The sequence below is a fragment of the Agarivorans sp. OAG1 genome (assembly GCF_037076485.1).
Taxonomy (GTDB): Bacteria; Pseudomonadota; Gammaproteobacteria; order Enterobacterales; family Celerinatantimonadaceae; genus Agarivorans; species Agarivorans albus.
In genome coordinates this window covers 2,326,572-2,557,257 of the sequence record NZ_AP028990.1, presented here as the reverse complement: position 1 = coordinate 2,557,257, position 230,686 = coordinate 2,326,572, and the positions used below count along the sequence as shown (strand labels likewise).

General features: G+C 42.6%; 195 protein-coding genes and 16 tRNA genes (2 of these 211 only partly in view). 120 read left to right on the top strand and 91 right to left on the bottom strand.

Annotation, left to right across the window (positions count from 1 at the left end):
• Both OAG1_RS11665 and OAG1_RS11660 read right to left on the bottom strand, forming a co-directional pair.
• Positions 1-82, bottom strand: the 5' end (the start) of a protein-coding gene (locus OAG1_RS11665) for an efflux RND transporter permease subunit (protein ID WP_338621404.1). The gene continues 3,026 nt to the left of window position 1, outside the view; only the first 82 of its 3,108 coding nucleotides appear in the window; the start codon lies at positions 80-82; its stop codon lies off the left edge, out of view.
• Entirely contained in the window at positions 82-1,179 is a 1,098-nt protein-coding gene (locus OAG1_RS11660; protein WP_338621403.1) for an efflux RND transporter periplasmic adaptor subunit, read from the bottom strand. Before OAG1_RS11660 ends, OAG1_RS11665 begins: the two co-directional genes overlap by 1 nt.
• 228 nt (positions 1,180-1,407) lie before the next feature.
• On the opposite strand from OAG1_RS11660, the gene OAG1_RS11655 reads away from it, so the two are divergent.
• The 3 genes from OAG1_RS11655 (at position 1,408) to OAG1_RS11645 (ending at position 2,902) form a co-directional block, all read left to right on the top strand.
• Positions 1,408-1,746, top strand: coding sequence for a thioredoxin family protein (locus OAG1_RS11655; RefSeq protein WP_338621402.1), 339 nt, complete (start codon positions 1,408-1,410; stop codon positions 1,744-1,746).
• A gap of 138 nt (positions 1,747-1,884) precedes the next feature.
• Positions 1,885-2,373, top strand: a complete 489-nt coding sequence (locus OAG1_RS11650) for a YcxB family protein (protein WP_221077008.1) — start codon at positions 1,885-1,887, stop codon at positions 2,371-2,373.
• Positions 2,374-2,518: 145 nt separating this feature from the next.
• The gene (locus OAG1_RS11645; protein WP_338621401.1) at positions 2,519-2,902 is read left to right on the top strand and encodes a VOC family protein; all 384 of its coding nucleotides are present in this window, start codon (positions 2,519-2,521) and stop codon (positions 2,900-2,902) included.
• Positions 2,903-2,965: 63 nt separating this feature from the next.
• Here the strand turns inward: OAG1_RS11645 and OAG1_RS11640 are convergent, their stop codons facing one another.
• Positions 2,966-4,102: a carcinine hydrolase/isopenicillin-N N-acyltransferase family protein gene (locus OAG1_RS11640; RefSeq protein ID WP_338621400.1), complete on the bottom strand. Its 1,137-nt coding sequence runs from the start codon at positions 4,100-4,102 to the stop codon at positions 2,966-2,968.
• A gap of 137 nt (positions 4,103-4,239) precedes the next feature.
• Complete coding sequence (locus OAG1_RS11635) at positions 4,240-5,445, bottom strand: MFS transporter (RefSeq protein WP_338621399.1); 1,206 nt, start codon at positions 5,443-5,445, stop codon at positions 4,240-4,242.
• 187 nt (positions 5,446-5,632) lie between these two features.
• Between OAG1_RS11635 and OAG1_RS11630 the strand changes: the two genes are divergently transcribed.
• Entirely contained in the window at positions 5,633-5,953 is a 321-nt protein-coding gene (locus tag OAG1_RS11630; protein WP_338621398.1) for a DUF1330 domain-containing protein, read from the top strand.
• Positions 5,954-6,007: 54 nt separating this feature from the next.
• On the opposite strand, the gene OAG1_RS11625 is transcribed toward OAG1_RS11630, so the two are convergent.
• Complete coding sequence (locus tag OAG1_RS11625; RefSeq protein ID WP_338621397.1) at positions 6,008-9,115, bottom strand: RICIN domain-containing protein; 3,108 nt, start codon at positions 9,113-9,115, stop codon at positions 6,008-6,010.
• Between the two features lie 153 nt (positions 9,116-9,268).
• The gene (locus tag OAG1_RS11620) at positions 9,269-13,288 is read right to left on the bottom strand and encodes a carbohydrate-binding protein (RefSeq protein WP_338621396.1); all 4,020 of its coding nucleotides are present in this window, start codon (positions 13,286-13,288) and stop codon (positions 9,269-9,271) included.
• Positions 13,289-14,083: 795 nt separating this feature from the next.
• Here OAG1_RS11620 and OAG1_RS11615 point away from each other — a divergent pair.
• Positions 14,084-14,413, top strand: a complete 330-nt coding sequence (locus OAG1_RS11615; protein ID WP_338621395.1) for a hypothetical protein — start codon at positions 14,084-14,086, stop codon at positions 14,411-14,413.
• Between the two features lie 6 nt (positions 14,414-14,419).
• Here OAG1_RS11615 and OAG1_RS11610 read toward each other — a convergent pair whose 3' ends face one another.
• Both OAG1_RS11610 and OAG1_RS11605 read right to left on the bottom strand, forming a co-directional pair.
• The gene (locus OAG1_RS11610; RefSeq protein ID WP_338621394.1) at positions 14,420-14,851 is read right to left on the bottom strand and encodes a hypothetical protein; all 432 of its coding nucleotides are present in this window, start codon (positions 14,849-14,851) and stop codon (positions 14,420-14,422) included.
• Between the two features lies 1 nt (position 14,852).
• Positions 14,853-15,020, bottom strand: a complete 168-nt coding sequence (locus OAG1_RS11605; protein WP_016403059.1) for a hypothetical protein — start codon at positions 15,018-15,020, stop codon at positions 14,853-14,855.
• A gap of 184 nt (positions 15,021-15,204) precedes the next feature.
• Here OAG1_RS11605 and OAG1_RS11600 point away from each other — a divergent pair, with 184 nt between their 5' ends.
• Together OAG1_RS11600 and OAG1_RS11595 are read left to right on the top strand one after the other, a co-directional pair.
• Positions 15,205-15,663 carry a carboxymuconolactone decarboxylase family protein gene (locus tag OAG1_RS11600; RefSeq protein ID WP_338621393.1) on the top strand — a complete coding sequence of 153 codons (459 nt, stop codon included), beginning with the start codon at positions 15,205-15,207 and terminating at the stop codon, positions 15,661-15,663.
• Complete coding sequence (locus OAG1_RS11595) at positions 15,650-16,447, top strand: helix-turn-helix domain-containing protein (RefSeq protein ID WP_338626425.1); 798 nt, start codon at positions 15,650-15,652, stop codon at positions 16,445-16,447. Before OAG1_RS11600 ends, OAG1_RS11595 begins: the two co-directional genes overlap by 14 nt.
• 6 nt (positions 16,448-16,453) lie before the next feature.
• Here OAG1_RS11595 and OAG1_RS11590 read toward each other — a convergent pair whose 3' ends face one another.
• Positions 16,454-16,843, bottom strand: coding sequence for a carboxymuconolactone decarboxylase family protein (locus tag OAG1_RS11590; RefSeq protein ID WP_338621392.1), 390 nt, complete (start codon positions 16,841-16,843; stop codon positions 16,454-16,456).
• 71 nt (positions 16,844-16,914) lie between these two features.
• The gene (locus tag OAG1_RS11585) at positions 16,915-17,805 is read right to left on the bottom strand and encodes a LysR family transcriptional regulator (protein ID WP_338621391.1); all 891 of its coding nucleotides are present in this window, start codon (positions 17,803-17,805) and stop codon (positions 16,915-16,917) included.
• A 213-nt stretch (positions 17,806-18,018) separates the two neighbouring features.
• Here OAG1_RS11585 and OAG1_RS11580 point away from each other — a divergent pair, with 213 nt between their 5' ends.
• From OAG1_RS11580 to OAG1_RS11565, 4 genes are all read left to right on the top strand, one after another.
• Positions 18,019-19,215, top strand: a complete 1,197-nt coding sequence (locus OAG1_RS11580; protein WP_338621390.1) for an MFS transporter — start codon at positions 18,019-18,021, stop codon at positions 19,213-19,215.
• Positions 19,216-19,424: 209 nt separating this feature from the next.
• Entirely contained in the window at positions 19,425-20,507 is a 1,083-nt protein-coding gene (locus tag OAG1_RS11575) for an efflux RND transporter periplasmic adaptor subunit (RefSeq protein WP_338621389.1), read from the top strand.
• Position 20,508: 1 nt separating this feature from the next.
• Positions 20,509-23,664, top strand: a complete 3,156-nt coding sequence (locus tag OAG1_RS11570; protein ID WP_338621388.1) for an efflux RND transporter permease subunit — start codon at positions 20,509-20,511, stop codon at positions 23,662-23,664.
• 162 nt (positions 23,665-23,826) lie between these two features.
• A complete protein-coding gene (locus OAG1_RS11565) occupies positions 23,827-24,288 on the top strand; it encodes a hypothetical protein (RefSeq protein ID WP_338621387.1) in 462 nt (153 codons plus the stop codon).
• Positions 24,289-24,339: 51 nt separating this feature from the next.
• On the opposite strand, the gene OAG1_RS11560 is transcribed toward OAG1_RS11565, so the two are convergent.
• On the bottom strand, positions 24,340-24,969 hold the full coding sequence (locus tag OAG1_RS11560) for an MBL fold metallo-hydrolase (RefSeq protein ID WP_221077025.1): 630 nt from the start codon (positions 24,967-24,969) through the stop codon (positions 24,340-24,342).
• Between the two features lie 187 nt (positions 24,970-25,156).
• Between OAG1_RS11560 and OAG1_RS11555 the strand changes: the two genes are divergently transcribed.
• Together OAG1_RS11555 and OAG1_RS11550 are read left to right on the top strand one after the other, a co-directional pair.
• On the top strand, positions 25,157-25,573 hold the full coding sequence (locus OAG1_RS11555; RefSeq protein ID WP_338621386.1) for a CBS domain-containing protein: 417 nt from the start codon (positions 25,157-25,159) through the stop codon (positions 25,571-25,573).
• Complete coding sequence (locus OAG1_RS11550; protein WP_338621385.1) at positions 25,573-27,009, top strand: cobyric acid synthase; 1,437 nt, start codon at positions 25,573-25,575, stop codon at positions 27,007-27,009. Before OAG1_RS11555 ends, OAG1_RS11550 begins: the two co-directional genes overlap by 1 nt.
• On the opposite strand, the gene OAG1_RS11545 is transcribed toward OAG1_RS11550, so the two are convergent.
• The gene (locus OAG1_RS11545; RefSeq protein WP_016403046.1) at positions 27,006-27,968 is read right to left on the bottom strand and encodes a TAXI family TRAP transporter solute-binding subunit; all 963 of its coding nucleotides are present in this window, start codon (positions 27,966-27,968) and stop codon (positions 27,006-27,008) included. The two genes, OAG1_RS11550 and OAG1_RS11545, sit on opposite strands and share 4 nt — an antisense overlap.
• Positions 27,969-28,259: 291 nt before the next feature.
• Between OAG1_RS11545 and OAG1_RS11540 the strand changes: the two genes are divergently transcribed.
• Positions 28,260-29,021: a copper homeostasis protein CutC gene (locus OAG1_RS11540; protein ID WP_338621384.1), complete on the top strand. Its 762-nt coding sequence runs from the start codon at positions 28,260-28,262 to the stop codon at positions 29,019-29,021.
• A gap of 1 nt (position 29,022) precedes the next feature.
• Positions 29,023-30,867, top strand: coding sequence for a glycerophosphodiester phosphodiesterase family protein (locus tag OAG1_RS11535; protein WP_338621383.1), 1,845 nt, complete (start codon positions 29,023-29,025; stop codon positions 30,865-30,867).
• 7 nt (positions 30,868-30,874) lie between these two features.
• Here the strand turns inward: OAG1_RS11535 and OAG1_RS11530 are convergent, their stop codons facing one another.
• The 6 genes from OAG1_RS11530 to OAG1_RS11505 are packed head-to-tail and all read right to left on the bottom strand — an operon-like array spanning position 30,875 to position 35,236.
• The gene (locus OAG1_RS11530; RefSeq protein WP_338621382.1) at positions 30,875-31,162 is read right to left on the bottom strand and encodes a TfoX/Sxy family DNA transformation protein; all 288 of its coding nucleotides are present in this window, start codon (positions 31,160-31,162) and stop codon (positions 30,875-30,877) included.
• 23 nt (positions 31,163-31,185) lie between these two features.
• Entirely contained in the window at positions 31,186-32,139 is a 954-nt protein-coding gene (locus tag OAG1_RS11525) for a biotin-dependent carboxyltransferase family protein (protein WP_338621381.1), read from the bottom strand.
• Complete coding sequence (locus OAG1_RS11520; protein ID WP_338621380.1) at positions 32,132-32,794, bottom strand: allophanate hydrolase subunit 1; 663 nt, start codon at positions 32,792-32,794, stop codon at positions 32,132-32,134. The genes OAG1_RS11525 and OAG1_RS11520 overlap by 8 nt, the downstream gene beginning before the upstream one ends.
• A 5-nt stretch (positions 32,795-32,799) precedes the next feature.
• On the bottom strand, positions 32,800-33,543 hold the full coding sequence (locus tag OAG1_RS11515) for a 5-oxoprolinase subunit PxpA (RefSeq protein ID WP_338621379.1): 744 nt from the start codon (positions 33,541-33,543) through the stop codon (positions 32,800-32,802).
• 9 nt (positions 33,544-33,552) lie between these two features.
• Positions 33,553-34,455, bottom strand: a complete 903-nt coding sequence (locus OAG1_RS11510; protein WP_016403038.1) for a LysR family transcriptional regulator — start codon at positions 34,453-34,455, stop codon at positions 33,553-33,555.
• A 19-nt stretch (positions 34,456-34,474) separates the two neighbouring features.
• Positions 34,475-35,236, bottom strand: a complete 762-nt coding sequence (locus tag OAG1_RS11505) for a YciK family oxidoreductase (protein WP_016403037.1) — start codon at positions 35,234-35,236, stop codon at positions 34,475-34,477.
• Between the two features lie 150 nt (positions 35,237-35,386).
• On the opposite strand from OAG1_RS11505, the gene OAG1_RS11500 reads away from it, so the two are divergent.
• Both OAG1_RS11500 and sohB read left to right on the top strand, forming a co-directional pair.
• A complete protein-coding gene (locus OAG1_RS11500) occupies positions 35,387-37,843 on the top strand; it encodes a VolA/Pla-1 family phospholipase (protein WP_338621378.1) in 2,457 nt (818 codons plus the stop codon).
• A gap of 109 nt (positions 37,844-37,952) precedes the next feature.
• Positions 37,953-38,978 (top strand): protease SohB, encoded by a 1,026-nt coding sequence (gene sohB, locus OAG1_RS11495; protein ID WP_338621377.1) that lies wholly within the window; start codon positions 37,953-37,955, stop codon positions 38,976-38,978.
• Between the two features lie 63 nt (positions 38,979-39,041).
• Here sohB and astB read toward each other — a convergent pair whose 3' ends face one another.
• Positions 39,042-40,382, bottom strand: a complete 1,341-nt coding sequence (astB, locus tag OAG1_RS11490; protein ID WP_338621376.1) for an N-succinylarginine dihydrolase — start codon at positions 40,380-40,382, stop codon at positions 39,042-39,044.
• Between the two features lie 302 nt (positions 40,383-40,684).
• Here astB and topA point away from each other — a divergent pair, with 302 nt between their 5' ends.
• Positions 40,685-43,327, top strand: coding sequence for a type I DNA topoisomerase (gene topA, locus OAG1_RS11485; RefSeq protein ID WP_221077481.1), 2,643 nt, complete (start codon positions 40,685-40,687; stop codon positions 43,325-43,327).
• A 59-nt stretch (positions 43,328-43,386) separates the two neighbouring features.
• Here the strand turns inward: topA and OAG1_RS11480 are convergent, their stop codons facing one another.
• The 3 genes from OAG1_RS11480 to OAG1_RS11470 form a co-directional block, all read right to left on the bottom strand.
• Positions 43,387-44,346 (bottom strand): hypothetical protein, encoded by a 960-nt coding sequence (locus tag OAG1_RS11480; protein WP_338621375.1) that lies wholly within the window; start codon positions 44,344-44,346, stop codon positions 43,387-43,389.
• Positions 44,347-44,461: 115 nt separating this feature from the next.
• Positions 44,462-45,226, bottom strand: a complete 765-nt coding sequence (locus tag OAG1_RS11475; protein WP_016403029.1) for a hypothetical protein — start codon at positions 45,224-45,226, stop codon at positions 44,462-44,464.
• A gap of 33 nt (positions 45,227-45,259) precedes the next feature.
• The gene (locus OAG1_RS11470) at positions 45,260-45,952 is read right to left on the bottom strand and encodes a HAMP domain-containing sensor histidine kinase (RefSeq protein ID WP_016403028.1); all 693 of its coding nucleotides are present in this window, start codon (positions 45,950-45,952) and stop codon (positions 45,260-45,262) included.
• 163 nt (positions 45,953-46,115) lie between these two features.
• Between OAG1_RS11470 and OAG1_RS11465 the strand changes: the two genes are divergently transcribed.
• The 4 genes from OAG1_RS11465 (at position 46,116) to OAG1_RS11450 (ending at position 49,421) form a co-directional block, all read left to right on the top strand.
• On the top strand, positions 46,116-47,132 hold the full coding sequence (locus OAG1_RS11465) for a DUF2817 domain-containing protein (RefSeq protein ID WP_338621374.1): 1,017 nt from the start codon (positions 46,116-46,118) through the stop codon (positions 47,130-47,132).
• The gene (locus OAG1_RS11460) at positions 47,129-47,896 is read left to right on the top strand and encodes an alpha/beta hydrolase (protein ID WP_338621373.1); all 768 of its coding nucleotides are present in this window, start codon (positions 47,129-47,131) and stop codon (positions 47,894-47,896) included. The genes OAG1_RS11465 and OAG1_RS11460 overlap by 4 nt, the downstream gene beginning before the upstream one ends.
• Before the next feature lie 48 nt (positions 47,897-47,944).
• Positions 47,945-48,511: a hypothetical protein gene (locus OAG1_RS11455; RefSeq protein ID WP_338621372.1), complete on the top strand. Its 567-nt coding sequence runs from the start codon at positions 47,945-47,947 to the stop codon at positions 48,509-48,511.
• An 88-nt stretch (positions 48,512-48,599) separates the two neighbouring features.
• A complete protein-coding gene (locus OAG1_RS11450) occupies positions 48,600-49,421 on the top strand; it encodes an Mbeg1-like protein (protein WP_016403024.1) in 822 nt (273 codons plus the stop codon).
• A gap of 25 nt (positions 49,422-49,446) precedes the next feature.
• Here the strand turns inward: OAG1_RS11450 and OAG1_RS11445 are convergent, their stop codons facing one another.
• The gene (locus tag OAG1_RS11445) at positions 49,447-49,824 is read right to left on the bottom strand and encodes a hypothetical protein (protein ID WP_016403023.1); all 378 of its coding nucleotides are present in this window, start codon (positions 49,822-49,824) and stop codon (positions 49,447-49,449) included.
• A gap of 251 nt (positions 49,825-50,075) precedes the next feature.
• On the opposite strand from OAG1_RS11445, the gene OAG1_RS11440 reads away from it, so the two are divergent.
• The gene (locus OAG1_RS11440) at positions 50,076-50,237 is read left to right on the top strand and encodes a hypothetical protein (protein ID WP_338621371.1); all 162 of its coding nucleotides are present in this window, start codon (positions 50,076-50,078) and stop codon (positions 50,235-50,237) included.
• Between the two features lie 28 nt (positions 50,238-50,265).
• Here the strand turns inward: OAG1_RS11440 and OAG1_RS11435 are convergent, their stop codons facing one another.
• Complete coding sequence (locus OAG1_RS11435; RefSeq protein ID WP_338621370.1) at positions 50,266-51,207, bottom strand: putative sulfate exporter family transporter; 942 nt, start codon at positions 51,205-51,207, stop codon at positions 50,266-50,268.
• Positions 51,208-51,386: 179 nt separating this feature from the next.
• Positions 51,387-52,316, bottom strand: coding sequence for a patatin-like phospholipase RssA (gene rssA, locus OAG1_RS11430; protein WP_338621369.1), 930 nt, complete (start codon positions 52,314-52,316; stop codon positions 51,387-51,389).
• Between the two features lie 280 nt (positions 52,317-52,596).
• Between rssA and OAG1_RS11425 the strand changes: the two genes are divergently transcribed.
• The 20 genes from OAG1_RS11425 (at position 52,597) to OAG1_RS11330 (ending at position 68,011) form a co-directional block, all read left to right on the top strand.
• Complete coding sequence (locus tag OAG1_RS11425) at positions 52,597-53,253, top strand: TetR/AcrR family transcriptional regulator (RefSeq protein WP_338621368.1); 657 nt, start codon at positions 52,597-52,599, stop codon at positions 53,251-53,253.
• Positions 53,240-54,541, top strand: coding sequence for an HlyD family secretion protein (locus OAG1_RS11420; RefSeq protein ID WP_338621367.1), 1,302 nt, complete (start codon positions 53,240-53,242; stop codon positions 54,539-54,541). Before OAG1_RS11425 ends, OAG1_RS11420 begins: the two co-directional genes overlap by 14 nt.
• Complete coding sequence (locus OAG1_RS11415; protein WP_338621366.1) at positions 54,534-57,644, top strand: efflux RND transporter permease subunit; 3,111 nt, start codon at positions 54,534-54,536, stop codon at positions 57,642-57,644. Before OAG1_RS11420 ends, OAG1_RS11415 begins: the two co-directional genes overlap by 8 nt.
• 125 nt (positions 57,645-57,769) lie before the next feature.
• On the top strand, positions 57,770-58,390 hold the full coding sequence (gene ruvA / locus OAG1_RS11410) for a Holliday junction branch migration protein RuvA (RefSeq protein ID WP_249483117.1): 621 nt from the start codon (positions 57,770-57,772) through the stop codon (positions 58,388-58,390).
• A gap of 14 nt (positions 58,391-58,404) precedes the next feature.
• Complete coding sequence (ruvB, locus tag OAG1_RS11405; protein ID WP_016403014.1) at positions 58,405-59,412, top strand: Holliday junction branch migration DNA helicase RuvB; 1,008 nt, start codon at positions 58,405-58,407, stop codon at positions 59,410-59,412.
• Between the two features lie 173 nt (positions 59,413-59,585).
• Positions 59,586-59,984: a tol-pal system-associated acyl-CoA thioesterase gene (gene ybgC / locus OAG1_RS11400; protein ID WP_220718022.1), complete on the top strand. Its 399-nt coding sequence runs from the start codon at positions 59,586-59,588 to the stop codon at positions 59,982-59,984.
• The gene (gene tolQ / locus OAG1_RS11395; RefSeq protein ID WP_016403012.1) at positions 59,974-60,657 is read left to right on the top strand and encodes a protein TolQ; all 684 of its coding nucleotides are present in this window, start codon (positions 59,974-59,976) and stop codon (positions 60,655-60,657) included. The genes ybgC and tolQ overlap by 11 nt, the downstream gene beginning before the upstream one ends.
• A gap of 11 nt (positions 60,658-60,668) precedes the next feature.
• A complete protein-coding gene (gene tolR / locus OAG1_RS11390) occupies positions 60,669-61,106 on the top strand; it encodes a protein TolR (RefSeq protein ID WP_338621365.1) in 438 nt (145 codons plus the stop codon).
• A gap of 13 nt (positions 61,107-61,119) precedes the next feature.
• Entirely contained in the window at positions 61,120-62,115 is a 996-nt protein-coding gene (gene tolA, locus OAG1_RS11385) for a cell envelope integrity protein TolA (protein WP_338621364.1), read from the top strand.
• 50 nt (positions 62,116-62,165) lie between these two features.
• Positions 62,166-63,473, top strand: coding sequence for a Tol-Pal system beta propeller repeat protein TolB (gene tolB / locus OAG1_RS11380; RefSeq protein WP_227981402.1), 1,308 nt, complete (start codon positions 62,166-62,168; stop codon positions 63,471-63,473).
• Positions 63,474-63,503: 30 nt separating this feature from the next.
• Positions 63,504-64,067, top strand: coding sequence for a peptidoglycan-associated lipoprotein Pal (pal, locus tag OAG1_RS11375; protein ID WP_016403008.1), 564 nt, complete (start codon positions 63,504-63,506; stop codon positions 64,065-64,067).
• A gap of 25 nt (positions 64,068-64,092) precedes the next feature.
• Entirely contained in the window at positions 64,093-64,869 is a 777-nt protein-coding gene (gene ybgF, locus OAG1_RS11370; protein WP_338621363.1) for a tol-pal system protein YbgF, read from the top strand.
• Positions 64,870-65,065: 196 nt separating this feature from the next.
• A tRNA-Lys gene (locus OAG1_RS11365) sits at positions 65,066-65,141 on the top strand.
• 29 nt (positions 65,142-65,170) lie between these two features.
• Positions 65,171-65,246: transfer RNA gene (locus OAG1_RS11360), tRNA-Lys, on the top strand.
• Between the two features lie 20 nt (positions 65,247-65,266).
• Positions 65,267-65,342, top strand: a tRNA-Lys gene (locus tag OAG1_RS11355).
• Between the two features lie 17 nt (positions 65,343-65,359).
• Positions 65,360-65,435, top strand: a tRNA-Lys gene (locus OAG1_RS11350).
• A gap of 33 nt (positions 65,436-65,468) precedes the next feature.
• Positions 65,469-65,544: transfer RNA gene (locus OAG1_RS11345), tRNA-Lys, on the top strand.
• Positions 65,545-65,570: 26 nt separating this feature from the next.
• Positions 65,571-65,646, top strand: a tRNA-Lys gene (locus tag OAG1_RS11340).
• A 109-nt stretch (positions 65,647-65,755) separates the two neighbouring features.
• The gene (gene nadA / locus OAG1_RS11335; RefSeq protein ID WP_338621362.1) at positions 65,756-66,814 is read left to right on the top strand and encodes a quinolinate synthase NadA; all 1,059 of its coding nucleotides are present in this window, start codon (positions 65,756-65,758) and stop codon (positions 66,812-66,814) included.
• Positions 66,815-66,961: 147 nt separating this feature from the next.
• Positions 66,962-68,011 carry a GMP reductase gene (locus tag OAG1_RS11330; protein ID WP_338621361.1) on the top strand — a complete coding sequence of 350 codons (1,050 nt, stop codon included), beginning with the start codon at positions 66,962-66,964 and terminating at the stop codon, positions 68,009-68,011.
• A gap of 54 nt (positions 68,012-68,065) precedes the next feature.
• Here OAG1_RS11330 and OAG1_RS11325 read toward each other — a convergent pair whose 3' ends face one another.
• Both OAG1_RS11325 and gap read right to left on the bottom strand, forming a co-directional pair.
• Positions 68,066-68,914 (bottom strand): D-hexose-6-phosphate mutarotase, encoded by an 849-nt coding sequence (locus OAG1_RS11325; protein WP_338621360.1) that lies wholly within the window; start codon positions 68,912-68,914, stop codon positions 68,066-68,068.
• Positions 68,915-68,979: 65 nt separating this feature from the next.
• The gene (gap, locus tag OAG1_RS11320) at positions 68,980-69,975 is read right to left on the bottom strand and encodes a type I glyceraldehyde-3-phosphate dehydrogenase (RefSeq protein WP_016403289.1); all 996 of its coding nucleotides are present in this window, start codon (positions 69,973-69,975) and stop codon (positions 68,980-68,982) included.
• Between the two features lie 316 nt (positions 69,976-70,291).
• Here gap and malQ point away from each other — a divergent pair, with 316 nt between their 5' ends.
• From malQ to msrB, 4 genes are all read left to right on the top strand, one after another.
• Complete coding sequence (gene malQ, locus OAG1_RS11315) at positions 70,292-72,490, top strand: 4-alpha-glucanotransferase (RefSeq protein WP_338621359.1); 2,199 nt, start codon at positions 70,292-70,294, stop codon at positions 72,488-72,490.
• A 169-nt stretch (positions 72,491-72,659) separates the two neighbouring features.
• A complete protein-coding gene (gene glgB, locus OAG1_RS11310) occupies positions 72,660-74,870 on the top strand; it encodes a 1,4-alpha-glucan branching protein GlgB (RefSeq protein WP_338621358.1) in 2,211 nt (736 codons plus the stop codon).
• 49 nt (positions 74,871-74,919) lie between these two features.
• Entirely contained in the window at positions 74,920-77,019 is a 2,100-nt protein-coding gene (gene glgX, locus OAG1_RS11305) for a glycogen debranching protein GlgX (protein WP_338621357.1), read from the top strand.
• On the top strand, positions 77,016-77,408 hold the full coding sequence (gene msrB / locus OAG1_RS11300) for a peptide-methionine (R)-S-oxide reductase MsrB (protein ID WP_016403285.1): 393 nt from the start codon (positions 77,016-77,018) through the stop codon (positions 77,406-77,408). The genes glgX and msrB overlap by 4 nt, the downstream gene beginning before the upstream one ends.
• Positions 77,409-77,416: 8 nt before the next feature.
• Here msrB and OAG1_RS11295 read toward each other — a convergent pair whose 3' ends face one another.
• The gene (locus tag OAG1_RS11295) at positions 77,417-78,244 is read right to left on the bottom strand and encodes a DUF2989 domain-containing protein (protein WP_338621356.1); all 828 of its coding nucleotides are present in this window, start codon (positions 78,242-78,244) and stop codon (positions 77,417-77,419) included.
• Positions 78,245-78,412: 168 nt separating this feature from the next.
• On the opposite strand from OAG1_RS11295, the gene OAG1_RS11290 reads away from it, so the two are divergent.
• A complete protein-coding gene (locus OAG1_RS11290) occupies positions 78,413-78,694 on the top strand; it encodes a DUF1315 family protein (RefSeq protein WP_338621355.1) in 282 nt (93 codons plus the stop codon).
• On the opposite strand, the gene ansA is transcribed toward OAG1_RS11290, so the two are convergent.
• On the bottom strand, positions 78,691-79,701 hold the full coding sequence (ansA, locus tag OAG1_RS11285; protein ID WP_152782837.1) for an asparaginase: 1,011 nt from the start codon (positions 79,699-79,701) through the stop codon (positions 78,691-78,693). The genes OAG1_RS11290 and ansA overlap by 4 nt on opposite strands.
• Positions 79,702-79,784: 83 nt before the next feature.
• Positions 79,785-81,611 (bottom strand): signal peptide peptidase SppA, encoded by a 1,827-nt coding sequence (sppA, locus tag OAG1_RS11280; RefSeq protein ID WP_338621354.1) that lies wholly within the window; start codon positions 81,609-81,611, stop codon positions 79,785-79,787.
• 156 nt (positions 81,612-81,767) lie between these two features.
• On the opposite strand from sppA, the gene OAG1_RS11275 reads away from it, so the two are divergent.
• From OAG1_RS11275 to OAG1_RS11265, 3 genes are all read left to right on the top strand, one after another.
• Positions 81,768-83,789: an NADPH-dependent 2,4-dienoyl-CoA reductase gene (locus tag OAG1_RS11275; RefSeq protein ID WP_338621353.1), complete on the top strand. Its 2,022-nt coding sequence runs from the start codon at positions 81,768-81,770 to the stop codon at positions 83,787-83,789.
• Between the two features lie 210 nt (positions 83,790-83,999).
• On the top strand, positions 84,000-84,539 hold the full coding sequence (locus OAG1_RS11270) for an NAD(P)H nitroreductase (protein WP_016403278.1): 540 nt from the start codon (positions 84,000-84,002) through the stop codon (positions 84,537-84,539).
• Positions 84,540-84,545: 6 nt separating this feature from the next.
• Complete coding sequence (locus OAG1_RS11265; RefSeq protein WP_338621352.1) at positions 84,546-85,160, top strand: DsbA family protein; 615 nt, start codon at positions 84,546-84,548, stop codon at positions 85,158-85,160.
• Here the strand turns inward: OAG1_RS11265 and OAG1_RS11260 are convergent.
• Positions 85,157-85,837, bottom strand: a complete 681-nt coding sequence (locus OAG1_RS11260; protein ID WP_016403276.1) for a DUF3334 family protein — start codon at positions 85,835-85,837, stop codon at positions 85,157-85,159. The genes OAG1_RS11265 and OAG1_RS11260 overlap by 4 nt on opposite strands.
• Positions 85,838-86,027: 190 nt before the next feature.
• Entirely contained in the window at positions 86,028-87,428 is a 1,401-nt protein-coding gene (gene asnS / locus OAG1_RS11255; RefSeq protein WP_338621351.1) for an asparagine--tRNA ligase, read from the bottom strand.
• 154 nt (positions 87,429-87,582) lie between these two features.
• Here asnS and OAG1_RS11250 point away from each other — a divergent pair, with 154 nt between their 5' ends.
• Entirely contained in the window at positions 87,583-87,954 is a 372-nt protein-coding gene (locus tag OAG1_RS11250) for a hypothetical protein (RefSeq protein ID WP_016403274.1), read from the top strand.
• On the opposite strand, the gene bioA is transcribed toward OAG1_RS11250, so the two are convergent.
• Positions 87,944-89,215 (bottom strand): adenosylmethionine--8-amino-7-oxononanoate transaminase, encoded by a 1,272-nt coding sequence (gene bioA / locus OAG1_RS11245; RefSeq protein WP_338621350.1) that lies wholly within the window; start codon positions 89,213-89,215, stop codon positions 87,944-87,946. The two genes, OAG1_RS11250 and bioA, sit on opposite strands and share 11 nt — an antisense overlap.
• A gap of 97 nt (positions 89,216-89,312) precedes the next feature.
• On the opposite strand from bioA, the gene bioB reads away from it, so the two are divergent.
• The 7 genes from bioB (at position 89,313) to OAG1_RS11210 (ending at position 97,615) form a co-directional block, all read left to right on the top strand.
• A complete protein-coding gene (bioB, locus tag OAG1_RS11240; protein WP_016403271.1) occupies positions 89,313-90,365 on the top strand; it encodes a biotin synthase BioB in 1,053 nt (350 codons plus the stop codon).
• Positions 90,366-91,541 (top strand): 8-amino-7-oxononanoate synthase, encoded by a 1,176-nt coding sequence (gene bioF, locus OAG1_RS11235; RefSeq protein WP_338621349.1) that lies wholly within the window; start codon positions 90,366-90,368, stop codon positions 91,539-91,541. It abuts the gene before it with no gap.
• Positions 91,528-92,304: a malonyl-ACP O-methyltransferase BioC gene (gene bioC / locus OAG1_RS11230; RefSeq protein WP_338621348.1), complete on the top strand. Its 777-nt coding sequence runs from the start codon at positions 91,528-91,530 to the stop codon at positions 92,302-92,304. Before bioF ends, bioC begins: the two co-directional genes overlap by 14 nt.
• Positions 92,297-92,986, top strand: coding sequence for a dethiobiotin synthase (gene bioD, locus OAG1_RS11225; protein WP_338621347.1), 690 nt, complete (start codon positions 92,297-92,299; stop codon positions 92,984-92,986). The genes bioC and bioD overlap by 8 nt, the downstream gene beginning before the upstream one ends.
• Before the next feature lie 91 nt (positions 92,987-93,077).
• The gene (gene htpX, locus OAG1_RS11220) at positions 93,078-93,950 is read left to right on the top strand and encodes a protease HtpX (RefSeq protein ID WP_338621346.1); all 873 of its coding nucleotides are present in this window, start codon (positions 93,078-93,080) and stop codon (positions 93,948-93,950) included.
• Between the two features lie 208 nt (positions 93,951-94,158).
• Positions 94,159-95,136 carry an ABC transporter substrate-binding protein gene (locus tag OAG1_RS11215; protein ID WP_152785016.1) on the top strand — a complete coding sequence of 326 codons (978 nt, stop codon included), beginning with the start codon at positions 94,159-94,161 and terminating at the stop codon, positions 95,134-95,136.
• A 16-nt stretch (positions 95,137-95,152) separates the two neighbouring features.
• On the top strand, positions 95,153-97,615 hold the full coding sequence (locus OAG1_RS11210) for a GGDEF and EAL domain-containing protein (protein ID WP_016403264.1): 2,463 nt from the start codon (positions 95,153-95,155) through the stop codon (positions 97,613-97,615).
• A gap of 13 nt (positions 97,616-97,628) precedes the next feature.
• On the opposite strand, the gene OAG1_RS11205 is transcribed toward OAG1_RS11210, so the two are convergent.
• Entirely contained in the window at positions 97,629-99,767 is a 2,139-nt protein-coding gene (locus tag OAG1_RS11205) for an FAD-dependent oxidoreductase (protein WP_338621345.1), read from the bottom strand.
• Positions 99,768-99,819: 52 nt separating this feature from the next.
• Positions 99,820-100,344 carry a molybdopterin-guanine dinucleotide biosynthesis protein B gene (mobB, locus tag OAG1_RS11200; RefSeq protein WP_338621344.1) on the bottom strand — a complete coding sequence of 175 codons (525 nt, stop codon included), beginning with the start codon at positions 100,342-100,344 and terminating at the stop codon, positions 99,820-99,822.
• A 119-nt stretch (positions 100,345-100,463) separates the two neighbouring features.
• Here mobB and OAG1_RS11195 point away from each other — a divergent pair, with 119 nt between their 5' ends.
• From OAG1_RS11195 to OAG1_RS11180, 4 genes are all read left to right on the top strand, one after another.
• Positions 100,464-102,158 (top strand): autotransporter assembly complex family protein, encoded by a 1,695-nt coding sequence (locus OAG1_RS11195; RefSeq protein WP_016403261.1) that lies wholly within the window; start codon positions 100,464-100,466, stop codon positions 102,156-102,158.
• Entirely contained in the window at positions 102,155-105,943 is a 3,789-nt protein-coding gene (locus tag OAG1_RS11190) for a translocation/assembly module TamB domain-containing protein (protein WP_338621343.1), read from the top strand. The genes OAG1_RS11195 and OAG1_RS11190 overlap by 4 nt, the downstream gene beginning before the upstream one ends.
• 39 nt (positions 105,944-105,982) lie before the next feature.
• On the top strand, positions 105,983-106,315 hold the full coding sequence (gene nrtS, locus OAG1_RS11185) for a nitrate/nitrite transporter NrtS (protein ID WP_338621342.1): 333 nt from the start codon (positions 105,983-105,985) through the stop codon (positions 106,313-106,315).
• A gap of 218 nt (positions 106,316-106,533) precedes the next feature.
• A complete protein-coding gene (locus OAG1_RS11180; protein ID WP_338621341.1) occupies positions 106,534-107,904 on the top strand; it encodes a glycoside-pentoside-hexuronide (GPH):cation symporter in 1,371 nt (456 codons plus the stop codon).
• A gap of 73 nt (positions 107,905-107,977) precedes the next feature.
• Here OAG1_RS11180 and OAG1_RS11175 read toward each other — a convergent pair whose 3' ends face one another.
• Positions 107,978-108,835: a tetratricopeptide repeat protein gene (locus OAG1_RS11175; protein ID WP_338621340.1), complete on the bottom strand. Its 858-nt coding sequence runs from the start codon at positions 108,833-108,835 to the stop codon at positions 107,978-107,980.
• A gap of 146 nt (positions 108,836-108,981) precedes the next feature.
• On the opposite strand from OAG1_RS11175, the gene OAG1_RS11170 reads away from it, so the two are divergent.
• Positions 108,982-109,776 carry a response regulator gene (locus OAG1_RS11170; RefSeq protein WP_040307528.1) on the top strand — a complete coding sequence of 265 codons (795 nt, stop codon included), beginning with the start codon at positions 108,982-108,984 and terminating at the stop codon, positions 109,774-109,776.
• Positions 109,777-109,788: 12 nt separating this feature from the next.
• On the opposite strand, the gene OAG1_RS11165 is transcribed toward OAG1_RS11170, so the two are convergent.
• Positions 109,789-110,073 (bottom strand): HlyU family transcriptional regulator, encoded by a 285-nt coding sequence (locus OAG1_RS11165; RefSeq protein WP_016403255.1) that lies wholly within the window; start codon positions 110,071-110,073, stop codon positions 109,789-109,791.
• Between the two features lie 116 nt (positions 110,074-110,189).
• Here OAG1_RS11165 and rmuC point away from each other — a divergent pair, with 116 nt between their 5' ends.
• Entirely contained in the window at positions 110,190-111,599 is a 1,410-nt protein-coding gene (gene rmuC / locus OAG1_RS11160) for a DNA recombination protein RmuC (RefSeq protein ID WP_338621339.1), read from the top strand.
• 2 nt (positions 111,600-111,601) lie between these two features.
• Here rmuC and malZ read toward each other — a convergent pair whose 3' ends face one another.
• Positions 111,602-113,437, bottom strand: a complete 1,836-nt coding sequence (gene malZ, locus OAG1_RS11155; RefSeq protein WP_338621338.1) for a maltodextrin glucosidase — start codon at positions 113,435-113,437, stop codon at positions 111,602-111,604.
• A 184-nt stretch (positions 113,438-113,621) separates the two neighbouring features.
• On the opposite strand from malZ, the gene OAG1_RS11150 reads away from it, so the two are divergent.
• A complete protein-coding gene (locus OAG1_RS11150; protein ID WP_338621337.1) occupies positions 113,622-115,487 on the top strand; it encodes a sensor domain-containing diguanylate cyclase in 1,866 nt (621 codons plus the stop codon).
• Here the strand turns inward: OAG1_RS11150 and OAG1_RS11145 are convergent.
• Positions 115,484-116,182: a pseudouridine synthase gene (locus tag OAG1_RS11145; RefSeq protein ID WP_338621336.1), complete on the bottom strand. Its 699-nt coding sequence runs from the start codon at positions 116,180-116,182 to the stop codon at positions 115,484-115,486. The genes OAG1_RS11150 and OAG1_RS11145 overlap by 4 nt on opposite strands.
• Before the next feature lie 79 nt (positions 116,183-116,261).
• On the opposite strand from OAG1_RS11145, the gene OAG1_RS11140 reads away from it, so the two are divergent.
• Positions 116,262-116,876 (top strand): single-stranded DNA-binding protein, encoded by a 615-nt coding sequence (locus OAG1_RS11140; protein WP_338621335.1) that lies wholly within the window; start codon positions 116,262-116,264, stop codon positions 116,874-116,876.
• 33 nt (positions 116,877-116,909) lie between these two features.
• Here the strand turns inward: OAG1_RS11140 and OAG1_RS11135 are convergent, their stop codons facing one another.
• Positions 116,910-117,413 (bottom strand): DUF3087 family protein, encoded by a 504-nt coding sequence (locus OAG1_RS11135; protein ID WP_338621334.1) that lies wholly within the window; start codon positions 117,411-117,413, stop codon positions 116,910-116,912.
• Between the two features lie 209 nt (positions 117,414-117,622).
• Between OAG1_RS11135 and OAG1_RS11130 the strand changes: the two genes are divergently transcribed.
• Both OAG1_RS11130 and OAG1_RS11125 read left to right on the top strand, forming a co-directional pair.
• Positions 117,623-118,786, top strand: coding sequence for an efflux RND transporter periplasmic adaptor subunit (locus OAG1_RS11130; protein WP_338621333.1), 1,164 nt, complete (start codon positions 117,623-117,625; stop codon positions 118,784-118,786).
• Positions 118,787-118,796: 10 nt separating this feature from the next.
• Positions 118,797-121,922, top strand: a complete 3,126-nt coding sequence (locus OAG1_RS11125; protein WP_152784988.1) for a multidrug efflux RND transporter permease subunit — start codon at positions 118,797-118,799, stop codon at positions 121,920-121,922.
• Between the two features lie 70 nt (positions 121,923-121,992).
• On the opposite strand, the gene OAG1_RS11120 is transcribed toward OAG1_RS11125, so the two are convergent.
• Complete coding sequence (locus OAG1_RS11120) at positions 121,993-123,222, bottom strand: HD domain-containing phosphohydrolase (RefSeq protein WP_338621332.1); 1,230 nt, start codon at positions 123,220-123,222, stop codon at positions 121,993-121,995.
• A gap of 194 nt (positions 123,223-123,416) precedes the next feature.
• On the opposite strand from OAG1_RS11120, the gene OAG1_RS11115 reads away from it, so the two are divergent.
• Entirely contained in the window at positions 123,417-124,031 is a 615-nt protein-coding gene (locus OAG1_RS11115; RefSeq protein ID WP_338621331.1) for a flavin prenyltransferase UbiX, read from the top strand.
• A 48-nt stretch (positions 124,032-124,079) separates the two neighbouring features.
• On the opposite strand, the gene fur is transcribed toward OAG1_RS11115, so the two are convergent.
• Complete coding sequence (gene fur, locus OAG1_RS11110; RefSeq protein WP_016403243.1) at positions 124,080-124,511, bottom strand: ferric iron uptake transcriptional regulator; 432 nt, start codon at positions 124,509-124,511, stop codon at positions 124,080-124,082.
• Between the two features lie 149 nt (positions 124,512-124,660).
• On the opposite strand from fur, the gene OAG1_RS11105 reads away from it, so the two are divergent.
• On the top strand, positions 124,661-125,149 hold the full coding sequence (locus tag OAG1_RS11105; protein ID WP_338621330.1) for a DUF4442 domain-containing protein: 489 nt from the start codon (positions 124,661-124,663) through the stop codon (positions 125,147-125,149).
• Between the two features lie 5 nt (positions 125,150-125,154).
• Here OAG1_RS11105 and OAG1_RS11100 read toward each other — a convergent pair whose 3' ends face one another.
• From OAG1_RS11100 to OAG1_RS11080, 5 genes are all read right to left on the bottom strand, one after another.
• Complete coding sequence (locus OAG1_RS11100; RefSeq protein WP_152784980.1) at positions 125,155-125,745, bottom strand: lytic transglycosylase domain-containing protein; 591 nt, start codon at positions 125,743-125,745, stop codon at positions 125,155-125,157.
• 87 nt (positions 125,746-125,832) lie between these two features.
• Positions 125,833-126,360, bottom strand: a complete 528-nt coding sequence (fldA, locus tag OAG1_RS11095; protein ID WP_016403240.1) for a flavodoxin FldA — start codon at positions 126,358-126,360, stop codon at positions 125,833-125,835.
• Positions 126,361-126,381: 21 nt separating this feature from the next.
• Entirely contained in the window at positions 126,382-126,669 is a 288-nt protein-coding gene (gene ybfE / locus OAG1_RS11090; RefSeq protein ID WP_016403239.1) for a LexA regulated protein, read from the bottom strand.
• Positions 126,670-126,687: 18 nt separating this feature from the next.
• The gene (locus tag OAG1_RS11085; RefSeq protein ID WP_016403238.1) at positions 126,688-126,909 is read right to left on the bottom strand and encodes a DUF2788 domain-containing protein; all 222 of its coding nucleotides are present in this window, start codon (positions 126,907-126,909) and stop codon (positions 126,688-126,690) included.
• Between the two features lie 56 nt (positions 126,910-126,965).
• Entirely contained in the window at positions 126,966-127,736 is a 771-nt protein-coding gene (locus tag OAG1_RS11080; protein ID WP_338621329.1) for an alpha/beta fold hydrolase, read from the bottom strand.
• 190 nt (positions 127,737-127,926) lie between these two features.
• Between OAG1_RS11080 and seqA the strand changes: the two genes are divergently transcribed.
• From seqA to OAG1_RS11035, 9 genes are all read left to right on the top strand, one after another.
• The gene (gene seqA / locus OAG1_RS11075) at positions 127,927-128,496 is read left to right on the top strand and encodes a replication initiation negative regulator SeqA (RefSeq protein WP_338621328.1); all 570 of its coding nucleotides are present in this window, start codon (positions 127,927-127,929) and stop codon (positions 128,494-128,496) included.
• A 37-nt stretch (positions 128,497-128,533) separates the two neighbouring features.
• Entirely contained in the window at positions 128,534-130,183 is a 1,650-nt protein-coding gene (pgm, locus tag OAG1_RS11070; RefSeq protein ID WP_016403235.1) for a phosphoglucomutase (alpha-D-glucose-1,6-bisphosphate-dependent), read from the top strand.
• A 497-nt stretch (positions 130,184-130,680) separates the two neighbouring features.
• Entirely contained in the window at positions 130,681-133,155 is a 2,475-nt protein-coding gene (locus OAG1_RS11065; RefSeq protein WP_016403234.1) for a glycogen/starch/alpha-glucan phosphorylase, read from the top strand.
• 103 nt (positions 133,156-133,258) lie between these two features.
• The gene (gene astE, locus OAG1_RS11060) at positions 133,259-134,311 is read left to right on the top strand and encodes a succinylglutamate desuccinylase (protein WP_338621327.1); all 1,053 of its coding nucleotides are present in this window, start codon (positions 133,259-133,261) and stop codon (positions 134,309-134,311) included.
• A 200-nt stretch (positions 134,312-134,511) separates the two neighbouring features.
• Positions 134,512-137,562: an FAD-binding and (Fe-S)-binding domain-containing protein gene (locus OAG1_RS11055; protein WP_338621326.1), complete on the top strand. Its 3,051-nt coding sequence runs from the start codon at positions 134,512-134,514 to the stop codon at positions 137,560-137,562.
• Between the two features lie 17 nt (positions 137,563-137,579).
• A complete protein-coding gene (locus tag OAG1_RS11050; protein WP_152784974.1) occupies positions 137,580-137,981 on the top strand; it encodes a hotdog fold thioesterase in 402 nt (133 codons plus the stop codon).
• A gap of 167 nt (positions 137,982-138,148) precedes the next feature.
• The gene (locus OAG1_RS11045) at positions 138,149-139,216 is read left to right on the top strand and encodes an efflux RND transporter periplasmic adaptor subunit (protein ID WP_338621325.1); all 1,068 of its coding nucleotides are present in this window, start codon (positions 138,149-138,151) and stop codon (positions 139,214-139,216) included.
• 1 nt (position 139,217) lies between these two features.
• Positions 139,218-140,300 (top strand): efflux RND transporter periplasmic adaptor subunit, encoded by a 1,083-nt coding sequence (locus OAG1_RS11040; RefSeq protein WP_338621324.1) that lies wholly within the window; start codon positions 139,218-139,220, stop codon positions 140,298-140,300.
• Positions 140,297-143,368: an efflux RND transporter permease subunit gene (locus OAG1_RS11035; RefSeq protein WP_338621323.1), complete on the top strand. Its 3,072-nt coding sequence runs from the start codon at positions 140,297-140,299 to the stop codon at positions 143,366-143,368. The genes OAG1_RS11040 and OAG1_RS11035 overlap by 4 nt, the downstream gene beginning before the upstream one ends.
• A gap of 50 nt (positions 143,369-143,418) precedes the next feature.
• Here the strand turns inward: OAG1_RS11035 and OAG1_RS11030 are convergent, their stop codons facing one another.
• The gene (locus OAG1_RS11030; protein WP_152784969.1) at positions 143,419-143,838 is read right to left on the bottom strand and encodes a helix-turn-helix transcriptional regulator; all 420 of its coding nucleotides are present in this window, start codon (positions 143,836-143,838) and stop codon (positions 143,419-143,421) included.
• Between the two features lie 115 nt (positions 143,839-143,953).
• On the opposite strand from OAG1_RS11030, the gene OAG1_RS11025 reads away from it, so the two are divergent.
• The gene (locus OAG1_RS11025) at positions 143,954-144,658 is read left to right on the top strand and encodes an SDR family oxidoreductase (protein WP_338621322.1); all 705 of its coding nucleotides are present in this window, start codon (positions 143,954-143,956) and stop codon (positions 144,656-144,658) included.
• A gap of 52 nt (positions 144,659-144,710) precedes the next feature.
• Here OAG1_RS11025 and OAG1_RS11020 read toward each other — a convergent pair.
• The 5 genes from OAG1_RS11020 to OAG1_RS11000 all read right to left on the bottom strand — a co-directional run bounded on the left by OAG1_RS11020 (position 144,711) and on the right by OAG1_RS11000 (position 145,428).
• Positions 144,711-144,787 (bottom strand) — tRNA-Met (locus tag OAG1_RS11020).
• 83 nt (positions 144,788-144,870) lie between these two features.
• Positions 144,871-144,947 (bottom strand) — tRNA-Met (locus OAG1_RS11015).
• Positions 144,948-145,030: 83 nt separating this feature from the next.
• Positions 145,031-145,107: transfer RNA gene (locus OAG1_RS11010), tRNA-Met, on the bottom strand.
• Positions 145,108-145,190: 83 nt separating this feature from the next.
• A tRNA-Met gene (locus OAG1_RS11005) sits at positions 145,191-145,267 on the bottom strand.
• A gap of 84 nt (positions 145,268-145,351) precedes the next feature.
• Positions 145,352-145,428: transfer RNA gene (locus tag OAG1_RS11000), tRNA-Met, on the bottom strand.
• Positions 145,429-145,588: 160 nt separating this feature from the next.
• On the opposite strand from OAG1_RS11000, the gene rlmKL reads away from it, so the two are divergent.
• The 5 genes from rlmKL to rmf all read left to right on the top strand — a co-directional run bounded on the left by rlmKL (position 145,589) and on the right by rmf (position 151,966).
• The gene (rlmKL, locus tag OAG1_RS10995) at positions 145,589-147,685 is read left to right on the top strand and encodes a bifunctional 23S rRNA (guanine(2069)-N(7))-methyltransferase RlmK/23S rRNA (guanine(2445)-N(2))-methyltransferase RlmL (RefSeq protein WP_338621321.1); all 2,097 of its coding nucleotides are present in this window, start codon (positions 145,589-145,591) and stop codon (positions 147,683-147,685) included.
• Between the two features lie 4 nt (positions 147,686-147,689).
• Positions 147,690-147,929 carry a glutaredoxin family protein gene (locus OAG1_RS10990; protein ID WP_016401435.1) on the top strand — a complete coding sequence of 80 codons (240 nt, stop codon included), beginning with the start codon at positions 147,690-147,692 and terminating at the stop codon, positions 147,927-147,929.
• Positions 147,923-149,818: an ABC transporter ATP-binding protein gene (locus tag OAG1_RS10985; protein WP_338621320.1), complete on the top strand. Its 1,896-nt coding sequence runs from the start codon at positions 147,923-147,925 to the stop codon at positions 149,816-149,818. The genes OAG1_RS10990 and OAG1_RS10985 overlap by 7 nt, the downstream gene beginning before the upstream one ends.
• A complete protein-coding gene (locus tag OAG1_RS10980; RefSeq protein ID WP_338621319.1) occupies positions 149,815-151,641 on the top strand; it encodes a DUF3466 family protein in 1,827 nt (608 codons plus the stop codon). Before OAG1_RS10985 ends, OAG1_RS10980 begins: the two co-directional genes overlap by 4 nt.
• Positions 151,642-151,789: 148 nt before the next feature.
• Positions 151,790-151,966: a ribosome modulation factor gene (gene rmf, locus OAG1_RS10975; protein ID WP_084681792.1), complete on the top strand. Its 177-nt coding sequence runs from the start codon at positions 151,790-151,792 to the stop codon at positions 151,964-151,966.
• Between the two features lie 51 nt (positions 151,967-152,017).
• On the opposite strand, the gene fabA is transcribed toward rmf, so the two are convergent.
• From fabA to rnt, 4 genes are all read right to left on the bottom strand, one after another.
• Positions 152,018-152,554 (bottom strand): bifunctional 3-hydroxydecanoyl-ACP dehydratase/trans-2-decenoyl-ACP isomerase, encoded by a 537-nt coding sequence (fabA, locus tag OAG1_RS10970; protein WP_016401438.1) that lies wholly within the window; start codon positions 152,552-152,554, stop codon positions 152,018-152,020.
• Between the two features lie 78 nt (positions 152,555-152,632).
• On the bottom strand, positions 152,633-154,624 hold the full coding sequence (locus OAG1_RS10965; protein WP_338621318.1) for an AAA family ATPase: 1,992 nt from the start codon (positions 154,622-154,624) through the stop codon (positions 152,633-152,635).
• 52 nt (positions 154,625-154,676) lie between these two features.
• Complete coding sequence (locus tag OAG1_RS10960) at positions 154,677-156,005, bottom strand: Na+/H+ antiporter NhaC family protein (protein ID WP_338621317.1); 1,329 nt, start codon at positions 156,003-156,005, stop codon at positions 154,677-154,679.
• Between the two features lie 3 nt (positions 156,006-156,008).
• Positions 156,009-156,668, bottom strand: coding sequence for a ribonuclease T (gene rnt, locus OAG1_RS10955; protein ID WP_338621316.1), 660 nt, complete (start codon positions 156,666-156,668; stop codon positions 156,009-156,011).
• Between the two features lie 120 nt (positions 156,669-156,788).
• Between rnt and OAG1_RS10950 the strand changes: the two genes are divergently transcribed.
• Complete coding sequence (locus OAG1_RS10950) at positions 156,789-157,658, top strand: OmpA family protein (protein ID WP_152784953.1); 870 nt, start codon at positions 156,789-156,791, stop codon at positions 157,656-157,658.
• Between the two features lie 42 nt (positions 157,659-157,700).
• Here OAG1_RS10950 and OAG1_RS10945 read toward each other — a convergent pair whose 3' ends face one another.
• The 8 genes from OAG1_RS10945 to rsxA all read right to left on the bottom strand — a co-directional run bounded on the left by OAG1_RS10945 (position 157,701) and on the right by rsxA (position 165,427).
• Positions 157,701-158,630: a 2OG-Fe(II) oxygenase gene (locus OAG1_RS10945; RefSeq protein ID WP_338621315.1), complete on the bottom strand. Its 930-nt coding sequence runs from the start codon at positions 158,628-158,630 to the stop codon at positions 157,701-157,703.
• 211 nt (positions 158,631-158,841) lie between these two features.
• A complete protein-coding gene (gene nth, locus OAG1_RS10940; RefSeq protein WP_221077488.1) occupies positions 158,842-159,474 on the bottom strand; it encodes an endonuclease III in 633 nt (210 codons plus the stop codon).
• Positions 159,471-160,154, bottom strand: coding sequence for an electron transport complex subunit E (locus OAG1_RS10935; protein ID WP_221077489.1), 684 nt, complete (start codon positions 160,152-160,154; stop codon positions 159,471-159,473). Before OAG1_RS10935 ends, nth begins: the two co-directional genes overlap by 4 nt.
• A 12-nt stretch (positions 160,155-160,166) precedes the next feature.
• Positions 160,167-160,799: an electron transport complex subunit RsxG gene (gene rsxG / locus OAG1_RS10930; protein ID WP_016401447.1), complete on the bottom strand. Its 633-nt coding sequence runs from the start codon at positions 160,797-160,799 to the stop codon at positions 160,167-160,169.
• Positions 160,789-161,859 (bottom strand): electron transport complex subunit RsxD, encoded by a 1,071-nt coding sequence (gene rsxD, locus OAG1_RS10925; RefSeq protein WP_040307078.1) that lies wholly within the window; start codon positions 161,857-161,859, stop codon positions 160,789-160,791. The genes rsxG and rsxD overlap by 11 nt, the downstream gene beginning before the upstream one ends.
• A complete protein-coding gene (rsxC, locus tag OAG1_RS10920) occupies positions 161,852-164,278 on the bottom strand; it encodes an electron transport complex subunit RsxC (protein WP_338621314.1) in 2,427 nt (808 codons plus the stop codon). The genes rsxD and rsxC overlap by 8 nt, the downstream gene beginning before the upstream one ends.
• Positions 164,279-164,839, bottom strand: a complete 561-nt coding sequence (gene rsxB / locus OAG1_RS10915) for an electron transport complex subunit RsxB (RefSeq protein WP_338621313.1) — start codon at positions 164,837-164,839, stop codon at positions 164,279-164,281.
• Positions 164,840-164,848: 9 nt separating this feature from the next.
• On the bottom strand, positions 164,849-165,427 hold the full coding sequence (gene rsxA, locus OAG1_RS10910; protein WP_016401451.1) for an electron transport complex subunit RsxA: 579 nt from the start codon (positions 165,425-165,427) through the stop codon (positions 164,849-164,851).
• A gap of 345 nt (positions 165,428-165,772) precedes the next feature.
• Here rsxA and nrdD point away from each other — a divergent pair, with 345 nt between their 5' ends.
• A complete protein-coding gene (nrdD, locus tag OAG1_RS10905) occupies positions 165,773-167,893 on the top strand; it encodes an anaerobic ribonucleoside-triphosphate reductase (RefSeq protein ID WP_249483136.1) in 2,121 nt (706 codons plus the stop codon).
• Positions 167,894-168,364: an anaerobic ribonucleoside-triphosphate reductase-activating protein gene (gene nrdG, locus OAG1_RS10900; protein WP_338621312.1), complete on the top strand. Its 471-nt coding sequence runs from the start codon at positions 167,894-167,896 to the stop codon at positions 168,362-168,364. It begins immediately after the preceding gene.
• Here nrdG and OAG1_RS10895 read toward each other — a convergent pair whose 3' ends face one another.
• The 6 genes from OAG1_RS10895 to OAG1_RS10870 all read right to left on the bottom strand — a co-directional run bounded on the left by OAG1_RS10895 (position 168,365) and on the right by OAG1_RS10870 (position 170,848).
• On the bottom strand, positions 168,365-170,209 hold the full coding sequence (locus OAG1_RS10895) for a GGDEF domain-containing protein (protein ID WP_338621311.1): 1,845 nt from the start codon (positions 170,207-170,209) through the stop codon (positions 168,365-168,367).
• A gap of 141 nt (positions 170,210-170,350) precedes the next feature.
• Positions 170,351-170,426 (bottom strand) — tRNA-Asn (locus tag OAG1_RS10890).
• Positions 170,427-170,453: 27 nt separating this feature from the next.
• Positions 170,454-170,529: transfer RNA gene (locus OAG1_RS10885), tRNA-Asn, on the bottom strand.
• 27 nt (positions 170,530-170,556) lie between these two features.
• Positions 170,557-170,632, bottom strand: a tRNA-Asn gene (locus OAG1_RS10880).
• Positions 170,633-170,666: 34 nt separating this feature from the next.
• Positions 170,667-170,742: transfer RNA gene (locus OAG1_RS10875), tRNA-Asn, on the bottom strand.
• Positions 170,743-170,772: 30 nt separating this feature from the next.
• Positions 170,773-170,848 (bottom strand) — tRNA-Asn (locus OAG1_RS10870).
• A 655-nt stretch (positions 170,849-171,503) separates the two neighbouring features.
• Between OAG1_RS10870 and uvrB the strand changes: the two genes are divergently transcribed.
• Positions 171,504-173,495 (top strand): excinuclease ABC subunit UvrB, encoded by a 1,992-nt coding sequence (uvrB, locus tag OAG1_RS10865; protein ID WP_338626405.1) that lies wholly within the window; start codon positions 171,504-171,506, stop codon positions 173,493-173,495.
• Between the two features lie 59 nt (positions 173,496-173,554).
• On the opposite strand, the gene tpiA is transcribed toward uvrB, so the two are convergent.
• Positions 173,555-174,307, bottom strand: a complete 753-nt coding sequence (gene tpiA / locus OAG1_RS10860) for a triose-phosphate isomerase (RefSeq protein WP_338626404.1) — start codon at positions 174,305-174,307, stop codon at positions 173,555-173,557.
• Between the two features lie 115 nt (positions 174,308-174,422).
• Entirely contained in the window at positions 174,423-175,199 is a 777-nt protein-coding gene (locus tag OAG1_RS10855; protein ID WP_338626403.1) for an ElyC/SanA/YdcF family protein, read from the bottom strand.
• A gap of 215 nt (positions 175,200-175,414) precedes the next feature.
• Between OAG1_RS10855 and OAG1_RS10850 the strand changes: the two genes are divergently transcribed.
• Entirely contained in the window at positions 175,415-176,605 is a 1,191-nt protein-coding gene (locus tag OAG1_RS10850; protein WP_152784931.1) for an amino acid aminotransferase, read from the top strand.
• A gap of 76 nt (positions 176,606-176,681) precedes the next feature.
• Here OAG1_RS10850 and OAG1_RS10845 read toward each other — a convergent pair whose 3' ends face one another.
• Positions 176,682-177,902, bottom strand: coding sequence for a GGDEF domain-containing protein (locus OAG1_RS10845; protein WP_338626402.1), 1,221 nt, complete (start codon positions 177,900-177,902; stop codon positions 176,682-176,684).
• A gap of 176 nt (positions 177,903-178,078) precedes the next feature.
• Here OAG1_RS10845 and OAG1_RS10840 point away from each other — a divergent pair, with 176 nt between their 5' ends.
• Positions 178,079-179,617: a DUF3369 domain-containing protein gene (locus OAG1_RS10840; RefSeq protein WP_338626401.1), complete on the top strand. Its 1,539-nt coding sequence runs from the start codon at positions 178,079-178,081 to the stop codon at positions 179,615-179,617.
• A 94-nt stretch (positions 179,618-179,711) separates the two neighbouring features.
• Positions 179,712-180,242, top strand: coding sequence for a YaeQ family protein (locus OAG1_RS10835; protein ID WP_152784922.1), 531 nt, complete (start codon positions 179,712-179,714; stop codon positions 180,240-180,242).
• 31 nt (positions 180,243-180,273) lie between these two features.
• Here the strand turns inward: OAG1_RS10835 and OAG1_RS10830 are convergent, their stop codons facing one another.
• The 4 genes from OAG1_RS10830 to OAG1_RS10815 form a co-directional block, all read right to left on the bottom strand.
• Positions 180,274-180,606: a PBPRA1643 family SWIM/SEC-C metal-binding motif protein gene (locus OAG1_RS10830; RefSeq protein ID WP_338626400.1), complete on the bottom strand. Its 333-nt coding sequence runs from the start codon at positions 180,604-180,606 to the stop codon at positions 180,274-180,276.
• A gap of 465 nt (positions 180,607-181,071) precedes the next feature.
• The gene (locus tag OAG1_RS10825) at positions 181,072-182,655 is read right to left on the bottom strand and encodes a cryptochrome/photolyase family protein (RefSeq protein ID WP_338626399.1); all 1,584 of its coding nucleotides are present in this window, start codon (positions 182,653-182,655) and stop codon (positions 181,072-181,074) included.
• A complete protein-coding gene (locus OAG1_RS10820; RefSeq protein WP_338626398.1) occupies positions 182,639-182,806 on the bottom strand; it encodes a DUF2256 domain-containing protein in 168 nt (55 codons plus the stop codon). Before OAG1_RS10820 ends, OAG1_RS10825 begins: the two co-directional genes overlap by 17 nt.
• 246 nt (positions 182,807-183,052) lie before the next feature.
• Positions 183,053-186,391, bottom strand: coding sequence for an esterase (locus tag OAG1_RS10815; RefSeq protein ID WP_338626397.1), 3,339 nt, complete (start codon positions 186,389-186,391; stop codon positions 183,053-183,055).
• Between the two features lie 341 nt (positions 186,392-186,732).
• Between OAG1_RS10815 and OAG1_RS10810 the strand changes: the two genes are divergently transcribed.
• Positions 186,733-189,429: a hypothetical protein gene (locus OAG1_RS10810; RefSeq protein WP_338626396.1), complete on the top strand. Its 2,697-nt coding sequence runs from the start codon at positions 186,733-186,735 to the stop codon at positions 189,427-189,429.
• Positions 189,430-189,490: 61 nt separating this feature from the next.
• Here the strand turns inward: OAG1_RS10810 and OAG1_RS10805 are convergent, their stop codons facing one another.
• Complete coding sequence (locus OAG1_RS10805) at positions 189,491-190,330, bottom strand: hypothetical protein (protein ID WP_338626395.1); 840 nt, start codon at positions 190,328-190,330, stop codon at positions 189,491-189,493.
• Positions 190,331-190,633: 303 nt separating this feature from the next.
• On the opposite strand from OAG1_RS10805, the gene OAG1_RS10800 reads away from it, so the two are divergent.
• The 7 genes from OAG1_RS10800 (at position 190,634) to OAG1_RS10770 (ending at position 198,407) form a co-directional block, all read left to right on the top strand.
• The gene (locus OAG1_RS10800) at positions 190,634-191,797 is read left to right on the top strand and encodes an outer membrane protein transport protein (RefSeq protein ID WP_338626394.1); all 1,164 of its coding nucleotides are present in this window, start codon (positions 190,634-190,636) and stop codon (positions 191,795-191,797) included.
• Between the two features lie 410 nt (positions 191,798-192,207).
• Positions 192,208-193,095 carry a phosphate/phosphite/phosphonate ABC transporter substrate-binding protein gene (locus OAG1_RS10795; protein WP_338626393.1) on the top strand — a complete coding sequence of 296 codons (888 nt, stop codon included), beginning with the start codon at positions 192,208-192,210 and terminating at the stop codon, positions 193,093-193,095.
• Positions 193,096-193,100: 5 nt separating this feature from the next.
• The gene (locus OAG1_RS10790; protein ID WP_338626392.1) at positions 193,101-193,901 is read left to right on the top strand and encodes an ATP-binding cassette domain-containing protein; all 801 of its coding nucleotides are present in this window, start codon (positions 193,101-193,103) and stop codon (positions 193,899-193,901) included.
• The gene (gene phnE / locus OAG1_RS10785) at positions 193,894-194,742 is read left to right on the top strand and encodes a phosphonate ABC transporter, permease protein PhnE (RefSeq protein ID WP_338626391.1); all 849 of its coding nucleotides are present in this window, start codon (positions 193,894-193,896) and stop codon (positions 194,740-194,742) included. Before OAG1_RS10790 ends, phnE begins: the two co-directional genes overlap by 8 nt.
• Positions 194,743-194,808: 66 nt before the next feature.
• A complete protein-coding gene (locus tag OAG1_RS10780) occupies positions 194,809-195,984 on the top strand; it encodes an alpha-D-ribose 1-methylphosphonate 5-triphosphate diphosphatase (RefSeq protein WP_338626390.1) in 1,176 nt (391 codons plus the stop codon).
• A 230-nt stretch (positions 195,985-196,214) separates the two neighbouring features.
• Positions 196,215-197,156 (top strand): hypothetical protein, encoded by a 942-nt coding sequence (locus OAG1_RS10775; RefSeq protein ID WP_338626389.1) that lies wholly within the window; start codon positions 196,215-196,217, stop codon positions 197,154-197,156.
• Between the two features lie 453 nt (positions 197,157-197,609).
• Positions 197,610-198,407 carry a PEP-CTERM sorting domain-containing protein gene (locus OAG1_RS10770; RefSeq protein ID WP_338626388.1) on the top strand — a complete coding sequence of 266 codons (798 nt, stop codon included), beginning with the start codon at positions 197,610-197,612 and terminating at the stop codon, positions 198,405-198,407.
• 77 nt (positions 198,408-198,484) lie between these two features.
• Here the strand turns inward: OAG1_RS10770 and OAG1_RS10765 are convergent, their stop codons facing one another.
• Positions 198,485-201,622, bottom strand: a complete 3,138-nt coding sequence (locus tag OAG1_RS10765; protein WP_338626387.1) for an efflux RND transporter permease subunit — start codon at positions 201,620-201,622, stop codon at positions 198,485-198,487.
• 3 nt (positions 201,623-201,625) lie between these two features.
• Entirely contained in the window at positions 201,626-202,780 is a 1,155-nt protein-coding gene (locus tag OAG1_RS10760) for an efflux RND transporter periplasmic adaptor subunit (RefSeq protein ID WP_338626386.1), read from the bottom strand.
• A gap of 256 nt (positions 202,781-203,036) precedes the next feature.
• Here OAG1_RS10760 and OAG1_RS10755 point away from each other — a divergent pair, with 256 nt between their 5' ends.
• Together OAG1_RS10755 and OAG1_RS10750 are read left to right on the top strand one after the other, a co-directional pair.
• On the top strand, positions 203,037-203,480 hold the full coding sequence (locus OAG1_RS10755) for a MarR family winged helix-turn-helix transcriptional regulator (protein WP_137673164.1): 444 nt from the start codon (positions 203,037-203,039) through the stop codon (positions 203,478-203,480).
• 66 nt (positions 203,481-203,546) lie between these two features.
• Complete coding sequence (locus OAG1_RS10750) at positions 203,547-204,023, top strand: GNAT family N-acetyltransferase (protein WP_338626385.1); 477 nt, start codon at positions 203,547-203,549, stop codon at positions 204,021-204,023.
• A 199-nt stretch (positions 204,024-204,222) separates the two neighbouring features.
• On the opposite strand, the gene OAG1_RS10745 is transcribed toward OAG1_RS10750, so the two are convergent.
• Positions 204,223-205,512, bottom strand: coding sequence for a site-specific integrase (locus OAG1_RS10745; protein ID WP_338626384.1), 1,290 nt, complete (start codon positions 205,510-205,512; stop codon positions 204,223-204,225).
• Between the two features lie 195 nt (positions 205,513-205,707).
• Here OAG1_RS10745 and OAG1_RS10740 point away from each other — a divergent pair, with 195 nt between their 5' ends.
• Positions 205,708-206,064, top strand: coding sequence for a YibL family ribosome-associated protein (locus OAG1_RS10740; protein WP_016401480.1), 357 nt, complete (start codon positions 205,708-205,710; stop codon positions 206,062-206,064).
• A gap of 41 nt (positions 206,065-206,105) precedes the next feature.
• Here the strand turns inward: OAG1_RS10740 and OAG1_RS10735 are convergent, their stop codons facing one another.
• The 4 genes from OAG1_RS10735 to OAG1_RS10720 are packed head-to-tail and all read right to left on the bottom strand — an operon-like array spanning position 206,106 to position 210,973.
• Positions 206,106-207,698 carry a VCBS repeat-containing protein gene (locus OAG1_RS10735; RefSeq protein WP_338626383.1) on the bottom strand — a complete coding sequence of 531 codons (1,593 nt, stop codon included), beginning with the start codon at positions 207,696-207,698 and terminating at the stop codon, positions 206,106-206,108.
• A gap of 59 nt (positions 207,699-207,757) precedes the next feature.
• On the bottom strand, positions 207,758-208,309 hold the full coding sequence (locus OAG1_RS10730) for a YSC84-related protein (protein WP_152784899.1): 552 nt from the start codon (positions 208,307-208,309) through the stop codon (positions 207,758-207,760).
• Between the two features lie 25 nt (positions 208,310-208,334).
• The gene (locus OAG1_RS10725) at positions 208,335-209,909 is read right to left on the bottom strand and encodes a response regulator (RefSeq protein WP_338626382.1); all 1,575 of its coding nucleotides are present in this window, start codon (positions 209,907-209,909) and stop codon (positions 208,335-208,337) included.
• Between the two features lie 29 nt (positions 209,910-209,938).
• Positions 209,939-210,973 (bottom strand): two-component system response regulator, encoded by a 1,035-nt coding sequence (locus OAG1_RS10720; RefSeq protein WP_338626381.1) that lies wholly within the window; start codon positions 210,971-210,973, stop codon positions 209,939-209,941.
• Between the two features lie 332 nt (positions 210,974-211,305).
• Here OAG1_RS10720 and OAG1_RS10715 point away from each other — a divergent pair, with 332 nt between their 5' ends.
• The 12 genes from OAG1_RS10715 (at position 211,306) to ttcA (ending at position 221,272) form a co-directional block, all read left to right on the top strand.
• Positions 211,306-211,428: a hypothetical protein gene (locus tag OAG1_RS10715; RefSeq protein ID WP_016401485.1), complete on the top strand. Its 123-nt coding sequence runs from the start codon at positions 211,306-211,308 to the stop codon at positions 211,426-211,428.
• A gap of 25 nt (positions 211,429-211,453) precedes the next feature.
• Positions 211,454-212,887 (top strand): cytochrome-c oxidase, cbb3-type subunit I, encoded by a 1,434-nt coding sequence (ccoN, locus tag OAG1_RS10710; RefSeq protein WP_016401486.1) that lies wholly within the window; start codon positions 211,454-211,456, stop codon positions 212,885-212,887.
• Between the two features lies 1 nt (position 212,888).
• The gene (gene ccoO / locus OAG1_RS10705; RefSeq protein WP_016401487.1) at positions 212,889-213,491 is read left to right on the top strand and encodes a cytochrome-c oxidase, cbb3-type subunit II; all 603 of its coding nucleotides are present in this window, start codon (positions 212,889-212,891) and stop codon (positions 213,489-213,491) included.
• A 10-nt stretch (positions 213,492-213,501) separates the two neighbouring features.
• Positions 213,502-213,684, top strand: coding sequence for a cbb3-type cytochrome c oxidase subunit 3 (locus tag OAG1_RS10700; RefSeq protein WP_016401488.1), 183 nt, complete (start codon positions 213,502-213,504; stop codon positions 213,682-213,684).
• Complete coding sequence (gene ccoP, locus OAG1_RS10695; RefSeq protein WP_016401489.1) at positions 213,681-214,649, top strand: cytochrome-c oxidase, cbb3-type subunit III; 969 nt, start codon at positions 213,681-213,683, stop codon at positions 214,647-214,649. The genes OAG1_RS10700 and ccoP overlap by 4 nt, the downstream gene beginning before the upstream one ends.
• Positions 214,650-214,733: 84 nt before the next feature.
• Entirely contained in the window at positions 214,734-215,216 is a 483-nt protein-coding gene (locus OAG1_RS10690) for a FixH family protein (RefSeq protein WP_338626380.1), read from the top strand.
• Entirely contained in the window at positions 215,206-217,593 is a 2,388-nt protein-coding gene (locus OAG1_RS10685) for a heavy metal translocating P-type ATPase (protein ID WP_338626379.1), read from the top strand. Before OAG1_RS10690 ends, OAG1_RS10685 begins: the two co-directional genes overlap by 11 nt.
• Positions 217,590-217,763 (top strand): cbb3-type cytochrome oxidase assembly protein CcoS, encoded by a 174-nt coding sequence (gene ccoS / locus OAG1_RS10680; protein ID WP_338626378.1) that lies wholly within the window; start codon positions 217,590-217,592, stop codon positions 217,761-217,763. The genes OAG1_RS10685 and ccoS overlap by 4 nt, the downstream gene beginning before the upstream one ends.
• Entirely contained in the window at positions 217,747-218,412 is a 666-nt protein-coding gene (locus OAG1_RS10675; protein WP_338626377.1) for a sulfite exporter TauE/SafE family protein, read from the top strand. The genes ccoS and OAG1_RS10675 overlap by 17 nt, the downstream gene beginning before the upstream one ends.
• A gap of 68 nt (positions 218,413-218,480) precedes the next feature.
• Positions 218,481-219,227: an FNR family transcription factor gene (locus OAG1_RS10670; protein WP_016401494.1), complete on the top strand. Its 747-nt coding sequence runs from the start codon at positions 218,481-218,483 to the stop codon at positions 219,225-219,227.
• A 135-nt stretch (positions 219,228-219,362) separates the two neighbouring features.
• Positions 219,363-220,295 (top strand): universal stress protein UspE, encoded by a 933-nt coding sequence (gene uspE, locus OAG1_RS10665; RefSeq protein WP_016401495.1) that lies wholly within the window; start codon positions 219,363-219,365, stop codon positions 220,293-220,295.
• Positions 220,296-220,375: 80 nt separating this feature from the next.
• A complete protein-coding gene (ttcA, locus tag OAG1_RS10660; protein WP_338626376.1) occupies positions 220,376-221,272 on the top strand; it encodes a tRNA 2-thiocytidine(32) synthetase TtcA in 897 nt (298 codons plus the stop codon).
• On the opposite strand, the gene OAG1_RS10655 is transcribed toward ttcA, so the two are convergent.
• Together OAG1_RS10655 and cobB are read right to left on the bottom strand one after the other, a co-directional pair.
• Positions 221,269-222,027, bottom strand: coding sequence for a glucosaminidase domain-containing protein (locus OAG1_RS10655; protein WP_338626375.1), 759 nt, complete (start codon positions 222,025-222,027; stop codon positions 221,269-221,271). The genes ttcA and OAG1_RS10655 overlap by 4 nt on opposite strands.
• Positions 222,024-222,743, bottom strand: a complete 720-nt coding sequence (cobB, locus tag OAG1_RS10650; protein ID WP_152784886.1) for a Sir2 family NAD+-dependent deacetylase — start codon at positions 222,741-222,743, stop codon at positions 222,024-222,026. The genes OAG1_RS10655 and cobB overlap by 4 nt, the downstream gene beginning before the upstream one ends.
• A gap of 516 nt (positions 222,744-223,259) precedes the next feature.
• Between cobB and OAG1_RS10645 the strand changes: the two genes are divergently transcribed.
• The 4 genes from OAG1_RS10645 to OAG1_RS10630 all read left to right on the top strand — a co-directional run bounded on the left by OAG1_RS10645 (position 223,260) and on the right by OAG1_RS10630 (position 227,418).
• The gene (locus OAG1_RS10645) at positions 223,260-224,285 is read left to right on the top strand and encodes an amino acid ABC transporter substrate-binding protein (RefSeq protein ID WP_016401499.1); all 1,026 of its coding nucleotides are present in this window, start codon (positions 223,260-223,262) and stop codon (positions 224,283-224,285) included.
• 70 nt (positions 224,286-224,355) lie between these two features.
• On the top strand, positions 224,356-225,552 hold the full coding sequence (locus OAG1_RS10640; RefSeq protein ID WP_152784884.1) for an amino acid ABC transporter permease: 1,197 nt from the start codon (positions 224,356-224,358) through the stop codon (positions 225,550-225,552).
• 1 nt (position 225,553) lies between these two features.
• Positions 225,554-226,645, top strand: coding sequence for an amino acid ABC transporter permease (locus OAG1_RS10635; protein WP_338626374.1), 1,092 nt, complete (start codon positions 225,554-225,556; stop codon positions 226,643-226,645).
• 14 nt (positions 226,646-226,659) lie between these two features.
• Entirely contained in the window at positions 226,660-227,418 is a 759-nt protein-coding gene (locus tag OAG1_RS10630; RefSeq protein ID WP_016401502.1) for an amino acid ABC transporter ATP-binding protein, read from the top strand.
• 73 nt (positions 227,419-227,491) lie between these two features.
• Here the strand turns inward: OAG1_RS10630 and ihfA are convergent, their stop codons facing one another.
• The 3 genes in view from ihfA to pheS are tightly spaced (at most 12 nt apart) and all read right to left on the bottom strand, a layout consistent with a single transcriptional unit that may run on beyond the window.
• A complete protein-coding gene (gene ihfA, locus OAG1_RS10625; RefSeq protein WP_016401503.1) occupies positions 227,492-227,785 on the bottom strand; it encodes an integration host factor subunit alpha in 294 nt (97 codons plus the stop codon).
• A gap of 2 nt (positions 227,786-227,787) precedes the next feature.
• Positions 227,788-230,175, bottom strand: a complete 2,388-nt coding sequence (gene pheT, locus OAG1_RS10620) for a phenylalanine--tRNA ligase subunit beta (RefSeq protein ID WP_338626373.1) — start codon at positions 230,173-230,175, stop codon at positions 227,788-227,790.
• A gap of 12 nt (positions 230,176-230,187) precedes the next feature.
• Positions 230,188-230,686, bottom strand: partial view of a phenylalanine--tRNA ligase subunit alpha gene (gene pheS / locus OAG1_RS10615; RefSeq protein ID WP_016401505.1) — the 3' portion only. 482 nt of this gene lie beyond the right edge of the window; 499 of the gene's 981 nt are visible here — the last part of the coding sequence; the start codon falls outside the window, past its right edge — the gene reads right to left on this strand; the stop codon is at positions 230,188-230,190.

The following is a 230,686-nucleotide window of genomic DNA, read 5'->3' as shown; positions in this document are numbered from 1 at the left end:
AAGCAATACCAAAAACACACAGCAACAAGCTTAATACAATGGCAACAACAGGGCGTTTTACCGAAATGTCAGACAGCAGCATTAAATTGGCTCCTGAGTGGCTTTTTCATCGGCGAGTTGTTTCGACTTAGCGACTTTGGTGTCTACTTGCTTAATACGAGCGCCGTCGCGAATATTCACCAGGCCTTGTACTACGATGTTGTCATTTAATGCTAAACCTTGGTCGATTAGTACGTAGTTATTAATACGCGCACCTAGCTGAACTTCGGTGCGATGAGCAATATTGTTTTCTCCTACCACATACACAAACCGTTTGGTGCCAGAGTATTCAATAGCCTGCACAGGGATCATTGCTTGAGTGGCTGCTGGCAGGGTGAGCTTAGCACGCATCATCATGCCAGGTTTTAATTGTTTACTGGTGTTGTCGAAGTTAACTCGCACAGTGAGGTTAAGGGTATTGCTGTCGACTCGTGGGTCTATGGCGTCGATGGTGCCTTCAAAGATCTGCTGCGGCCAAGCGGGGGTTGTGGCTTGTATAGGCATGCCTTTGGATAATAGAGACAAATACTGATCGGGCACATTTAAGTCGAGTTGTAGGCTTGATAGGTTGTCTAAGCTGAGTAGCGATTGATTTGCGTTAATCAGTTCACCGTTACTGATATTGATTAATCCGGTAACCCCAGTAAAAGGCGCGGTAAGGGTGTGATCATCAAATTCTGATTGCGCTGATTGTAATCGTGCTTTGGCAATAGTTACGCTGGCCAGTTGGGCGTCAAAACTGGTTTGTGAAACCGCCTTACGTTTTAGCAGTTGTTCAAATTCATACAGTTTGCGTTGCTCGTCGGCCAAGTAGGCTTTTGCTTCGGCCAATGCTGCACTGGCTTTTAAATCGTTTAGCTTAACTAATACGTCGCCTGCTTGAACTCGTTGATTAGAGCGCACATTGATTTGATTAATCTTGCCGCTGACTTCTGCAGCAATAGCCACCGACTGTTCGGCATCTAGGGTGCCAATTAAGCTCAGGTTTTGAGCTAGGCTATGTTGTTGCACTTGCTCTGTTGTTACCAAAGTGGGGGCAAGGCTACGCGCTGGGTTGCCATTTGTAGACTGCTGATTGATCACTATTAGAGCGATCATGCAAATAATGAGAACTGGCGGTAAAACATAACGTAAGTACATGGGAGTCCATCGAGCTTAAAAATGAATAGCTATTTTACGTTGTTTAGGTTTCTGTTTAGGTAAACTAATGTAAAGATATGCAAAGGTTTGCCTTGGTTTGCCTTTCTATGTGCTGTGTAATGAGCGCGGCTTATCTATTTATGCTTTAGTGTTGATGTAATGTAGATTTTTACGTGGCTATGTGAGCTTTAACTAGTGAGTAAGCTTAAGCGATTTGGAGGAACAACGATGCAAGCAAGCAAGATGGGTTTTAACCCAGAGTACCAAGAAGAGGCGCCTAGCAGCGAGGATTTAGCAGCATTAAGTGGATATGCAGTATTAGAGTTTGGTGCGCCTTGGTGTGGCCATTGTAAAGCCGCTGCCAGCGCTGTTGAGTCGGTGTTATCTTCTAAAGATTTACCACACATCAAGGTGTTTGATGGCAAAGGTAAGCGCTTAGGGCGAGCATTTCTGGTTAAGCTTTGGCCAACACTTATACTGCTTGAATCGGGTAAGGAAGTGGCACGAGTAGTTAGACCGGTTGCTGTCAGCGATGTACAAGCGCTATTCGCAGCACTAGAAAACTAAGCTTTTACTACAGCTTTACAGTTAACTTAAGTAAAATGCTCAAGCTAATTTTTTAGCCAGGCTATTTTGATAAGCCAACACCCGAAAGGCCAATAGTAGCCTTGGTGTTAATCCTCCTCCCAATTATTAAGTGTTGTTATGCAAGCTTTTAAAACGCAGTTTACGCTGTCACGCCAATACCTCGCCGAATGTTTTGATCAAACATCGCCCTTTGAAAAGAAGTCCGCTATAAAGAAGTGGTTTCCTGCCTTGCTGCTATTAGTAGGCTTAGCACTGTTGATGTTTACCGAACAACCCAAAGTAGCGGGTAGTATGCTAATTGGTTTGGCGGTATTAGAGTTAATTCATATTCGCTTTAAACGAGCGTGGTGGCTAACCAGACAAATGTGGGGGCGCAGCGCTAATAGTGAGATAAAACTTAGCATTAACAATGAAGGTATAGAGACACAAAACCCTTACACTAAAACCAGCCTAGCTTGGGACAATGTAGAGACGGTAATTGAAACCGAGCTTGGCATTATTTTGGTGGCTAAAACAGGCGGTCGACAATATTTGTCGAAGTCTTTGTTTCCAGAAGAGCTGGTGGCAGAAATAATTGTGAAGTTTAAAGCGGTTGAAGAAGACTAGTTGTTTGTGCAGGTAGTTAGTTTTAGTTGAGTGATTTAGTAGCGGTTTGCGAATAATAGAGAGTAAACAGCAAGATCATTCTATATCTTGGTTGCTTGGAATTTTAAGCTGATTGCAGTTTGTTTTATAAACTAAAGGGCAAAGTATGTTTAGCCACGTAATGATTGGTACTAACGATTTAGCACGTTCAAAAGCATTTTATGACCAGATTATGCAAGTGCTTGGGTATAACGAAGGTGTGATGGATGCTAAAGGTCGCTGTATGTATGCCACTGCATCGGGAGTGTTGGGCTTAACTAAGCCAATTAATGGTGAAGACGCCACTAATGGTAATGGGATGACAGTGGGATTTTTAGCTAGCAACCCAGAGATGGTGGATACGTGGCACGCGGTGGGGCTTGCCAATGGTGGTACTGCAATCGAAGAGCCACCAGGCATAAGAGGTAAAGCGCCACGAAAACTTTATATGGCTTATTTGCGTGATCCCGACGGCAATAAGATATGCGCAACCCATTTTATGCTCGATTAGCATTATGCACTTAACGAAATAAAAACCAGCGACTTTGGCCGCTGGTTTTTTGTTTAGGCTGGGTTAAAAACATACTTTAGTGTATTCGCTAAATAGCGGGTTATCGCCCGACACATAAGCACAGCCTTGCTTAGTATCAAAAATCATTGATTCAACAGTGACAAAATCTTTGTCGTAAAGGGTAATGTTGATTGGTTTTTGCTTAAGAATGTATTTCATCCCTTGCACTGTTTTTTCTTTACTAAAGTCTACGAAGTTTTGCGCTGCTTGTTCGCGAGCAAAGCTATCGACAAAGGTTTCGTTTGCCTCTGTCATGCTCATGGTTTCAAGCATTGTTTGTTTCATTTTTGCATTGTGGTTAGCGTGGCCAATGCCACCGTCTCCACGTACTAGAACAGTAGCATCTACCGACATTTCTATAGCGCCATGGTCGCCAGAATCATCAGCAACGGTAAAGTTCATGGCTACTGGTGTGGTGTAATGCTTAAGTTTGTTAAAGGCATCTTCAACACTGGTAGATGAAGTAATCGCTGCAAACACAGCATCTATGGTTACAATATTTTTGGTGTTTATATCTGCAGTGGTGCCGCTAGGCTCGCCCATAATATTTAGCACCACACCAACGTGTTTACCCATTCCTTGAAAATGACTCCCGTCGGTGGGTATAAAGATAGTATCGTCGGTCTTGATCACACGGGTAGGGTAGTTAAGTAAGTGGTCGATCCCTAGGTCATTGTTTTGCGCAACAATGCCGGTATCTGCAAAAGCAAGTGTTGTGCAACCGCGCATTTTAGTGGCTGCGTCAGAAAGAGTTTGCTTAGTGTTGGCCTGCATAATGGACTTGTTTACTGACCAGTCCATTTGCAATGCTGCGGCATATAGCTCGTGTACTTCTACTCCTCGAATCTCTGCTTGGCGTTCCATCATAGCGGCATATTTAGGGGCTATTGCTTGGTTGTTTGATACTGCATTTTTAGCTAGCGTGAGTACTTCGGCATCCGGCGTTAGGCGATCAAACTTAGCAAGTGTTTGTGCTAAGGCTTCTGCGCTTTGGCCGCTTAAATCGATAAGCTCTGCGCCGTTTTGGTGGGCTGCTCGTTGTGGTTGGTAATAATCTAACTTATCGCCAGCTTTCATGTCGGCTAAAGCATGCGTTGAGAGCAACGCAAGTGTAACAACAGTTAATATAGATTTTTTCATAGTTCGCACCAAGTGGTTAAGAATGTTTGGTGAGATCAGATTATCAACTGCTGTTTCTAAAGTTTGTAACGATAAAGTGCCAGTATTCCAATATTTGGAAAGCCATGAATTGAATATCTTGGAAAATTTAGCGTCGACTAGTTACGCTCATTTACCCGTAGTCGCTTACCTTTTGCCGCTAGCGCACAGAATACAGTACAAGCCACGCCAAACAGAGCAATGATTAAGAGTGGTAAGCTCCAAGTCCCTGTTGAGGTATGGATAATACCTATAAGCGAAGGACCGGTTGCCGCTAACGCATAACCAAAGCTTTGCGACATGCCCGACAGCGCAGCAGCTTGTTGAGTATTTGTTGTTTTATGGCCAATAAAACTTAGCACTACAATAAACGTAGCGCAGTTGCTTAGGCCAAATAATCCTACCCATAATATGGCTAAACCGGGTGCTAATATCATCCCCAGCAAACTAAATACTACGCTAGATGCACACAGTGTTATTAGCAAAGTATGGTTTCTCAGCTTGGCCAGAATGGGCATCAACACCAGGCCTGGCACCATGGTAGAAAACTGCAAAAATCCATATATATAACCTGCATCTAATTCGCTGTAGCCAACATCGTTCAGTATTTTAGGCAACCATCCAGCAAAGGCGTAAAAGGTAAAAGAGTTGATGCCAAGCGCTAAGGTAACAAACCAAGCTACCGGTAAACGCAGCAGTGAAGTAATGGACACAGACTCGCTATGTTGCTCTGCTTGGTGCTGCTGTCTCGATTTAGTTGTAAGTTTTGGTAGCCAGAATAATAGGGCGGCTAAGGGAAAGATAAGGTTAAAGGCTAGCGCAAATTGCCAACCAAATAGCTGTTCTGGCGCTTGTTGCGACAGAGGCACCATCACACTAGCTGCCAAGGTTGAACCCACACCCATTACAAAAATGTACAGCGATGAAACCTCAGAAATACGCTCTGGGAAAAACTTTTTAACTACCGCTGGCAACAGTACATTACCAAAAGCGATGCCTGCGCCCATTACTACAGTGCCCAAATATAAGGGCGAAACTAAACCCATCGAGCGAACTGCGACACCAAGCGCCACGCAAAATAGCGAAATTACCAAGGCTTTTTCTAAGCCAAGGTTTTGCGCCAGTTTAGGCGCTAAAGATGAAAAAACTGCCAAGGATATTAACGGAAGCGCAGTAACAAACCCCGCCTGAGCAGCAGACAGTGAAAGGCTTTCCATAATTTGCTCTAGCACTGGGGCTAAGCTGGTAAACGGTGCTCTTAAATTAAGGGCCACTAAAAACACGCCTAACAGCGTGAGCAGTGTAACGGGTGATAAGCGAGGCATCTTGAATACTACTAAGATAAAACTTGATTTTACATCAAATTAGCGAATTTGTATTACATATTTGTGGCTTACGAAATAGCAAAGTTTTGTTGGCGCTTAAGCTTGGCGATTGCCAAAAGCTGGGTGTAGAGTAGATAACAGATTAATAGATTAGATTGCTGGTTTCAGCTAAGCCTTGGAGAGGTGTATGTCTTACGAAATATTAGTGGGTTTGCAAGTAATAGATGATGCTAAGTACGCAGAGTATCGAGCTGCAATGAAGCCAATATTGGCTGATTATCAGGGCCACTTTGTTTATGACTTTAAAGTGTCGGAGGTGCTCAAGACCGAGCAGCAAGATTCGCTTGAACAAAGTAACATTAATCGCGTTTTCACCATTAACTTTAGTAGCGAAGAAAACAAGGACAGTTTTTTTGCCGACCCTATTTATCAACAAGTTAAAGATCAGTATTTTGTTAGTTCTGTAGCAAGCACAACGATTATCTCTGCCTACCATAAAGCTGATTAGACTTATGTAAACGTATAAAGCTCGTAGCTTATGCGAGCTTTATATTTTTAGTACCTACTTGAAAGTGAACTGTTGATTGTCGCCGTTGTAACAAGCCCACTGTAATAGACGAGTTCCATTAGCGGTTGATTTGCCTTCTGCGTCTAGGCATTTATCACTTTTCCTTGCGATTAACTCAAAATTACCATTGTCTTTGGGGTTAATCTTCCAATGTTGATTCTGATTATTGGGCATGCACGACCATTGGTGAACCGTCGCACCATCGGCCGTGGAGCCATTGTTTAAATCAACACACTTTTCGCTGCGTTGCGACTGAATAAGGTACCAACCATCATCTGCTGGAATAAATTTAAAACGTTGATTTAGGTTGCCAGTATTACAATCCCATTGGTGATAGGTCGCGCCATTTGCAGTGTTGCCATTGGCAAGTTCGAAACAGCGACCGCTGTGGGCGAGTTCGAGGTTGGTCCAACTTGCCGGAACCGCATTGCCGTTTTGCTTGGCATTTACCACGATGCGATGGTTAATAATGTCGTGAGCTTCACGCCATGTTTCACCTTCTGGAATTAACATCGCTCTAAACTCGTAATCGCCGCTGGGCAGATCGCCGGGTACTTCAAAGCCAAACCAGGTGTCTTGATTGCTGGCGGAATGAACCACTTTTTGCTGCTTGGCAACGGTTTTCCAGGTGGTGCGACTTACTAAATGTAGTTGTAAGTCTTGGGAGTTGGTAGCGGAGTAATTAACTGCAACTGAGACTTGCTGTCCGGCATCTATTGTAGAAGGCACAGTGATGCCACTTAGGCTGTTTTCGGTGTTAGCTTGCTGACTGGTTTTTACTAGATATACGTTGTAGGGCTCTAGCTCAAATTGTTGAGCATGCATTTTGCCGGTGATTAGGTCTTTTACTTGGTGGGGTAAATCTAAACTGAGTTTACGCTTGTCTTTACTTACGTTAATTATGGATAGGGTGGTATCGCCACTGTCGTCGGTAAACTGCCTAACAAACACACCATAAGCCGCTTGGTTTTGCATATCTGTAATTTGAAAGTCTACCTTACGAGGTGTGGCTAAAGATTTTACATTGCTTGCCAACTCGTCGGCCATATCAAATACACCGCCTAAAGTTATGTCGGCGTAAGAAGGCATTTGGGGCTGATTGCGTGGTTTACCATGTTGGTTTTTAACAAAGGAGTCTTGACGATTTACCAATATTTTCTTTGCTGCATGATCCTGCAATGCTTTGTAGGCCCAATAGCTTAGGTAGGGAGTAGGAGGGACAACTACCACCTTATCGCTGCTTAAGTTATTTAGCTCTGAAGCAGTAATAAACCCGACGTCTACATTCAGCATTTTTAGCGCTTCATAGACTTTAGTGAGTTTATTAATGTAGCCGCTATCTTGAATGGCAGAATCTTCGGAATAAAAAATGCGGAAGGTGGTATCGTAATCGACTAAATGGCTGAAGCTTTCGGCGTGGGCATTTAGTTCTTTCATGGCACGGCCGTAGGCATCCATTACCAGAGGTTGCGTGGTTGGCTCTGAAACAAAAATCGAGTTTACGGTACTAGGATCTCCGTTTTCTTTACGTCCCCACACCCAAGCAGTGTTCATTTTCATACCGTGGGTATGGCCTAACCACAGGCCTGCGCGCACGTAGTTTGGGTCCATATCAAAGTGTTGCCATTCGGCAGATAAACCATGCCATTCGGAGTCGTAAAAGGGCTTGTTAGGCGCAATGCTACGGTAGAAATCTAAGCCTCTCGACTGTTCTACCCATTCGATGCTGTAACGCTCTCTAAATTCAAACTCCTTATTTCTAAAGTTGACTAAATCGCGAGGGCCCATACTAAAGTCAGATCCCATGACATCTTGTAACTTAGCCAATGCTTCAATATCGATGCCGTGATCTCGCCACTCAGAGCTCATAATCCAACCCAACAATTTAATGGTTACTTTGGCTTGTGGATCGTGTTGTTGAACGTTGCGTTTTAAAAAGCTAAACCATTCGGTAACACGTGCCATGTTGAATTTGCACCAGTCATACCAAATGGGTCCACCTTGTAATGACTTGGCAATAGGGATAGTTAGGCCATCTTTGGCTTGGGCAAAACTACTATACTGGGTGCCGTATGCTTGGTTTAAATCGCTAATACTGTTGTATTGCTGTTGTAACCAGTTTTGGTATTTTTGTTTAGTGCTATTTGATACCCCCTTGTCTGCATACCAACCGCCTTCGCGTGTTGCAAAATGTGGTTCGTTAGCCAGTAAGTGGATTCTTTCGCCTTCACCAGCATGTCCCTTAGTTGCAGGAATATAGTGCTGCATGAGTTGTTGGTACCAACTGCGAATACTGCTGTTGTCGATATCAAAGGGAACAAAATAGCGGCCGGTTTCAAAAGCTTCTGGTGCGGCTTCTTTCTGCCAAGCGCTCGTATTGTATCCAAGGAAAAATACCTTAGGATCCATGTATTTAGCATTTTGCGACTGTAAGCTTTCTACAGCACTGTTTACTGCCCAGTTATGTAAACCGCCACTTTCTTTAAGTTCTGATACTGGGTAATAGTCACCGCCAATTCTGCCAAAAGCATCGATGTAGTTGTTCTCGCTAGGTAACCAATTAAAGCTACTGGGATAAACAACTTGGTTGTTAATGGTAAATTTATCGCCACTAAGCTTAACGGGCCCGCTGCTAAAGTCAGTAGGTGCTTGCAATACTAAACTGCCATTCATCTGAGCTTGCAGTTCTTGTACGGCACGCTCTGCAACGGTAATGCTGTCTTTTAGTTCTTCAAAGGGAATATTTTGCGAGTAGTTACTCGGTATATATTCGTTCCACCATATGGCATCTACTTTGGCTTGAATGATTTGTGGATTTTGTCGGTCAAACTCAGCGTATTTTAGGAACAGATCGACTACCGCCTTAGACACGTTGGCATAGTCGGTGTTGTGGCCTTGTTGCTCTGCTTGGGCAATGGTTTGAATAAGCTGATTTCGAGCAGTTTGTGCCTGAGACTTTAAGTTTTGGTAGGTGGCATTATCGGTGGCGTCACCCCATTGCCACGCGTGGGCTAATGGCATACTTAGGCTAAGTGCCAGCAAACTAGTATAACCCAGTTTAACGAGTGCGGAATTGCAGCTGTTTAGGCGTAAAGCGTTCATGAGATATCCTTATATTTTTATTGTAAGCGCTAATCTAATAAAGAGAAATAAGTACTTTGGCTGTGTAAATAACGATTTAAAAAAAGCGCCACTCAGGGGAAGTGGCGCTTTTGCTTACGGTCTTGGTGCTAGGGCCAAGAACTTGCTAAGGCATTAGCGTTGTGGCGGGGCGGAGAAGTCCCAAACCACTATGCTGGCAACCGTTAGCTCACCGTTATGTTTGAAGTCAACATTTACGGTGTTGTTGGTAGAGAGGTACTCTACCGGTACAGGAATTTCTAACGTTGCAAAGTAACGGTCAGAAGAGTACTTAGCTGGGCCGCGCCAATCGATAGGTGTAGTTACGTCGTTACCATTAACCGTTAGTGAGTTAATAGTAAGCAATCCGCCTTCTTTATCATCTTGGTCTGGGAACAAGGCTACAGTTAAACGTAGCATTGCTTCTGCAGCGCCATTAGGTACTACAAGGTTGTTAACCTTAACGGTTTTAGCACCACCATTTACGCTTATGCGATGTGGTACCGAGCCGCCACTAACACTTTCGCCAAAGTATTTGTGTTCAGTTACTTTTTGGTTAACGGCAACGTTGTTGCTTAAGGTGTAGCGTAGAACTGCGGTTCCATCAGCTGCTAAGGTTAAGCTAGAAGGAAGCTGTTTCTTATGGCGGCGTTCAAGCTTGGTATGCTCTACACCGTCAAAGTACATTTGACGTAGTTCAACATTGCTAACATTTAGGCCAGTTAAACCTGCAACGTTTAGGTTAACGGTAGTGTCGTAATCTTCTAGGTTGTTGATGATTACAAACAACTCTTTTCCGTCTACATAAGCATTAACTTGAACATCAGGATCGCTTGAGTGAGCGTCAACACGTGTTCCATCTACGTCTGCCCAAAGTTCAAAGAACTTAATGTAAGAAGACCACTGCCAATCACCATTGTTTAGCTCAGACTCCATCATCATTGAGTAGTGGTAAGGTGCAGTACAGTTAACTGTTGCATCGTAACCACAACCCGCAGGCTTGTAGCCCCACAATGGTTTAGCTGGCGTAAACGGCATAGACTTAATCACGTAGTCTGGACGTTGTAAGAACTGCATTAACATGCCGTTAAAGGCTTTTAAGTTCTCGATGTCGTAACGTTCTTCGTGAGGAAGTTCGTCCCAAGCACCTTGTACAGCGCCGTACTCAGACATAACAATTGGCTTACGGTTTTCTAAACCACCAAGGTTAACGTCAGACCACTCCATCATGTCTAACATGGCTTGCACATGGCCGCCACGGCGAACCGTACCTGCTTGTCCATTTAGGTCTTTACTTGGCCAGTCGTAGATATGTACAGCGTAGAAGTCCATATCTGCACCCGCTTCTTCCATAAAGCCACGCCACATAACATCCCACTGATACCAATCGCTTTCGCGAGTATCGTCTACTGTGGTTTGCATTGCTTCGGTGAACATTGCACAGGCTTCTTCGTCTACCCAAGCACATAGGTAGTCGTCTTGGTGGCGAGAGATACCATCACGACGATAGAAGTCGTGTTGACCCCAGGTCATACCGCCAATCATCGGTGCTTCGTCACCCAGTGCTTGTCTAATTTCTTGAGCAACCAAAGAGTGGTAACGCCAAATGTCTTCTTGGTTAGTAACCATGAACTGCCCGGTTTTCATCAACATGTCGGGTTCGTTAATTACTTCCCAGAACTTAGGCATTGGCTCACCAACGTTTCCGTTTTGAGAGTTAGCGTAGTAGTTGGCTAGGTAATGACCCATCCATTTAGCTGAGGTCTCAATAGTTTTTGGCTGCCAACCGGTAGATGTCATACCGTTGTCGTACCAGCTTAAGGTGGGGTAGGTAGGGTGCGGGTTAGTACCAGCAATTAACTCAGTTTTTTCTGGCGAGAAACGCTTGTAGAACTCGTTGTTAGCGTAATCTTCGCGCAGTACTTTACCGCGATTAACCATCCAGTCCATATCAGGTGTATTAGCTACATTTGGATCTTGAGCCGTTTCTTTGAAGCGCCAAGTTGCTGTTCCGTTGTCACGGCCCATGTATACGTCTAGCGTATTTAGGATGTAGTTCAAACGGTCGCTGTGGCCATTCCAATCTTGCTCAAAGATGGTACTGTGCATTGTCATATGGCGGCTACGGCCAAAGTCAGATACACCGTTCACTTCATGCATGATATTGGCGTTTACACTTACTGATACAGTTTCGCCGTTGCTTAGTTGCGAACTTGAGCAACCTTCTGCGTTAGCAAACTCGTCGATAGGTGTATTGGGGCAAATATCTACACTGTCGGCTACGCCATCTTCGTCGGCATCACTGGCTGCTACGGGACAACCTGTTGGTGTTACATTTTGACCAAATGGCGTGTTTGGACATTGATCAATGGTGTTTGGTACTCCATCAAAATCATCGTCGTCACCGCCAGTGCTAGTACAGCCAATGTCATCTACAAAGGCGCCTGGTGGTGTGTTAGGGCATTGATCTATGCGATCATTGATGCCGTCTTCGTCGCTGTCTTTTTGTGATGGCGTACAACCGTTTGCATCTGCAACTTCGTCACTAGGGCTGCTAGCACAAAGGTCATCTACGTCGGGAACACCGTCATTGTCACCGTCGATAGCTAGGTCAACATTGCCTACTCGGCTAAAGCTAATGCTATCGATGTTGAACTGAAAGTCAGCTGAACCAGCGCCGTAAATGCGGATAGTGTTAGTGCCACTAAAGATGTTGAATCTACCATTGCCTGGTTGGGTGTAGAACACGTCCCAGTCGCCGCCAACACTATTAACGGTTGTTACATTTTTAACTGCTAATTGGCCATTGTGATCAGTAAGCATTAGGCCTACCGCTGTATCACTTAAAGTGCCTGTGGCAACTCGGTAACTGGCGTCGTATAAACCACCGGTTTCAAGTTTGACGTAAAACTCTAAGTAATCACCAGAGTTAAAGTAATTAACAGCCTTACCGTTATCGATATCATAAATACCTACTTCGCCACCTACTGCTTGGTAGTTTTCTGCTTCTAAGGTAAAGCTGCCTTCTACTTCAACAGGGTCGGTGCCATTGCCTGGTGGTATCACTACAGGCGGATCGGTTGGGTCCGTAGGATCAGTTGGGTCCGTAGGATCAGTTGGGTCCGTAGGATCGGTTGGGTCTGTAGGATCAGTTGGGTCTGTAGGGTCAGTTGGCTCCGTATAATCACCTTCACGTAATAAGGCGAAGCTGGCTAGGTTCCACTGCCAGTCATTGGTCCCTGAAGCATTTAAGCGCAATTGCACTGAACCACTAGGAATCGACAATAAATAACTTGGTTTGAGAGACTGGAAATTGTCCCAGCCACCTGCAGCTACCGAAGACTTACCTACAGACGCCCAACCGTTACCAGTATTTAGCAATACTTCAATTTCTACACCTGCATCAAGCGCCGTAGCAATTAAGTATTCAATGCTGTAATCACCAGACTCTGCAATGTTTAGGTCGTAATCTACGTAGTCGCCCTTGTTAATGTAATTAATCGCACTTACACCATTAGCGGTATAAGTACTTACAGGAGAAGGTTGACCATCGGCAAAAGCACCACCACTACCAGTAAAGCTGGTGGCTTGGGTAATCAGTGCTGCTGGTGGCAACACCACTGGCGGTTCAGGATCTACCGGTTCATCGGCAACTTTTTGCAGCGTGAAGTAGTCTAAGTTCCATTGCCAGTCATTGGCGCCAGAGGCAGCAATTCGAATATCCACCTGGCCACTAGGTAGCTCTACCGTATGAGTAGGGGCGAGTAATTGAAAATTGTCCCAGCCAGCTGCTGGCACTGTCGTTCTTCCTTGAGAAACCCAAGCGGCACCATTTTTTACTAATACTTCAATTTCTGCACCGTTTGCTATATCGGTGCCAATTAAGTATTCGATGTTGTAGGTACCGGCTTCAGCGATATTTACCTGATAGTCTAGGTAGTCGCCTTTGTTTACAAAGTTTATTGCAGTCGCACCATTTACTGTATATGTGCTTACTGCTGCAATTTGGCCGTCATCGAAGGTTCCGCCAATCATCACGAAATCTTCGGCCTCTACTCGTATTGCTTCGCCAGCTGCTGCTGAACATACACCTATGCTCAGTATTGAACTGACAGCAAAGCAGAGCGGAGCCATTTTCTTTGCCTTGATAGTCATAAAACTTCCTATGTTTATATCCTAGTTATTTATTTGCGTTTGTTACTTCTCGATTATCTAAACGCGATATGCTCAAAATTTGGTATACCAATTTTGGTTACCTTAATAAGTTGTTCTGTGCTTAAACGAATGAAGTGGTTTACTTGGTAGTACTTGATAGCAGCCAAGTACTTAAGCTGTTGAGCTTAAATAATATGATTGCGCTATTTTTGATACTGACCACTTGTTGCCACTCCCTTGGTTAAGCGATTCAAGAAATACCGTCCTCCTTGTGGTTAATTGGTTTCCCTAAATAACGCCAATAGGTTGACCAATAATTGGGTTGATAGGCAAATAAATAGCATTATTGGTTATCCAAATTTTAGAGGTTGATCACAATTGGTTGATCAATATTTATTTCGAGAGGATGAATAAATACTTGCTTTGGTGATTTGTGCGGCAGTTCAAAAATTGTACTGCTGTTGTTTCATGGCAGGATTTAACTAAAAGTCGTGCGCTATACTGGTCGGATTTGTCTTTCTTTTAACTCATTGTTTCATATTATTTAAATGCATCTTATTGATAGTGGTAGCGATAAAATTAACAGTGTATCCACTAATGGCTGAATGATTTTGTTGTTCGATATTTATACTGCCTGCCATTGTTGATTCATTTAAAAATATGCAGTTGGTTTGCATGGAGAGTTTGATATTTAACCAATGTTTTTAAAGGCTTATCAACAAGCTTGTTAATGATTTAAACTATGCAGCGGCGACACTGCATAGGTGTAAGGTAGAGAAAAAGGAGAGAAGTAGAGTGACTATTGTATTTCGAGTGGTTTTGGCCACGTTTCTCTTGGTAAGCCTATTTTCTTGCTCAAATCGCACTGCGCAATACCCTAATCAAACGATGCAGGGGTACTGGATATACGGCTTCGAAACTTCTTTGTTCGAAAGCTGCCAAGGTGAACTGTTTTGGATGTGGTCTAGTGCTGATGTACAAGGCCAATACCAGCTCGAAGGGTACCGAAACCCAGTAGTTGTTCAGGGCTACGTTTTACCACCCAGTCCAGAGCAAAACATGCAGTCCTATTTACCGGAATTTAAGGTAGTTAAAATGCAGTTGCTCGAGCAGGTTTGCGATTAGCTCTGTTTAACTATTTTTGCCAGTGAAGCGGATTTTTTCAGCTTGGATTAACGCATCATGGAAGCCTTTAGTGGTAAAGCTAGCATTGTTAAAGCTCACTGTTTTTAAGCGGTTAAACGAGGAGTTAACAATCGCTTTATCTTTAATCTTTTTAGGGATTAATGAACAGTGCTTATTGTGTTGCTTTAACTCAAAAGTGACCAATTTACCGGCCACATGATGTTGCTGTTGGGTGCTGGTGCAACTGCCATTAATGGTGCTAGATATAATGACGCCGCCATCAGCGAAACTAAACTCTGCGATGTAACCTTGATCTTGGCTTAATACAGCGGCGTTGTTGTTGCTAGCTACTTGCCAATGTTCAGCTAAGTTTTCAATGTTGGCAAAAGCGCTGCTAGATACTAGCAGGCCAATAATGGCTAATTGATATCTGTTCATCTTAATCACGCTCGCAGTTAAAGATTTTGCCTGTATCGGTATCTTGTAGGCACTCATATTCAATACCATCTTTGTAGATGTCGATTTCTACGATATGTGCACTAGCAGTTTGGCTAAGCATTAAGGTACAAATAAACGCAGATAGTAAGGCTGTTTTATAGGTTTTCATGGTGATTGTCTCGCTGCTAATAGGTAATGAGACAATTTTGCGGTGAAGACTAAAATATAGCCAATTAGCACCTTTAAGTTTACCTAATAGCAAATGTAATACGGTTATGTGATGTCGAAAATCTTCAATAATTGTAAGCAAGGTTCAATTAAGCTGGCTTTTCATTATTGAAGGGAGGTTAAGCATGACTAAAGTTAATTACTTTGCAGAAGCACCAAAGGCTATGCAGATTTTATTCGAGCAAGAAGAGTATCTAAAAAGCCAGTTTGCTGACCAGCAGGCGCTTGGCATGAAGCTATTAGAGCTGGTTAAGTTGCGGGTATCACAAATTAACCAATGCGCATTTTGTATTGATATGCATAGTAAAGATGCCGAGAGTGCAGGCGAAAGTTGGCAGCGTTTAATTAGCTTATGTGCATGGCGAGAAGCCCCGTATTACTCGGTAAATGAACGGCTGGCTTTAGAATGCGCCGAACGCTTAACGGCATGTACAGGCTTAGACGATGAGCTTTACCAAAAAGCGCTAGACGCTTTTGGCGCAAAGGCGTTGGTGGATTTAAGCATTGCAATTAATGCCATCAACAGTTGGAATAGAATTGCAATCACCTTCAAACCTGAGGTAGGCAGTTATAAACCCAGCTAAGCAAATTATTCACCAGCTTGAGCAACAGTTTCTGTTTAGTTTATTTAAGCCCAAAGGACAGTTAGCTCAAGCCATACAAGGCCTGTGGTCTGCTTCAGTTGAGGCGCAGCAGCGAGCACCGTTTACCCGTTGGCTACATGCCGACGGCTGTAGCGGGGTGCTGTTTAACTTAGGCCCACCAATAAGGCTTGAAGATAAGTCTTATTCTTCTGGGGTGATTGTGCTGCCAGTGAACACCACTGCGCGAAGCATCACCTTGTCAGCGGATACCCAGCTAGCGGGTTTTCGCTTTAATCCTGGTGTAAGTGTTGGGTTCTTTGGCAAATTGGTAAGACGTGACGCCGAGGATATCGACGCTTCATTGCTGAAAAAATTGCAGCTACTACATCAAAGCTTAGTGACAACTAGCGGGCATAACGCACGGATAGTATTAATGTATAAGTGGTTACAACAGCACCTCGGCATACATAGTTGCCCACCACAATTATTTAAAGACGCTATTGAGTTGGTAGAACATGCTCAAGAGATAGGTTTGGTGTCTGATGAATTAGCGCTTAGCCAGCGGCAACTAGAACGCCAGTTTAAAGCGTTAACTGGCATGACGCCCAAACAATGGCAGCGAACCATTAGAGTAAAAAATACTTTTATGGCCCTAAAAACGCAGCCAGATATAGAGCTGGCTGCGCTTGCTGTTAATCAGGGCTTTTCCGATCAAGCACATATGACACGAGAGTGTAAAACCATTGGCAAAATCACTCCAAAACAGTATCTAAAACTGTTATAAAAATGCTTATTCAGGCGCAATGACCCCACGTTCTTCAAATACTTGTTTAGCGACTAACATGCCGTTAATAGCAGCTGGAAACCCAGCATATACTGCCATTTGTAAAATTACTTCAGTCACCTCTTTTGGGCTACAGCCTACATTAAGGGCGCCATGGATATGTACCGCCAGTTGGGGGGCACAATTGCCCATTGCGGTTAGTGCTGATACCGTTGCTATCTCTCGTGATTTAAGGTCGAGATCCTCACGGCTGTATATGTCGCCAAAGGGAAACTCTATGATGAATTTGGCCAGATCTGGGCAAATACTGGCGAGGCTATTGATCACATTGTGGCCTGCTTCGCCGTCTATTTCGCTTAGCTTATCAAAGCCACGTTGGTATCTTGTTTGTTCCATTGACCACTCCATTAATCTAAGGCTAAGTCACAAGCCTAGACCTTGGAGCTAGCTCCAAGTCAAGCTGCAGCTTACAAGTTTAACCGAGGTTTAATAAAATCAATGAACGCGGTGATACGCCGAGCAACTTTAGATGAGCGGTAGTACACAGCATTAATTTGTCGCTGATTAGTTTCTTCCACCAACAAGGCCGGGAACAAACTCACTAGCGTTCCTTGTTCGATATCGTGTTTAACCATAAATCCCGACAAACACGCAATGCCGTTGCCACTTAATGCTAGTTGGCGAATGGTTTCTCCACTACTAGCAGTAATAGCAGGCTTCATCGATTTAAACCCTTTTAATGGCCAATGGTTTAGCACCTTAGCTCCGCTAAAGCCGATTAACTCATGTTCGTGTAATTGCGCAACGTGCAGGGGCGCGCCGCGTTTTTCGAGATAAGCTGGAGAGGCGACGATATACAAATTACTCACGCCGATGGGGCGAGCATGCAGGGTGGAGTCAGCTAATGTGCCTATGCGGATCGCCAAATCGGTTTTCTTCTCCAGTAAGTCTACAAAGCCGTCGTTGGTATTTAGCTCTAGTTCTATATTGGGGAAGGCGAGTTTAAAATCATTTATTAGTGGAACGAGTTGATGAATTACAAACGGGCTTGCCGCATCAACTCGGAGCCTACCTTGAGGCAATTCACCCTTACTAATAATATCTTCTTCAGCTTGTTGAATTTGGCTTAAACCTACACGTACTGCTTCTATAAACTGGCGGCCTTCGTCGGTTTGTACCACCCGTCTGGTGGTTCGGTTAAGAATAGTAATGCCTAGTTGCTTTTCTATTTTGCTAACCGCTCTAGATACCTTAGCAACTTGTATATCCAAGGCATCTGCGGCAGCTGAGAAGCCTCCGCTATCAACTACAGCCAACAAAATTTCAAGATCATCAGAACGATTTTTTAGGTTAAACATCAGCAACTCTTTGTGAAGAAATCAACAAAAGTGAATGCTTAATACTAGTGTTTATTACAAAAGTTTTCTTAAATTTATCGCTTTATCACTTACATTTTCTACAAAAGTATTTTGTTGATACTGCCATTTCTGACAAAAGTTAATTAACTAATAATGCTTGCCATCAACTGTTGCACAGCGCAACAACCTAATCGATGACGAGAGATTACTGTTATGCCTTTAGCTTTATTTGCACTTACTTTAAGTGCCTTTGCCATTGGAACCACCGAGTTTGTGATAGTGGGGTTAATTCCTACTATGGCCCAGGACTTAGCGGTTTCTTTACCTTCTGCTGGATTGTTAGTGAGCTTGTATGCCTTAGGTGTTGCGGTTGGTGCCCCAGTGTTAACCGCATTAACTGGCAAGTGGCCACGCAAACAAGTGCTGCTTGCGGTGATGAGTTTATTTGTCGCGGGCAATTTATTAGCTTGGCAGGCTCCGAGTTATGAAATCCTAGTGGGTGCGCGAATTCTTACAGGTTTAGCCCATGGCGTGTTCTTTTCTATAGGTTCGACCATCGCAACGGGTTTAGTAGCAAAAGAAAAAGCTGCTAGCGCTATAGCCATTATGTTTACCGGACTAACGGTAGCGCTTGTTACTGGTGTGCCTTTGGGTACCTACATTGGCCAACATTTTGGTTGGGAAACCACATTTTTGGTAGTAGCGATTTTGGGCTTAATTGCACTTATTGGCAGTGCTTTTTTGGTGCCTAGTAATTTGAAGCAAGCGCCTGCCACTAAAATATCAGAGCAAGTTAAAGTATTAACAGAGCCTCGATTGTTGTTGGTATATGCAATAACCGCTATAGGTTACGGTGGTTCGTTTACTGCGTTTACCTTTTTAGCGTCTATCTTGCAGGACGTAAGTGGATTTAACGCCAGCGCTATTAGCTTGATTATGTTGGTGTATGGCGTGTCGGTCGCCTTTGGCAACATCTGGGGTGGAAAAATGGCTGACCGTTTAGGCCCAACTAAAGCACTAAGCTGGATATTCTTAGGTTTAGCCTCGGTACTGTTGGTATTCAACTTTACCGCGGTTAACCCTATTACAGCTGTATTAACCATTCTAGTGTGGGGGGCTTTTGCCTTTGGCAATGTGCCGGGCTTACAGGTTTATGTGGTGAAGTTAGCCGAGCAATATACGCCCAACGCAGTGGATGTAGCCTCAGGTTTAAACATTGCTGCGTTTAACGTCGGCATTGCTATAGGCGCTTGGGGCGGCGGAATGATAGTTGCCAATGTTGGGGTAGAACATACTCCTTGGGCTGGAGCATTGATTGTTGTTGGCGCCTTATTGCTAACCCGTTTAAGTGCAGCCTTGGATAACAAACAAAAGCAATCTGCTAAATCTGAGCTTTGCCAAGCGGCATAAGCCATTTTTGAATCTTAAGGAGCCTATTGGCTCCTTTTTTTGTTATTTCACCCAGTGGTATTGACTGGCCAATGGTTAGGGAAAAAGCTTTAAGCAAAACTGATAGGTGCTAATTCTAGTTGTTAACGATAGCGGTTTACCATAAGCAAACAAGGATGACTAACCAATTGCAAAAACGCTAAGGACAAAACAACAAATAAGGGCAAAACATGAAAATAAGACTAGTTAGTTTGTTATTGGCCAGTGTGTTTATCAGTGCTTGCGAAACATCTAACACATCAGACGCTAAGCCAAGTCAAACCACTGCTACCGTTGCCGTAGATCTCGCCAACGCTGCTCAACAGCAACTTACCTTTGAAGAAGTGTACACAACCACAGTATTAGCAAATGAAGAAGTGAGGGTGATATCCAGAGTTACATCAACCTTACTTGATAAGCACTTTCAAGCAGGGGATTTTGTCGAGCAAGGCCAATTACTATTTAGTCTAGACCCTCTGGAATTTGAGCTTAACCTAGCCAGCTTGCAAGCTAATTTGGTTAACGTTTCCGCCAAATACAATTCAGCACTTAAAAGCCTACAACGCGCTAAGCAACTAGGCGATGCCATTTCCAAGCAAGAACTAGAAGATATAGAAACCAAGTTTTTGGTTAATCAAGCCAGCCTTAAAGCCATTGCAAAGCAAGTCGACGATGCAGAGCTTTTGTTAAGCAGAACCGAGATTAAAGCTACGCGATCTGGGCGTATTAGCCAAACTCAATTTAGCCCTGGCGATACGGTTGGGGTAGGCCAAGTGTTAGCCTCTATCGTTGATGACAGTAACTTTAAAGTCACTGTGAGTATTGATGAGAAAACAGTTCTAAAAGCTATTCAGCAATACCGCGATGGTAGCTCCCAGTTTGAAGTGTTGGCGAGATTTTTAGATGGCAGCAAATACCCATTAGCTGGTGAGCTTGATTTTATCGACAATCAAATTAACCCAGCTACTGGCGCACTAGCAGTAGGCTTTAAATTTGCCAATGACGACAGTGTATTTGTTGGCCAATTTGTTGAAGTGGTATTGCGTGAAATGAAACAAGCGATTGTGATCCCCAGCAGAGCATTAGTACAAACCGCTAACGGGCCTGCTGTTTATAGGGTAAGCGGAGGCAAGGCAAAACTGCAGCCAGTAGAACTGGGCTTTCAGTTGGGTAATCAAACTGAAGTATTAACGGGCTTAGAAGATGGCAATGTTGTGGTCTCTAGAGGCCAGCAAAAGCTAAGTGATGGCAGCTTAGTAAGACAGCGAGGTTAGTATGGTTAAGTTCTTTATTTCGCGCCCTAAAACCGCCATCGTTCTATCGGTGATCATGAGCGTGTTAGGCGCCTTAGCGGCTTACACTATGCCGGTAGGGCAGTATCCCGATGTTGCACCGCCTATGATCAACGTATTCACCCAATACAACGGCGCTAACTCTAGTGTAGTGAACGATACCGTTGCTTCGGTAATAGAGAAAGAAGTAAACGGGGTTGAAGGAATGATTTACATGAAATCAACTTCTTCCAATGACGGTTCATACAATTTAAACGTAACCTTTGAGACTGGTTTTGACGCAGACAGAGCGGCTACCTTGGTACAAAATCGGGTAAATGCTGCTCAGCCCTTACTACCCGATGAGGTTAAGCGCAGTGGTATTTATGTAGAAAAGCTGAGCCCTTCGATGCTAATGATTGCAAGCCTAAACTCTCAGACCGGTGCTCACGACACCTTAGAGTTAAGCTACTACTTAACTGGCATTGTGCGAGAAACTTTATCCAGAATTAAAGGCGTAAGTAAAGTAACGCCCCTAGGTGAAAAAGAATATGCCATGCGAGTATGGCTTGAGCCAGAGCGTTTACAGGCTTTAGATTTAACTGTTAATGATATTTCTGCTGCTATTGCCGACCAAAATGCCGTGCGTGGCGCGGGCAGTGTAGGCGCAGAGCCGGTAACCGGAAATAATGATTGGCAATACACTGTGCAAGTTCGAGGTCGATTAGCCAACGAGCAGGCCTTTGGTAACATTCGAGTTAAAGCCTATCCCGATGGCACTTTAGTACGCTTAAAAGATGTTGCTCGTATTGAGCTGGGCGCGCAAAAGTATTTGGTCGATACCTATCTAAACAACCAAGAGTCGGTTGCTATGATGATCTACCAAGATCCAACTGCCAACGCCATGCAAGTAGCCGAAGATGTGCGAGCCGCAATGGCTAAACTTGAGCAAAGTTTGCCAAATGGCATGGTGTTTTCCTTGCCTTATGATGCTACCGAATTTATCGATGTTTCCATCTACAACGTACAAGAAACACTGGTAATTGCATTAATCCTAGTGACCTTGGTGACCTATTTATTCTTGCAAACTTGGCAAGCTACATTGATTCCTGCGATTGCCATTCCTGTTTCCCTTATAGCAACGTTTGCAGTGATGAAAGCATTTGGTTCAACCATTAATACCATTAGCTTATTTGGTTTAGTGTTAGCCATTGGTGTGGTGGTTGACGCCGCCATCGTGGTGATTGAAAACGTGGAGCGCCTGCTGCACGAAACCACTAAACCGGTTAAAGAGTGCGTAGAAATAGCCATGAAAGAAGTGATTGGTCCATGTATTGCCGCAGCTGCTGTGCTGTTAGCGGTGTTTGGCCCAACGCTTGTAATGCCTGGCATGGTGGGGATTATTTATGCTGAATTTGGCATCGCCATTTCAGTCTCTGTAGTTATTTCCACCTTGGTTGCGATGACCTTAACGCCAGCACTATGCGTGATGCTAATGAATCGCGATCTTAAACCAAACCGTTTCTTTCAAGCATTTAACCGCGGTTTTGAACGTTTTACCGAATTGTTTGGCAAAGGCGTAGCAGTGTTGTGTCGCCGAGTGGGTATTGCGGTGTTGTTGTTCTCGGTGTTTTTGGGGGCTAGCGCTTATTTAGGTGCTAGTTTACCCGGTGGCTTCTTACCCGATGAAGACCAAGGAACCTTTTTTGCGGTGGTTGATTTACCGGAAGGGGCTGCGCTTAATCGCACGCGCGACATGACAAAATTGTTGGTGGAGTCGTTAGCAGATGATCCCGATATTGAGATGGCGTTTTCTGCCGCTGGTTACAACTTATTAAACGAGTCGAGTAACTCAAATTCTGCTTTGTTGGTGTTTAGTCTAAAACACTGGGACCAGCGATCAGATAAGCAACAACATCAAGATCAGGTTATTGCACGAGTACAAGCTGCCATTGATGCTTTACCGGAAGGTGTGGGTTTTGCATTTGGCTTACCGGCCATTCCTGCCCTAGGTATGGTAAATGGTTTTGAATTTGTGCTTAAAGATGAAATGGGCAAGGGGCCAGAAAAAACTGCTGAGGTACTCGAACAGCTACTCGACAAAGCTAATCAGCGTGAAGAGATTGCCTCGGCCTTTTCTACTTTTAGCATCAGTATGCCTAACTTGTACCTCGACATTAACGAAGAGCGGGCTGCTGCGATGGGTGTTGCCTTTGGTGACATAGTAAATACCCTTAATGTGCAATATGGCGGAAGTTACATTAATGACTTTACAAAAGGCGGAAGAAACTACCGAGTAATGCTGCAGGCTGAAGCAGACTCTAGACAACAAATCGATGATTTATCGAATCTTTATGTTCGTTCTAGCCAAGGCGAGATGGTGCGATTAAGCAACTTGGTTTCGGTTCGTACGGTGCTTAATCCTAGTTCTTTGGTTCGCTATAACGTATCAGGCAGCACCACAATTAATGGTATTACCATGCCAGGTTACAGCTCAGGTCAAGCCATTGCAGCAATGGAACAGCTTGCTAATGAGGTTTTACCTACAGGGTTTAGCTATGAATGGACCGGTTTAACCTTACAAGAACAGCAAGCAGGTAACGCTAGCCTCATTGCGTTTGCTTTTGCCATGTTATTCACTTACTTGTTTTTAGTTGCTCAGTATGAATCTTGGTTAACGCCATTAGCTATTTTGCTAGCAGTACCCACTGCAATATTTGGTGTTTTGTCAGCGGTGTTACTTAGCGGCACAACCATCAACCTGTACTCGCAAATCGCCATTATGCTGCTTATAGGTATGGCAAGCCGTAACGCTATTCTTATTGTGGAGTTTGCTAAGCAGCTACGAGAGCAAAAAGGTTATAGCATTGTAGAAGCGGGCGTTGCAGCAGCTAAATTGCGTTTTCGTGCTGTGTTGATGACAGCATTCTCCTTCATACTAGGCGTAGTGCCGTTAATGCTAGCATCTTCAGCTGGGGCTGCGGCGATGCAAGCAATTGGTATGGCGTCGTTTGGTGGAATGCTGGCAGCTACGGTGCTTGGCTGTTTGTTTGTTCCAGCGTTTTTTGTGTTGTTCCAAACTTTACGCGAGCGCTTTTCTAGCAGAAAACAACCAGAGCCTGAGTTATTAATTGCTACTTTCCCAGCAAGCAATGACTAGTTAAAACTGCAACCTGTTATATATATTTGCCCAACTATTGAAAAATAGTTGGGCTTTGCTGAAATGGAAGCTAGTGAAGGTAGGTCTTTGATTGGCAAGAATAAGCACTAAGGTGCTTAATTCGACTACGCTTAAACAAGATCCTAAATCATGGAGTTAGCTTTGAAAAAGCACATCTCACTCATTCTATCTATTTACGTCGCCTTTGTATTTTTGCAATCTCTGTTCTTTAAGTTTGCTGGTTGGTTTGGCAGCCCAGCAGATATTACCGTGTACATATTTGACACCGTTGGGCAGTGGTTACGAGATGGTTTAGGGCTTAATCTTATTGGCGATCTGTTTGGCCAATACGGCGAAACAGTGATTGGATTAGCAGAGTTAGTGGCCAGCATTTTAATTTTGCGTAAATCTACTCGTTTCTATGGCGCATTTATTGGCTTAGGGGTTATGTCTGGCGCGATATTTTTTCACATTTTTACCCCGCTTGGGCTATTCCCTTACACCGATTTAAGCTGCTTACAAGATGGATGCCCCAGAGAGTACCCACTGTTCTTTATGGCTATAGGAGTGTGGTTAAGTTGCGCTTATTTGTTGTATCGCGACAGAAGCAAAATACTTGGCTAAACGGAATAAAATTAAGTTATAAAAAAGGCACCTTGTTAGGTGCCTTTTTAGTTAACGGGTGTAACCGTTAAATTCTTTTTCGTGTCCAATGCTCGACATGGGACCATGTCCGGGTAAAAACTGATAGGCATCATCAAGCGTATAAAGCTGAGTTTTGATGGCGTTGATCAGAGTAGGGTGATCGCCTTTGGGGAAATCGGTTCGTCCAATCGAACCGTTAAACAATACGTCTCCCACAATAGCCAATTGATTGTCGTGGTCGACAAACACTACGTGACCAGGCGTATGGCCAGGGCAATGGCGTACTTCTAACTTTAATTCACCAACTTCAATCACATCACCATGCTCTAACCATCGGTCAGGGGTAAAGCTAGCAACCTCAGGAAAGCCGAACATTTGGCATTGCATGGCCATTTTGCTGATCCAGAAATCATCATCTTTATGTGGACCAATTAACGGTACCTGGTAGCGCTGCTGAATAATGCTGCTAGCGCCTACGTGGTCTAGGTGGCCATGGGTGAGCAAGATTTTGGTGACTTCAACACCAGCTTTCTCTACTGCTGCTTGAATCAATTGAGGATCGCCGCCTGGATCGACAATCGCAGCTTGTTTGCTTTTATCACACCAGATAAGGGTGCAATTTTGTTGAAATGGAGTTACGGGAATTATTTGGTAAGCCATCTTAGTTAACTCTTATTGATTACAAGCCTAGGGGCTGTTTATCTTTCGCGGTTAGAATCAGCTCGAAAGATGAATAGCCCTAGTGTACGGATGTAAATGAAATTTTCTATAGTTTGTAATAACTAAGCCACCAATTAAAGTGGCTTATGTTTATAATGGAATTAAGCCCAACAGATTGGAGAATCACTTGAATATCAAAGATATTATGCAAACTCGAGTTGTTACCGTAGGCATGGATCAGCGGCTATTCGATATAAAAGACATTTTTGATAATGTGAGTTTTCATCACCTAGTGGTACTCGATGATGAAAACGCTGTGGTTGGCGTTCTTACTGAATCAGATTTGTTAGCCTCACTCAGCCCTTATTTGGGAAAAGCAGCTGAAAGCCAACGTGACGTGCATACCTTAACCCAGCGAGTTCATCATGTTATGACTCGCCAGCCTTTGTGTTGTGACGCCAATACCAGCATTAGCGATGCTGGCCGTAACTTAGTGGACAAAGGCATTAGCTGTTTGCCGGTGATTGATGAGCACAATAAGTTACTGGGCCTTGTGACGTGGCGCGATGTATTAGCCTGTTTGCTAGTGAACAACGATAACTAATGCAAAACACTACCGAGAACCAATCTCCAATCATGTTTATGGGCTGCACCAGCGATGCGGGTAAATCCTTGGTATGCGCACTGGTTTGTCGCCATTTAACTAATCTTGGTAGCAACGTTGCGCCGTTTAAAGCACAAAACATGAGTAACAATGCTGCGGTGACTCAAGAAGGTGGAGAAATTGGCCGCGCCCAATATCTACAGGCGATAGCTGCAAAGCAGACGCCCAGCATAGATATGAACCCGGTGTTGTTAAAACCACATAGCGATAAAGGCGCTCAGGTGGTGGTGAATGGCGAAGTAAGCCATGAGCTGTTAGCGAAAGATTGGCACCAACGAAAATCTGTACTTTGGCCTGCCGTTACCGCTAGCTTGGCTCGCTTGCAACAGGGTTTCTCTCAACTTGTTATTGAAGGGGCTGGAAGTCCCGCTGAAGTTAATTTGCGTAAAAGTGATATTGTAAATATGGAAGTAGCCTTGCATTGTAAGGCATCGGTTTATCTTATTGCTGATATCGACCGCGGCGGGGCATACGCGCACCTACTAGGAACATGGATGTGTTTAAGTGCAGAAGAACAACGGCTTGTAAAAGGTTTTGTGCTAAACAAGTTTCGAGGTGAACAGGCTTTATTACACGATGCCAATGTGTGGTTAGAAGAAAAAACCGGCATACCAATAGTGGCAGTGATCCCATGGACTGAGCATCAATTACCAGAAGAAGATAACTTTTTTCACCGAAGCGTTTGGCAACCTAATTGTCTGAACATTGCCTTAATTGTTTACCCTTATGCCAGCAACTTAGATGAGTTTGATCCTTTGGTGTATCAAGCAGGGGTTAATGTTGTGCCAATGCGTGACAGCCAAGACCTAGGCCATTTTGACGCCATTATCTTACCAGGTTCTAAACACGTGGCTGCTAGCCGAAAGCATTTAGCCAAAACAGGTTTAGACAAGCAAATTATTAAGGCGGCTAAACAAGGCGTTCGGGTAACTGGCATTTGTGGTGGTTTACAGATTTTAGGTGAACGTAACCTAGATCCTAGTTCTGTAGAAGGTGAAACGTTTGATGGTTTATCCTTACTGCCACTAACTACTGTTTATTCATATGTAAAAACGACGATTCAACGAAGCATTAGTTACCGCGGCGAAACAATAGCTTGTTATGAAATTCATCACGGGCAAACCCAATGTTCAGTTCAGCTAGATAGCTTTGTTGAACAAGCAACGGGGTGGCAGCTTAATAATGTTCAAGGCTCTTATCTGCATGATTTATTTACTAATAGAAAGGTGTGCCAAGACTGGCTAGAAAGCCTTGGTTGGCAAGGGCAATGCGAAGATTGGAATCAGGTAGTAGACAATGAATTAGATAGGCTATGTGACAAGTTGGACTTGCCACTTAGCCAGATATCGGAGCATGCTGGGATAACTAAGGCTTAGTTTACCCAACCTTGTTCACGATAATAACGTAGCGCGCCAGGGTGAAGTGGAGCGCTTAGGTTGGTATTGATCATTTGCTCTACGTTCAGCTCTGAAAGAGCGGGGTGCAGAGAGCGCAGGGTATTCAAGTTTTCAAATATCGCTGCAACAAAGTTATAAACCGTTTGCTCCGAGAGTTGTTTATCGGCCACTAGCGTTGCACTTACGCCAATTGACGATACATCGTTTGGGTTTCCGTGGTAGGTTCCACCTTTAATGGTTACTGGGGAGAAGTATTCGTACTTTTCTGCCAGCGCCATAATAGTCTTTTTCGACAAACTTAATAAGTTCGACTCACACATAGTGGTAGCACGGGTTATCGAAGTATTTGGGTGGCCAACAACATAAATAATGGCATCGGTTTTCTTCCCACAAAGAGCACGACTTTGTTCGTCTGGTTTAAGGTTGGTAATTTTAGAGAAGTCGGACTCTTGCCAGTTTAACTGCTGCATAACCACCTGCATGGTGGAATATTGACCAGAACCCACCGGACCAAGGTTTAGAGCATGGCCTTTAAGCTCATCAATTTGGCTAACATTTAGATCGGCGTTAACCAATACAGTTAAGGCTTCTGAATAGAGTGAGAGCAGTGAACGTAATTCACTATAAGCACCTTGTTCAGTGAATTCACCAGCGCCTTGGTAGGCTTGCCAATGAACGTCTGATTGAACAATGGCTAAATCAATGTCGCCGGCTTTTAGCGCTTCTATGTTATCACTAGAACCCCCCGAGCTTTCGGCGGTACAACTTAATTTTCGGTGTTCGTTGCTTTGTTCAAGAAGTCGGCATAATGCATTGCCAGTTGGGTAGTAAACACCACTTACGTTGCCAGTGCCTACAAATAAGTATTCATTGCTATGCGCCAAGTTTGCGTTGATCGCTAGTGCAGCAGTCAACAAATATAGAGAAAATCGTGTCATTGTTTCACCCGAAAATGTCTTCTTTCCTTAGAATAACTTAGCCAATATACACAGTTATTTAGTAAAACGCTTGTTTGGGCGACTAAGTTGTGAGCTGGAAAACCTTCGATTTTTCTTATTGTTAATCTATTCAGGGGCAAAAGTGACTGGCTTTAGAGTAAAAGCACAGTTATTTTGGCTGATTATTTTTGATCTAGTTAAACAAAGCGCCGTTTATGTTTCGCATAGTGACTCGTTGCTAAACAATAATCCGTTATAATCAAGCCAGTATTTTTTAAAGTGGTTACTTGTTTGGTTTCTTCAGACCCTTCTGGTTATACGCTGGAAATTTGTTGTTATAGTGAAAATGACATTATTAGTGCCATCAAAGGTGGTGCTACGCGCATAGAGTTATGTGCAGGACAGCGTGATGGAGGTACTACACCGAGTTACGGCGCACTGCTGCAAGCCCGCCAATATCTGCCAAAAATTGACATTGTGGTAATGATTCGCCCACGGGGTGGAGACTTTTGTTATAGCCACAGTGAACTACAACATATGGTCGAAGACATTAAGCTAGTTAAACAGTTAGGGTTTAACGGCGTGGTGTTTGGTGCGTTAACTCACCAAGCTACTGTTGATCTTGATGCCTGCAAGCGACTTATTGCAGCTTCTACCAATCTATCTAGCACTTTTCATCGCGCTTTTGATTGCACAGCTAATCCTACCGTTGCAGCAACGCATCTTAGCGAATTAGGCATAAATAGGGTGTTGAGCTCAGGACAACAGAATTACATCGAGCAGGGATTATCATTGCTAATAGCCTTACAGCAACAACATCAAAATATCGAATGGATAGTGGCTGGGGGCGTTCGTGCTCACAACTTAGCTATGCTAAAAATGCAGGGAATAAAGCATTTTCATAGTGCCGCCTCGGAGCCTTTGTTAAGCCAGTTTGATACTCGTTATGCTTTAGCAATGGCTGCTGATAAGGATCCACAATTAGAACTACAACGCGCCCAAGTTTCTCAACGAGAAGTGAGCTCCATGGCCTTAGCTCTAGAGCGTAATTAATATGTTGCCAAACTTACTACATCGTATTCGCCATTTTGTTTATTACTTAGCTAGCTCATTAAAAAATCGCGGCATAGCCATGTTTGGTGCTTATCTAATAGTGCAAGCTAGCTGGCTCGCCATATTTGCGCCTTTGTCGATAGTGGTGAGTGAAGCGTTGATGTCTTGGTATGGGCTAAAGGGAGTTGCCAATCAAGAACTATTGGCTTTCTTCTTATCGCCCAGCGGCTACTTGTTCGCTATATGGCTAGTCGCGATGGCCTTATTCAACTTCTTCTTGCAGCAGGGTGCTTTAACCTTATTGCTTGCGCAGCACGAAGTGAACAAACGTTCGGTGTCGCAGGCGATTCGTTTACTGGTTAATCGTGCTTGGACAATCGCTAGATTAGCGTTTTTGCAATCTGCCTTGCTGATTAGCATCAGCTGTACGCTGTTGTTTATTGGCCGTTGGTTGTTTGGCTTAATGTTAGCCGACTGGGATATTAACTATTATCTAGACCAGCAACGAAATCAGCTTTGGTTTTATTTTGCCGCCTTAAGTATTGGCGGCTTACCCTTGGCTGTTTGGCTTGGCGCTAAATGGCTTAACTGGTGGTTTGCCTTGCCATTTTGCATGTTGCAGAAAAAGCCGTTGCTTGCTCAGCTTAAAGATTCCACCCAATTAAGTATTGGCCAACGTAAATTAATTTTGTGTTTGAACCTTGCTTGGTTTGCCTTACGCACTTCTGTATTTGTTGCGGTGATCGCTGGCTTTATTTGGTTACTTCGCATTAGTTTAAATTGGTGGGCACCTGAAGACGTCACTCCCTTAGTATTATTTCTTTTCAGTGCAATAGTGCTGGCGGGTGGCTCTGTTCTTAGCTTTTTAGACACTTGGCTGTACGCAAGTATTCAGTTCTATCTATTTAAGGTATTGCTAAAACAACACAAAGAAAGCGTAAGCAAACAGCACCAAAAGGTTCTTAATGAAAATCACCGCGTTCACTTAGGCTTGCGCCTGATGTTTATTGCTGTTTTGTTGTTGGGCGCTAGTGAAATGAAAGAGGAAATTGGCGCCTTTAGTCAGCGTTTTAGCGAGCCAAGCTCAATGCTGGTGATGGGGCATCGGGCTGGAGGCTGGTTGGCTTTAGAAAACAGTTTAGAAGGTTTACAAAAGTCGATAAACCTGGAATTGCCGGTGACCGAGATTGATGTACAGTTAACCGCTGATGGTCAAATTGCTGTGGTTCACGATCGCGATTTACGCCGCTTAACCGGAAGTGATTTGGTGGTACCAGAAAGCTCATTTGTACAGATTCAACAGGCCTTTGTGGACGCAGGATTTAGCCAACCGCAGGCCTTACCTTATTGGTTAAAAAAGAGCGCCAACAAGATTACCTTAAACATTGAGCTTAAACGCTACAACAATTCCCTAGCCTTGGTTCCGGCGCTACTAGAATCTTTAAAAGAATATCCATACCCGGTCATCATAAGTAGTTTAGACATTGAACTGCTTGAAGAACTAAAGCTGCAAATAAGCGGTACCGAATTGGCAAATAGGATTAGCACTGCCTTTATTGCTGCAGCCAGTTTTGGAGAGTCGGCGGTTCAGCAAAATGTAGATATGTTGATTGTGAACCAACAATGGGTGAACGCTTGGCGACTTTTTAGCGCCCAGCAGCGTGGCCAAGAAGTACATGTTTGGACAGTTAACAATGCTGCAGACGTTGAGCGACTTTATTATTTACGGGTAAATGGGGTGGTTACTGACTCGCCAATAATGGCTTTAGAAACCCTAGAACGGCTTAATGGTTTAAGCGACGTTGATCATATAGTAAATAGTTTGCGCTATTGGTTAGCACTCTAACTTCTGCTTACTTAGGTGCTAGTCCCAGTTCGTCTAGCTTGAACAAAATCTCTGTTTTATGCTGTTGATTAATCTCTTGCCAATGGCGATCTTCTCTTGCGCCGATTATCGCGTAGATAGAGTTTAAACCAGTGCCTTTTACTTGGGCTTTTAAACGCCCGTAGAGTTGGTAAGGATCGATGGCCATAAAGTCTTCGACGGAGTGAATATCTACCTCTGCCAATATTTCTTCGCTGCGTGGACCAAAGCCTTTTAAGTCCCTTAGTCGCTTAGGTTTAGCTGGTGAACTGCTCATAATGGATTTAGCCTCTAGCTGGCTTAGTTGAAGAAGTTTTCAAAGGCTAACCAACGCTGTCGTTGTTCCTGAATACTGCTTAAATAAAAGCTTATGCTTTGCTTTGGATGCCGCTGGTTTAAAGCAAACAAGTCTAGCCGAGAGATACAACCCAATTTGGGGTAACCCCCAATGGTTTGCCTATCCACAGACAGAACTATTGGTAAGCCGTTAGGCGGGATTTGCACAGCGCCTAAAGCTATTGCCTCTGATTCTTTAGCTTGGGGAACATTGTCTATAGCTGTGCCTTTTAATCTCAACCCCATGCGGTCGCTTAACTCGCTGAGTTGATATTCCTGTTGCAAAATTTGCTGCCGTTGTTGAGTACTAAATGCATGGAATTGATAACCCGGAATAAGAGCGAGTTTTAAGTGTTCTTTATAGTTTGGAATAAACTGATACGGTGTTTGTTGCACTGGAGTGGATGCAAGCTGCTTAGCACTTTTTATAGGATAAGGGACTTTGTCATTTTGCATTAAAGCCCGCCCATTGAAGGGACCTAAAGCCTGTTTCGGTGAACTGCTTACACTATTTAGCTCGCTGTCGAGTAAAAAGCCGCCTTGTATCGCCAAATAAGCTCTTAGTCCTGAGCGACTAGCGCCTATGCTCAAAGTTTGACCGGCTTCCACATCAATACTTTGCCAAGTAGTAATTGGTTTGTTGTTTGCTTTATTTATTTCAAAGGTAAGCGGCACCTCAGCGCCACATACTGCAATCTGGCAGGCTTGCTCAAAATGCAGCTTAGCGCCACCAAAGGTGATTTCTAGGGCAGGGCTGTTAACGTGATTTGCTAGCAAGCGGTTAGCCCAATTAAAGGCATGCTTGTCTGCAGGACCACCTGGGCTAACGCCAATGTGCTGAAAGCCAATACGCCCTTGATCAACAACTAACATCTGCGGACCGCTACGAAGTACCGTGAGTGAGGCTGCTTTAGTCACTGCTGTCTCCGTAGCTGAGAAATTCTTCATAACTGAGCTCTATAAAACGCACTTGATCACCTACCGTTAACGGGCACATAGGATCGAGGTGTTTATCGAATAGCTTTATGGGGCTTTGGCCAATGATGTGCCAGCCACCAGGGCTATCGCTGGGATATACTGCGCTCATCTCTTCGGCAATTGCTAGGCTGCCAGCTGGTACTTTGCTTACGGGAGTGGACTTGCGAGGCAGTTTTAGTTGCGGGTTTAGTCCGCTTAAGTAAGTAAAGCCAGGCATAAAGCCAATCATCTTTACTTTATAAACACTTTGTTTATGCAGCTCAATAACTTGATTAACACTGAGCTGGAGTTGCTGAGCGACTGCTGTTAAATCGGGCGCTAACTGTTCTGCATAGCAAACTGGAATATCAAATACTTGGTGACTAGTACGTTTACTTAATTGCACTTCAAACTGCTGAACTGCAATGCTTATCGATTCGAACTGCGTTTGGCTATTGCCGATGCAAAGTAAAGTATCGCTGGCCACGATAATATCAGTGATGTTAGTAAGCTGGTGTTTCAGAAAATTTGCTAAATCAGGCAGTGCTTGGCAGTGGACTGCTGATTGGCTGCTTACTAGTACGCTATCCTCGTTAACATAGTCGATGCAGTACATACTGACTAGTCTTTCTTTGAGCGTTGGATTTGCTGCTTGATGGCTTGCACCAGCTTAACGGCTGCTTGATTGTCGCCATGAACACACAGGGTATCGGCCTCTACACCCAATAAGCTGCCGTCAGCGCAGCGTAAGCTTTGTTGCGTGAGTAACAAATCTACTTGTTCTAATATGTGCTCTTTAGTGGAGAGTACCGCTCCAGTTTGACTGCGTGCTTGTAAACTCCCATCACTTAAGTAGCGTCTATCACAAAAGGCTTCTTTAATTAGCGATAGTTGGTATTTTTCTGCTAGTTCGCTGATAAAGCCATGGCATTGGGTGGCATGTACCATTAGCTGAGAAGCCTTATTGAGGCCGGCTAGCGCTTTGCATACTGCTTCGAATATTGCCGGCTGTTTATGCATGTCGTTATATAAAGCGCCATGTGGTTTTACATAACTTAAGTTAAGCTCATGAAACTGGCATAAAGCATCTAAAGCGCCTATTTGCGTGAGCAGTAGGTGGGTGAGCTCATCAGCTTGATATGGGATAGAACGCCGGCCAAAGCCAGCTATGTCTGCGTAACTTGGATGCGCGCCTATTGTGACAGCATATTGCTTGGCTATTGCTAAGGTACGACTCATTACATTGGGATCTGAAGCATGCCCACCACAAGCTATATTAGCGAGATCAATATGCGGCATGAGCTGCTCATCAACCCCCATTTCCCACACGCCGAAACTTTCTCCCATATCGCAATTTAGTAACATCTACCTTCCTTAACGTAGCGTTTTACAATGTTGAATCAGCAGCTTTGAAAAATGCTGGCCGGCTGGGCCTAGCAGTTCTGGGCGCGGTACTACCAGATAGGTAACTAATGATTTGGCCGCACCGCCACTTACATTAAGTTCAACCAGACTGTCATCTTCGAAATGCGGTTGAGCGATATGTAGCGGCAGCCATGCAAAGCCTAAACCCTGCTTAAGTACTTCTACTACGCGATGAAAACTACTAAATGTCCAGCGCTGTTCGGCGCGTAACCAACCTCTATCTTGTTGAGGGTTTTTACCTGTATCACGGATCACTAGTTGGACGTGTTGTATCACTTCGTCTATCGAGACAGGCTGTGGCATTTTAGCCAAAGGATGATTGCGATGAACAACTGGAACTAAGGTGACAACACCGAGGCGTTCACCCAAAACACCCTTAGGCAAGTGAGCTGTGATCACCAAGTCAAATTCACCTTCAGCTATTGCATCATCAGCGCCACTTACTACGGTATCAATAACTTCGACTCGAGTGCCTCTGCTTTCCGGTAAAAAGGCTTTAAGTGCTTTAATAACCGGTGCTTGTGGCTGAATAATTTCACAAGCTAAGCTCAATTGTGGCTCCCAACCTTGCTCTAGACTTGCAGCGAGTAATTCTAGCTCTTGGATATTTTGGCTAAGCAATTTACTGCGCCTTAGCATTACTTCGCCCATTGGGGTTAAGTAGGCTTTGCGACCTTTCACTTCAAGCAGCTGAATGCCTAGTAAGTTTTGTAACTTACTGACAGCGTGGTTCAGTGAGGATTGGCTTTTGTTTAGCTGACTGGCGGCTTGTGCGTAGCCACCATAATCCACAACGGCCTGAAAAATTCGCCACTGCTCTAAGGTGCTTTTGGCGCGAAATGGCTTGCTCATCGTTCGCTATCCTAACTAGTTACTTAGGTTGCGCATCTAAGCTAGTGCCTGTTACCCCAATGCTAGCGTCACTCATTAGGTATAAGTAATTAGGCATAATATCGAGCGGCGTTTTTAGTGTTTTTGGATCTTCGCCGGGGTAGGCTGTTGCACGCATTAAAGTGCGGGTTGCACCTGGGTTTATACAATTACTGCGTAAACCGGTTTTATCAAATTCGTCTGCAATAACTTGCGACATACCTTCTATCGCAAATTTAGATACCGAATAACCACCCCAATAAGCACGGCCTTTTTTACCGACGCTTGAAGAAGTAAAAACTAATGAGGCATGGTCACTTTTAAGCATTAACGGAACTAAAGCTTGGCTAAGTAAGAACTGTGATTTTACATTTACCTGCATAAGTTGATCCCAAAGATCTTCTTCTATTTGCACGTATTGGCTTAACACACCCAAATGCGCCGCATTAAGAAGGGCGCCATCTAATCTGCCAAATTGGTTTTCGATGGTGGCCGCCATATCAAGATAGTTCTGTTGAGTCGCACCTTTTAAATCAAGGGGAATAATGGCTGGTTGTGGTGCGCCCAAGGCTTCAATTTCATCATATACAGCTTCAAGCTTTTTAACTGTTCTTCCTAGCAAGATCACTGTTGCACCGCATTGTGCAAAGGATAGAGCGGCTTGGCGGCCAATGCCGTCGCCTGCGCCGGTTACTAGGATGACCTTGTTTTGTAGCTCATCACTGGCTGCTTGGAAGTGTTGAGGAGAGGTTTCCGTGCTCATTTTTCGTTCCTGTAGATGTGCGTTGGTGCACAAATATTTGATTAACAATTAAACAAGTGTTTAACGCCTGGTTAGACCTGTTGCAAAAATGTAAACAAATGTTTAAGGTTTCTTTGAAGAAACATACTATAAAAAAAGGAATTAGCTAATATGCGTCTGTCCCGAATAGCTACAGCAGTCACTCTATTTGCATCAGTTACTATAGCGGGTTGTGGTAGTAGCAACTCGCCATTTGATTTTGGTAATGATATCACGCCAAATGAGCCAAACTCAGTAAAAATTCGCTTCAATCCTCTTACTGGTGATGTATCTACACCAAATAACTTGTTGTTTAACGGTAGCTTAGACGGGACGATTAACCTACCAAGTGAAGCCGCTATTGCGCTTACTCAGCAGTATCAAGATATCACCAATGTATTAGGCGCCTTAGACGGTTGGCAAACCAGTGTGCCGTTTTCAATTCCTTTAGCCTACGGCGATGATGACGCGGAATACAATGAAGAAATAGATACAAAGTTAGATGCAAGTTCTTTCCCAGCTGGCGTGTTGTTATACAAAGTTCGCGCTTCAGGTTTTGCAGATATGTGTGCTGACGTTACCGAAAATGGTGGCAGTTTTGTGGCAGGGCAAACCTGCCGCGTTGATGAGCAGCTTGTTTACGGTGAAGACTACATTGCTACTTTTAGTGATGGCAGTTTAATTGTTACTCCTTTAGTACCGTTTGCTCCTGCTACGTCTTATATGGTGGCAATTACAGATCAACTATTAGATGAAAATGGTCGAGGTGTTGCCGCCGGTGAGGCCTACCAGTTATTGAGTTCTCCAATCACTGCCGATGATGATGCTACGTTGCAAAGCCTAAAAGGCTTAACAGCGTTTAATAATGGCTTGTTGGCCGCTGAAGGTGTAACTGCAAATGTTAGTTACTCTGCAGTGTTTACCACTCAATCGGTAGGAAGCGTGTTAACTACTTTGCAGCAGATTTATGGTGGGATGGCACTAAATAGCTTATTGCCAATGAGTGCACTTGTCGATACAGGCTCTACAGCGCAAGACGTTGCCAATGCTGCTCTTGGTACTAGCCAACCAGGCTTTGTAGCCGCTAAATACTTTAAGTCTACCTTGGCTGTGCCTTATTATTTATCAGACCTTGATAATCCTGATCTTACTGGTGCAGATGTAAATAAATGGGCACAAGCTAAGACTGATAGTCCAGTAGCCATTTTACAATTGCTGCAAACCAATGCTGATTTTGCTGACCAAGGCAGTGCAACAAGTTTTTGGGCCCAGGCCGGCGCAAAAGGTTTTGACGTTGCTACATTTGGTGGCTTAGTAGCAGGCGGTGATACAACAACCGCTGGACAAATGCTTGCTCAGGCAGATTTAGCTGGACTTACCTATATGCAAGACGGTGAAGCGATGCCAGTTGACTCTCATCGCCATCTTACGGCTTATAACCCTGTTCCAGAAACTAAAAGCACCGCGTTTTTAGACTTAGATATTTATTTACCTGATGAAACCTTAACTGGCAATACCATGCCGGTCGAAGGCTGGCCAGTTGTGATCTTCCAACATGGTATTGGGTCGGTTAAAGAAACCGCAGCGGCTATTGCTGCTAGCTATGCAGCGCAAGGTTACGCAGTTTTGGCTATGGATTTGCCTTATCACGGTAGTCGAGGATTGGATTTGACCGGTGATGGTAATGCGGAAATCAGTGCCAATGACGATCCTCAAGTATTCGCCAACTTGGGTAGCTTTTTAAGCATTCGAGAAAATCTACGTCAATCAACAGCTGATTTACTTGCGGTGCGAGCAGCCTTGCAAGCAGCTGGTGCGCCTGCTGAACTTGACGGCAGCAAAGTACATTATGCAGGTCAGTCATTAGGAGCAATTGTCGGTGTTGGTCCAGCATCGGTTGCTGATACAGTAAACGTAAGTGGTTTTGACATTGATTACAGCCTACAAAGTGTTTCGCTTAGCGCACCTGCTGGCGGTTTAGCTGGAGTGTTCCAGTACTCACCTAGTTTTGGTCCTATCGTAGAAGCAGGTTTAAAATCTAATCCTGGTTACTTAGCGCTGGTTGCTGCTGGCCTTGGCTTTGAAGACAATGACACAGCTACAGCCTTAGAGCAGTTTGCGGTATATCAAGCCACTTACCCAGAAGCAGCGCAGCTGGTGATTGACTCTAATTATCCTGCATTTGCGTCAATTTTTGGGTCGTTAGCGCAAACAGTGGTAGATGGAGTAGATCCAATTAACTACGCGCAATCTGGTTTTGCTATGCCAGTACTAGTGCATGAAATTGTGGGTGACGGTAGCGAAGGTAGCGGAGATCAAGTTATTCCAAATAGCCTTGCAACGTTGCCCTTAGTTGGCACCGAGCCGCTGATTGCTTCAATGGGTCTAGAGGGTACCGAAGTTACCTCAGCAGGTAGTTATGCGGTGCGCTTTAGCCAAGGCTCGCATAGCTCACTGATTTCGCCAGCAGCTAGTTTGGCTGCTACGATTGAAATGCAAACCCAGTTTGTTAGTTATGCAGTAAGTGCAGATGCTGGAAATGCTAGTGTTGTGGTAAGTGATAGTTCGGTAATTGCTCCGGCTCAATAAGCACTAAGTTATCGGTTCTAAGGCCTGCATCGCGCAGGCCTTTTTTGTTACTTGGTTCAGTGTGCAAGCTATGGTACTAATAGCAGCTCGAAAATATGAGGGCAGAAGTTTGGATTTTTTGATTGAGTTTGGATTGTTTTTTGCGAAGGCCTTAACGATTGTTATCGCTATTATTGCTGTAGTTGTGGTTGTGATTGCCGCTTCTTCTAAGACTAAACACAAAAGTGGTGAGCTTGAAGTTACTGATTTAAGTGAGCAACACAACGAGGTCGAGGAAAAGCTTAATCATAACCTCATGAGCAAAGAGCAACTTAAACAGCATAAGAAGCAACTAAAGCAACAACAAAAAGAAGATAAGAAAAAAGGCGAAGAACAAACTAAACCACGATTGTTTGTTATCGACTTTAAAGGCAGCATCGACGCCAAAGAAGTAGCCAGTTTACGTGAAGAAGTTTCTGCGGTACTTATCGCAGCGAAGCCAGAAGATGAAGTGTTAGTTCGTTTAGAAAGCGGCGGCGGCATGGTTCACGGATATGGTTTAGCGGCTTCTCAGTTAAAACGGATTAAAGCAAAAGGCATCACACTTACTATCGCCGTTGATAAAGTTGCCGCAAGTGGTGGTTATATGATGGCTTGTATCGCTGATAAGATTATTGCAGCGCCGTTTTCCATCGTTGGTTCAATTGGCGTGATTGCCCAGTTGCCAAATTTTAATAAAGTATTAAAGAAAAACGACATCGATTTTGAACAGGTAACTGCCGGTGAGTTTAAACGCACTCTGACTATGTTTGGCGAAAACACCGATGAAGCACGCAAGAAGTTTCAATCTGAGCTAGAAGAGACTCACGTTCTATTTAAAGAGTTTGTTCAAGAGTTTCGACCGCAATTGGATATTGCAAAAGTAGCCACTGGTGAGCATTGGTACGGCACTCAAGCATTTGCTTTGGAATTGGTTGATGAAGTATCTACCAGTGACGATTACTTGATGCAGCAGTTTGATGAAAAACAAGTTATCCAGTTCAAATACCATACCAAGAAGAAATTAGCAGAAAAGCTCAGCCAAGCGGCAAGCATTGGAGTAGAGCGTGGCGTAATGAAAATTATGCAGTCTCAATCTTGGGATTGGACCAAGTAATATCAAACTAACAAACAGCAACGGAAAAGCCTGACCTTAGTCAGGCTTTTTTTATCTGCTCAGTTAAGCTTGTTGGAAAGGGTAAACAGAACCTAAGTGTAAGATTTGGGTTAGCTCATCCAATGCGGTATTCACTTCGGTGATTAACTGAGGGTCACGTAAATCATCAAAAACCAAGCTATCTCTGTAGTGCTTATCAACCCACTGGTTTAGCGTGCTAAATAGTTGTTCATTCATGATAGTGTGCTGGTTTACCGCAGCTAATTCCATGTCGTTTAGCGCCACTCGTAAGCGCAAGCAAGCTGGGCCACCACCGTTGCTCATACTCTGCTTAACATCAAAGTAATGCACTTGTTTAATCGGAGTATTTCGACTTACTAAGTCTTCTAAATAAGCACTAACTTGGGCCGATTCTTGACAGTTTGTTGGTGCAACAATAGCCATTTTACCAGGTGTAGTGGTAACGATCTGGGTATTGAATAAATAGGTTTTAACTGCTTCTGAAAGACTCACTTCGTTGTCGCTAACTTCTATGAAATGTAGCTTATTATCGCCGAAACGCTGCTGAATATGCTGAAGTTGTTGCTGAGTGTTTAAAAAAGCTTGTTGATGATAAAACAGCACATTTTGGTTGCCAACTGCAATCACATCGTTATGGAAAACACCTTGGTCAATTACTCCAGGGTTTTGCTGAATGAAAATCGCGGTATCTTGGTCTAAACCATGTAAGCGAGCTACCGCTTGGCTTGCTTCTAGGGTTTGCCTTGCGGGAAACTTTTTAGGAGCAATTACACTGGCATCAGCAGCTGAGCGGCCATAAACAAATAGTTCTAAGCCAGCTTCGCCGTAATTTGAACACAATCGGGTATGGTTTGCCGCACCTTCGTCGCCATAGTAGTCGTTTTCTGGCAAATGTTGATGGTGTTCAAAATATTTACTATCAGAAAATACCGCCTTCAAAATATTACCGGTAACTTGTGGCTCAATAGAGCGATGCAGCTTATTAGTTAGGTTTGCTGGCGTGAAATGTACTTTGCCATTTTCGGTGTCTGCGCTAGGCGATACGGTGGCTGCATTAGCAGTCCACATGCTTGATGCCGAATAACTAGCGAGTAGGGCATCTGGCGCATTTTTTGCCGCTTGTTGTAAAACTTGACTATCGTTACCGGTAAAACCGATACGACGAAGAAGATTGAGATCGGGACGTTGTTGCGGAGCCAACACGCCTTGAGTAAGCCCTAGGTCGTGCAAGGCTTTCATTTTTAATAAGCCTTGCTTGGCGGCTTCTTTGGGGTTTGAGGCATTTTGGGCATTGGATAAAGAGGCAACATTGCCAAATGAAAGACCCGCATAATTGTGGGTTGGGCCAACTAAGCCGTCGAAGTTGACTTCAAAATGTTTCATAGTCTTCCTTTTACTACGCTCACTTAAAAAATGAGTTATCTTTTATTGAAAAATTTGACACCAATGGTTATTTATATTGGCAGAAAAAGAAAATCAAGCGTATAACACTACGCTTTACTGGGATTTTCAGATGTTATCAGTTTGTATCTTGGTGGTCGAGTGCTTAATTATTCGCCCAATAAACCAAAGATGCAAAAAAGTTATTGACCTATGCTAAGTCTCGAGCAATATAAAAAAGAACGAATATCTATTACTTTCCGTCAATAGGCCAAGTTGGTGGACACAATGGTAAAAAGAAAAATATGAGCAAATCTCTGGTAATTGTAGAGTCACCAGCTAAAGCAAAAACGATTAACAAGTACTTGGGTCGCCAATATGTGGTGAAATCAAGTGTCGGTCATATTCGTGATCTGCCTAGCAGTGGAAGTGCAACCAATAAAAAGAAAGCTGCGCCTGTTTCAACCAAAGGATTAAGCGCAGAAGAAAAAGCCAAAATAAAAAAGGCTAAAGACAAAAAAGCGCTAGTAGCTCGAATGGGTGTGGATCCCGAGAAAGATTGGAAAGCCAATTACCAAATTCTGCCTGGCAAAGAGAAAGTAGTAAACGAGCTTAAAACGCTTGCCGAAAATGCTGACACCATCTATCTCGCAACCGATTTGGACCGCGAAGGAGAGGCGATTGCTTGGCACTTAAAAGAAATTATTGGCGGCGATGACAGTCGTTTTAAGCGAGTAGTATTTAACGAGATTACTAAGTCAGCAATTAAAGACGCGTTCTCGCAGCCAAGCGAATTAAATATGGCGCGAGTAAATGCTCAGCAAGCCCGTCGATTCTTAGACCGCGTAGTGGGTTACATGGTATCGCCACTGCTTTGGAAAAAAATTGCTCGCGGTTTGTCTGCTGGACGAGTTCAATCGGTAGCGGTTCGTCTGGTCGTTGAAAAAGAGCGTGAAATTAAAGCCTTTGTACCAGAAGAGTACTGGGATATTCATGCTGATCTAGCCACACAATTAGGCGAAGGCTTCCGCTTAGAAGTTGCTAAAGAAAACGGTCAGGCCTTTAAACCTGTTAACAAACAGCAATCAGAAGCAGCAGTTGCGACTTTAAAAAGCGCTGATTATCAAGTTGTTAAACGTGAAGATAAACCGACACGCTCAAAGCCAAAAGCACCTTATATTACCTCTACGTTGCAGCAAGCAGCTAGCACCCGTTTAAGTTTTGGCGTTAAACGCACCATGATGTTAGCTCAAAGGCTCTATGAAGCAGGCTACATCACCTATATGCGTACTGACTCAACAAACTTGAGTAACGACGCTGTAGAGGCTGCTAGAGGCTATATTGGCGATAATTTTGGTGATAAGTATCTACCAGACAACCCTTTACGTTATTCAAGTAAGGAAGGAGCTCAAGAAGCGCACGAAGCAATTCGACCTTCAGACGTGAATGTAACCAGTACTCAATTGGCCGGTGTAGATGCTGATGCTGCTAGGTTATACGATTTAATTTGGCGTCAATTTGTAGCCTGTCAAATGACTGATGCGCAATACGATGCTACCACCGTTACAGTGAGTGCAGCTCAATTCGAATTACGTGCTAAAGGCAAAATTTTGCGCTTCGATGGTTGGACAAAGGTTCAACCAGTAGGCAAGGCCAGTAAAGCCGATGATGGAGTGTTACCAGCGGTGAGCCAAGGTGACAAACTCAACTTGGTTGAGCTTGATCCTAAACAACACTTTACTAAGCCACCAGCGCGTTTCAACGAAGCATCGTTAGTTAGAGAGCTAGAGAAGCGTGGCATTGGTCGCCCGTCTACCTACGCGTCAATTATTTCAACCATTCAAGATCGTGGATATGTACGCACCGAAGGTCGTCGTTTTTACGCTGAAAAAATGGGTGAGATTGTTGCTGAACGCTTAACTGAAAGCTTCCAAGATTTAATGAATTACGACTTCACTGCAGAGATGGAAGAACGTCTTGATGAAGTTGCTGATGGCAGTATTGAGTGGAAACAAACTCTTAACGAGTTCTATAAAAACTTTAAGAAGCAACTAACCGTAGCCGATGATGACGAAAAGGGGATGCGTAGCAATACTCCTGTTCTGACTAATATCGAGTGTCCTGATTGTGGTCGTCCTATGGGCATCCGCACTGCCAGCACCGGTGTATTCTTAGGTTGTTCTGGTTATGCATTGCCGCCTAAAGAGCGTTGTAAGTGCACTATCAATCTAATACCTGGTGAAGAAGCGGTCGCCGCTGATGCAGAAGAGCAAGAAACAGAGGCTCTGCGAGCTAAAGAGCGTTGCCCAGTTTGTGGTACTGCCATGGACAGTTACCTTATTGATGAGACCCGTAAACTACACGTGTGTGGTAACAACCCAGATTGTGAAGGTTATGTGGTTGAGCAAGGTAGCTTTAAGATTAAAGGCTACGACGGGCCTATCGTTGAGTGTGAAAAATGTGGCAGCGACATGCAACTACGCACTGGCCGATTTGGCAAGTACATGGCTTGTACAGGTGAAGATTGTAGCAATACCCGTAAGATTTTGAAAAACGGTGAAGTGGCTCCACCACGTGAAGACCCCGTTCATTTGCCTGAACTACCCTGTGTAAATAGTGATGCTTACTTTGTATTACGCGATGGCGCATCCGGTATCTTTATGGCCGCAAGTAACTTCCCACGCTCACGAGAGACACGTGCGCCATTAGTGGAAGAATTGAAGCGCTTTAGAGATAGATTGCCAGAGAAGTTTTACTACTTAGCTGATGGGCCAACAGAAGATCCAGATGGGGTTAAATCTTTGGTTCGATACAGCCGTAAGACTAAAGAGCAATACTTAAGCACTGAAGTCGATGGTAAACCTACCGGTTGGAGAGCGTACTTTAGCGATGGTAAATGGACCATTGAAGATAAGCGTAAAAAGCCTAAAGCCAAGAAAAAGGCTTAAGTAGATAGAACTAAAAAAGGAAGCGAAAGCTTCCTTTTTTATTAGCTATTTTTCGATGATTAGCTGTTTAATTGCAACTGAGCCAGCTTTTTGTCCATGGTAGCTTTTAGTAGCTTATACAGCAAAATAGCGGCATCAATTTCTTCTTTACGGTTGGTAAGGCTTTCTATGTTTAGCCCTAAGGGGATCCCAAGCGGTAAAACGGCTTCTAGTATCTGCACTAAGTTGTTGTAACAAATTAGGATTGATTCTTTTAGCGGTTTGTCAGCATTAAGAATGCGTAGGCTGGTTGCTTCAGGTACCGATATTCCTAACCATTCAATAAACTCTAAGGTTTTAGCACTACCACAGGGTGAAAAGGTAAGAATGATCCGCTGTGGTTTTTGCTGGTTCGCTGCACACTCATGGGCATAACGGGTTAGCATATCGATAGTAGCTTGAGCGTTATATACCGCCTGAGTAACAAAGTACTGGCAGCCTTGGTGTGTTTTATGGATTAACCTAGCATGTTCATCACCTTTCTTGGCGTGCCGCTCAGCGATGGTTACTCCACCTAAATAAAACTCTGGTGCATGACTGGCGATTGCTTTGTAGGCATCGGCCAAACTTAATTGAATATCATTGGTTGCCGCTGGGCTGCCTACTAACACCAGGTCGCGAATTTCAAACTGGTGCCATGCTTCTTTTAACCAATTTACAAAGTCTTGTTCATTTCGCTGAGAGACACTTTTGTAAGTAATTACCGAGCGTTCACTTTTATGCATTAGCAGTTGCGCGTACATACGCGGATCATGTGTTTGCATGTAAGGAAATGGGCGAGGCTTGTCGATGCGGCTGCTTTCATCTTGAATGTCGTAAACAATTAGGCCGTTATACTCAATTTCATCTAAACGAGACAGCAATTTATCTGCAATGTCGCTGACTTTTTCGATATCGGTATTTTGTTTAGGGGGAGTGGTACCTATGAAGTAAACCCCATGGAAAGGGTCACTAGAAATCTGCTCAAGTGTTTTACGCATGTTGTGTTTGCTTTATTTATTTAGTTAGCGATATTTTCGCATAGCTTTGAGCTGCAGGTCTAACTTTATGAGTTAGGCTGCTAATTCAAAGCGATTACGATGAGGTGGGGAAGTATTACCACTTTTTCTTGGGTTGAAACAATACATCTAACTCATCAGTTTCTTTCTCTGCTAAGTTTTCTGCTTCTTGTTTGCTGTCGGATTTTAGCTTGTCGCTCATTTCTTGGTTCATCCGGCGCATGTCTTGTAATTTTTGTTCTAGGTAGGCATCGCGGTCAGAAATATTGCTCAGGGCTGAGATTCCCTTATTGAGCAATTGGCGAGCGGTGCCCCATTGGCGCAGCGCTTGGGCTTCTACAGCGCGTTTAAGGGCATTTTCAATGTTCACTTTTAGCTGCATTAACTCTAAGCGTCGGTCTTCTAGTACAAACACTTGAGTGTTTAAACGACCCTTGGCATGTTCTGAGCGTACTACCGCACGAATTTTTTTTATGATCTGCAGCATTTGCAGTGCATCTTTATCAGTATCAGGGGCTCGGAAAGCACTGTCACTGATGTCGCCTGCATTTTTTATTTGGCTTAGTTGACCTTTGGTTGCGCGAATACGGTTATTTAAACCTTTAACGCTAGGATCGGTGGTTCTAATTTGATTTAGGGCTTCTAACATACGTTTATGCAGCAGCTCTACCAATTCTTTGCTGTAAGGCAAAATAGAGGAATGCAGTAGCAACTCTTCCGTTTCGTTAATAATTGCCTTTTGCTTGGCAATTGCTAAACGGCGTTCGGTTTCTTGCTTCTGTTTAAATTGTTGAACCATGTTGTAGGCGATGACTAAAAACAACAACGCGCCTATGCCAAGCAATACTAAGGTAAATACCATACTTAAACCGAAAAAATATCCTAAGTGTTTGTGCTACGGGAGATATAAACTAAAACGGCTACCACCTAAAGAACTGCCATTTTCTAGTTTTATTTTACCTTCCTTGCCCGAATTTATATGTGCTTTAGCGATCAATTTTGCGAAAAATAAACCTAAACCGCTACGATTTTTAACAAAATTTATTTGCGAAGCTACTTCTATATTTGCCAAGTCGATAATGTCTTGTGGAAATCCATCACCATCATCATCAATTTGGATGCATAAATAGTTATCGGCTTGTTTTGCAGATATTTTAATTTGTTTTTTTGAATAGCGAAGCGCATTCACCACAATATCATTAAGTAGGTAGTCCACCAGTACGCCATCAAAGTACCAACTTAGTGAAGGTTCCACATCTATTTCAACCTTCATTTCTGCTTGTTCGATGAAGGTTTGGTTCTTGTAATAAATATCATTGAGCAAGTCTTCTAGGTACTGCTCTTCAATGGTCATTGGCATTTGTTCTTTTTCGAAACGATAAAGCGCCAATAACTGCATCAAGCTTCCGTTTAAGCGAGAGACTTCGTAATGCAAGCGCGACAGTTCTTCACTGTCTTCTCTGCCCATTTGTTTAGAGCGTAAGGCGATGGATTCTGTTGACTGAGTCAGCATACACAGCGAATTTTTCATATCGTGAACTGCAGTGGCTAAAACTGATGAAAAATCTAGCTTGTCGTTTACTGGCATGTGAAGTCCTTATAAGCACGTTGTTGCAGTGTAACCGAAGCCCAGCTTTGTCGCAAAATCAACTACTTCCAAAATACTATTAAGATTACATAGTGAGCTGGTAATAAACCTGTCATGGCATTTTGCTAGATGTAACTTGCCAATTATAGCAAGCGAGGACGCGATGCAAGGCCAGAGTGAATTCCCAGAGATGGATCAGCTGCTTAACATTCTTCAGCTGTTTCCAAATAAGCTTAAAGTAGAGTTACTGTGTGAAGTAAACAGCAACACTAATGACTCTTATCCTGTTCATGCAATTAGCCTGGGGAATGCCTCTATTGATAAACCTGGAGTATTGTTTGTAGGTGGGGTTCACGGTGTTGAACGTATTGGTAGTCAAGTAGTGCTGTCTTTCCTAGCCAGCCTGCTAAACCGGCTTGATTGGGACACACAACTCCAGTACCTCCTCAATAACTGCTACCTTGGTTTTGTGCCTATCGTAAACCCTAGTGGCATGGTTATGCAGCGAAGAGCTAACGCTAATGGGGTTGATTTAATGCGTAACTCGCCAAGTATTGCTACCGAAGGCGCAAGCTTTATGGTTGGTGGGCAGCGAATCAGTCCACATTTACCATGGTTTAGAGGCAAAAGCGGCCAAGCAATGGAAATGGAAAATCAGGCCTTAGTTAAATTTGCTCAAACCAACTTATTCCCACGGCCTTTTAGTTTGGTATTAGATTGTCATAGCGGTTTTGGCCACAGTGACCGGATTTGGTTTCCTTATGCAAACTCGGTATCACAGCCTATTGATGACCTTGATGTGGTTTATCGGCTTCGAAAAGCTTTTTTTAGTGGCTTTCCACACCAAAACTACCTGTTTGAACCGCAAACTAAACATTATGTTTGTCATGGTGATCTTTGGGATTATTGCTACGATCAGTCTTTAGCCTATCCGGGTACGTTTATTCCTCTTACTCTGGAGATGGGTTCGTGGCGTTGGTTAAAGAAAAATCCACTTCAGCTGTTTAACAGTTTAGGTTTATATCATCCCATGAAGCCACACCGAGTACAGCGAGTGCTAAGACGGCATCTAATATTAATGGAGTTTTTAATGGATGCCTGCCATTCATGGCAAAGCTTCCTTAATGATCCACAATTAGACTTAGACAAGAAAGGAGCAATAAAGAAGTGGTATTCATGACTAATAGTCAACGACCAATTGTTTTGGTTAGAGGGTTAATTCGAGAGAAACGCCATTGGGGACAATTTCGAGAACTCCTGCAGCAGGCCTTTCCCGAGCGTACAATTGTTAGTTTTAACGTCCCAGGTAATGGCCACTTATATCGCTTAAAAAGTGCAGACAGCATATGCCAAATGCGGCAAAGTTTGCGAATTCAACTTCGGCTACAAAATGTAAACATTGATTGTGTAGATATCGTTGCCATTTCATTAGGGGGAATGTTGGCCGTAGATTGGGCAAATAAATTTAGTCATGAGGTTAACTCGCTGGTTTTAATTAACTCATCTAACGCTGCGTTTTCGCCGTTTTATCGTCGTTTAAATTGGCGTATTTACCCTTCTTTGATAAGTGCTATTTTCACTCAATCTACAGTTTCTCGACAACGCAAAATCATGGCCTTAACCACTAGCTTCCCGCAACAACACCAGCAAGTTTTATGCGCTTGGGTTAGCTGGGCAAAGCAGTATCCGGTAAGCTTAGAAAATGCTTTTTTGCAACTTAAAGCGGCTGCAGCTTTTAAAGCGCCTAATAAGCCAAATCAAGCAATGCTGATCCTAAATAGTCGTAGAGATAAATTAGTTGATTGCAGTTGCAGTGAACAACTCGCTAAGCGCTGGCAAGCAGATGTTAAGCAACATCCTACCGCAGGGCATGACCTGCCCTTAGATGCGCCGCTATGGACAGTGAAGCAGATTCAGCAATGGCTTAATGCATTAAGCTGCTAATCTTAAAGTCGATGAACTATCGCTTGGACAAGTTAAGGAATGGTGGTTATGGGTAAGTGGTTATTTTGTTTTGGCTTGTTTTCATACTCAGCTATAGCTAATCAGCTAGCGATAGAGGTGATAGAAGGCGCTTACCCCAAGCTTACTTTTCGAGTAGAAGCAGCCAAACAACTTGAACTTATGCCAATAACAAAGGCAAGTGTTAACGAACAAGCAGATGCCTTGCAAATAAGCCTACCTGCAAGCAATGCCTGTGTTTACGATAACCTTCAACTATTAAGAGGGCGACTACTAACTTTAGAGCTTGCTTGGAACCCCAGCATACAGCAACAAATCAATGTGTTAAGCCAAGACAAGCTTTGGAAAGACTTAGCTTATCGCGTGTTAGTGCCAAGCTCTAGCACGAGTTGTAAGGTGAAAGACCTTGAATTGCATTTTCCAAGCCTTTCCGCGTTTAGCGGGGGGTGGGGAAGGCTAGAGTTAAATGATACAACAGGCGTAATTGCACACAGTTTTTTTGTGGTTCAGCAAGTTGGCAATGTTTATATCTTTAACAAGGTAGTTCCTAACCACGTTAAGGCTCAGCAATATTGGTTAAAGTACTACGCACAATAGCGGTGTTGGTGCTGTTTCATTAAAGTGTCATATTAAATTGTGAACACTATGTTTCAATATACAACCAAAACGCCCTAGGTAGCTTTGTTTGAACCAACCGTTAATTCAAGAACCCATCGCTAAGTTAAAAAAACTAAAACGTTACCAATACGAACGTTATGCGGTGCTTTGTCGACTGGCTTATCCGTCGGCTATGCAAGGTATGACTGAGCAGCTTGATAAGTATTTGTATCAAGACGTGTTTGATCGCTGGGGGCGGTCAACAACCCGGGTATTATGGAAAGAGAACAAAGATGAAGTGATTGTTGTTTTTCGAGGGTCAATGAACATATTTGATTGGCTGGTTAATCTTGCTTTTGTTCCACGCAAGTATCAAGCAGGAGAGAGCCATTATCATGTTCATTGGGGCTATTTGCAGCTATTGGAGCAGTTAAGTTGCGATCCTAATCGGAGCAAAAACAAGTACACCGTTTACCAGCGTCTTGAGGCAATATTATTACCACTGATGGCACAGGGAAAGCGCATATCGCTTACGGGGCATTCTTCTGGTGGTTGTATGGCAGTATTGGTGGCGGATAGGTTAGAGCGGCAATATCCCAAAAAAGTAAAACGGGTCGTAACCTTTGGCCAACCAGCAACAGGTTTATGGAACTTTAAGAAGCACTACAAATTGCATCGTAAAACTTACCGAATTTGCTGTGACTTAGACATTGTAACCTTTTTGCCGCCCTTGCCATTTGTCTATTGGCATGTAGGTAGAATGCTATGGTTACACGATGAAAGAATTTATGAGAATACGCCAACCTGGTATCGGTTAAGTAAGTCGTTGGTGAGTTGGTTGCTATTACCGTTTACTTATCACTACATGCGTAAATACATTCGCAATAAAGACTATTTTGATGAGCACTAAAGTGCCGTAAACAAAGCGGAGTAAATTAAGAGCCTGCTGCACTGCGGTAAGATTGCACTGCGCGGATCCCTTTCTTACTCACATTCACTACTTCGGTTCTTGGCCATCGTCCACAGAGCAAAGTAATAAATTGCTCATCTTCTTTGTAGTAAACGTAGCGTTGACCTTGGCCTAAGCTACAACAAACGGGTTTGTCATCTAAATAGCTAATGCTAACAAAACCATCTTCAGAATTAACACTTGGACACCAATCCTGCGTTGTACCGCCATGGTGATTGGGTTGTTGGGCCCGCAATACCGATAATACGTCTACGGTGTTAGCTGGGTGAGTTGAAAACCAGTTTAGGTAATCGGAAAAGCTCAATTCTTTGTCGTAAAACTTTGCCAAAGTTACTTTTTGCATTTGCAATATTGCTAATATCATCACCAACAACGCGATGATGAACGGAAAAAGTATTCTATAGAACAAAGTTTGAAACATTGTGCCTGCCGTAAGTATTGTGACCGCGGACGATTCTAACAAAAATGTGATGTATGTCTAATTATTATTCGCCTCAACAATCATTCTTTATAAGCAGCAGCGCTAGCTTATAGACAAACTGAATTTGCAGAAGCACAAATGTTGGTTACAGTTTTGCCAACTGGAGGGTGCTGATGTTACGTAAAATTTTGTTAACGATTATTGTTCTAAGTCTACTTATTGCTTGGTTTAGTAATGATTTGATCCGAGCGGTATTCGAAGCAACAGCCTTTTTGGCGGTATTGGTAATGCTAGGTACATCGTTAGTGGGCAAACAGCGTAAATCTAACCATTAGCATTGCTCATTCAGGTTTAACTTTCCGATTAGTAGAAAAGCTTAATGATAACTAGTGAGCTCACTGCTATGCAGATCCATAGCCCTAATCCAAGTAATAATGGTTTACTGCCTGCTTGTTGTAAGTTTTTAGCCGTTAAGCCGTAGCCGATTAAAAATAAACACACTCCCAACAACTGTTTAGACATCTCAAATAAGCCTTTGTAGACAGCCTCAAACATCGGTACATAGTTGCTGATAAGCATTGCCAAAATGTAGAAAAAAATGAAGTAGGGAATTGAAACCTTACCGTCTTTTTCTTTGAATATTATCGAACTCATTAAGGCTACAGGGATTATCCATAACGCTCTGGCTAGTTTAACCGTAGTGGCAACGCTAAGGGCTTCATCGCCGTACGCTGCAGCAGCGCCTACAACAGACGAAGTATCATGAATAGCAATGGCCGCCCAATAACCAAATTGGTTTTGGCTTAACTCTAATACGTGGCCCAGCAATGGGAATAAGAACAAACCACAAGCATTCAAAATGAACACGGTCGCTAAGGCTAAGGAAATTTGTTTACTATTTGCCTTAATCGCAGGTGCTACTGCGGCAATAGCGCTGCCGCCGCAAATTGCAGTTCCCACCGAGATCAAATAGCCGGTCTTTTTCTCCATACCCACTAATTTAGCGGCAACTAAGCCAACAAATAGGGTAAAAGCGATAGAGCCGACAATTAACCCAAAACCGTGTTGTGTGTATTCAATAGCTTGGGTAATAGAAATACCAAAACCTAAACCGACCACCGAGATAGCTAATAGACGCTTGGTTAAAACAGCAATATCAATGGTTTTAGGTGTTAATCCAAAACTTGCAAAACAAGCTCCAATAACTAGAGCGCCAGGACCGTTTATGAGAGGCGTAAGGATTACTAAGCAGGTAATTAGGCACAATACATCTGCTTTACTGAGCTGTTTTAGTTTCTCTAACATATTAAATCCTCAACATCAGGCTTAAGTATACGCCGAGCAAGGATTGCATGCATGCGGATTTAGTTGCGAGATAAATCAACAAAAATATTTTAATTCATTGATTTAATGCGATTATCTGTTTTCATATCAATAATAATGATTATTTTAATTGATATTATTCATCGAGCTTAAAAGCTAATTTAGCGATAAAATAACTCTTCCTCGATTTGTGGTCGCATCAGTTCAGTCACTCGTTTGCCTTCGGCAATAGCTTCTTCGGCACGGTGGAAATCCATGATGCCAATATCCCCTAATTTGGGAGACAGCAATATATCTGGTGGATCGCCTGCCATACGGGTGCGGGTTAACCGCTCCTGCATAATATTAATCGAGGTAGACATTACGCCTATCATGCCGGGGGAGCGATTATTGTTTGGCTGCTTGAGGTTACTTAGCATGGAATTAAGAAAATCTTTGCCGCCACCTAACAAGCGCCAAAATGGTTGCTCGTTAGCATTGTTGTTTTGCTCGTTTATTTCTAAGGGATGGTCGGTTAGCGCAATTCGAGATTTATCATTATTAAGGTTTACCGCAATAACGATGTCGGCGCCCATCGCTCGGCACAACGATACCGGAACTGGATTAACCACTGCACCATCTACCAGCCATTGATCTTTTAAATGATAGGGAGCCATTAATCCTGGCATGGCACATGATGCGCGAACAGCGTCTCGTACACTGCCTTTTTGCAACCAAACTTCCTTGCCGGTCTCAAGCTCAGTTGCCACTGCACCAAATGGAATCGTTAATTGCTCTATGCTGTCGCTACCAATGTATTTTTCTGCAGCGTTAAATACCTTTTCCCCAGTGAGCAATCCACCACGGTAAAGTGAGAAGTCCATCAAATTGAAAACTTGCCAGCTAGAAAGGCTTAAGGCCCACTCGTTGAGTTTGTCTATTCGTTGGCAAGCATATGCTGCTCCGACTAAGGCACCGATTGAGCAACCAGATACAATATGTGGGCGGATCCCCATATCTTGCAAGGCCATTATTACCCCTAGGTGAGACCAGCCTCTTGCTGCTCCGCTACCCAAGGCTAAGCCAATCTTCAACTCGCCGCTAACAGCCATGATAACTCCATTCAAGCCAACTATTTCGTAAGCCTCATTGTTGCTTAAAAATGCTTAAGTTCATAGTTACTTATGTTCTAGATGCGAGTTAGCTATAGCCAAGTATGGTACTGATATTTATCAAATATTTTTCAGGGGCCAGATGAACATTAATAAGCCTTTAACTGTGCGAATTAAAGGAAATTCATTGAAAGTAAAGATGCGAAGAATTTTACTTGGCGCAGAACGCGCGTTTATGTTTTATTATTTATTCTACACATGATGAATAAACCAATAAGCCATGACTAAAAAGAATCCTGTAGGGCGACCTAAAGGTGATAGCCAAGCTAGGAAGAAATTATTAGAGGCTGCCACTCAGCTGTTTGTAAAACACGACTACGACAAAGTATCGATACGCATGGTGGCAAACCAAGCCGAAGTAGACGCGGCACTTATTAGGTATTATTTCGGCTCTAAAGCGCAGCTTTTTGGTGAAATGCTAAAGAATGTATCTGACCCTGTATTTAGTACCCTTAAACATGGGAAACAACACACCGAAGTCAGTGACTTAGCTAAGGTTATGCGCGCATATTACACCACCATGGTGGACAACCCTTACTTTCCGAAGCTGATATACAAATTGTCCGGCTTACCTAAAGAACACGAAAGCGCTCAGCAACTAAACCTGATGATTGGTAGTTTGGGGCGCTTTAAAAGCAGGGAGTTATTCCAAAAATTGTTAAAAAATAAGTCGCTTTTAGATGGTGTAGACCCTGAGATGGCACAGATTAGTTTTTTGAGTTTAATGGTGTTTCCATTTTTGATGCCTGAGCGTTTATTGGAAGCCAATCAAATTGAATTGTCGAAACAAAAATTTTTAAAACTTGCAGATCATAACGTTCAGTTGCTTGAGCGTGGATTGTTTAAACCTAAGGAACATAGTAATGCAGCTCAATAAACCTTGGTTGATTTTTCCTGGCATTGCCATTGGGGTATTTTTTCTGGTCTTGGCCATTGCTACAAAGGAAGTTGCACCGGTAAATGCTCAGCACCAGTCTTCCCGATTAGTTGAGGTGGTGGGTTTAGAGCAGCAAGCTGCTGCTCCTATAGCGGTGGCTTACGGAAGAGTAGAGCCTAAAACCAGCTGGGAAGCTGTAGCGGAAGTAACCGGCAGTTTGGTTTATCGTCATCCCTTGTTAGAAGAGGGGCGGTTTCTTCCAAAAGGAACCTTGTTGCTTAAAATTGACCCGCTTGAATACAGCCTAAAACTGGTTCAGGCAGAGGCCAACTTAAACGCTAGTAAAACTCAATTGGCTCGACTAAACCAAGAAGAAACCAATCTTAAAGTGAGCTTAGATATCGAACGTCAGCGAGCTTTGTTGGTGGATGAAGAGTATAAACGTAAGCAAAAGCTTAAAGCGCAAAATCTTATTTCCAGCTCAGAGTTAGAAAACCAAAAACAAAACGTACTCATTCAAAACAACGTGGTTCAAGAGCTTGAGAATGCCTTACAGCTTATCCCCGATGATAGACGTGTTGCCGAAGCACAACTCGCGGTGGAAGAGGCCAAACTTGAAGATGCGCAACGGCAACTGAGTAAAACAGAAATCGTGCTGCCTTTCGATGCCAAAATTGCAGAAGTAAATATTGAAACTGAGCAGGTGGTTAACTTGCAATCGGTAATGGTAGTGGCGCAGAAGCTGGATGTAATGGTAGCCGATGTGCAGCTATCGCTAAACGATATGCGTCATTTGGTTAGCAGCGTTCAGCACTATCAAAATGCTTTGGGTTTACCTTCAATTGATGAGTTGGAGTTTGAAGCTTCGGTGAGTTTGGTGGCATCTGGTATCGAGTATCGTTGGCCCGCTACGGTCACTCGTGTTGCTGAGTCGGTGAGTGTAGAGCAAGCCACGGTTGGTATGTTTTTAGAAGTTGCGCAAAATATTGCAGAAATGGATTTAGCCCAGCAAATCCCGCTTACTAAAGGTATGTATGTGCAAGCAACCATTAAGGGCTATCCGCAACAGCACTATGTGGTGCCAGAACGCGCGTTGCATGGCAGCAATATTTACCTCATGGATGACCAAGAGAAACTTCGCATAATCCCTATTACTGTATTGTTTAGGACTGAACAAGGTGTGGCTATCAGTGGCGAGCTTAGCAGCGGACAGAAGCTAATTCTTAATGATCTTATCCCTGCCGTAGAGGGAATGAGTTTGCGATTAGAGGACGCGACGAATGCTTAATTTTTTTATTCGCCATCCCACTCTAGCAAACCTTGTTATGGTGAGTTTTATACTTCTCGGCTTTACTAGCCTTAGTACCTTAAAGCGCGAGACCTTTCCCGAGTTTACTAATCCCTTCATTATCGCAACGGTGGTGTACCCTGGTGCGTCACCTAGTGAAGTGGAAGAAAGTTTATGTATGCGAATGGAAGACGCAGTTGATGGTTTATCAAGTATTGAAGAAACCCGCTGTGAAGCTGTTGAAGGCCTTGGCTCGTTGGTTGTAAAGCTTGAAGGTAATGCCGACGTAGGACGAATGCTGGTTGATATACAAACCGAAATAAATGCAATTAAGGATTTCCCAGAGCAAATTGAACCGCCCGTAGTAAAAGAAATGGATTGGGCCGAGCCAGTCGTCGATATCGCAATAAGTGCGCCAGCATCTTGGCCTGATTTAAAAGCTTACGCAGAAGAGCTTAAACATATCCTAAAGGTTGATTACGGCGTGGCGATGGTAAGCGTGAGTGGATTTTCGGATCATCAGTTACGCGTTGAGCTAGACCACACTGCGCTGCGCAGGTTAAACCTTAGCGTGAATGATGTAGCGAGTACCATTAGCCAGCAAAACATAAATTTGCCAGCTGGCACCATTGAGCTTACCGATAAAAATTTGTTAATTCGATTTGACCAGCGTAAGCGAGACCCGGTTGCGCTGGCAAAAACGGTGATTGCTTCAGATAACAATGGCAGCGTGGTGTACCTTGGTGATATAGCCACTATCAGTGATAGATTTGAGTTGGACGAAGAAAAAATCCTCTTTAACAACCTTCCATCTGCGGTACTTAAAATAAGCAAAAACAAAGCAGATGATGCCTTGCGAATCAAGCAGTCTGTGCAGCAGTTTGTTGATGACCAGCGCTTTGTTACGCCGGAGGGAGTGAGCTTAACCCTTACCAACGATATGTCTTCTCTATTGAGCGATCGTTTAAACATGATGCTCAAAAATGGATGGCAAGGGATTATCTTGGTCTTTTTAAGCATGTGGTTGTTTTTCTCGCTGCGTTACTCTTTTTGGATTGCAGCAGGCTTACCGGTAGCCTTTATGGGCGGTTTGTTTTTAATGTCGGTGTTTGGATTGTCGATCAATATCATGACGCTAGTGGGCCTGCTTATGGCCATTGGTATCATGATGGATGACGCGATTGTTATTGCAGAATCCATTGCCGCGCACTTAGAGCGTGGATTAAGTGCTGACCAAGCGGTAGTAAAAGGCGTTAAAAAAGCCGCTCCCGGGGTTATCTCGTCGTTCTTCACCACCATTTTTGTACTGGGAAGTTTGATGTGGTTAGACGGTCAAATGGGGGCTGTGTTAAGCGTGGTTCCCATGGCCTTGTTATTGGTGCTATGCATAAGTTTGGTAGAAGCATTTTTAATTTTGCCTAATCACCTTCGTCATACTTTGCAGCACAAAGGAATTGAACGACCTACTAGCGGGTTTAAAGCTAAATTTTTAAATGCTTTTGAAAACTTCCGACTTAATAAGTTAGTTCCGGCCGTAGCCTTTGTTGTGAAATGGCGTTACGTCTCCCTTGGAGCAACGTTTGGTTTATTGCTGTTATCTTTTTCATTGGTGATTAGTGGTTTAGTTAAATTTACCGCCTTTCCCGAGTTGGATGGCGATATTGCAGAGGCAAGGATCATTCTTCCTCCTGGGTCGAGTTTGAGCCAAACGGAGACGCTAGTTACTGAAATCGTAAATGCAGCGCAACAAGTTGGAGAAAGGTTCACCCAAGATAACAACGAACCTCAGACGCTTATTCACGATATTACTGCGCAATACAACTTTAATGCCGATGCTGGCGAGTCGGGCCCGCATGTCGCTACTGTGCGCCTTGATCTGCTCTCGGCAGAAGTTCGCAATAGTTATATCGAAGATTTTATCGCGGCTTGGCGCGAGCAAGTAGGCGAGCAAGCTTTACCTTTAGCATTGGCGTTTACTCAACCAACGATGGGTCCGGCAGGGCGGGCGATTGAAGTTCGTTTGCAGCACTCTAATCTAGATACATTAAAATCCGCTTCTGTTGAGCTACAAGCCTACTTGGGTAAGTTTCAGGGTGTGAATAGCATTTTAGATGATATGCGACCTGGCAAAGAAGAAGTGGTTATATCTCTTCGAGGTGGTGCAGAGGCATTTATGGTTAATGGCCAAATGGTCGCGGAGCAGTTGCGCGCTTCTTACCAAGGAGTCATTGCTGACGAGTTTCAAATTGGCCCAGAAAACATGCAAATAGACGTAAGGCTTAACAAACAACAGTCCGGAAGCTTACAAGCCTTAGCAAATTTTCCAATTGTGTTAGCCGATGGACAGCAAGTACCGCTATCGTCGATTGCAAACATTGAATATCAGCGCGCTTATGTACGCATTCAACGAATTAACAGTTTACGCACCGTGACAGTAATGGCAGATGTTGATACCCGAGTTGCCAATACCAACGAGGTGATGCAATTGGTACAAAAAAGCTTTTTGCCTGAGCTTCGAAAACAGTTCCCAGGCTTAAGGGTAGATTTTGAAGGTGAAGCTAAAGAAAGCGCGAAAGTAGGGGCTTCTTTAAGCAAAAGCTTCGCCATTGGCATATTTGGTGTGTTCGCAATTTTGAGTTTTCAGTTCAGAAGTTACTTAGAACCGGTAGTTGTGCTTACGGTGATTCCAATGGCCCTAATTGGGGTATTGTGGGGGCATTTTTTATTGGGACACAACCTAAGCATGCCCTCAATACTAGGGTTTATCTCCCTAGCAGGTATTGTAACCAACGATTCAATATTGCTGGTGCAGTATATCCGTTATCATTTAGATGAGGGGGACGATGTTTATCAAGCAGTAGTGAATGCAAGTAAAGAGCGTTTTCGGGCAGTGTTTTTAACCTCTTTAACTACAGCTGCAGGTTTGTTGCCCTTATTGTTAGAAACCAGCTTACAAGCTCAAGTTGTGCAACCAATTGTGGTGTCTATAGTATTTGGCATTATTGCGTCCACTATGATGGTGTTATTTATTATTCCGGCAGCCTATGCGGTATTGGCCGATTGGAACTTGGTCCATAAACACAAATCGCTGCAACATGAATAAGGCCTAATACTGAGACTAGAACCTAACAAGGCTTTATTGGTGCTAAGTAAACTTTTAACTCAAAGACTGGATATATATCCAGTCTTTGAGTTAAGCTAAGCGCTGTTAGTTTAGGAGTTTATGCAGTGATCGCTACCATTAAAGGTATCTTAGAAGAAAAAGTCCCCCCCTTTGTTTTAATTGATGTGGCTGGAGTAGGCTACGAAATTCAACTACCTATGAATTGCTTTTACCAGCTACCTGAGCTGGGCGAGTCGGTACGCTTGTTGACTCACTTCATCGTACGAGAAGATGCGCAACTGCTTTATGGCTTTCATGATAAAGCTTCACGCTCTTTGTTTAGAGAGTTGATAAAAGTAAATGGCATTGGCCCTAAAGTAGCATTAGCTATTTTATCTGGTTTAAGTTGTGAACAGTTTGTGTTTGCGGTTAAACACGAAGACCTATCGAGTCTAGTGAAAGTGCCGGGCATTGGTAAAAAAACTGCTGAGCGTTTATTGGTAGAAATGAAAGACCGCTTGAAAAACTGGAATGTAGAACTTCCAGAAACGCCAATTAGTGATAGCCTAAGTAGCCATGGCGATTTACCTTTACAAGCAAGCGTAGATCCAAGAGATGAAGCCATCGCTGCACTAGAGTCTTTGGGTTATAAAGGTAATCAAGCCGATAAGTTGGTTAAACAAGTGTGGACCAGCGGCATGAGTAGTGAAGAGCTAATTAGAGAAGCCTTAAAAGCGGCACTGTAACAAAGGTAATTTAGATGATTGAAGCTGACCGTTTGGTAGCAGCCACACCAGTAACTGAAGAAGAGAGTGTAGATCGAGCGATTAGACCCAAAAAGCTTGAAGATTACACTGGTCAAGACGCGGTTGTAGAGCAGTTAGAAATTTTTATTGAGGCTGCTCGTCGTCGTGACGATGCTTTAGATCATTTGCTCATTTTCGGCCCACCTGGCCTTGGTAAAACCACCTTAGCTAATATTGTGGCTAACGAGTTGGAGGTGAATATTAAAACTACCTCTGGCCCAGTGTTAGAAAAAGCCGGTGACTTAGCGGCGCTGTTAACTAACTTAGAGCCTGGCGACGTATTATTCATCGACGAAATTCACCGCTTAAGTGCTGTAGTTGAAGAAGTGCTATATCCAGCAATGGAAGATTATCAGCTGGACATTATGATCGGCGAAGGCCCGGCAGCGCGTTCGATTAAGTTGGACTTACCGCCTTTTACCTTGATTGGTGCAACCACTCGAGCAGGAATGCTAACCTCTCCTCTGCGTGACAGGTTTGGCATCGTACAGCGTCTAGAGTTTTACAATACTAAAGACTTATCCGATATCGTTAAGCGAAGTGCTCATTATCTCAACTTAGACTTAGATGGCGAAGGGGCTTGGGAAGTAGCTAAACGTTCTCGAGGAACGCCTCGAATTGCAAATCGCTTATTACGCCGAGTTCGTGATTATGCCGATGTGAAATTTGATGGCAAAGTCACTCAACAAGTTGCTGCACAAGCACTCGATTTGCTTAGCGTAGATAGTGCAGGCTTCGATTATATGGATACCAAGCTACTTAAAGCCATTACCGAAACTTTTGCTGGTGGCCCGGTGGGTTTAGACAACCTGGCAGCTGCAATAGGTGAAGATAAAGAAACCATAGAAGATGTACTAGAACCTTTCTTGATTCAACAAGGTTTTTTGCAACGCACTCCTCGCGGGCGCATTGCCAGTGATAAAGCCTATTTACACCTCGGTTTAGACCTTCCTAAACGATAAAAATGCTGTCGTTTAATAACGACAGCATAGCCAAAAAATGAGCTTAAAGTGTTTAATTTTAAGCCGTTATTCCAATTTTCTTTGTCAATTATCTAAATTAAGTGTTTAGAGTCTTAACCTTGGGCACTAGCCTGTGTATAGTAATTTGTAATTATATATTTGGGATAGGTGTAATGTCGGTTTTAGCTGTTCGGGTTTATTACGAAGATACCGATGCTGGCGGGGTGGTTTATCATGCCAACCATATTAAGTACTTCGAACGAGGCCGCACAGAATGGTTGCGCGAGCTTGGCTATGATCAAGATGTATTGATGAAACAAGATTTGTGTTTTGTTGTGCGCTCGCTAAATATCGATTACAAACTTCCTGCTTTATTCAACCAAATGCTCTCGGTAGAAACCACCATCAATAAAATGAAAAGAGCCAGTTTGGTATTTGAACAAACCATTAGAAATGCTGATCAACAAGTCATCGCCCAGGGAATGGTTACTGTAGCTTGTGTCACATTGTCATCAATGAAGGCCACGGCCATTCCTGAAACGTTAAAAGAGGATTTACTCGGTGCACTCTGATATGTCATTTATCGGCTTGTTTTGGCAGGCGAGCCTATTAGTTAAGTTTGTAATGCTGTTGTTAGTGAGTATGTCTGTTTATTCATGGGCCATGATTATTAACCGTAATCGCGTTTTAAAGGCTGCTAAAACTGCTAGCGATGCTTTTGAACAAAAGTTCTGGTCTGGTGTAGACCTTAATAAGCTTTACCAAGAGAGTAACGCCCGAGCAGATCACCTGCAGGGGATGGAACAAATCTTTCACTCTGGTTTTCGCGAGTATGTGCGTCTACATAAAACCAGTGGTCGCAGTGCCGATGCAGTAATGGACGGTACTTATCGTAGTATGCGGGTATCGTTATCGCGTGAGGTTGAATCACTAGAAAATCAGTTACCCATGCTCGCAACCATTGGTTCGATTAGCCCATATATCGGCCTATTTGGTACGGTGTGGGGTATTATGAATGCCTTTATCGCGCTGGGTGAAGTTCAACAAGCAAGCTTGAACATGGTAGCCCCAGGTATTGCAGAAGCACTTATTGCGACAGCAATGGGCTTATTTGCAGCAATTCCCGCTGTTATTGCCTTTAACCGTTTTTCTACGGGCGTAGCTAAACTTGAACACGGCTACGCTAACTTCATGGAAGAGTTCTCTAGCATTTTACATCGCCAAACACACAGCGGTAGTAATTAAGAGGAGCTAGCGTGAATCATTATCAACGTCCTAAACGACGTTTAGTTGCCGAAATTAACGTTGTACCTTACATCGATGTGATGTTGGTATTGTTGATTATCTTTATGGTAACAGCGCCACTAATAACCCAAGGTGTGAAGGTCGATCTTCCACAGGCCAGTGCAGAAGCAATGCCTGAAGACAGTAAGCCGCCTTTAGTTGCTACGGTAACCGAAAGTGGTCAGTACTTCCTCGATACCGGTGAAGATGATGGCTCTGCAAATCAGTCTCTTTCTGGAGATGATCTACAAGCTGTTGTGATGGCTCATTTGCAATTAGACCCTAATTTACCCGTGGTGGTACGTGGTGATAAAAATGTTCGCTATGAGCAAGTAATTAACCTGATGGTGTTGTTGCAAAGTGCTGGCGTACCTTCTGTGGGTTTAATGACTCAGCCAGACGAAAGTTAAAATAGGAATAGCATTGAAGTCGCCTTTTAGCTTATCTATCGTTATTTCAATACTGTTGCATGCAGTGCTATTTGTTGCCTTGGTGTGGTCGGTAGATTTTGAGCGCGTAAAGTTAACACCCACCCCTAGTGCTCCAATTATCAACGCAACTGCTGTAGATATTAATCAGGTTAGCCAGCAAGTTGAGCGGATTAAGCAACAACAAAAAGATAAAGCAGACCAAGAAAAACAGCGAATAGAAAGAGTTGAAAAAGAAGCTGAGCAGGCGCGTAAAAAACGTTTAGCCGAAGAAAAGCGCATTAAGCAACTAGAACTTGAAAAACGCCAAAAAGAAGATGCGAAGCGCAAAGCCGATGAACAAGCTCGTCGGGCGCAAGAAAAACAAAAGCTAGAGCAGCAAAAAGCGGCTAAAGCCGAAGCTGAACGCAAAAAGAAAGAAGAGCAACGTAAAGTCGCTGAAGCTGCAGCAGTAGCAGCAGAAGCAGAGCGAGTGCGTAAGCTTGAAGAGCAACGTAAAGCAGAAGAAGCGGCCAAGAAAGCCGAAGAGGCTGCACGTAAAGCTGAAGAAACACGTAAACGCAAAGAAGAAGAAGCCCGTATCGCCAAAGAAAAAGCCGCTAAGGCTGAAGCGGAACGGAAGCGACAGGCTGAAATTGCTCGCCAAGAAGCTGAGTTTGAGCGCTTAATGCAAGCTGAAATGGCAGCCGAAGCTAATGCGCGTCACCAACGACAAGTGCTGGGTGAAGTAGATAAATATCGCGCGTTGATTATGTCGACTATTCAACGAAACTGGTTAATAGAACCAAGTATGCTTGGTAAACAGTGTCAAATACAATTAACCTTGGCTTCAAGCGGTTTTGTTACCAGTATTGGCGATGGGAAAGGGGATGCTGCTGTTTGTGAGTCTGCACGTAGAGCAATCAAAAAAGCAGTAACATTACCTGTTTCAAAAGATCCTGATGTATTTGAAAAAATGAAAAATATTACTTTAACTCTTAAACCGGAATAGCTGTGATGATGAAAAAATTCTTAGTGAGTGTGGGCTTTTTGTTTGCATTTATGAATGTTGCTCAAGCTAACCTAGAAATTGTAATCACGGAAGGCGTAGACAGTGCAAGGCCAGTTGGCGTTGTACCGTTTGTTTGGAAGGGACATGGAAACGTTCCGCTAGATTTAGCTAAAGTAGTGGCAGATGATTTGCGCCGTTCAGGGAAGTTTAACCCTGTTGCAATTAGCGAAATGCCGCAAACACCTCAAACAGCAGAGCAAGTAGATTATGAAGCTTGGGCTGCCTTAGGGGTTGAGGCTGTGTTGCTTGGCAATGTAGAAGCTTTAGAAGGCGGTAAATATAAAGTTAGCTATTCACTTGTTGATGTGTTGCGTGGACAAGTCACTGCCGGTAATAAACAAGAGCTTAAAGATGGTCAGTTAGTTACTAGCCAAGATCATATTCTTTTAGATCGTTTTAAAAGCGTTGCAAAAGCTCAGCTTCGACAAATGGCGCACTTAATCTCTGACGGTGTTTATCAAGCTTTAACTGGCGAGCGTGGCGCATTTTTAACCCGTATCGCTTATGTGGTGGTTAATAATGAAGCCAATTACCCTTATCAATTAAGAATTGCAGACTACGATGGGCATAATGAAAAAACCTTGCTGCGTTCACAAGAGCCATTAATGTCGCCATCTTGGTCGCCAGATGGTCGTCAGCTTGCATACGTAAGTTTTGAAAACCGCACCGCAGAGATTTACATACAAGATATTTATACGTCGCAGCGAACTAAGTTAACTTCATTTACTGGGATTAACGGCGCTCCTGAGTGGTCTCCAGACGGTAAACGTATCGCGTTAGTATTGTCTAAAGACGGCCAGCCTGATATTTACGTTATAGATGTAGAAACTAAAAAGTTACAACGCATTACCAAAAATCGCCGTATTGATACCGAGCCAACGTGGTTGCCAAATGGTAACAGTGAGCTGTTATTCTCTTCTGAGCGCGGTGGTAAACCACAAATTTACAAAGTGAATATCGATACCAATAAAGTTAACAGAGTAACCTGGGAAGGCGAAATGAACTTAGGTGGCTCTGTCACCCCCGATGGTTCGGCCTTGGTGATGGTTAGCAGAGTTAATGGGCAATACCGAATTGCTCGACAAGATTTTGATACTGGCTACGTGCAAGTATTGACTAGGACTCAACTGGACGAGTCTCCTACTATTGCACCCAATGGCAGTATGATTATGTACAGCACGGTAGCAGGTGGGCGCCAAGTTCTAGCATTGGTATCCATGGATGGAAGATTTAAAGCGACTTTACCAGCTAAAGAGGGCAGTGTAAGAGCCCCTGCTTGGTCACCCTTCTTAAACTAACAAAAACTATGTGATCATAAGGAATCCATAATGCAATTCGAAAGAGTAGTAAAAACCGTATTTTTAGGACTAGCGTTTGCAGGCTTAGCCGCTTGTAGTTCAAACAACACCAGCGATAGTGATGTGAGCGAGCAAGATAAAGCAGGCGGTGTTGTTATTGAAGATAGCACCACTGGCGAAGGCCAAACCAATGGCGGTGTTGAAGTGGGTGCAGTAGACCCAGTATTAAGTGCCGAAGAAGAAGAACGCCAGAAAGCCGCTGAACTTCGTCAAAGCCAAGTGGTTTACTTCGAATTCGACCGTTCAGACATTCGTGATGAGTTTGCAGAAATTTTAGAAGCGCATGCGAGTTACTTACGTGACAACCCATCAGTTACAGTGCTTATCGAAGGCCATACCGATGAAAAAGGCACGCCTGAGTACAACATCGCTTTAGGTGAGCGCCGTGGTAAAGCTGTATCAAAGTACCTTCAAAGTTTAGGTGTGTTGGCGTCGCAGATTTCTATTGTTAGCTACGGTGAAGAAAAGCCAGTAGATAACTCTCATACCGACGCAGCTATGGCTAAGAATCGTCGCGCTGTGTTAGTTTATTAATACGCTTGATTGTGTAGAGTAATTTATGAAACTTAATATGATTACGGCTACTTCTGTAGCCGTTTTATTTTCAGCCCAAATCCACGCCGCTGCGCCAGTAGAAGAAGCGGGTGCAAGCTCCGCTAACACCGTTGCAAACAACTCTGTGGCTCTGTCTTCGAGTAATCTTACTATGGAACAGCGCATAGAGCGTTTAGAACGTATGTTACAGGCGCGTAACCAGGTTCAATTAGATTTGCAAAACCAAGTTGAAGATATGTCGGATAGCATGTCGACAATGGTAGGGCAGTTAGAGCAAAGTAATTATCAGATAGAGCAGTTGATTGAACGTCAGCGTGAAATATACCAAGAGTTAGATCGTCGCTTTGCCCAACTGCAAGCTTCACCAATTACTGCTAAAGCCGCCACAGAGGCCGCTCCTGTTGCAGCGGGTGAAGACCAAACCTACGATGCGGCTGTTGCATTAGTGATGCAAGATAAAGACTACGATGCAGCTATTCCTGCATTTCAGAACTTCATCAAGGATTATCCAAAATCTAGTTACGCACCAAATGCGCATTATTGGCTAGGCCAGCTACAATATACTCGTGGACAGCGTGATCAAGCGTCTGAACAGTTTAATAAAGTTGTTAACGATTATCCTGATTCTAATAAGGTGGCTGAGTCATTGTTAAAATTAGGTATCATTGCCCAGTTTCAAAATAACAATGCTGAAGCAAAATCGTTGTTTACTCGGGTAGTTAAAGAGCATCCAAACACTGCAGCTGCGGGTTTGGCGCAAACGCGTTTAGCTAAGTTGTAGCCTAAGTTTTAGCAAATAAAGTTCAGTAAATTCAAAATTCTGTACAAACAAGAAGCTGGTTGCTTATTTGCTGAACGCTTAGAAAAAAAGATTCAAATTACTGTTGCACAACAGTCTTAAATCCGTATCATAGGCCGCCGTTGAGTCAGGCCAATTGCGCAAGCAAATTGAAGCGGATTTAACAGAAGTTCAGAGCGGGTTGTTAGCTCAGTTGGTAGAGCAGTTGACTTTTAATCAATTGGTCGAAGGTTCAAATCCTTCACAACCCACCACTTTGATACTTCGTTGTAATAGAATTTATGGGTTGTTAGCTCAGTTGGTAGAGCAGTTGACTTTTAATCAATTGGTCGAAGGTTCAAATCCTTCACAACCCACCACTTCTATTACCACTTTTAGTGGGTCGTTAGCTCAGTTGGTAGAGCAGTTGACTTTTAATCAATTGGTCGAAGGTTCAAATCCTTCACGACCCACCACTATTTTGAAACGTTATGGGTTGTTAGCTCAGTTGGTAGAGCAGTTGACTTTTAATCAATTGGTCGAAGGTTCAAATCCTTCACAACCCACCACTTCTTCGTTTCAAAATATGCATTAACAGTAACGGGTTGTTAGCTCAGTTGGTAGAGCAGTTGACTTTTAATCAATTGGTCGAAGGTTCAAATCCTTCACAACCCACCACTGCTGTTGTTGCTACTACTTTCTAAGGGTTGTTAGCTCAGTTGGTAGAGCAGTTGACTTTTAATCAATTGGTCGAAGGTTCAAATCCTTCACAACCCACCATTTCTTAAGGTTTATCTCCAAGAACTAGACTAATTCTTTAGTCCAATAGCTGCCATTAGCTAACATCGCCGTGTATAATACTCGGACTATTTTTATCTCAGATGTAGTTATGCAACAGCTCGAATATTTTAACGAATCAATTTACCCATTTCCTCCTAAGCCTGTTCCACTTAATGCCGAGCAGCGCGCAGCGCACAAAGAACGCATTAAGCAATTGCTTATAGAGCAGGACGCGGTGTTGGTTGCTCATTATTATACAGATCCTGAGATCCAAGCTTTGGCTGAAGAAACTGGCGGTTGCGTTGCCGATTCTTTAGAGATGGCTCGCTTTGGTAACAATCACCCAGCTAAAACATTGTTAGTGGCTGGCGTGCGCTTTATGGGCGAAACGGCCAAGATCCTAACACCAGAAAAAAAAGTCATTATGCCAACTCTAGAGGCGACTTGTTCACTGGATTTAGGCTGCCCAGAAAAAGAGTTTGCAGAGTTTTGTGATGCTCATCCAGATCATACTGTAGTGGTATACGCCAATACCTCTGCTGCTGTTAAGGCGCGTGCCGATTGGGTGGTTACCTCTAGCATTGCAGTAGACGTGGTTGAGCACCTAGACGCCGAGGGGCATAAAATTATTTGGGCTCCGGATAAACACTTAGGTGGTTATGTTGCCAAACAAACAGGCGCTGGTATGTTGTTGTGGCAGGGCGCTTGTATCGTGCATGATGAGTTCAAAGCAAAAGCCTTGAAGCAACTTAAACAGCAATACCCTGATGCAGCAGTGTTGGTTCACCCAGAGTCACCAGAAAGCGTTGTAGATATTGCAGATGCTGTTGGTTCAACCAGCCAGCTTATTGCCGCAGCCCAAACGTTGCCAAACCAGAAGCTTATTGTTGCTACCGATAAAGGTATCTTTTATAAGATGCAGCAAGCTTGTCCGGATAAAGAAATGATTGAAGCGCCAACAGGTGGTAACGGTGCCACTTGCCGCTCTTGTGCGCATTGCCCATGGATGGCTATGAACGGCTTGAAGGCAATAGAAGAGGCGCTAATTGACGCTAGTGGCAAAGAAGTATTTGTTGATGAAGCCTTAATCGATAAAGCTTTAGTACCGCTAAATCGAATGCTAGGTTTTGCCAAGACTAACCAAATAAAGGTTAAGGGTAACGCTTAACCGTTTCTCTCTAAAAAAAGCCTGCACAAGTTGCAGGCTTTTTTGTATCTAAACGTTGCGCGCAAAAAGCTGTATTAATGTTTTTATCATCAATAAAGATTTGCTATACTTTTTGGGTTTTGTGCCTAATAACTAGCAGAGAAGTAGATGAGAGTTGAAACAGATATAAAGCTGGGTTTTAAAGACGTTTTAATCAAACCCAAGCGCTCTACCTTGAAGAGCCGTTCTCAGGTTGTACTAGATCGGAAGTTTACCTTTAAACATACTGGTAGTCAATGGGAAGGTGTGCCTGTAATTGCTGCCAATATGGATACAGTTGGGACATTTGGTTTAGCAAAAGCATTGGCCGAGCACCGAATGATGACAGCAGTTCATAAACACTACACTATCGAACAGTGGTCGCAGTTTTTAGCCAGTATGTCAGCCGACAAAATTAAGTATCTGGTGGTGAGCTGTGGTACTTCAGACGCAGATTTTGAAAAAACCAAGCAGATTTTAGCGCTGAATAGTAACTTACAATTTATTTGTGTAGATGTTGCAAATGGTTACTCAGAGCACTTTGTTGGTTATGTGCGTAAAATGCGCGAAACTTTTTCTGATAAAGTTATCGTGGCTGGTAACGTAGTTACCGGTGAAATGGTTGAAGAACTTATTCTAAGTGGTGCGGACATTGTAAAAGTAGGCATCGGCCCTGGCAGTGTTTGTACAACGCGGGTTAAAACCGGAGTAGGTTACCCACAACTATCAGCTATTATCGAATGTGCAGACGCCGCACATGGCCTTGGTGGTCAAATTGTCGGTGATGGCGGTTGTACGCAGGCTGGTGATGTAGCTAAAGCATTTGGCGGTGGAGCTGACTTTGTTATGCTTGGCGGCATGTTAGCAGCGCACGAAGAAAATGGTGGCGAAGTTGTAGAAGAAAATGGCAATAAGTTCATGAAATTCTATGGAATGAGCTCACAAACAGCTATGGACAAACACACTGGTGGTGTAGCCGAATATCGTGCATCTGAAGGCAAAACGGTGCTGCTACCTTATAAAGGCAGTGTACAACTTACCGTTCAGGATATTCTTGGTGGTGTTCGTTCAGCATGTACTTACGTGGGCGCGTCTGAACTTAAAGAGCTGACTAAACGCACCACTTTCATCCGTGTGCAAGAGCAAGAGAACCAAGTGTTTGGCATTACTAAAGTGTAATTCTTAAACGGTTTGAAACTAAAAGCCCTAGGTGTAATGCCTAGGGCTTTTTTGTTAAGAAATAATCTGTTGTATGCAGTGAGATTGCTTAGGCGCTAAACAGACTGGGGATTGAGTGATAGCCGTTTCAACACAGATAAACTGGCGATAGTCGCTAACATCATCCATTTGGTTAGCTAATTGTTCACCTGGGTTCCAAACAACTACGCTGTCATTACCGCTATGATGAATGTTTAATGAACGTTTACCATTAGTGATTAAATTGCTATCTGCTGACTGCAGATAAATACGATCAGTCTCTTCACTAAGTTTAAAACCAGCTGATTCAATCGCAACTTTTTGGGTTAAGGCATCAAAATATTGAGTTCCAAGTGATCCAATGTGTAGTTTTTTTACATCTGTAATGAAATAACTGTGCAAGGCCCCGGTGAACTCAAACTTATTTTCACTGTTGTTCTTGGTGACTAAGTCTAAACAAAGATTATCTGTAAAGGTAAACAAGCAAGTTAATTCAATGCCTGGAGTAGCGCTATGATTTAGGCTCAAACGAATTGAGCAGCTATCCTCGCTGGTATTGGTTTCATCTAAAGACCAAAGGCTTGTTCTAGCAAATCCGTGTTTCGGTAAGCTGTCATCACCTAGGTTGCCAAAGCGTGGCCAACAGATGGGGACTCCGCCTCTAATGGCTTTCCCTTGGGTAAACAGACTGTCATCGCTTAACCAAAGGGTTTCTTCTCCTGGGTTAGGGCGGTAAGAGACAAGGTGAGCGCCTTGCTGGGCGATGAGTGCTTTCGCTTTGGGGTGATCAATCCAATAAAATACCATGCCTTCGGCATTGCTTACTTCAAACACCGCGTTATCTATTTGCTTAACAACTTTTAGCTTAAGCTTTTCTAAGATCATGATTTTTACCTATAAAAAAAGCGACCCAAAGGTCGCTTTATTATTCTAGCTAAAAGCTACATATCTTATTTAGAGATGTGAGCGATTAGGTCTAGAACTTTGTTTGAGTAACCGATTTCGTTGTCGTACCAAGATACAACTTTAACGAATTTGTCAGTTAGAGCTACACCAGCTTTTGCATCGAATACAGAAGTTTGAGTTTCGCCGATGAAGTCTTGAGAAACAACTTGGTCTTCAGTGTAACCAAGTACGCCAGCCATTTCGCCTGCAGAAGCAGCTTTCATAGCAGCACAGATTTCTTCGTAGCTAGCAGCTTCTTTTAGGTTAACTGTTAGGTCAACTACAGAAACGTTAGCAGTAGGTACGCGGAAAGCCATACCAGTTAGTTTGCCGTTTAGCTCAGGAAGTACAACACCTACAGCTTTAGCAGCACCAGTTGAAGAAGGGATGATGTTTTGAGAAGCACCACGACCACCGCGCCAGTCTTTAGCAGAAGGACCGTCAACAGTTTTCTGAGTAGCAGTAGTAGCGTGAACAGTAGTCATAAGACCAGATTCAATGCCCCACTTGTCGTTTAGTACTTTAGCGATAGGCGCTAAACAGTTAGTAGTACAAGAAGCGTTAGAAACGATGTCTTGACCAGCGTAAGACTCTTGGTTTACGCCCATTACGAACATAGGAGTAGCGTCTTTAGAAGGACCAGTTAAAACTACTTTTTTCGCGCCAGCAGTGATGTGCTTACGAGCAGTCTCGTCAGTTAGGAAGATACCAGTTGCTTCAGCAACTACATCAACACTAATTGCGTCCCACTTAAGGTCTTCTGGGTTACGCTCAGCAGTAACGCGTACAACGTTACCGTTTACTACCAAGTTACCGTCAACTACTTCTACGCTACCGTTGAAGCGACCGTGAGTTGAGTCATACTTAAGCATGTAAGCCATGTATTCAACGTCGATTAAGTCGTTGATGCCTACTACTTCAATGTCGCTGCGCTCAACAGAAGCACGGAATACGAAACGTCCAATACGGCCAAAACCGTTAATACCAACTTTAATTGTCATAGTGATACCTAATGTTCCAAGTGTTAACAGATGTAGAAATTGGTTGTAAACTTACAACATTTTTAAAATTGGTCAAGTTCAATCGCCAATTAATTTGCGCGATATCAATTAATGGTTTAAAAATGAGCAAGCTAACATTTGCAGGAAGAAGTATTAGCTTAGAAGTAAAAAAAAACAATCAATATCACTCAATCTCAGATAAAATTAATTTAGCGAAATTTGTGCTAGATCGATAAATCGAGCGTTAGGATGAGTACAATACACGCGCTAAAAAAACAATAATTAGTTAGATAAAAGCAATAACTCGGGAAATGTTATGTCAGATCAAATCATTGAACAGTTGGTAAAGCTTCGCGGCATTGAAACCAGCTACGTAGATGCTTGGGGAAATCCGGCGCAAGTCGTACCTGAAAGCAAATCGAAACTGCTAAGAGCGTTAGGTTACCCTGTAGACGATGCAGAGCAACTAGCACAGCGCTATGAAGAAGATGTACTAAATTACTGGCAAAAAGTTATGCCAGTAGTAAAGGTAGTACGTGTAGCTTCTGAATATCCATTAGAGATCCGTGTTCCTATCGAGTTAGCTAATAAAGCATTCACTTGGAAGTTGAAAACAGAGCAGGGTGAAGAATTCAAAGGGCAGATTACGCCTGTAGATGGTGAGTTAATCGAAGCTCACGCTATTAATGATATTGAGTACCAAGCTTACATCGTTAACTTAAACCTAGAGTTACCTATTGGTTACCACACTTTAAGCATTTCAGTTAAAGGCGGCCGTAAAGTTTTAGCTGAAACGCGTTACATCGTTGCACCTAAAGCTGCTTACATTCAGCCACAAATTGCTAACGGCAAAAAAGTATGGGGCCCAAGTGTACAGCTTTACTGCCTACGTACAGAGACTAACTGGGGTATCGGCGACTTCTCAGACTTACAGGTTTTAGTTAAAAATATTGCCGAGCGCGGTGGCGATTTTGTTGGTCTAAATCCGATTCACTCGCTATACCCAGCTAACCCAGAAGCAGCTAGCCCATATAGTCCTTCTTCACGTCGTTGGTTAAACATTGTTTATATCGACGTTGAAGCTATTAACGAATTTGCTGAGTCAGATGCTGCAGCCTTGGTTGCTAGCGCTGCTTTCCAAAACCGTTTGGAGCAATTACGCAGCAGCGAGTGGGTAGACTACACCGGCGTAACTGAAGCAAAACTTGAAGCTCTTAAACTGGTATTCAAGCAGTTCCAAACTATTCAGAAAGGTCGCACTAAGCGCGCGAACGCTTTCCGTACATTTATTAAAGAAGGCGGCGAAAGCTTACAAGCTCAAGCTACTTACGATGCACTACAAGCTCACTTGTACGATAGCATTGGTAACGCCTGGGGCTGGCCAGCATGGCCTGACGAGTACAAAGAGTACCACCTACCAGCGGTTGCTGAATGGGTAAAAGCCAACCAAGAAGCTGTAGATTTCTACTTATGGTTGCAGTGGATTGCCGACGAGCAATTAGCAGCAGTAGATGCAGTGGCTAAAGAATCGGGTATGGCTATGGGCCTTTACCGTGATTTAGCTGTAGGTGTAAGTGAAGGTAGTGTTGAAATTTGGGCAAACGGCGATTTGTATTCTCTAGATGCAAGTGTTGGCGCTCCACCAGATATTCTTGGCCCACTTGGTCAAAAATGGGGCTTGCCTCCAATGGACCCTGCAGTTCTAGAAGAACAGCAATACCAGCCAATGGTTGACTTGTTCCGTTCTAACATGCGCTCATGTGGTTCTTTACGTATCGATCACGCAATGGCTCTATTGCGCTTATGGCTAGTTCCTGTTGAAGATTCAGCAGATAAAGGTGCTTACCTTTACTACCCAATTCAAGATTTGCTAGGAATTTTGGCACTTGAAAGTCATCGTAACCAGTGTTTAATCATTGGTGAAGACTTAGGTACTGTTCCAGACGGCATCTTTGAAGTTCTTCAAGAAAACGGTGTTCACTCTTACCGTATTTTCTTCTTCGAGCAAGCTGAAGATGGTGGCTTTATCTCTCCTGCGCATTACCCTGAGCAGGCAATGTCTGCGGTAACCACTCACGATATGCCAACCTTACGCGGTTTCTGGCATTGTGATGATTTAGCGTTAGGTCGTGAGCTAGGCATTTACCCAGACGAAGAAGTGCTACAAAGCCTTTACCAAGATCGCCATGAGAATAAACAAAAGCTGTTAGATACCTTGCACGGTCACCAAAGTATTCCAGATTACATCTCTCGTGATGTTAACTGGGTAGGCATGGATAAAGGCCTTAACTACGGTATTCAAGTGCACATGGCAAAAGGTAGTTGTAACTTGTTATCTGTTCAGTTAGAAGACTGGATGGAAATGGACAAGCCAGTTAACGTACCTGGTACTTCAAGCGAATATCCAAACTGGCGTCGTAAGTTAACTTGGAACCTAAGTGACTTGTTTAACAACCACGATGTACAGCACTTAATGTATTCATTAACAGACGCTCGTAACAAAGCTAGCAAGTAAATTTGATGCATTTATAAACAAGCGCTCTTCGGAGCGCTTTTTTTTGCCTATGAAAATGTTTTCTATCTCACTTTACTACTGATTAATTGAGAAAAGCTCGAAGAGTTGCGCTAACCTAAGCATTAATGACCAAATCCCCTTATTCTCAGGACGTTAAGGTAAGTACATAATGAAACAATCTTTGTCTTCTCAGGTTTCTAAATTAGTTCAACAATTGTCCAGCGTGCGTTTAAGTGAGCCATTTAATGCTCTGGGTTTAAACGCAAAAGCCAAAGGTAAAGGCTTGGTGTTAAGGGCTTGGCAACCTGATGCAAAAGCGATAACTGTGATGTCGCTAAATGGCGAAGTTTTGGGAACTATGGGCCAGTTATCTCCTCAAGGCCTTTTCGAATTAGAGTTTGATGCTGAAGAGCACTTTGCTTACCAGTTAGAAGTTGAATATGCCGACAGCAAATTAACAGTAGTAGACCCATATCAATTTACCGACCTAGCTTATGATGGCTTAGCCACAATGACTCACGCGCCGCAAAACCTTTACCAGGTGTTAGGCGCACAAGTTAAAACCATTGAAGTGGACGGCGTTCAAGTAAAGGGTGTTCGTTTTGGTGTGTATGCGCCTAGTGCATCAAGTGTGAGTTTAATCGGTGATTTTAACCATTGGGATGGTCGCCGCCTGCCTATGCAGCGTTCACTAGATGGCCATTGGGTGCTGTTTGTTCCAGGATTAGATTCTGGCACCAAGTACAAGTACGAATTAAAAGATCGTCATGGTCACTCGCTGCCACATAAAACTGATCCTGTAGGTTTTAGCTCTGAGCAATATCCGTCATTTGCCTCTGTAGTTTGGGACCATGACCAATACCAGTGGAACGATGAAGAGTGGATACGCTCTCAAAATAACGACAAACGTCACCAACCAATGAGCATATATGAAGTGCATCTAGGTTCTTGGCGTCGCAAGGTTGAAGCTACCGGCAATAACTATTTGAGCTATCGTGAACTAGCTGTTGAGTTGGTCCAGTATGTCAAAGAGATGGGTTACACTCACATTGAAGTATTGCCTATTTCCGAGTTCCCATTCGATGGTTCTTGGGGTTACCAGCCTATCGGTTTGTTCGCTCCAACGAGCAGATTTGGCAACCCGGATGACTTTAAATTCTTAGTCGACCAATGCCACCAAAATGGTATTGGCGTTATTGTTGATTGGGTTCCTGCACACTTCCCAAGTGATTCTCACGGCTTAGCCCAATTTGATGGCACGCATTTATACGAATATGAAGACCCACGCCGTGGTTGGCACAACGATTGGAATTCATACATCTATGACTTTGGCCGCGATACCGTACGCCAATTCTTGGTTGCCAGTGCTCTAATCTGGTTAGATAAATTCCATGTAGATGGTTTACGAGTAGATGCAGTAGCATCGATGCTTTACTGGGATTACTCACGAGAAGAAGGTGAGTGGGTACCAAACGTAGATGGCGGAAATCATAACTACGAAGCTATTAGCTTACTTAAATGGTTCAACGAAGAAGTTTATCGCCAGTACCCACATGCTATGACCATCGCAGAAGAATCAACGGCATTTGCGGGTGTTTCTCGCCCTACATTTACCGGCGGCTTAGGCTTTGGATTTAAATGGAATATGGGTTGGATGCATGACTCTTTGACTTATATGCAAAAAGATCCTGCATTCAGAAAGTATCACCACAACGAAATTACCTTCGCCATGGTTTATAACTATGACGAGAACTTTGTATTGCCTATTTCACATGATGAAGTCGTTCACGGTAAGGGCTCATTGCTAGGGAAAATGCCGGGTGATGAATGGCAACAAGCCGCTAACCTGCGTGCTTACACTGCATTTATGTATGCGCATCCGGGTAAAAAACTAAACTTTATGGGTAACGAGATTGCACAAGCTAGCGAGTGGAATCACGATTCAAGCCTTGAGTGGAATGTACTGGAATATCCTAAACACAAAGGGCAGCAAGAGTTAGTTAAACAGCTAAACAAAGTGTATCGCGAGCACCCAGCGATGTTTGAAGGTGATTATGACACTCAAGGTTTTGAGTGGATTGATCACGACGATTGGGAAAAAAGTGTGTTGGTATTCCAGCGTAATGCCTTAAATAGTCAACAAAAAGTAATTGTTGTGAGTAACTTTACCCCAGTTCCTCGTGATAACTACCGTTTGGCTGTGCCAGAGCAAGGTCGTTACCGCATCATTTTGAACTCAGATTCAGAAATGTACTGGGGCGGCAACTACGATGCAGGAATTGAATTCCAATCTGAATCCGTTGCTAGCCACGGTCGCGAAAATTCTGTGATTTTAAACTTGCCACCGCTATCAACATTGTATTTAATCAAAGTAGATTAAATACATTGTTTATACCCCCTCGCTGGAGCGAGGGGGTAATAAGGTTTGCATGTCTACAAGAAGTCAATTAAAGCCTTTACCTTTTAGCCTGAGTCATTTTCAGGTTTCCCCTGGAAGGGACTATCCTCTCGGCGCTACTCTCGACGAAAATGGTTGTAATTTTGCCATTCATGCCGGCGATGCGAAGCATATCGAGCTGTGCTTATTCGACGAACATGAAAATGAAGTTGCGCGCCTAGTCTTACCTGGTAAGCAAGGCGGTATCCGTTTTGGTTATGTGAAGGGTATCAAGGCCAATCAATATTACGGCTATCGTGTTTTTGGTGCTTATCAACCCGAGCACGGCAATTGGTTCGATCCTAGAAAACTCATTTTAGACCCTTACGCAAAAGCCATTTCTCGTCCACTAATATGGGATAGCAAAGCTTACCAAGAAGATAATGCAGACTTAATACCTAAGTGTATTGTTTGTGATGATCACTTTGATTGGCAAGGTGTGACTAAACCTAATGTAGATCGCCAAGATATGGTGTTATACGAAACTCATGTTAGAGGGTTTAGTAAGTTAAATACCCAAGTCACAGAGCAACACCGTGGTAGCTATTTAGGTGTATCTGATAGCGCTAGTATTAAGCACCTAAAAGATTTAGGTATTACCTCTGTTCAGTTGTTACCTACAGCTGCGTTTATGTCTGAACCCAGATTAAAAGGCTTAGGTTTAAGTAACTATTGGGGGTATAACCCAATATTATTTATGGCGCCAGAGCCGCGTTATGCTAAATCAAATGCCTTGATTGAGTTCAAAACCATGGTGCGTGAGCTGCATAGAAATGGGATTGAGGTGATTTTGGATGTGGTGTTTAACCACACTGCAGAGTCTGGTGATGATGGCCCAACCTTGTGTTACAGAGGTTTAGATAACAAACATTACTACCTATTTGAACAGATTGGAGATAGCCCAGACTATAGCCGTTACGCCAACAATACCGGTTGTGGTAACAGCGTTAGTTTAGATCACCCGGTTAGTTTGAGACTAGTGCTTGATAGCTTGCGCTATTGGGTTGATGAGATGCAGGTAGACGGCTTTCGTTTCGATTTAGCAGTTAGCCTTGGCCGCGAGAATAACCATTACACCAGTCAAGCTGCATTTTTTAAAGCGGTGGCTCAAGATCCTATATTGTCTCAGGCGAAGATGATCGCAGAACCTTGGGACATCGGCCCTAATGGTTATCAATTAGGTCACTTCCCTGAACGCTGGATGGAGTGTAATGATCGATTTAGGGATACCAGCCGTGGCTTCTGGAAAGGTGAGCATGGCTTATTGGGCGAAATGGCGACTCGTATTATGGGGTCGCGTGATCTGTTTTTAGCCAGCCGCAGAAGTATTCATACTAGCGTTAACTATATTTGTTACCACGATGGTTTCACTTTAGAAGACTTAGTTAGCTATGAGCAGCGTCATAACCATGCAAATGGTGAAGAGAACCGCGATGGTCACGGCCATAATATTTCAGCCAACTATGGTGAAGAAGGGCGAACTAAAGACAAAAAGGTTTTAGCTTTACGTCGTAAACAAAAGCGCAATTTACTCGCAACGCTAATGTTATCTCAAGGTGTACCGCATTTTCTTGGTGGTGATGAACTTAGTCGAACTCAGCAAGGCAATAACAACGCCTACTGTCAAAACAATGAAATAAGCTGGTTTGATTGGAATTTGGACCGTGATCAACAACAGTTCCTAAACTTTTGTCAGCAACTTATGGCATTGCGCAAACGTTCTCGTGTTTTTCATTATTTGCAGCTGGAAAATGATAGCTACGAGAAATGTCATTCACAATTACATGGAGTGCGTTGGTATCGTCACGATGGTGAAAATATGCACCAAGAAGACTGGCATCAATCGCACGGTTGGGCTGTGGCAGTTGAAGTAAGAAACCTTCGAGAATCCAAAGAGCGTTGGTTATGGATTATAAATGCCAGTTCTCATGAAATTGACTTTGTGATCCCAACAGCCGAGGGTAAATCAATTTGGTGTCAGCAAATGGATACCGCAAATGAGCAAGCCATATTCGAAAAGAAACTTCGGGGCGTAAGTAGTGTCAAACTTAAAGCAAAATCAATGTTATTGTTGGAACAAGTAAAATCGTGAGTAAGATTGTAAAAGACGAGCAAGAATGGCATGCCTTGTTAGGTGAAATGGCTTACCAAGTAACTCGAAAGGGAGCCACAGAGCGTCCATTTTCTGGGACTTTGCTACACAATAAACAGCAAGGTGTCTATCATTGTATTTGCTGCAATCAGGCGCTATTTAACTCTGAATCAAAGTTTGATTCAGGTTGTGGCTGGCCGAGTTTTGATAAGATTGCAGAGAGTAGAGTCGTTACTTTTGTAAGAGACCAAAGTCATAATATGGAGCGGATCGAAGTGCGCTGTAGCCAGTGTGATGCGCATTTGGGCCATGTATTTAACGATGGCCCTACCGAGACAGGAGAGCGCTACTGTATTAATTCAGTCGCTCTAGATTTTACTGCTGAGTAAATCCGCAACTATAAACGGTATTGTCTTTTTTCTATTTGCTTAAAGATAATACCGGCTTCTTCTTTCAATACCTTCTGTTGCTCTTCTGAAAGCTTTAACTTGTGGTTAAGACCCGAGTAGTCTTGCTTGCTGTGATCTTCGAACAAGGCCGCAACTTGAGCCCACAAATAGGCATGACGGTAATCTTTTAGCGTCATGTATTGAGAGGTAATCGCCTCAGCATATTTGGCAGGTATTGTTTCTTCCTCACCAAACAACTTAAAGGAATTTTGCAGGATGTTGATAGTCTTTTTAGCGTCTTTGCCACTGTAGTAAATAGCTAATGTCCACTGTAAATCGGGGTGATTAAGCTGGTCTGTTCCCTCAAGGGCAAGAAAGCGTTGTCCAGCTGCTTGATCGCGAAACTGTGTCCAGTGATACATAGACAAAAATGGATAGTTAGACTCTTTAGTTTCAGCTTCTAGGCGCTCGAGCTCTTCAAGTGAAGTTAGTAAGCCGATTACTCGTTGAGTTTTACGAGACTTGTCGTATTTAGGTTCAATGCTGGCTGCTAGCTCTATGCAAAAATTATAGTCTCGGTAGTTTTTAATGAGCTGGTATTGGTTTATTTCGCTCGCTTCATTCATTTCATTGAAGCGGCTAATGATCACCCCATTGCGCTCTTTTTTACACCAGCCATCGCGATTTAAGTCTTCACACAATTCTGGGTTGTTTTTACATATGCTTTTAACAGAGCGACTACCAAAGCCGAATAAATCAAATCCCGAATCGCAACCACTTAGTACTAGAGGTAGTGCTAAAAAAAAGCTATAGCCAAATGGCTTTACTAAAGACAAATCATTTCCCTGAATTCAATTTAAACAATGCTTTATTGGGCTAAGATTACCACAAATATTTTCCATATAGCTTCTCCTAATTTGCCCAGTTAAGTTAAGTGGTCAGAATATAGCTTGGCAGTGTTGTGTCGGTTTGTTAGTGTTCCCATAACATTATAGGAGTGATAAATGGATGTAGATAAATTGTTAGCTGCAATTAGCCCTGAGATTTACCAGAATATGCTAACGGCGGTTGAAACGGGTCGCTGGCCTGATGGCAAGCTTGTAACTGATGAGCAACGAGATCATACCCAGCAAATGGTTATCTTGTATCAGTCTAAACATAACCATCAGCCCCAACATTTTACTGTTGGAACAGATGGTGAGTTAGTAATGAAATCCAAACAAGAGTTGAAACGTCAGTACAAAGAGGACCAAACTATTATTAGTGTTCCTCAGAATGACAGTTAAATAGAGATTTCGCCTCGAATGTCTTGGCAAAGTAACTCACGAATTCGCTGGCTAGGTAGGTTCTTACTTAGCAAGTAATGTAATTTGGCCAGTGCTGCTTCGGTAGTCATATCGCCACCACTTACCACTCCAGCTTTCGCTAACGCATTGCCAGTAGCATAACCGCCCATGTTTACTTTACCGGTTAAACATTGGCTAAGGTTAATAACAATAATGCCTCTATCGCTGGCTTCTTGTAATTGCTCTAACATTGATTGATGTTGTGGAGCATTGCCTACACCGTAACTTAGCAGTATTAACGCCTTAACAGGTTGAAGTAGCAAATTTCCAATAACTTCAGTTGAGATTCCAGGGTAGAGGCTAACCACTCCTATAGGTTGCGGCACAATGGGACTAATTTGCAGAGCGCTAATCCCCGTTGGTCGAACTTGCCCAGTGATAACTTCAATATCAATCCCAGCCTTTAACAATGGCGGGAAATTAGGCGACATAAAGGCATCGAAACCATCCGCATGCGCTTTAGTGCTTCTGTTTCCCCTTAACAATTTGTTGTTAAAGAATAAGCATACTTCATGAACCGGGTAATACGCCGCTAGGTATAGGGCATTTAGTAAGTTGGTTTGCCCATCTGATCGCAATTCACTGAGTGGAATTTGCGAACCAGTAACAATTACCGGTTTGCTTAAGTTCTCCAGCATAAAGGATAGGGCTGACGCAGTGTAAGCCATGGTGTCGGTGCCGTGCAGCACTACAAAACCATCGTATTTTTCGTAGTTGGCTTGTATATCCTCAGCAATTAGTTGCCAATGCTGCGGATCCATATCTGCGGAATCTATTAGGGGAGAAAACTCATGTACCGTGAATTCGGGCATTTCATCGCGTTTGAACTCTGGCATCGCCTCTAGGCAATCGCGCATGAAACCGGCAACAGGCACGTAGCCTCTTTCGCTACGTTGCATGCCTATGGTGCCGCCAGTATAAGCAATATATATTGATTTTCGATTCATCAGACTATAATTCAAAGAATTTGTGAAATTATAGTCTGATGTTTGTCTAAAGTAATTAGCCGTTTTTGTTTATTTAGTTTGGCTTAAAATTGTTCACATACCGCACAGAAGCTGTATTGACCAAGTGGGTCGCTAAACTTGTCTATTGCAGGCGCTTGTTCAGCAACTTGGTTAAACAACTGCCAATTAGGAACAACATTAGCTAGCGCAGCACTGATTTGACTGTCAAAGAATTGGGCAATTAAGCGCTCTCTTGGATTAAGCGGAGGGGTTAAAGTTTCTACTTGGTAAGAATCCAACTCGTTTATACTCGCTGCGTAATCAATTGCGTCGTTTAAATCCCCTAGTTGATCAACTAAGCCGTTGTTTAGTGCATCTTGGCCAGTCCAAATTCGACCTTCGGCGATCTTTTCCATGTCAGATAATGGAATGTCACGTCCAGCAGACACTAGCGATAAAAAGTCGTGGTATCCGTGTTCAACATTAAGTTGAATAATTTCAGCCAGCTCTTTTGGTAAGGGCTGGAAAGGGCTAATCTCTGCCAGTGGGCTGGTTGAATAACCATCACTGCTAATGCCTAACTTGGCTAAGGCGTTTTCTAAGGTGGCAAACATACCAAAAATACCTATAGAACCAGTAATGGTTGTAGGGCTAGCAAAGATTTGATCCGCAGTTGATGATATCCAATAACCGCCGCTAGCGGCTACGCTGCCCATGGAAACAACTACAGGTATTCCTTGTTCTTGGATTTGCTGTAATTTTTCACGGATAAGCTCTGAGGCAAATGCACTTCCACCAGGGCTGTCTACGCGCATCACTACTGCTTTAATCTGCTCATCATCCAATACTTGATTGAGCTGGGCTAATACGGTGTCGGCTGCAATTACCTTTTCTTGTCCGCGTCCTCCAACAATGGCGCCTTGGGCTACAATGAGTGCGATTTTGTTTTCACTGGAAGGTTCATCTGCCACGTTTTGCAGATATTCTGCGTAATGGCGAGCTTGATAGCTGTCGCCCTCGTCATTTTCGCCAAAAGTATCTACTAATATTTGTTTAGCTTGAGCGCGGGTAGTTAACTGGTCAACTAAACCAAATTTTTCCGCATATCTTGCCCCGTTACCATCTACTGTTTTTAATCGTGCTAGCAAAGCGGATGGTTCAGGCAGAAGGTGATTGACCGATAGTTGACGGTTGTTAGCAACGGTATTTAGATAAGCAGCCCACAATTGGTCCATCCAACGCGCTAAATCTTGTTTTGCTTCATCAGACATATCGTTGCGTAGGTAAGGCTCAACAAACGATTTGTGGGTGCCTACACGAAACACGTGGGTGGTAATATCTAACTTGTCGATGGCATCTTTAAAAAACAAACGACGTGAGTTCATACCACGCATCAACACTGCGCCTTTTGGATTCAGTAATAACTGATCTGCAAAACTGGCTAAGTAGTATTGGTGCTGGTCATAGTAGTCGGCATAAGCAATGATGGGTTTGTCGCTGTCTTTAAATCTTTTTAAGGCTTTGCCAATAATTGCTAATTTAGTTTGGCTGGTATTTGGCATAGCACCAAGCTCTAAAACTAATCCGGTAATGTTGCTATCAATCCTGGCTTCATCAATGGCTTTAACCACATTGTGCAGGTCAATCTCTTTTTCTGTGTTATTACCTAATAATTCGTTACTTAGCTCGGCCATCGGGTTAACACGTTGGCGCTGTTCTACTATCTGCCCATCTAACACAATTCTTAGAGCTGCAGCACTCGGTGGTTCAACGGGTTCTTGACTAACACTGTTTAATGCAATGATGACCATCACAACCATAAACAACAGAAACAAATTAACTAAAAGAGAGCGTATGAAGTTTAAGGTTCGCCAGAAAAAGCGAAATATGTTCTTAATTAATTTAAACACTGTGGGTCACTTAATAATGTCAACAATAACTAAACGTTACCATAGTCATATAAAACAGGCACCTGCAAATATTTAAACAAATGTTTGAAACGAAGGTTTGGTTTGTATACTCTATTAACAGTTTCATAACATCAACCATGGATTGAGGTTACACAGATGACCAAGTACCCCCATTTACTAGCGCCATTAGACTTAGGTTTTACCCAATTGCAAAGCCGGGTTTTAATGGGGTCTATGCATACTGGTTTAGAAGAAGAGAAGGGTGGTTTCGAAAAACTTGCCGCCTTTTATGCACTAAGAGCAAAAGGTGGAGTAGGTTTAATTGTTACCGGTGGCATCGCCCCTAATTTTAGAGGTCGCTTAGCGCCAAACGGCTGCCAGTTAAGTTTTCCTTGGCAAGTAAAAAAGCATCGCACTATTACCGACGCGGTGCATAAAGAGGGCGGAAAAATCGCCCTGCAAATATTGCATGCTGGTCGATACGGCTACCATCCATTTAATGTTAGTGCTAGTAAGATTAAAGCGCCTATTTCCCCCTTTAAACCTAAAGCTATGAGCGAACGGCAAATAAAAAACACCATTAAAGATTTTGCCAACAGCGCAAAATTGGCTAAAAAAGCCGGTTACGATGGTGTCGAAATTATGGGCTCTGAAGGGTACCTAATTAATCAGTTTATTTGCGCACGCACTAACCAGCGTGTTGATGGTTGGGGAGGCAGTTACCAAAATCGTACTAAATTTCCCTTAGAAATCGTTAAGAAAACACGTGCTGCAGTTGGAGACGATTTTATCATTGTATTTCGTCTGTCGATGTTAGATTTGGTTGAAAAAGGCAGCACTTATGACGAAGTCGTCACCCTAGCTAAAGCACTTGAACAAGCTGGTGTAACTATTCTAAATACCGGTATTGGTTGGCATGAAGCGCGTGTACCAACTATCGCCACCAGTGTGCCACGAGCAGCCTTCGCTTGGGTAACTGAAAAAATAAAGCAACACGTTAGTATCCCTATGGTTGCAGTAAACCGAATTAATACACCCGATGTAGCAGAGAACATATTGCGGTCAGGGCAAGCTGATATGGTTTCCATGGCTAGGCCGTTGTTGGCTGACCCTATGTTTGTAGAAAAGGCCAAAAATAATCAAGCGGCTCTAATAAATACCTGTATTGGCTGTAACCAAGCTTGTTTGGATCATGTCTTTAAACAACAGCGAGCGAGCTGTTTAGTTAATCCGCAAGCCTGTTATGAAACAGAGCTTACTTTCGAAAAAGACTCAAGCAGTAAAACTATCGCTGTTGTGGGAGCAGGGCCTGCCGGATTGGCATTTTCTTGTTATGCTGCGGAGCGTGGTCATACCGTTACCATCTACGATCAAGGTTCTCAGATTGGTGGCCAATTTAACTATGCTAAGCAGATTCCAGGCAAGGAAGAGTTCTACGAAACCTTACGCTATTTTGCCAATAGAATTAAACAGCTAAACATTAAGGTTGAATTAGAAACTAAGGTTGATGCGCCAATGTTAGCTGGCTTAAACGCCGATGAAGTTGTAATAGCTACCGGTATTTCTCCTAGAACTCCTCCGATAGAAGGCATTGAGCACGATAAAGTTTATAACTACTTGGATGTATTAAGAGACCATAAAGAAGTAGGAGAGCGAGTCGCGATTATCGGCGCTGGCGGAATTGGCTTTGATGTTGCCGAGTTTTTGGTTGAACAAAAGCCTTCGCTATCAACCAATGTTGGACGTTGGCTTGATAATTGGGGAATAGATAGCAGCATGGCAGAGGCCGGCGGATTAAAAGAGCACAACAATCATCCTGCTTTGCGTAAAGTGTATTTGTGTCAACGTAAAGCCAGTAAAGTGGGTAAAAACTTGGGTAAAACTACCGGCTGGATCCATCGAGAAACCTTGAAGAAAAACCAAGTAGAAATGCTAGCGGGCGTTGAGTACAAAAAAGTAGATGATCAAGGCCTACACATTTCCGTCAACGGCGAAGACTCGATTCTTGAAGTTGACCATGTGGTTGTTTGCGCTGGGCAAGAGCCGCTAAGAACCTTGCATGATGATTTAACAGCGCTTGGTGTTAACTCTCACCTAATAGGTGGAGCAGATGTAGCAGCAGAGCTTGATGCCAAGCGTGCTATTCGCCAAGGTGCTGAGCTAGCGGCGCTTATTTAACCTAAGCCAATGCTGAACGAGAGCAGCTGTTTGCTTGGGGTTTTGTTTTACCCAATCTTGCAACTGCTTGAGTTGCTGTTGACGTATTTTGTTTAAATGTTGATGCCGCTCTAAAACCATTTCAAAAGCGCCTAAACCTGTGGGTACTTGGCTTTACTTTTAGCATAATTCGCGCACAATGGCGCTATATTTAAGTGGTTAAGGAAAACAATGAAAGCCTTAGATTTATTACTAAATCGTCACTCTTGCGCGCGTTTAGCTGCACCAGCACCAGAAGGTGCAGAGTTAGAAACCATTTGGAACGCTGGCCTTAGAGCTCCCGACCATGGAGGCTTAAGTCCTTGGCGTTTTATTCATGTTAGCGGTGAAGGCCTATCAAAGCTTGCGGGAATTTTTGAACAAGCAGCGCTAGCAGAAGAGGGCGATGCAGAAAAAGCGAAAACCATGCCGTTTCGTGCTCCGTTAATAACTATTGTCATTGCCTCACCCAAAACCCATTCAAAGGTACCTGAGATTGAACAAGTACTGTCAGCCGGGTGTGCTGTGCATGCCATGCAAATGGCAGCCTATGCCCAAGGGTATAATGGTATTTGGCGAACTGGGCCTATGGCGTATAGCTCAATTGTAAATCATGAACTTGGTTTAGCCGAACATGAATCAATTGTTGGTTTTCTCTATCTAGGTAGCCCACAAACTAAGGTAGCGAAGCCAAGGGAATTACCATTCAAAGATTATGTCACTTGGTTGTAAATAGTTATGGCTAAATACCGACTGTACTACGTTCATGACCCTATGTGTTCTTGGTGCTGGGGTTATAAGCCAACATTGCTAGAGCTTGAGCAGATATTGCCTAGTAATATCGAGTTGGTGTATTTACTCGGTGGTTTAGCGCCCGACTCAGATCTTGAAATGCCTGCAGAAATGCAGGCTTTTTTGCAGCAAACTTGGCTAAAGATTGCCAATCAACTGGGGACTCAATTCAATTACCAGTTTTGGGAACTAAATGCTCCTAGGCGTTCTACTTATCCAGCTAATCGAGCTGTTCTTGCAGCGAAGCAGCAGGGTGCTGAGAAAGCGATGATAGTTGCTATTCAGCAGGCTTATTATTTAGACGCAAAAAATCCCTCAGATCTATCTGTATTAATTGATTTAGCTGAAGGATTAAACTTAGACCTAGAGAAGTTTAAGACTGATATTTGCAGTGAAAAATTGAATGCCAATTTACTCGAAGAAATTCAGTTTGCTCGAAGCTTGCCTATTCAAGGTTTTCCATCTTTAGTGCTAGAGAAAGATAAACACTTTCATTCGGTAGGTTTAGATTATAAAAATGCCCAAGCAAGCCTTGAGCATATTCAACAGTTACTGGCTTAAATACCTAGCTCGTCAAGTAAGTCTTGATCAATGGTTTGCGCTACGTCTTTTGGCTCTTGCTCTGCTTTCTTCTGTGTAGCGGCTTGCTCGATAAGATCATCTGGATCAACATCGTCTTCTGTTTCAAACTCATGAAGTTTAATAAACTCAGTTTTATCCATGGCTAGTTCAAGATAGAAGATGTTGTTCTTAGCGGTAGTGAAGGTTACTCGTCTAGCTTGAGGTCGGTCCAAGTTAGTATCAATTGAGATTAAAACTTGCTTGTTTAAAGCCAGCATTTTGGGTTGGTTTTGAGTGAGAGAGGTTTGTAATTCTTTACCAATAACGCCAGTAAAGTAACCCACCATCTGATTCATTAATTCACCCATTACGTTACCCACTTCGTCGGCAGTATGTTGCTGAGCGAGCTCTGATTCTGGGATCCCCATGTGAAGCATGTAATTGCGGTAAATCTCCATGGCCGCATCGGCCGTAAAGTTAATAACCACTAAACCAGAGAAGCCGCCATCAAACAGAACAAAACAGCCAATATCTGGCTTTAAACAAGTCTTGTTTATCTTTTGTACCATGGCCGAATATTTAATTTCACTGGTGGTAGCCTTGCTTAATACATTGGTTACCGAGTTACACAAGGTAAGTAATACGTCTTCAGTGGTTACAACTTTTAATTTTTTCATGTAAATCCTTTTTAACTACTTCCCGGCCGCGCCGTGGTAATGGGCTTAAGTATGGATGATGAATACAAAGCTGTATAGCCTTGATTGCTATGGTATATGCAGCAAAGAGTTCGAGTGTGAGGATGATCTAGAAATAAAAAAGCCTCAATAAAATTGAGGCTTTTAGCGATATTTAGTGATTAACTAAATATTAGTATTCGGCATTTTTAGGTGCGCGAGGGAACGGTATTACGTCACGAATATTGCTTACGCCAGTTACGTAAGATACTAAGCGCTCGAAACCTAAACCAAAGCCTGAGTGTGGTACAGTGCCGTAACGACGCAGGTCGCGGTACCAAGAGTAGTCATCTTTATTAAGGTCTAGCTCTAGTAAACGGGCATCTAGCACGTCTAAACGCTCTTCACGTTGGCTACCGCCAATGATTTCGCCAATGCCAGGTGCTAGAACGTCCATCGCTGCTACAGTTTTACCGTCGTCATTCTGGCGCATGTAAAACGCCTTAATGTCTTTAGGGTAGTTTTTAACGACCACTGGCGCTTTAAAGTGTTCTTCTGCCAAGTAACGCTCGTGCTCTGAAGACATATCGATGCCCCATTCTACGTCGTACTCAAACTTTTTGCCGCTATCCTTAAGGATTTGAATTGCATCGGTATAGTCTACCTGTGCAAAATCGGCACTTACAAAGTTCTCTAAACGGCTAATAGCTTCTTTGTTGATACGTTGGGCAAAGAAGTTCATGTCGTCCATACGCTCATCAAGAACCGCTTTGAATACATACTTCAACATGTCTTCTGCCAATTTTGCTACGTCTTCTAAATCAGCAAAGGCCACTTCAGGTTCAACCATCCAAAACTCAGCCAAGTGACGGCTAGTGTTTGAGTTTTCGGCGCGGAAAGTTGGACCAAAGGTATACACTTTAGACAATGCACAAGCATAGGTTTCAGCATTCAACTGACCAGATACTGTCAAGAACGTTTCTTTGCCAAAAAAGTCCTGTTGATAGTCGATATCGCCTTTTTCACTTAGCGGTAGGTTGTTCATGTCTAGTGTAGATACACGGAACATTTCACCAGCGCCTTCGGTATCACTACCAGTAATAATTGGCGTGCTTACCCAAACATAACCTTGTTCATGGTAAAAGCGGTGAATAGCTTGAGATAAACAGTTACGTACACGGGTTACTGCGCCAATTACATTGGTGCGAGGGCGTAAGTGAGCGTGTTCACGTAAGTACTCGATGCTGTGGCGTTTTGCCGACATTGGGTAGCTGTCAGGATTTTCTACCCAACCAAGCACTTCAACTTCTGTAGCTTGAATTTCAAATGATTGGCCTTTACCTGGCGATTCAACAACTTCACCAGTTACTACAACCGAACAGCCGGCAGTTAGTTTAACGACATCATTCTCATAATTGGCTAGGGTATTAGGTGCCACAGCTTGAACGGCGTCGAAACATGAACCGTCGTGAATGGCTAAGAAAGAAAGACCTGCTTTTGAATCACGACGAGTGCGGATCCAACCCTTAATTGTTACTTGTTGACCAACGCTGAACTTTCCGCTTAAAACGTCTGTCACTGAAGAATGCGTCATAGCAAACAACTGCTCCGATTTGATAGTGCTAATATTGTAAGGTGACCAATGTTACTTCTTGGGGCTAAAGACTCAAGTAAAAATTGATAAAACTCCGGAAATCGATAACTTATGTTAAGGAAATACGCTTGTTGGAAGAAAGGTGAGTGGGTAAATGCGGCAAAATAGAAAAGAACGTCGAAAAGGGCCTGATGGTCTTCAAAAGCTATTTGTGATTATTTCCTTGTTAGCGTGGACAATGTTTATTGGTTCTTTGGTGGTTTATCATTATGCAAGACCAGAAATAGCTTACAGCGCCTTTCAAACTACCGACGGGCAAGGATATCGAGACCACTGGATAGAGGATTTAAGGCAAGTATTTGTGTTTTTGCTGTGGGGTTGCTGTGGCATTACCTTAGCGGGCATTTTTGTTAACTGGAGTCGCTCTCGCCGCAAAACAGACTATTTCAAAATGAACATGGGTCTGTTAGCGGTGATTGTTATCGCTATTTTGTTGTTCTATTACCTCAAGCTATTTAGAGGCTAGTCAGCACCTTATAAATAGCATCCGTCAACTTTTGAAGCTGGCTTGCTGAAATTGTGTAGGGCGGCATGATGTAGATTAGTTTTCCAAAGGGTCTTATCCATACACCGAGTTCCACAAATTTCGCTTGAATGTCTGCTAGATTCACCGCCTGCTTTGTCTCAACCACGCCAATGGCCCCTAATACTCTAACATCTGTTACAGATTCTAAGCTTAGGCACTGTTTAAGTTGTGTCTTAAGTGATTGTTCAATCGTCGCAACCTTAGTTTGCCAGTCTGAAGCAATAAGCAGGTCAATGCTGGCATTTGCCACCGCGCATGCTAGTGGGTTACCCATAAACGTTGGACCATGCATAAATACGCCAGCCTCTCCACTACAAATCGTATTAGCAACAGATTTGCTGGTGATGGTCGCTGCAAGGCTCATGTAGCCACCCGTTAAGCCTTTGCCTAGACAAAGTATGTCGGGCTCTATCTCTGCGTGTTCACAGGCGAATAATTTACCGGTGCGACCAAAACCAGTAGCTATTTCATCGGCAATTAATAATAGCTGATATTGGTCACACAGCTTTCGTAGTTCTTTAAGGTATTGAGGGTGGTAAATACGCATACCGCCAGCACCTTGAACTACCGGTTCTAAAATCACAGCCGCTATAGACTGATGATGTTGCTCGAGCATCTTCTGCATTGGTTTGATGTCTGCTGGATCCCACGTTTCCTCAAAACGGGTTTGCGGCGCTTCGCAAAACAGATGCTCGGGTAAGAACCCTTGATAGAGTTGGTGCATACCGCCATCTGGGTCACATACCGACATAGCGCCAAAGGTGTCGCCGTGGTAGCCGTTTCTTATGGTGGCAAACTTGGCTCGTTTTTCACCTTTTGCGTGCCAGAATTGCAGCGCCATTTTTAATGCAACTTCAACGGCAACCGAGCCTGAATCACTGATAAACACTTGCTCTAAACTTGGTGGAGTTAGCGCCACTAGCTTTTTAGCCAGCTCTACTGCTGGCTTGTGAGTGAGCCCGCCAAACATCACGTGCGACATATTACCAAGTTGGTGAGCGGCTGCCTGGTCTAGCTCAGGCACTTTATAACCATGAATACATGCCCACCAAGAAGCCATGCCATCAACGAGTCGGGTACCGTCTTCTAAAATGATCTCGCAACCTTCGGCAGAGCTTACTGGATAACAGGGCAGCGGGTTTATAGAAGACGTATAAGGGTGCCATAAATGTTGTTGGTCGTAATCTAAATCTATGCTCATTATTTAACCATTGGTAAAGTTATCGGTTTTTTAAAGTTGACAGCGGCTTGGCTGTCGCTAGACTAGCGGATTATTATTTCTAAAGAAAGCTTCTCAAATGACTCAAGCACTCCGCCACGATTGGACCGTACAGGAAGTAAACGATTTGTTTGCTTTGCCATTTAACGATTTATTGTTTCAGGCTCAATGTGCGCATCGCGCCAATTTTGACCCAAACCAAGTACAAGTTTCTACTTTATTATCGATTAAAACTGGCGCGTGTCCTGAGGATTGTAAGTACTGCCCACAAAGTGCTCACCATAAAACTGACCTTAAAACAGAGCGGCTATTAGAGGTTGAACATGTACTGAGCGAGGCTAAAAAAGCCAAAGCAAACGGTTCAACTCGCTTTTGTATGGGCGCAGCATGGAAAAACCCTAAGCAGCGCGATATGCCTTACTTAGTGAAAATGGTAGAAGGCGTGAAAGAAATGGGCATGGAAACTTGTATGACCCTAGGCATGCTAGAGAAGCAGCAGGCTGAAGAACTGGCCGATGCAGGTTTAGATTACTACAACCATAACCTTGATACTTCACGCGAGTATTACCAAGAGATTATTACCACCCGTACTTACGACCAACGTTTAGATACACTAGATAACGTGCGCTCGGCAGGTATGAAAGTGTGCTCGGGCGGTATTATGGGCATGGGCGAGACAGCTACCGACAGAAGTGGTTTATTGGTTCAGTTGGCTAATCTACCTCGCCATCCTGAGAGTGTTCCCATTAACATGCTGGTAAAAGTGAAGGGGACTTTACTTGAAGATGTTGATGACATGGACCAATTTGAGTTTATTCGCTGCATAGCGGTTGCTCGTATCATGATGCCTCGCTCGCATGTGCGTTTATCGGCAGGACGTGAAGAAATGAACGAGCAGGTTCAAGCACTATGCTTTATGGCCGGCGCTAACTCTATTTTTTACGGGTGTAAGTTGCTAACTACGCCAAATCCTGATGAAAACCAAGACATGCAGTTGTTTAAAAAGCTAGGTATTCGACCAGAGCCAGCAGCGCTAAAAAATGGTACCGAAGAGCAAGAAGAAGATCTTTACAAAACCTTGGTGAAACAGCAGCAGAAAAACAGCCCTTCACAATTTTACGACGCCTCGTAAATGGCATTTGAGTTTGTAAAACAGCAAGTAGAAAAACGCAAACAGCAACAATTGTTTCGCCAGCGTCGATGTCAATCTAGCGCCCAAGGGCGTTTGATTGACATTGATAACCAACAGTTTGTGAATTTCTCAAGTAATGACTATCTCGGTTTATCTCATCACCCCAGAGTAATTGATGCTTGGATAAAAGGTGCAGAGCGTTATGGAGTGGGAAGTGGTGGCTCTCCGTTGGTAACCGGTTTTCAAAAAGCGCACTACCAATTGGAAGAAACACTTTGTGAATGGCAGGGACGTGAAGGTGCATTGCTATTTAACAGCGGTTATTCCGCTAATCAGAGTGTTATCAAAGCTCTACTCAAAAAAAACGATGTGCTGATCCAAGATAAACTCAACCATGCCTCCTTGATGGAAGCTGGAGTCCTGTGTGACGCGAACTTTAGCCGTTTTCAACATAACTCAGTAAGCCAGCTTGCTAACAGGTTAGAAAGCCAACAGGGTGAAAACTGTTTAGTGATCACTGAAGGGGTTTTTAGCATGGACGGTGATCAAGCACCGTTAAAGCCCATTAGTGATCTATGTAAACAACACAATGCTTGGTTAATGGTTGATGATGCCCACGGTGTTGGATGCTTAGGTGATCAAGGCAGAGGTTCCGCAGACCAACAAAACCTGACACCCAGCGATGTACAAATTCAAATGCTAACTTTTGGCAAAGCACTTGGTGTTTCCGGAGCAACGATTTTATGTAACCAAGCGCTTAAAGACTATTTGGTTAATTTCGACAAGAGCTATGTCTACTCAACAGCGATGCCAGCAGCCCAAGCTTGCGCAGTAACCGAAGCTATTCGGGTGCTGCAAACGCAGCCAGAATTGCAGCAACAGTTAGCTGATAATATTGCACTGTTTAGATCGTTAGCAATCGAAAACAATATTGCAGTTGCTGATTCAAATACAGCTATTCAACCGATTATTATCGGTGAGGCGGACAAAGCATTAGCGATGGCCGAGTCGCTGCAAGGCAAAGGGTTTTGGGTCTCTGCAATTCGTCCTCCTACAGTGCCGGTAAACACCGCTAGGCTGCGGGTAACCTTAAGTAGTCATCACCAAGCACAAGATATTGTTGATCTTATAAACGCTATTCATGAAGTAAGTAAAGAAAACTATGGTCATCGATAAACAGCAGGTTGCTCGTCATTTCTCCAAAGCCGCTGATACCTATAATGATTATGCCGAGTTGCAACGCAATATTGGCGAAACCTTATTAAGTTACTTACCTAATAAACTTTATCCTCTAGCTATAGATTTAGGCTGTGGCACTGGCTATTTTTCTCGTTCTCTAAAGGCTCATTCATCTCATGTTGTAGCCTTAGATTTGTCTTTAGCAATGGCTACTAAAGCAAAGCGCTATGCTCAGCCATGTGCAGCGTTGGTTAGTGATGCGGAACACTTAGGCTTAGCCGACGATAGTGTAGATTTAGTATTTTCAAGCTTAGCCTTGCAGTGGTGCAATGATCTAGCAGCTGCATTAAAAGAAATTAGAAGAGTACTTAAGCCAAATGGCGTTTTGTTATTTTCTACTCTTAGCCAAGGTACTTTATTGGAGCTTGAACAAGCGTGGTCTAGCATCGACTCCCACCGTCATGTAAACCGATTCCTAACTCAGGATGATATTGTACAAGCGGCTAGCGAAGCCGGTTTTAGCAATGCCAAGTTTCATCATGAGCAACGAACTCTTTGGTACGAGCATGCCTTTTTGTTGTTGGCCGATTTAAAAGGTATCGGCGCAAACTATGTGGTTGGGGGAGAGCCAAATTCAACAAATCGCGGTCAACTAAAGGCTATGGCTAGAAACTATAAGGAAATGTTCGGCCAAGCAACCAACAACATGCAAATTAGTGCCACCTATAAAGTGAGTTATGGAGTATTGACTAATGACTAAGTCTGTTTTTATCACCGGCACCGATACGGAAGTAGGTAAAACCGTAGTAAGTTGTGGCTTGGTAAAAGCGCTACAAAACAAGTTCTCAATTGTTAATGGTTTTAAGCCCATTGCAGCTGGAACTGAAATGTTTGATTCAGGAGAAGGCAATGAAGATGCGCTGGCATTAATGAAGGTAAACTCCAGTGAACTCGACTATGCAGAAGTAAATCCAGTAATGCTAAAACATGCTATAGCCCCCCATATCGCCGCAAAGCTAGAGAAAAAGCCAGTTGATAGCGCGTTAATGGCCAGTGGGTTACAGCGTTTAGTTTGTAAATCAGATTTTGTTGTGGTTGAAGGAGCAGGCGGTTGGCATGTGCCACTTAATGAACAAGGGCTGATGATGTCTGATTGGGTAGCTGAGCAGGGTTTACCTGTAGTGTTAGTTGTTGGAGTGAAGCTTGGATGTTTAAACCATGCCTTGCTAAGCGCTGAAGCGATAAACGCCAGTGGTTGTAATGTGGTGGCTTGGGTGGCTAATAATTTAAGTGAGCCTTCAGATATATCAAAATTGAATATCAGCTATTTACAAGGTGCCATAGATGCTCCTTGTATTGCTGAACTTCCTTATAACACCAGCCTTAACGCTAACTTAGCAGCGGAATGCTTTGATATAGATGCTCTGGTCAGCCAAATCTAAACGTATTTACCCTATTTAAGCCATTGAAAAGTGTGAGTTATACCCCATATATTATGGTAATTGGGTAATTCCATCATAATCGAGGAAGACGATGAAACGTATATTGTTGTTTTTAGGCACTAACTTAGCTGTTGTTCTAGTGCTAGGGATTGTAATGAACATAGTGTTTTCTGCTCTGGGGATCTCTACCCAAAGCATGGGCGGCTTGTTGATTTTCTGTGCCATTTTTGGCTTCGGCGGCTCTATCATTTCTTTGCTTATTTCCAAGTGGATGGCAAAGCGTTCTACCGGAGCTCAGGTTATTACTACACCGAGAAACCAAACCGAAGCATGGTTGGTTGATACCGTGGCAAGGCAGGCAAAAGCTGCAGGCATTGGTATGCCAGAAGTTGCTATCTACAATGCTCCAGACATGAACGCATTTGCTACCGGTGCTAAGCGAGATGATGCCTTGGTGGCTGTAAGCACCGGTTTGTTAGATAACATGACTCGCGACGAGGTAGAAGCTGTTCTCGCCCACGAAGTTAGTCATATTGCTAATGGCGACATGGTTACCCTTACTTTAATCCAAGGTGTAGTAAATACCTTTGTAATGTTCTTAGCGCGAATCATCGCTAACGTTATTAGCTCTGCTATGAGTAACAATAATGAGAACGGACAAGGCATGGGCACCTTTGCTTATATCGGAACTGTGTTTGTGCTTGAAATGGTGTTTGGTATTTTGGCCAGCATTATTGTTATGTGGTTTTCGCGTCAACGCGAGTACCGCGCCGATGAAGGCTCTGCCAAGTTAGTTGGTAAAGACAAAATGATTAATGCTTTACAACGATTAGGTGGAAGTAGAGAGCCAGAAATGGAAGGCTCTATGATGGCCTTTGGTATTAATGGTAAACGCGCAATGAGCGAGCTGTTTTTAAGCCACCCACCTTTAGAAAAACGCATTGCCGCATTACGAGCACGTTAAGCTCGGTCAATCGACCAAAAACTTTAATGAAAGTGCCGCTTTGTCGGCACTTTTTTGATCTTGCGCTTAATTTTTGAGCGTAAACTTTTAAGTTTGTAATATCCTCATAATTTTTTAAACTGTTTGCTTTCTTTTTGCGTCTGGCGCAAGCAGAATGGATGGCTAGTTTTAGTTGTATGCTCAGGAAGAGTTAAGAACTATCAGGGATATGAAATTTACGTTTTTATCAATCAACGCAAGTAAGATTGGAATACTACTTTTTTTTAGTAGTGTCTTGCTCGCATGTCAAAGCCAAACTCAAGCTCTACGCGTAGCCGTGTCTCCTTGGCTGGGCTTTGAACCTATATTCCTGTCTAAGCAGCTTTCTTTCGAGGGCTCTAATGCATATATCGTAAATGAACTAACAACTCCCAGCCATGTAATGCACGCTCTTAAAAGTGGGCAGGTGGATGCCGGTTTCTTAAGTCTCACCGAAACAATTAGTTTGTTATCCGAGCGAGTAGATTTAACCGTAGTTGCAATTATCGATAGAAGTGTCGGTGGAGATGCATTAGTCACACGCCAAGATATTAAGAATATTGAACAACTAAAAGGTGAACGCATCGGCTACGAGAGCCTATCGGTAGCCTCTTTAGTGATGGATGACTGGTTACAAGACACCAAGGTTAACGCCGATGATTTTGTCTTGGTAGAAGCTAAACTTGATGAGCAATTGGCACTATTTCGCAAAGGCGAAATAAGTGCAGTGATGACCTCAGGTCCAATTCAAAGCCGTTTGGTAGATAATCTATCTGCCAACGTTTTATATAAAAGCGCTGCACAAGGCCAACCGTATTATCGCGTAATGGTGGTAAGAACAGAGGTCTTACAAAAAAAGCGAAACGGTATTTCGAATTTATTGAAAAACTTCTATAAAGCTAACACTTGGTTAGAAGAGCATTCAAGAGAAGGCTACAAGTTAATCGCTAAGCGAACCCAGCTTTACAGTAAAGAAGTTCGCCAAGCTTACGGAAATATTCAAATGCTTAATGCTCAGCAAAGCATTGCACTTTTCTCTGGTAATTTTATTTTGGGGCTTGCGCAGGAAAAAGCGCAACGTATGGCTGAGTTGGAATTGATCCACCGAGCACCTGATTTGTCGCGTAGTTTTACCAGCGAGTGGTTATTGGAGTTGAACGGTGTATAGGTTTAAGCGGATTTCATTGAGTGTAGTAATACCTATTTTGGCCTTGGTATTATTAGTGATTGCTCAAAGTTTATTATTGTTAGGTACGCTGCATGAGCAACGTAATAAAATGGCTGAACATGCTAGCCAACGTTTGTTGCATATTGGCTATCAGCTTCAGCAAAGCCTTTCAGACAGTTTATCTCGTCATCAATGGGATATCGCCGAGCGACAGCTAACCCTAGTAGCTTTAAATCAACAACTGGATTCACTGCAGGTTATCGACCCTCAAGGTTTGGTTCAGATATCTAACAAACGTGCAGAAAAGAGTCTGTTTGCCGCTGACAATGCCAATTACTTTAATACCGAATTGTTTAATCAGGTAAAAAATAAACGCTCACCAGTATCGCAAGTATTGCCTGAACATTGGCAAGTTAATTTGTATCTACCTTTAGACATGGGGCCGCGAGAAGACAGCCTGCGAAGAGCCGAGCAGGGCGCAATATTTGTAAGTTATAACTTGCAAAATACTTGGTTAGTAAAGCGTGAGATGATTATCGATGAAGCGATTAAAACCTTCATCTACATGTCGGTGGCTATGCTGTTGTTGGTATTAATGCTTAACCGATTATTAGTTGCACCTATCAACAAACTGGTGGGGCGCACAAAGCAAATTCAAACCCATCGAAATGCTAATATTGCAGCAAAAAGCCAAGGTGAAATCGGTGCTTTGGAACATGCAATTGGTAAAATGGCCAATGGTATTCATAGCAGCTTTGCCCAACTGCAACGTAGTGAACAGCGCTGGCAATTCGCTTTAAGTGGCTCTGGCGACGGCATTTGGGACTGGAATTTAATCACTAACTCTGTGTACTACTCGCCACAGTGGAAAGCCATGTTGGGTTACCAAGATAGTGAAATAGGTGAAAAGATTGAGGAGTGGGAGTCTAGGATCCACCCGGAAGACTTAGACAAAACCCTTAATGAATTGCGCAAGCATTTGAAAAAGAAAAACAAAGTGTATGAGTCAATGCACAGGGTTAAGCATAAAGACGGTCACTATTTGTGGGTTTTATCTCGAGGTATGGTCGTTGAGCGCAGTGAACGCGGTCTACCTTCACGAGTGATTAGCACTCAGACAAACATTTCCGAAGTACGTTCAGCTCAAGAGTTGGTGCGTTTTCAGTCTTCTCATGACGACATTACTCGATTGTCTAATCGCCGTAAGCTTCTTGAAAACTTAGACCTCGAAATCGAAAGAGGGCGTAAATCTAATAAAGTTGGTGCGTTGATTTACCTCGACATTGACCACTTTAAAAATGTAAATGACATGTTAGGTCATGCTGCAGGTGATTTACTGCTTCGTTTGATCGCTCACCGTTTGCGTGAGGGGCGCACTAGCACCGAAACTGTAGCCCGCCTTGGCGGTGATGAATTTGCTTTATTAGTGCCAAATTTATCTACCGATCGCGAAGAAGCGAAGCAGCTTGCCAGCAATATGGCAGAGCATTTAGGGCGAGTCATTCATAAAGAGTTTGTGATTAAAGGTAACCAAATATCGCTAAACTTAACCACTGGCGTAGCCTTGTTCCCTAATCACGATAGTAATGCTACCGAGATTTTACGACAGGCAGACATTGCACTTTATCATGGTAAAGATAATGAACGCTCCAGTGTTCATGTGTTCTCTGATCAAATGGCAGACGAAATTCAAGAGCGTCACCAGTTAACTAAAATGATGAGAGAAGCGCTAGAAAACGAAGATATGGTGGCATATTTTCAGCCTCGCTATAACGCCAATTTTGAGATGGTGGGCGCCGAAACACTGCTTCGTTGGTTCGACACCAAATTAGGCTGGATTTCTCCTGGACGGTTTATTCCACTGGCCGAGGAAACAGGCTTAATTGTTACCCTAGGACAATGGGTTATGCGTAGTGCCTGTGAAACCCTGAAGACTTGGGAAGATAGAGGTTTACCAGAAAACTTTAAGACTTTATCTATAAACGTTAGCCCCAATCAGTTCCACCGCAATACCTTTGTGCAAGAAACGCTAGCGATTATTCAAGAAGCAGGCTGTGACCCTAAACTCATTGAGTTAGAGATTACAGAAGGTGTATTGGTAGATAACGTGCAAGACACGGTAGAGAAAATTCAAGCGCTGCGTGATATAGGGGTTCGTTTCTCGGTAGATGATTTTGGTACTGGCTATTCGTCACTGGCGTACTTGAACAAGTTGCCAATTAACTGTTTAAAAATTGATAAATCCTTTGTGAGCGAATTACAAAGTGGCGGTAGTGAATGTGCCATTATTACCACCATTATCTCCATGGCTGAGAACTTAGATTTAGAAGTTATTGCAGAAGGTGTGGAGACTGAGTATCAATTAGAGTTCTTAAAGTACCGTCGCTGTACGGTTTACCAAGGGTTCTATTTTAGTGAAGCACTTGAGCCTGAAATCTTTGAGGAACGTTTGTTTATTGGTCAGGCTGAAATAGCCTGACCAATAAGGTTAGTTACGCTTTTCTCGTCCAAGCATGGAATTTCTCAAGATAGGATAGGATTTTTTCGGGAGCGTGATTACGCTTCCATTCACCCGCTACATACTTGTTTGCCTCCATCATGGTTGGGTAGGCATGTATTGTTCCTAAGATTTTGTTTAAACCTAAGCCATGCTTCATTGCTAAGGTGAACTCTGCTAATAATTCTCCAGCATGCTCACCAACAATGGTTGCACCAAGTATTTTGTCTTTTCCTGGTACGGTAAGCACTTTAATGAAGCCTTTAGTTGCACCTTCAGCAATTGCGCGGTCTAGTTCTTCTAGCTCAAACTTAGTCACTTCGTAACCAATATCCTGTTGCTTAGCTTCTTGCTCATTTAAACCTACACGAGCAACCTCGGGATAGGTGTAGGTTGCGGCTGGAATTACCGAGTAATCGGCTTTAAATTTTTTGAATCGACCAAACAGCGCGTTTACAGCGGCATACCAAGCTTGATGAGCTGCAAAGTGGGTAAATTGATAAGGCCCAGCCACATCGCCAACAGCATAAATATTGGGGAAATTGGTTTGCAAATGTTCATTTACAGCAATCGTGCCGCGCTCTGAGTTTTCAATACCAAGCTCTTCTAATCCAAAGCCCTTAGTATTTGCAACGCGGCCTAATGCGAGTATCACTTTATCAAAAATAACTTCTTTTTCTTGCTCGCCTTTAATCAGTTTTACACTTTGCTGGCCGTTTTGATTATGAAAGCTAACCGCTTTCCAACCCAATAATAGATTGATACCTTCATTGGTAAACTGTTCTTCTAACAACTTACTCACCTCTAGGTCTTCTCGGATTAATAAGTGGTCGGCCATTTCTATTTGGGTCACTTCGGCACCTAATCGAGCAAAACTTTGGGTTAATTCACAACCAATTGGACCACCACCTAACACGAGCAGCTTTTCTGGGAGTTGTTTTAGCTGCCAAAGCGTATCAGAGGTTAAATATTCGACCTCTTGTAAACCGGGGATGCCGGGTACAAGTGGCCGAGCACCAGTAGCAACTACAATGTTTTGGGTAGTCACTGATTTACCGTCTATTTCGACTTCCCAAGGGCTAATGATTTTTGCGGTGCCTTGAACGCAGTTAACCCCTAATTTGGTATAGCGCTCTACCGAGTCATGTGGTTCAACTTGTTGAATAACATCGTGTACTCGTTGCATTACCTTGGCAAAATTTGCTTGTGCATCGACTTTCTCATAACCAAATTTTTCTGCATTACTCGCTTCATAGGCAAACTTTGCGCTGCGTATTAACGCTTTAGAGGGGACACATCCAGTATTTAAACAGTCGCCGCCCATTAGGTGCTTTTCAACTAAGGTGACTTTTGCTTTAACAGCCGCAGCGATGTATGAACTCACTAAGCCACCAGCACCCGCTCCAATAACTAACATGTTGTTATCAAATGAACTTGGCTTTTGGTAGGGGGCGTAGACTTTGCGTTGCTTAATGCCATTTAAGATTGCCTTGCTAATGTAAGGAAGAATACCCAATAGGGTGAAGGCAATAAGAAGAGACGGTGACAATATTCCCGATAAGCTATCTAACTTTGCTAACTCGGTGCCTGCGTTCACATACACTACGGTTGCGGGGAACATGCCTATTTGGCTTACCCAATAAAAGGTTTTAAGAGGCAGTTTGGTTAATGCCATTACAAGGTTGATTAAAAAGAAAGGAAAGACTGGTATTAGCCTTAAACTTAAAAGATAAAAAGCACCTTCTTTTTCTATACCTTTGTTAATGCTCTTTAGTTTGTCGGCATAGCGCTGCTCTAAGCTGTCCCTCACTAAGTAGCGAGCTACAATAAATGCTAAACTCGCGCCGATAGTACTGGCAAAAGAAACCATTATTACGCCGTTCACTACACCAAATAATGCGCCGGCCAGCAAAGTAAGAAGGGCGGCGCCTGGTATCGAAAATGCGGTTACAAAAACATACAAAAAGAAATAAGCAACAATAGACACTAAGAAGTGATTTTCTACAGTGCTTTGTAAATCAGCTTGGCTTTGTTTAATGGTTTCGAAGTTAAGCCATTGGCCTAAGTCGAACCACAGGATAAGACCGACAATAACAGCGAGCACTGCTACAACAATCAGTTTATTTGGTTTCATATTTTGTTCTCTAAACAGTAGTGACAGTTTATAGACCGATAAGCTTATGATTCTATTTCACAATTTTTACGTTGTTAGTATAGGCTAATATGAAATCACTGATTAGCTTAGGCTTATTTAAATCTAACAAAGGTAAGTCTGTATTAAGCTTATCAGGGCTAGCCACAGCGATGACGTGCTTGTCATTTGGGAACAGCAAAGGCTTACCAAGATCGCTTCGATGAATTTCTATTTTTGCCACTTCGCTATGTCGATAGCCTTCAACAATCACTAAATCGCATAGTTGCCAGTTTATCCAAGACAACTGTTCGTTTAAGTCGTCATGTTGCTGCTGAAAACTAAAGTGGTACCGTTTATGAGGGCAGGAAAGTATCACCTGTTCGGCGCCAGCCTCTGCAAACTTATGGCTGTCTTTACCCGGTTTATCTAACTCTATTGCGTGATGACTATGTTTTATAACCGCAACACTTAAACCCTGTGCCTTTAGCAAAGGAATAAGTTGGCTTAGTAAGGTGGTTTTTCCGCTGCCGCTATAGCCAGCCAAGGCGATGATTGGTTTTGGCCAGTTTCTAGTCATTTTATCTCCAAGTTAGTTATTTTTTACCAATTTAACAAAGCCTAAGCAGATAAGTGGTTTTAAACTTACAAAAAAACATTAAACTGAGCGCTTAAAGGATTTTCTAAGGATTTGTGCATTTGTTTTTTCGCTTGTGGCCGATGTTGCTTGTTTTGTTTACCACTTCGGTAGCAGCGATAGATTTTGATTACCAAGGCATTTCTGGTGAGTCAAAAGATAATGTAAAGGTCTACCTAGAAGCGCAAACCTTTCCTGATAACAGTAGTGCCCGCCGAATAATCAGCGCCAGTAGTGAACAAACCAAACGCGCGCTGCGTGCCCTAGGCTATTACCAAAGCGAAATTACCATAACAGAAACCGCAGAAAAAAAGTTCCTGGTAGATGTAGAGCTAGGTGAACGGCTGCGGGTAAACAAGTTTGAATTGGATTTTGTTGGCGCAGCTACGAAAGACAGTCGTTATACCGGCGCTATAGCTCGCAGTGGCTTAGCCGAAGGACAAGTTTTTACCCATGCCGCCTACGACAGCCTTAAATCAGAATTCGACCGCTTAGCTTCTCGATATGGCTACTTCGATGCGGTTTACCATAAAGCAGAAGTTCAGATCAGTATTGTAAATAATACCGCCGACATCTATTTGAGTTATGACTCTGGCGAGCGTTATCGTTTTGGCGACATCGTGTTTACAAATCCAGAATTACCCAGAACTATGTTTGCTAATTTGGCTGAGTTTAATAAGCAAGATCGTTACGATTCACAAAAGGTAGGCGAGTTTAACCAGCGACTAGGTGAAACGGACTACTTCCAAGTGATATCTGTTCGACCGGATATTGGCAATCGACATGACGGTGAAATTGATTTATTGGTTGGCTTGCAATTAAAGCCGCGCGATACCTTTGAGGTGGGTGGTGGTATTACTACCGATATTGGCCCAAGAGTTAGGTTAAAATGGACCCGACCCTGGGTGAACGAAAATGGCCATAGTATTACTTTTGAGATTGAAGCCGCAGAGCCAAAGCAAAGCGCTCAGTTTGTTTACCGGATCCCCATAGATAATCCAGTAGACGATTACGTGGATATTCAAACAGGTTATATTCGCGAAAAAACCAATGACACCGAAAGTGAAAAGACTATTTTGTCTACCACCCGTCAATGGCGTTTAGATAACGAATGGAAGCCTTCTTTGTTTTTAAAGTGGCAACACGAAGAATACCGCCAGGCTGATCAGTATTCTGTATCTGATTTGGTGCTACCCGGTGCTAACTTTGCTCGTTTGCGTACCCGTGGTGGTTTAGACCCATACTGGGGTGATAACTTACAAGCTAGCTTAGAAGTGGGACATCCTTATTGGGGTTCAGATGTAGAAATGTTGCGCTTAGCGGGTTTGGGTAAATGGTTACGTTCTTATCAAAATCATCGCATCTTACTTAGGGCTGACCTCGGTGGCATTCTGGTTGATGATATTACCGACGTACCTGCATCTATGCGTTTCTTTGCCGGTGGTGACCAAAGCATTCGTGGATATGATTATAAAACCATTAGCCCAAAAAATGACGACGGCCAATTGATTGGTGGTAAATATCTCACCGTGGGTAGCGTGGAGTATAACTATCAATTTGCTGAAAAGTGGCGCTGGGCTACTTTTGTAGATGCCGGTACCGCAACTAATGATTTTTCTGAGCCCGTTTCTGTTGGTGTTGGTATGGGTATTCGTTGGCTAACGCTAATTGGTCCATTACGCTTAGATGTTGCGAAGGGCTTACAAAATGAGTCTGACCCTTGGCGTATTCACTTTTCTCTAGGGCCTGATTTATGATTTTTCGGGCTGTTAAATACACGCTAATTTCTATAAGCGCTTTACTATTTTGTTTGATACTTGCGTTATCGTTTACCCCTAGTACCCAATGGATATTAACTAAGCTTAGTGACTTAGTTGATGGTCTAAGCATTATTGAGCCCGATGGTAATCTGTATAAGGGCATAAAGGCACAGCGGCTGAGCTGGCAGCAAGCTGGCTTGTTGGTTGAGTTAACTGATTTAGAGCTTGCTTTAGACTGGGTGTGTATTAGCCAAACTAAACTGTGTGTCGAAAAGCTGGTTAGCTCAACGCTTACTGTTGAGGTAGATACTCAAGCTATGGCCCAAGCCTCAACAAGCGAGCCAGAACCTCTTGAGCCAGAGGAAGACACTGGCCCTTGGCAACCTCCATTTCCATTTGTGGTTAATCTACTCAATGTGAGTAACGCGTCTATCATTTTTGATGGGATAGATATTTCTTGGCAGAAAGTGCTTATTCAAGCCCATTGGGCAGAAGACAATATTCAAGTAGAGCAGTTGCATTTAAACAACTGGCAAGTTGCGCTATCAGCAGGTAGTGAGCAGGAAGAGCAAGCCCAGACAAACAGTGAAGAATCCAAGCCACTATTACCACTGCTCATCGAAGTACCACAGATCACCATGCCATATCGGGTAGATGTTAGCGATCTTCAATTAATAGAAGGTAAGTTAAAGCTGGATACCCAAGAGCTAGAATTTCCTGTAGCTAAACTACGTGTAGTCTTGGGTTTTGCAGAACTAGAGTTAGCGAAGCTATACGTAGAAAGCCCATGGGGAAATCTGCAACTTAGTGGTAAGCAGGCATTTCAAAACCGGTATGCATCTCTGCTAGAAGGTGCTTGGGATATGCCGCTGGCTGACCAACAATTGCTCACCAACTTTCGCTTAAACGGCGATGGTGACGAGCTAAATGCTGAAATTACCACATCCGGATTGATTGAAAGCCAATTAGATAGCCAAATAGCTTGGCTACAAACAAACCTGCCTTTTGAATTACGAGCTGACCTAAACAAAGCGTTTAGCTTGGTTGATGAACAGCTCACCTTGACCAGTCTAAGTCTTAACACCAGTGGTGACCTAACTGGTTATCAATTACAACTGCAAAGTGACTTAGCTGGTGTTCAAGATCTTTGGTTAAACGCACAATTACAAGGTGACTTGAACGAGCTGCAAGCGTTTGACATTCAGGGTGAATTACTTGAAAAACTCGTCATAGATGAAAGCAGCGAAGATCAATTGCTCGATCAGAATAAGCTAAATGGTACTGAGTTTAATGAGTCAACCCGCAAGGTGGTTGGCGGGTTTCAGTTTAGCGGCACTGCAGCTTGGGCGCCTACCTTAAGTGCTCAACTAAATGCTGACATAGATAATTTGCAGCTTAGTCATTGGCTAGATCTCGGCGATGATATGGCCCTGCCGGACTTAGATGGCAAACTTGTTGCTAGCATCGAAGACCAAGTATGGTCGCTAGAAAACGCTAATATTACAGGTGAGTGGTTAAAGCTTCCTTTGAGTATTCAGGCATCAGCAAGTGGAGACTTAGCAAAACAAACTAATCAAGTTGATGCATTAATCGCTCTTGCAAATACTCAAATTAATAGCAGTGTGCAGTTAAACGAACAAACCATCGCAGTAAATGCCAATTTAACAGCAACTCAATTAGCAGAATTACCTTGGTTAGAAAGTGGGGCAGCAACAGCGCAAGTTAAAGTAACTGGCGAGCTCAACCAGCCCACGGTCAATTGGCAAATTAAAGCCGAGCAGATTGCAAACAAGCAAATAGCACTTGATGCCCTAACAAGTAAAGGAAACCTGCGCTTAGACGAAAGCTTTTCTGGTCAGCTTGATCTTGCTCTAGCAAATCTCAAAGTAGCTGGCGAAACAGTAAACGAAGCAACGCTTAAGTATGTGAGCAAGAATCAAAATCAAACGCTTAATCTGGCGGTTGAACAGTCAACTCGTAATCTACATTTGGATTTAACAGGTGGAGGCACCTTGTCTTCATGGCAAGGTCAGTTACTAAAGGCCGATTTAACTGCAGAATTGGGCACTTGGTACTTATCAAATCCTATCGATCTTGCTTATCAAGATTCGGTAGCAAGTGTTGGGGAGCACTGCTGGTCTCGTGATGACAGTGAGTTGTGTTTGTTGTCGCCATTTTCTACTGATGGCAATAGTAAGCTGGACTTGCGGGTAAAAGACTTTGATTTTCTGGTATTAAATCATCTACTGCCAGAGGGAACTGAGTTGCAGGGACAAGCATCTGCAGAAGTTAACGCGCAGTTTAGTCAATGGGTTCCAGAAACAGCAAAAATAAACTTACATCTAAATCCAGGTTCAGTTATACAAAAAACTGAACTCAATGAAGTAACCTTAAGTTATCAAGTATTAAGCCTAGACGCTGATCTTGAAGGTGATACCTTGCAGTGGCAAGCCTTATTTGAGTCAGAAGAGTTAGGTGCCTTACGCTCGTCAGGAGTAACTTCGATTAATAAAGAAGGACAAATAGACGGCAAGTTAGATATCGACAATATTCGTCTCTCACCTTTGCTTCCATTTGTAACTGTTCTCGATAACTTAGAAGGTCGAATAGACGGTGAAGTTGTAGTTAAAGGGCAGGTAATTTCACCTCAGTTAGATGGAGAAATAAATCTAACTGAAGGATATGTATCTGGGCCCGATGTGCCCTTGAGTATTGAGCAACTAGAAACGCAAATCTTGCTAGACAACCAGCAAGCCAATATCTCCGGTAAATTTAATAGTGAAGGAAGAACTGCTCAATGGCAGGGCGAATTTGCGTGGCCCAATAATAACTTAGAGGGTGAGTTGGATATAAATGCCAAGTTGCTTCCAATTATCGTTGATCCTTACGCTACCTTAGCTGTTTCGCCAGATATTAAAATTAAGTTAATCGACGATCTTATCGACATTGGCGGCACGGTAGCCGTAGAAGAGGGCGCGATAAAAGTTAAGTCTTTGCCAGAGTCTGCAGTTTCAGAGTCTTCGGATGCGATTGTCATTGAAGAGCAAAGCGAAGCTGTTGCTTCTCAGCGTACAAAGATAGATGTAACAGTGACCTTAGCCGAGGAGATTACCCTTGAGGCCTTAGGCTTGAACACCAACTTAAAAGGTCATTTAAACTTAAAACAACAACCTAGCGAGCCCTTGCTGGCAGATGGACGCATCGAGTTGGTCGATGGGCGCTTTAGAGCTTACGGGCAAAACCTACTTATTGAGAAAGGTTGGATCATGTTTACTGGTCCTTTAGAGCAACCTTATCTTGATATTCAAGCAGTACGTAATCCAGATACGATTTCTGATGATGTCACCGTTGGGGTGCAAGTTGTTGGTTTAGCCGATGCGCCTCAGGTTAGTTTGTTTTCCGAGCCATCGATGTCGCAAAATGAAATGTTATCTTACCTACTACGGGGGCGGGCATTAAGTGATAGCGAGCAAGATGACAATGCCTTGTCTTCTATGTTACTTAGTGCTGGTCTCGGCAGAGCAGAAGGGCTAGTGGGTAATGTAGGTAATACTCTTGGCTTAAATGATTTGTCACTAAGTACCGCTGGTTCTGGTAGCTCCACTCAAGTAGAAGTGAGTGCCTATGTATTACCTGGGGTCCAAGTAAGATATGGCATGGGAGTTTTTGACCCAGTTAACGAACTAACCATTAAATATGAGATCTTGCCCAAATTGTTTATTGAGGCATTCTCTGGCTTAAATAGCGCACTAGATGTTTATTACGAGTTTTACCTAGAATAAACCATGTGTTTGGTTTGCAATGTATAGATAAGGATCATCATGAATAAACAAATCATGGCAAGAGCTATAGTTGTTGCTGTCATCGTTGGTTCGATCTTAAACCTAATAAACCAATGGGATATTGTTAACGGTGCGAGCCCTAAGTGGGGCGCGCTATTATTCACCTACTGTGTTCCGTTTTTAGTATCTTATTTTAGTGGTGCGATGGCTAACGGCAATAAGTCAGCTAGCAATAGCAATGATGAGTTAATCGAACAGCTTAACCAAGAGGTACTAAATCTAGAATCAACACTAGAACCACTCACTCCATTACCTTCAAGCACTAAACAAAGCCTGCTTAGCATTAAATCGCTGTTAAAATCTAACGTTTAATTGTCTACAAATAGCCCACTAAGTTTGACTGTTGTTTAACATTTCACTAATTCCAATTGTTACAAAATTACGTTTTAGTATTTGGTTATATATGTTGCTTATGAGCTGTGTCGCATATGATGGATATCGTAAATAAGGTTAACTATAAAATAATAGCCTGGATAAACTTGTTGAACCAAAATTGTTTCCGAAAAATATAAGATGATTTCGGAGATCAAATGAGCACAATTAACCTAACGGTTAAGGAAAAAGTAGCCTACGGTTTGGGCGACATGGGATGTAATTTTGTTTGGCAAACGGTGATGCTGTTCTTAGCTTACTATTACACCGACGTATATGGCCTATCCCCGGTACACATGGGTACCATGTTTTTGTTAGTTCGTTTTATCGATGCGATAACCGACCCAATAATGGGATCGCTGGTAGACAGAACACGGACTAAGCATGGTCAATTTAGACCTTATATTTTGTGGATGGCCATTCCGTTTGGTATCGCCTGTATGGTGACATTCTATACTCCCGATTTAGGTTCTACCGGCAAGGTTATTTATGCCTATGCTTCATACATTCTGCTAACACTGATGTATACCGCCATTAATGTACCTTATTGTGCGATGGCAAATGCCATGACCAATGATCCTAAACAACGTGTGTCCTTGCAGTCTTATCGTTTTGCTTTAAGCACCGCAGGTGGTTTAGTGGTTGCTCTGGTCGCTCTTCCTTTGGTTCAATACATCGGACAAGGTGATGAACAAAAAGGCTATCTTGGTGCAATGGTTGTGATGGGTATTGGCGCAATGTTGCTGTTCTTTTATTGTTTCGCAAATACCAAAGAGCACCATACTGCTGAGCTGAGTCCAAGCAAAAAAGGGTCTACCTTTAGTGATGTGAAGTTACTGTGGAAAAACACCCAGTGGCGGGTTTTGTTTATCCTAAATATTGTTTTGCTCACCGGCGTTGTTTTAAAAGCAGCTTCGACCATGTACTACGTAAACACAGTGATGGGGCGCGCCGATCTAGCCACTATGATGATGGTGGCAGGAATGCTGGCTAATATTGTTGGTGCAATGGCGTCTTCTCCAGTGCTTGGCCGTTTTGACAAGATTAAAACCTATAAAGTGCTGATTGGCATTTCTGGGGCACTATCAGCTGCAATGTTCTTTATTGATCCTAGCAATGTGATTTTAGTGTTTGTTGTAATGATAGTGCTAAGCGTTGTGCAAATGAGCACTACACCGTTGTTGTGGAGCATGATGAGCGATGTGGTTGATTATGAAAAATCACGCAGCGGTCGTTCGTTAAGTGGCATGGTGTTTTCTACCAATCTGTTCGCAATTAAAGCTGGCATCGCTATTGGTGGCGCCATGGTGGGGTGGATTTTAGCTGGTGCTGGCTATGTTGGTGGTGCTGAGCTCCAATCAACTCAGGCAACTACGTGGATTAACCTACTGTACACCTTTATCCCAGGTGTGTTCTTCTTCTCCTTGGTATTTGTTATGCATTTCTATCGTTTAGATGCGAATACTCTAGAACTGGCAAAACAACAAAGCCCTGAGCAAGCTAACAAGTTAGCTGCCGATGCAGTGTAAGCCACATTGCATTTAATAAAAAAAGCCAACATCATCGATGTTGGCTTTTGTGCATTATGCTTTAGCCTTACTGCTAGTACAAAAGGCTAAAGTACTTTCTGCGGTACTGAGATGATAAAGGGTCGCCATTTAGAGTGGCTAACATATCTAAGAAGTTCTTTTTAATCTGGCCGTCTAGGCACTCTAAGTCTTTTTGAAGTATCGCTAGCAGGAGTTCAAGAGCTTCTTGATTACGACCTGCTTGAGAATACTGAATAGCCAAGCTTAAGCGCAGCTCAGCGCTATCGTCAGCTGTGTTCAGTTTGCTTTCAAGCGCTTTAATCTCAGGGCTTTCGGCTGCTGCTTTTAGCAGCTCAAATTGGCTTTTTAACTCATGAAAATCGGCTTGTTGGTCCTCAAGTGGCAAGCCGTTTAACAGTGTCTCGGCCTCGTCTGCGATTTGGTTATTAAGCAAGGCTCTAATTAATACCAAGATAATGTCGTTACGTTGAGGGGCTAGACTATGAGCTTCACGTATCACGTTTAATGCTTCTACCGATTGGTCTTCTGCTAGTAGCTCTTTAGCTTTTGCTAACAGTTGCTCTTCGGGTGCAGGTAAATGACGAACAATGGTTTCTGTAACTTGTTCTGGAGAAGGAATGTCGGCAAAGCCATCAACTGGGCGACCTTCTTTTAGGATAACTACAGCTGGGGCTTGTGCAACACCAAGTTGCTGAGCAAGCGGTGCTAACTCATCCATATTAACCCGAGCTAAGGTAAAGCTTGCGCCGGTTTGTTGATGGATTTGTTGCAGTAAAGAAAACAGTGGCTCGCACTGAGGGCTAGAAGGCGACCAAAAATGCACCACTACTGGCAGGTTCATTGAACCTTCAATTAACACTTGTTGGGCGTTCTCAAAACTAATATCGATAACAGACGTTGTGGGCTGCATAGTGTTTTCCGTTGGTTGTTTAGCCTTAATTTGGTGACTAAAAGCATGTTTTTCAAGTAAGAATGCTAGATTAGCAAATTAGCGATAAAAATGGATAGCTTAAAGCGGTACTATGAACATTCCTATTGTTAGTGAAACAGGATGTTATGGATACACTGTCGTTAGCTGATCTTACGATCTTATTAGTAGAACCTTCAAATATGCAACGCAACATCATTCGAACGCGCTTGCATGAAGCAGGTATTGATAATTTTTTAATGGCAGAGAACTGTCAACAGGCCCTGGACCTCGCAATTAAAACTGCACCAGATTTGGTGGTTAGCTCTATGTATTTCAGCGACGGTACAGCTACCGATTTAGTGCAACAGTTACGAGCTAATGATTTAAGCCGTGATGTGGCCTTTATGCTGATTTCTAGCGAAGCCTGTCACCACACTTTAGACGCAATTAAGCAAGCGGGTGTTATTGCTATTTTGCCTAAGCCTTTCGAATTCACACACTTATTGTCTGCGCTGCAAGCAACCATTAGTTATATAGAGCCAGATAGTGAAGTTATCGATAACTTAGATTTTTCTGATAAAACGGTACTGGTTGTAGATGACAGCCAAACGGCTCGCCGTCATATTTCAAAAGTATTAGAAAACATTGGTTTAACTAAACTGATTTTGGCAGAAAATGGTCAGGAAGCTTTATCGTTGATGGTAAACAACCAAGTAGATTTGGTGATTACCGATTACAACATGCCGATAATGGATGGGGCGGCATTAATTGAAGCATTGCGCCAACATCCAACCTTTTGTGAGATCCCGGCTCTGATGGTGACATCTGAAAATAATTGCGCCAAGCTTGATGGTGTAAGGCAAAGCGGCGTATCAGCTTTAGTCGACAAACCGTTTGATATTGACGCGGTAAAACAGGTGCTAACCCGGTTGTTTGATTAGCACCGCTGTTGCTTAATCGAAAATTTGATCACCCATTTGATCAATAAACGTTTTACATTTGTGCATGGCTAGTTCGGCGGCGTCGTCTGAGCTAGCGCATGTATCAGAGCGGATAAACATGTGCTCTTTCAATTCACCATTTACAGTTTTACTGATTTGAGCCGCCACACGGTATTGCCCATTTGCAGATTGTGGCTGAGGGGCAATGGTGAACTCATTGTAAACTTCCGCTGGATAGCTTTTGGGGGTAACTGGCGCAGCTTGGAACATTTTCTTTAAAGCTGAAAAGATACTCATCTTAATGATTTTCCTAAATTTAAGCTAAAACATATACTACAGCTTTAAGATTGGCGAGCTGCATACTGTATGATGCATGATAACGAGCAATTCAACATAATCGCAATGGATTTACTGTGAACTTAGAGACTATTTTTTCTCAATTTAACCAAATGAGTGCTGCTATTACTTTTTCCTTACTTTTTTTACTAATTGTAAGCCTGTTGGTAAATAGCATAAAAGGTAGAGCTTTTTCCAAAAAAAGCGAAGAGTTTGCGCTGGTAAAACAACAGCTAGAGATTGATTTACAAGAGCAAAGCCTAGCTAATCAACAATTACAGCAGCAAGACCACGACAAAGACATCTCACTAGCCGAGTTACATACCGAACTGCAGCACCTGCGAGAGCTTAAACAGGACTTAGATACCTGCCAGCAATTGTTACAACGAGAACAGCAACGCTGTGCTTTACTGCAACAAAAAGACATTGCGCTACAAGAACGAATCAGCTATTTAGAAAAAAGCGAAGAGCGAGTCAACAACCAGTTTGAGCTGTTAGCTAATCGAATATTTTCGGAGAAAGGCCTAGAACTACAACAACAGAGTAAACAGAGTATTGAGTCGGTATTACAGCCTTTAAAACAGCAACTGGATGGTTTTAAGCAGCAGGTTCAACAAAGCTACGAAAACGAAGCCAAGCAGCGGCATTCCTTAAAAGACCAAATTGTTACTTTGCAATCACTTAATCAGCAGATTAGTGAAGATGCAGTGCGCTTAACTAAAGCGTTAAAAGGCGATAATAAACAACAAGGTGACTGGGGAGAGCTGATATTAGAACAAATTTTGCAATCTTCAGGTCTTAGAGCAGGGCACGAGTATCAAACTCAGGTAGTAGGGGTTAACCAACATGGTCAAACCATTAAACCCGATGTTGTAGTGAAACTGCCGGACAATAAGTCAGTTATTGTTGACTCAAAAGTAAACCTAGTTGCTTATGAGCGTTATTACAATAGCGAAGATAGTGAAGCTCAGTTAGCTGCGTTAAAAGAACATGCTAAAAGCTTACGCCAACAAATTATTGGTTTATCCAAAAAGGATTACCATACTTTGTATCAACTACCATCCTTAGATTATGTATTGCTATTCATCCCAATTGAAGGCGCTTACCTTAGCGCCTTAGAGCAAGATCCTTCGCTAATTAACTTTGCGCTAGAGTCCAATATATTATTGGTAAGTCCAAGCAGTTTGATGGTGGCGCTTAGAACAATTCAGAACTTATGGAAAACTGAGCACCAACAACAAAATGCTCAAGTGATCGCACAACGGGCAGGGAAGTTATTCGATAAGTTTGTTGCGTTCACGGAAGATTTAAAAAGTCATGGCCAACAACTGCAACGTTCAAACGATAGCTATCAAAATGCCATGAATAAACTCAGCACTGGTAAGGGAAATTTGGTTAGGCAAGCCCAGCAACTAAAAGACTTGCAGATAAACGCTAGCAAGTCTTTAGATGCGAAATTACTGACAGATAGCCAGTATGAGGAATAAGCCTATTGGCTAATTAATACCATGGAAGATTGAGCAGCTAGTGATAGTGCCAATTTTCCATTTGAATCGGCAACTAACTCTTCGCTGCTATCAAATACTTTGTAAGGAACCTTGTCTTGTAGGTGGGCTAGGTTTAAGTCTAGCTCTTGAGACTCTCCTCGGTTAATCACCACAATACTATGTTGCTCTGGAAGCCAACGCATAAACACCCATACGTCGTCACTCTCAAGCAGGCTTATAAGGTCACCTTGCTGTAACTCACTACGCTGTTTGCGCAGCGAAATTAGTTGCTGGTAATGCTTAAGCAAAGCGTGTTTCCATTGCTTCTCATCCCAAGGGAAACAACGGCGACAGTCTGGATCATTAGCGCCAGTTAGGCCTACTTCATCACCGTAGTAAATTGACGGTACACCGATATATGTGAGCAGCATGGTAGCTGCAATTTTTGTAAGCTCTTCACTTTCGTTCACTAAGTGAGAAAAACGCGGCGTGTCATGGCTATCTAATAGGTTGTATTGTGCTAACTGATTGGCGAAGGGGATAGAACCGCGCGCTTCGGCCAGCCAGGTGGCTAAATCAGCTGCGTTAATTTTAAGAGGCACGTAGCGTGGAACGTCAACTCCCGCCAAGAACGCGACTATGGGTTGGTTAAAACCGTAGTAGTTCATGGCTGCGTCTTCTTGGTCACCTTGCAGCCATTGTGTTGCCTCTGCAAAGTGTTCTCCTATCATGTAGGCTTCGCTGTTCGTTTGCTTGATAGACTCTCTAAACTTAGCCACATAATGGGCATTGTTTTGTGCGCTATTATGTTCACCAAGCATATGAATGACATCGAAGCGCCAAGCGTCGATAGAGAAGGGCGGTTTTAACCAGTGTTTTAGTACAGATTGCTCGCCTTCATAGATAGCTTGTTGCACCTCTACATTGGCAAAGTTTAACTTGGGTAAGGTTTCAACGCCTTTCCATGACCAATAGTTGCCGCTTTTATCAAAGTGATACCAATCTTTAAACAGTGAATCTTGGTTATGGTAAGCGCCGCCTTGATGTTGCTGGTAGTAATCCATCCAGTGATGTTGATTAGACGTATGGTTAACTACCGCATCTAGCATTAGCTTCATACCACGGCTTTTCATATTTTCTGATAGGCTTATTAAAGCCTCGTCACCACCGAAGTGGGGTTCAACCTTGAAGTAGTTGGTACAGTCGTACTTATGGTTACTTGGAGAACAAAAAATGGGGTTAAGGTAGAGCGCTGTTATACCCAGCTCTTGCAGGTAATCTAGCTTTTGTTCTATACCAATTAAATCGCCGCCGTAAAACTCGGTAGCGCCGGTACCAGAATGAGATTTAGCGACTGACTCTCCCCACTGTTTTTGAACAATTTTTCTACCATCTTCTTGGTAACTGTAATTGTTTTCGTTTGGCGTTAAGCTTGGGTCGCCATTAGCAAAGCGTTCCGGGAATATTTGATAAAAAACTTGCTGCTTCGCCCACTCCGGCGGTTTAGCTTGGCTGTTAATTCTAAAGTGAAAATGTTTTTGTGGTAGACGAGAAGATTCACCCGCTGCATGTAAATAGCATTGGTTGTCTTTGCTTAAAAGTTTAAAGCAATAAAGTGTTAGCGGGGAGTGCGGGCTAACAGGAATGTTGATTTGCCACTTAAGCCAATTACCTTCAATGCTCGGCTTAGTCATTTCCATTAACCATTCTTCGTGGTCTGGTTCTACTCGCACAAACACTTTGTGGTAGTTGTGATTAATGGCGGTATAGAGAGTAATTAAATAGCTGTCTTGCTGCTGTATAACCTGACTTTGTGGATGAAAGCGAAAATCAGTCATGTATTTACCTTTTTGTTTTTTGCTAAGTATCCTAGCAGCAGGGCAAGCATTCAAGTATGAATATTGAATTTCACATTATTTGATTTAGCCTTTGCTTTTTTAACTTTAACAGCAGTTTTAAAGAGCAAAAACGCTTCAGTTGTTTAATAATAGTTTGTATCTAAATAGATTTTAAAGTGCGCAATTGAATTCACGTTTTCTTAAAAACAACATTTCTTGGCAAAAAAAGGCAGGCTTTTGGGCGCTGTTGGTCACCTTATTGTTCGCTGCGGTGCTTTCTCACCGCTACCAAACCATAAAGCATCAAATAGTTGAAGAAGTTGAATTGTCTTTTGGTGGATTTAAGACCGCTAACAAGCATTTAATAAGCCTGTTGTCGCAACGACTGTCTCTGTTGACCCGAACGCTAGGCCTACTTAACTACGTTAATGATGAATCTGAGTTAACACTGGTCACGCTCGCTACCGAGTGGCAGCGAATTGCTCGCGATGTGAATTTAGAGGGCAACTTTTACTACGTTCACCGTGATGGGCGCGTAGACCTAGCTCTAAACCAAAGTAAAGAGGGTCACACTTTAGAGTGGAGCTCTGGTATTAACCCAATCATTAAAAACTATTTTAAAGGCCTCTCATGGAGAGACGAGGGAGTTATATCTACCAAGGTTATCTACGACAAATCTAACCAACAAACTTACTATGTTTTGTATATACCGGTATTTGATAAGTGGTCAAAACTGGTGGGTTGGATGGTTAATGAGTACGATCAGCAGGCGATTAATCAAACTGTACATTTCGTTGGTCGCCCGATGTTAGTCGAGCGCGCAGTTATTGTAACTAGTGACGATATCGTTATAGAAGGTGACTTTAGCCAAGATACCTCCAAAAAATTACTGAACTTGGTTGGCAAACTAGATTATTCATCACTTAGTGACTATTTCGATGACAAGGCTTATCGAGATGCTGCTTCGCCCTATGACGTTGGCAGCGGTTTAATGTTTACCTCAGTACTTGATGAATACGAAGATTCGAACCCTAACACTGCATTTTTGTATATATCCTATAAAGACTTAGCCACAGACAGCCGACACTGGTTGATATTTATCGCAATTGTCTACTTGGTATCGATTGTTGGATGTTTCTTTGCCGCTTATTTAACCGAGATGATTCGCCGTGAAAAAGCAGTTGTTGAAGAACTTAACGCGCTGCGAGAAGCTGCTTTTGAAGGAGAGTTTTCACAAGTTATTATTAACCCTACCGGGAAGGTAATGCAGGTGAATCAATACTTAGCAAAAAAAGTAGGTGTAGATGCGGAACAAATGATTGGCACTAAGCTTACGGATTTTGGCCAATCTGACCCTGGATTTGATGAAGTACTTAAAATTGCTGCTGAAGAAGGTAGTTGGTTAGGAGAGGTTTCTATACTAGGTAATAATGGCCTCAATACTATTCAACAAATGACCGTAACGGCTGTTTATTGGCAGGGAAAACTGCATAACTTTGTTTGCTCTAGTATTGATATTAGCGCTCAGAAAACGCTTGAAGATAAGCTTTTGCAGCTGGCCAATACCGATCCTTTAACCGGTGCAGCAAATCGTCGTCATTTTGAAGACAGTGTATTCCTGGAGCAAAGCCGCAGTGATCGCAATGGTTCTCGTTTTTCAATATTAATGATTGATGTTGACCACTTCAAACAGCTTAATGATCAATATGGTCACGATACTGGTGATTTGTGTTTGATTCGTTTAGTAGAAACAATTACTAAGTTAAAACGAGAAACTGACTTACTCGCCCGTTGGGGTGGAGAAGAGTTTATTATGTTACTGCCTGAAACCGACCTTACACAGGCAATCAATTTGGCTGAGCGACTGCGGCTGGCCTTCGAGCAAGATAAAGCTGTGCCTAGTTTTACTTGTAGTTTTGGTATTACTCAAAGCGAAAAAGACAGTAGCTTTGCTAAACTATACAAGCAGGCAGATAAGGCCCTATACACGGCTAAGAATAACGGGCGTAACCAGGTTGTTGAGTATGCATCTATGATGGAAACGGATTAGTTGAAGCTCGCTATTTCTGTTTCAGCTAGCTCTCGATACTCGCCAGGTTGTAATTCATTATCTAGCATTACGTCACCAATTTTCTCCCGGTGTAAGGCGATAACTTTGTTGCCTATCGCGGCGCACATTCGCTTAACCTGGTGGTAACGCCCTTCACTAATACTCAGAATGAATTGCTTTTCATTGATACGTTTAGTTACGGCGGGGAGAGTAGGTTTATCTTCACCTCGCAGCAAAAGGCCTTTTGCAAGTAGCTGAAGGTCATTATCGCTAACCGTATCGGCAAGGCTAACTCTGTAATCCTTAAACTTTTTGCTATTGGGGCTCGTGACTTTATGTGACCATTGGCCATCACTGGTCAAAAGCAATAAACCTGATGTGTCTACATCTAAGCGTCCGGCAGCATGTATTTTAAGTGGAGAGTCTATTAAGGACATGGCACTGGGGTGGTTAGCTTCAGCTTCAGTGCTTAAATAGCCTATTGGTTTATTTAACATGAAATACTGATGTTCGATTAGCTTCAATTCTTTGCTATCTAAACCAACGTTGTCACTTTCACCAATAGCAAATTGTGCATTTGTTTGAATTTGACTATTCACTGTCACACGTTTGTTTTTGATATACTTTTTAGCATCGCTTCGTGATATGTGCCCGGCTTTAGATAGGAATTTGTCTAATCGGCAAGGGTATTTCATAATGGGGTTCTGTTGCTACTTTGCTGTGGCACAAGTTTACTAAACAATGCCGTTAAAGGCTTCAAGTGGAGAAAAGTTTTTGCAAGTAATCTGTCGCTCATCGGTAGAGATTCTAGGCAACATTGTGTCTAAGGACATTACCCTACGCTACTTTAGTGATGGTACTGCCATTACCCAGTTTGAAGTGTTGTTCAAGCGAAAGCCTAAAGGAAGTGGCAAGGAGCAAGTAGAAGTATTTCAGCTTAATGCTCGAGGAGAGCAGGCGGAAAGAATTAAACAGTATGCAAAAGCGGGCGATGGTGTGGTGATCAGTGGCCACTTAAAAAACCAAAAAGACAGCAAAGGTGCTATCTCTAGTGCCATTGAGGTTGAACAAGTAAGCTTTGTTGGCGCACCTTCTCAACTCTATTGGAACAAAGTTACTTTGGTTGGTGAAATTGTTGGAAAGTCTTCTTTGCGAAAGAGTATAAACAATCAAAGCTATTTAAAGTTGCAAATTTCTACTGATCAATCAGATCAACAACATGTAGTTAATTGCAATCTGTGGGCTTATCCCGCAGAACTAATTGATAAACAGGCAAATATAGGTGACAAGTTAGTCCTTGAGGGGGCGCTTAAAAAGGCTTTTGCCGAAGATAAAGCCATTTCTCCGATCTTAGTAGACGGTCATACTTGTCTTCATTTAAAAGCCTAAATTTTAGCTTTCAAATTGTTTAGTAAAGCGAACTTAGTACTTTTCTAATGCGCTGGTGGAGTAGTTGTCGGCATTAATGATTAGATTAAACTGTGCTGCTTGCTGCTCAAGTTTATTCTCAGAAATGGTTAACTCGTTGAGCATAAGGGTATTGTCGTCTAACTCCCAAATTTGACGACTACCTAAATACGAAAACTTAACGATCTCAAAAGCCGTTCCATCTCCTTTATTCATGGCTTTGACTAAAGCTGCCATTTTGCGATTAATTTTGTTGAGTTCTTGCTTTAAGCGCCAAACATACATGACCTCATAAAACCATTCTCTGTCTTTCAGCGTTAATACCACAGGGACAATGCTAACAACTGCTGCTACCACGCCCAATAGGTTGAGATAGAAGTTATCAGGACCCTTAGAAAACAGCGCGATAAATAGGCTTGACCAAAACAAGGTGAACAAAATCAACAAACCAGAAATACCAATATAGGTATAGCGAGAACGTTGTTGATAAACGGTTTTGTCAATTTTTTGAAACTGCATGTTTAAGCCAAAGAGTTTAGTTTGGTTTAGATGGTATCAAAATCGGGCTTTTTCAGGAAATGGAAAGCAACTCTGAGCATAAAGTAAGCTGTTGTTTAATATTTAGAAAAATGTTGGTTAAAAGTAAGTACTTTAGTTTTCATGCTTCCACATTAGGACTATGATTAGTTATGGTTTACTCGGTACACAAAAATATACAAGGAATGTTTATGAACCGCACACCTGTTGTAGCTCGTGTGGCAAAGGCGTTAGGCCTAACACTTGCCTCACTTTCGTTTTTAAGTGCGTGTGACACAGCACCACCACCTCCTCCAGCTGTTAAAGCCAATGTGAAAGTTCTTGAAGTTGCAATGAAAGAAGTAACACCAAGTAATGATTTTGTTGGCAGAACTGAAGCAACCCAAGATATCACTATCAAATCTAAAGTGCGCGGTAACTTGTTAAAAACCAACTTCGAAGAAGGTAGCATTGTAGAGGAGGGCGCTTTACTGTTTGAAATAGACCCTGCGCAATACGATGCTGCAGTTAAGGCTTCTAAAGCCCTAGTTGCACAAGCAAAAGCTGCCTACGATACAGCTGTTTTAAATTTTAAGCGTGGTGAAGGCCTTATTAAGGATAACTTCATTAGCCAGTCTGATTATGACAACTTGCTGTCTCGCAAATTGCAAACAGCAGCATCCTTGCAAAGCGCGAATGCCGAATTAGATAATGCAAAACTCGAGCTTGGCTACACAAAAATTTACGCGCCGTTTACTGGCCGTATTAGCCGAGCGGCTGTTTTTACTGGTGATTTGATTTCACCTGATCAAACCGAGCTGGCTGATTTAGTTCAAATGGAGCCTGTTTGGGTTAACTTCCAATTGCCGGAAAAAGTGCTTATTGAGGCTCAACGAGCTCATAAGTCTGTTACGACTCCCTTTAAACTTAGCGATTTCCCAGTAAAAATTAAGTTCCCTGACGGCACTATGTTTGATGAAGTCGGCAAAATGGATTTTGTTGATAACCGAGTTGATGCCACCACTGGTACCTTAGCAATTCGTGCCGAGTTCCCAAACAAAGAACACATCATCGTTCCTGGCTTATATGTCACCGTCATTATCGAATCGCCAGAAATGCAAGAGGTGATGTTAATCCCTCAACGTGCGGTACAAGAAGACCAACAAGGTCGTTATGTACTAACCGTTGATAAAAAGAACATGGTTGGTCGTCGGAATGTTGAACTTGGCCAGCGCTATGGTATCGACTGGGAAGTAGAGAAAGGCTTAGAAAAAGGCGATTTGGTTATCACTGAAGGTTTACAAAAAGCCCGTGTTGGCGCTGAAGTAGACCACGAAATGGATACTGTTCAACCATTCTCTGATACCCAATCTTAAGGAGTCGGTGATGATTAGTAAGTTTTTTATTCATCGACCCAAGTTTGCCTTTGTTATTTCTATTGTTTTAACCTTGGCTGGCTTTTTGTCGATACCGGTATTGCCGGTAGCAGAGTTCCCCAATATTTCTCCGCCCATGGTCTCGGTAACCACTAGTTACCCAGGGGCCAGTGCAGAGGTAGTTGCAGATACCGTAGCTAAGGTTATTGAAGCCGAAGTAAACGGTGTAGAAAACATGATCTACATGGAATCAAAAGGTGCGAATGATGGTAGTTATAGCCTCAACGTAACTTTTGAAGTGGGCAGTAATGTTGATATGGCACAGGTAAACGTACAAAACCGTGTCCAACAAGCAATGCCTCGCCTTCCTTCCGAGGTGCAACGAAATGGTGTGAAAGTAGAGAAACAAGATCCAAGTATTCTAATGATGCTTAACCTTGTTTCTCCTAATGAATCTCTAGATAACCTGTTCCTAAATAACTATATGGGGATCAATATTAAAGATAACCTTGCTAGGGTTAACGGGGTATCTAAAGTAAGCATTATCGGTGGCATGGACTATTCGATGCGTATTTGGTTAAACCCAGACCGCATGGCCAGTTTAGGTGTTACCGTTGATGATGCTATTGCATCGATTCAAGAACAAAACATCCAAGTTGCGGCAGGTCGAATTGGTGCTGCACCAGTTCCGCGCGACCAACAATTCCAGTACACCTTGTCTACAAAAGGCCGTTTAAGTCACCCTGAAGAGTTTGAGGAAATCATTGTTCGTTCAAACCCTGATGGTAGTGCGGTATATCTAAAGGACATTTCACGAATAGAGCTTGGTGCTGCGAGTTATGACGCAGAAGCGATGTTAGATAACAAAGCGTCAGCGTTATTGTTTATCTATCAAGCCAGTGGCGCAAATGCGTTAGAAGTGGCGAAAGGTGTTCGTGAGGAGTTGTCTCGTTTAGAAGAACAATTCCCAGAAGATATGGACTACAAAGTGTTGTACGACACTACCGAGTTCGTTGAAACTTCTATTGACGAAATGCTTGAAACACTGCTTATCGCAATCGCCCTGGTAATCTTTGTTGTTTACATCTTCTTGCAAGATGTAAGGCAAACCTTGATTCCTGCTATTGCTATACCGGTATCTTTAGTTGGTACTTTTGCTTTCTTGCTTGCAACCGGCATGAGCATTAACACCGTATCTTTATTCGCATTGATTCTTGCGATTGGTATTGTGGTAGATGATGCCATCGTGGTTGTTGAAAACACCACGCGACTAATGCAAGACGAAGGGTTAAATGCTGTTGAAGCGACCACTAAATCTATGCAAGAGGTTACTGGGCCCGTTGTTGCCACGACCTTGGTGCTATTAGCTGTATTTGCACCAACCGCTGTAATGCCTGGTATTACTGGTCAAATGTATGCTCAGTTCTCTATCACCATTTGTATTTCGGTACTTATCTCGTCAATTAACGCACTAACCTTAAGTCCTGCTTTATGTGCTTCTTTATTGAAGAAACCTAAAGTTCACGAAAAAGGTTTTCATGCCTTTTTTAATAAACACTTTGATAAAGCCACCGGCAAATACACTGGTTTTGTTACCGGCATGGTAAGAAAGCTATCTATTGTTGGCATCGTTTATGTGTTGCTAATTGGTGCTACCGGTTACTTGGCTACCTCACTTCCTTCCGGCTTTGTGCCAACCGAAGATAAGAAAGCCTTCTTTATTGATGTGCAGCTGCCAAATGGCGCATCCATTAACCGTACTAAAGAAGTTGTTTCAAGAATGGTTGATGAGCTAAATGAGCTTGAAGGGGTAACTAACGTTATTTCAGCTAGTGGTTATTCGATTATCTCTGGCGCCGTTTCTTCAAACGCAGGCTTAATGGTAGTGATTCTATCTCACTGGGATGAACGTAAAGACCCAGCTTTAGTTGAATCTAATATCGTTCAGCGAGCGAATGGAGTGTTAGCCAGTTACAATGAAGCCCAAGCTGTTGGCTTCTCGCTACCTGCGCTTCCCGGGGTTGGTACGGTTGCGGGTGTAGAGTTCTTTATTCAAGACACGCTAGGTCGTACCCCTGCTAGTCTAGCAAGCGTGATGCGTGCAACAGCTGTAGAAGCGGGTAGTGCACCTGAATTAGCTGCCGCATTTAGTACTTATCGTGCAGATGTACCGCAATTGTTCGTAGACGTTGATCGACAGAAAGCTAAGGTTCAAGGAGTGCAGTTAAGCAGCATTTTCATGACCTTACAGACTATGTTAGGTTCAATGTATGTGAATGACTTCAACCGCTTTGGTAAAGTTTTCCGGGTAAACATGCAAGCCGAAACTGAATTTCGAAATTCAGAGCAAGACATTGCTCGTTTCTATATTCGAAACAAGTTTGATGAAATGGTTCCTCTCAACACTTTAGTTCAAGTTGAGCCAAAGTTAGGGCCTGAGTATATCAATCAGTTCAACTTGTATGGCGCCGTTAAGATGAACGCTTTCCCTGCACCAGGGTTTAGTTCAGGCCAGGCGATTGATGCAGTGAAGCGGATTGCTGAAACCACCTTCCCAGCAGGTTATACCTATGAATGGTCGGGTCAAACCTACCAAGAACTTAAAGCGGGTAACTTAGCGCCATTTATTTTTAGTTTGGCCTTAATATTTACCTACTTATTCTTAGTTGCTCAGTATGAAAGCTGGACGGTTCCTATCTCCGTAATGCTGGCGGTTCCAATCGCTATCTTAGGTGCATTTGTATACATTTGGATCATGGGTTCAGATGTAAACTTGTATACCCAAATTGGCTTAGTATTGTTGATAGGCTTGGCGTGTAAGAACGCGATCCTTATTGTGGAGTTTGCTAAGCAATTACGTGAAGGCGGAATGAGCATTCGAGACGCTGCTGTTAAAGCTGCACGCTTACGCTTCCGAGCAGTATTGATGACTGCGTTCTCTTTCATTCTTGGCGTTATTCCTCTTGTGATTGCGACTGGTGCTGGTGCAGCTAGCCGTATTTCTCTAGGTTACGCCGTAATGGGTGGGATGATAGCTGCAACTATTGTTGGTACCTGTTTAGTGCCTGTTTTCTATGTAATGCTGCAAGGCTTACGAGAAAAAGTAAAAGGCGTGAAAGATGCTGAAGACCAATAGTTAACAACCGTTTAAATGCAAAAAAAGCCCGAAATATCGGGCTTTTTTATTGCTTAGAATTGATGAAGTTTTACTGTTCAGGGTCGAAAAAGTAGCAGCAGCGTAGTTTAGGATCAAAGTTTTTTACTAAGCTTGCCGGCACATCTTCCCATCTAACGGTTTTGTTTATCTTCAGCTCTTCTTTAGTCAAATCCATAATATTAGCATTAGCAAAGTTCTTACCTTTTTCTAGCAGCAATACTCTTGGTTTTAACTTCTCTTTTGGGTTACTAGACATCACCATTGCGAAGCCGTTATTCGATAAACTCACAATTGAACCAGGCGGATAAATACCCAATGTATTCATCAGTTGCTCTAGGTAAAGCTTGTTGTATTTTGTTTCGGCATTCTTATAGAGAGAAGCGAAGGCTTCTTGGGGAGTCATACGCTTTTGATTGGGCAAGGGGGCACACAAATGCTCAAACGCATCCACAATCGCTAAAAGTTGGGTAGCTTTGCTTAGTTCTTTAGCTTTTAGCCCCTGGGGGTAGCCAGAACCATCAAGGCGCTCATGGTGATTAACGACTATTGGCAATACTTCTTCGGGAAAAGAACCGGCCTTTTTTATAAGCTCAGCGCTAAATTTGGGGTGAGTTTGATAGAAGTTTTGTTCTGCTTGAGTCCATTCGCTTGGTTTTCTACGAATCTGTTGAGGTACTTTCAACTCACCGATATCGTGAATCATCGCTGCAATACACAAGTGTTGGCATTCTTTTTCGGTAAACCCAAGGTTTTTGGCAACTAAGATAGAGAGCACAGCGACATTTACGCTATGAAAGAAAATGTCTTCATCGCTACTAGGTTCTAAGCTTACATAAACACTATGAGCCGACGATGATTTGAACATCATTTGTAATGTAACGTTAACTTGTTCAAAGATACTGTAATAAGCCTCTTCGGGTTTACTGGTAAACTTAGTTAACGCTAAACGGAAGTTTTCTGCATTTTGTAAGTAGGCTTTGTTTGCCCGTTTTTGTCCATCCCTAAGCTCATCTAGCCAAGCTTGATCTGGGTCTACTTCTGCTACTTCTGCTTTATCCTCTTCCTGAGCATCATTTAGGTTAACTACAGGAGTAGCTATTTTAGACTTACTAGGAACAACTTCTATGAGGTCTAACCCTAAGGATTTTACAACTGTTAGCTGCTCATCATTTTTGATAAGAAAGTTGTTACGCATGAAAGGATGCGCTGTCCAGCCTAGAGGAAGGCTGATGTAATGTCCGACTTGTAAGGACTGAGTGGGTATTTCCGTTTTAGACATAGGGCTAGATTTATTAATCCTTTGAGTAATTGTAGTAAATAGTCACAGATTTATAAATGCTTGATTGTTCATAACAAGTCGCTTAGCACACTTATTACCGCTACAATCATCTTTAAGTATATTTGCTAGGTTAAACAATTTAATTTCTCGAGTGAGTTACAGTTTCCAATAACGAGATAATCATCATTAAAATCATGAATAATAAAGAGATTACTTTAGCTATTACTGGCGCTTCAGGCGCGCCTTATGCGCTGTGTTTATTAGAACAACTAGTCAAAAAGCAGTTTACTATTCACCTGTTAGTTTCTAGTGCAGCAAAAGTAGTGTTAGCTACGGAAGTTGATGAACAGTGGCCGAGTAGTCCAGAGAAAGCACAAGCATTCTTGCAAGAGAGGTTTAGTGCTAAGCCCGGACAAATTGTTGTACCAGGTAAAAATGATTGGTTTTCACCAGTTGCTTCTGGATCTGCTGCACCAAAAACAATGGTTGTGTGCCCTTGTAGTATGGGGACGTTAGCCTCTATTGCTATGGGGCTTTCAGATAACCTTATTGAACGAGCAGCCGATGTTGTAATTAAAGAGAAAGGTAAGTTGATAATGGTGCCTAGAGAAATGCCTTTCTCGGCGATCCATTTAGAAAACATGCTTAAGTTAGCTAAGTTGGGGGTGGATATACTGCCAGCTAATCCTGGTTTTTATCATAAGCCAGAGACCATTCAAGATTTAGTAGAACATGTAACTGCGCGGATTCTTGACCATATAGGCATAGAAAATGACTTAGTAGCGCGTTGGGGATATTCAGCTAAATAAACAGGGGAAGGTAAATACAGGTGATTAGATCACCTGTATTTTTAGAAACTAATCTTCGCGGCTTTCGCAGTCTGCTTTGGTGCAGTTGCCGTACAAGTACAAGCTATGGTTAGTTAGTTTGATATTGTTTTCTTCGGCGATATCTTTTTGTCTTTGTTCAATCATATCGTCATTAAATTCAATCACTTTGCCACAGTCTAAACACACTAAGTGATCGTGGTGATGTTGGCTATTTAATTCAAATACCGACTTTCCGCCTTCAAAGTGGTGACGAGTAACAATGCCAGCATCATCAAACTGGTTAAGTACGCGGTAAACCGTTGCTAAGCCAATCTCTTCGCCTTGGTCAATTAAGAGCTTGTATAAGTCTTCCGCACTAATGTGCTGGTTATTAGGTGTTTGCAGCAGCTCTAGAATTTTCATTCTTGGCAAGGTCACTTTAAGGCCCGCTTTTTTTAGAGCTAAATTATTATCAGACATAGGTGAAATTTTTTCCCTTGCTGTTATTCATTCCATAACTGCCCAGTAGTATACGGATTTACATGACAAACAGAAAGCTTGATAAGAAAACTTGTAGCACAGTTAAATATTTATTAACCTATCGTTAACATGTCTGACCAGTTGAGTTTATGGATATTTTACTAAAAAGAGCAACCGTCGCGAGATCTGTCCTTAATCTTTGGCCACCATTTTGGGGTTCTGGGATTAAGATCACCCAGCTCAGTAAGGATTTTCATCTTTGCCAAGTTCAATTAGCATTTCGATGGTGGAATAAAAATGCTAACCGCTCTCAATTTGGCGGAGCAATGTTTGCGATGACCGATCCTATTTATCCGCTGATGTTAATGGCGATTTTAGGCAACAAATACCATATATGGGACAGTGAATCTTCGATTAAGTTTGTAACGCCTGGCCGAACAAAAGTGTTTGCAAAGTTCCAATTGGATAAAGCATTCATTGAAACAATTTTGAACGCGGCAGCTTCTGGAGAAAAATTTGAGCCTGAATTGTCAACAGAGGTTTTTGACGAGACGGGTAAAGTTGTTGCGGTTATAAAACGTAAGCTATATATCCGCCTTAAACGGCAGTATCGCCCCGAGTTGAAGCAAGTCGCCTGAATGCATTACTGAATTAGACTTAAGTTTTTCTTGTAGCGTTCTATAACTTTGGTCACGTAGTTTTGTGTTTCTTTATACGGTGGAATAGTAAAGCCATAACGCTTAACTGTATTTTCACCTGAGTTGTAAGCCGCTAGCGCGAGTTGCAGTGATTCGAACTCGTCTAGTAACCAGCGTAAGTAGCGGCTACCTGCTTCTATGTTTTGTTCTGGAATGAAAGGGTCGGTAACAGAAAAACGCTCTGCGGTTGCCGGCATTAACTGCATTAAGCCCATGGCGCCGGCACGGGATACTGCATCGTGCTTATAGTTTGATTCAGTTGCCACAACAGCGTGTACCAAGGCAGGGTCAAGTTTATGACGTTTTGCGCTGTCTACAATTAATTGATGGTAAGGGCGCTCACTGGGTGCACGTTGAGGTAATGATTTAGCTTTTGGGGGATCTAGCGATTTAGGCGTTCGCATTAATAAACGCCATTTAGAGCCTTTCTTTTCTTGAGCAAAGTGCATCACACCATGTTGGTCTTCATAAAACCAAACATCGGCTCTAGCTACACTAGATATCCCAATTAAAATTAATAATAAGTATTTAAACAAGTTGCTCTCCCTCTGAACCAAGTTAAGCATAAACTTGGCCAACTATACGAGGGCCAGATACAAAAACTGGGCTTTCGCCCAGTAATTTTAGTCAGCTAATTCAGCTAAGCACATTTCTTCGTAAACTTGCTTACACCAGCCTTTAACACGTTCTTGGGTTAATTCTGGTTGACGATCTTCATCAATGCCTAAACCTACAAAGTGTGCGTCATCTGCAAGTGCTTTTGATTCTTCAAAATCGTAGCCTTCTATTGGCCAATGACCCACAACTGTAGCGCCTTTATTTACTACAATGTCGTTGATAGTGCCCATGGCGTCTAAAAAGTACTCGGCGTAGTCTTCTTGGTCACCACAACCAAATATTGCTACTAATTTCTCAGAAAAATCAATTTGTTCTAGGTCAGGGAAAAAGTCATCCCAATCACATTGAGCTTCACCGTAATACCAGGTGGGGATACCTAATAGAATTAGTGAAAAATCATCAATGTCTTCTTTAGAAGACTTGGCAATGTCTTTTACTTCAACTAGTTTTTTACCTAGCTCTTTTTGAATCATTTGCGCAACAGCTTCGGTGTTACCGGTGTCGCTACCAAAAAATATTCCTACACTCGCCATAAATGTTACCTGTAATACAAACTATTGATTTGTTGAAAATTGACTAACTTGTTTGTTTAGCATCTTTTCGATTAACTCACTGCGGCTTATGCCGGACTCAGTAGCCAATTGATTTAACTGTTCGAAGAGAGCTAGCTCTACTTTCAACTCGATTCTTTTAAGACCATTTGCACGATCGCGTTTCAGCTGGTTGCGCTTATTGGTTTTTAACTGATCTTTCCGCTCTAAAGGGTTAGTTCTTGGTCGCCCAACTCTTTTTTCACTGGCGAATAGATCAATAGTGGTTCGATCTGTATTTTGTTTTGCCATTAATTATAAAACAACCGTCTAAGCTAAGCCGCTGCCTTCCCAAGATAGCTGAATTAGCCCTTTTGCAATAAAGCCTGCACACCCCAAAAACAATACTAGCCATACTATTGCGCGGCCGAAAGGAGGTACATTGCCTTTTTTTAATACGTCTTGAATAGCCATGCCGATAAAGAAAAATAGAACAACGAAGCCAATATTTAGCGCTAGGCTTTCTATAAGATCTATATGCTTTGCGAACATCACTATCCTTGAGATAAAAATTCGACGCGCACTATACCATAAAGCGTCACAAGGTGTTAAATATGCTTGGCTAAAAACTGCTCAGTTAAACGGTTGAAAATAGCTGGTTTTTCGGCGTGTAACCAATGTCCGGTTCCGGCAATCATTTTGAGCTCGGCCTTAGGAAATTGTTCACCTACCGTTTGCTGATATTCACTCACAATATAGTCGGAGTTTTCGCCTTTTATAAACAAACAGGGACGCTTATATTGCCCAAACTCCTTCCAGCCAATGATGCTGTTGTAACATAGTGCCAGATGCTTAACGTCGAATAGCCATTGCCAGCCTTGGTTTGTCTTAGTTAATGACTTAAGTAAAAATTGGCGTACGCCAGCTTCTTGGATATGCTTCGCTAACAGTTGCTCTGCTTCAGAACGTGAGTTTATATCTTTAGGAACAAAGCTATTTAATCCTGAAAATACCGCAGCATGGTTGTGTTGGTAAGCTACAGGAGCAATGTCAGCAACAACAATAGTGTTAACTAAATCAGGGTAGAGTTGCGCAGTAGCCATAGCTATTTTGCCACCCATGGAGTGGCCAACAATGGCGCAGTGGGAAATATCCAACTTGTCACATAAGGCTTTAATCGCTTTTGCTTGATGTTGGTAGTCCATAGAATCTGAGCGAGGAGACAAACCGTGATTCAAGGTATCCACACTGATAACTCGATAGGATAACTCTGTAAGGTGCTTTGCTAATAAACCTAAATTGGACAAACTGCCAAATAGCCCATGAATGAGCAGGATAGGGTAGCCTTGCCCTTGTTCTTTATAATGTAGGTCCAACAATATTGCTCCGCAAATGTCACAAAATTGTTAGTCTGCCTTTGCAGCTCTATTACTACAAGTATTTGAAAGGCATTTCTTTGTTCACTAATTAGCCTTTCGAAGGATCTAATTCGGATTGTTGGTGAGTTATTAACGCTGCTATGTATAATAATTAGTTATGTTAAGAGCTTTGCAATCCTAGAAAGAAACGATGAAAACGATAGAAATTGAAGAAGATTTGTATTTATACATTGCCAGCCAAACTAAACACATTGGTGAAAGTGCCTCAGATATTCTTAGGCGACTGCTGGAAGTAGATGGCCAAGATTTACAACAAGCACAGGCTGAAAATGTAGTTGTAAGTAACGAAGAGGCCAACGTTGAGCAAGAGCTAGTAGTTGAAGCAGTAAAAACTGATTCGCTAGCGCAAACTGATGTGGCCGATATTGACCCTCTAAATTATTTCAATTTTTCTGAAATATCGGAAGCGGGCAGTTCTACTAAACGTTTCTTATCTTTGCTTTCTGGTCTTTATACTATTGATGGTGAGCGGTTTGCTAAAGCTTGTGTATTAAAAGGAAGTAAGCGTGAATACTTCTCACAAGATAAAGACTTCTTATTGGCCTCTGGAAAAACCAGCAAACCTCAAGCTATTCCAAACAGTCCTTATTGGGTGATCACAAATACCAACACTGCGCGTAAAAGGCATATCCTGCAACACGTTGCCAGTGAAATGGGCTTACAAGAATTTCAAATTGAACGCTTATGCGAAGCGGTCTAACTTTTTATTTTAAACTTAAGCATCGGAGAAGCTATTAATGGCTATTCACCCTTTAGCAGGTAAGCCAGCTCAGGCTGAGCATCTTGCAAACATTCCACGTTTAGTGGCTGATTATTATCTATTAGAACCTGACGTATCTGTTCGAGAGCAGCAAGTGGCATTCGGTACTTCTGGTCACCGTGGTAGCTCAAGCAAAAAAGCGTTTAACGAAAACCATATTTTGGCAGTAAGCCAAGCAATCGCAGAATATCGTTTAGCTCAAGGTACTACTGGTCCTTTATATATAGGTAAAGATACCCATGCGTTATCAGAGCCAGCTTTTTGTTCAGCTATTGAGGTATTTGCAGCAAACGGAGTAGAAGTACGCTATCAAGAAGGACTGGGTTATACGCCAACGCCAGTTATTTCTCACGCTATTTTGGCTTACAACCGTTTAGGTAAAGAACAAGCAGACGGTGTAGTAATTACACCTTCACACAACCCACCAGAAGATGGCGGCTTTAAATACAACCCACCGAACGGTGGTCCAGCTGACGGTGACGTAACCAAAGTGGTTCAAGACCGCGCCAATGAAATTCTGGCTAATGGCTTAAAAGAGGTTAAGCGCATTAGTTACGACGAGGCTATCGCAAAACCTTCTATTGTCGCTATTGACTACATTAAGCCTTATGTTGACGACTTAGCAAACGTGTTAGATATGGATGCGATTGCTAAAGCCAAAGTAAAAATTGGCGTTGATCCATTAGGCGGTAGTGGTATCGCGTATTGGTCGGTGATTGCTGAAACCTACGGTTTAGACATTGAAGTAGTTAACGACCGTGTTGACCCAACCTTTTCGTTTATGACCTTGGATAAAGACGGCAAAATCCGCATGGATTGCTCGTCTCCTTATGCAATGGCAAGCCTCATTGCACTAAAAGATAAGTTCGATGTAGCAGTAGCTAACGATCCAGATTACGACCGCCATGGCATTGTGACTAAAAGCAGTGGTTTACTTAACCCTAATCATTACCTAGCTGTAGCAATTAACTATTTGTACTCGCATCGAAGCCAGTGGGGGGCAGACGCTGCAATTGGTAAAACATTAGTATCAAGCTCAATGGTTGACCGTGTTGCAACTAGCCTAGGCCGTGAACTTAAAGAAGTACCAGTTGGCTTTAAATGGTTTGTAGACGGTTTATTCGACGGCAGCATTGCCTTTGGTGGTGAAGAAAGTGCTGGCGCTTCATTCCTGCGTAAAGACGGTGGGGTTTGGAGTACCGACAAAGACGGAATCATATTAGCTTTACTCGCGGCAGAAATTATCGCTGTTACTGGTAAAGATCCCGGCGAGCATTATCAAGGATTTGTTGAACAGTTTGGCGAGCCTTGCTACAAACGTATCGACGCACCAGCCAGCATTGAACAAAAAGCGGTGCTAAGCGCACTAGACCCAGCCATGGTAGAAGCAGAAACCCTAGCTGGTGAAACGATTACCGCAAAGTTAACTGCTGCACCAGGTAACGGTGCCGCTATTGGTGGACTAAAAGTGGTTACCGAGAATGGTTGGTTTGCTGCTCGTCCGTCTGGAACTGAGGCTATCTATAAGATTTACATGGAAAGTTTCAAAGGTGAAGAGCATCTAGCCTTAATTGAACAAGAAGCTCAAACCATTGTTTCTGCAGCATTGGCAAAAGCTGGTCTATAATCTATAAGCACCGATTGAAGGGTATTGAATAAATACCCTTTTTTTGTGCATAAATTCCGCCTGAAAACGTATGCCAACTGCTTCAAATTGCAAGTTCTGTAATAGTTTTGTTACAAAAGCGCATTACAATGGTATAGGTCTATAATTTGAACGATTTGAGTCAAAAGCCCCGTATTAATTGATTCCGATCAAGATTGCTTCCGATTTACTTATGAAAGCATTTTCAAATGCTGGGCTTTTGGCGGGTTTTCTTTACACTTCATTTCGGTTCTTTGAGTGAAAAAGCATTTTTTCCAAAAAATGCATAAAAATTTAGTCTTGAGAGAGGCTTTTTTACCTAAATGTGATGTAGAACGTATATAATATCGTTCCGCATCGGTAACATGAGCTCGGATTTTTGAGCACATACAGTCTTTTGTAGCATTTGTTGTTCGGTTAACCATCGAATGCTACGTTGGAAGATGTCACCACAAAGGTTAGATACAAAGGAAATTCACATGGCCGCTAAAAAGGCAAAAGCAACAAACACAGTAGCGTTATCAAAAGATCAGTTTAAAGATGCTATCGTTAAACATCTTCGTAGTACTTGTGGTACTGACGAAGCTCGTGCTAACAATCAAGCTTGGTGGAAAGCCACTTGTGCAGCAGTAAACGAGTTGGTTTTCGAACGCTTAACTGAAACTTCTAAAGCGAATGCTGAGAAAGATTCTCGTGCAGTTCACTACCTATCACTTGAATTCTTGATGGGCCGTTTAACAGTGAACAACATGCACAACGTTGGCGTTTTTGGCGCTGCACGTGATGCATTGGCAGATCTTGGTAAAGACGTTAACGACATCTGTGACGAAGAGCCTGATATGGCGCTTGGTAACGGTGGTTTAGGTCGTCTAGCTGCTTGTTTCATCGATTCTTTGGCTACTCTTAACTACCCAGCGGTAGGTTACGGTATCCACTACGAGCACGGTCTATTCCGTCAAGAAATTCAAGGCGGTCGTCAAATCGAACGTCCTGATAGCTGGCGTGAATACGGCAACCCTTGGGAAATTTGCCGTCCAGAATCAATTCAAGAAGTTCCTCTATACGGTTACGTAGAAACTGTATTTGGCGAAGATGGCAAAATGCGCAAAGTTTGGCATGCTGGTCGCCAAATCAAAGGTGTGCCATGGGATATCCCAGTAGTTGGTTACGAAGCTAAAACTGTAAACGTATTACGTTTGTGGGAATCTAAAGCTGCTGACTTCTTTGATTGGGACGTTTTCAATGCCGGTGGTTACATCGATTCTCAATCTGAGAAATCTCAAGCTGAAGCTGTATCTAAAGTATTGTATCCAAACGATGAGTCAGAAGCTGGTAAAGAACTTCGTCTAATCCAACAGTACTTCTTCTGTGCTTGTTCACTAAAAGACATCATTCGTCGTTACAAGCGTAACCACAGTGATTTCTCTCAGTTCTCTAAGCAAGCTGTTATTCAGTTGAACGATACTCACCCAACTGTTGCTATTCCTGAGTTGATGCGCATTCTTATCGACGAAGAAGGCTTGGTATGGGATGACGCGTGGGCTATCTGTAAAGAAACTTTCGCATACACTAACCACACTCTATTGCCAGAAGCGCTAGAAAAATGGGCTGTGTACTTGTTCGAGAAAGTACTTCCACGTCACTTAGAAATCATTTACGAAATCAACCGTCGCTTCCTAGAAGACGAAGTTGAAGCTAAATGGCCTGGCAACGACGAAATGAAACGTCACCTTTCTATTATTGAAGAAGGTGAAACTCGCATGGTTCGCATGGCGTTCTTATGTGTTGTTACTTGTTTCAAAACTAACGGTGTTGCAGCAATGCACTCAGAGTTGGTTAAAGAAGATTTATTCCCAGAGTTCTACGAACTATGGCCTGAGCGTTTCGTTAACGTAACAAACGGTGTAACTCCACGTCGTTGGTTGCTTGCATGTAACGAACAGCTAGCTAACATGTACAACGAAACCGTTGGTACTGATTGGCCGCTAAAACTAGACGAGCTTAAAGGCGCTGCTAAATTTGCAGACGACGCTAAGTTCCAGAAAAACTTCATGGCGATAAAACGCGAGAAGAAAGTAGAACTAGCTGACAAGATCGAAGAGCTATGTGGTATCAAGGTAAGCCCTGATGCAATGTTCAACGTTCTAATTAAGCGTCTACACGAGTACAAGCGTCAGCACTTAGCACTTCTACACATCCTTGCACTTTACCGTCGTTTACTTGAAAACCCAGATTACGATATGGGCCCACAAGTATTCATCTTCGGTTCTAAAGCTGCTCCTGGTTACAAGTTAGCTAAAGACATTATCTACGCAATCAACAAAGTTGCAGATAAAGTGAACAACGACCCACGTATTAAAGACAAGCTTAAAGTTGTGTTCATGCCTAACTACCGTGTAACGCTAGCTGAGAAACTATTCCCAGCCGGTGACGTATCTCTGCAAATCTCTACTGCAGGTTATGAAGCATCAGGTACTGGTAACATGAAGTTTGCTCTAAACGGTGCCCTAACACTAGGTACTATGGACGGCGCAAACGTAGAAATCCGTGAAGAAGTTGGTGACGAAAACATCTTCATCTTCGGTATGGATTGTGACGAAGTTAAAGCCCTTAAGGCTGCTGGTTACAACCCATGGGATTACTACTACGGTAACCCTGAGCTGAAAGCTGTTCTAGATTGGTTAGAAACAGACTTCTTCACTCCTGGCGCACCTGGTGAATTAGCTTCAATCAAGCATAGCTTGCTAGAAGGTGGTGACCCGTACCTAGTATTGGCAGACTTCGAGTCTTTCACTACTCAGTACACTGCAGTAGACGTTGCTTACCGTGACCAGAAAAAGTGGGCTAAGATGGCTATCATCAACTCTGCTTCAGTAGGTAAGTTCAACTCAGACCGCTCTATTGAAGATTACGTAGATCGTATCTGGAAACTTGAAAAAGTTATGCCTAACTAAGAACCTTAGTTCTTAGCTGAAAAAGGGAGACAATGTCTCCCTTTTTTTATGCGTGAAAAACTAGCATACTATTGCCCACTTCTAAGATATCTAAGGACAAGATGTGGCTAAATCAGCTTTACTCCAACAGGGTCTGCTAGCGTTCACCTTAAACTCTCCACAAAACGCCGACACCTTTGAGTTTGAATTAGCTAATAATACTAAGGTGAAGTTATTAGCACCTGGTGTACTGCAATTCGAACCTAAAGAGTCAACATCTAGTCGAGCAATTGTGTTGTCTGCCGGAATACATGGCAACGAGACTGCGCCCATTGAATGCTTAGACAAACTAGTTTCTGATATTTGTGCCTTGGAGATAAAGTTAGACCAACCCTTGTTGGTTATTCTTGGTAACCCTCCAGCGATGATCGAGGCTAAAAGAGAGTTAAGTGTAAACTTAAATCGTTTGTTTATAGGTAAGCATAAAAATTACGAGCGCTGCTACGAAGTAGAGCGCGCTAATCAATTGGAAACTCTCTTAGACAGTTTCTATAAAAGCTATCAGCATTTACCCGCCTATCATTTAGATCTACATACTGCGATTAGAGGTTCCAAACACGAAAAGTTTGCCGTTTATCCCTTCACCCATGGTAAGCCTTGGAAAAAATCAAGTTTAGCGCTGTTACAATCTTGTGGAGTGGACTGTGTACTTTTTTCAAACGAGCCAGCATCAACATTTAGCTATCATTCAAGTGCTAAATACAATGCGGTAGCTTTTACCGTTGAACTAGGCAAAGTTCATGCTTTTGGTCAGAATGATTTAAGTAAGCTAGACCAATTAGTTTCTACGCTGCAGCAACTGCTTAGTGCTAGCAAATTAAATTCATTAGAATTCGAAGCTAACAAAGCTATCTTGTTTGAAGTGAGTGATGTGGTTAACAAGCATCAAGACGATTTTTGCTTTAGCTTCAATCAAAGCCAAGCCAACTTTACTGAATACCAAACTGGTTATGAGCTCGCCAAAGAGGGTAGTGAACGAGTAGTTATTAGTAACGGTCCTAAAGCCATTGTATTTCCTAATGACAAGGTAGCAATTGGTCAACGAGCAGTATTGTTAGTAAAAAGAATGACTCAATCAGATATTGTCCAAGCAGGAAAAAAACATAGGCTGATATAAGAATATAAAGCTAGTGATTCTAAATTCACGATGCATCACTAGCTTATAATCTGTTATACGGCTCATTAACTTTGCGTTCATGCTAGCTAGTAAACAAAACGCAGTACAACACATTGTTACTATCAAACACGTATTGAAGCACTAGATCCCGTGATATAATCCTTCTAATTTTTAATACCTTAGAGTGGGACAACGGATTTATGATCCCTAAGTTAAGCCCTCAGCATTCTCTTGAGGCTCTGTATTTAGATTATTTAGCGAAGCTTGAACAATCGGCTTTTTCTGGCGAAATTCAAACTTCTTACGCCAGTCGTTTAGCGGTCGCTACCGATAATTCGGTTTATCAATATTTGCCACAAGCAGTCGTTTTCCCAAAAACAAGCAACGACATAAAGCAGATCTGCCGTTTAGCGTCTGCTTCAACTTTCCAATCAATTAAACTTAGCCCACGGGGCGGTGGTACTGGAACTAATGGCCAGTCTTTAACCGAAGGTATCGTTGTCGACCTATCTAAGTTTATGAATAAGGTTATTGAACTTAACGTTGAAGAGCGTTGGGTTAGGGTGGAAACCGGCATCGTAAAAGACCAACTCAACAGCATGTTAAAAGAGCATGGTTTGTTTTTTTCACCTGATTTGTCTACCAGTAATCGCGCTACTTTAGGTGGTATGATCAACACCGATGCCTCTGGTCAAGGTTCAATGGTTTACGGTAAAACCAGCGATCATGTTATTGGCTTAAAAGCCGTACTAGCTAGTGGCGAAGAAATTGACACTGACCCTGTTAGGGTTGATCACTTAGATCAGCAGAGAGAGTCCTTAACTGATATTTATGCTGCGGTTAAGCACGCCTGTGTTGATATGCGCTCGCTTGTTGAAGAGAAGTTCCCGAAACTTAATCGCTTTTTAACCGGCTATGATCTAAAAAATGCCTATTCACCTGAAGAAGATAGTGTGGATCTGACCCGTATCTTGTGTGGGTCGGAAGGGTCGTTGGCGTTTATCACTGAGGCTAAACTGGACTTAACCCCCATCCCCAAGTTTAGAACCTTAGTCACAGTTAAATACGATTCTTTCCAGTCGGCATTACGCCATGCTCCTAGCCTAGTTGCTGCGCAAGCCTTATCGGTTGAAACTATCGATTCAAAGGTACTTAACCTCGCGCAACAAGACGTTGTTTGGGACAGCGTTAGAGAGTTAATTAGTGATGTACCCGAGCAAGAAATGCAGGGCATCAACATTGTTGAATTTGCCGAAAATGATGAAGCCATTCAACAACAAAAAATCAGTAATCTTGTTGATACCTTATCAAAAACGGGAGTTACCGAACTAGGTGTTATTGGTTTCCAAAGTTGCGATGATTTAACCAGCATTAACGCCATCTACAACATGCGTAAGAAGGCGGTTGGTTTATTAGGCAATACGGCAGGTAGTGCTAAGCCGGTAGCTTTTGCCGAAGATACCTGTGTACCACCAGAGAACTTAGCCGACTTTATCGTAGAGTTTAGAGAGTTACTTGATGGTAAAGGTTTGCATTATGGTATGTTTGGCCACGTAGACTCAGGCGTATTACATGTTCGACCAGCCTTAGACTTGTGCGACCCCGAACAAGAAACCCTTATGCGCGAGATCTCGGATCAAGTGGTAGCACTTACCGCCAAGTACAAAGGTTTAATGTGGGGCGAACACGGAAAGGGCTTCCGTTCTGAATATGGTCCTGAGTTTTTTGGTCAAGAACTGTTCTCTGAGCTTCGGAAAATTAAAGCTGCTTTTGATCCCTACAACCAAATAAACCCGGGCAAGATTTGCACGCCTTTGCATAGTGAAGAGCAACTAGTCTCTGTTGATGGTACAAAACGCGGTGCTTATGACCGTGAAATAGCCATCGAGGTACGCGACAGCTTTAAAAATGCCATGGAATGTAATGGCAACGGACTTTGCTTTAACTATGATACAAGTAGTCCAATGTGTCCTTCATTTAAAGCTACCGGAGACCGCCGTTATTCACCAAAAGGCCGGGCTGGCTTAATGCGCGAATGGCTTCGCCAGTTAGCAGCGTTAAAAGTTGATCCGCTAGCTCAAGAGCAAAAGCTAAACTCTAGGTTCATTTCTCCAGACAGTATTTTGCTCAAGATTAGAAATAGCATAGCTAAATCTAAAGGAGAGTATGACTACAGCCACGAAGTATATGATGCGATGCAAACTTGTTTGGCGTGCAAAGCTTGTACAACAGGGTGTCCAATTAAAGTAGATGTCCCTACTTTTCGTTCTCGCTTTTTAAATGTTTACCATGGGCGTTACCTACGACCACTTAAAGATTATTTTGTGGCTTACGTAGAGAGTTACGCGCCTTTAATGGCCAAAGCGCCGCGTTTATTTAATGCCGCGATGTCTCCGAAGTGGGCAAGCATAGCGGTAGAAAAAACCATCGGCATGGTCGATATTCCTACTTTAAGTTTTCCAACATTGGCGCAGCGGTTGCCAGAAAGCTTAACCACTAAGTATGACTACAAAGCCTTACAAAGTTTGAGCGAAGAACAAAAACAAAAAACGGTATTGGTAGTTCAAGACCCTTTTACCAGTTTTTACGAAGCAGAGTTGGTTGAAGACTTTGTTAAGTTGGCGAAAAAGCTGGGGTTAAACCCTGTGCTGTTACCGTTTAAACCCAATGGTAAGCCACAGCATATTAAAGGCTTTTTGAGTAAGTTTAATAATTCTGCGCAAACAAGTGCCGCGTTTCTAAACCAAGTTAGCGAATTAGGTATAAAAATGGTAGGGGTCGAGCCTGCTTTAGTACTTTGTTACCGCGATGAGTATCAACACGTGCTTGGCGATTCAAGAGGTGATTTCAATGTGTTGGTGGTGCAAGAGTGGCTCGATTCATTAGATGAAAGCCTATTCGAGAACCAACAAGTGACCGATAAGGATACCTGGTATCTATTTGGTCACTGTACCGAAAAAGCATTAAAAGCAGATGCATTTAAGCAATGGCAGCAAGTGTTCAATCGCTTTGGCGGTAAGTTAGAAGATGTCGCTGTAGGCTGTTGCGGTATGGCCGGTACTTACGGACATGATGCTAAGCAGTTAGCCACTTCGAAAGCTATTTATGAGTTGAGCTGGAAGCAAAAAATGGCAAGCTTACCAACAGAGCGGTGTATGGTTACAGGCTATTCTTGCCGAAGCCAAGTAAAACGCTTAGAAGGTGAAAAACCAAAACATCCGTTACAAGTGTTGTTGAGTTTACTGCCTTGAGTATTTGGAATATGCCAATGAGCTTGGCTGGATTGAATAAGATGGGCGAGGGCAATATGCTCGCCTATCTTGATATCGAGTTTACTGAAATTGGTGAAGAGTATCTGGTTGCTAAAATGCCTGTTACAGCCAAAGTAAAACAGCCAATGGGCTTATTGCATGGCGGCGCAAACGTGGTGCTAGCAGAAAGCCTTGCTAGCTGTGCTTCATATTGCGTCGCTGGCAAAGACGCTATGGTAGTTGGCGTCGAAATTAATGCCAATCACTTAAAAGCTGTTAGGCACGGTGAAGTGCTCGCTACTGCATCACCAATAAAACTAGGCAAAACTTTGCATGTATGGCAAATAGATATCCACCAAAAATCTGATTTGGTATGTAGCTCTCGACTTACCGTAATGGTTAAATCTAAATCAATTTAAGTGAAATTCTCGCCTAAAAATTGATCTCACCACAAGCAATTAACGATATTTGCTAACAATCTGAACTTTATAGAATTTCGTAGTCTAATTTAGCTCAAATATTTTGATGATTAGCCTTTTTAGGTCTAACGTTGAATAAGTATTGGTAAATTAAGTTAGGGATCTCTATGTCGTTTAGAACGTCCAGTGTATTAAGTGTTATAGCTTTTAGCAGTTTTTTGCTTGTTGGCTGTAATAAAGACCCCATTGAATCAACAGTAAACCATCTAAGACCGGTTAAGGTAAAACAAATAGAGATTGGCGACGGCGCTCGGGTAAGAACGTTACCTGGAGAAACCTTTGCCTCAGATACAGCTATATTGTCGTTTCAAGTAGCCGGCAGATTGGACGAAATATTGGTAAGGCCTGGCGATGCAGTAAAAGCTGGTCAGCCCTTAGCAAGATTAGACCCTGCGATGTACAACCAAGAGTTAGAAGTGGCTAAGGCGAATTACTATCTCGCAAAGGTTCTATTCGACCGAGCAAAACAACTGGTTGACCGGGGTGTTATTTCTCGTAGCGACTTCGACCGAGCTAAAAGTGAATACACCATCAGCCAAGCGGCCTTAGATAAAGCCGAAGTTAATTTGAGCTATACCCAAGTTTTAGCGCCTTACGATGGCTTAATAGCCAGCAAATACGCTGAACAATTTGAATTTGTTTATGAAAAACAAAAGGTACTAAGTTTACAAACAGAGTCCACCGTTGACGTAAACTTTCAGCTACCTGAAAGTTTGATTGGAAACTTTCAAGATGCTAGGCGTAAAGGCGAGCCGCAACCAATTATTAGTGTGCAGTTCCAAGGTCGAGAGCAATGGTATCAAGCTGCGTTAAAAGAGCTATCAACAGTCGCAGACTCATCAACAGGTAGTTATACCATTGTTGTCACTTTACCTATTCCCGAAGAACTTAATATTTTTCCTGGCATGGCCACCAATGTTCAAATTAAATCAACAGGCCAGAGTCGCTCTAAACGTGTGCGCGCACCAGCAGGCAGCTTAGTTGAAGAAGATGGTAAAAACTTTGTATTTGTTTGGGATGACCAAAAGCAAACCGTAACTAAAACCCAAGTTGAGCTAGAAGACGATGCTATTACGTCAGGTTTAAATGATGGTGATTGGCTTGTTATTGCGGGCGCGTCAGAGCTTAGTGATGGGCAACCTGCGGTTAAGTGGGTTAAGGAACGAGGACTATAAAATGCAGTTTAAACAAAAACTTTTAAGTGGTTTATTGGCCTCGTTGTTAATGGGTTGTGGTTCAGACAAAGCAGTTGAAGAATCTTCGCAAGTTGTCGATGTATTCAAACTACCAGAGACCTCAAACTCGGTAGACCGAAACTTTAATGGCATTGCTCGCGCGCACGACTTAGTCGATTTATCTTTTCGTGTAGACGGGGAAATTAAAACCATTCCAGTTAAAAAAGGACAGCCTGTCAAAAAAGGTGACTTACTCGCAGAGTTAGACAGACGCGACTATCAAATTGTGGTTGACGACCGCCAAGCTAGATTAACGCTAACTAAACAACAATTTGAACGCGCAAAAGCCTTACTTGAGCAAAAGCTGTTATCACAAAGCGAATACGACAAAATGCGCGCCGAATACTTGGTTGCCTCAGCAGATTATAAAAAAGCTAAATTGATGCTCGATTACACCGAGCTAAAAGCGCCGTTTGATGGCGTTGTAGGTGATGTGTTTGCAGATTCTTTTGTGAATGTTCAGCCAGGTTCAGCTGTACTCAGTATGCATAAAGTTGATTACGTTGAGGTAGATGTAGAGCTACCGGATATGATTATTTCGGTGGCAAAACTTGGTAAAAGGCGAATTTCTGAAATAGATATAGCCGTAGGGTTTGAAGCATTTCCCGAGAAAGAGTTTAAAGGCTTACCTTACGAATTGAACCTTGAGAAAAATAGCGCGAGTAGGAGTTACATAGCCACCATGTTGGTTCCTTATGATCCCAATTACGCTGTGCTAGAAGGTATGCAAGCTAAGGTCTCTATCGATTTAGCAGATATGACCTATACCTATAATCGCGATCACTTGGTTCCTTTGGCGGCAGTGATAATGCCTGATGGTTCTACGATTAGTCAGCAACGGCCTGTAGTGTGGCGTTATAAAGACGATCAAACTGTAGAAATGCAGGAGGTCGTTATCGGCACCATAGCAGGCGATATGATAGAGATTGAACAAGGCTTAGAAGATGGCGATACCATTGTTTCTTTAGGTGCAAATCGTTTAGTAGAAGGTCAAAAAGTAGTGTTAAAGAAGGATAACCAATGAATATTGCAGGCTATTTCGTAAAAAACTCAATAATCAGTTGGATGTTTACGCTTATCCTTCTCATTGGCGGTATTTTGTCCTTTACCGGCTTAGGCCAGTTAGAAGATCCCCCGTTTACTATTAAAGATGCTGTGGTTGTTACTATGTACCCAGGGGCTACCTCTACTGAAGTGGAAGAGGAAGTGACTTACCCGGTAGAAAAAGCCATCCAAGCATTACCTTATGTAGATGACATCGTGTCTTTAAGCACGCCAGGCATGTCGCAAATTACGGTTACCATGAAGAGGACTTATGGTCCCGACGAACTACCGCAAATTTGGGATGAGCTGCGTCGCAAAGTTGGTGACATGGCACCTCAGTTACCGCCTGGCGTATCTACACCATTAGTTAATGACGATTTTGGTGACGTATACGGCATTATGTATATGGTGTCTGGAGAAGACTACGCCTACAAAGATATTCAAGATTATGTTGATTACGTTCGTCGAGAAATAGAACTAGTCCCCGGTGTTGGTAAAGTAACTCTAGCTGGCGCGCAAACCGAGCAAGTGTTTATAGAGATCTCGGTGCAAAAGATGGCAACTTTCAACCTTGATCCTGCTTTAATTACCAGTTTGCTAAATTCACAAAACATGGTTACTTCAGCAGGTAATATCAAAATTGCAGGAGACCAGCTTACCCTTCGTCCAACAGGTTCGTTTAAATCTGTAGAAGAACTCGGTGACCTAATTATTCCGGGAACAACGGGTAACAAGCTTATCTATTTAAAAGATGTAGCTACCATTACCCGTGGCTACGAAGAAGTTCCAAGTAATTTGGTTAGCTTTAATCAAAACCAAGCCATCAACATCGGCGTGTCGTTTACCAGTGGAGTTAACGTTGTAGAAGTTGGTAAAGCGATTGAAGCTAAGTTGCAGGAAATCGACTATGCTCGTCCTGCCGGTATGACCATTGATTCAATGTATAACCAGCCTCAAGAAGTTGATAAATCCGTAAGCTCTTTTGTTTGGAACCTTATTTTAGCGGTAGCGATTGTTGTGGTTGTGCTTTTAGTCTTTATGGGGCTTAAAAGCGGTATTCTGATTGGACTGATTTTGTTCTTAACCTGTTTAGGAACATTTATTTTAATGAAGCAAGCGGAGATTGAATTACAACGGATTTCCCTTGGGGCATTAATCATCGCGCTTGGAATGTTAGTCGACAACGCCATTGTTGTTGTGGAAGGCATACTAATGGGGCGTAAGAAAGGTTTAAGTACCTTAAAGGCATCTCAAGAAATTGTAGGACAAACCATGTGGCCGTTGTTAGGCGCAACGATTATCGCCATTACCGCCTTTGCTCCAATTGGCTTATCTCCAGATTCTACCGGTGAATTTGCGGCATCGTTGTTCTACGTATTGTTGTTCTCGTTGTTTTTGTCTTGGATTACCGCGATTACCATTACTCCATTTTTTGCCCAGTTGTTCTTTGGCAAAGAAGGCGATAAGCAAGTTGAAGGTGAAGACAGTGACCCTTACAAAGGAGCATTCTTTAATACCTACAAAGTGTTATTAGATTTTTGTTTACGCTTCAAATGGCCCACCGTAATTGTAATTGTTGTGCTTTTTGTTATGTCTATTGTGGGCTTTGGTTACGTAAAACAATCATTCTTCCCACCTTCTTCTACACCAATATTTTTAATCGATGTTTGGATGCCAGAAGGTACAGACATTAGAGAAACTCGAGAAGCGGTTTCAGAGATGGAACAAATGGCGCGAGATACAAACGCAGTTGAATTTGTGTCATCTACGGTAGGCAAGGGCTTTCAACGCTTTATGTTGACCTACTCGCCAGAAAAAAACTATGGTGCATTTGCCCAAATAGCAGTACGTACAACCACTTCAGAAACCGCCGCGGCAGCTATGTCGTCGCTACGTAAAGGGGTTGAACAGCAGTTTCCTCAGGCGCAGTTTAAGTTCAAGAATTTAGAAATTGGACCTTCAACAGATGCTAAGATAGAAGCACGCGTACTTGGGGCCGATCCTGATGTATTGCGCTCAATTTCAGCAGACATTCAGAAGATCTTCAATGACACTCCAGGTACTGTGAATGTTCGCCATGACTGGCGTGACCGCGTTAAATACATAGAACCTAACTTTAACGAAACACAGGCAAGGCGCTTAGGTATCAATAAATCTGATGTTGACCAAACCTTAGAATTTGCTTTTGCCGGATTAAGTTTTGGTCTATACCGCGAAGGGACAAACTTAATGCCAATCGTAGGTCGTTTGCCTGATGAAGAGCGTGTTGATATTGATTCTTTGGATAGCTTGCGTATTTGGAGCCCAACCTTAAATAGCTATATTCCTATTCAACAAGTAGTGAACGGCTTTAGTGTTAAGTTTGAAGACCCTATTATTCAACGCCGCGATAAAAAGCGTACCTTAACCATATTTGCTGATGCAGACTTTGAATATGACATACTTCCGGCTGAATTATTTTCTATCGTAAAACCTCAGGTAGAAGCTTTAGATTTACCTCCTGGTTACGAGTTGCAATGGGGCGGCGAATACGAATCTTCGGGCGATGCACAAGAAGCTTTATTTGCATCTTTACCGATGGGCTATTTAATCATGTTCTTGATTACGGTATTCCTGTTTAATTCGGTTAAAAAGCCATTAGTGATTTGGTGTTGTGTACCTTTGGCATTAATAGGAATTACCTCTGGCTTGCTGTTCCTAGGAAAACCATTTGGTTTTATGGCATTACTTGGAATGCTGAGCTTATCGGGCATGCTACTTAAAAACGGCATTGTATTGCTCGATCAAATCAGTGCAGATATAGCCGCTGGTAAAGAGGTTTACCAAGCTGTATTTGAATCTACCGTAAGCAGGGTTAGGCCGGTATGTATGGCCGCAGTAACAACCATTTTAGGTGTAGCACCATTGATCTCGGATGTGTTCTTCGAGTCTATGGCAGCGGTCGTAATGTTTGGTTTAGGTGTAGCAACCGTTCTTACTTTGCTGATCGTTCCGGTATTGTACGTTATCTTCTTTAACGTGAAGTATCGCGACTATAAAGAGTTTTAAACCTTCTAAAGGTAAATACTAAAAAAAGAGTTGCCTTGGCAACTCTTTTTTTAACCACACAATCCCATCACATACCTAACAAAGGGTTTTGCTTCTTCTAAATCAAAGTAGCCATCCTTTTTACGTGTTGTTCTTAAGTATTGATATGTAGCCACAATTACCTTCATTACTTTTTCATTTTCTACGCTTAAATCGTGTTGCTCTGCTGCCGCCAAGGTAAGCTCAACTGCTTTTTCAAGCGCTTCCATATCAACTACTTCTGCTTTTCGGTATTGATAGCCTTCACCGGTAGCTAACCATTCAAGTGAACAATTGGCTTTTTGTGCGATTTGATTAGCTTTAGACAGACTTGGCTCAGAGCCTTTTAAGTATTTCCTGATTAGGCTCTCATTTAATTCTACTTTTCGGGCAAAGCCGCTAACGCTTTGTTCACCCATTAATTCTTTTAGGCGATCGGAAAACTCGTTCAATCGAATACCCTTGTTTGCTTCGTACCAAAGTACGATAAAACTAGCACTATAGTATTGAATGTGTCCAGTAAACTTGCAGAATACTCACTTCATTAAATCGAACTAAGGTATGTAAATGGACAGCGTGAATGGAAAGGTTGCAATAGTAACAGGTGGTGGCAGCGGTATCGGTTTGGCAATAGCAAAAGCCTTAGCGGAGCAGGGCGCTATAGTTGTCATTAGCTCGAGAGATTTAACTAAACTTGAGCAAACGGTAAGCAAGCTAAAAAATGATTATGAGTTAAGTGTTCATTGCTATGCTGCTGACATCCGCATCAAACAACAAGTACAGGCGCTAAAAGACTTCGTAATAGCTCAGTTTGGCCGTGTAGATATTTTGGTAAACAATAGTGGACTAGGTGTTGGCGAAACTATTGAACACTGCAGTGAAGAAGACTGGGATTTGGTTGTAGACACTTGTACCAAAGGCACTTTTTTAATGAGCCAAGCAGTATTGCCAAGCATGAAATCTAATCAAGGTGGCTTTATCCTTAATATTGCTTCGCAAGCAGCTAAAAATGGCTATGCCAATGCTGGACCTTACTGCGCAGCAAAATTCGCAGTGCTCGGTTTAGCAGCAGCATTACAAGAAGAAGTAAGAGAACACGGCATTAGAGTACATAGCTTGTGTCCAGGCTTGGTACAGGTACCTGCTCCTGAGTGTGATTCAGATATAAAACCTGGGTGGCTACAAGTAAGTGATTTAGCTGAGGCAGCATTGTTCGTGCTTAAACAACCAACAAGAGTACATCTCGAGAATATTGGCTTGTATGGATTTTAATTAAGGGCTGGCTGCTGATTAAGCAGCTGTTAGTTTGTAGAGTATAAAGAATTGGTTGCGGGAGCCGGATTTGAACCAACGACCTTCGGGTTATGAGCCCGACGAGCTACCAGACTGCTCCATCCCGCGTCCGGTCTTAACTAAAGTAGTTAAGTGATATGAATAGTTACTTGGCTTAGCTATTCGAACTAAGCAATTCTTAAATAAAGAATTGGTTGCGGGAGCCGGATTTGAACCAACGACCTTCGGGTTATGAGCCCGACGAGCTACCAGACTGCTCCATCCCGCGTCCGGTCTTAACTAAAGTAGTTAAGTGATTTGAATAGTTGCTTGGCTTAGCTATTCGAACTAAGCAATTCTTAAATAAAGAATTGGTTGCGGGAGCCGGATTTGAACCAACGACCTTCGGGTTATGAGCCCGACGAGCTACCAGACTGCTCCATCCCGCGTCCGGTCTTAACTAAAGTAGTTAAGTGATTTGAATAGTTACTTGGCTTAGCTATTCGGACTAAGCAATTCTTAAATAAAGAATTGGTTGCGGGAGCCGGATTTGAACCAACGACCTTCGGGTTATGAGCCCGACGAGCTACCAGACTGCTCCATCCCGCGTCCGGTCCTAACTAATGTAGTTAAGTGATTTTGAATAGTTGCTTGGCTTAGCTATTCGAACTAAGCAATTCTTAAATAAAGAATTGGTTGCGGGAGCCGGATTTGAACCAACGACCTTCGGGTTATGAGCCCGACGAGCTACCAGACTGCTCCATCCCGCGTCCGTTATTGCGGAGCGCATAGTACGCACAGAGTAGTGATAATACAAGAGATTATTTGTTTTAATTATCCAAGTGCCGATTATTTATCCGAATGAGGCTTTTACTACTGATCCTTAGCAAAACAGGTATAATCCACGGGTTAAATAAATAGAGTATCGAAATGGCAGATTTTTTCGCTTCGACCGCTAAAGGTTTAGAAAGCTTATGTTTAGATGAAATTACCGCGCTGGGTGCAGAAAACTGCAAACAAACAGTAGCCGGTGTTAGCTTTAGTTGTGACTGGCCAACCGCCTACAAAATTTGTATGTGGTCACGTGTTGCCTCTCGCATATTGTTGCGCTTAGTAGAGACTCAAGCAGAAAACGTTGATGAGCTATATGAAGCAGCCTATTCAGTACGTTGGAATAAGTACTTTAGCGTAGACCAAACATTTTCGGTGCATTGTACTGGAACTAACCACTATATAGACAATAGCCAGTTTGGTGCGCTAAAAGTAAAAGACGCCATTGTTGATCAGTTTAATAAGCTGGAAGGCGTTCGCCCCAATGTCGCTAAAACCGACGAAGATGCGCGAATAGTGGTTCGTTTAGCAGGTAAACATTTAGCCATTTCAATCGATTTATCTGGCGCAGCCCTTCATCGACGTGGTTATCGTTTAGAGCAGGGTGAAGCACCAGTTAGAGAAAACCTTGCAGCAGCCTTGGCGATTCGCAGTAACTGGCAAGAAAAATATCTGATTGATCCAATGTGTGGTTCCGGGACAATTTTGATTGAAGCGGCTATGCAAGCCGCCGACATCGCACCTGGTTTAAATCGACAATTTGGCTTTGAGCGCTTACGCAACTTTGCGTCTTCTGCTTGGCAAGACATTCGAAACGATGCCAAAGCCAGAGCCCAATATGGCTTAGCAAATTGTAAACAGCGTCTTATTGGCTACGATATTGATCGTCGCATGGTGACCTTAGCTAAATCGAACATTGAGCGTGCTGGACTTAGTGACATTATTTCAGTACATGTTCATGATGCTGCGAATCTGCCAGCCGCGCCTAGTGAGCCCGGACTTATTTTGTCTAATCCGCCTTATGGTGAACGTCTGGGCGAACTAACTAAGCTAATCGGCCTATTCTTATCCTTTGGTGCGAGCGTACGCGAAAACTATCCTGGTTGGCGCTTGTCGCTGTTTACCGCCGCTCCAGAACTGCTCGACTATCTGCGCTTGCGTAGTGACAAGCAATATAAGTTTTTAAATGGTGCACTTAACTGTGTGCTGAAAATCTACCAAATTGGTGAAGGTGGGCAGGGGACTCAACGTAAATATGCTGAAGACTTTGTAAACCGATTGCTTAAAAACAAGAAAAAGCTGCTGAAATGGATCAAGCGAGACAACATAACTTGTTACCGCTTATATGATGCAGACTTACCCGAATACAATGTGGCTGTAGATTGTTACGACGACTATGTGATTGTACAAGAGTATCGAGCTCCAAAGAGTATTGAACCCGCAAAAGCGCGCCGTCGTTTAATGGATTTGCTAACCGGGCTTTTACAAAGTGATTTAGTAGCTAACGATAAGTTAGTAATTAAGCAACGTGCTCAACAAAAAGGGCGCCAGCAATACGAACGCAATAGCGACGAAAAAGAGCGTTTTGTTGTTCAAGAATATGGCGCTCAGTTTTACGTTAATCTTACCGATTATTTAGATACTGGTTTGTTTTTAGATCACCGGAACATGCGGCATTACATTCAACAGCACAGCCAAAGTAAAAAGGTTCTCAATCTTTTCGCTTACACGGGGTCAGCTTCAGTTCATGCAGCACTTGGTGGAGCGTCAAAAGTAACAACTGTTGATATGTCTAATACCTATTTAAACTGGGCAAAAGATAACTTTAGATTAAATCAGCTTCCTATTAGCAAACATGAGTTTATTCGTGCTGATTGTATGGCTTGGCTAAAAACACAAATATCACAACGTTGGGATTTGATTTTTCTTGATCCACCTACTTTTTCTAATTCAAAAAAGATGGATGAAGTGTTTGATATACAAAAAGATCACGTTGATTTGCTAGGCTCGGTTTCGCGCTTGCTTAATCCGGGTGGACAGTTGATTTTCTCAAACAATAAACGCCAATTCAAAATGGATATCGAAGCCTTAGCAAAGCTGGGGCTTAAAGTTAAGAATATTTCAAGTCAGTCTTTATCGCCTGATTTTGAACGTAATAAACAAATTCATAATTGTTGGATGATACACAAGGAATAGTGGTATGACTTGGGTTTTATATAGTACTGATGGTTGCCATCTTTGCGAGGATGCTCGTGCGTTAATTTTAGCTAACCCCAATATTAATGAGCTAAAAGAACAAGACATAATCGAAGACGAGTCTTTAGTCGAGCAATACCGCTATAGCATTCCTGTGTTGTGTCACGAACCCAGTCAACAACGAATTAACTGGCCTTTTGACGCGAGCCAGTTAGAACAATTTATAGAGAGTTGTGCGTGTTAGTAAACTTACAAGACGCTTTTTTAGCATACGGCGACACGCCACTGTTAAACAAAGCAAATGTTCAAATAAACAAAGCTGAACGAGTATGTCTAGTTGGCCGTAATGGTGCTGGCAAGAGTACCTTGTTGCAAGTAATCGAAGGCGCTATTCAGTTAGACTCAGGCCAACGTCAACTAGTTAATGACGTTGTCATCACCCGATTACAGCAAGATCCACCTGAGGCGAGTGAGCAACGTATTTTTGATTACGTCGCTGAAGGCAAACCACATATCGGTAAATTGCTTAGCGAGTTTCACCACTTAACGTCGAATATCAATGAAAACTCCAGTGAACGCGAATTAAAACGTATGCAACAAATACAGCATGAGATAGATGTTGTAGACGGCTGGAAATTTGATAACGAAATTCAACAAGTTCTCACAACCATGAAGCTAGATGGCGAAGCTCCTTTGCAAGGCCTTTCCGGTGGTTGGCTAAGAAAGGTTGCGTTAGCAAAAGCGTTGGCAGGTGATCCAGATATTTTGCTGCTTGATGAACCGACTAACCATTTGGATATTAATACCATCAAATGGCTAGAAGAGTTTTTGCTTAATTTTAAAGGCACTATTGTGTTTATTAGTCACGATAGGGCTTTTATTCGTAAAATCGCCACCAGAATTGTAGACATAGACCGTGGTGTGCTTACCTCGTGGCCCGGCAACTACGATGCCTACTTAGATGGTAAAGCAGAGTGGCTACGTGTTGAAGAAGAGCAAAATGCTTTGTTCGATAAACGTTTGGCTGAAGAAGAGGCTTGGATTCGTCAAGGTATTAAAGCGCGTAGAACCCGTAATGAAGGGCGAGTTAGAGCGCTTAAAGCTATGCGTAATGAACGCAGTGAACGCGTTAATCGCCAAGGTACTACCAATATGCAAATCGACGATGGTTTGCGTTCAGGAAAGATTGTATTTGAAGCCGAACAACTAAGTTTCGGTTACTCTGATGATGCTTATCCTATTATTTCTCCGCTAGATTTACTGGTAATGCGAGGCGACAAAATTGCCTTGGTTGGAGGCAATGGCTGTGGAAAATCAACGCTTATTAAGTTGTTACTTGAGCAGTTAACTCCAAGCTCAGGCAAGCTAAAAATAGGAACTAATCTCAATGTTGCTTATTTTGACCAGTATCGCCAAGAGCTAGACCCAGAAAAAACCTTGCTAGATAATTTAGCTGGCGGTAAACAAGAAATTGAAATCAACGGTAATAAACGCCATGTAATGGGGTACCTACAAGACTTTTTGTTTCACCCTAAACGCGCATTTACTCCGGTTAAAGCGCTTTCTGGTGGCGAAAAAAATCGACTCATGTTGGCAAAACTATTCTTGAAACCTGCAAATTTGTTGGTATTAGATGAACCAACCAACGATTTGGATGTCGAAACGCTGGAGTTACTAGAAGAGTTGGTAAGCCAATATCCAGGCACAGTGTTATTGGTTAGCCATGACAGAAGCTTTATCGACAATACAGCAAGTCACGTTTGGTTCTTTGATGGAAACAGTAATGTAGACAGCTATGTTGGCGGATATTCTGAAGTTGCAAGCTACATAGAAAATCGGCAAAAAGCGCCAGTAGCCAAAGCTGTTGAGAAAACTGATTCCAGCCAGCGAGCCCAAAAACAATCGAAGAAGTTGTCATATAAATTGAAACTGGAACTTGACCAGCTACCCGAAAAATTGGAAGCTGCCGAGGCACAAGTAGAAGAATTACAAAGTAAAGTAAACGAACCTGAGTTCTTTAATTTGGAACAAGACGTCGTTCAAAATACTTTAAATGATTTAGCCAAAGCAGAGCAGAGTTTAGAAGACCTGTTTATGCGCTGGGAAGAATTGGAAGAACTAAAAAATTCATGAAGAAGTCTATGATGAAACGCTCTTTAGCAATGGCATTCGCGCCTTTAGTATTGTCTGCTAGTTTTGCTCAAGCAGCACAAACCGAATCCTATTATCTTATAGAAGAAATCCCACTAGAAACCAGTAACGGACTTGTCGAAGCTAATGGCGAACTTGTTGTGACTGCCGTAAGTAATGATGGGGAGTATGTAGCGGGTAGTGCTCAAACTTTTAGAAGTGCTTTTCGCTTTTACGATTTTTCCGACAGAACCACTTTTGACTATGGCTGCCAGTACGCTAGCGAAGTATGTGACTTGTTCTTCTATGGAGATAATAGCTTTTACGATACCTATCGTAAACGCTTAAGAGAACAAAGAACCGTTTTGTATCAATCTAATGTGCTCTCTTTCTTAGCCAATCGAAATATTAGTGGGATGCATACCGATGGCAAGAATCTGCCGCCTTTGCCTACTTGGGATACCATTAACGAAAAACTTTATGTTTTCGATGATATTGCTAACAGTGAATACACAACTGATACACGAGTGAATGATATCAATAGTGAATTAGGTTGGGCTGTAGGCTATGACTCAGCGCCATTTAGCAATCCTGATGGTGGAAATTATACAAGGGACTTTATTCAACGTGGGTTTGCTTTGCGCTTAAGCGACCAAGCTAAAGTTACTTTGCTACCAACAGCCTTTAACAGTAGTGGCGAGCTAGAAGATGATAAAGGTGGCTTATCATCAGGCTTACAAATTATCGAAAAAGATGGCCGTACCCTTGTTATTGGCATAGGTAGTGTCAGTTATTCCAATAGCGACAGCTTTGGTGAGTGTCAAACAGGTAACCGAGAAAACTACTACCGTTGTTCAGGTTTTGATACTCAAGCATGGGTATGGGACATTACAGACGCAATAGATGGAGAGCAAGTAGTTGGGCAACAACTAGTTGAAGGCTACGTTCGTTCTCGTTATGGCAATGCTCCAGATTTTAACTTGGTAAAAGATGCCAATAACGAGATATTGGTAGGTATATCTTCAGATGATGTCTATGACAGCACTAACGGTTCACGTGGCCGCGCTACTTACTATACCGACAATGGTGATGGTACTTATAGTCTAAATAAAATACCAAATATTCGGATTGATGGTGATAATGACAAGTTTGAAGACTCCGTATCCCATACTTGGGCAAATTCAGTAAACGACGCCAACTTAATTGTCGGTAATTTGCGATACGTAGAAGTTAAATCACGTAACCGTCCGGTAGAAGGTTTTGTATATGATGGTGATGAAAATTCAGAAACATACCAAGAGGTAAATTGGCCATTACGTAACAAGCCATTTTCTGGTGCTAACAGCGAATTCAGCGATATCAATAATAGCGGTTTAATCGTAGGTTGGCGAGATGGGGATAGTGAAGAACAGCCAGCTTATAATGGTACTACACGTAGACAAACGGGTATCTTATTAGATTACAATCGTTACCTAGAAGGTAACAAGACATACACCTGGACGCTTAATCAATTAACCTGTTATGAGCAAGACGGAACGCCACAGATACCGCTGTACCGGTTCGAGTTTGCAACTCATATTAATGATGAAGGTGAAATATTTGCCAACGGTTATCACTATGAAAGTGCTGAAGAGTTTATTAATGGAGTAAATCCTCGTGCGGTGTTACTTAAATTGGTAAGAAACCCTGCGGTGACAGATATAGATGACTTAGCAACTTGCCCGCAAATAGAAGAAGTGAAGTATGAACGTAAAGGGGCTTCTAGCTTGTGGTTAGGCTTACTGCTCTTACCTGTTGTTTTTGTGAGGCGTTTCATAAAAAGATAAATTGTCTTTTTAGTGCAACAAAAATATCAATTAGTTAGCGAATACTTAAAAATTTAGTTTTTGATCTTTTAAAAACGATAAGCGATAGTAGATCAGGAGTCCAAGTGGGCTCCTGATTTGTTTTCTGATCTTGATGAGGAAGAAGTCTATGAAAAGACAAAAACGCGATCGTTTAGAAAGAGCGCATGCCAAAGGTTATCAAGCAGGGTTATCAGGAAGGTCTAAAGAGACCTGTCCGTATGGTGGAGCAGACGCAAGAGGTCATTGGTACGGTGGGTGGCGTGAGGCTGTTGAAGAACGCGTTTCAGGATTAGACAATAACTAAATAAAAAAAGCCCTATAAATAGGGCTTTTTAATATCAGCGTATTAGGAATACTAAAAAGTTGAAGTGTCGGTAAACAAACCTACTTTCAAATCATTTGCTGAGTAAATCTGACGACCATCTACCTCTACAATGCCGTCCGCAATACCCATAACTAATTTACGCATAATTACACGCTTCATCTGAATGCGGTAGGTGACTTTCTTAGCTGTAGGTAATACTTGCCCAGTGAATTTAACTTCGCCAACACCCAAAGCTCGCCCTTTACCTGGACCGCCACTCCAACCTAAGAAAAATCCAACAAGCTGCCACATTGCGTCTAAGCCTAAGCAACCAGGCATTACCGGGTCACCAGGGAAGTGGCAGTCAAAAAACCATAAATCAGGGTTAATATCTAACTCAGCAACGATTTCGCCGTTGCCAAACTCACCACCTTCGTGGGTGATTTTTAGAATGCGGTCCATCATTAGCATGTTTGGTGCGGGTAACTTACTGTTTCCTTCACCGAATAAAAGGCCTTGGCTGCAATCAAGCAATTCTTGGCGTTCATAGCTAGTTTTACCTAGTTCTTTTTGCGAAACCTGAGTCATGAATTTTACCTTTAAAAAATTTGCCGATACTTTAGCTAACACGTGTAAGCTAAACAAGTCCGATGTCCGAAAATTTCGCTAAAACTTGAATAAGTCAGATACTTTCTTCAAAAGCCAGCGAATTAAACCAGGTTCATCGTTTGGTAGATTGATTAATTTGTTAATTTTTCCGTAAACACTTTCTTCATCGAGTAGGTCGCCAGCAGGCAGATTGAACAAATAGGGCACCGCTTGGCTAATGGTAGAAACAGCAAAAATACTTAGTTGTTTTTGCTCAACCGCGTTTAAAACCTCTTGGGAAAGATTCAGTTGATTAAGGTTAGCTTCCGGTATTACTACCCGGATAGGCTGGTTAGTATTAATAAGTCGGGCAACCCTTAAATAACCTTCGATCTTTTCGTTTATGCCGCCTACAGCTAATACATTGCCTTTTTGATCTAAGGCGCCGGTTACTGCGGTATTTTGCTGAATTGGAAGCTTTGAGATAGCGCTTAGTAAAGCTAAGGCTGATGCGAGAGAAGCGCTGTCACCATCTATTTCATGATAAGACTGTTCAAATACTACGTTGCCGGAATAAGGGAAATGATGCTCAGAGGCAAACAATTGATTTAGAAAGCCATGAATGATCATCATTGATTTAGCGTGAACATTCCCTGCTAGTTCTGCTTTTCTTTCTATATCGTTAAAGTCGCCGTCACCTTGAAACACATTTGCAGTTATTCTGATGGGTTCACCAAATGATAAACCTAAGCCAGCGAAGTCGATAACCGATAAACCATTTATTTGGCCAACTTGCTCACCACTTAAACAAATGTTTGTTTGTCTTTCTCTATAGGAGAGATCACTAAACTTTTGTTGGTTGTTAACGTTATCGTTTAAGTGTTTTAGTGCTTGGATAAAGCCTTGGTTGTTCGCTGCAAACTGATTGAGTTCTAGTGACTGAAGTAGGGTAATTAGTTCTTGTACATCTAAACTTAAATATTGTTGATGCTCACAAAGTTTAGCTGCGTAGTTCAAAACGCATTTGTAGAGCTCCGTTGTTAAGCTGGATAAGCCACGTTGATGTAATTCACCATTTAAGTGGCTCAAATACAAATTGATGTTGGTTGAGCTTGCTTCTACTTCTAATGGCAGTTCTGTTTCTAAAAGCCCTAGGTTTTTTATACTTGGGTCGAGCTCATATAAATCGGCAATGGCATTGGCATTACCAATAAGTACTAACTTGGTCGTTACCGACAAATGTTGAGGTTGGCTAGTTAGCTTTTCACCTTGCAATTTATCCCACGAAAAAATTGAGGTAGTTAAACTAGCTTTTAGTTCAAACCAAATCTTTGCTTCTGCAAGAATATCTTCAGCATTTAACACCAGTATCCCGGAAGCTGAATGATGAATAGCCCCTAAATTTACCTCAACCAAATCTGCATTATGAGTTGCTGGTTGAGCAAGATATTGGCCAAAAATAGTTGCTCTAGTGAATTCGTAACAATAATTTAATGTTGGCTTATTAAGCCAAGTCTTATAGAACTTTTGAATCGTGGTGAAAGAAGGTAACTCAACAAGGTATTCAAATAGTTGTTTGATGATATTTAATACTTGCTCAGGAACTTCCGCTTGGTTAAGTCTTTTTAGAATTTTGCTAAGGGAGTCGGATTGAGACTCTTCCATAAACGTTAATTCTTCACCTATCTCTTTGGCTAAAAGTTCTGAGCCAAAATCTTTGTTTAGCAAATCTTCAATCTGCAGCATTGCTTGTTCAAAAGCTTGTTGGGCTTTTTGTGAAAGCTCAACACAATAAGGGCGCTGTGGCTGGGTAGGGTTAAATATTAAGGCGTAAGCTTTTTGCTCAATATTAAGGTCTTTAGCAAAGTCTGCGAGTACTGAATGCAAATTGAAAAAACTAGGGGCCTGACAAACCATAACTTGTTGATGATTATTGGCGTGCGTAAAGTGGTCAAAACTAGATTTTGCTATAGGTAATAAACTCGACCACTGAATGTCGTTAGTTGGGTTTATGTTCTCTAGCGAAAAGTTAGGTTTTAGTTTTTCAATGCTTAGGGCTGATTCAGTCAATTCGTATTCCGGTGTTAAACGTGCAATGTGTAATTAAAACAGTTTGTTAGCTCTATAGAACAATAGCTGCTATCCAACCAAAAACCAACAGTGGTAGGTTGAAGTGCAAGAATGTTGGTACAACGGTGTCCCATATGTGGTCATGCTGGCCATCGCTATTTAAGCCGGCAGTCGGGCCTAGTGTAGAGTCAGAAGCTGGCGAGCCTGCATCTCCAAGTGCTGCTGATGTTCCTACTAAGGCAACTGTTGCTAACTCAGAGAAACCTAGCGAAAGAGCGAGTGGAACGTATATAGCGGCAATAATGGGAATAGTTGAAAATGATGAACCTATTCCCATAGTAATTAGTAATCCCATTAGCAACAACATTGCTGCAGCAAAGGCCTTGTTATCACCAAGTATACTTTGAGCACTATTTACTAGTTCGGGTACGCCACCAGTAGCTTTCATTACGCCAGCAAAACCATTTGCTGCAATCATAATGAATCCAATTAAGGCCATTAATTTAACGCCTTCAACAAACAAGTCTTGGCTATTCTGGGGCTTTAAGCCTGAAGCGGTAGTGAGTAGCAGGAAACCGGCTAAAGCGCCCATAATGATCGACTCAGTATAAACGTTTACCACTAAGGCAACGATTATAATGGTGATATTCAAAACGGTTTTTAGGGGGCTAGTTTGTATTTTGCTCGTGCGTTTTTCACTATTATTGATCGCTGTTTGGTAAGTTCTTGGCTGCCGATAAGAAAAAAATATCGCTGTAAGTAGACCTAACACCATTCCTAGGGCTGGTATTGTCATCGCAATGGGTAACTGGCTTTTATCAATCGTTAAGCCCGCCGACAAAATATTGCCATGTAACAGTTGGTTTAAAAATATGCTGCCAAAGCCATAGGGTAGCCACATATAAGTGGTAACTAAGCCAAACGTGATACAGCAGGCAATGATTCGCCTATCCATATTTAATTGATTGAATACTGCGATTAAGGGCGGGATTAATATTGGAATAAAGGCGATATGCACTGGAACCAAGTTTTGCGAGCTTACTGCCATTAATATGATGGCGCCAAGCATCATCCACTTCACCAAAGAAAGGTGCTGATCTTTATGCAAATTTACTAAACGTACAATCTTGTTAGCAATCATATCGGTTAAGCCGCTTCTGGCAATGGCAACAGCAAACGCACCAAGCAGAGCATAACTTAACGCGATTTGAGCGCCATCTCCTAAACCGGCTTCAAAAGCGGCTATGGTTTCCGTCAAGCTTAAATCAGATAAAAGCCCGCCAACAATTCCACTTATCGATAAAGCTAATACTACATTTACACGCAGTAAACTTAGTACCAACATTAAGCAAACCGACAATACAACAGGATTAGCAATCATCGATTATTGGTTCTCATCTTGATCTGGTTTTGGTAAGGGCCAACCGCCTAGGTTTTTCCACTTGTTAACAATCAGGCAAAACAGCTCTGCTGTTTTTTGCGCGTCGTATAGTGCTGAGTGTGCTTCTTCGTTGTTAAACTCTAAGCCAGCTTCTTTACATGCCTTGGCTAAAACAGTTTGGCCTAAGGCTAGGGCACTAATACTGGTAGTATCAAAGCTCACAAAAGGATGGAAAGGATTACGCTTAATATTACAACGCTCTACTGCTGCGTTAAAAAAGCCCATATCAAAGGCAGCATTGTGAGCCACCATTACAGCCCGGTTACAACCATGAGCTTTTAATGCCTTACGTATTGGCTTAAACATCTCTTTCAGCGCAAAGTCTTCGCTTACTGCGCCACGTAAAGGGTTATTAGGATCTATTCCGGTAAACTCTAAAGCGGCTTGTTCTAGGTTAGCGCCTTCAAAAGGCTCAACGTTAAACTGTAAGCTTTCTAGAACATAAAGTTCGCCTTGTTCGTTAAAGCTAAGCAAGCAAGCTGCAATTTCTAGTAACGCATCTGTTTTAGCGTTAAAGCCAGCTGTTTCTATGTCGATAACTACAGGATAGTAGCCGCGAAATCGACTAGACATTAATTCGGTCGTGAGTTCAGTAATGGTCATAATGTGGGTAACTAATATTAGAAGCGCGCATTATTACAAAAGCCGCAAAGAATCGCTAATTTGCTTTAAAGATTATCGCTTAGATGCCGATAATTTATGGAGAAGAGAGGATTTCTGCTAATGAAACATTACTTATTGCTGCCTTTGGCATTAAGCGCAATGTCTGCTCAAGCAAACGTGCGCAATTATTCAGCATCGCTAGACGACTCAACTTGGGTTGTGTCAAATAAAACGCCTATTGAATGTAGAATGGATCATTTCATTCCCTCTTTTGGCGTAGCGAGTTTCATTAGTCGCTCATCAAAAGACGTAAATCTAGATTTCTATTTGGATATGTACAGGATTTCCGCAGAAACTCACCAAGTCTCATTACGAAGTGTTCCGCCGAAATGGAAGCCAGGTGCAAGTTCTAAGCGTATTAGCGAATTATCCTTTTATCAGCAATTTGATGGCTACGTAAATGCCCAGCCTGCGTGGCAAATGCTGAGTGAGTTGGAAGACGGTAACGTACCTACTTTTTACTTTAATGACTGGTACGCTAGCAACAATACAACAGCTGTTGGCATCTCTTCGATCAACTTTAAAACCCAATACAACGACTTTTTAAAATGTGTAGGGCGCTTACTTCCGTACTCGTTTGACGACATTGCTTTTACGGTTTTGACCTATCAATCGAATAGCAATGAATTAACCCCACGTTCTAAGAAACGTTTGCAACTTATTGGTGATTACGTAAAACATGACCCAGAGATAGATGTAGTGTTGGTTGATGCCTACACCGACAGTTACGGGGGTAAGTGGATTAACCAAGAACTTTCGGAAAAGCGCGCTAACATGGTTAAGGATTACTTTAAGTCTGGCGGGTTAGATGAAAGTGTCATTGAGGTGGCCGGTCATGGTGAGCGCAGGCACGTTGCCCGTAACGACAACACCATGGGCAGAGAACGCAACCGAAGAGTGGTTATCTCGTTAGGCAAAGATTTGCTATAAAAACAAAGGTAGAGCAACTTGCTCTACCTTTTTCATTTATCTTTAGAACGGCGCACTTCTGTCACGCACCCCAGAAGGTATACTCCAACGCTCCCTAGCAGAAACTGGATTTTGTTGCTTGCTGGCATACGGCGTTTGCATTTGGTCGCCATATAACCAAAGCACCATGTTAGAACGTTCACCACTTCGTATTGGTTGTGATGCATGCGCAACGTTGCCGCGATGAATCATTGCAGTACCCGGTTCAAAAGAAAGTCTTTTAACACTTCCGGTATTAGGATCATAAAAATCAACTTCTGAGCCAGTAAACTTTTCATCGGGCAAGTTCATATTAATATTCATTGTTACCGATGAGGCATCGGTATGAAGCCTTAATGAAGTGTCCATTCCTGCTTGCCACTGAATAGAAAAACCAAATGTTTGGCTGTCATATCCGTATACTTCTGGGAACAACAGGCGAGCGATTGGACGCATATACCTGTCGACTAGTTTGCGGTAAAACGCCTGAAAACTGGGGGCAGCAAGGTAGCCTTCAGAGCGTTCGTCAAGCATCGCCCCATGCCTATTTAGCACTATTCCATAAGGTGGCTTTAAAGGAATGCCTGCTGTAGCTACGCCATCTAGGTAGTGGCGTAATTCAATAAGTTTTTCTGGATTAAAAAACTGTGCGGTGTATACACCTGGGGCAGCTTCTTGCCACAAATCTTTAACTAGGTTTTCCGTTGATGGGTCATCCCAAGCTAAATTTACTGCGCTTTGTAGTTTTTTATCTATTAGAGTTTCACTAGCCTCAAGTAACGAGCCATTGCTTGAGGTTTCCCACTCTTTCCATGCACTAACTAGTAGTTGTTGGTTACTATTCCAGAAGGTGTTTACAGAAGGGGAACGTGCAAGCATTTCTTGTCTAGAGGGTAGGGTTAAAGCTTGGGCTTGTTCTAATTGACTGCTTACGTTTACAGCTGCATTGTTCATTTATGCTCTCCTGGTTTTGCAACCGGGGTTTCCGAATTGCTTGAGAGCAAACTTATTATGTTTCGTTATTTTGATAAATGGGCATTCAATTGAATCAGTATTTACATTTTATTAAGAATCGCAGCAGGCATTGGTGTAAATGCCAATAAACTCGCTTTACTCAATTTATCTAAGGTACTGATATATAGCTGCTATTAGCTAGCTTCTTTCCTTAATCGATTTTATCTTTAAATTCACATAAGTCTTCGATAATACACGAGCCGCAACGAGGCTTTCGTGCAACACAGGTATAGCGGCCATGCAAAATTAGCCAGTGGTGCACATCTACTTTAAATTCCTTTGGCACTACCTTTAGTAATTTCTCTTCGACCAGATCAACATTTTTCCCCATGGCGAATTTGGTGCGGTTAGAAACCCGAAATATATGTGTATCTACTGCGATAGTTGGCCAGCCAAAGGCAGTATTTAGCACTACGTTGGCGGTTTTTCTGCCCACGCCCGGCAATGCTTCTAAGGCTTCTCGGCTTTCTGGAACCTCTCCACCGTGTTGTTCAATCAAGATCTTGCAGGTTTTTATTAAGTTCTCTGCTTTAGAGTTAAACAAGCCAATCGTTTTTATGTAAGTTTTAAGCTCGTCTACTCCTAAGTCAAAAATAGCTTGGGGGGTATTAGCAACTGGGTAAAGCTTGTCGGTAGCTTTGTTCACCGATACGTCGGTGGCCTGAGCAGATAACAATACAGCAGCAAGTAGCTCGAAAGGGCTAGAAAAGTTTAGCTCTGTAGTTGGATGTGGGTTGTTATCTCTAAGTCGTGTTAGGATTTCTAATCTTTTCTGTTTATTCATGCGCTTTGAGTATTGTTTGAAAGGGTTTCTGACGGAGCTTGTTTGGTTTTAGCGCGGTTATCTATGACATTTTTAAAAGCGATGATAAAGCCCATCACCAAAAATGCACCCGGCGGAAGTATCGCAACCAAAAAGTGTTCGTTAAAGTCTACGATTTGAACATATAAAAAAGACGACCATTCGCCTAACAGCAGTTCAATTCCGTAAAACAAGCTGCCATTTCCTAAAAGCTCTCTAATTGCGCCTACTGCAACAAGTACCAAACCAAAACCAATTCCCATCATTAATCCGTCGAACGCAGCTGGCTTAACACTGTTACGTGCAGCAAATGCCTCGGCTCTACCGATGATGATGCAGTTGGTCACTATGAGCGGAATGAATATTCCTAGGTTTTGGTACAAGCCGTAGGTATAAGCATTCATTAACAGTTGTATGCAGGTAACAAAGGATGCAATAACCATAACAAATACGGGAATGCGGATCTCTTTAGCTACCCATTTACGAATCAGTGATACCGTTGTGTTTGAAGCTATCAGTACCAGCATGGTGGCAACACCCAGACCAAGTGCATTGGTTACCGTCGAGGTAACAGCCAGAAGAGGGCATAAGCCGAGCAATTGAACTAAACCAGGATTGTTTTTCCAAAGGCCTTGCCAAGCTAATTGTTTATATTCGCTCATCAAATAACTCCTTTAACAATCTGTCGCATTGTCATTAATGCTTTGCTGATTTGTGGCGTGGTAAATCAACACGTTTTTCACTGCTTTTACAACAGCACGCGGCGTTATTGTAGCGCCAGTAAAGGCGTCAAACTGGCCACCGTCTTTTTTTACAGCCCAACGAGGATCCTTGGCATCCATTAAACGTTGTCCATTAAACTGGTAAATCCAATCTGATTTTCTGGTTTCAACTTTATCACCTAAGCCTGGTGTTTCGTTATGCTGTACAACACGCACACCGCTAATAGTTGAGTCTGCATTTAAACCTACTAACAGGCGAATTTCCCCGCTGTAACCATCCGGTGCAATTGTTTGATAAACGAAAGCCGCTGTTTGTTGATTTAATTCAATTAGCCGGATGGTTTGGTCTTTATCGTTACCCAAAAACTGTGGCTCGTTAACTACTACGCATCGTTGCTGGTAAGCACTATTGGCTAACTCTTTTGATAAGACTTCATTAGTTGACCTAATCAGTTGTGCTTTAACCTGTTGCTCGATTCTTGGCTCGGTAAAGTAATTAACGATGACAACTAACAAGGTGCATGCAAAGGCGAATAGGGCCAACATCGCCGCGTTTTTAGTCATTGATTGGCGCTTAGTTGTCATTACTATTTCCCTCGCCGTAACCATATACTCTGGGCTTGGTGAAGTGATCTATCATCGGCACTGCCATATTTGCTAGTAATACAGCAAAGGCGATTGCGTCTGGATAGCCGCCATAATTTCGAATAACAAATACCAATAACGCAACCAAGCTTGCGTAAATAATCCTACCTAAGTTGCTCGTTGCTGCGCTTACCGGGTCGGTCAATATGAAAAATGCGCCAATCATGGTTGCGCCGGAAAACAGCTGCAGCAGCACTGGAATTGAGTGATCTGGGTTGATGGCTGCGGAAAGTAGACTCAAAACAAATAGGGTGGTCAAAAAAGCCAAAGGAATATGCCAGCGAATCACCTTTAAGTAGATAAGCGCAAGACCTCCTGCTAAATAGGCTAGATTAATCCATTGCCAGCCAATCCCTGCAAAACTACTGTAAATCTCATGGCTTGATATTTCATTGGATGTGAAACCTAAAGTAAGTTGTGTTTTCATCTCATCAAGCGGTGTGGCGATGGTATGGCCATCGATGCTGGCAATTTGTTTAATGCTAAAGCCGTCTACGGTAAAACCACTAAAAATGAGCGATAAACCATCGATGCTAGATAAGCTTTCAACTAACAGACTTTGTGGAGGCATCCAGCTTGTCATCGTTACTGGGAAAGACACTAATAAAAGCACGTAGGCAGCCATAGCAGGGTTAAAAATATTATGCCCAAGACCGCCATACAAATGCTTAACTACAACAATGGCAAAGAAACTGCCAATAAGCGCAATCCACCAAGGGGCATAGGCTGGAAGTGCCAAACCAACCAAAATGCCAGTAACTAGCGCGCTGTTATCACTTAAGGTTGGCCAAACAGGTCGCTTACGTAATATAAGAACTAAGGTTTCACTTAGCACTGCAACCATAGATGCCAGTAATACTTGGGTTATGGTGCCTATTCCAAAATGAAAGCTTTGAACTAATAAACCTGGCAAAAGACAAAGAATCACCCAAAACATCAATGTTTTTGTTTTTAAGGGCTTTCTAACGAAAGGTGAACTTTTTATGCTAGTGCTATTCATTGGTATCTTTCTCTTCGCGCTGTTGTTCTGCTAGTTTTTTAGCTTTAGCGCGAGCAACTGCTGCGGCGACTGCAGGGTTAACTTTTTTGGCTGGCTTTTCTACGGTTGCGGGCGTGGGCGCTTCAGTTGCGTCCTCCGCTTTCTTATTGGCCTTAGCTTTTGCAACCGCAGCTGCGATGGCCTTAGCCTTAGCGTTGTTGTTACTAGTAGTACTATCTTGAGTATTTTGTTGAACCGATTGCTCTCGAGCAAGAGGGACCTCTAAAGCTTCATCATCTTGATTGTTTGCCTTACCGGCATCAACAGACTCGTCGGCTGCTGCTAGCGCGGTTTTTTTTGCTTTAGCTCTGGCTATTGCTGCGGCAACAGCAGGGTTTGCTGAAGATTTAGCCGCAGGCTTATTTAGATTGTCGTCGGCTTGATCCGCACTTGCCTCTTTGTTAGCCAGTTTTTTAGCTTTAGCCCTTGCTACAGCGGCGGCTACGGCCGGATTAGTGGCGGTTGTTGGTTCAGATTGTTGCTGAGCTTGTGCTTTTTTCGCCTTAGCTCTAGCTACGGCAGCAGCCACAGCTGAATTACTTGATTCAACTGTGTTGTCTTCAGCGGTAGTTTCGTTATCTTGATTTTGTTGTTTCTTGGCTTTAGCGCGCGCGATAGCCGCTGCTACTGCGGGGTTTGCGCTAGGCTTAGACTCGTTTATCGATTCACTGTTATCAGTCTGCTTTTTAGCTTTAGCACGCGCGATGGCCGCAGCGACTGCCGGGTTAGCGCTGGCTTTACTCTCGTTGGCTTCTTTTTGGGCTCTTCGCTCAGCTTTGCGAGCTTCTCTAGCAGCTATGGCCGCTTGATTATCTGGTACCCATTCACCAGTTTCGTCTTGTTTTGCTGCTGGACTGGCGGCTTGCTTGTTTTTGACTCTTGCTAATGCCGCTGCGACAGGGTCAGGTTTATTTTGCTTAGCGCTGTCTTCTGCTTGAGCTTGTCTACGCAAAGCGGCTTGTTGGTGTTTCGCTTTACGTTCTAATTTGTCTTTTTCTAAACGAGCTTGGCGTGCATCGAAGCGTTGTTTGGCTATATCGGCTTCTTTTTGTGCAATGTCTTCGCTGCGTATTTTGGCTTTTGCTGTTCGGTAGTGTTGTACCAAAGAGATTTCGCTTGGACAAACAAAGGCGCAGGCTCCACATTCAATGCAGTCCATGATATTGAAATCGCGCGCTTTGTTTAGTTCGTCCCCTTTAGCGTACCAATACAACTGCTGAGGTAGTAAACCCATTGGGCAGGCTTGAGCACATTCACCGCAACGTATACACGGTGATTCATTTTCAGCAGCCATCGGATTATTAACAATCAGGCAGTTAGTTGTTTTTACCACCGGTGCTTGGTTGCTGGGGAGCATGAAGCCCATCATCGAACCGCCCATAATGGTTGGCGCGTTAGGCTCACCCTGTAGATTTGTGTTGATCACATCGCTTACTGCTGTGCCAATCGGCACCCAGTAATTGCTAGGACTAGTGACTAAATCACCGGCAAGGGTGACAACTCTAGAAATTAGCGGTTCGCCTAGCGTTACAGCTTGATACACGGCGTAAGCTGTGCCGACATTTTGCACTAGCATGCCTAGGTCAATAGGTAGCTGGTTAGCTTTAACTTCTTTTCCAGTAAGCACTTGGATAAGTTGCTTTTCACCACCAGAGGGATATTTGGTAGGGATGCTTCGAATGATGATATCTTGATTGCCAACCGCTTCTAACGCTTTAATGGCTTTTGGTTTATCATCTTCGACGGCAACTATGGTAAGCGTTGGCTTGAGTACTTTTTGCAGTAAGGCCACACCACCGATAATTTCCGCTGCATAGTTCTGCATTAAGCAATCGTCAGCCGAAATATAGGGCTCGCATTCGGCGCCATTTATAATCAGTACGTCTAAAGGCTTATGCGGAGTAATCTTCAAAGCAGTAGGGAAGCCAGCGCCGCCCATGCCGGATATACCTGATAAATGAACGCGTTGGCAAATAGCTTCGGGGTTTAATTCTTCATCACTCAGGGGGCTAGGCCATTGTGCGTCTTGTTGCTCTTTGTCTACTTGAATGACGACACTTAATTCAGGAATGGCTGAAGCATGCGCAGAAACTCTTGGTTCAATCGCAATGATTTCACCGGAAAGGGAAGCATGGACTGGTGGCGCTTGAAAGAATTGAGACTCGGTTAAGGCTTGTCCACGTAATACTTTATCGCCAACTTCTACTAGTAACTTGCCTGCGCTGCCAATATGCTGTTGAACAGGTATGCTTAACTCGTTAGGCAAGTTGATTAGTTCAGGCTTACCACAATTGATATCCTGCTTATTGGTTTCTGGATGGACACCACCTTGGTAGTTCCAAGTAAAACCTTGTTTAATTTTGTCTAACCACGCCACCATCTATTTTTGTTCCTCGATGATTGCGACATCTATTTGGTTCAATTTCCAATCCCAGTTTTTGGTTGTTGTTGGTATTGGGCGCATTTCAATACAATCGGTTGGGCAGGGGGCCACACATAGCTCGCATCCGGTACATTCTTTAGTAATAACCGTATGCATATGTTTATTCGCACCCATAATGGCATCTACAGGGCAAGCTTGAATGCACTTGGTACAACCAATACACGCATCTTCTACGATGTATGCCACTTTCTTTCGGTCATCTTCTTTTACGGCTGACTCATCCAGAGGGATCGCTTCAACCCCTAGCAATTCTGCTAGTTTTACTACAGTCTCTTCGCCGCCAGGAGGGCATTTGTTTATCGCTTCGCCGTTGGCGATGGCTTCAGCGTAGGGCCGACAACCGGGATGACCACATTGTCCGCACTGTGTTTGAGGTAGCAGTGCTTCCACTTGATCGGCAATGGGGTTGCCTTCAATTTTATATTTGATGGCAGCATAACCTAGTATTCCACCAAATACTAAGGCTAGAAGGGTGATGGCAATAAGTGCTTCTAACATCTAAACATACTACTTAATTAATCCAGTGAAACCGACAAAGGCTAAAGACATAAGCCCTGCTGTGATCATCGCGATCGCTGCGCCTTTAAAAGGTAGAGGGATATCTGCTACCACTAGGCGTTCACGCATTGCTGAGAACAAAATTAACACTAGCGAGAAGCCAGCTGCTGCTCCAAAACCATAGATAATTGATTCAAATAGATCATGCTGCTCATTAATATTTAGTAGCGCCACACCTAATACTGCACAGTTAGAGGTGATAAGCGGTAGGTAAATGCCTAATACACGGTGCAGTGCGGGGCTGGCTTTTTGCACAAACATCTCGGTGAACTGAACCACAACGGCAATAACCAAAATAAAACTCATGGTGCGCAGATAAACAATATCTAGTGGCAACAATATGTATTGTTCTACTAAATAGGAGCTCATTGACGCTAGAGTAAGCACAAAAGTGGTAGCTAAGGCCATGCCAATGGCGGTTTCTACTTTGCTGGACACACCCATAAATGGGCATAAACCCAAGAACTTAACCAGCACAAAATTGTTAACCAGTACGGTACTGATTAATAACAACAAATATTCAGTCATTTAAATAAGATGCAGCGGAACGAGCCGCTATTATCCTTGTTTGTGGTGCGTATAACAACCGTGACTTCAATGTGGAAAAGGCGCTAAAAATTTGCTGTGAGTTGTGAATCATTTTTGAGCGGTTAAATTTACTTTTTACCCTTCGGTTGATCTCGATCATTTGTATTTGCTTTATCCTTAAAATCTCTCGACTACTATATCTAGTGGGATCTAAAATCCTTAACCACAATATATGGATAACCATCACATTGGATGCTTTTTTGAGCGTTTCTTTGTTAGAAGCCTTTAGTGGCGCGGGTTCCACAGTTTTTTATTTAATGAGTGAGTGAAATTGGAGCGTAAATCGTGAAAACAGTCGTGATAAAACGAGACGGAAGCCGTGTACCTTACGACGCAAAGCGGATTGTTGATGCAGTGCTAAAAGCAGCTGAAGCTTTAGGTGTTAAGGACAACCTAGTTGCATTGCAAATTGCCCAACAAGTAACAGAACAGTTTTTGAACTTACCTGAAGTAGATATCAACGATATTCAATCATCTGTTGAAAACTACTTAATGGAAAGTGATAACAAGACTTTAGCACGTGCTTACATTGAATATCGTCACGACCGCGACGTTGCTCGCGAAAAGCGCAGCGTGTTAAATGCTGAGATCCGTGGTTTGGTTGAACAAAGCAATGCCGCGTTACTTAACGAAAATGCGAATAAAGACAGTAAGGTTATTCCAACTCAACGCGATTTGTTAGCGGGCATTGTTGCAAAACACTACGCTAAAACTCATTTGCTTCCGCGAGATGTAGTAAAAGCCCACGAAACTGGCGAAATTCATTTTCACGATTTAGATTACGCACCATTTTTCCCAATGTTTAACTGCATGCTAATCGACTTAGAAGGCATGTTAACCGGCGGATTTAAAATGGGTAACGCTGAAATTGAAACCCCAAAATCAATTTCAACGGCAACCGCAGTCACCGCTCAAATCATCGCTCAGGTTGCCAGCCATATTTACGGTGGCACAACAATTAATCGCATCGACGAGATTCTGTCTCCTTACGTCACCAAAAGTCATGAAAAACACTTAGCTACTGCTAAAAAATGGCAAATAGCTGACGCGGAAGCTTACGCTAAAGCGCAAACCGAAAAGGAATGTCATGATGCATTCCAGTCTTTAGAGTATGAAGTAAATACCTTACACACTGCGAATGGGCAAACGCCATTTGTTACCTTTGGTTTTGGCTTAGGCTCTTGCTGGGCCTCGCGATTAATTCAGCGTTCAATCTTAGAGAACCGTATTGCCGGATTAGGTAAAAATGCCAAAACGGCAGTATTCCCTAAGCTGGTATTTGCCATTAAAGACGGCTTAAACCATAAGAAAGAAGATCCAAGTTACGATATTAAGCAGTTAGCTTTGGAATGTGCATCAAAACGCATGTATCCAGATATTTTAAACTACGACAAAGTTGTTGAAGTGACAGGCTCGTTTAAAACCCCTATGGGTTGTCGTAGTTTCTTAGGTCACTACCAGGAAGAAGGTAAAGACATTCACGATGGTCGCAATAACCTTGGTGTAGTGAGCTTAAACTTACCGCGCATTGCTATTGAAGCTAAGGGTGATGAACAACGTTTCTTCGAACTACTTGAACAACGTTTAAGTGTTGCGAAACATGGTTTAGATAGCCGCATTTCTCGCCTTAAAGGTGTTAAAGCCAAAGTCGCTCCAATCTTGTACATGGAAGGCGCTTGTGGCGTTCGGTTAAATGCCGAAGATGATGTATCTAAAATCTTCGAAAATGGTCGTGCGTCAATTTCATTGGGTTACATCGGTTTGCATGAGACTGTGAACGCGCTATACGGAAACAGTGAACACGTTTACGACAATAAACAGTTACAACAAAAAGCTATCGGTATTGTTACTGCACTAAAACAAGCTACTTTACGTTGGGAAAAAGAAAGTGGTTACGCCTTTAGTTTATACAGCACTCCAAGTGAAAACCTATGTGATCGCTTCTGCCGATTAGACGCCAAAAAGTTTGGTGTAATCGAGGGCGTAACAGATAAAGGTTATTACACCAATAGTTTCCACTTAGATGTAGAAAAGAAGGTAAACCCCTTCGACAAAATAGATTTTGAACAGCCTTACCCTTCAGTAACTAGCGGCGGCTTTATTTGTTATGGTGAATACCCAAACATGCAGCACAATACTGAAGCCTTAGAGGATGTTTGGGATTATAGCTATAGTCGCGTTCCGTATTACGGTACAAATACGCCTATTGACGAATGTTACGAATGTGACTTCACTGGCGAGTTTAACTGCACCAGTAAAGGTTTTGAGTGTCCTTCTTGTGGTAATACCGAGTCTAGTAAGGTGTCTGTTACTCGACGAGTATGTGGCTATTTGGGTAGCCCTGATGCACGACCATTTAACTATGGTAAGCAAGAAGAAGTTAAACGCCGAGTGAAACATCTGTAAATGAACTATTTGAGTTACCACTCGGTCGATGTAGTTAACGGGCAAGGTACGCGCTGTACCTTGTTTGTTGCTGGTTGCGAGCACCAATGTCGAGGTTGTTATAACCAGAAATCTTGGCGTTGTGATTCTGGCTACCCGTATACTGATGACTTAGAACAACAGATTATCAATGATTTGAACGATTCTAGGATTCGACGTAAAGGGCTTAGCTTGAGCGGTGGAGATCCACTACATCCAAAAAATCTAGACGCAGTACAACGTCTAGTTGAGCGCGTAAGAAAAGAGTGCGCAGGCAAAGATATTTGGATGTGGACAGGCTATAAACTTCAAGAATTAAACCCGCAACAGCAGGCAATTGTTAAGCAAGTTGATACCTTAATTGACGGTAAGTTTGAACAAGAGCTGGCCGACCCAAAATTACAATGGCGAGGCAGTAGTAACCAAATTATTCACTGCCAACCCCTTCAGTAGTTAAGCGATAAGCTCAGGGCGAGAGATTAAGTAGCCCTGCAAGCTATCAACATACATAGATTCAAGTAGCTGTTTTTGCTCTAAGGTTTCAACGCCTTGAGCAATTACTTGGCAACCTAAACGATGCGATACCTCTACCAGCATACTCACGAATTGCTGATTAGCTTTGTCACTTTCTAGTGCTTGCACCAAATCGCTACTTATCTTCACATAGTTAGGCTTGAGCTCTTTAAACAATTTAAATGAGCCAATACCGTTACCAAAATCTGAAATTGCAGTGTGGCAACTGTTTCGGCGAAGTACTTCAAACAGCTTTCTGGCGTTGCTCAAGTGCATATCCAAAATTTCTTCTTCTAACTCAAAAACCACCCGAGATTTTAAATTAGGGTAGGTGAGTAGCTGTTGAGTTAGCCAAGAACAAAAATCTGGGTCAGTTAAAATAAGTTTACTTAGGTTTATCCCCCAGCGGTATTCAGCGTTTTGTCCAGAGATGGTATGCAAGATGTAGCCAATTGTTGCTTTTTCTAGTTCTAATATCATGCCTAGGCGTTGTGCCATTACCATGGTTGTTTCGGTAGGAAGCTGCTGGTTATTGTCACTTAAAAAACGAATGAATACTTCATGGTATGCCGGCATGGTGCGATGTAACGACTGGATGGCTTGTGATGCTAGGCGGAAGTTATTTTTGTTAATAAGCGAGCTTATAGTTGAGTGCCATTGAAGTTCACTACTTTCTAATGTTTCGTCATCTTCGAGCACTATTTCCCAGCCATTGGGAGATAGGCTTTGGGCAATAGCTAGGGCCGCATCAGCGCGAGCAATCACTCGTTCAATGGAGTCACCACTTTTAAGCTCGGTTACGCCGGTATAGGCTGCGCTTTGCATTTGCTTACCGTTGCTGTACTCGTTTAGAGAGCTTTTGAGTGCCTGAGCGACTTGGCTAACTCGACTGGCTGGGAATTTAGGCAATACCAGGGCAAACTCAGCTCCCAAAAGTCTAAACAAGCTGCTTGATGAATAATCTTTGCGATTAACATCGATGATCTTTGCGATATCTCTAATGTAGTCATCGCCAGCTTGGTGGCCACGTGCTTTGTTGATTTCTTCAAGTTGCGAAGCTCTAACCAAAAACAAAACCGTATCTTTAGGTGTTGTCTTTAACATTTCCTGCATTTTTTGGCGGAACGAGTGCCGATTAAATTGGCCTGTTAATGGGTCTAGGGCAACTTGCTTCTCTAGTTGTTGAATTGCATGTTTTTGTTGGCGGATTTGCTGAGTAAACTGCTGTTTCTGATCCTTGATTAACTCGCCAACAGCACCGAGTACCGGCTTTTCATCAACTAATCGATCCGCATTAACCAGCTTTTTGAGCTTACTTTTAACCCGAGACATAGCACGAATATAAAGAAGGCTGGTTAACATGTAGCCCATTGCACAAAGCGCTGCGATGGTTAGGTAGAGGCGTAAGTATCCGTCACTAACAAATTCAAATGAGGGTTTAAAGTTTACTTGGAACTTATCTACTGCAATGGTTTGCATTGACGTTTTACTAGGTTCGGCTAAGTCAACTAACCAGTGCTGCGGCGAACCAACCAATGCCAAAGTATTATCAACAGCTAACTGTGTAGAGATAAAACTAAGTTGGTGTTGGTCGCGTAAAGTCGCTAGATACTCTTGATTGAGCTGGTCAATTCTGGTCAATTGCAGAGAGAGCAGGGAGTTTATCTGCTGATTTTCACGGGCCAGATCAAGTTTAAACAACTGTACATGAACACCCACCAGCGCAATCCATAGCGCGATAAATAAAAAAGCATTTACAACAAAAAATGTTCTAAGGCCTTTCATATCCTACCTGTTTAATAAATCAGCGATCTCTAATAATGATACATGCAAACATTAGACTTATCTATCAGATGCTTAGGATTAAGTAATCTATTTAGTGATTAACAAATATCGGAAAGGGTATAACAGGAAGTGATAAAAATGTGGCTCCCCAGGTTGGGCTTGAACCAACGACACATGGATTAACAGTCCACCGCTCTACCAACTGAGCTACTGGGGAATTATAAGGCTTACTAGATAAAAGGAGTGGCTCCCCAAGTTGGGCTTGAACCAACGACACATGGATTAACAGTCCACCGCTCTACCAACTGAGCTATTGGGGAATCGTAAGGTATATCTAGTTATATGATTGGCTCCCCAAGTTGGGCTTGAACCAACGACACATGGATTAACAGTCCACCGCTCTACCAACTGAGCTATTGGGGAATCATATAAGGTATTGACCTATTGTAATCAAGATTGGCTCCCCAAGTTGGGCTTGAACCAACGACACATGGATTAACAGTCCACCGCTCTACCAACTGAGCTATTGGGGAATCTTGATTTATCACTTAGCAAAGGAGATTTGGCTCCCCAAGTTGGGCTTGAACCAACGACACATGGATTAACAGTCCACCGCTCTACCAACTGAGCTATTGGGGAATCGCTTTGCTTAAGTGCGGGGCGCATAGTAATAATTGCCCCTATAAGTGTCAACTAATTCTACGTCAAAAATGACAATTTCTGTTTGTTTGCTCAACTTACATCCAGTTGTTGCAAACTACAGATCGAAACTTGTTCAGCTGGTATAAAAAATGCGCAGATAATTAATATTCATAAAAACACATTTCTTTATAGCTAAGCTTGATTGCCTAATAATTATGCACAATATGTAAAAGCCTTTGGTGCTGGTAGTTAGCGAGACTTATCCACTGATTTTGTGGATAACTGTGTGCATTAAAAGTCGCTTATGGGCTACAGCCCACTAGATACCTAGCACGAGCCTAAATTTGATCTACATCTGTTTTTCATTTAATCACTATTATTCAAGGACTTATTTAATTATTGGTGTAAAAGCTCAATTTTTGACCTGTAAAAAAAGTTGTTGCTTTTACAAAAAAAGTGTTGTGCATTACTTTTCGTTACAATCTTCTTACTGTGCACAATTTAGGGTTATCTGCTACCGATTTTCTGTTTGCGATATTCTCTGCTAAACAACGCTAATTTTCTGTACAAGACTAATACGCCTTTTTGTTATCGCTAGGTTTTGCGTAGAATGGACCAATGATAAAACTTTCAGATGATTGGTAGTAGAGCAGTGAAAAAACCATTTGATCTAGTATCGGAATACAAACCGGCAGGGGATCAGCCAACGGCTATTTCAAGTCTAATAGAAGGCTTAGAAGATGGGCTCGCTCATCAAACGCTACTAGGGGTTACCGGTTCAGGCAAAACATTTACAGTAGCGAATGTGATCGCAGAGCAAAATCGGCCAACTATAGTTTTAGCGCCAAACAAAACCTTAGCCGCTCAGCTTTATAGCGAAATGAAAGAATTCTTTCCTAATAATGCGGTAGAGTTTTTTGTTTCTTACTATGACTACTATCAACCTGAAGCCTATGTACCGACCACTGACACATTCATAGAGAAAGATGCATCAGTTAACTCTCACATCGAACAAATGCGGCTGTCTGCGACTAAGGCCTTATTAGAGCGACGTGACGTAGTATTGGTAGCCTCCGTGTCGGCCATTTACGGTTTAGGTGATCCTCAGTCCTATTTACAAATGATGCTGCACCTAAGTGTTGGCGATATGATTGACCAACGCGCCATTCTCCGCCGATTAGCAGAACTACAATATTCGCGTAACGATGCTGCCTTCCAGCGTTCTACCTTCAGAGTTCGCGGAGACGTGATTGACGTATTTCCAGCAGAGTCTGACAAAAATGCAGTAAGAATTGAATTGTTTGATGGCGAAGTAGAACGGCTCAGCAGCTTTGACCCACTAACTGGGGCTGAAGAGGCGGTAATGGCAAGGGTGACTATCTTCCCTAAGACCCACTATGTAACGCCGCGAGAAACCATTCTTAATGCCATCTCATCAATTAAAGAAGAATTAAACGAGCGCAAAAAACAGCTGTTGGATGCTAACAAGTTAATAGAAGAGCAACGAATTTCTCAGCGTACATTGTTCGATATCGAAATGATGAACGAACTAGGGTATTGCTCGGGTATCGAAAACTATTCTCGTTACTTGTCGACTCGCGCCCCAGGCGAGCCACCACCAACATTATTAGATTATTTGCCTGCCGACGGTATCCTTATCATCGATGAGTCACACGTAACCGTGCCTCAAATTGGCGCAATGTATAAAGGTGACCGCTCGCGCAAAGAAAATTTGGTTAATTACGGGTTTCGTTTACCTTCTGCCTTGGATAATCGGCCTCTTAAGTTTGAAGAGTTTGAACAAATCGCACCACAAACCATATTTGTATCCGCTACGCCAAGTAATTATGAGTTAGAAAAAACTAACCAAGAGTTTGTTGAACAAGTTGTTAGGCCGACAGGTTTACTAGACCCAGAAATAGAAGTTCGCCCAGTAAATACTCAAGTCGACGATTTGTTGTCAGAAATTCGTATACGCACGGCAATCGATGAACGGGTATTGGTGACCACGCTTACCAAAAGAATGGCCGAAGATCTAAGTGAATACCTCACTGAGCATCAAGTTAAAGTGCGTTACCTGCACTCGGATATTGATACCGTAGAACGGGTAGAGATCATTCGTGATTTGCGTATGGGAGTATTTGACGTGCTTGTGGGTATTAACTTGTTACGAGAAGGCCTCGATATGCCTGAAGTATCGCTGGTAGCCATACTCGATGCCGATAAAGAAGGCTTCCTTCGCTCAGAGCGCTCGTTAATTCAAACCATTGGCCGGGCGGCGCGTCATCCTCAAGGTAAAGCGATTCTTTATGGCGACAAGATTACCGGCTCTATGGAACGAGCAATTGGTGAAAATAATAGACGCAGAGAAATCCAGCATCAGTTCAACCTTGATAACGGTATAGTTCCGCAAAAACTTAACAAGAAAGTGGTTGATATTAGTAACTTTGGGAAGAGTAAAGTACTTCAAGCGGCAGAGCCAAAAGCAAAGTACGCAGCACTTACTCCTGAAATTATGTTGAAGAATATTGCGCAACTAGAAAAGCAAATGATCAATCACGCAAAAGAGTTAGAATTTGAACAGGCTGCAGCGGTACGAGATGAAATAAATGAACTGCAAGAGCAACTGGTAAAAATGAGTTAGCTGCAATAAGCCATAAAAAAAGCCGCTGTATATACAGCGGCTTTTTAATAGAACTAATCTTAGTTTGCTGCAGCGATAATTGCGCCAAACTCTTCAGCCATTAGAGAAGCACCGCCAACTAGCGCGCCATCAATGTCTGGTTGAGAGAAAAGCTCTTTAGCCGTAGCAGCTTTAACACTACCACCGTAAAGAATTTGAACTTTTTCAGCAACAGTTGCACTTTGCGCTGCTAACCAGCCACGAATGTGAGCGTGAATAGCTTGAGCTTGCTCAGAAGTAGCAGATTTACCAGTACCGATAGCCCAAACAGGCTCGTAAGCGATAACAGCATTTTCTAATGCTTCAACACCACAAAGGTCGATAACAGCTTTAAGCTGAGTTTCAACTACAGCTTCTGTTTTACCTGCTTCGTTTTCTTCAAGAGTTTCACCAATACATAGTACAGGTACTAGTTGGTTTTCTTGAATCGCTTTGAATTTAGCAGCAACTACAGCATCAGTTTCGTTGTGGTACTGACGACGCTCGCTGTGGCCCACTAGGTTGTAAGTACAACCAAATTCTTTCAACATTACTGGAGAGTTTTCACCAGTGAATGCACCAGAGGTGTTTACGCTTGCATCTTGTGCACCGTAAGCGATTGGAGCATCACCCACTAAGGCTTCAACTTGACCTAAAAATACTACTGGTGGGCAAATTGCAGTTTGCACGTTAGTAGCTGCTTTAGCTGGTTCGATTAAGCCATTTACTAATGCGGTAACAGAATCTTTAGTACCGTTTAGTTTCCAGTTACCCATTACAAGAGGTGTTCTCATTGTGCGTCTCTCCTTTAAATAAATTGGCTCGATTATAGTGAATAAATTACAAAAACGTAGTGTTTCCGCAAAATTATCTGCCTAAAACTGTAAATTGCTGATCTAAAACAAACGATTAAGAAAAATAAGTACGTATTTTTTGCCACCAAATCCCAAGTTTTTCGTGCCATACAGCGTCATACCTATGAATAAAGCGCGCATCGGGCAAAAACTCATAAAGCCGTTGTTCTCCCTGAACTTCTTTGCCAAGGTAATCAGTAGGTACAGGGCTTATATTGCTTGAATACTTGTTGAAATGCTGCAATGCACGTTTCATATGAGTAGCGCTAGTCACCAACGCGGTAGGGCGCTGTCCTATGTACGTAGCAATAACGGCTGCTTCTTGCTCGGTATCTTTAGCTTTAGGAATAGTAATAATGTTGGCAGGAGGAATGTTAGCTTGCCTTGCTACTTTTTCCATGAGCTCAGCATTGCTGTTTGGATCGCTGCCGCCATAGCCCGATACAATTAAACGGCTCTGGGGGTTAACTAAACTTAACTCAATCCCTTTAGTGATACGCGCAAACGATGAGCGACTAAGCTGCTCAGTAGGCGAGAGCATTGGATCACTGATATGACCACCACCTAATACCACGACAAAGTCGAAACTATCGACAAGCTGGCTTGGCGCTTTTAATTCTCGTTCATTTACTAGTAACTGTTGATTTACCCACCAAGGGTTGCTGGTAACCAACAATATGGCCAAAGCAGGGACTAAAGTCGCTGCGGCGCGGTAGGGACGTTTTGTTATGCCAAAATAAAAAGAGAGCAACAAAAAGAACAACGAAATGTTAAGCGGCATCAGCAGCGAGCCTAACCATTTTTTTACGATAAAACCTAAACTTAAATCCATATAGTGGTTTCTCTCATAAGCCTTACAGGCATCTTAATTGATTGCACTCTTCGGTGGAATCACAGACCTTAAAAATTACCAAAAATAGCGGCTTAATCCAAATTAATGCGTTAAATCAAAATTTTCCCGAAATTTTTTTCTGTGACTAAAGACAGGTTTAGCGACTTAAGGTAATCTTCGCACCATACAGGTATGTAATTAGCAGTGAGGAAAATATGTTTGAGCGCGTATCCGCAGCCCCCGCAGATCCAATCTTAGGATTAACAGAAGCTTTTAAAGCTGACGCCCGTCCTAACAAAATCAATCTTGGTGTTGGCATTTACAAGAATGAAGCAGGTCAAACCCCGGTTTTAGCTACCGTTAAAATCGCCGAAAAACGTCTTTTAGAAAACGAAGCCACCAAATCTTACCTAAGTATTGAAGGTAACCCGGCTTACGGAAAAGAAGTTCAAAAGTTACTTTTTGGTGAAGACAGTGAAATCGTAGCTAGCCAACGCGGATTTACCGCTCAATCTCCTGGTGGAACTGGCGCTCTGCATAACGCGGCTGAATTTGCTTACAACCATTTGGGTGTACGTACTGTTTGGGTAAGCAACCCAACGTGGGCTAACCACGGTAACATCTTTAAAGCGCTTGGCTTAGAAGTTAAAGCATACGACTACTACAATGCTGAAACTAAAGACCTCGACTTTGACGCAATGGTGACGTCTTTAGAGCAAGTTGCTGAAGGTGACTTGGTGCTATTTCACGGTTGTTGTCACAACCCAACGGGTATCGACCCCACTCAAGCACAATGGGAACAGCTAGCCAACTTAACTGCAGCTAAAAAAGCACTGCCTTTGTTCGATTTTGCTTACCAAGGTTTTGCGACCGGCGTTGAAGAAGATGCAGCGGGTTTACGTATCTTCGCTAAACAGATTAAAGAGCTACTTGTAGCCAGTTCTTTCTCTAAGAACTTTGGTTTATACAACGAACGTGTTGGTGCATTCACCTTAGTTGCGGCTGATAAAGAGCAAGGTGCAACAGCTTTTAGTCAAGTTAAAGCTGGTATTCGTGCAAACTACTCAAACCCACCGTCACATGGTGCTGCGGTAGTAACCACTATTTTGCAAGATGCTGAGTTAAAAGCGCAATGGGTAGCAGAAGTAGCTGAAATGCGTGACCGTATTAAAGAAATGCGCGATTTGTTCGTAGCAACTTTAGCCGCTAAAGGCGCAACTGGTGATTACAGCTTTATTCAACGCCAAAACGGTATGTTCTCATTCTCTGGTTTATCGAAAGAGCAAGTACAAACCTTAAAAGAAGAACATGGCGTATACATCGTTGGTTCTGGTCGTATTAGCGTAGCAGGTATGACTAAAGACAACATGGAAGCGCTTTGTGCTGCTATTGCCGCAGTAGTATAAGTACTGGTTTAGATACAAAAAAAGGGTTAAACGTTTCTCGTTTAACCCTTTTTATTTAGCTTTTTAGGATTCTAATTTAACCAACAACAATATTCCTGCCTTTGTTCTTCGCTTTATAAAGCGCGTTGTCTGCATCCTTTATCACTTCTTCGGCATTGGCGTGATGATTGGCTTTTTCTGCTACACCAATACTTACAGTAATTTGAACGGTATTTTTAGGTTTGGCTTCTTCGTTTCGAGCGGTTTTGTCACCTTTATCACGGCTGGTTTTATCCCTAATTGCAAACGGGGTTTCCGAGATAATTTCACGAATGTCATCTAAAAACGCAATAGCATGATCAAGCTTTTTACCTTTAAATAGAACGGTGAATTCTTCACCGCCGTAGCGAAATACTTGGCCGCCACCTTCAATTTGGTCGAGTTTAGATGCCACCATAGCTAACACGTCATCTCCAACGTCGTGACCATAGGTGTCGTTAAACTTTTTAAAGTGATCAATGTCTACCATCGCTAGGCTGTAATTTTTTGACATACCAGCGAGTTTCTCAAAAAGCATCCGTCTACCAAGTAAGCCGGTTAACTCATCGCGGTAAGCCAGCTCATGAGAGGCTCTAAATCCAGCATAAAGCATGATGAGCATAGAAGCGGTGAAAAATACCGAAGAGATAGCTTCACGGTCTAAAAACATCAGCGGAAATAAACTTGCGACAAAGCTAAAAAATAACCCAATGGTTAAACTTGTAGACTTATACGCCCAGCGAAAAAAAGCCGCGACGATACAAACCACAGACAAGCCCAGTGCAGCTAAGCTCATTACTAAACCTTCTCTAGGTCTAGGTTCAAACCATTCGGTAATAAACTCTGCGGTGTCGGCAACAAAAAAGTTAAGAGCTAGCGATATGCTCGCCATTTGTACTAACAAAAAAACATAAATGGCGATTGCTCTTGGGGTAGTACTGCCATTTTCATTAATGAACTGATTCAATACCAAGTTAATCGGGATGAACAAACACACTGCTGTAAAAGCAAATTTTGCTTCCGGAATACTTAGTGGTTGCTGTAGGTAACTGGCGATAAGCCAATAGCTAAAGGTGTTTACAATCACCACTGCAATAAGTTGTCGGCGGTTAAATTGCAGAGCTAACATTGCGGTAATTGCTGCTAAACCGTAAGGCATCCAATAGATAATATCTTGAGTATTCGCCGATAAAGATGAATGCCAAATAAGCAATGCACTCGCTATCGATAAGATGATTACAGGAGGCAGTATGTTTTGGCTTGTAAGTCTACTTTCCATAGATTTCAAGTGATTGAGTTTGAATCGATTTTATCGAACTATTACTAGTTTTTGAATCAATAACGAAGCAATAACGCGCTTAGCCTCTAAGTTTTCTTCAGCAACTGCATAATAGTCTTTGATATTATGCAGTTGCTGTTCTAATTTTAGTGTAACTAAGAATAATGGAGCAGGGCATGAGTGACTTTCTTTTCATCGATGATATCGACGAGCCTTCAGAAGAAGTTACCAGACCAACATGGAAGTTACTGGTCATAGATGATGAAGCCGAAATTCATTCTGTAACACGATTAGTATTGTCTGATGTGGAAATTGATGGTTATAAGCTCGAGTTTTTATCAGCATACAGTGCCGAAGAAGCACAACGAATGTTTGAAGAACATAATGATATTGCCATCGCACTTGTAGACGTAGTAATGGAAACCGACCATGCAGGTTTAGAACTGGTTAGGTGGATTCGAGAAACAAAAGAAAATCATGCAACACGCCTAATTTTGCGAACCGGACAACCAGGCCAAGCACCAGAAGAGTCTGTGATCAAAGACTACGATATCAACGATTACAAAAGTAAAACCGAGTTAACAGCTACTAAGCTTAAAACCATTACCTATTCAGCCATTCGCTCTTACCGAGATATTTTGTTTATTGAGCGTCACCGTCAAGGCTTGATGCAGGTTATAGAATCCACATCCTTAGTACTTAAAAGTAAAACCTTGTACCACTTTGGTTCCGCGGTGCTAAAACAACTAGTAGAGCTTTTCCAATTAGAAAGCTCAGCCATGTACATTACAACGCTTACCGAAGATGTACTGCGCCATCAGTCTTTTAACGTACTAGCTGCTACTGGGGATTTTGTTACCAATGAACATAACGAATATAATTTCGACCAAAGTAAAATCCCCGAAGATGTAAAACAACTGCTAAAACGTGCATTGGATGAAAAGAAAACGCTGGTTACCGAAAACTGCTATGTGGGTTTTTACCCAACAGATAGCCGCAGTGTTAGCTTACTGTACGTGCAACATGAAAACCCTTTAGACGATATCGAAAAAGGCTTACTTGAAGTCTTCGCCACTAACATTGCACTTACTTTCGAAAACCTCACCATTAAAGAAGAAATTCAAGATACCCAAAAAGAGCTGATATTCATTATTGGTGATGCCATTGAGCAACGCAGTAAAGAAACTGGTTCTCATGTAAAACGAGTATCGTTAATTTGTGAGTTAATGGCTAAAAAGCTCGATTTTGACCCCGAGTTTGTAGAAGCGTTTAAACACGCAGCGCCGCTACATGATCTGGGCAAAATCGCGATTCCTGAGTCGATATTACATAAGCCTGGTAAGTTAGATGCCGAGGAATGGAAGATTATGCAAACTCACGCGCAAGTGGGTTACGACTTATTGGCCGATTCCAATAAAATCATAGCGCGTTTAGGTGCAGAGATCTCTTTATGTCACCATGAAAAATGGGACGGTAGCGGATATCCCCGTCAGCTGGCTGGAGAGGATATTCCGTTGGTTGGTCGTATCATGGCCATCACTGATGTATTTGATGCCTTAGGCTCAAAACGCTCTTACAAAGAGCCGTGGGGTAATGACGAAATCAAGCAATTCATTATCGAGCAAAAAGGCAAGCATTTTGACCCGCAACTGGTTGATATTCTTGTAAATGACTTTGATGAATTCCTCGAAATAAGAAACGCTTACCCTGACTAAGTTTTTTATTGAGTTTTATCCTTAAAAGGCGCATTCTCACAGCATTATTCAGCTAAGTTCACTGCTTAGCATAACTTTTGAGAAGGGCCTTCTTTTGGCACTTAAACCTACTATTTATAAATTGCGAATATCTCTATCGGATTTAAACCGCAATTACTACGACACCATTAACCTCACTATTGCTCAGCATCCTTCAGAAACCCTAGAGCGGATGATGGCGCGTACAATGGCTTTTTGTTTGAATGCAGAAGCAGAGTTAGAGTTTACCAAAGGACTTAGTGAAGTAGAGCAACCCGACATTTGGCAAAAATCTTTAGAAGGTGACACCCTACTGTGGATTGATGTTGGCGAACCAAGCCCAGAGCGAATTAAGAAAGCAAGCAGATCGGCTAAACGCGCCAAGGTGTATAGCTTTAATTCAAAATCCGATACCTGGTGGCAACAAACAGAGAATAAAATAAACCTGTTGGACGCAGAAGTATGGCAGTTGAGTTGGGATGAAATGGTTACATTAGCCAGCTTTACTCAACGCACCATGGATATGTCAGTCACTATTACCGAAGAATCTGCGTATGTAACCAGTGATGAAAACGAAATTGAGATTCACTGGAAGAACTTAAAGTAGTTTTAGAATGAAGGAAGCTTAAGCTTCCTTCTTAGCCGCAACACTTTTTAAACTTTTTACCACTTCCACAACTACACGGGTCATTACGTTTAGGCGTTTTTTCTACTACTTTGGTTGCTGGCTTGGCGATCAATAGCTCTAACTGCTCAGTGTTTTCTTCAGCTTCGGAATCTACCGTAACGTTTACCGCAATCCCATACTCAGCAGCACGCAGTTGAAGTTCTTCTTTTCGGTCTTCAGTGCTTACCAACAACGGCAAAGGGTTTTCTTCAGTTCCAATTTTTACATCACGCTTTGTGTTAAAGCCGAAGCTTTCATGTTTTGGTTTTTTCTCGATACGACCCTTAAAAAAGAACTTAGACATGAATGTACCCCCTAATAAAAATAATTAGAGCAGGCTTATACAGCAATATATTACACAAATAAACTAAAACGGGAGTAGTAGGGCTGTAATGAGGGGCATCACAGAAATAAGATCAAAAAAAAGCCACTTAATAAAAGTGGCAATACAAAGGCAAAACATATTCAACTAAATGTTTAGGGTTGGGAGTGGCCATAGCCAACCACTCTCAAGTTGAACAGAACGCGAGAACTAGTCGTTGTGACGATTAGTTAAGTAAATTAAAGCACTTACTCGGTGATTTAGTTACTGTCAATGTTAACAGTTTGACAAAGTCTAGTGTTCAAGCTACCTATAATTTGGTTTGTTAATTAGCGATGTAATGACCAACAGAATTAATGCATCGATGCCGTGTCTGCGGTTCAAAATTGAATTTCTCATTCATCGAATACCCGAGCTTAGACTTGGCTAAACTCAACAACGATGAGTTTAAAGGTTTTCGATATCATCTAAGCAATGCTTAGCTTTGTTAAGCACTGCTGCGCGTTGCTGTTCGGACTTTTTAAGCCATGAGCTAAACACCATTTTGGTTCTTGGATTGTTTCCCATCTGGTGCTGATGTTTGTCCATAAAGTGCCAATATAAGGAGTTTAAGGGGCAAGCTTCGTCTTCAGTGGTTTTATTCACCTTGTATAAGCAGTCGGAGCAGTAATCACTCATTTTGTTAATATAGTTACCACTCGCAGCATAGGCTTTAGAGCCCACAATGCCACCATCTGCAAACTGGCTCATACCTCGGGTGTTAGGCATTTCTACCCATTCAATAGCGTCGATATAGATCCCTAAATACCAATCGTCGACAAGGGTAGGGTCAACGCCAGCCAATAAACAAAAATTTCCTGTAACCATTAAGCGTTGTATATGGTGGGCGTAAGCGTAGTCTAGCGATTGCTTGATAGCATGCTGCAAACAATTCATTTTAGTGTCGCCAGTCCAAAACCAACTTGGTAACTGTCGTTTAGCCTCTAATGCATTTAGTGATGCGTAGTCGGGCATGTTTGCCCAATACACACCTCGTATAAACTCGCGCCAGCCGATAATTTGACGAACAAAGCCTTCAATCTGGCTGATATCAATCCTGCCTTCGCTTCGTTCAAACGCTTCGATTGCCGTTTTTACTACGTATTGAGGACTAATTATTTTTGCGTTTAAGGCAAAAGAAATCCGCGAATGGTACAAGCTCCATCCATTATCTTTTCCTAATAGAGACAACTTACCAGTCATTGAGTCTTGGAATTGTCCAAAACGGGGTAAACACTGCTCGCAGAAAAAACTTAGCAATTGTGTTGCTTGTTTTCGGTTAACTGGCCAAAGTAGTTGGGTATCAGCGCGTCCAATTGTATCTATCTTATGTTTATCAATTCTTTCAAGAATACTGGTAACGTCATTCGAAAATAGCAAAGGCGTAGGAACATGGGCTAAATCGTCGGCCTTGAGTTTATTTCGATTATTCGCGTCATAATTCCATTTACCACCAAGCGGTGCATCCTTCTCCATCAGAACATCGAAACGAAGTCGTATCTTGCGATAAAAGTTTTCCAAACGATGACTTTTACTCGCTTGAAAATATTTGCCAATTTCCTCATCGGGCAAGTAAAAGTGTTCAGTGCTGTAAGCAGCGGAACTTAAGGGTTGAGACTCACTAAAGTTTGCTAGCTGTTCTCTTAACCTATATTCGTCGGGCAGTTGATATTCAAAACGTTGAATACTGTAGCTTTCTATTAGGTGGTCTAGTAGTGCAGGCAAATCTTTAAAGGGCTTAGTATCGTCCAAAGTTAAATGAGCAACTTGATGACCAGCGGTCTGCAAAGCAAAGGCAAACTGCTGCATTGCGGCAAAAAAGGCGGCTATCTTTTGTCTATGGTGCACTGTATAGCAGGCTTCTTGGTGTAACTCTGCAATTAAGTAGAGCGTTTGCTCATCTTGCTGTTTAAACCAACTATGGCTGGCATTTAGTTGGTCTCCCAGTAATAACCGTAAAGTTTTATAGCTTTTTTTAGCCTGCAAAGTCATGGATGTACTCGTTTTTAGTTTGATGTTTGTTGCCAGCACAGCGTTTAGAACAATACTTAACCTGAGCCCAATCGCGTTGCCATTTTTTTCGCCAGCTAAACGAACGCATACATACCGGGCAAACCTTTCGCGGAAGCTGTGACTTATTCATCTATTCGCCCCTATATTGTGCTGCAACTTTACGCCACTCACCGTAAATAACTTGGTTGTTGAGTCTTGTACACGTGTAAGGTGTAACGAATAAGCCATTAGGAAAGTTCACTCAAATACTCTAAGTGCTTAATTAGGGGCAAATTGCCTTCTAGTTGATATTAGGAGATGAAGCGCCTGCCCAGTGCATTTGCAAGTTTCATGGGGGGCATGAATAGCCAGCAGTAGAGCTGCTGGCTAAGGTGATTTAGTTAAAGGTAGGTTCTATCTTAATAGCAGCTATATCAACCAAGTTAATTGCACCGTTACGCGTATCGGTAAAAGTACTATTGGCATTTAAGTAGCTCATGTTGTAAAAATCGTGCAGTGATAAGGTGTAAGTTCCGGCCTCAAGATCCGCAACTAGAGGCGTAGAATAGACAAGTGGTTTAGTGTTATTTACGGTGCGGGCATGTGGCATTTGTACAACGCCTTGCGCAACTATGTCTGCATCGCTATTTGTAATAACCATCCACTTCACCGCATTGGTCACACCTAAGTTAATTGCATTGTGGTCATTGTGATACTTAAGCTGAATATTGTAGTGGCCATTCACAGCAATTTGCAGGTTATTAAGGGCTAAGCTGTCGTTTGTCTTTCCCCATTGGCTTAAATAAGCCTGGGTAATTTCTGTATCAGCTGGGCTTACTTCAACGTTGCTAACCAGCCTTGCGTCATCTACGTTAATCTCTTGGATTGCTGCGTAACATAGTGGCGCGCTGCGATGTGATACATTGCCAGAGCTGGTAAATACAGCCTCGGCACTATAACAATCTGCTACACCTTGCTGTGGGGCAACACTATCTTTGTATTCTCCTAGGCTTTGGTTACTGGCTATCATTTCTCCATTTCGGTAAATACGGTAAGTGCTTGCAGCATTGTTTTGATTATCACTGATCTCCACTGCCAACAAACCATTGTCTAAAAATACCCGTTCAATCATTGGCTCTATAGGTGCAAATACTGCAGGGTTTACACTATCTAAAGGCTCAGCGCTAACTATTGTGATATCGCTACTCCCGGTATCAAGATCAGCTAGGTTGATCACGATATTATTGGTATCTGCCAATGCGCTCCAATCTATAGTTGTACCCGAGTTTACTCCGTTTAAGCTGACAGTTTGCACAGGGTAATAGCCGCTATCTTGGCTAGCTGTTGGCAAGTTGATTTGCAGATTAATGGTATGGCCACGAAGGGTTAGCCCTTCTAAGCTAATGGTACTGCTATCGGCAAATAAATCTCTACGTAGTTTACTGGTAATAAAGGGTTTAAGGGCTAAACCGTCTTCATTAGTATGCACGCCAAATACACCGTCTATTACCATTCCTAGGTATGCACCAACCGACCAAAGTTGACGGGTAGAGTTAATCACTGGCCCAGACAAACCTGGATTATCGATATCCAATAAGTTGGGTTTTAAGCTTAACCACTCAAGGTTTTCCATGTTAGAAATGTTGAGTGAGGCTGCTCGTATTAAGGTATCGTAAGCGGCGTCAGCAACCGCAACATTGTTGGTAGCAATTGCTGCTTTTAAGCCATAAGCCGTTACAAATGGCCAAACCGCTCGGTTATGGTAAATCGCGATATTAGGTTGTTGGGGGAAAATAACTGGTGCGCCTAAATCACCATGCGGATAACTGGCCACAACGCTTGCAGCACGTGTTTCGTCGGCAATGCCGCTTTCTACAGCTAATGCTTGTCCCAACCAATCAAACTTATATAGCGGCGCAGTATCTTGATGTCCAGCAATAATACTGCTGTACAAGCCTTTGTCTGCTAGCCAAAATTCTTGGTTGATGGCGATTTTTAACGCATTGGCCCAAGATTGAAACTTTGCTGCTTCTGCGCTGTTGCCTAGCTCGTTCGCTAAAGATTCTGTCAGTCGCATTGCTTTATAATGCAACACGTTGGTTGATAAAGCCTTGCTGCTACCCAAGCTAGCGATGTCGTTTACTATCCAACTTGCATAGCTTTGCTCACGCCAATCTAAGAATGACTGTTCACCACGGTACAAACCATCTTGCTCATCAAATGCTGCTACTCGGTCATTTTCTAAGGTATTTACTAAGGCCGAATAAGCTTTAGCAACAAAAGTGCTACGGACATCTCCAGTTAAATTGTGTAACAGTTTTTCGGCCCCTAAGGCCCAAGCTACTCTATCGGTACTAATAGGCCAACTGCCACCGGTGCCGGTATCTTGGACTATTTGTAATCCATCATTAGAGCCTCTAGCAAAACTCGGTTTACTAAGCCCTTCACGATAAGGAGAAAGCTTAAACTCTAATGAGTTTTGAACTCGCTGTGGGTCAACTAAAGCTAAACCAAGGTTTGCTGCATAGGATAAGTCTCGTGTCCAAACATAATGCCATTTAGCACCTGTTTCAAAGCAATCACAGTCAATAGCTTCGCCACCGTTATAATTGTCGTCCACAATCTCACTAACACTATTTTGAACTGTCTCGTTGATAGCCAAAGCAAATAGGGCATCAAAGGCAATATTACCTGTACGTGTTTTAGCTTGGTCTGCCAGTTCTTTATATACAACATAGTTGTTGCCTGGGTCTCGTAAGTCTTGAGTTGTAGATTGAGCGTATTCTCGTAACTCTTCACTGGCAGTTTTAACCGAGAATTTAGCTTTGCTTGAATCATCATCTAATACATTGTCATAAACCAGTTCGGTGCTTAACTCATGGTCTAAATGGGGATCAATCGTTACATCACCACTGCCATCGGTTTCAGTAATCGTAAATATCAAAGCAGAGGGTTGGCTAGCATCAATATTAAATTGATAAAAACCGGTTTCGGTTACAAAAAAGCTGCTGTTAGGCCCGCCATCACTAAGGGTATAACTCTCATCTAGCATCGCTACAACCGCGTTATCTGCGTCCAGTACCCATTCGCTAGACCAGTCGGTATAGGCAATTTTGAATTCGTGATTACCCGGAGAAATTTGTTTAGTAAGCTGGTATTTATTGTCGCCTAAGTATTTAAGTTCATCGTCGCTAGTCCAGCCGTTAAAGCCGCCACGCACATAGATCTTTTGTGCTAGAGGTGGAATATCTTCGTTATAGCTAAATATCGGACTGTTTAAATCATCTCCTACTTTTAGTACAAAATCATATATGCCTGCGCTATTTAACACCAAAGCCATATTGGCAGCAGCTTCACCGGTAACAAGGGGATATTCTGTATCAGCATTAAGTTGAGTAAGCTGATCAATGTCAGCGGTAAAGGTTGTTTCCAAGGTCCAGTTTTCGTCAGCCACTTTAAACTCGTGTACGCCAGCAGCAAACTCTGTGTTGTCTAAACGGTATATGTCGCTGTCATAAACAAGTTGGAATTGCTCTTCAGCTGACCAACCACTAAAACTCCCTTTTAGATACAAGGGCACGGAGTAGGGGGCTAGGCTTACGCAAGCTGTACCTTCCCCGTTCGGCGTTTGAGTATCAGGGCAGTTTAACGTTTCGTCATCAGACAAGCAGCCATTCAATATTAATACAGACGCAAGACTTACTAAGCCTTTGCCCATAATTGGTAAAGTCTTCATTCAATTTTCCCACTTTAGCTATTGATTTAATGTCTTTTTTCTAATGAAAAAGTACATGTAAGGTATAAAACCTTAATGATAAGTATATCGATAGAGAGTGTGAGGAAAGTGAAGCCCTTCACGATTCCTTGTTGACTCAAAACTCATTTATCTTTTTGTGAAGCTACGGATATCGAGCAACACCTATGGTTAAACTCGATGGATAAGGTGACGATTTAGCCGCACAAGCTTACTAATCTTGCTAAATATTCAAATACTTAAACACAGTAACTGGACTAAACTTATTATTGTTTTTATAAACAGCATTGGTCGAAATAGTCTATTTATCGAAGGGATTCAAAATGACAGATTTAGACATCAATAAAGCGCTTGGCAAGTTAGTAGAGAAAATCGACCAAGTAGAAGGTATCGTTGTTGAGCAAGGCACCGCCGAAGCTTGGCAAGCATTAGACAAAGGCGCTAAAAAGCTTCTTAGTAAGATTGGTGTTGATGCAGCTGAGCTAAAAAACCTTTTTGCTTTTATCCATCAAGTTTCGGCAGATCCTTCACTAACCTTAGACCTTGAAGAATGGCAAGTCCCCCTTGGCTCTGCGCTATCCATAAAAGGCCGAGTAGGGGGGCACTTAATTATCGATATAGTCCTACCGAGCGATGCTGAACAATATGGCGATTTTAAGCAGCCCAATATGGCCACGGTTGCCATTGACCAGCAGTTGCAAATAGAAAGTGGTGTAAGCATAAACCTGCCAGTTAAATTGCTTAACATTTTTAGTAACGCAGAAGGACACCTTAAATGGCAGGTAAAAGTAGTTTGTGCAGTAGCCCACGATCAAAAACTAATCCGCTTTCTAGGGCAATTAGCTAAAGAAGCGCTACCGCTGTTTTCTCTAGAGTCCTTATCTAATGTTATAAATGCGCAGTATTCTAGCCATGCAATTCAGGGGGTAGTTATTCAACAAAATAGAGCACTGTCTGCCTCTGCCACAGCAACTTTGGGGCATGTTTGGAGTGTATCTGGCAACAACAAGTTACTCGATGTAAAAGTTAACGCCAGTGCAGGTGCTTCATTCAAAGCCAGTTACGCGTTTAGCGGAGGCTTTAAGCTGGTAATAAAACCGGCTGATATTGGCGTTCAAATATCACTTTATCAACTTACCAACAGCACTAAACAAGCTGGTCTTAGCTTAGATGCATTAATAGAACTACATGGCCTAGACAAAGTTGCAGAAACCTACTTAGCTGCGCCGCTAGAGAAATTAGAGGCCGAGGCTGCGCAGCTACAAGTTTTGTTAGAACGGTTTAAAGAACCTGGCACCTGGTTACTACAAAACATTGATGAGCATTTCGCCCAAGCAATTAGCGAAGAAGATTGGAAAGACATCGCGTTATTGTTGGCCGATGGTGACAGTGATGGATTAGCAAACCAGCTAGGAGCAACGGTAAAAGATAAGTTGGAGCTAGCCTTAACCACCCAACCGTTAGAGTGGTTGAGCAAACCCGATGAAACCTCGCAAAAAATAGGTGACTACCTGCAACAAAATACCTTTCTAACGCCTGCTTTATCAAAGCGCTTGAAACTAAATGATTTACTTACAAAAAACTGCATCAAAGCTAAACAAAAGCTGGTAGAAGAAATAGCCGCTATTGCCGATAAATCTCAGGGTGAAGTCGCGCCCTTACTAACCCCGCTTAAACAACTAAAGGAGGCTAAAACAGAGTTAAAAGATCAATTAAACAAACAACAGTTAGCTTCAACTTTAACTGACTGCGTAACTCGATGGTTAGAACAATACAACAAAGCACGTACTACCTTTAGCCAAGCCATTAAAAAGGCTGGTGAATTACAATTAGGCTTATCGGTTTACGGCTCTAGTAGTAAAGATAGTGGCAAACAAGCCATGTTAAGTTTTAAGCTAGTAGAAGCCAGCGCTACAGAATGCCAAGATTTGTATCAAGACCTACTTCTAGGCAAACCTATAAACCTAGACTCACTGCAATTAATGGAGCGTGATGGTCAGCTTAGTGATTTATCAGGCTGGTTAGTTAGCAGCGGCAAAATCAAAAAAGAAATTGGCCTTAAACTTAACCTAGGAGACAACTTCCAGTTTTCTCAGCAAAGCCTTATAGAGAAAGTTGCCAGTGCAAAAGTAGATCACACCGGTCAACTACTGGAATTAACTGGCGAAAGCGTAATAAGACACCAATCAAAAACGCTTAAAGAAAGTAGAACTGCTGAGTTTGTAAGTGCATTTGATGTACTCGCAGCCTTAAAGTTTGGCGCCAGCCCCAATATCGGTATTGGTTTAAGCTTTGAAGACAAAGGCGTAATGACCCCAAAAGAAATGCAACAGTTTTTAGCACCGTTAAGCAATACTGCATTTCCACTAATAGACCGAACTAGTTACTTATTAGCTTTACAGCAATTTAATCTGCTTTACCAAAGCCAGAGCTTGTCTCGTTCAATCATCGAATGCCAGTTAAATTTAGATGCCAACGATATCCATGCGCTTGCAGCAGCCAATGAAACTGACATAGAAGCTAGTGCCATCGAGCTACTTTGTAATATGACCTTGTCGGGCAACGAAAGAGGGCAAATAGCCCACGAAAGTAAAATTGCAGAGCAGAGCAAAGCCCAACTAAACGCTTTTCTCGATGCCAGTTTAACCAGTTCTGCGCCAAGCAGTGCGCAATCATCATTCAAACAATTACAGCAACGTGTAAAAGACATACTGGCTAATGCACATCGTTTATCAACATTTATTGGTATCTATCGGAAGCTAAGCCAGCAAATAGAAAACCTCCAGACTAACGACACAAAAGCCTATATAAAGCTAGTTAACCAAGCCAACGATGAGCTCATTGCTACCATGAAGTCATTCATTAAAGTACAAGGTTGGTTTAGCGGTTTGTTTAGTGAAGCGATTCCTAAAACTACAATTATTTTGTTAATTGTACTGGCGAAATACTTAGGTAGGGATGAACCCTTATTAACGCCAGTTATTTCTTACGATAGCAATGGCAAAACCCAAGTGCTTTAGTCATTTAGTCGTGCACATACGTAAACAGTACACGACTGTTAAACGTAGCAGCCTCGTAAATCTATGTTCGAGCTCCAAGAAAGCCCTTAATTCGATCGCCAAAGGCGCGGTAAACGTCTTTATCTGTCCAATACAAAGTATGGCTCCACGGTGTATTACCGCTAATGGGGCCGCCGACACTCACGCATTGGTCTATAACAAACTGGTAGCTGGGGCCAAGCTCTTTTAGTGGCCAGCCTAGCCAATCATCGCCATCAAAATAGTTTAACCAACTAAACTCGATGCTCGGCTTAGTAAAACACTCTCGTGTTTGTAAGCCGCCTAAAAACAAGGGAATATTGCATCCTGTTGTGAATAGCAGTTTTACTCGGTTCCCCTTTAGATAAGCCAACTTATCGTCGTCGATGTTTTGTAAAAAGTCGTTGTGATTTTTGTCCCATACCTTGGCATCATTTCTATTTAGGGCATCCCAAAAGTAGTTAGAAATAACTTGGGCCCCAAGGCTATGGCAAATAATCACTACGGGAACATTTGTGTTAAAACCACATTCGTTCATACCCTTAAAAAAGGCAGCTTGTAACGCTTTTATAATCTCCATGTAATCGTCAGTTTGCCTGCGTCCTGCTACTTCTAAACTTGTAGCATCTGAAAAAGAGTTCATAAAAAACCGACGACCAAGGTTTGATAAGGTACTAAATCGATTGTGGTAGGTTTGCCAAATATCGTTAATCAATTGGTCTTGTGGCGCTTGTAATGCCGAGTAATATTTTACTCGCTGCAACGACACTTTATTCATTACATCGCTGCCAAGATACTCAGTGAGTTTTTCTTCTAAGCCATCGGCAAAGTTAGGTTTTCGTTGTCCCATTCCATGTACGGCTAAAACGATAAGCTCTTTCATAACAGTTTCCTTTTTAGGGCTTACTAAAAATATCTATTACGTTGTAAGAGGCGGCTGAAAAGAGGGTTCAGTAAAACTAGGCCTAATGAAATTCTAGGCCATTCTGCAATACATAAAGTGCTATTCAAGTTAAATATGCTTTAAGTCAATTAAATGTCATGCAATTTGTTCGAATGACCTAGCCAAACTACTAACGCTACATAGGCTTAAGCTTAATTAAGCAATTTAGATTTATGCACTCACAGTGCAAGGTTAAAACTTTAGGTTTATTACACTAGCCAAAATTTTCTATTTTGGTTTTCAATGAACAAAAATCTATTGGCTTTGGCTATATCTAGCATGTTTGCCTCACACGCCATGGCCGGAGGTATATTGCTGCACGAAGTAGCTACCTTCGACAGTGTCTCTTCAGCGGGCGTTAGCAACGCCACCAACAACAAAGATGCAAGCGCGGCTATTACCAGCCCAGCTGGCTTGTCTTATATCGAAGACAGTAGCTTTTCTTTAGGCATACAGTACCTCGATGCTTATTCTAAACATGTTGGGCAATTACCAAACACAGAGCTTCAGCTGTCAACTTACGGTGAGAATAAGTCCTTTGTGCCAAGTTTGGCTTATGCAACTCGTTTAGATGAGCAATGGGTAATTGCGGCCTCCTTACATGGCGATGGCGGTTTGGGCATGGATTATCAAAACGGCCGAGCAGGTTTAGGCATAATAAACCTAGAGTCCCAAGAAGCGCTAAACTTGCATCTTGCAGCCGCATATCAAGTAAACGACAAGCTCCATTTGGGTGGGGCGTTAGTTGTGCAACATCTAATGACAAGTGTTGATTTGAATTTGGGCGATATAAACGCGAACGGTGATGTGTCCAGTACTGCAGCCAGCTTCATATTCTCAGGTATGTATCAGATAAACACGCAAACCTTATTATCTGCAAACTATAAACATCGCGCAGATCATCAAGATACTCATCTTGATCTAGATGTATCCAATGGCCAAAGCGTTCCGCTTGATGTTGGTGTTGTTTGGCCTAGTCGCTTAGATCTTGGTATTTCCCATTCTTTAAGTAATCAGTTCACTGTTAAAGCTATGACAGGCGTTGAAATGTGGTCAGTCTTTAATAGCGCTGAACTTGATGCAAACAACGTTTTTTGTATAGGTACAGCTTTGGCCTACCAAGCCAATGATTGGGTTTACCAAGCCGGAGTGCGTTACGACTCACCCATGTTTGATACAGAAAATATGGTGCCAGAACTAACTATTTCTCAAAACTGGTCTGCAGGCATTGGGGCAGAGAAAACCAGGCGTAATGGGCATAGGTTTGGCGTCGCTTATGAATACCGTCACCTCGGCAATCATGACGTAAATTATTCAATGAGTGAACAAACTAGCAGGTATTCTTACTTTGACGGCCGAGTAACAGAAAACCGTATTCACGTATTAAGCTTTAGTTATGCTTACTAATTGCTAAATGTTCTTTGATACCGTCGCAACAAACACGGGCGTGACTAGCCCTATGTTGCTTGCGACTGTTTAGATATAAACACCAGCAATAAAGTATTAGCGCTAAGCGTTTAGCTGCTTAATCTAATTACGTTCAGCAGTAGTGAGGGCGATTATATAAGTTATGATAGCGCTTAAGCCTTTTAATTGACCTAAAGCATAATTAAACGAAAGCTTGATATAGACCTAATTAAAATCTCTAAAGTAACTAGCTCAAATTTATTTAATCCTCGTTAAGTTCTCCGCTCATTTTAATATCAATTGAATCAATAGGTCACAAATTGTTCACTATTTAACCATCAAAACATAATAGTTCGAGTTAATTATGGGATTTACATTCCTGTAAATTACAAAAAGTTTGGTGAACTAAAATGTTTAATTGGATTAAGAAAATAGGCATGGTAGCCGCTTTAGTTCTTGCGTGTGCCTCACAAGCAAATGCAGAGACAGTAAAGCTAGCAGTAACAGATTTAGTAGGTCTTGAAGAGCTTCAGCGTGAGTTTGGCGCTTTTAAAGAAACACTATCTAAAGCCACAGGTTACGACATCGAATTTTTACCTGTTACTAACCGTACAGCAGCTGTAGAGGCGCTACGTTTCAATAAAGTCGACTTTGTACTTACCGGCCCAGCCGAATACGTGGTTATGCAGAAACGCTCAAAGGCTAAAATTGTAGCCGGTTTCTCTCGTCCAGATTACTTTGCAGTAATCATTACCATGGCCGACAGCCCATACACTAACGCAGAGTCTCTAAAAGGAACCAAAATCGGTTTAGGTTCGGTGGGTTCTACCTCTAAACACCTTGGTCCTATTCAAGCACTTGCAGATGCCGGCCTAAACCCAGCAAACGACGTAGATGTGATTAACACCAAGGTTCCAGTTTTGTGGGAGTCATTGAAGAAGGGTGACGTAGCGGCAATTGGAATCAACCACTTAAAGTTTATCTCGCTACGTAACAAAGAGATTGAAAAAGGTGGCTTACAACCTGGAGAGTTTCGCGTTGTTGCACGTGGTCCAGATTTACCAAACGACGTATTAATGGCCGGCAGCCATGTAGACGACAAAATGTTAGAAACCATGAAAAAGGCTTTTGTTGATCATTCAGAGGAACTGGTTGCGGCAATCTTAACTGGTGAAGATAACCAAAAGTACGCAGGCATGCGCTTTTTAACCGGCATTAAAGACAGTGATTACAACTACGTACGAGCAATGTACGCCACTGCGGGTTACCCAGAATACTCAGACTTTATTGGCGATTAGTCTATATGAGCAATTACACCACTGAGCCGACTACACTAGCCGATGCTAGTGTATCGGCAACTTCGCGCCTGCTCCAAGTGAGCGGGCTTACCAAAAGCTTTGATAACAGTAGCACTCCCATTTTTTCTGATGTTAGCTTTTCCATTTTTGCTTCACAGTCGGTTGCGCTTATTGGCTCCAACGGGGCAGGCAAAAGTACCTTATTGCGCTGTTGTTTAAGATTAATCGAACCCGATGCCGGCTCAATTGTTCTTGATGGCGAAACCATAGATAAAAAATCGGGTCGCCACTTAAGTAAAGCCCGAAACAAAGTGGGTTTTGTGTTTCAAAAACACTGCTTGGTTCCTCGCTTGTCTGCTTTAAGTAATGTGCTGCATGGCAACTTAGCTTATAGCCAAGGCCCCAGAAACTGGCTACAAGGTCTGGCAAAACAAGATGCGCGGGAGCGTGCAATGGATTGCCTTAAGCAAGTTGGTTTAGCTCACCTTGCAAATAAACGCTGCGACCAACTGTCTGGCGGGCAATCTCAACGCGTAGCGGTTGCAAGGGCGTTAATGCAGCAACCCTCTATATTGTTTGCCGACGAACCCACCGCCAGCTTAGATCCACAATCGGCGCAAGAGATTATGGAGTTGTTTAAGGGCTTGGTGAAAAACCAAGGCCTAACCTTGTTTTTTGTCTCTCACAATATCGAGCACGCGCTTAAATACGCCGACCGAGTTCTTGGTTTGCAAGAGCGAAAGTTGTCATTAGACAGTGCAACCCACACGCAAAGTCTACAAAGTTTGCGAGCATTTTATGGATAAGCAAAAAGAAAATGGCTTAATGAATAACGCAATTAATGGCCAAACTACCTTAGACACGCCAATGCGGTTTGAACGGCCCAGCATAATAACCCAAGTGTTATTTGCTTTATTTGTGCTGTTCTTTCTATGGTCTACCTCCAATGCTGGCTTGTCGTTAAGTGAGTTATTGTCGGGCTTACCTAACATCGCAACAATTGGTGGTGAAATGATCCCGCCAGCCACCGATCGCGCATGGCCAATGGCAAATGCCATTTTAGTTACCTTTCAAATGGCCCTTGTAGGTACGGTAATTGGCATCGCGCTTAGTATTCCTATTGCCATTTTGGCAGCGCGTAATGCTTCGCCGCATCCTATTGTGCGCCATGTTACTCGATCGGTAGTCAGCTTTTTTCGAACCGTTCCAGATTTAGCATGGGCACTGTTTTTTGTCGCCTCGGTAGGTTTAGGCCCATTCGCTGGCACCTTAACCATTATTGTCGACACCATTGGGTTTTGCGCCCGATTTTTTGCCGAGTCGATGGAAGAAGTAGACCCAGGTCCGTCAGAAGCATTAGCGTCAATTGGCGCAAATCCCATCGACCGAATCGCCGTTGTTTTAATACCGGGCGCAATGCCTAGTTTTATAAACATTAGTCTGTTTTCTTTGGAAAAGGCGGTGCGCTCTTCGGTGGTTTTAGGCCTAGTTGGTGCGGGTGGAATAGGCGCCGAGTTAGCTGTTTCCATGGAAATGTTTCGCTACGACCAAGCAGCAATGATCGTGTTAATGATTTTTGTATTGGTGTTTGCTGTAGAGCAGTTTTCCTCTTCAACCCGCAATCGTCTATTACGCCAAAGCAAATAAATACATAGCGCCAAGCAACTAAGCCTTGGCGACCCCAAGTAAATGAAATTGAGATAGCAAAAAGTAATGGATGATAAAAACGTAGTAATCGAAAACGTCATGTTGTTAAGCGAACAAGGTTGGAGCGACCCTACCTGTGTATCTATTCAAAACGGAAAGATAAGCGCCATAGGGCAAGTGGCCGCAAATACTCACACCACACATATCGATGCGCATGGCCAATACATGTTACCCGGCATTATCGATTTACACGGTGACGCCTTTGAACGGCACATTGCACCAAGAGCAGGAACTCATTTTCCCCTAGAGCTAGCCTTAGCTGCTAACGATGCAAGCCTTGTGGCAAGTGGAATAACCACCTTTTATTACAGCATTACCGATGGTTTTGAGCCTGGCCCACGCAGTCGCGATACGGTGCGCGAGTTACTGCAAACGCTCGAGACTTTAATGCCTCGTTTTAGTTGCCAAGCGCGCATTCACATTCGCCACGAGAAGGTAAACGTAGAAAAGCACGAAGAGTTAGTTGATTGGATCTTAAGTGGCCGTATTCATCTTTTGTCGCTAAATGACCACTTACCACCACTAAATAACGAGCGCAAAATTCAGCGTTACCTTGCCGGTATGCGCAGGCGTGTATCCATGTCGGTAGAAGACATTAATCAGTTTTTGTTAAACCTTCAGCAACATCGAGAATTGGGTGAGCAACAGGCGCAAGCCTTAGCCGAAATAGCAGCTAAGCAGGGCATTTCGCTTGCCTCTCACGATGACGAAACCTTAGAAGAAGTAGCCAAGTCGATTTCTTTAGGCGTCTCTATTGCCGAGTTCCCCATGTCGGAACTGGCCGCTAGAGAATGCCAAAAAGGGCGCGCCGCGGTGCTAATGGGTTCTCCAAACTTAGTTCGCGGCGGCTCTCACGTAGGGGCGATTAGCGTTAAAGAAGCAATCGAGCATGGCGTGGTAGACATACTGTGTAGCGACTACCACTATCCAAGCCTGTTTAGTGCGCCTTTTACTGCAGTAAAAACCAACAACTTGTCGTTGTACAATGCTTGGAAGTTAGTCAGCGAAAATCCAGCTAAAGCCGCAGGGCTAGGGGATACTAAAGGTAAGATAGAACTAGGCTACGACGCCGACTTTATTCTGCTTAGGGACTTAGATGGCTCACCGTTATCTATTTCCTCCACATGGGTTAAAGGCGCGCGAGTGTTTGCTAAAGCTAACAAAATAATAGGCGTTTGTTAGTAAGCTAGTTGTTGGTTAAGTGAAACTAAAAAGCTCAAGCTAGGCCTTGAGCTTTTTATTATGTTAAGGCGAAAGCTAGGACTAAAGCCACCAAGCAAAAACTAGCTGTAAGAAAGCGTTTAAGTTGTTCAACTCAGTAAGCCGATGGCTAGCGATTGTAATTTTGACAAAAATAGTAATAAACTGTCAATTATACTAAGTCCTTGTGCCAAAAGGAGTTTTACCAAGATATGACGTTCGACGAAGATGAGTTAAAAGGCCTACAGGCAGCTGAACTGCAGAGGAAATCCCAAGAGATAAAACAGCGATTTGACCAAAAGCGCAGCTATTTTCATCAGATACGCAACCATTTCATAGTTGTCGAGCATTGGGACGATTTGAATCAAAAGCTAGTTGCTTTTGATATGGAAAAGTTCAACGTTTGGAACAAACAATGGAATAACGTGCATAGGAGTGTAAAGCCTGAAGAGCTTATAAAGTATTTCAATGCTGGAGAAGTAGTATTCAGTGAATTTTCTGATTACTTGAGCTCCATTCTTCCTAAAAGTGATGAAGTTGAATTAACCGAATACAAAAATGAGATTTTAGCTCAAATTAAGGAAGAGCTTAATGACCTAACGGCAGCTGTAAATGGTAAAGTTAAAGAAGGTATTGATGATGTGATAGGGCTTAAGTCTGAACTAGGTTTAGAGAAAAACTTTGGAGAAAACATAGAGACAGAGTTAAAAGCGAGTATTAAATCAAAGAATAACTTCAGAAATTTATTTATTGGTACGTTGGCATTGATTCCAGTGTTCTTAGCTCTGAGTTCTCACTTATTTTCGCTTGATAGCTCTCAGCAAATTGAACTAATTACATTGAAGTTAGGAGTGTCGTTTTCATTAGGTTTCTTGTCATATTTTTTCTTTAGTCAATATAAGGTCTATCAAATGATGAGTCTGCGTTACTCTCACCTAACTGGCTTCCTAGGTGGAGGTGCCACGTTTTTGTCAAGACTGGTGAATACAGAAGATGGTGAGATAAAGAAAGATATAAATCGGAAGATTGCTCACCTGTTTATGCAAAATGATGACATTTCAGGTTTAGTCAAAAAGACAACGCATCCTGCAGATGTTTCTATCGATAAATTAGGGAAGCTTCTAGAGCAAATTGGAAAGTTCAACAAGACTTAATCATTCAGAATGGACTTCAATTGCCGATAATACCATTTACCGGCAAGAGTAAGTTTACATTACTTAAATGAAACGACCTTTGAATTAAATAGCTCCTCGACAATCCAGTCGGGAACTTTTGCTGCTCTACGATTAGTTAGCTACTTCTGAGCTTACTCATACTGCGGTAAATCAAAAGCGGTGGATATTGCTTGTAGTAGCTTTAGTTTTAAATGTTGGCCGTTAGTTGTAAAACTCTTTTTTTGAAATCCTCAAATTTCCTCAACCAGCCCAATAGAAATGGGCACTTGCTTGTGAATTGTGTCAGCTTACCTTACAACTCTGCTTACGGTGTTTTTTAAACTAGCGTGTTTTCATAGCCTTAACTATTGGTCGTGGTATTGCATCCCGCTTCAAATTGACAATTGTGTCAACTGGCATGTGCCAGTCAATTTTGCATCAAAAGGGAATCGCATGAAATCTATTAGAATGCTGTCTGCATTGGTTTTAATAGCAAGCTCGTTTACTGCAAACGCCACCTTTATTAGTGGAGATTACACCCTGAACAATGGTAAGCAAGTAGCACTGCAAGGGCTAGAATGGATGCCGCTTACTTACTCGCAAAGTTATTCTCGTTTATACGTTGAGGCCGATGGCGGATGGGTTGATCGCTTTGGCAATCAATGGCAACAAAATGATTGGCGCTACGCCACTCGAGCAGAAACGGCCACCTTACTTAACTCGTTGTGGGGCGGCAATTACCTTGGTTTTTCTAACGACAATTTCGCGGGTGCAACCTGGTTTATTGACCAACTAGGGGGCCTAGGCATAGATACTACACTTGGCCATAATCGAGTAGATCTTAAATTAACTAACGACGTTTGGCTTAACTATGACGTATCGCAGTTTTTGTTTGGTGAAGATCTAGAGTGTTCTGATGAACTTCGATTAAGCTGCATCGGAGAAGTAGGCATTGCAGATGGTTTTTATACTTCTATGGTAACCCGCAATATCCTCACAGGAAATGGCGTTTACATGCAAGCTTGGACTCCCTTAGGTTATTTTGGTGACCGCTCCGGAGTAGATGCAGGCGTAAGTAGTGACAACCGGGTTCGCTCTAAAAGCAACAGCAGTTCTATGCTTGGTTCGTTACTGGTAAGGCAACCCGCGATAGCCCAAGTACCAGAGCCAACAACCTTAGTATTGCTGGCTTTCGTTTTATTCGGTGTTTGGCTTAAACGCGCTAGTCATAAAGCTAATGCTTTTAGCTAACAGATAGTTTTAGTCAATTGATTATTGCTGGATTTTAACTAGCCGCTCATGCAGAGCGGCTAGTGTTTTAGCAAAGGCTAAACCGTTTTGTCTGCAGTATTTAAAACAACTAGTTTTGTATTGGTCTTAAACAGTTTACAAATGAGCACAAAGAACAAGGGCGCAAAGTAGATAACCAACAATGTTGCCGCCATTATGCCGCCCATTACCGAGGTACCAATAGCATTACGCGCATTTGCTCCAGCGCCAGTACTTATTACTAAGGGCAATACACCTAAGCCAAATGCGAGTGAGGTCATTATGATGGGGCGCAAACGCATTTCACAGGCTTGCACGGTGGCATCTAATAAATTCACGCCTTTGTCGTAGAGTTCTTTAGCAAACTCTACAATTAGAATGGCATTTTTAGCGGTGAGGCCAATGGTGGTTAGCACGCCTACTTGGAAGTAAACGTCGTTCTCTAGGCCGCGCAGCATAATGGCTGCTAATGCCCCCAGTAAGCCAAGCGGCACAACCAGAATAATTGCAATTGGAATGCTCCAGCTTTCGTATAACGCTGCTAAACAAAGGAATACCATTAAAATTGAGATGGCGTATAGAATAGGAGCTTGGTCACCCGCTTCAATTTCTTGATAAGACATACCGGTCCAACTTACTTGTACGTCGTTAGATATTTCTGCAGCTAAACGATTAACCTCGTCCATTGCTTCGCCGGTGCTATAACCTTCGGCCGCTTCGCCTACAATTTCTACCGCAGGATTACCATTATAACGTTGCAGCTGCGGTGAACCTTTGCCCCAGTGTGATGTACTAAATGCAGAGATGGGCACCATTTCGTTTTGGTTATTGCGAATAAACCATAAATCGAGATCTTCGGGTGTCATACGGTATTGTGCGTCTGCTTGAATATATACCTTTTTGGAACGTCCTCGGTCGATAAAATCGTTAACGTAAGAGGATGCCCAAGCAATAGATAAAGACTGGTTAATATCGTTAATTTCTAGGCCGAGTACTTTGGCTTTTTCGTAGTCTACGTCTAGGAACAGCTGAGCGTTATCTTCTAAGCCATTATGTCGTGTGTTCTGCAGCACAGGGCTTTGCGCAATTGCGCCTAGTAATTGGTTACGCACCTCGATAAGTTTGTCGTGGCCTAACGCGCCTACGTCTTCTAAGTAAAAGTTAAAACCGGTAGCTGTGCCTAACTCTCTTATTGGCGGGCTACTAAAGGCAAATATTTGCGCGTTTTTGTAAGTAGAAAAATGGCTCATAGCTCGGCCAATAATGGCATCGACATCGGTGCCGGGTGCTGTTCGCTCAGACCAATCTTTCAAACCAATAAATGCCATACCCGCGTTTTGACCAGAACCTGAAAAGTTGAAACCGGAAACTGTGAAAATGTGATTAACCGTATCCGACTCATTTTGTTCAAAATAGTCTTTTACATCCAGCATCGCTTCTTGAGTTTTTTGTAAGGTTGTTCCGGTAGGCGTGGTTACCATTACCATAAAGTCGCCTTGGTCTTCGTTCGGCAAAAACGAGCTTGGCAGCGAATGATATAGATACGCAGTACCAGCAAATAGCAGCAGATAAATGAATACAAAGCGAAGAGGGCGCTGCAATGTGTGTTTAACCGACCCTCGGTATGCTGAAGATACTTTGTTAAAGCCTTGGTTAAATAGCGCAAAGAATTTATTACTCTCGGTTTTATCAACCGGCTTAAGTAAGGTTGCGCAAAGCACAGGCGTGAGCACCAAGGCTACAATTACCGATAACACCATGGCCGATACAATGGTTAACGAGAACTGCTGGTAAATAACTCCGGTTGAGCCCGACATAAAGGCCATTGGAACAAACACCACCGACAAGACCATGGTAATGCCGATAAGCGCGCTGGTTATTTGCCCCATCGACTTTTTGGTGGCCTCTAGCGGCGACAACTTCTCGTCGTGCATCAAACGCTCTACGTTTTCTACGACTACGATAGCGTCATCTACCAGCAAACCAATTGCCAATACCAAGCCAAACATGGTGAGAGTATTAATCGAGAAACCTAATAACGACATCACTGCAAAGGTACCTAGCAATACTACGGGTACTGCAATGGTAGGAATTAAGGTTGCTCGAAAGTTTTGTAAAAACAGCAGCATAACAAAGAACACGAGGGCTACGGCTTCGAATAGTGTTTTTACCACTTCGCTAATGGAAATACGAATAAATAGGTTGTTATCTGTTGATTTAACTAGCGCTAAACCTTCTGGAAAGCCCTTAGAAAGTTGCTGAAGTTTCTCGTCTACCGCGGTTTGCGTATCAAGCGAATTAGCACCCGTTGCTAGGGTGATTGCAATGCCCGATGCCTCTTGCCCCATGTAAGCAGGAATAGTTGAGGAGTTTTCGCTGGCTAACTCTACACGTGCGATGTCTTTAAGTTTGATCTGCGAACCGTCGCTATCAACCTTAATTAGGATATCTTCAAACTGGTCCACGCTAGTTAACAAGCTTTGCGCTGTGATACTGGCATTGATCAACTGAGAGTCTAAAGCTGGTGTGCCGCCCAGTTGCCCAACCGTTACTTGGCTGTTTTGCACGGATACAGCATTAGATACATCAACTGGGGTTAGGCTATAGCTATTAAGTTTGGCTGGATCTAACCAAATACGCATCGCATAAGATGGTCCAAAAACCGTTACGCTCCCAACCCCATTAACTCGGCTAACAATGTCTTTAATATTGGAATTTGCATAATCTTGAATATCACCTGCACTCATGCTGCCGTCGGGTGAGTAGAGGTTGGTGACCGACATAAAACCAGAGGTACTTTTTGTTACCGAGGTGCCTTGGTTTTGTACTGCACTTGGCAGGCGATTACTCACTTGTTGCAGGCTATTTTGAACCTGAACTTGAGCAATATCTGGATCGGTTTCAGCACTAAAGGTTAGCGTAATACTCGCGCTACCTGAAGAATCACTTTTAGACGACATGTAGAGTAGGTTATCTAAGCCAGTCATGCCTTGTTCAATAACTTGAGTCACACTGTCTTCAATTGTTTTTGCTGATGCACCTGGGTAAGACGCTGAAATTGTTACCGCAGGCGGCGCAATAGTTGGGTACTGAGCGACGGGCAGGGTAAAGATAGCTGCAAGCCCGGCTAACATAGTAACTATTGCGATCACCCAGGCAAAAATTGGCCTATTGATAAAGAAATTGGATAAAGACATGATTTACCCCTGTACGTCTACGTGAGTGCTTAGCGAAGTGCTATCAACAACAACGTCGATGTTATTTCTCATGTTAAGTATGTTGTTAATTACCACTAAGTCGCCACTTACCAAGCCATGCTTAACCACCCAACCGTTACCCACTTCGTTGCCAAGTTCTACCGACTTTTTAACTGTTTTATTGTTTTGGCCCACCACAAATACCGAAGGCTCACCTGATTGGCTTCTTACTACTGCTGATTGAGGCACTACCAAGTAGTTACGTGCTTCAGGCATAGAGATATGAGCACGCACATACATGCCAGCCAATAAAGTGTTGTTTGAGTTTGGGATAATTGCGCGCAAAGTTACCGTGCCAGTTGACCCAGAGACTTGCGTATCGGCAAACTCTAGGTGTCCTATTTGCTCGTAAGCACTGCCATCTTCAAGCGTTATAGAAACCGGAATCTCTTCACGTTTGTCTTTAAAATCTGAGAAATCTTGTTTTAGTTTATGAATCGACAATGAAGATTGCTGCATGTCTACATAAACGTTTGAGGTTTGAATAATGGTAGTTAAGTAGGAAGATTGCTCGGCGGTTAACAAGGAACCTTCTGATACTTGAGAGAGACCAACTTGACCAGAAATAGGCGCTTTAATCTGAGTGTAAGACAACTCAATGTTTGCGTAATCTAGCGCTGCTTGTCGGATAGCGACTTCTGCTTGCGCTTCTTTATAAGCAGCGTCTGCGTCATCGTAAAGCTGTTGGCTGGTAAGCTTCTTCTTTAATAATTCTTGATAGCGAATAGCTGTTTTTCTGGCTGTTTCTTTACTGGTTAGGGCTTTGGCTAACTGTGCTTGTGCGCTGTTAACGTTTGACTGATACACCGTTGGGTCAATTTGATAAAGCACATCACCGGTTTCTACTTGTGAACCCTCAACATACAAACGGCTTTTAAGAATACCTGTTACTTGTGGCCGAACTTCGGCTTGTTTAAAAGCAGTAATACGACCGGGTAGTTCGGTAGTTAAACGTAATGTAGTAGGGGTTAGTTTAAGTACATCAACATGCGCTGGACCAGCTTTTGGCCTTTGATTTGGAATGTTTTCTCCACAACCAAATATTGTGAAAGAGAGTAAAAAACACAAGGTAAGCCTTAGTGTATTGGTGACATGCATATTGATACCTTTAACTGGAATTAATTGACCGTAAGTGGATAGCAAACAGTGTTTAGTTATTTTCGTTGCGAAGAAGCCTTAGCTGAATTAACATTGTTGCATCTGCAACTATATTTCGAAACTCTATCATCAATTAAGTTGCAGATACAACAATAAATAAGAGAAGGGTATGGCGCTGTTCCTGTATTAAAGCTATTTTTTGGCTTTTAAACGCCCATACGCTGCTGATTTTTAACCAATTATGAGTCGCTCACTTATGACAACTTTGCCCAAAGAAAAAATTGAACACCAACCTATGTTTATTTGTGGAGCGGTTCACCGATTATTTAGAAACCGGGCGACAACATTACTGTCGAAACAGAAGCTGATGACGCTAGAGATGTCTAGAGCCTTAGTGGCTGTTCAAGAGAATCAGCCTTTAAGCCAACAACAACTAGCAGACATTGTTCAAAATGAAAGAAGTGCAACGAAGCGTATGGTGGACAATTTAGAAGAACGTGGCTACTTAACAACGTCTAAATCTGCGACTAATAAAAAACTAAAAATGTTAAACCTGACTAAGCTAGGTGAAGACGAACTTAAGAAGGTGAAATCCACAATCACCGATATTGAGAAGGAAGTTTTTGAGTGCCTAAGCAAAGAAGAGTACGAAGAGTTTTTGAGATTAATCCGCATCATTGGTGCTTACAACTTGGGCTAAGGATGAGTTAAAGAATCGCGTACCATTAGGCTCAATCAAAAAGTAAACCCATATGAGTATATAGAAATGGCTAAAATTGAATTTGTAAGTTTTAACCAGGTAGAACCAGCGGATCTTCTGCTTGTAGTTAATGAGCCAGCTTTGAGAACACACTTGGTAGAACATGAATATTTTGATTCCGTTAGCATCGAACAATGGATGATAGGTAAAGCTCAAACAGATTCGATAGCAGGTTGCCGTGTTCGAGTTGTTAATATAGATGGAGTTGTCGCTGGCTGGTGTGGGATTCAACCAGACGATAACGGTTATGAAATAGCGATAGTTATTTCTAAAGAGTATTGGGGATTTGGCATATCAATATTCAATTCAATGATGGCTTGGGCCAAAGAGCTTGGGCATAAAGAAGTAGTGTTTCATTTACTAGAAACTCGACCGGAGTATAAGGCATTGAAACGAATGGCCATTAAAGTTCAGAAAACAGAACTTTTGGAACGAAGCTTTACCACATATTTTATATCGGTAGATAAATGGTGTGCGGAGTAACGAGGCCAAGAAGTAACAGTAAGCATTGATCTCTAAAACTCGCAAGAACCGCCAATCTCAATTTGAATGACGTTTACCAATGCAAATTTAAGGTGATTCGTTTATATATCTTATTTAACATAATATACATTATGCGCCTTATGGGTCGGTTTTTAGCAATCCCCGAAAGTTTGTCTGTAATGCCGCGTAGAAATAGCAATTACTTTAAGTGATCCAAAGGCTTATGTTCAGCAGATTGATGGCGTTCTACGCGAGATGTGTGCAAATACTGAGACGTTGTATCAATACTGTCGTGTCCGGCATCTGCTTGTACATGTGATAATGGCCGACCTACTAAATTTATGTCGTGTGATATTCCGGTGTGTCTAATGCTGTGTGGCGTTAGTTGGCGAATCTCGTTAGCGTCTTGCTTAAAGCCGTCTGCTTCGGCGAGTTTAGCGGCGTGCTCGATGAGCATGTAGATTTGCTCTCTTAATTGGCGAATACCAAGATTGGCATTAAGTAATCCCGAATCTCTACCTCGGCCAGCTGCTCGGTGTCTTACAAACAATGGCGTTTTCTCATTGGGTGTTGGCAACGGCGTTAATTGTAAAAAGCGTCGATAACGTTGTAAGGCATCTAACAATTGCTTAGACACTGCAACGGTACGCTTTTTTCCACCTTTGCTACGTGGTATATAAAAGCCCCATACAGAGGTTTTAGTATCACGTTTGAACTGTCCCATTATCGGCGAAAAGCCAGGCCTTGCTGCTACTTCGGATATTCGTAAATAGCAGCTGTACATAAGGCTAACTAAAAATAAAATACGCTCGTTTTCCTCTGGTGTTTGTTTAGCAAGTTGATTAGCGGCACTCATTACATAAGACCACTGTAAGTCACTAAAGGATTTAATGTCTTCTAGATCTTCGCCACTAATAGTGTGTTGGCTGCTAGCTTTAAATCGGCTGTTCTTCATTAAAGCCATGGCTGGGTTACGCTCTGTATATTCTTCATTAATTAGATAGGCATAAAACGAAGATAAAATCGCTAATTTGGTTTTTAAGGCTTTATCACTTATTTGATATGGCTGCTCAATACCCTCTATTTTCTTACCTAAAAACGGCCGCCATTGTGGATTTGGCAAACGTTCTTTCAGCTGTTTATCGACAACAAACTGGGCAACATTTCGATAAGCGATTAGCTCTAGCGGCGGCTTACTGCAATAGTCTAAATACTTACTTAGTACCCGTCGTGTCACCACTGATAAGGAGATTTGCTCAACAGTATAAGCCCAGTGTAAAAAGCTGGTGAGTTCGCTTCGGTAGGTTTTGTAATTGTTTTCACTATGACGCTGTTCTAACAACCAATCTACTGCGTATTCGTAAACAAATCCGGCATCGCTAACGGCGCTTAAGGTAACTTCTGCCAGATGTTGGTTAACGATAGCATTGCCATCTTCAAGATATTGAATGGAATCGAACAGAGGAATGGCTGGCGGAAGTGTTAGCATGAACTTAGTTAAGCTACTGAATAGTATTGATATTATAACCCTAAATGCAATTGCCGATAAATAGCATTATCGGCATTAAGGCAGTAAATTGTTTACTCTATAAATGTAAAACCTAAGACAAACTTACTGCTATAATAAGCGATTGGCTAACAGGCCTTGAACGATGAATGCTCGATGTGAGCCTTAGGATTTACAATGAATTTAAAAAATGAACTTCAATCAATTCACAACAAATTAGACACGGCAAAACGTAAGTTAGATGCCGCCCACGAACGTGGTGACACTGTGATGATTAATCAGTTCAATACTACAATAACTGCACTTACTAAAAAGCTTAAAAGTGTAAAAGCCCAGCAAACTAAGAAATTAAGTCAACAAGGCGGCGACGTTAAGTCCCTTCCCTTTAGCCGCGTGCTTACAAAAACAGAACAAGCAGATATGGGTAAGTTGAAGAAGTCGGTTAAAGGTTTGGTGGTAGTACACCCAATGACAGCCTTAGGCCGTGAAATGGGCATTAAAGAAGTTACTGGATTTGCCCCAAAAGAGTTTTAGTTGTTTGGGCAAAGTACTAGCTTTGCCCTACTCTTTTAACGCTAATACTTAGCCACTAAGTTTGCTGGAATATGGCCTATAAACTTACCGCCTTTATAGATAAGTGTGTAATTGTGATTGGCTACTAAATCTTCATAACGCTCTGTTATTCCATCACTAAAAGTTATTTCTGCGCTTACTTTACTCAGCTTTCCTAAAGAAAAAACCAGAGGCAAACCGTCCCACCTTGCCCTTTGTTGATCAATGAGTTTTTCACCTTGGTATATCTTGACTATGGCATCAACCGCATAGGGGTTGGGTTGCTTATAGCGAGGGTAAATATACAGGCTGTTCTGTTGATTTTGGCCTGTGTTTAGGAACACTTGCAGCTGTTGGTTACTCGCCCCACCTATCACAATATCTTGGCGCAAATCGTTGTTTAGGTCGGTGATAAACACTGGGTTAGAGTCCCAACCATTGAAGCTTAATACTTGTTTAAACTTGCCTTTCCCATCATTTTCCCACACCTTTCCATACTTTTTACGGGGATTAGAAAGTAGCAAATCTAAATCTCTGTCGTTGTCAAAGTCCACTGCAAACACACGCACAAGATAAGGTGCACCGGCATTTAGCATCTTGCTTAGTGGCGAATTTTGCTTAACAAAACCTTTGTCTGTTTGTAGGTAAACGTCGCCTTTACCTTTTCCAGTTGTTATTAAGTCTTGGCGCTTATCACCGTTTAAATCTCCAACAAATATTGGCGTTGCGTATTCTGGCAGTTTGAGACGCTTATTTGATAATGAGTAGCCTTCCTTAGTGGCTAAAAAATACCAGCCTAAGTGATCACCGCCATAGCCGCCGTGACCAGCAACGATAATGTCACTTTGCTGATCGTTATTAAGATCAATGGGTGTAAGCATAGGACTTTGTATTGGCGAACGATTTATAAAGTGTTGGTAAGTGTTAGCTCGGAAAAAGCGGTTCTTTTTGTTATTGGCCTTAAAGTCTTGTTCAATTTGTTGATATTTAGCGGGCAATAAATGATTGTCGCTAGAGCTGTAGTTTTTATCGCGTTGAAATGTTAGTTGATCAGCTTGGTAATAGAATGCCCCCTTGCGCCCTGCATCTAAGTCTAAGTAGCCATCTTTATTTATGTCTAACACCGTTTTGGGATAAGACACTGGAGAAAAGGTTTCGTTAGGTGAAGCTACTTCAAATTCACCTTGCTTATTCAAAACATAAGGATTCTTTTTCTCATCAGAAAAAGCGGCTATGTCGAGCCAACCATCACCGTCAAAATCAAAAAACCATGGTTTGTCGTCGGCGCCTGGTAGCTTTTGACTAGTGCTAAGGCTTTTAAATTCTAGAACGCCACTCGGTACTAATTGGTTAACTAACAGCTTGCCACCTGGGGTGCCATGATGAGAGAGGTAGAGGTCTATATCGCCATCGTTGTCGTAATCAAACCCGCCTACTCCCCATGGCCACCAACCATGGGAGCCAAACTCCCCGCCTTGTGCTTTAAGTTCCTGTTTGTGCCATTGTTGGATGAGTGCATTAGCGTTAGTAGAAACAGCTTTAAACTCCAAGGCACTGGCAGCCAAACTGGTTACAAATGAAGCTACAACTAAGATAATTGTTACAAGTTGCATCATGCTAAGCCCTTAATAAAAAAGCCAGCTTATCGCTGGCTATTAAAGTGTAGCTGTATTTTTTAGTTTAAATCGCTGTCTTGCCAAAACTTGGTGCCCTTAATAGTGGCTTCAAGTGACAGACCAGCTTCTGTTAACTGATAGATTTCTACATCACCAATTGCACCTTCGACCTCGGCTGAACCGCCTTTATCTCCAGCCGTTGCGGCCGCATCTGCTTGGGCGCCAAATAGCCATCCGCTTTCTACAAACTTGTCGAAGGCTTCTCGTGTTTTGAAGATCATTAAAGCCCTAAAATCTTTTACACCTAAACCAAAACCTACGCCAGCTTCGCCCATCTTCATATAGGTTTTCTTACCCGACGCATTATCCACTGCGATGCCAGTTCCACCGCCAGCTGAAATAACAAACAAATTAACGCCAACGTTACTAAATACAGCATAGCCAACACCACTTGCCATTTTTCCTGATATATCCGGCTTTTCTTCCTTAAATTTAGCGATAGTCTCGTTGGCCGACTTATCGTATTCAGCCCGGTCTTCCTCTACACCTGCAAAGCTAAAACTACTTATAAACAATAAGGTGACACTTAAGGCTGTGAGTAGGTTCTTCATCGTAGTTCCTCGTATTCGAATAAAACTAATTTGAGAGTGGCAATGCCACAGTGATTGTAGTGGTATTATCTTTATCGCTGGTGCGCATACTTACTTCGCCATTTTGCGCATCGCTAAGCAAACTTACCGAGTAAGTGCCTAAGCCTGTTCCAGTATCTTTACCGGACGTGACGTATTTTTCCCAAAAGTTCTCTCTTATTGCCTCGGGCACTGCTCCTACATTCTCGGTAGTAACTTCGACTTTATTGTTTACAACACTTATTGATACAGACACTCTGCTTCGGCTGGGCGCTGCTTCGCAGGCGTTTTTAAGCAAGTTAAAAAACAGCGAATAACTTAAGGATTCGTCGCCTAAGGCTAATACTTCGTTACCTGGATCTTCTTCTTCAGGCTCTAAGTACATAAGTAGTTGTTTGCTACTAAAAGTTTTCCTGACTACGGTTAACATTTTTTTAAGCATTAAGTGAACAGAAAACGGTTTAGCTTTTAGCTCGAAGCGACCTTGTTCAATTTTATATAACTCGGTTGATAGGTTAATCATGTTGAGCAACTGCATAGACAATTCGTCTATCATCACTGAGCTTTCGTTAATACTAGCAGTTGCCTGACGATCGGTTTTGATTTGCTCAGCTAAGGCAACAATACCCGCTATTGGCCCTTTTAGATCGTGCCTTAGCAACTGATCGACACTATTTTTTAGCTTCTCTTTCTCGATAAGATTATCTAAGTCACTTTGTAGATGTTTATGGAGATCGACCGAGCGCAGGTGATTTCGTACTCTAAGTTTAAGTAACTCCGGTTGAATAGGCTTTGTGATGTAGTCTATTGCGCCACCTTCAAGCCCTTTTGTTTGGTCGCCTATCTCGGTTAAGGCGGTAACAAAAATAACTGGAATGTGTTGTGAGTTTGGATGTTGACGGAGCTTTTCTAGCACTTCATAGCCATCCATTTCGGGCATCATTACATCTAGTAATATCAGATCTGGTGGCGTCTCAGAGCAACAAATCTCTAAGGCCTTTTTCCCAGTTTTAGTAAGTAGCACGCGGTAGTCATCGCGTAATAAGCCGCCTAACAATGTGAGATTTTCTGGCGTATCGTCAACGACTAATACGGTGTTTTGTTTTGATTGGGCTAAAGGCGTTGCAGCCACAGGCTCTGGTATGGGTAATTCTTCGAGTTCGGGCTCCTCGCTATTGGCTAGGGATTGGCGGTTTCTCACATCGCCCTTTGCTGCTTGCTGTAGCCTAGACTGCAACAATGCAGTGGTGAAAGGCTTAATAATAAGATCGGTTACGCCTTCGCTTATGGCTTCTGAAACTCTATCGCGCTCAGCTTCTGCGGTAATCATAATAAACGGGATGTGTCGCCATGTTTCTGATTGCCTAACTGTCTTAAGAAACTCTATTCCACTCATCACCGGCATATTCCAATCAGACAAAATTAGGTCGACATGCCGTTTTTTCAATACATTTAGCGCTTGCGCGCCGTTTTCTGCTTGTATTACTTGGCCGATGCCAAAGCGACGTAACTGCTCGTAGGTGATTTTTCTTATTGGTGCCATATCGTCGACGATTAGCACTGTGAGTTTATTCAGTTGCATGTAAAAGCGTATCCTTCGCGGCCAGCCAACTATTCTTCTAAAGACTCTTTAAATCGTTCTTTTACTTCGAGTATTTCGGGAAGTGCTTCTATAAACAATGGTACTAACTTGGGGTCGAAATGAATTCCAGCTTCACTTTCTAAAAGCTCGATGGCCTTTTCTACCGGCCAAGCTTTTTTATATGGGCGTTCGCAAGTGAGTGCGTCAAATACATCAGCGATAGCAACAATTCGCCCTTCAATAGGAATATCTTCTCCAGCAAGTCCATTGGGGTAACCTTTGCCGTTCCATTTTTCATGGTGGGTTAATGCTACTGTTCTAGCAAGCTCGAGTAGCTCTGAACTATCACCCTCGCCGAGAATTTCACCACCAATTACTGCATGGCTTTGCATAATTTCCCATTCTTCGGCGTCTAACTTTCCTGGTTTTTGCAATACACGATCGGGAATACCAATTTTGCCTATATCGTGCATCGGTGCAGCATTCATAAGTATGTCTGCATCTCTTTCGCTCATTCCTGCGGCTAAACCAAGAATACGCGAGTAGTAACTCATGCGAATAACATGCATGCCGGTTTCATTGTCTTTGTACTCTGCGGCTCTACCTAAACGCTGAATGATTTGTAAACGGGTGGTATTAATAACGTCGGTTTGCTCTTTTACCTTTCGGTCTAACTCTCGATTTTGATTGTACAAAGCAAGCTGGGTTTTCACCCTTACTTTTACTACCGGTGGGCTTACTGGCTTTGTGATGTAATCAACAGCACCTAGCTCTAGGCCTCTTAGTTCATCAGCGGGGCTTATTTTGGCGGTAACAAAAATAACTGGGATATGGCGAGTGCTTAAATCTTCTTTTAAACGGCGGCAAACCTCGAAACCGTCGATGCCTGGCATCATAATATCTAGCAGTATTAAATCGGGTTTATTGGCTTTAGCAACAATCTTTAATGCCATATCGCCATTGCGTGCCACTTGCAGCTTGTAATCATTTCGCAGAATGCCTGCCAATACGTCGATGTTCTCTGGTGTATCGTCCACAATGAGAACAGTGGCCCTGTTTTCCATAAAATATCCTTGTTTACCAATCCATCGATAAAAATAGCTAGTAGTAACTATAGGCTTAAAATCAACAATTTAATAACAATGAGGCTTAAAAAACATGCGTTTCATTAGATATACACGAATGTTTAGACTTAAGTCTAATTAGTGCCAACACTGAGCTAAAGCGCATCGCAAAAATCTAATGTTACGTAAAGCAGATTTTTGGTTACGCGAATGTAAATTATTGGTTCATAATTGATCTAGATCAATGCGGTTTGTTGATTGGAAAAGATTTGTTAAATATTTAGCGAAGATATGCAAATAACTAGTTTTTCAAACTGTTATTTGATCAGTCGATGAAGTATGATCGCGCCGTTAAGCTACTGGTTGTAGGCTCTATTCGTGCTAAACGTGAAAGTAGTTTAACAATTCGTTTCATGTTGTTGATGCCATTGCATCAAACTCGCTTAAACAAATAATAAATAGCAACGGAAGCATGTATTTATGAACCAAGCAGCTAGCACAGAGACTGATTACAACTACACGGTTGTTCGACAGTTCACTGTAATGACCATTGTTTGGGGTATAGTTGGCATGGGTGTTGGTGTATTAATTGCTGCGCAATTAATTTGGCCTGCACTTAACTTCGATACTCCTTGGCTAACTTATAGCCGGTTACGTCCCCTTCACACAAACGCCGTTATTTTTGCATTTGGTACCAGTGCATTAATGGCTTGTTCCTTCTACGTGGTACAGCGTACTTGTCAAACCCGATTGTTTGGTGGCCCACTCGCCTCCTTCGTATTCTGGGGTTGGAATTTGATTATCGTATCGGCTGCGATAACACTGCCTATGGGTTTCACTACTTCAAAAGAGTATGCGGAACTAGAATGGCCAATTGGCATAGCAATCGCGATTGTATGGGTGGCTTATGGAATAGTCTTCTTTGGCACCTTGGTCAAAAGAAAAACCTCGCATATCTATGTTGCTAACTGGTTCTTTGGTGCATTCATTATTACCGTTGCTGTACTGCACATTGTTAACAATGCAGCTATTCCGCTAACAATGACTAAGTCGTACTCGATTTACGCCGGTGCTGTAGATGCAATGGTGCAGTGGTGGTACGGCCATAACGCGGTTGGCTTCCTGCTTACTGCTGGCTTCTTGGGTATGATGTACTACTTCGTACCAAAACAAGCTGGTCGCCCTGTATACAGTTACCGCTTGTCTATTGTTCACTTTTGGGCACTAGTATCTATTTACATTTGGGCCGGTCCTCACCACTTACACTACACTGCATTGCCTGATTGGGCACAGTCTTTAGGTATGGTGATGTCTCTTATCCTATTCGCTCCTTCTTGGGGTGGTATGATCAACGGTATTATGACCTTGTCTGGTGCTTGGCATAAACTTCGTTACGACCCAATTCTACGTTTCCTAATTGTTTCTCTGTCTTTCTATGGTATGTCTACCTTTGAAGGCCCAATGATGGCAATTAAAACGGTTAACGCCTTATCTCACTACACAGACTGGACTGTTGGTCACGTTCACTCTGGTGCTTTAGGTTGGGTTGCTATGGTATCAATCGGTAGTGTTTACCACCTAATACCTGTGCTATTTGGCCAAGGCCGTATGTACAGCACTAAATTAATTAACACCCACTTCTGGCTTGCGACTATTGGTGTAGTTCTTTACATCGTAGCGATGTGGATCTCTGGTGTTATGCAAGGTTTGATGTGGCGTGCGGTAAACGAAGATGGCACCTTAACATATTCATTTGTTGAGTCGCTGCAAGCTTCTTACCCGTTCTACTTTGTTCGCTTTATAGGTGGTGTGTTCTTCTTAACTGGTATGTTTGTTATGGCTTACAACGCATACAAAACCATTACTGCTGAGAAAGGCTCTCTAAAACCAATTGAACACGGACAGGAGGCATAACATGAAGCACGAGTTAATCGAAAAGAATGTTGGTTTACTGGCCATATTCATTGTTATCGCAATTAGTTTTGGTGGTTTAGTACAAATCACCCCGCTAATTTTTCAACCTGAAACTACCGAACCGGTAGATGGTTTAGTGCCTTACACTGCTCTAGAAATGGAAGGTCGTGATATTTACATCCGCGAAGGCTGTAGCAACTGTCATAGCCAAATGATTCGTCCATTCCGCGCAGAAACTGAACGTTATGGTCACTACTCGGTAGCTGGCGAAAGTGTTTGGGAACACCCGTTCTTATGGGGTTCTAAGCGTACCGGACCTGATCTAGCACGTGTTGGTCAACGTTATTCTGATGAATGGCATCGAGTGCACCTAATTAATCCACGCGATGTAGTACCTGAGTCGAACATGCCTGGTTTCCCTTGGTTAGAGGAAAACTTAGTAGATAGCTCATTAACAGGTAAGAAACTCGCGCTATTTAAAAACCATTTTGGCGTGCCTTATACCGATGCAGACATCGAAGGTGCAGAAGAAGCCGTTAAAGGCAAAACTGAAATGGAAGCTTTAATAGCCTACTTACAAGTGTTGGGTACAGCATTAAAATAAGGAGTTAGTTATGGACTTTGGTACATTTAGCGGCCTATATACAGCTTTCTTAATGGCGATTTTTGTAGGTATTTTTGCCTGGGCCTACAGTAAAAAACGCAAAAAGGATTTTGCTGAAGCTGCAAACTTGGTTTTTGCCGACGAGCCTGAAACTAGCCCGACAAAGGAATTTGAAGGAGCACAGAAAAAATGAGCACATTTTGGAGCGTGTGGATTACTGTAATAACCTTAGGCAGCATCGCAGGATGTTTCTTGCTGCTAAGGGCATGTAATAAGAACAACACCGGCGTAAAAGAAGGTGAATCAATGGGCCACGAGTTCGACGGAATCGAGGAGTTAAACAACCCTCTTCCGAAGTGGTGGTCTTATATGTTTATTATTACCATTGTTTTCTCGTTGGTTTATTTAGCGGCCTACCCTGGCTTAGGTAACTGGCAAGGTTTCCTTGGTTGGAAGAGCTCAGAAATGGGTATTAAGAGCATTGCAGAAGGTCAAGAGCGTGTAGCTGCTTACGACGGCAATGTTGCCAACCAATACCAAGGTGAACTTGATAAAGCTGATGCTCGATTTGGTGAAGTTTTCCGTCAAGTTGCGTACAACGAGTCTGGCGAATACCGAAGTGTAGAGGAGCTTTCTGAAGATCCAGCGGCGGTTAAAATTGGCCAACGTTTGTATCTACAAAACTGTTCGCAATGTCATGGTTCTTCGGCTCGAGGTGGCAAAGGCTTCCCTAACCTAACTGATGGTGATTGGTTATATGGTGGAAGTGGCGAAGCGATTAAAGCTAGCCTTATGCACGGTCGTCAAGGCCAAATGCCTGGTTGGGAAGCAGTATTAGGTGATGACGGTATTAAAGAAGTTACCGCCTATGTTCTAAGCTTATCTGGCCGTAAGGTTAACGATGTTGATGCCGCCAATGGTAAAAATCGTTTTGCAGTATGTGCAGCTTGTCACGGCGCTGACGGTACCGGTAATCAAACGCTTGGCGCACCTAATTTAACCAATGGTATTTGGTTATACGGTGGTTCACGCCGTGCAGTTGAAGAAACCCTTCGCTACGGCCGTAATGGTGTAATGCCAGCTTGGAAGGATATTCTAGGAGAAGATAAGATCCAGCTTATTTCCGCCTACGTATATCAGCTTTCTAAGAGCGAATAGACTTAAAATTTATAAAAAGCGACGCCTATGCGTCGCTTTTTTTTGTTATATTTAAGCCCCCCTTGTGAATGGAAGTATGCTGTTATGCAACAAGTTTGGTATAAACAATTTTGGCCGTGGTTTTTAATCGCGCTACCTATGGCTGCGGTAGTTGCAAGCCTGTTTACTTTTTATATAGCTGCTACAACCAACAATGACATGGTGGTTGAGTCTTACTATAAAAAAGGTAAAGCAATTAACGCTGACTTGTCGTTAATCGAAAAAGCTGAACAAATGGGGATCAAAGCAGCTGTAGCACCTGCTAATAATGGTTTGGTATTGGATATGGTTCTGCCTGACTCTCTAAAGAACCAACCACTTAAAATTGAACTAGCACATAAAACCCTCGCTAAAAATGACCGCAGTTATGTCGTTACTGCTGATGCAAATGGTCGCTACCGCTTTGGTGATGATTTAAATGAGTCTGGCCGCTGGTTTATTCGAATTAGTCCAATGGATGATTCCTGGAGACTGCAGGAAGAACTACAACTACCGCTTTACAACGCAGAAGAAATCGATGGCAAGTAATCAAGGCCTGTGTTTCCACTGTAACGAAGTAATTCCCAAAGGCGTAAATTTACATGTTTCAATTCTTGGTAGCTCTCAAGCGATGTGTTGCCAAGGTTGTGCTGCCGTTGCGCAAACAATAATTGAAAGTGGCTTAGAAGATTATTATCAACATAGAACCGCTGCCGCCCCAAGTGCTCAAGGTCTTGTACCAGACGCCTTGGTCAAAATGTTGGAGTATGATGACGAAAGCGTTCAGCTAGAGTTTGTAGCACAAAATGAAAACAGCAAGGAAGTTTTACTCTCTATCGAAGGGATCGCCTGTGCCGCTTGTGCTTGGTTAATCGAAAAACAGTTATCGCATATTCCAGGTGTTCAAAAAATCCATGTTAATTCGACTACCCAGCGAGCGACGCTTGTGTGGGATGATAAGCAAGTTAAATTAAGTCAATTACTACAAAGTATTCATAAGCTTGGCTATAACGCCAATCCCTTTCAAACAGATAAACAAGAAGAGATAGATCGAAAGTTATACCGCAGTCATTTACTCAAATTGGGTGTAGCTGGCTTGGCCACCATGCAAGTAATGATGTTTGCTATCGCTCTATATGGTGACCTGTTTGAGGACATGGAGCTTATCTATCGAGATTACTTTCGTTGGGTGAGCTTAATTATGGCAACCCCAGTATTGCTATTCTCTGCACAGCCGTTTTATTTCGGTGCTTACCGAAGCCTCAAGGCTAAAACACTCAATATGGATGTGCCTGTTTCTATTGCATTATTAGGCGCCTATAGTGCGTCGCTTTATGCCACGATAAACGGCACCGGTGAAGTTTATTTTGAATCGGTTTCCATGTTCACATTTTTGTTATTGCTGGGCCGACTTCTTGAATTGCGAGCAAGACGCAAGGCGAGCGAAACCAGTTCAAATATGCTTAAGCTAGTGCCTAAGTTAGCCATGCGAATTGATGAGACCGGTCAACAACAAAAGCTTGCGGCGAGCCAGCTTATACAATCAGACATTATCGTCATTTTACCCGGCGAAGTAGTACCTGCCGATGGACAAGTAGTGTTTGGTGAGAGTGAATTTGATGAGTCTTCGCTTACCGGCGAATCATTGCCTATCACTAAGAAGCTAGGTGATACGGTTTTTGCCGGTACCATCAACCATGAACAAACCGTTCATTTAGAGGTTGAAGCAGTATCTCAAAACACCTTTATCGCCAATATCATGCGTTTGCAAGAGCAAGCTCAAAGCGAGAAACCTAAAATAGCAACAATAGCCGATAGCGTGGCTCGCTACTTTGTTTTTGGTTTGTTGGTGATTGCTGCACTTACCTACACCTACTGGCATTTTCACTCACCTGAAGATGCGTTCTGGATTACCTTGGCGGTTTTAGTTGCTACTTGTCCCTGCGCCTTATCTTTAGCAACCCCAGCAGCACTAACTGCAGCTACACACAAACTATCAAAAACAGGCTTATTGGTTAAACGGGGACACGTGTTAGAAAGTTTGGCCAAAGTTACGTCTGTTGTATCTGATAAAACAGGCACACTTACCGAGGGCAAGTTACAGATTAAACAAGTAAACTGCCTTGGCGATGTTAATGAAATAACAACTCTTAATCTGATTGGAGCTCTAGAAGCACAAAGCTCCCATCCCATTGCTAATGCCTTCAGCGAATACCAGAACTACGCTGCAACTAATATTGAGCACCATACTGGCTTAGGTTTAAGTGGAGAAGTAGACGGTAAAAAGTTGAAACTAGGTAAAGCTTCCTTTTGTGGTCAAGCTGCTGAACCAATAGCCGGAATGCTCGAATTGGTGTTAATGGTCGAAAATAAGTTGGCTGCTAGAGTTTATCTTTCAGATACCATCAAAAAAGACGCTGTTAGTTTTTCACAGGGCTTAAAGGCGCGAGATATTTCACTTTCAATGTTAACTGGGGATGACTCTGCACAAGTAGAATATGTTGCAAAACAGTTACATATAACTGACATTGCTAGCGGCGCTTTACCCCAACAAAAACTCGAAGTAGTTAAAACTAAAACGCAAAACTCCCCCCACCTATTAATGCTTGGTGATGGAGTAAACGACGGTCCAGTTTTGGCCGCCGCACCGCTTTCGGTTGCTATGGGTTTGGGCACCGACATCGCTAAATCAAGTGCTGACGCTGTGTTGTTGGGTAGCAAGCTTTCTACTTTGCTCACCGCCATGGATCTTGCCAAAAAGACTAAAAAGATTATTGCTCAAAACCTCGCATGGGCCTTAGGGTATAATGCCTTAATATTGCCCTTAGCAGTGGCTGGAATCGTTACTCCTTATATGGCTGCTATCGGTATGTCATTATCGTCTTTAGCGGTACTTACTAATTCCCTAAGGTTAAACAAGCAATGAGTATTATATTTGTCTTGATCCCCATCGCCCTGATCTTTGTATGTGTAGGAATTGGTATATTTTTTTGGGCTGTTAAAAGCGAACAATTTGAAGATTTAGACCGCCAAGGTATCAACATTTTGTTTGATGATAAGAACAAAGCCAAACAAGACAATGATTCTACAGACTGATTTTGTAGCAGCCTTTATCACCGGTTTATTAGGCGCCACACACTGCATAGCAATGTGTGGCGGCATCGCATGCATACTAGGTTCTCGTGCCAATAACTCCTCCAATAAGCTTTTAGTAAGTATTGGTTTTAATTTAGGTCGGATCCTAAGCTACTCTATTGCCGGCGCTATTGTTGCTGGTTCCATACAAGCAATTAGCCAAGTTCATAAATCATTTTACATGCTCGTAGCTTTACAATGGTTCGCTGCAATAATGCTCATTTTACTGGGCATCCACCTTACTCGATGGTGGTCAATTCTCACGCCAGTGGAACAACTTGGCAAAGGCTTATGGTCAAAGGTGCAACCCAAAGCAAGTAAGATGTTGGCCCTGCAACACCCAGCAGCCAGTTTACCATTGGGCATGTTATGGGGTTGGCTACCTTGCGGTTTGGTTTATTCAACATTGGTATTAAGTGCTAGTCAGGCACATTGGCTAAACGGAGCGGGCGTGATGTTTAGTTTTGGTTTAGGTACGTTTAGTGTAATGCTGTTAGCTGTATTACTGGGCCAGCAACTAACTAAACTAATGACAAATCGCGTATTACAAGTTTGTTCCGGACTGAGTGTTTTGAGTTTAGGGATCTACCAAGTTGTTACATTGTTGTAGCAATAGATCTAGAAAATTTATTACATAAAGAGTAGAATTGCCTCGAACTCCTATAGCATAGTTTGAGTATGAGCATTAACCCAAAAGCTAGTCAAAGAATCCAAACTGGTGGTTGTGAAATTCACTGCCAAGATTGCAGTATCGCCCAGTTATGTATCCCTTTCTCTCTTAATGAGACAGAGCTAGATCGCTTAGATAGTATTATCGAGCGTAAAAAGCCTATTCAGAAAGGCGAAGAAATATTTGCTGCAGGCGATAAGCTAAAAAGCTTATATGCCATTCGCTCAGGTACAATTAAGTCCTACACCATTACCGAACAAGGTGATGAACAAATTACCGGTTTTCACTTAGCTGGCGACCTAGTTGGCTTTGATGCCATTAACAGCCAAGAGCACCCTAGTTTTGCCCAGGCACTTGAAACATCAATGGTATGTGAAATTCCTTTTGACACCATGGATGAATTGTCTGCCACAATGCCTAAGTTACGCCGTCAAATGATGCGCTTAATGAGTAATGAGATTGTTGCAGACCAAGAAATGATTTTGCTACTAAGCAAAAAGAATGCTGAAGAACGTTTAGCTGCCTTTATCTATGGTTTATCACAACGCTTTTCGGAACGAGGTTTTTCTCCTAGAGAATTTCGTCTGACTATGACTCGTGGTGATATCGGTAATTATTTAGGCCTAACCGTAGAAACCATTTCCCGTTTACTTGGTCGTTTCCAAAAAGCAGATATGATTGCAGTAAAAGGTAAATACATTTCAATTACTGATCGTGATGCACTACGCCAACTAGCTGGTACTAAACAAAGCTAAGTACCTAATAACACTGACCTGATTTACATCAATCTATCGAAAGAAATCTAGGTCAGTGTTAACTATATCTAATTTATTCCTACCAAATTAAGCTAAAGTTAAGTAGCTATTCCAGAAGATTCTAGGAGCTGCTTTATGATTAAGTATCGTAATATTTTAGTGGTCATCGACCCTCTTCACGACACCCAGGCGGCCTTGTCTCGTGCTGTTTTTCTTGCGCAGAAAGAAGACAAAGCAAAAATCAAAGCTCTACTTACTATTTACGACTTTTCTTACGAGATGACATCCATGTTATCTGGAGAAGAGCGCGAAGCTATGCGTTCAGGAGTGATAGAAGAACGTAATGTTTGGCTAAATGAAGTAATTGCTGCAACAAACACTGCTGGGATAGAAATAGAAACCAAAGTAGTTTGGAACAATCGCTTATACGAAAGTGTCATTGAAGAAGTTCTCGACTTTGGCCACGACCTTGTTGTTAAAGCGACACACCCCCACCCTACTTTACAGTCGATTATTTTTACCCCGAACGATTGGCATATTTTGCGTAAATGCCCCACTCCAGTGTTAATGGTAAAAGAACATGACTGGCCAACCGAGGGTAAAATTGTTGCTGCGATCCACGCAGGAGCAGAAGATGAAGAGCATCACAAATTAAACGAGCGAATCGCTAACGAAGCAAAAGACCTAAGTAAGTTGCTAGATGCCAATTTGCATGTGGTGACAGCCTATCCTGCAGCGCCGGTAAACATAGCGATAGAGCTGCCAGACTTTGATCCGCTTAAGTACAATAAGAATGTCATGGAGTTTCATAAAACCGCGCTTAATAAATTTGTTGAAGAACAATTTGAGCAAGTGGTCACCACACACCTTGAGGAAGGTTTACCTGACGATGTAATTCCCGAAGTAGCTAACGAAATAGATGCAGAAATTGTTATTTTGGGTACCTCAGGTAGAAGCGGGTTTAGTGCTGCACTTATTGGCAATACAGCAGAACACGTTATTGACCAGCTTGACTGCGACTTACTGGCGCTTAAACCGCAAAATTTCGTGAGTCCTTTCCAAAAATAGATAAAGCTAAACTGACGTTAAACATTGCTTAAGCAAAGCGGGGTTATATAATAGCCCCGCTTTTTTATTGGGAACACACTATGTCAGTTACAGCAAAACAACAATACAACCACAACAAGCTACAAAAGCGAATTCGACGTCATGTTGGACAAGCAATTGCCGACTACAACATGATTGAGGAAGGCGACAAAGTAATGGTTTGTTTATCTGGTGGTAAAGATAGTTATGCAATGCTAGACATACTATTAAACCTACGCGCCCATGCTCCGATAAATTTTGATGTAGTTGCTGTCAATTTAGATCAAAAACAACCGGGTTTTCCCGAGCACATTTTGCCTGAATATCTAAAAGGCTTAGGTGTTGAGTACAAAATCGTAGAAGAAGACACCTATTCAATAGTTAAAGACAAAATACCGGAAGGCAAAACAACTTGCTCTCTATGTTCGCGTTTGCGTAGGGGCATTTTGTATCGAACAGCCACTGAACTAGGAGCGACTAAAATCGCCTTAGGCCATCACCGAGACGACATATTAGAAACTTTATTTTTGAATATGTTCCATGGAGGCAAACTTAAAACCATGCCACCGAAGTTGGTTAGCGATGATGGCAAACATGTAGTTATTCGCCCTATGGCTTATTGTAAAGAAAGCGATATGGAAAAATATGCAGAGCTGAAATCTTTTCCAATCATTCCTTGTAACCTTTGTGGCTCCCAAGAAAACCTACAACGCCAGGCGATTAAGCAAATGCTTAACGATTGGGAGAAGCGTTTTCCCGGACGAATAGAGTCAATGTTTAGATCGGTCCAAAATGTAGTTCCCTCACACTTGCTCGACCATCAACAATTCGACTTTAAATCGATAAATCGAGATAGTGGAATCATTGATGGTGGTGATATTGGTTTTGATGCGCCAGAGTTAGAAGACCAGCCAAGCCAACAAAGCCAAGCTGGTATAGTGCAGGTTGTTGAGCTTTAACCTGAGATAATCGGTGTTCGGGTTGGCCAAATGTTCTGGTTAACCCTCATCATTTGCTGTAACTCTTCTACGTAAGCTTCGCCTCTTTCAGAATAACTGCTCAGTTGAGTAGCTAGTTCCATCGCGTTTAATTCTCCACTAGAGCGTGCCAGATTTCGTTGTTTCTGGAAGCCTTTGTAAGCTGGGTGGCTGTTTAAGTTATTCATATAAACACTCACCGACTCATACACGCTATCGAACTTTCTTACTTCGTGGTTAGCCCCATCGTTTCGATTCAAAGGAACTAAACCACAGCCCTTCTTATAACACCATTGCCCAAATAAGTTATTACCTTCACGGGCAAATCGCGACGTTCCCCAAGCTGATTCATTTGCTGCCTGTGCAAGCACCAAAGCTGGTGGAATAAGATCTACTTTAACTAATAGGTGTTGAACTTGGGATTGTTCATCCAGCGATGGGTCAACTCTATAGAGTTCTGTAAGTTGAGTTAATGTCTGTTTTTGTTTCTTAGAAAGGCTTGAGCCCTTAGCTAACGTTGCAGCTATAGCTTCCACCTCTGAGCGTTGCTGTAATATCTTATTATTGCTAGCTTCGATTAGTGGAGTGATGAAGTCGGTAAAGCTTTGCTTTTTCTGTTGAACATTTTCAATTTCGTGCAGCGGAGGTAAGCTTTGTGACTGTGCTTGCTGCTCTGGGGATTGTTCACAAGCAACTAAAAAAACTGCTACCAATCCCGGTAAAATTATTCTTTTCAATTATTAACTCTTAGTTCTGAAGTGAGTTCACTAAGAAACTCGGGTACTAATTCGCTGGCTGGGCCGTAATAGCGTTCGCCAAATTCGCTTTGCATTTCCGAGGGTTCAAGGTTTAATTCTATAGTGCGCGCATCGTGACTTGCCGCTTCGTGAACAAAACCTCCTGCAGGAAATACATGACCAGATGTTCCGATCGCCATAAATATATCACAGTGGTTCAACTGGTGATAAATTCTATCTAAACCAATTGGCATTTCACCAAACCAAACTACATGAGGTCTAAGTCGCGTCGGAAACTGACAGCAAGTGCACAACACGTCGCTACCTAAGTCTTCCTTCCACACTGTTGTCTGGTTACTGACTGGGCAACGTGCTTTTAGTAACTCTCCGTGCATATGTAACACATTCTTACTACCTGCACGTTCGTGTAAGTCATCGATATTTTGGGTGATAACTAACAATTCGATGTCTTGATGTTTTTCAAGTTCAGCTAAAGCAAAGTGGGCAGGATTTGGATGAACATTCCCTTCTTGTAGCTGCTTACGACGTAGATTATAAAACTGGTCAACAAAATCAGGAGAGCGTTGATAGGCTTCTGGTGTTGCTACGTCTTCTACTCGATGCTTTTCCCATAGGCCGTCAGAATCTCGAAATGTTTGGATGCCTGACTCAGCAGAAACACCGGCGCCGGTTAAAACAATGACATTTTTTTTCATATTCATCTTCTTTTCTTCAATTTCAGGTAGAAGCTACTATAAATATATAATAAGTCAGCATAAGACCCCATCCTACTTAAGTTGTAACACAGTATTTTACGCCTGTTTGTAACTAAGTGTTAACATACTAGCCAGTAGGAATTTCGACATAAAGTAGAATATCTAGTTTCTCCTTCCATACTACGTTTCAAAATCTAACTTTTGCGACATATCTCGCTTTTAGCACTTTTAAGGTAACTAAATCAGGGAATTATCGCTAGCTGTGCTAATCTTGATCTAGCGCAACAAAAACTTGATAAGCCAAAAACTTAAGCGGCTTGATACTATATTCATTTATATTGAATAGATTTGCGCTAGTGGTCAGTTATTCGGCATTCTACCGCGATTGCGGTGTTACAATAATGTTGACACCCAATATTTGAATGTTTATGTTGTTATTGGCTCAAATTAGCACTCAAGCAAATTTTTCGAGTGATATACCCCACAATAGAAGACAAACTGTACAGGGAAGAAAACATGTTAAAAAACACGCATATTAAAGCCGCAGTTGCTGCTGTTGCTCTAGCATTTGCTGCTAACGCAAGCGCTGCTGAAGGAACGTTAGACAATGTGAAAAGTAAAGGTTTCTTACAATGTGGCGTTAGTACTGGCTTACCAGGTTTCTCAAACCCAGATGCCGACGGCAACTGGCAAGGCCTTGATGTTGACGTATGTCGCGCAGTAGCTGCAGCCGTTTTAGGTGATGCATCTAAAGTTAAATACACTCCCCTTACTGCGAAAGAGCGCTTTACTGCACTTCAATCAGGCGAAATTGATATTCTTTCTCGTAACACTACTTGGACGCTAACACGCGATAGTTCACTAGGTTTGAACTTTGCTGGTGTTAACTATTATGACGGCCAAGGCTTTATGGTAAGTAAAGAGCTGGGTGTTTCTTCAGCTAAAGAATTAGACGGCGCTGCTGTTTGTATTCAATCAGGTACTACTACTGAACTTAACCTAGCGGATTACTTCCGTGAGCACGGCATGAAATACACTCCTGTTGTATTTGATACTTCAGACCAAACAGTTAAAGGTTTTGAAGCAGGCCGTTGTGACGTTCTTACTTCAGACCAATCTCAGCTTTATGCACTACGCATTAAACTAGCTAAGCCAGATAGCGCGATGGTATTGCCAGAAATCATTTCTAAAGAGCCTCTTGGCCCAGTTGTTCGTCAAGGTGACGACCAGTGGCTAAACATTGTTAAGTGGTCTCTATTTGCGATGATCAATGCTGAAGAGTATGGCTTAACTTCGGCTAACGCAGACGACATGCTTAAATCTACTAACCCTAACGTTCGTCGTATCTTAGGTTTAGAAGGTCCTAAGGGTAAAGGTTTAGGTCTAGATGACAAATGGGGCTACAACATTGTTAAGCAAGTGGGTAGCTACGGCGAGTCTTTTGAGAAAAATGTTGGTGCAGGTTCTCCTCTAGGTATTGCACGTGGTGTTAATGCCCTTTGGAACGACGGCGGCTTCCAATACGCTCCACCAATTCGTTAATTTCTACCTTATTAGAGCAGGGCTTGCCCTGCTCTCTTCGTTTTAATCCTACATTACTAGGTTACATTATATGGCTGCTCATCCTTCCTCAAAGGATAACTCAGCAAATAGTCTTCGTAAGATCTGGTTTGATCCCAACGTAAGAGCGCTAGTTTTCCAAATTATTGTCGTTATCGGTGTTATTGGCTTCTTCTACTACATCATCAGTAACGCGCTTTTCAACTTAGAACAACGTGGCATTACCACTGGTTTTGGTTTCATGAACCAAACCGCAGGCTTCGGCATTATTCAATCATTAGTCGAATACGATGAAAGCCACACTTTTGGTCGAACTTTCGTTGTTGGACTGTTAAATACAATTTTAATATCGATATTAGGTATCATTTTCGCCACCATCCTCGGGTTTATTATGGGGGTGGCTCGTTTATCTAATAACTGGTTAATTTCTAAAGTTGCTACGGTTTACATTGAAACCATGCGCAACATTCCTTTGCTACTTCAAATATTTTTCTGGTACTTTGCAGTGCTTCGGGCTTTGCCAAGCCCTCGACAAAGTGCGCATATAGGCGAAGCGGTTTTCCTCAACGTACGTGGTTTATATATGCCAAGTCCGGTGATGGAAGCTGGGTCTAACATAGTAGTATTTGCTTTTATCGCTGCCATTATCGGTTCGTTCATTATCGCTAAGTGGGCTAAAAAGCGCCAAATGGCTACCGGTCAACCCTTTCCGGTTTTCTCGGTATCAGCAGGTCTAATTGTACTACTACCACTACTTGCATTTTTTGTAATGGGTATGCCTATTTCACTAGATTACCCAGCCTTAAAAGGTTTTAACTTCCAAGGTGGTATGGTTGTTATCCCTGAACTTGCAGCGTTGTTAGTTGCTTTAACAACCTATACAGCTGCGTTTATTGCAGAGATTGTACGTTCAGGCATTTTGGCAGTTAGTAAAGGTCAAAGTGAAGCAGCTGAATCACTCGGTTTAACTCGAACGCAAGCCTTAAAATTGGTGATTATTCCGCAGGCTATGCGAGTAATTATTCCGCCACTCACCAGCCAATATTTAAACCTAACTAAGAACTCATCATTAGCTACTGCCATTGGTTACCCCGATTTGGTCTCAGTGTTTATGGGCACAACTCTTAACCAAACTGGACAAGCTATTGAAGTTATCGCCTTAACTATGGCGGTTTACTTAACTATCAGTATTACAACTTCAATCTTGATGAACATTTACAACAAGAAAATGGCTTTAGTGGAGCGTTAATATGTCAGAGCATCAATTTAAACCTGATTTAGCTCCACCTAACCTTAGCGTAGGCTTTGTGGGTTGGCTAAAGAAAAATTTGTTTTCCTCATGGATAAACAGCTTTTTTACTCTGTTTATTCTTTATCTAATTGTTCCACCACTAGTATCTGCCATTCAATGGGTGTTCTTAGAAGCAGATTGGATAGGAGATAGCCGAGAGGCTTGTACCAGCGACGGCGCATGTTGGGTGTTTGTAGCAGATCGTTTCTCTCAGCTAATTTATGGCTTCTACCCTTCCGCAGAACGCTGGAGAGTAAATGTAGTCTTTGTTACTTTCCTGATTCTAATCGCGGCATTGGTCTATGAGAAAACACCGCATAAACCTAAAATCGCAATTTTTAGCTTAGTTATCTACCCAGTAATTGTATTTTTCTTGTTACTCGGCGATTCATTTGGCTTACCTAAAGTAGAAACCCACCAATGGGGTGGTTTAATGCTTACTTTGGTATTAGCTATTGTAGGCATTGTAGCGGCCTTACCATTTGGTATTTTATTAGCGCTTGGGCGTCGTTCTCATATGCCGATAGTGCGAAGTTTTTGTACCATCTACATTGAGTTTTGGCGAGCGGTGCCTTTAATCACCGTGTTGTTTATGGCCTCTGTTATGTTGCCGCTGTTTGTAGGCTCTGAAGTTGATTTTAACAAGTTACTTCGTGCCATGATCGGTATCATCATGTTCCAGTCAGCCTACATGGCCGAAGTTATTCGTGGTGGTCTACAAGCTATACCAAAAGGTCAGTACGAAGCCGGCGAAGCATTAAATTTAACCTATTGGCAGTCGATGGGCTTAATCATCTTGCCTCAGGCTTTGAAGATTACCATTCCTTCGATTGTTAATACCTTTATTGCGCTTTTCAAAGATACTAGTCTGGTATTGGTTATTGGATTATTCGATTTATTGGCTATTGGTCAATCTGCACTAGCAGATCCAGAATGGCTTGGTTTCTCTACAGAAATGTACGTATTTATCGCTTTTGTATTTTGGGTGTTCTGTTTCGGTATGTCTCGCTATTCGATTCATCTTGAGAAGAAACTACACACAGGACATTAATAAGGAAATTTTACATGACATCTAATCAAACAAACCCTGAAGTAGTTATTCAGCTCAAGGGAATGAACAAATGGTACGGTGAGTTTCACGTACTAAAGGACTTAGATCTTACCGTAGCCAAAGGCGAAAAAATTGTTATTTGTGGCCCTTCTGGTTCGGGTAAATCGACTATGATTCGCTGTATTAACCGCTTAGAAGAGCACCAAAAAGGCGACATCATTGTTAATGGCACTGAGCTACAGAGTGATCTCAAAAGTATTGAAACGGTGAGAAGTGACGTGGGGATGTGTTTCCAACACTTCAATCTATTCCCTCACCTAACCGTTTTGCAAAACTGCTGCTTAGCGCCAATTTGGGTGAAAAAGATCCCTAAGGCAGAAGCAGAAGCCACAGCAATGAAATACTTAGAGCGGGTTAAAATCCCAGAGCAAGCTGATAAGTACCCTGGGCAGCTTTCAGGTGGTCAGCAGCAACGTGTGGCTATCGCTCGAAGCTTATGTATGAATCCATCTATTATGTTGTTTGACGAACCTACTTCGGCACTCGATCCTGAAATGGTTCGTGAAGTACTAGATGTAATGGTTGAGCTGGCCAACGAAGGTATGACGATGCTTTGTGTAACTCACGAAATGGGCTTTGCTAAACAAGTCGCAGACCGTGTGATATTCATGGACAGAGGTGAAATCATTGAAGAGAACGAGCCGGTAGAATTCTTTGAGAATCCTCAGTCAGACAGAACGAAATTGTTCTTGAGCCAGATTCTTAATCACTAGAGTTTGGTAACTTAAAAAATTGAAGTAAAAGAAAAGGAAGCCAACTGGCTTCCTTTTTTATACCCTAAATATTCTATTTAGGTTCGGCGTTCTCTACCCTACTCTTGAGCTTTTGCCCAGGACGGAAGGTGACTACTCGACGCGCAGAGATGGGGATATCTTCACCCGTTTTCGGATTACGACCAGGGCGTTGATTTTTCTCCCTTAGGTCAAAGTTACCGAAGCCGGAAATTTTGACTTGTTCCCCACTTTCCAAAGCCACCCGTATTTCTTCAAAAAAAGCTTCTACCACTTCTTTAGACTCTCTTTTGCTAAAGCCTAAGTTTTCAAATAAATTTTCTGCCAGGTCAGCTTTAGTTAATGCCATAACTAGTCCCTCAAGGATGCGTCAAACTCTGTACGTAACGCCTCTACAATGGTGTCAACTGTAGCGGCAATCTCTTTTTCTTCAAGGGTACGGCTTTGCTCTTGCAAGGTTAAACTGATAGCAATACTCTGCATATCGTCTGCAATGCCTTTCCCTTTGTATACATCGAATAAGTTTACGCCAACTAATTGATTTCCGCCAACTTTCTTAATGCAATTTAATAAATCGCTAGCTTTTACCTGTTGTGATACCAGTAAAGCAAGGTCGCGACGGTTTGCTGGGAACTTGGAAACTGGCTGAGCATCTGGCAATTTGCGTTGAGTAACGGCGTCTAATACCAATTCGAATACAAATATCTTACCGCTCAAGCCAAAGGCTTTAAGATGCTGAGGATGCAATGCGCCAACGTAACCAACCACTTCTCCATTGCGCAAAATGTTAGCTGCTTGTCCAGGATGTAAGGCTGGGTTTTGAGTAGCTTCAAAGCTAAAAGAATCTGCATCAACAGTTTGCTGAATAAGCGCTTCTACATCACCTTTTATATCGAAGAAATCGAGTTCTCGTTCAGTGGTGTTCCAAGCTTCTTGATTAGCATTACCACTAATTACACCTGCAAGCATTGGAGTTTGGCTAACACCGTTTTCGGCTTTTTGGTCAGGAACAAAGCGTAAACCTGACTCAAAAACTCGAACACGAGATTGCTGGCGCTTTTGGTTGTAAGAAACCGTGTCTAACAACCCGGTTAACAAGCTTAAGCGCATTACCGACATTTCTACAGAAATTGGGTGTGGCAATACCATTGTTTCTTGCTGTGGGTGCAACAGTTGTTGACGTTTAGGATCAACAAAGCTGTAAGTCACTGCTTCTTGGTAGCCGCGGGCACAAAGTAGCTGACGCAACTTAGTTGCTGGCAGTTCAACTTCTTGATGTTGACTCATTTTTAATGAAGCAACTGGAGAAACATTTGGAATGTTGTTGTAACCGTAAATACGAGCAACTTCTTCGATTAGGTCTTCTTCGATGTCCATATCAAAACGATAGCTAGGTGCAGTCGCATCCCAACCTTGCTCTGTTTCTGTTACCGACATACCTAAGCGAGTGAGGATTTCACTAACTTGCTGTTTAGAAAAGCTATAACCGACAACTTTTTCCAACCGCGCGTGGCGTAGAGTAATTGTCTTCGCTTTAGGTAATTTAGTTTGGTCGCCAGACTCAACGACTGGGCCAACTTCGCCACCACAAATTTCAACAAGAAGTTGAGTTGCGCGCTCAATAGCTTGGTTTTGTAGTTGGTAATCTACGCCTCGCTCATAACGGTGTGATGAGTCTGTATGCAAACCATACTGTCTCGCTCTACCGGTAATTGCTAATTTACTGAAGAAAGCACACTCTAAGAAAATGTCTTGGCTAGTTTCAGTTACACCAGTTTTCTCGCCACCAAAAATCCCCGCCATTGCAATTGGACCAGTTTGGTCACAAATAGCTAAGGTGTTTTCTTTAAGCTTAACTTCATTACCGTCGAGTAAAACCAGTTTTTCACCATCGTTAGCTAAACGTACATCAATAGAGCCTGTTAGTTTCGCTAAATCAAAGGCATGCATAGGTTGCCCTTGCTCAATTAACACGTAATTGGTTATATCTACAACTGGATCGATTGAGCGAATGCCACTGCGACGAAGGCGCTCTTGCATCCATAACGGTGTTGCTGCTTTTACATTTACGCCTTTAATCACACGACCTAAATAACGTGGGCACTGCTCGGTAGCTTCAACATTTACCGTAAACGTATCGTTAATTGTTACTTCAGCGTTTTGCCATTGTGGCTCTGTTACGTCTAACTGATTTAGAACACCAACTTCTCGTGCTAAACCGCGTAGGCTTAAACAATCTGCGCGGTTAGGCGTTAAATCTACTTCAATGATTACATCATCTAGCTCTAAGTAGTCACGTAAATCGGTACCAATTGGAGCATCACTAGGCAATTCCATAATACCGTCGGATTCGTCACTAATGCCCAGTTCGCTGTAAGCGCAAAGCATGCCATGAGAAGGTTGCCCACGTAACTTTGCTTTTTTGATTTTAAAGTCGCCCGGCAACACTGCACCAACAGTTGCAACGGCTACTTTTAGACCTTGTCGGCAGTTTGGTGCGCCACATACAATATCAAGTAACTCTTCAGCGCCAATATTGATTTTAGTAACACGAAGTTTATCTGCATCTGGATGTTGGCCGCATTCAACCACTTCGCCAATAACTACACCGTTAAAATCAGCCGCTACTGGCTCTATGCCATCAACTTCCAGGCCGGCCATAGTAATTTGTTCTGCTAACTCGTCGCGAGAATTGCTAGGGTTAACCCACTCTCTTAGCCAGGATTCACTAAATTTCATCTCAATTAACCCTTAATTAAATTGTTTTAGGAAACGTAAATCGTTTTCGAAGAATGAACGTAAATCGTTAACGCCATAGCGCAACATGGTTAAACGCTCTACACCCATGCCAAAGGCAAAACCGGTGTACTCTTCAGGGTCAATATTTACTGCACGTAATACATTTGGGTGTACCATGCCGCAACCCAAAACTTCTAACCAACCGTTTTTACCTAATACATCCACCTCGGCTGATGTTTCGGTAAACGGGAAATATGAAGGACGAAAACGTACTTGCATGTCTTCTTCAAAGAAGTTTTGCAAGAAGTCGTACAACACACCTTTTAACTCGGTGAAGTTAACGTTTTTATCTACCATCAAGCCTTCTACTTGATGGAACATAGGAGTGTGTGTTTGGTCGTAGTCGTTACGGTAAACACGTCCAGGAGAGATAATTCTAATTGGTGGTTTTTCCGTCTCCATAGTTCGGATTTGGACACCCGAGGTTTGAGTACGTAGTACCAGATTAGGA

Excerpts from the sequence above, each read along its gene's own strand:
- OAG1_RS10630 (WP_016401502.1), top strand. The coding sequence starts at position 226,660 with ATGACATCTAATCAAACAAACCCTGAAGTAGTTATTCAGCTCAAGGGA.
- gap (WP_016403289.1), bottom strand. The coding sequence starts at position 69,975 with ATGACAATTAAAGTTGGTATTAACGGTTTTGGCCGTATTGGACGTTTC.
- OAG1_RS11265 (WP_338621352.1), top strand. The coding sequence starts at position 84,546 with ATGGCTAAATACCGACTGTACTACGTTCATGACCCTATGTGTTCTTGG.
- OAG1_RS11475 (WP_016403029.1), bottom strand. The coding sequence starts at position 45,226 with ATGGTATTTACCTTAGTATTGCTTGGCATAGGCGCGTTGTTGTTTTTA.
- OAG1_RS11145 (WP_338621336.1), bottom strand. The coding sequence starts at position 116,182 with ATGAAATACCCTTGCCGATTAGACAAATTCCTATCTAAAGCCGGGCAC.
- OAG1_RS11600 (WP_338621393.1), top strand. The coding sequence starts at position 15,205 with ATGACTAAAGTTAATTACTTTGCAGAAGCACCAAAGGCTATGCAGATT.
- OAG1_RS11445 (WP_016403023.1), bottom strand. The coding sequence starts at position 49,824 with ATGCAAAAAGTAACTTTGGCAAAGTTTTACGACAAAGAATTGAGCTTT.
- OAG1_RS10840 (WP_338626401.1), top strand. The coding sequence starts at position 178,079 with ATGAGTGACTTTCTTTTCATCGATGATATCGACGAGCCTTCAGAAGAA.
- OAG1_RS11040 (WP_338621324.1), top strand. The coding sequence starts at position 139,218 with ATGCAGTTTAAACAAAAACTTTTAAGTGGTTTATTGGCCTCGTTGTTA.
- OAG1_RS11530 (WP_338621382.1), bottom strand. The coding sequence starts at position 31,162 with ATGAGCAGTTCACCAGCTAAACCTAAGCGACTAAGGGACTTAAAAGGC.
- ansA (WP_152782837.1), bottom strand. The coding sequence starts at position 79,701 with ATGAATCGAAAATCAATATATATTGCTTATACTGGCGGCACCATAGGC.
- bioA (WP_338621350.1), bottom strand. The coding sequence starts at position 89,215 with ATGAGCATAGATTTAGATTACGACCAACAACATTTATGGCACCCTTAT.
- bioF (WP_338621349.1), top strand. The coding sequence starts at position 90,366 with ATGGCATTTGAGTTTGTAAAACAGCAAGTAGAAAAACGCAAACAGCAA.
- fldA (WP_016403240.1), bottom strand. The coding sequence starts at position 126,360 with ATGGCGAGTGTAGGAATATTTTTTGGTAGCGACACCGGTAACACCGAA.
- OAG1_RS11415 (WP_338621366.1), top strand. The coding sequence starts at position 54,534 with ATGCTTAATTTTTTTATTCGCCATCCCACTCTAGCAAACCTTGTTATG.
- OAG1_RS10960 (WP_338621317.1), bottom strand. The coding sequence starts at position 156,005 with ATGATTGCTAATCCTGTTGTATTGTCGGTTTGCTTAATGTTGGTACTA.
- uspE (WP_016401495.1), top strand. The coding sequence starts at position 219,363 with ATGATTAAGTATCGTAATATTTTAGTGGTCATCGACCCTCTTCACGAC.
- OAG1_RS11605 (WP_016403059.1), bottom strand. The coding sequence starts at position 15,020 with ATGAAAACCTATAAAACAGCCTTACTATCTGCGTTTATTTGTACCTTA.
- OAG1_RS11165 (WP_016403255.1), bottom strand. The coding sequence starts at position 110,073 with ATGAGTATCTTTTCAGCTTTAAAGAAAATGTTCCAAGCTGCGCCAGTT.
- OAG1_RS10740 (WP_016401480.1), top strand. The coding sequence starts at position 205,708 with ATGAATTTAAAAAATGAACTTCAATCAATTCACAACAAATTAGACACG.
- pgm (WP_016403235.1), top strand. The coding sequence starts at position 128,534 with ATGGCTATTCACCCTTTAGCAGGTAAGCCAGCTCAGGCTGAGCATCTT.
- OAG1_RS11520 (WP_338621380.1), bottom strand. The coding sequence starts at position 32,794 with ATGTACTGCATCGACTATGTTAACGAGGATAGCGTACTAGTAAGCAGC.
- OAG1_RS10670 (WP_016401494.1), top strand. The coding sequence starts at position 218,481 with ATGAGCATTAACCCAAAAGCTAGTCAAAGAATCCAAACTGGTGGTTGT.
- rnt (WP_338621316.1), bottom strand. The coding sequence starts at position 156,668 with ATGACCATTACTGAACTCACGACCGAATTAATGTCTAGTCGATTTCGC.
- OAG1_RS11510 (WP_016403038.1), bottom strand. The coding sequence starts at position 34,455 with ATGAGCAAGCCATTTCGCGCCAAAAGCACCTTAGAGCAGTGGCGAATT.
- OAG1_RS11115 (WP_338621331.1), top strand. The coding sequence starts at position 123,417 with ATGAATAATAAAGAGATTACTTTAGCTATTACTGGCGCTTCAGGCGCG.
- OAG1_RS11560 (WP_221077025.1), bottom strand. The coding sequence starts at position 24,969 with ATGGCTTACCAAATAATTCCCGTAACTCCATTTCAACAAAATTGCACC.
- OAG1_RS11610 (WP_338621394.1), bottom strand. The coding sequence starts at position 14,851 with ATGAACAGATATCAATTAGCCATTATTGGCCTGCTAGTATCTAGCAGC.
- nrdG (WP_338621312.1), top strand. The coding sequence starts at position 167,894 with ATGAACTATTTGAGTTACCACTCGGTCGATGTAGTTAACGGGCAAGGT.
- OAG1_RS11085 (WP_016403238.1), bottom strand. The coding sequence starts at position 126,909 with ATGTTCGCAAAGCATATAGATCTTATAGAAAGCCTAGCGCTAAATATT.
- OAG1_RS11125 (WP_152784988.1), top strand. The coding sequence starts at position 118,797 with ATGATTAGTAAGTTTTTTATTCATCGACCCAAGTTTGCCTTTGTTATT.
- OAG1_RS11630 (WP_338621398.1), top strand. The coding sequence starts at position 5,633 with ATGTCTTACGAAATATTAGTGGGTTTGCAAGTAATAGATGATGCTAAG.
- topA (WP_221077481.1), top strand. The coding sequence starts at position 40,685 with ATGAGCAAATCTCTGGTAATTGTAGAGTCACCAGCTAAAGCAAAAACG.
- OAG1_RS11645 (WP_338621401.1), top strand. The coding sequence starts at position 2,519 with ATGTTTAGCCACGTAATGATTGGTACTAACGATTTAGCACGTTCAAAA.
- OAG1_RS11045 (WP_338621325.1), top strand. The coding sequence starts at position 138,149 with ATGTCGTTTAGAACGTCCAGTGTATTAAGTGTTATAGCTTTTAGCAGT.
- glgX (WP_338621357.1), top strand. The coding sequence starts at position 74,920 with ATGTCTACAAGAAGTCAATTAAAGCCTTTACCTTTTAGCCTGAGTCAT.
- OAG1_RS11580 (WP_338621390.1), top strand. The coding sequence starts at position 18,019 with ATGCCTTTAGCTTTATTTGCACTTACTTTAAGTGCCTTTGCCATTGGA.
- rsxB (WP_338621313.1), bottom strand. The coding sequence starts at position 164,839 with ATGTTAGAAGCACTTATTGCCATCACCCTTCTAGCCTTAGTATTTGGT.
- glgB (WP_338621358.1), top strand. The coding sequence starts at position 72,660 with ATGAAACAATCTTTGTCTTCTCAGGTTTCTAAATTAGTTCAACAATTG.
- cobB (WP_152784886.1), bottom strand. The coding sequence starts at position 222,743 with ATGAAAAAAAATGTCATTGTTTTAACCGGCGCCGGTGTTTCTGCTGAG.
- OAG1_RS11655 (WP_338621402.1), top strand. The coding sequence starts at position 1,408 with ATGCAAGCAAGCAAGATGGGTTTTAACCCAGAGTACCAAGAAGAGGCG.
- OAG1_RS10700 (WP_016401488.1), top strand. The coding sequence starts at position 213,502 with ATGGACTTTGGTACATTTAGCGGCCTATATACAGCTTTCTTAATGGCG.
- OAG1_RS10945 (WP_338621315.1), bottom strand. The coding sequence starts at position 158,630 with ATGAACAATGCAGCTGTAAACGTAAGCAGTCAATTAGAACAAGCCCAA.
- OAG1_RS10640 (WP_152784884.1), top strand. The coding sequence starts at position 224,356 with ATGGCTGCTCATCCTTCCTCAAAGGATAACTCAGCAAATAGTCTTCGT.
- OAG1_RS10775 (WP_338626389.1), top strand. The coding sequence starts at position 196,215 with ATGACGTTCGACGAAGATGAGTTAAAAGGCCTACAGGCAGCTGAACTG.
- ybfE (WP_016403239.1), bottom strand. The coding sequence starts at position 126,669 with ATGGCAAAACAAAATACAGATCGAACCACTATTGATCTATTCGCCAGT.
- OAG1_RS11545 (WP_016403046.1), bottom strand. The coding sequence starts at position 27,968 with ATGACACGATTTTCTCTATATTTGTTGACTGCTGCACTAGCGATCAAC.
- nrtS (WP_338621342.1), top strand. The coding sequence starts at position 105,983 with ATGAATAAACAAATCATGGCAAGAGCTATAGTTGTTGCTGTCATCGTT.
- OAG1_RS10675 (WP_338626377.1), top strand. The coding sequence starts at position 217,747 with ATGATTCTACAGACTGATTTTGTAGCAGCCTTTATCACCGGTTTATTA.
- OAG1_RS11625 (WP_338621397.1), bottom strand. The coding sequence starts at position 9,115 with ATGAACGCTTTACGCCTAAACAGCTGCAATTCCGCACTCGTTAAACTG.
- OAG1_RS11570 (WP_338621388.1), top strand. The coding sequence starts at position 20,509 with ATGGTTAAGTTCTTTATTTCGCGCCCTAAAACCGCCATCGTTCTATCG.
- OAG1_RS11250 (WP_016403274.1), top strand. The coding sequence starts at position 87,583 with ATGCGGCAAAATAGAAAAGAACGTCGAAAAGGGCCTGATGGTCTTCAA.
- ccoO (WP_016401487.1), top strand. The coding sequence starts at position 212,889 with ATGAAGCACGAGTTAATCGAAAAGAATGTTGGTTTACTGGCCATATTC.
- rsxA (WP_016401451.1), bottom strand. The coding sequence starts at position 165,427 with ATGACTGAATATTTGTTGTTATTAATCAGTACCGTACTGGTTAACAAT.
- OAG1_RS10720 (WP_338626381.1), bottom strand. The coding sequence starts at position 210,973 with ATGGAAAACAGGGCCACTGTTCTCATTGTGGACGATACACCAGAGAAC.
- OAG1_RS11420 (WP_338621367.1), top strand. The coding sequence starts at position 53,240 with ATGCAGCTCAATAAACCTTGGTTGATTTTTCCTGGCATTGCCATTGGG.
- fabA (WP_016401438.1), bottom strand. The coding sequence starts at position 152,554 with ATGACTCAGGTTTCGCAAAAAGAACTAGGTAAAACTAGCTATGAACGC.
- ttcA (WP_338626376.1), top strand. The coding sequence starts at position 220,376 with ATGTCAGTTACAGCAAAACAACAATACAACCACAACAAGCTACAAAAG.
- OAG1_RS10990 (WP_016401435.1), top strand. The coding sequence starts at position 147,690 with ATGACTTGGGTTTTATATAGTACTGATGGTTGCCATCTTTGCGAGGAT.
- fur (WP_016403243.1), bottom strand. The coding sequence starts at position 124,511 with ATGTCTGATAATAATTTAGCTCTAAAAAAAGCGGGCCTTAAAGTGACC.
- OAG1_RS11575 (WP_338621389.1), top strand. The coding sequence starts at position 19,425 with ATGAAAATAAGACTAGTTAGTTTGTTATTGGCCAGTGTGTTTATCAGT.
- malQ (WP_338621359.1), top strand. The coding sequence starts at position 70,292 with ATGTCAGATCAAATCATTGAACAGTTGGTAAAGCTTCGCGGCATTGAA.
- OAG1_RS11640 (WP_338621400.1), bottom strand. The coding sequence starts at position 4,102 with ATGAAAAAATCTATATTAACTGTTGTTACACTTGCGTTGCTCTCAACG.
- OAG1_RS11215 (WP_152785016.1), top strand. The coding sequence starts at position 94,159 with ATGAAATTTACGTTTTTATCAATCAACGCAAGTAAGATTGGAATACTA.
- OAG1_RS10935 (WP_221077489.1), bottom strand. The coding sequence starts at position 160,154 with ATGAGCGAATATAAACAATTAGCTTGGCAAGGCCTTTGGAAAAACAAT.
- OAG1_RS10645 (WP_016401499.1), top strand. The coding sequence starts at position 223,260 with ATGTTAAAAAACACGCATATTAAAGCCGCAGTTGCTGCTGTTGCTCTA.
- rsxD (WP_040307078.1), bottom strand. The coding sequence starts at position 161,859 with ATGAATAGCACTAGCATAAAAAGTTCACCTTTCGTTAGAAAGCCCTTA.
- OAG1_RS11270 (WP_016403278.1), top strand. The coding sequence starts at position 84,000 with ATGAAAGCCTTAGATTTATTACTAAATCGTCACTCTTGCGCGCGTTTA.
- OAG1_RS11205 (WP_338621345.1), bottom strand. The coding sequence starts at position 99,767 with ATGAAACCAAATAAACTGATTGTTGTAGCAGTGCTCGCTGTTATTGTC.
- OAG1_RS10980 (WP_338621319.1), top strand. The coding sequence starts at position 149,815 with ATGAAGAAGTCTATGATGAAACGCTCTTTAGCAATGGCATTCGCGCCT.
- OAG1_RS11460 (WP_338621373.1), top strand. The coding sequence starts at position 47,129 with ATGACTAATAGTCAACGACCAATTGTTTTGGTTAGAGGGTTAATTCGA.
- OAG1_RS11635 (WP_338621399.1), bottom strand. The coding sequence starts at position 5,445 with ATGCCTCGCTTATCACCCGTTACACTGCTCACGCTGTTAGGCGTGTTT.
- OAG1_RS11425 (WP_338621368.1), top strand. The coding sequence starts at position 52,597 with ATGACTAAAAAGAATCCTGTAGGGCGACCTAAAGGTGATAGCCAAGCT.
- ruvB (WP_016403014.1), top strand. The coding sequence starts at position 58,405 with ATGATTGAAGCTGACCGTTTGGTAGCAGCCACACCAGTAACTGAAGAA.
- nadA (WP_338621362.1), top strand. The coding sequence starts at position 65,756 with ATGCAACAGCTCGAATATTTTAACGAATCAATTTACCCATTTCCTCCT.
- OAG1_RS11465 (WP_338621374.1), top strand. The coding sequence starts at position 46,116 with ATGCAAGGCCAGAGTGAATTCCCAGAGATGGATCAGCTGCTTAACATT.
- mobB (WP_338621344.1), bottom strand. The coding sequence starts at position 100,344 with ATGACTAGAAACTGGCCAAAACCAATCATCGCCTTGGCTGGCTATAGC.
- tolB (WP_227981402.1), top strand. The coding sequence starts at position 62,166 with ATGAATGTTGCTCAAGCTAACCTAGAAATTGTAATCACGGAAGGCGTA.
- rmf (WP_084681792.1), top strand. The coding sequence starts at position 151,790 with ATGAAAAGACAAAAACGCGATCGTTTAGAAAGAGCGCATGCCAAAGGT.
- OAG1_RS10715 (WP_016401485.1), top strand. The coding sequence starts at position 211,306 with ATGAAGTATGATCGCGCCGTTAAGCTACTGGTTGTAGGCTCTATTCGT.
- OAG1_RS11535 (WP_338621383.1), top strand. The coding sequence starts at position 29,023 with ATGTTGCCAAACTTACTACATCGTATTCGCCATTTTGTTTATTACTTA.
- pal (WP_016403008.1), top strand. The coding sequence starts at position 63,504 with ATGCAATTCGAAAGAGTAGTAAAAACCGTATTTTTAGGACTAGCGTTT.
- OAG1_RS10820 (WP_338626398.1), bottom strand. The coding sequence starts at position 182,806 with ATGAATAAGTCACAGCTTCCGCGAAAGGTTTGCCCGGTATGTATGCGT.
- astB (WP_338621376.1), bottom strand. The coding sequence starts at position 40,382 with ATGAAACATTTTGAAGTCAACTTCGACGGCTTAGTTGGCCCAACCCAC.
- OAG1_RS10635 (WP_338626374.1), top strand. The coding sequence starts at position 225,554 with ATGTCAGAGCATCAATTTAAACCTGATTTAGCTCCACCTAACCTTAGC.
- OAG1_RS10830 (WP_338626400.1), bottom strand. The coding sequence starts at position 180,606 with ATGTCTAAGTTCTTTTTTAAGGGTCGTATCGAGAAAAAACCAAAACAT.
- OAG1_RS10750 (WP_338626385.1), top strand. The coding sequence starts at position 203,547 with ATGGCTAAAATTGAATTTGTAAGTTTTAACCAGGTAGAACCAGCGGAT.
- OAG1_RS10845 (WP_338626402.1), bottom strand. The coding sequence starts at position 177,902 with ATGGAAAGTAGACTTACAAGCCAAAACATACTGCCTCCTGTAATCATC.
- OAG1_RS11175 (WP_338621340.1), bottom strand. The coding sequence starts at position 108,835 with ATGCAGCCCACAACGTCTGTTATCGATATTAGTTTTGAGAACGCCCAA.
- OAG1_RS10735 (WP_338626383.1), bottom strand. The coding sequence starts at position 207,698 with ATGATGCAACTTGTAACAATTATCTTAGTTGTAGCTTCATTTGTAACC.
- OAG1_RS10730 (WP_152784899.1), bottom strand. The coding sequence starts at position 208,309 with ATGAAGAACCTACTCACAGCCTTAAGTGTCACCTTATTGTTTATAAGT.
- OAG1_RS11330 (WP_338621361.1), top strand. The coding sequence starts at position 66,962 with ATGAGAGTTGAAACAGATATAAAGCTGGGTTTTAAAGACGTTTTAATC.
- ihfA (WP_016401503.1), bottom strand. The coding sequence starts at position 227,785 with ATGGCATTAACTAAAGCTGACCTGGCAGAAAATTTATTTGAAAACTTA.
- rlmKL (WP_338621321.1), top strand. The coding sequence starts at position 145,589 with ATGGCAGATTTTTTCGCTTCGACCGCTAAAGGTTTAGAAAGCTTATGT.
- OAG1_RS11260 (WP_016403276.1), bottom strand. The coding sequence starts at position 85,837 with ATGAAAAAATTAAAAGTTGTAACCACTGAAGACGTATTACTTACCTTG.
- OAG1_RS11660 (WP_338621403.1), bottom strand. The coding sequence starts at position 1,179 with ATGTACTTACGTTATGTTTTACCGCCAGTTCTCATTATTTGCATGATC.
- OAG1_RS11470 (WP_016403028.1), bottom strand. The coding sequence starts at position 45,952 with ATGCCAGTAAACGACAAGCTAGATTTTTCATCAGTTTTAGCCACTGCA.
- OAG1_RS11275 (WP_338621353.1), top strand. The coding sequence starts at position 81,768 with ATGACCAAGTACCCCCATTTACTAGCGCCATTAGACTTAGGTTTTACC.
- OAG1_RS11170 (WP_040307528.1), top strand. The coding sequence starts at position 108,982 with ATGGATACACTGTCGTTAGCTGATCTTACGATCTTATTAGTAGAACCT.
- OAG1_RS10815 (WP_338626397.1), bottom strand. The coding sequence starts at position 186,391 with ATGAAGACTTTACCAATTATGGGCAAAGGCTTAGTAAGTCTTGCGTCT.
- OAG1_RS10805 (WP_338626395.1), bottom strand. The coding sequence starts at position 190,330 with ATGAAAGAGCTTATCGTTTTAGCCGTACATGGAATGGGACAACGAAAA.
- OAG1_RS10795 (WP_338626393.1), top strand. The coding sequence starts at position 192,208 with ATGTTTAATTGGATTAAGAAAATAGGCATGGTAGCCGCTTTAGTTCTT.
- OAG1_RS11505 (WP_016403037.1), bottom strand. The coding sequence starts at position 35,236 with ATGAGCACGGAAACCTCTCCTCAACACTTCCAAGCAGCCAGTGATGAG.
- OAG1_RS10850 (WP_152784931.1), top strand. The coding sequence starts at position 175,415 with ATGTTTGAGCGCGTATCCGCAGCCCCCGCAGATCCAATCTTAGGATTA.
- htpX (WP_338621346.1), top strand. The coding sequence starts at position 93,078 with ATGAAACGTATATTGTTGTTTTTAGGCACTAACTTAGCTGTTGTTCTA.
- OAG1_RS10685 (WP_338626379.1), top strand. The coding sequence starts at position 215,206 with ATGGCAAGTAATCAAGGCCTGTGTTTCCACTGTAACGAAGTAATTCCC.
- OAG1_RS11050 (WP_152784974.1), top strand. The coding sequence starts at position 137,580 with ATGAGCTTGGCTGGATTGAATAAGATGGGCGAGGGCAATATGCTCGCC.
- OAG1_RS11180 (WP_338621341.1), top strand. The coding sequence starts at position 106,534 with ATGAGCACAATTAACCTAACGGTTAAGGAAAAAGTAGCCTACGGTTTG.
- ybgC (WP_220718022.1), top strand. The coding sequence starts at position 59,586 with ATGTCGGTTTTAGCTGTTCGGGTTTATTACGAAGATACCGATGCTGGC.
- OAG1_RS11550 (WP_338621385.1), top strand. The coding sequence starts at position 25,573 with ATGCAAAACACTACCGAGAACCAATCTCCAATCATGTTTATGGGCTGC.
- bioC (WP_338621348.1), top strand. The coding sequence starts at position 91,528 with ATGGTCATCGATAAACAGCAGGTTGCTCGTCATTTCTCCAAAGCCGCT.
- OAG1_RS10810 (WP_338626396.1), top strand. The coding sequence starts at position 186,733 with ATGACAGATTTAGACATCAATAAAGCGCTTGGCAAGTTAGTAGAGAAA.
- OAG1_RS11325 (WP_338621360.1), bottom strand. The coding sequence starts at position 68,914 with ATGATCTTAGAAAAGCTTAAGCTAAAAGTTGTTAAGCAAATAGATAAC.
- malZ (WP_338621338.1), bottom strand. The coding sequence starts at position 113,437 with ATGACTGATTTTCGCTTTCATCCACAAAGTCAGGTTATACAGCAGCAA.
- OAG1_RS10690 (WP_338626380.1), top strand. The coding sequence starts at position 214,734 with ATGCAACAAGTTTGGTATAAACAATTTTGGCCGTGGTTTTTAATCGCG.
- OAG1_RS11515 (WP_338621379.1), bottom strand. The coding sequence starts at position 33,543 with ATGTTACTAAATTGCGATATGGGAGAAAGTTTCGGCGTGTGGGAAATG.
- OAG1_RS11500 (WP_338621378.1), top strand. The coding sequence starts at position 35,387 with ATGCGTCTGTCCCGAATAGCTACAGCAGTCACTCTATTTGCATCAGTT.
- OAG1_RS11435 (WP_338621370.1), bottom strand. The coding sequence starts at position 51,207 with ATGTTAGAGAAACTAAAACAGCTCAGTAAAGCAGATGTATTGTGCCTA.
- ccoN (WP_016401486.1), top strand. The coding sequence starts at position 211,454 with ATGAACCAAGCAGCTAGCACAGAGACTGATTACAACTACACGGTTGTT.
- bioD (WP_338621347.1), top strand. The coding sequence starts at position 92,297 with ATGACTAAGTCTGTTTTTATCACCGGCACCGATACGGAAGTAGGTAAA.
- OAG1_RS11035 (WP_338621323.1), top strand. The coding sequence starts at position 140,297 with ATGAATATTGCAGGCTATTTCGTAAAAAACTCAATAATCAGTTGGATG.
- OAG1_RS11455 (WP_338621372.1), top strand. The coding sequence starts at position 47,945 with ATGGGTAAGTGGTTATTTTGTTTTGGCTTGTTTTCATACTCAGCTATA.
- nth (WP_221077488.1), bottom strand. The coding sequence starts at position 159,474 with ATGAATAAACAGAAAAGATTAGAAATCCTAACACGACTTAGAGATAAC.
- pheT (WP_338626373.1), bottom strand. The coding sequence starts at position 230,175 with ATGAAATTTAGTGAATCCTGGCTAAGAGAGTGGGTTAACCCTAGCAAT.
- OAG1_RS11190 (WP_338621343.1), top strand. The coding sequence starts at position 102,155 with ATGATTTTTCGGGCTGTTAAATACACGCTAATTTCTATAAGCGCTTTA.
- OAG1_RS11135 (WP_338621334.1), bottom strand. The coding sequence starts at position 117,413 with ATGCAGTTTCAAAAAATTGACAAAACCGTTTATCAACAACGTTCTCGC.
- OAG1_RS10790 (WP_338626392.1), top strand. The coding sequence starts at position 193,101 with ATGAGCAATTACACCACTGAGCCGACTACACTAGCCGATGCTAGTGTA.
- OAG1_RS11105 (WP_338621330.1), top strand. The coding sequence starts at position 124,661 with ATGGATATTTTACTAAAAAGAGCAACCGTCGCGAGATCTGTCCTTAAT.
- OAG1_RS11620 (WP_338621396.1), bottom strand. The coding sequence starts at position 13,288 with ATGACTATCAAGGCAAAGAAAATGGCTCCGCTCTGCTTTGCTGTCAGT.
- ybgF (WP_338621363.1), top strand. The coding sequence starts at position 64,093 with ATGAAACTTAATATGATTACGGCTACTTCTGTAGCCGTTTTATTTTCA.
- OAG1_RS10770 (WP_338626388.1), top strand. The coding sequence starts at position 197,610 with ATGAAATCTATTAGAATGCTGTCTGCATTGGTTTTAATAGCAAGCTCG.
- rsxG (WP_016401447.1), bottom strand. The coding sequence starts at position 160,799 with ATGACAACTAAGCGCCAATCAATGACTAAAAACGCGGCGATGTTGGCC.
- ccoP (WP_016401489.1), top strand. The coding sequence starts at position 213,681 with ATGAGCACATTTTGGAGCGTGTGGATTACTGTAATAACCTTAGGCAGC.
- ccoS (WP_338626378.1), top strand. The coding sequence starts at position 217,590 with ATGAGTATTATATTTGTCTTGATCCCCATCGCCCTGATCTTTGTATGT.
- OAG1_RS11290 (WP_338621355.1), top strand. The coding sequence starts at position 78,413 with ATGGATGTAGATAAATTGTTAGCTGCAATTAGCCCTGAGATTTACCAG.
- OAG1_RS11480 (WP_338621375.1), bottom strand. The coding sequence starts at position 44,346 with ATGCGTAAAACACTTGAGCAGATTTCTAGTGACCCTTTCCATGGGGTT.
- OAG1_RS10725 (WP_338626382.1), bottom strand. The coding sequence starts at position 209,909 with ATGCAACTGAATAAACTCACAGTGCTAATCGTCGACGATATGGCACCA.
- OAG1_RS11065 (WP_016403234.1), top strand. The coding sequence starts at position 130,681 with ATGGCCGCTAAAAAGGCAAAAGCAACAAACACAGTAGCGTTATCAAAA.
- OAG1_RS10755 (WP_137673164.1), top strand. The coding sequence starts at position 203,037 with ATGACAACTTTGCCCAAAGAAAAAATTGAACACCAACCTATGTTTATT.
- OAG1_RS10950 (WP_152784953.1), top strand. The coding sequence starts at position 156,789 with ATGAAACATTACTTATTGCTGCCTTTGGCATTAAGCGCAATGTCTGCT.
- OAG1_RS11120 (WP_338621332.1), bottom strand. The coding sequence starts at position 123,222 with ATGTCTAAAACGGAAATACCCACTCAGTCCTTACAAGTCGGACATTAC.
- rsxC (WP_338621314.1), bottom strand. The coding sequence starts at position 164,278 with ATGGTGGCGTGGTTAGACAAAATTAAACAAGGTTTTACTTGGAACTAC.
- asnS (WP_338621351.1), bottom strand. The coding sequence starts at position 87,428 with ATGACGCATTCTTCAGTGACAGACGTTTTAAGCGGAAAGTTCAGCGTT.
- OAG1_RS11590 (WP_338621392.1), bottom strand. The coding sequence starts at position 16,843 with ATGGAACAAACAAGATACCAACGTGGCTTTGATAAGCTAAGCGAAATA.
- OAG1_RS11055 (WP_338621326.1), top strand. The coding sequence starts at position 134,512 with ATGATCCCTAAGTTAAGCCCTCAGCATTCTCTTGAGGCTCTGTATTTA.
- seqA (WP_338621328.1), top strand. The coding sequence starts at position 127,927 with ATGAAAACGATAGAAATTGAAGAAGATTTGTATTTATACATTGCCAGC.
- bioB (WP_016403271.1), top strand. The coding sequence starts at position 89,313 with ATGACTCAAGCACTCCGCCACGATTGGACCGTACAGGAAGTAAACGAT.
- rssA (WP_338621369.1), bottom strand. The coding sequence starts at position 52,316 with ATGGCTGTTAGCGGCGAGTTGAAGATTGGCTTAGCCTTGGGTAGCGGA.
- OAG1_RS10780 (WP_338626390.1), top strand. The coding sequence starts at position 194,809 with ATGGATGATAAAAACGTAGTAATCGAAAACGTCATGTTGTTAAGCGAA.
- OAG1_RS10855 (WP_338626403.1), bottom strand. The coding sequence starts at position 175,199 with ATGGATTTAAGTTTAGGTTTTATCGTAAAAAAATGGTTAGGCTCGCTG.
- phnE (WP_338626391.1), top strand. The coding sequence starts at position 193,894 with ATGGATAAGCAAAAAGAAAATGGCTTAATGAATAACGCAATTAATGGC.
- OAG1_RS11585 (WP_338621391.1), bottom strand. The coding sequence starts at position 17,805 with ATGTTTAACCTAAAAAATCGTTCTGATGATCTTGAAATTTTGTTGGCT.
- OAG1_RS11440 (WP_338621371.1), top strand. The coding sequence starts at position 50,076 with ATGTTACGTAAAATTTTGTTAACGATTATTGTTCTAAGTCTACTTATT.
- OAG1_RS10825 (WP_338626399.1), bottom strand. The coding sequence starts at position 182,655 with ATGACTTTGCAGGCTAAAAAAAGCTATAAAACTTTACGGTTATTACTG.
- OAG1_RS10765 (WP_338626387.1), bottom strand. The coding sequence starts at position 201,622 with ATGTCTTTATCCAATTTCTTTATCAATAGGCCAATTTTTGCCTGGGTG.
- OAG1_RS10895 (WP_338621311.1), bottom strand. The coding sequence starts at position 170,209 with ATGAAAGGCCTTAGAACATTTTTTGTTGTAAATGCTTTTTTATTTATC.
- OAG1_RS10745 (WP_338626384.1), bottom strand. The coding sequence starts at position 205,512 with ATGCTAACACTTCCGCCAGCCATTCCTCTGTTCGATTCCATTCAATAT.
- OAG1_RS10760 (WP_338626386.1), bottom strand. The coding sequence starts at position 202,780 with ATGCATGTCACCAATACACTAAGGCTTACCTTGTGTTTTTTACTCTCT.
- OAG1_RS10800 (WP_338626394.1), top strand. The coding sequence starts at position 190,634 with ATGAACAAAAATCTATTGGCTTTGGCTATATCTAGCATGTTTGCCTCA.
- OAG1_RS11130 (WP_338621333.1), top strand. The coding sequence starts at position 117,623 with ATGAACCGCACACCTGTTGTAGCTCGTGTGGCAAAGGCGTTAGGCCTA.
- OAG1_RS11650 (WP_221077008.1), top strand. The coding sequence starts at position 1,885 with ATGCAAGCTTTTAAAACGCAGTTTACGCTGTCACGCCAATACCTCGCC.
- OAG1_RS11025 (WP_338621322.1), top strand. The coding sequence starts at position 143,954 with ATGGACAGCGTGAATGGAAAGGTTGCAATAGTAACAGGTGGTGGCAGC.
- tpiA (WP_338626404.1), bottom strand. The coding sequence starts at position 174,307 with ATGAGAACACCTCTTGTAATGGGTAACTGGAAACTAAACGGTACTAAA.